Annotated in this window: 212 protein-coding genes, 4 tRNA genes, 2 pseudogenes and 2 CRISPR repeat arrays (2 of these 220 running past the window's edge); of the genes and pseudogenes, 150 read left to right on the forward strand and 68 right to left on the reverse strand. The window is 72.5% G+C overall.

The window, feature by feature from the left end; translation table 11 throughout:
• The 10 genes from D7M15_RS29545 to D7M15_RS17805 all read left to right on the forward strand — a co-directional run.
• A protein-coding gene (locus tag D7M15_RS29545) for a hypothetical protein (protein WP_346428840.1) crosses the window boundary here: on the forward strand, positions 1-476 show its 3' portion. It extends 16 nt beyond the left edge of the window; 476 of the gene's 492 nt are visible here — the last part of the coding sequence; the start codon falls outside the window, past its left edge; the stop codon is at positions 474-476.
• The gene (locus tag D7M15_RS17765) at positions 473-1,435 is read left to right on the forward strand and encodes a complex I subunit 1 family protein (protein WP_121520951.1); all 963 of its coding nucleotides are present in this window, start codon (positions 473-475) and stop codon (positions 1,433-1,435) included. The genes D7M15_RS29545 and D7M15_RS17765 overlap by 4 nt, the downstream gene beginning before the upstream one ends.
• Complete coding sequence (locus D7M15_RS17770; RefSeq protein WP_121520952.1) at positions 1,432-2,175, forward strand: NADH-quinone oxidoreductase subunit I; 744 nt, start codon at positions 1,432-1,434, stop codon at positions 2,173-2,175. The genes D7M15_RS17765 and D7M15_RS17770 overlap by 4 nt, the downstream gene beginning before the upstream one ends.
• Complete coding sequence (locus D7M15_RS17775) at positions 2,172-2,834, forward strand: NADH-quinone oxidoreductase subunit J (protein WP_121518417.1); 663 nt, start codon at positions 2,172-2,174, stop codon at positions 2,832-2,834. The genes D7M15_RS17770 and D7M15_RS17775 overlap by 4 nt, the downstream gene beginning before the upstream one ends.
• Positions 2,834-3,277, forward strand: a complete 444-nt coding sequence (nuoK, locus tag D7M15_RS17780; RefSeq protein ID WP_121518418.1) for an NADH-quinone oxidoreductase subunit NuoK — start codon at positions 2,834-2,836, stop codon at positions 3,275-3,277. The genes D7M15_RS17775 and nuoK overlap by 1 nt, the downstream gene beginning before the upstream one ends.
• Positions 3,274-5,295 (forward strand): NADH-quinone oxidoreductase subunit L, encoded by a 2,022-nt coding sequence (locus tag D7M15_RS17785; protein WP_121518419.1) that lies wholly within the window; start codon positions 3,274-3,276, stop codon positions 5,293-5,295. Before nuoK ends, D7M15_RS17785 begins: the two co-directional genes overlap by 4 nt.
• A 26-nt stretch (positions 5,296-5,321) precedes the next feature.
• The gene (locus D7M15_RS17790; RefSeq protein WP_121520954.1) at positions 5,322-6,995 is read left to right on the forward strand and encodes an NADH-quinone oxidoreductase subunit M; all 1,674 of its coding nucleotides are present in this window, start codon (positions 5,322-5,324) and stop codon (positions 6,993-6,995) included.
• A complete protein-coding gene (locus D7M15_RS17795; protein ID WP_121518420.1) occupies positions 6,992-8,626 on the forward strand; it encodes an NADH-quinone oxidoreductase subunit N in 1,635 nt (544 codons plus the stop codon). The genes D7M15_RS17790 and D7M15_RS17795 overlap by 4 nt, the downstream gene beginning before the upstream one ends.
• 119 nt (positions 8,627-8,745) lie before the next feature.
• Positions 8,746-9,609 (forward strand): zinc metalloprotease HtpX, encoded by an 864-nt coding sequence (gene htpX, locus D7M15_RS17800; protein ID WP_121518421.1) that lies wholly within the window; start codon positions 8,746-8,748, stop codon positions 9,607-9,609.
• Positions 9,606-10,010 carry a YccF domain-containing protein gene (locus D7M15_RS17805; RefSeq protein WP_121518422.1) on the forward strand — a complete coding sequence of 135 codons (405 nt, stop codon included), beginning with the start codon at positions 9,606-9,608 and terminating at the stop codon, positions 10,008-10,010. The genes htpX and D7M15_RS17805 overlap by 4 nt, the downstream gene beginning before the upstream one ends.
• Positions 10,011-10,040: 30 nt before the next feature.
• Here D7M15_RS17805 and D7M15_RS17810 read toward each other — a convergent pair whose 3' ends face one another.
• Complete coding sequence (locus D7M15_RS17810; RefSeq protein WP_121518423.1) at positions 10,041-10,691, reverse strand: TetR/AcrR family transcriptional regulator; 651 nt, start codon at positions 10,689-10,691, stop codon at positions 10,041-10,043.
• 83 nt (positions 10,692-10,774) lie between these two features.
• On the opposite strand from D7M15_RS17810, the gene D7M15_RS29105 reads away from it, so the two are divergent.
• Positions 10,775-11,128, forward strand: coding sequence for an MFS transporter (locus tag D7M15_RS29105; protein ID WP_240649357.1), 354 nt, complete (start codon positions 10,775-10,777; stop codon positions 11,126-11,128).
• A 32-nt stretch (positions 11,129-11,160) separates the two neighbouring features.
• Here D7M15_RS29105 and D7M15_RS29110 read toward each other — a convergent pair whose 3' ends face one another.
• Positions 11,161-11,421, reverse strand: coding sequence for a hypothetical protein (locus D7M15_RS29110; protein WP_240649358.1), 261 nt, complete (start codon positions 11,419-11,421; stop codon positions 11,161-11,163).
• A 156-nt stretch (positions 11,422-11,577) separates the two neighbouring features.
• On the reverse strand, positions 11,578-11,709 hold the full coding sequence (locus D7M15_RS29435; protein WP_276314461.1) for a hypothetical protein: 132 nt from the start codon (positions 11,707-11,709) through the stop codon (positions 11,578-11,580).
• A 148-nt stretch (positions 11,710-11,857) separates the two neighbouring features.
• Between D7M15_RS29435 and D7M15_RS29115 the strand changes: the two genes are divergently transcribed.
• Positions 11,858-12,046, forward strand: a complete 189-nt coding sequence (locus D7M15_RS29115; protein ID WP_240649359.1) for a hypothetical protein — start codon at positions 11,858-11,860, stop codon at positions 12,044-12,046.
• Here the strand turns inward: D7M15_RS29115 and D7M15_RS17820 are convergent.
• Complete coding sequence (locus D7M15_RS17820) at positions 12,037-12,525, reverse strand: YajQ family cyclic di-GMP-binding protein (protein ID WP_121518424.1); 489 nt, start codon at positions 12,523-12,525, stop codon at positions 12,037-12,039. The two genes, D7M15_RS29115 and D7M15_RS17820, sit on opposite strands and share 10 nt — an antisense overlap.
• A gap of 199 nt (positions 12,526-12,724) precedes the next feature.
• On the opposite strand from D7M15_RS17820, the gene D7M15_RS17825 reads away from it, so the two are divergent.
• Positions 12,725-12,806, forward strand: a tRNA-Tyr gene (locus tag D7M15_RS17825).
• Positions 12,807-12,970: 164 nt separating this feature from the next.
• Here D7M15_RS17825 and D7M15_RS17830 read toward each other — a convergent pair.
• From D7M15_RS17830 to D7M15_RS17910, 17 genes are all read right to left on the reverse strand, one after another.
• Complete coding sequence (locus D7M15_RS17830; RefSeq protein ID WP_121518425.1) at positions 12,971-14,344, reverse strand: tyrosine-type recombinase/integrase; 1,374 nt, start codon at positions 14,342-14,344, stop codon at positions 12,971-12,973.
• A 73-nt stretch (positions 14,345-14,417) separates the two neighbouring features.
• Entirely contained in the window at positions 14,418-14,609 is a 192-nt protein-coding gene (locus D7M15_RS17835; RefSeq protein ID WP_121518426.1) for a helix-turn-helix domain-containing protein, read from the reverse strand.
• A 236-nt stretch (positions 14,610-14,845) separates the two neighbouring features.
• Positions 14,846-16,033: a DUF3631 domain-containing protein gene (locus D7M15_RS17840; RefSeq protein ID WP_121518427.1), complete on the reverse strand. Its 1,188-nt coding sequence runs from the start codon at positions 16,031-16,033 to the stop codon at positions 14,846-14,848.
• 307 nt (positions 16,034-16,340) lie between these two features.
• Positions 16,341-17,225 (reverse strand): bifunctional DNA primase/polymerase, encoded by an 885-nt coding sequence (locus D7M15_RS17850; protein WP_121518429.1) that lies wholly within the window; start codon positions 17,223-17,225, stop codon positions 16,341-16,343.
• A gap of 85 nt (positions 17,226-17,310) precedes the next feature.
• Positions 17,311-17,838 carry a hypothetical protein gene (locus D7M15_RS17855; protein WP_127201772.1) on the reverse strand — a complete coding sequence of 176 codons (528 nt, stop codon included), beginning with the start codon at positions 17,836-17,838 and terminating at the stop codon, positions 17,311-17,313.
• 9 nt (positions 17,839-17,847) lie between these two features.
• On the reverse strand, positions 17,848-18,273 hold the full coding sequence (locus D7M15_RS17860; RefSeq protein ID WP_240649679.1) for a hypothetical protein: 426 nt from the start codon (positions 18,271-18,273) through the stop codon (positions 17,848-17,850).
• Positions 18,274-18,512: 239 nt separating this feature from the next.
• Positions 18,513-20,801, reverse strand: a complete 2,289-nt coding sequence (locus tag D7M15_RS17865) for a hypothetical protein (RefSeq protein WP_240649360.1) — start codon at positions 20,799-20,801, stop codon at positions 18,513-18,515.
• A gap of 92 nt (positions 20,802-20,893) precedes the next feature.
• Positions 20,894-21,556 (reverse strand): hypothetical protein, encoded by a 663-nt coding sequence (locus D7M15_RS17870; RefSeq protein WP_121518431.1) that lies wholly within the window; start codon positions 21,554-21,556, stop codon positions 20,894-20,896.
• Positions 21,557-22,583: 1,027 nt separating this feature from the next.
• Positions 22,584-22,838: a hypothetical protein gene (locus tag D7M15_RS17875; RefSeq protein ID WP_121518432.1), complete on the reverse strand. Its 255-nt coding sequence runs from the start codon at positions 22,836-22,838 to the stop codon at positions 22,584-22,586.
• Between the two features lie 22 nt (positions 22,839-22,860).
• On the reverse strand, positions 22,861-23,241 hold the full coding sequence (locus D7M15_RS17880) for an RRQRL motif-containing zinc-binding protein (protein ID WP_121518433.1): 381 nt from the start codon (positions 23,239-23,241) through the stop codon (positions 22,861-22,863).
• A complete protein-coding gene (locus D7M15_RS17885) occupies positions 23,241-24,857 on the reverse strand; it encodes a hypothetical protein (RefSeq protein WP_121518434.1) in 1,617 nt (538 codons plus the stop codon). The genes D7M15_RS17880 and D7M15_RS17885 overlap by 1 nt, the downstream gene beginning before the upstream one ends.
• The gene (locus D7M15_RS17890; RefSeq protein ID WP_121518435.1) at positions 24,854-25,345 is read right to left on the reverse strand and encodes a hypothetical protein; all 492 of its coding nucleotides are present in this window, start codon (positions 25,343-25,345) and stop codon (positions 24,854-24,856) included. Before D7M15_RS17890 ends, D7M15_RS17885 begins: the two co-directional genes overlap by 4 nt.
• Positions 25,342-25,995, reverse strand: a complete 654-nt coding sequence (locus D7M15_RS17895) for a hypothetical protein (RefSeq protein ID WP_121518436.1) — start codon at positions 25,993-25,995, stop codon at positions 25,342-25,344. The genes D7M15_RS17890 and D7M15_RS17895 overlap by 4 nt, the downstream gene beginning before the upstream one ends.
• The gene (locus D7M15_RS17900) at positions 25,992-26,240 is read right to left on the reverse strand and encodes a DUF6284 family protein (RefSeq protein WP_121518437.1); all 249 of its coding nucleotides are present in this window, start codon (positions 26,238-26,240) and stop codon (positions 25,992-25,994) included. The genes D7M15_RS17895 and D7M15_RS17900 overlap by 4 nt, the downstream gene beginning before the upstream one ends.
• 21 nt (positions 26,241-26,261) lie before the next feature.
• Positions 26,262-26,615, reverse strand: coding sequence for a hypothetical protein (locus D7M15_RS17905; protein WP_121518438.1), 354 nt, complete (start codon positions 26,613-26,615; stop codon positions 26,262-26,264).
• Positions 26,616-26,821: 206 nt separating this feature from the next.
• Positions 26,822-26,965 carry a hypothetical protein gene (locus tag D7M15_RS28545; RefSeq protein ID WP_165906285.1) on the reverse strand — a complete coding sequence of 48 codons (144 nt, stop codon included), beginning with the start codon at positions 26,963-26,965 and terminating at the stop codon, positions 26,822-26,824.
• Positions 26,965-27,330 carry a hypothetical protein gene (locus D7M15_RS17910; protein WP_121518439.1) on the reverse strand — a complete coding sequence of 122 codons (366 nt, stop codon included), beginning with the start codon at positions 27,328-27,330 and terminating at the stop codon, positions 26,965-26,967. The genes D7M15_RS28545 and D7M15_RS17910 overlap by 1 nt, the downstream gene beginning before the upstream one ends.
• A 713-nt stretch (positions 27,331-28,043) precedes the next feature.
• Here D7M15_RS17910 and D7M15_RS17915 point away from each other — a divergent pair.
• The 4 genes from D7M15_RS17915 (at position 28,044) to D7M15_RS17930 (ending at position 33,914) form a co-directional block, all read left to right on the forward strand.
• Positions 28,044-28,811, forward strand: coding sequence for a GntR family transcriptional regulator (locus D7M15_RS17915; RefSeq protein WP_121520960.1), 768 nt, complete (start codon positions 28,044-28,046; stop codon positions 28,809-28,811).
• Positions 28,808-29,407, forward strand: a complete 600-nt coding sequence (locus D7M15_RS17920) for a GNAT family N-acetyltransferase (RefSeq protein ID WP_121518440.1) — start codon at positions 28,808-28,810, stop codon at positions 29,405-29,407. Before D7M15_RS17915 ends, D7M15_RS17920 begins: the two co-directional genes overlap by 4 nt.
• 21 nt (positions 29,408-29,428) lie before the next feature.
• Positions 29,429-30,126: direct repeats of the CRISPR family, unit length 29 nt; unit sequence CTGCTCCCCGCGCCCGCGGGGATGGACCC.
• A 566-nt stretch (positions 30,127-30,692) separates the two neighbouring features.
• Positions 30,693-31,026: direct repeats of the CRISPR family, unit length 28 nt; unit sequence CTGCTCCCCGCGCACGCGGGGATGGACC.
• Positions 31,027-31,281: 255 nt separating this feature from the next.
• Positions 31,282-32,181, forward strand: coding sequence for a SigB/SigF/SigG family RNA polymerase sigma factor (locus D7M15_RS17925; protein ID WP_121518441.1), 900 nt, complete (start codon positions 31,282-31,284; stop codon positions 32,179-32,181).
• Between the two features lie 212 nt (positions 32,182-32,393).
• Entirely contained in the window at positions 32,394-33,914 is a 1,521-nt protein-coding gene (locus tag D7M15_RS17930; RefSeq protein ID WP_121518442.1) for a catalase, read from the forward strand.
• A gap of 93 nt (positions 33,915-34,007) precedes the next feature.
• On the opposite strand, the gene D7M15_RS17935 is transcribed toward D7M15_RS17930, so the two are convergent.
• Positions 34,008-34,670 (reverse strand): NAD(P)H-binding protein, encoded by a 663-nt coding sequence (locus D7M15_RS17935; protein WP_121518443.1) that lies wholly within the window; start codon positions 34,668-34,670, stop codon positions 34,008-34,010.
• Positions 34,671-34,763: 93 nt separating this feature from the next.
• The gene (locus tag D7M15_RS17940) at positions 34,764-36,041 is read right to left on the reverse strand and encodes a hydrolase (RefSeq protein ID WP_121518444.1); all 1,278 of its coding nucleotides are present in this window, start codon (positions 36,039-36,041) and stop codon (positions 34,764-34,766) included.
• A gap of 228 nt (positions 36,042-36,269) precedes the next feature.
• On the opposite strand from D7M15_RS17940, the gene D7M15_RS17945 reads away from it, so the two are divergent.
• The 6 genes from D7M15_RS17945 to D7M15_RS17970 all read left to right on the forward strand — a co-directional run bounded on the left by D7M15_RS17945 (position 36,270) and on the right by D7M15_RS17970 (position 38,864).
• Positions 36,270-36,342, forward strand: a tRNA-Thr gene (locus D7M15_RS17945).
• A 46-nt stretch (positions 36,343-36,388) separates the two neighbouring features.
• Positions 36,389-36,461, forward strand: a tRNA-Met gene (locus tag D7M15_RS17950).
• A gap of 93 nt (positions 36,462-36,554) precedes the next feature.
• Complete coding sequence (rpmG, locus tag D7M15_RS17955) at positions 36,555-36,719, forward strand: 50S ribosomal protein L33 (RefSeq protein ID WP_003956487.1); 165 nt, start codon at positions 36,555-36,557, stop codon at positions 36,717-36,719.
• 84 nt (positions 36,720-36,803) lie between these two features.
• Complete coding sequence (locus D7M15_RS17960) at positions 36,804-37,256, forward strand: MaoC family dehydratase N-terminal domain-containing protein (protein ID WP_121518445.1); 453 nt, start codon at positions 36,804-36,806, stop codon at positions 37,254-37,256.
• Between the two features lie 5 nt (positions 37,257-37,261).
• Entirely contained in the window at positions 37,262-37,696 is a 435-nt protein-coding gene (locus D7M15_RS17965; protein ID WP_121520962.1) for a MaoC family dehydratase, read from the forward strand.
• 112 nt (positions 37,697-37,808) lie between these two features.
• On the forward strand, positions 37,809-38,864 hold the full coding sequence (locus D7M15_RS17970; RefSeq protein WP_121518446.1) for a UDP-N-acetylmuramate dehydrogenase: 1,056 nt from the start codon (positions 37,809-37,811) through the stop codon (positions 38,862-38,864).
• Positions 38,865-38,899: 35 nt separating this feature from the next.
• Here the strand turns inward: D7M15_RS17970 and D7M15_RS17975 are convergent, their stop codons facing one another.
• A complete protein-coding gene (locus D7M15_RS17975; protein WP_240649361.1) occupies positions 38,900-39,568 on the reverse strand; it encodes a TetR/AcrR family transcriptional regulator in 669 nt (222 codons plus the stop codon).
• 172 nt (positions 39,569-39,740) lie between these two features.
• On the opposite strand from D7M15_RS17975, the gene D7M15_RS17980 reads away from it, so the two are divergent.
• Positions 39,741-40,700, forward strand: coding sequence for an NAD(P)-dependent alcohol dehydrogenase (locus D7M15_RS17980; protein ID WP_121518448.1), 960 nt, complete (start codon positions 39,741-39,743; stop codon positions 40,698-40,700).
• A gap of 49 nt (positions 40,701-40,749) precedes the next feature.
• On the opposite strand, the gene D7M15_RS17985 is transcribed toward D7M15_RS17980, so the two are convergent.
• The 3 genes from D7M15_RS17985 to D7M15_RS17995 form a co-directional block, all read right to left on the reverse strand.
• Positions 40,750-41,406 (reverse strand): class I SAM-dependent methyltransferase, encoded by a 657-nt coding sequence (locus tag D7M15_RS17985; protein ID WP_121518449.1) that lies wholly within the window; start codon positions 41,404-41,406, stop codon positions 40,750-40,752.
• 141 nt (positions 41,407-41,547) lie between these two features.
• Positions 41,548-42,573 carry an adenosine deaminase gene (locus D7M15_RS17990; protein ID WP_121518450.1) on the reverse strand — a complete coding sequence of 342 codons (1,026 nt, stop codon included), beginning with the start codon at positions 42,571-42,573 and terminating at the stop codon, positions 41,548-41,550.
• A 63-nt stretch (positions 42,574-42,636) separates the two neighbouring features.
• A complete protein-coding gene (locus D7M15_RS17995) occupies positions 42,637-43,875 on the reverse strand; it encodes a pyridoxal phosphate-dependent aminotransferase (RefSeq protein ID WP_121518451.1) in 1,239 nt (412 codons plus the stop codon).
• Positions 43,876-44,054: 179 nt separating this feature from the next.
• Here D7M15_RS17995 and D7M15_RS18000 point away from each other — a divergent pair.
• The 16 genes from D7M15_RS18000 to D7M15_RS18075 all read left to right on the forward strand — a co-directional run bounded on the left by D7M15_RS18000 (position 44,055) and on the right by D7M15_RS18075 (position 64,588).
• Positions 44,055-44,127, forward strand: a tRNA-Trp gene (locus D7M15_RS18000).
• A 115-nt stretch (positions 44,128-44,242) separates the two neighbouring features.
• Positions 44,243-44,524: a preprotein translocase subunit SecE gene (gene secE, locus D7M15_RS18005; protein WP_121518452.1), complete on the forward strand. Its 282-nt coding sequence runs from the start codon at positions 44,243-44,245 to the stop codon at positions 44,522-44,524.
• Positions 44,525-44,619: 95 nt separating this feature from the next.
• The gene (gene nusG / locus D7M15_RS18010) at positions 44,620-45,552 is read left to right on the forward strand and encodes a transcription termination/antitermination protein NusG (protein WP_121518453.1); all 933 of its coding nucleotides are present in this window, start codon (positions 44,620-44,622) and stop codon (positions 45,550-45,552) included.
• Between the two features lie 281 nt (positions 45,553-45,833).
• Entirely contained in the window at positions 45,834-46,268 is a 435-nt protein-coding gene (gene rplK, locus D7M15_RS18015; protein ID WP_121518454.1) for a 50S ribosomal protein L11, read from the forward strand.
• Positions 46,269-46,413: 145 nt separating this feature from the next.
• Entirely contained in the window at positions 46,414-47,136 is a 723-nt protein-coding gene (gene rplA / locus D7M15_RS18020) for a 50S ribosomal protein L1 (RefSeq protein ID WP_121518455.1), read from the forward strand.
• A 275-nt stretch (positions 47,137-47,411) separates the two neighbouring features.
• The gene (locus D7M15_RS18025) at positions 47,412-48,269 is read left to right on the forward strand and encodes a hypothetical protein (RefSeq protein WP_121520964.1); all 858 of its coding nucleotides are present in this window, start codon (positions 47,412-47,414) and stop codon (positions 48,267-48,269) included.
• A 339-nt stretch (positions 48,270-48,608) separates the two neighbouring features.
• Complete coding sequence (gene rplJ, locus D7M15_RS18030; RefSeq protein ID WP_121518456.1) at positions 48,609-49,172, forward strand: 50S ribosomal protein L10; 564 nt, start codon at positions 48,609-48,611, stop codon at positions 49,170-49,172.
• A 105-nt stretch (positions 49,173-49,277) separates the two neighbouring features.
• Entirely contained in the window at positions 49,278-49,667 is a 390-nt protein-coding gene (rplL, locus tag D7M15_RS18035; protein WP_121518457.1) for a 50S ribosomal protein L7/L12, read from the forward strand.
• 473 nt (positions 49,668-50,140) lie between these two features.
• On the forward strand, positions 50,141-53,626 hold the full coding sequence (gene rpoB, locus D7M15_RS18040) for a DNA-directed RNA polymerase subunit beta (protein ID WP_121518458.1): 3,486 nt from the start codon (positions 50,141-50,143) through the stop codon (positions 53,624-53,626).
• 118 nt (positions 53,627-53,744) lie between these two features.
• Positions 53,745-57,659 carry a DNA-directed RNA polymerase subunit beta' gene (locus tag D7M15_RS18045; protein WP_121518459.1) on the forward strand — a complete coding sequence of 1,305 codons (3,915 nt, stop codon included), beginning with the start codon at positions 53,745-53,747 and terminating at the stop codon, positions 57,657-57,659.
• 133 nt (positions 57,660-57,792) lie between these two features.
• Positions 57,793-58,323 carry a DUF1707 and DUF4190 domain-containing protein gene (locus D7M15_RS18050; RefSeq protein ID WP_121518460.1) on the forward strand — a complete coding sequence of 177 codons (531 nt, stop codon included), beginning with the start codon at positions 57,793-57,795 and terminating at the stop codon, positions 58,321-58,323.
• 463 nt (positions 58,324-58,786) lie between these two features.
• Positions 58,787-59,158 (forward strand): 30S ribosomal protein S12, encoded by a 372-nt coding sequence (rpsL, locus tag D7M15_RS18055; protein WP_003948652.1) that lies wholly within the window; start codon positions 58,787-58,789, stop codon positions 59,156-59,158.
• Between the two features lie 2 nt (positions 59,159-59,160).
• Entirely contained in the window at positions 59,161-59,631 is a 471-nt protein-coding gene (rpsG, locus tag D7M15_RS18060) for a 30S ribosomal protein S7 (RefSeq protein WP_121518461.1), read from the forward strand.
• Between the two features lie 39 nt (positions 59,632-59,670).
• Positions 59,671-61,794 (forward strand): elongation factor G, encoded by a 2,124-nt coding sequence (gene fusA, locus D7M15_RS18065; protein ID WP_121518462.1) that lies wholly within the window; start codon positions 59,671-59,673, stop codon positions 61,792-61,794.
• A 220-nt stretch (positions 61,795-62,014) separates the two neighbouring features.
• Positions 62,015-63,208 carry an elongation factor Tu gene (gene tuf, locus D7M15_RS18070; RefSeq protein ID WP_121518463.1) on the forward strand — a complete coding sequence of 398 codons (1,194 nt, stop codon included), beginning with the start codon at positions 62,015-62,017 and terminating at the stop codon, positions 63,206-63,208.
• A 147-nt stretch (positions 63,209-63,355) separates the two neighbouring features.
• The gene (locus D7M15_RS18075) at positions 63,356-64,588 is read left to right on the forward strand and encodes an alpha/beta fold hydrolase (RefSeq protein WP_121518464.1); all 1,233 of its coding nucleotides are present in this window, start codon (positions 63,356-63,358) and stop codon (positions 64,586-64,588) included.
• Between the two features lie 48 nt (positions 64,589-64,636).
• On the opposite strand, the gene D7M15_RS18080 is transcribed toward D7M15_RS18075, so the two are convergent.
• Positions 64,637-65,452 carry an alpha/beta hydrolase gene (locus D7M15_RS18080; protein WP_121518465.1) on the reverse strand — a complete coding sequence of 272 codons (816 nt, stop codon included), beginning with the start codon at positions 65,450-65,452 and terminating at the stop codon, positions 64,637-64,639.
• 513 nt (positions 65,453-65,965) lie between these two features.
• Here D7M15_RS18080 and D7M15_RS18085 point away from each other — a divergent pair.
• The 3 genes from D7M15_RS18085 to D7M15_RS18095 all read left to right on the forward strand — a co-directional run bounded on the left by D7M15_RS18085 (position 65,966) and on the right by D7M15_RS18095 (position 69,155).
• Positions 65,966-67,489, forward strand: a complete 1,524-nt coding sequence (locus D7M15_RS18085) for a hypothetical protein (RefSeq protein WP_121518466.1) — start codon at positions 65,966-65,968, stop codon at positions 67,487-67,489.
• A 14-nt stretch (positions 67,490-67,503) separates the two neighbouring features.
• Positions 67,504-68,184 (forward strand): NUDIX hydrolase, encoded by a 681-nt coding sequence (locus D7M15_RS18090; RefSeq protein WP_121518467.1) that lies wholly within the window; start codon positions 67,504-67,506, stop codon positions 68,182-68,184.
• 86 nt (positions 68,185-68,270) lie between these two features.
• Positions 68,271-69,155 (forward strand): IS982 family transposase, encoded by an 885-nt coding sequence (locus tag D7M15_RS18095; protein ID WP_121517663.1) that lies wholly within the window; start codon positions 68,271-68,273, stop codon positions 69,153-69,155.
• Between the two features lie 19 nt (positions 69,156-69,174).
• Here the strand turns inward: D7M15_RS18095 and D7M15_RS18100 are convergent, their stop codons facing one another.
• Positions 69,175-69,630, reverse strand: coding sequence for an ATP-binding protein (locus D7M15_RS18100; protein WP_121518468.1), 456 nt, complete (start codon positions 69,628-69,630; stop codon positions 69,175-69,177).
• Between the two features lie 185 nt (positions 69,631-69,815).
• Between D7M15_RS18100 and D7M15_RS18105 the strand changes: the two genes are divergently transcribed.
• The 33 genes from D7M15_RS18105 to truA all read left to right on the forward strand — a co-directional run bounded on the left by D7M15_RS18105 (position 69,816) and on the right by truA (position 88,618).
• Positions 69,816-70,691, forward strand: coding sequence for a helix-turn-helix transcriptional regulator (locus tag D7M15_RS18105; RefSeq protein ID WP_121520966.1), 876 nt, complete (start codon positions 69,816-69,818; stop codon positions 70,689-70,691).
• A complete protein-coding gene (locus D7M15_RS18110; protein WP_121518469.1) occupies positions 70,688-70,894 on the forward strand; it encodes a DUF397 domain-containing protein in 207 nt (68 codons plus the stop codon). Before D7M15_RS18105 ends, D7M15_RS18110 begins: the two co-directional genes overlap by 4 nt.
• A gap of 396 nt (positions 70,895-71,290) precedes the next feature.
• Positions 71,291-71,599 (forward strand): 30S ribosomal protein S10, encoded by a 309-nt coding sequence (rpsJ, locus tag D7M15_RS18115; RefSeq protein ID WP_016909683.1) that lies wholly within the window; start codon positions 71,291-71,293, stop codon positions 71,597-71,599.
• Positions 71,600-71,613: 14 nt separating this feature from the next.
• Positions 71,614-72,258, forward strand: a complete 645-nt coding sequence (rplC, locus tag D7M15_RS18120; protein ID WP_121518470.1) for a 50S ribosomal protein L3 — start codon at positions 71,614-71,616, stop codon at positions 72,256-72,258.
• A 7-nt stretch (positions 72,259-72,265) separates the two neighbouring features.
• On the forward strand, positions 72,266-72,940 hold the full coding sequence (rplD, locus tag D7M15_RS18125; RefSeq protein WP_121518471.1) for a 50S ribosomal protein L4: 675 nt from the start codon (positions 72,266-72,268) through the stop codon (positions 72,938-72,940).
• Positions 72,940-73,275: a 50S ribosomal protein L23 gene (gene rplW / locus D7M15_RS18130; protein WP_121518472.1), complete on the forward strand. Its 336-nt coding sequence runs from the start codon at positions 72,940-72,942 to the stop codon at positions 73,273-73,275. Before rplD ends, rplW begins: the two co-directional genes overlap by 1 nt.
• Positions 73,276-73,314: 39 nt before the next feature.
• Positions 73,315-74,151 carry a 50S ribosomal protein L2 gene (gene rplB, locus D7M15_RS18135; protein WP_121518473.1) on the forward strand — a complete coding sequence of 279 codons (837 nt, stop codon included), beginning with the start codon at positions 73,315-73,317 and terminating at the stop codon, positions 74,149-74,151.
• 14 nt (positions 74,152-74,165) lie between these two features.
• Positions 74,166-74,447, forward strand: coding sequence for a 30S ribosomal protein S19 (rpsS, locus tag D7M15_RS18140; RefSeq protein ID WP_121518474.1), 282 nt, complete (start codon positions 74,166-74,168; stop codon positions 74,445-74,447).
• 40 nt (positions 74,448-74,487) lie between these two features.
• Positions 74,488-74,835 (forward strand): 50S ribosomal protein L22, encoded by a 348-nt coding sequence (gene rplV, locus D7M15_RS18145; protein ID WP_121518475.1) that lies wholly within the window; start codon positions 74,488-74,490, stop codon positions 74,833-74,835.
• Positions 74,835-75,683 (forward strand): 30S ribosomal protein S3, encoded by an 849-nt coding sequence (gene rpsC, locus D7M15_RS18150; RefSeq protein ID WP_121518476.1) that lies wholly within the window; start codon positions 74,835-74,837, stop codon positions 75,681-75,683. The genes rplV and rpsC overlap by 1 nt, the downstream gene beginning before the upstream one ends.
• A gap of 3 nt (positions 75,684-75,686) precedes the next feature.
• Positions 75,687-76,106, forward strand: a complete 420-nt coding sequence (gene rplP, locus D7M15_RS18155; protein WP_121518477.1) for a 50S ribosomal protein L16 — start codon at positions 75,687-75,689, stop codon at positions 76,104-76,106.
• Positions 76,106-76,330: a 50S ribosomal protein L29 gene (rpmC, locus tag D7M15_RS18160; protein WP_121518478.1), complete on the forward strand. Its 225-nt coding sequence runs from the start codon at positions 76,106-76,108 to the stop codon at positions 76,328-76,330. Before rplP ends, rpmC begins: the two co-directional genes overlap by 1 nt.
• Entirely contained in the window at positions 76,330-76,617 is a 288-nt protein-coding gene (gene rpsQ, locus D7M15_RS18165) for a 30S ribosomal protein S17 (protein WP_121518479.1), read from the forward strand. The genes rpmC and rpsQ overlap by 1 nt, the downstream gene beginning before the upstream one ends.
• Positions 76,618-76,733: 116 nt before the next feature.
• The gene (rplN, locus tag D7M15_RS18170) at positions 76,734-77,102 is read left to right on the forward strand and encodes a 50S ribosomal protein L14 (protein WP_027749269.1); all 369 of its coding nucleotides are present in this window, start codon (positions 76,734-76,736) and stop codon (positions 77,100-77,102) included.
• A complete protein-coding gene (gene rplX, locus D7M15_RS18175) occupies positions 77,102-77,425 on the forward strand; it encodes a 50S ribosomal protein L24 (protein WP_121518480.1) in 324 nt (107 codons plus the stop codon). The genes rplN and rplX overlap by 1 nt, the downstream gene beginning before the upstream one ends.
• The gene (gene rplE / locus D7M15_RS18180) at positions 77,425-77,985 is read left to right on the forward strand and encodes a 50S ribosomal protein L5 (protein ID WP_121518481.1); all 561 of its coding nucleotides are present in this window, start codon (positions 77,425-77,427) and stop codon (positions 77,983-77,985) included. The genes rplX and rplE overlap by 1 nt, the downstream gene beginning before the upstream one ends.
• 2 nt (positions 77,986-77,987) lie before the next feature.
• The gene (locus D7M15_RS18185) at positions 77,988-78,173 is read left to right on the forward strand and encodes a type Z 30S ribosomal protein S14 (protein WP_016473415.1); all 186 of its coding nucleotides are present in this window, start codon (positions 77,988-77,990) and stop codon (positions 78,171-78,173) included.
• A 218-nt stretch (positions 78,174-78,391) separates the two neighbouring features.
• Positions 78,392-78,790: a 30S ribosomal protein S8 gene (gene rpsH, locus D7M15_RS18190; RefSeq protein WP_121518482.1), complete on the forward strand. Its 399-nt coding sequence runs from the start codon at positions 78,392-78,394 to the stop codon at positions 78,788-78,790.
• Positions 78,791-78,810: 20 nt separating this feature from the next.
• Entirely contained in the window at positions 78,811-79,350 is a 540-nt protein-coding gene (gene rplF, locus D7M15_RS18195) for a 50S ribosomal protein L6 (protein ID WP_121518483.1), read from the forward strand.
• Positions 79,351-79,352: 2 nt separating this feature from the next.
• Entirely contained in the window at positions 79,353-79,736 is a 384-nt protein-coding gene (rplR, locus tag D7M15_RS18200; RefSeq protein ID WP_121518484.1) for a 50S ribosomal protein L18, read from the forward strand.
• Positions 79,737-79,771: 35 nt separating this feature from the next.
• On the forward strand, positions 79,772-80,374 hold the full coding sequence (rpsE, locus tag D7M15_RS18205; RefSeq protein WP_121518485.1) for a 30S ribosomal protein S5: 603 nt from the start codon (positions 79,772-79,774) through the stop codon (positions 80,372-80,374).
• Positions 80,374-80,556 carry a 50S ribosomal protein L30 gene (rpmD, locus tag D7M15_RS18210; RefSeq protein WP_121518486.1) on the forward strand — a complete coding sequence of 61 codons (183 nt, stop codon included), beginning with the start codon at positions 80,374-80,376 and terminating at the stop codon, positions 80,554-80,556. The genes rpsE and rpmD overlap by 1 nt, the downstream gene beginning before the upstream one ends.
• Position 80,557: 1 nt before the next feature.
• Positions 80,558-81,022, forward strand: coding sequence for a 50S ribosomal protein L15 (gene rplO / locus D7M15_RS18215; RefSeq protein ID WP_121518487.1), 465 nt, complete (start codon positions 80,558-80,560; stop codon positions 81,020-81,022).
• Positions 81,023-81,183: 161 nt separating this feature from the next.
• Positions 81,184-82,497 (forward strand): preprotein translocase subunit SecY, encoded by a 1,314-nt coding sequence (gene secY, locus D7M15_RS18220; protein WP_121518488.1) that lies wholly within the window; start codon positions 81,184-81,186, stop codon positions 82,495-82,497.
• Positions 82,497-83,147 carry an adenylate kinase gene (locus D7M15_RS18225; RefSeq protein ID WP_121518489.1) on the forward strand — a complete coding sequence of 217 codons (651 nt, stop codon included), beginning with the start codon at positions 82,497-82,499 and terminating at the stop codon, positions 83,145-83,147. Before secY ends, D7M15_RS18225 begins: the two co-directional genes overlap by 1 nt.
• Positions 83,148-83,269: 122 nt before the next feature.
• A complete protein-coding gene (map, locus tag D7M15_RS18230) occupies positions 83,270-84,106 on the forward strand; it encodes a type I methionyl aminopeptidase (protein WP_121518490.1) in 837 nt (278 codons plus the stop codon).
• Between the two features lie 212 nt (positions 84,107-84,318).
• A complete protein-coding gene (gene infA / locus D7M15_RS18235) occupies positions 84,319-84,540 on the forward strand; it encodes a translation initiation factor IF-1 (protein ID WP_003948620.1) in 222 nt (73 codons plus the stop codon).
• Between the two features lie 60 nt (positions 84,541-84,600).
• Complete coding sequence (gene rpmJ, locus D7M15_RS18240) at positions 84,601-84,714, forward strand: 50S ribosomal protein L36 (protein ID WP_003956441.1); 114 nt, start codon at positions 84,601-84,603, stop codon at positions 84,712-84,714.
• Positions 84,715-84,922: 208 nt separating this feature from the next.
• On the forward strand, positions 84,923-85,303 hold the full coding sequence (rpsM, locus tag D7M15_RS18245) for a 30S ribosomal protein S13 (RefSeq protein WP_121518491.1): 381 nt from the start codon (positions 84,923-84,925) through the stop codon (positions 85,301-85,303).
• Positions 85,304-85,370: 67 nt separating this feature from the next.
• Positions 85,371-85,775, forward strand: coding sequence for a 30S ribosomal protein S11 (gene rpsK / locus D7M15_RS18250; RefSeq protein WP_016473404.1), 405 nt, complete (start codon positions 85,371-85,373; stop codon positions 85,773-85,775).
• Between the two features lie 169 nt (positions 85,776-85,944).
• Entirely contained in the window at positions 85,945-86,967 is a 1,023-nt protein-coding gene (locus tag D7M15_RS18255; protein ID WP_121518492.1) for a DNA-directed RNA polymerase subunit alpha, read from the forward strand.
• A 133-nt stretch (positions 86,968-87,100) separates the two neighbouring features.
• On the forward strand, positions 87,101-87,634 hold the full coding sequence (rplQ, locus tag D7M15_RS18260) for a 50S ribosomal protein L17 (protein WP_121518493.1): 534 nt from the start codon (positions 87,101-87,103) through the stop codon (positions 87,632-87,634).
• Between the two features lie 90 nt (positions 87,635-87,724).
• Positions 87,725-88,618, forward strand: coding sequence for a tRNA pseudouridine(38-40) synthase TruA (truA, locus tag D7M15_RS18265; RefSeq protein WP_121518494.1), 894 nt, complete (start codon positions 87,725-87,727; stop codon positions 88,616-88,618).
• 55 nt (positions 88,619-88,673) lie between these two features.
• Here truA and D7M15_RS18270 read toward each other — a convergent pair whose 3' ends face one another.
• The gene (locus D7M15_RS18270) at positions 88,674-89,507 is read right to left on the reverse strand and encodes a hypothetical protein (RefSeq protein ID WP_206337382.1); all 834 of its coding nucleotides are present in this window, start codon (positions 89,505-89,507) and stop codon (positions 88,674-88,676) included.
• Between the two features lie 217 nt (positions 89,508-89,724).
• Here D7M15_RS18270 and D7M15_RS18275 point away from each other — a divergent pair, with 217 nt between their 5' ends.
• The 4 genes from D7M15_RS18275 to glmM all read left to right on the forward strand — a co-directional run bounded on the left by D7M15_RS18275 (position 89,725) and on the right by glmM (position 94,174).
• Positions 89,725-91,389, forward strand: a complete 1,665-nt coding sequence (locus tag D7M15_RS18275; RefSeq protein ID WP_121518496.1) for an ATP-binding cassette domain-containing protein — start codon at positions 89,725-89,727, stop codon at positions 91,387-91,389.
• A gap of 280 nt (positions 91,390-91,669) precedes the next feature.
• Positions 91,670-92,113 carry a 50S ribosomal protein L13 gene (gene rplM, locus D7M15_RS18280; protein WP_121518497.1) on the forward strand — a complete coding sequence of 148 codons (444 nt, stop codon included), beginning with the start codon at positions 91,670-91,672 and terminating at the stop codon, positions 92,111-92,113.
• A 41-nt stretch (positions 92,114-92,154) separates the two neighbouring features.
• Complete coding sequence (gene rpsI / locus D7M15_RS18285; protein ID WP_121518498.1) at positions 92,155-92,676, forward strand: 30S ribosomal protein S9; 522 nt, start codon at positions 92,155-92,157, stop codon at positions 92,674-92,676.
• A 139-nt stretch (positions 92,677-92,815) separates the two neighbouring features.
• Entirely contained in the window at positions 92,816-94,174 is a 1,359-nt protein-coding gene (gene glmM, locus D7M15_RS18290) for a phosphoglucosamine mutase (RefSeq protein ID WP_121518499.1), read from the forward strand.
• A gap of 81 nt (positions 94,175-94,255) precedes the next feature.
• Here glmM and D7M15_RS18295 read toward each other — a convergent pair whose 3' ends face one another.
• On the reverse strand, positions 94,256-94,798 hold the full coding sequence (locus D7M15_RS18295; protein WP_121518500.1) for a hypothetical protein: 543 nt from the start codon (positions 94,796-94,798) through the stop codon (positions 94,256-94,258).
• Between the two features lie 99 nt (positions 94,799-94,897).
• The gene (coaA, locus tag D7M15_RS18300; protein ID WP_121518501.1) at positions 94,898-95,920 is read right to left on the reverse strand and encodes a type I pantothenate kinase; all 1,023 of its coding nucleotides are present in this window, start codon (positions 95,918-95,920) and stop codon (positions 94,898-94,900) included.
• A 231-nt stretch (positions 95,921-96,151) separates the two neighbouring features.
• Here coaA and D7M15_RS18305 point away from each other — a divergent pair, with 231 nt between their 5' ends.
• From D7M15_RS18305 to D7M15_RS18315, 3 genes are all read left to right on the forward strand, one after another.
• Positions 96,152-96,424, forward strand: a complete 273-nt coding sequence (locus D7M15_RS18305; protein ID WP_121518502.1) for a hypothetical protein — start codon at positions 96,152-96,154, stop codon at positions 96,422-96,424.
• Positions 96,425-96,538: 114 nt separating this feature from the next.
• Positions 96,539-98,386: a glutamine--fructose-6-phosphate transaminase (isomerizing) gene (glmS, locus tag D7M15_RS18310; RefSeq protein ID WP_121518503.1), complete on the forward strand. Its 1,848-nt coding sequence runs from the start codon at positions 96,539-96,541 to the stop codon at positions 98,384-98,386.
• 58 nt (positions 98,387-98,444) lie between these two features.
• Positions 98,445-98,813 carry a holo-ACP synthase gene (locus D7M15_RS18315; protein WP_121518504.1) on the forward strand — a complete coding sequence of 123 codons (369 nt, stop codon included), beginning with the start codon at positions 98,445-98,447 and terminating at the stop codon, positions 98,811-98,813.
• Between the two features lie 29 nt (positions 98,814-98,842).
• Here the strand turns inward: D7M15_RS18315 and D7M15_RS18320 are convergent, their stop codons facing one another.
• The 6 genes from D7M15_RS18320 to D7M15_RS18345 all read right to left on the reverse strand — a co-directional run bounded on the left by D7M15_RS18320 (position 98,843) and on the right by D7M15_RS18345 (position 110,557).
• Positions 98,843-101,590 (reverse strand): AAA family ATPase, encoded by a 2,748-nt coding sequence (locus D7M15_RS18320; protein WP_240649362.1) that lies wholly within the window; start codon positions 101,588-101,590, stop codon positions 98,843-98,845.
• A gap of 15 nt (positions 101,591-101,605) precedes the next feature.
• Positions 101,606-101,749: a hypothetical protein gene (locus D7M15_RS28550; RefSeq protein ID WP_165906286.1), complete on the reverse strand. Its 144-nt coding sequence runs from the start codon at positions 101,747-101,749 to the stop codon at positions 101,606-101,608.
• A 506-nt stretch (positions 101,750-102,255) separates the two neighbouring features.
• Positions 102,256-103,761 (reverse strand): rhamnulokinase family protein, encoded by a 1,506-nt coding sequence (locus D7M15_RS18330; protein WP_121518506.1) that lies wholly within the window; start codon positions 103,759-103,761, stop codon positions 102,256-102,258.
• Between the two features lie 8 nt (positions 103,762-103,769).
• A complete protein-coding gene (locus D7M15_RS18335) occupies positions 103,770-105,962 on the reverse strand; it encodes a bifunctional aldolase/short-chain dehydrogenase (RefSeq protein ID WP_121520970.1) in 2,193 nt (730 codons plus the stop codon).
• Positions 105,963-105,967: 5 nt separating this feature from the next.
• On the reverse strand, positions 105,968-107,134 hold the full coding sequence (gene rhaI / locus D7M15_RS18340; protein WP_121518507.1) for an L-rhamnose isomerase: 1,167 nt from the start codon (positions 107,132-107,134) through the stop codon (positions 105,968-105,970).
• 198 nt (positions 107,135-107,332) lie between these two features.
• Complete coding sequence (locus D7M15_RS18345; protein WP_121518508.1) at positions 107,333-110,557, reverse strand: family 78 glycoside hydrolase catalytic domain; 3,225 nt, start codon at positions 110,555-110,557, stop codon at positions 107,333-107,335.
• Between the two features lie 203 nt (positions 110,558-110,760).
• Between D7M15_RS18345 and D7M15_RS18350 the strand changes: the two genes are divergently transcribed.
• The 10 genes from D7M15_RS18350 (at position 110,761) to D7M15_RS18395 (ending at position 121,714) form a co-directional block, all read left to right on the forward strand.
• The gene (locus D7M15_RS18350) at positions 110,761-112,326 is read left to right on the forward strand and encodes a sugar ABC transporter ATP-binding protein (protein WP_121518509.1); all 1,566 of its coding nucleotides are present in this window, start codon (positions 110,761-110,763) and stop codon (positions 112,324-112,326) included.
• Positions 112,323-113,384: an ABC transporter permease gene (locus D7M15_RS18355; protein ID WP_121518510.1), complete on the forward strand. Its 1,062-nt coding sequence runs from the start codon at positions 112,323-112,325 to the stop codon at positions 113,382-113,384. The genes D7M15_RS18350 and D7M15_RS18355 overlap by 4 nt, the downstream gene beginning before the upstream one ends.
• A gap of 65 nt (positions 113,385-113,449) precedes the next feature.
• Positions 113,450-114,445 (forward strand): ABC transporter permease, encoded by a 996-nt coding sequence (locus D7M15_RS18360; protein WP_121520972.1) that lies wholly within the window; start codon positions 113,450-113,452, stop codon positions 114,443-114,445.
• 45 nt (positions 114,446-114,490) lie between these two features.
• The gene (gene rhaS, locus D7M15_RS18365; protein WP_121518511.1) at positions 114,491-115,621 is read left to right on the forward strand and encodes a rhamnose ABC transporter substrate-binding protein; all 1,131 of its coding nucleotides are present in this window, start codon (positions 114,491-114,493) and stop codon (positions 115,619-115,621) included.
• 15 nt (positions 115,622-115,636) lie between these two features.
• Complete coding sequence (locus tag D7M15_RS18370; protein WP_121518512.1) at positions 115,637-115,966, forward strand: L-rhamnose mutarotase; 330 nt, start codon at positions 115,637-115,639, stop codon at positions 115,964-115,966.
• Between the two features lie 47 nt (positions 115,967-116,013).
• The gene (locus D7M15_RS18375; RefSeq protein ID WP_121518513.1) at positions 116,014-117,561 is read left to right on the forward strand and encodes an L-fucose/L-arabinose isomerase family protein; all 1,548 of its coding nucleotides are present in this window, start codon (positions 116,014-116,016) and stop codon (positions 117,559-117,561) included.
• Between the two features lie 15 nt (positions 117,562-117,576).
• Positions 117,577-118,581 (forward strand): LacI family DNA-binding transcriptional regulator, encoded by a 1,005-nt coding sequence (locus D7M15_RS18380; protein ID WP_121520974.1) that lies wholly within the window; start codon positions 117,577-117,579, stop codon positions 118,579-118,581.
• 223 nt (positions 118,582-118,804) lie between these two features.
• Positions 118,805-119,206 carry a TIGR02611 family protein gene (locus D7M15_RS18385; protein WP_240649681.1) on the forward strand — a complete coding sequence of 134 codons (402 nt, stop codon included), beginning with the start codon at positions 118,805-118,807 and terminating at the stop codon, positions 119,204-119,206.
• Between the two features lie 134 nt (positions 119,207-119,340).
• On the forward strand, positions 119,341-120,972 hold the full coding sequence (locus D7M15_RS18390; protein WP_121518515.1) for an MDR family MFS transporter: 1,632 nt from the start codon (positions 119,341-119,343) through the stop codon (positions 120,970-120,972).
• 85 nt (positions 120,973-121,057) lie between these two features.
• A complete protein-coding gene (locus tag D7M15_RS18395) occupies positions 121,058-121,714 on the forward strand; it encodes a TetR/AcrR family transcriptional regulator (protein ID WP_240649363.1) in 657 nt (218 codons plus the stop codon).
• Positions 121,715-121,735: 21 nt separating this feature from the next.
• Here the strand turns inward: D7M15_RS18395 and D7M15_RS18400 are convergent, their stop codons facing one another.
• Positions 121,736-121,933, reverse strand: coding sequence for a DUF397 domain-containing protein (locus tag D7M15_RS18400; protein WP_121520978.1), 198 nt, complete (start codon positions 121,931-121,933; stop codon positions 121,736-121,738).
• Between the two features lie 311 nt (positions 121,934-122,244).
• Here D7M15_RS18400 and D7M15_RS18405 point away from each other — a divergent pair, with 311 nt between their 5' ends.
• The 7 genes from D7M15_RS18405 to D7M15_RS18435 all read left to right on the forward strand — a co-directional run bounded on the left by D7M15_RS18405 (position 122,245) and on the right by D7M15_RS18435 (position 129,313).
• Positions 122,245-123,762: an NAD(P)H-hydrate dehydratase gene (locus tag D7M15_RS18405; protein WP_121518516.1), complete on the forward strand. Its 1,518-nt coding sequence runs from the start codon at positions 122,245-122,247 to the stop codon at positions 123,760-123,762.
• A gap of 108 nt (positions 123,763-123,870) precedes the next feature.
• Positions 123,871-124,845 carry a L,D-transpeptidase family protein gene (locus D7M15_RS18410; protein WP_240649364.1) on the forward strand — a complete coding sequence of 325 codons (975 nt, stop codon included), beginning with the start codon at positions 123,871-123,873 and terminating at the stop codon, positions 124,843-124,845.
• Positions 124,846-124,917: 72 nt separating this feature from the next.
• Complete coding sequence (gene alr / locus D7M15_RS18415) at positions 124,918-126,174, forward strand: alanine racemase (protein WP_121518517.1); 1,257 nt, start codon at positions 124,918-124,920, stop codon at positions 126,172-126,174.
• Complete coding sequence (locus D7M15_RS18420; RefSeq protein ID WP_121518518.1) at positions 126,171-127,466, forward strand: alpha/beta hydrolase; 1,296 nt, start codon at positions 126,171-126,173, stop codon at positions 127,464-127,466. The genes alr and D7M15_RS18420 overlap by 4 nt, the downstream gene beginning before the upstream one ends.
• Positions 127,405-127,965 (forward strand): tRNA (adenosine(37)-N6)-threonylcarbamoyltransferase complex ATPase subunit type 1 TsaE, encoded by a 561-nt coding sequence (gene tsaE / locus D7M15_RS18425; protein ID WP_121520982.1) that lies wholly within the window; start codon positions 127,405-127,407, stop codon positions 127,963-127,965. The genes D7M15_RS18420 and tsaE overlap by 62 nt, the downstream gene beginning before the upstream one ends.
• A gap of 182 nt (positions 127,966-128,147) precedes the next feature.
• The gene (locus D7M15_RS18430; protein ID WP_121518519.1) at positions 128,148-128,357 is read left to right on the forward strand and encodes a hypothetical protein; all 210 of its coding nucleotides are present in this window, start codon (positions 128,148-128,150) and stop codon (positions 128,355-128,357) included.
• 137 nt (positions 128,358-128,494) lie between these two features.
• Positions 128,495-129,313 (forward strand): heparin lyase I family protein, encoded by an 819-nt coding sequence (locus tag D7M15_RS18435; protein ID WP_121518520.1) that lies wholly within the window; start codon positions 128,495-128,497, stop codon positions 129,311-129,313.
• A 35-nt stretch (positions 129,314-129,348) separates the two neighbouring features.
• On the opposite strand, the gene D7M15_RS18440 is transcribed toward D7M15_RS18435, so the two are convergent.
• Positions 129,349-129,912, reverse strand: coding sequence for a hypothetical protein (locus D7M15_RS18440; protein WP_121518521.1), 564 nt, complete (start codon positions 129,910-129,912; stop codon positions 129,349-129,351).
• Between the two features lie 172 nt (positions 129,913-130,084).
• On the opposite strand from D7M15_RS18440, the gene tsaB reads away from it, so the two are divergent.
• The 4 genes from tsaB (at position 130,085) to D7M15_RS18460 (ending at position 132,859) form a co-directional block, all read left to right on the forward strand.
• Positions 130,085-130,744 carry a tRNA (adenosine(37)-N6)-threonylcarbamoyltransferase complex dimerization subunit type 1 TsaB gene (tsaB, locus tag D7M15_RS18445; RefSeq protein WP_121518522.1) on the forward strand — a complete coding sequence of 220 codons (660 nt, stop codon included), beginning with the start codon at positions 130,085-130,087 and terminating at the stop codon, positions 130,742-130,744.
• 65 nt (positions 130,745-130,809) lie between these two features.
• The gene (rimI, locus tag D7M15_RS18450; RefSeq protein WP_121520984.1) at positions 130,810-131,424 is read left to right on the forward strand and encodes a ribosomal protein S18-alanine N-acetyltransferase; all 615 of its coding nucleotides are present in this window, start codon (positions 130,810-130,812) and stop codon (positions 131,422-131,424) included.
• Positions 131,421-132,605: a tRNA (adenosine(37)-N6)-threonylcarbamoyltransferase complex transferase subunit TsaD gene (tsaD, locus tag D7M15_RS18455; RefSeq protein ID WP_121518523.1), complete on the forward strand. Its 1,185-nt coding sequence runs from the start codon at positions 131,421-131,423 to the stop codon at positions 132,603-132,605. The genes rimI and tsaD overlap by 4 nt, the downstream gene beginning before the upstream one ends.
• On the forward strand, positions 132,602-132,859 hold the full coding sequence (locus D7M15_RS18460) for a hypothetical protein (protein WP_121518524.1): 258 nt from the start codon (positions 132,602-132,604) through the stop codon (positions 132,857-132,859). Before tsaD ends, D7M15_RS18460 begins: the two co-directional genes overlap by 4 nt.
• A gap of 63 nt (positions 132,860-132,922) precedes the next feature.
• Here the strand turns inward: D7M15_RS18460 and D7M15_RS18465 are convergent, their stop codons facing one another.
• Positions 132,923-134,182 (reverse strand): class I SAM-dependent methyltransferase, encoded by a 1,260-nt coding sequence (locus tag D7M15_RS18465; RefSeq protein WP_240649365.1) that lies wholly within the window; start codon positions 134,180-134,182, stop codon positions 132,923-132,925.
• Between the two features lie 99 nt (positions 134,183-134,281).
• Here D7M15_RS18465 and D7M15_RS18470 point away from each other — a divergent pair, with 99 nt between their 5' ends.
• The 3 genes from D7M15_RS18470 to groL all read left to right on the forward strand — a co-directional run bounded on the left by D7M15_RS18470 (position 134,282) and on the right by groL (position 137,601).
• Entirely contained in the window at positions 134,282-135,403 is a 1,122-nt protein-coding gene (locus D7M15_RS18470; protein WP_240649366.1) for a polysaccharide deacetylase family protein, read from the forward strand.
• Positions 135,404-135,575: 172 nt separating this feature from the next.
• Entirely contained in the window at positions 135,576-135,887 is a 312-nt protein-coding gene (gene groES / locus D7M15_RS18475; protein ID WP_121518526.1) for a co-chaperone GroES, read from the forward strand.
• A gap of 91 nt (positions 135,888-135,978) precedes the next feature.
• Positions 135,979-137,601 carry a chaperonin GroEL gene (groL, locus tag D7M15_RS18480; RefSeq protein ID WP_121518527.1) on the forward strand — a complete coding sequence of 541 codons (1,623 nt, stop codon included), beginning with the start codon at positions 135,979-135,981 and terminating at the stop codon, positions 137,599-137,601.
• Positions 137,602-137,740: 139 nt separating this feature from the next.
• Here the strand turns inward: groL and D7M15_RS18485 are convergent, their stop codons facing one another.
• Together D7M15_RS18485 and D7M15_RS18490 are read right to left on the reverse strand one after the other, a co-directional pair.
• The gene (locus D7M15_RS18485) at positions 137,741-138,514 is read right to left on the reverse strand and encodes an SDR family oxidoreductase (RefSeq protein WP_121518528.1); all 774 of its coding nucleotides are present in this window, start codon (positions 138,512-138,514) and stop codon (positions 137,741-137,743) included.
• 31 nt (positions 138,515-138,545) lie between these two features.
• Positions 138,546-139,211 carry an MOSC domain-containing protein gene (locus tag D7M15_RS18490; protein WP_121518529.1) on the reverse strand — a complete coding sequence of 222 codons (666 nt, stop codon included), beginning with the start codon at positions 139,209-139,211 and terminating at the stop codon, positions 138,546-138,548.
• Between the two features lie 81 nt (positions 139,212-139,292).
• Between D7M15_RS18490 and D7M15_RS18495 the strand changes: the two genes are divergently transcribed.
• Entirely contained in the window at positions 139,293-140,177 is an 885-nt protein-coding gene (locus D7M15_RS18495) for a LysR family transcriptional regulator (RefSeq protein WP_121520988.1), read from the forward strand.
• A gap of 240 nt (positions 140,178-140,417) precedes the next feature.
• Here D7M15_RS18495 and D7M15_RS18500 read toward each other — a convergent pair whose 3' ends face one another.
• Positions 140,418-140,735 (reverse strand): WhiB family transcriptional regulator, encoded by a 318-nt coding sequence (locus D7M15_RS18500; RefSeq protein WP_121518530.1) that lies wholly within the window; start codon positions 140,733-140,735, stop codon positions 140,418-140,420.
• A gap of 370 nt (positions 140,736-141,105) precedes the next feature.
• Here D7M15_RS18500 and D7M15_RS18505 point away from each other — a divergent pair, with 370 nt between their 5' ends.
• From D7M15_RS18505 to D7M15_RS18520, 4 genes are all read left to right on the forward strand, one after another.
• On the forward strand, positions 141,106-141,717 hold the full coding sequence (locus D7M15_RS18505; protein WP_003948568.1) for a response regulator transcription factor: 612 nt from the start codon (positions 141,106-141,108) through the stop codon (positions 141,715-141,717).
• 518 nt (positions 141,718-142,235) lie between these two features.
• Positions 142,236-142,811 (forward strand): sigma-70 family RNA polymerase sigma factor, encoded by a 576-nt coding sequence (locus D7M15_RS18510; protein WP_276314463.1) that lies wholly within the window; start codon positions 142,236-142,238, stop codon positions 142,809-142,811.
• A gap of 84 nt (positions 142,812-142,895) precedes the next feature.
• Positions 142,896-144,398 carry an IMP dehydrogenase gene (gene guaB / locus D7M15_RS18515; protein ID WP_121518532.1) on the forward strand — a complete coding sequence of 501 codons (1,503 nt, stop codon included), beginning with the start codon at positions 142,896-142,898 and terminating at the stop codon, positions 144,396-144,398.
• A 118-nt stretch (positions 144,399-144,516) separates the two neighbouring features.
• The gene (locus tag D7M15_RS18520) at positions 144,517-145,629 is read left to right on the forward strand and encodes a GuaB3 family IMP dehydrogenase-related protein (RefSeq protein ID WP_121518533.1); all 1,113 of its coding nucleotides are present in this window, start codon (positions 144,517-144,519) and stop codon (positions 145,627-145,629) included.
• A 44-nt stretch (positions 145,630-145,673) separates the two neighbouring features.
• Here D7M15_RS18520 and D7M15_RS18525 read toward each other — a convergent pair whose 3' ends face one another.
• Positions 145,674-146,936, reverse strand: a complete 1,263-nt coding sequence (locus D7M15_RS18525; protein ID WP_121518534.1) for a nucleotide sugar dehydrogenase — start codon at positions 146,934-146,936, stop codon at positions 145,674-145,676.
• Positions 146,937-147,186: 250 nt separating this feature from the next.
• Between D7M15_RS18525 and D7M15_RS18530 the strand changes: the two genes are divergently transcribed.
• The 5 genes from D7M15_RS18530 to D7M15_RS18550 all read left to right on the forward strand — a co-directional run bounded on the left by D7M15_RS18530 (position 147,187) and on the right by D7M15_RS18550 (position 158,456).
• Positions 147,187-148,893 (forward strand): glycerol-3-phosphate dehydrogenase/oxidase, encoded by a 1,707-nt coding sequence (locus tag D7M15_RS18530; protein ID WP_121518535.1) that lies wholly within the window; start codon positions 147,187-147,189, stop codon positions 148,891-148,893.
• 136 nt (positions 148,894-149,029) lie between these two features.
• Complete coding sequence (locus tag D7M15_RS18535) at positions 149,030-150,814, forward strand: serine/threonine-protein kinase (RefSeq protein ID WP_121518536.1); 1,785 nt, start codon at positions 149,030-149,032, stop codon at positions 150,812-150,814.
• 334 nt (positions 150,815-151,148) lie between these two features.
• A complete protein-coding gene (locus D7M15_RS18540; RefSeq protein ID WP_121518537.1) occupies positions 151,149-154,652 on the forward strand; it encodes a protein kinase in 3,504 nt (1,167 codons plus the stop codon).
• A 144-nt stretch (positions 154,653-154,796) separates the two neighbouring features.
• Positions 154,797-156,485: a succinic semialdehyde dehydrogenase gene (locus D7M15_RS18545; RefSeq protein WP_121518538.1), complete on the forward strand. Its 1,689-nt coding sequence runs from the start codon at positions 154,797-154,799 to the stop codon at positions 156,483-156,485.
• 45 nt (positions 156,486-156,530) lie between these two features.
• A complete protein-coding gene (locus D7M15_RS18550; RefSeq protein ID WP_121518539.1) occupies positions 156,531-158,456 on the forward strand; it encodes a GMC family oxidoreductase in 1,926 nt (641 codons plus the stop codon).
• Positions 158,457-159,207: 751 nt separating this feature from the next.
• Here the strand turns inward: D7M15_RS18550 and D7M15_RS18555 are convergent.
• Entirely contained in the window at positions 159,208-159,573 is a 366-nt protein-coding gene (locus tag D7M15_RS18555; RefSeq protein WP_121518540.1) for a chorismate mutase, read from the reverse strand.
• 425 nt (positions 159,574-159,998) lie between these two features.
• On the opposite strand from D7M15_RS18555, the gene guaA reads away from it, so the two are divergent.
• The 6 genes from guaA to D7M15_RS18585 all read left to right on the forward strand — a co-directional run bounded on the left by guaA (position 159,999) and on the right by D7M15_RS18585 (position 164,457).
• The gene (guaA, locus tag D7M15_RS18560; RefSeq protein ID WP_121520990.1) at positions 159,999-161,546 is read left to right on the forward strand and encodes a glutamine-hydrolyzing GMP synthase; all 1,548 of its coding nucleotides are present in this window, start codon (positions 159,999-160,001) and stop codon (positions 161,544-161,546) included.
• A gap of 178 nt (positions 161,547-161,724) precedes the next feature.
• The gene (locus D7M15_RS18565) at positions 161,725-161,982 is read left to right on the forward strand and encodes a helix-turn-helix transcriptional regulator (protein ID WP_121518541.1); all 258 of its coding nucleotides are present in this window, start codon (positions 161,725-161,727) and stop codon (positions 161,980-161,982) included.
• On the forward strand, positions 161,979-162,518 hold the full coding sequence (locus D7M15_RS18570) for a hypothetical protein (protein WP_121518542.1): 540 nt from the start codon (positions 161,979-161,981) through the stop codon (positions 162,516-162,518). The genes D7M15_RS18565 and D7M15_RS18570 overlap by 4 nt, the downstream gene beginning before the upstream one ends.
• Before the next feature lie 166 nt (positions 162,519-162,684).
• Positions 162,685-163,380: a haloacid dehalogenase type II gene (locus D7M15_RS18575; protein WP_121518543.1), complete on the forward strand. Its 696-nt coding sequence runs from the start codon at positions 162,685-162,687 to the stop codon at positions 163,378-163,380.
• A 107-nt stretch (positions 163,381-163,487) separates the two neighbouring features.
• A complete protein-coding gene (locus tag D7M15_RS18580; RefSeq protein ID WP_206337383.1) occupies positions 163,488-164,111 on the forward strand; it encodes a GntR family transcriptional regulator in 624 nt (207 codons plus the stop codon).
• Between the two features lie 130 nt (positions 164,112-164,241).
• Entirely contained in the window at positions 164,242-164,457 is a 216-nt protein-coding gene (locus tag D7M15_RS18585) for a hypothetical protein (RefSeq protein WP_127201773.1), read from the forward strand.
• A gap of 9 nt (positions 164,458-164,466) precedes the next feature.
• Here the strand turns inward: D7M15_RS18585 and D7M15_RS18590 are convergent, their stop codons facing one another.
• From D7M15_RS18590 to D7M15_RS18605, 4 genes are all read right to left on the reverse strand, one after another.
• Positions 164,467-164,916: a DUF6193 family natural product biosynthesis protein gene (locus D7M15_RS18590; RefSeq protein WP_240649367.1), complete on the reverse strand. Its 450-nt coding sequence runs from the start codon at positions 164,914-164,916 to the stop codon at positions 164,467-164,469.
• A 255-nt stretch (positions 164,917-165,171) separates the two neighbouring features.
• Positions 165,172-166,581 (reverse strand): glutamate decarboxylase, encoded by a 1,410-nt coding sequence (locus D7M15_RS18595; RefSeq protein WP_121520994.1) that lies wholly within the window; start codon positions 166,579-166,581, stop codon positions 165,172-165,174.
• Positions 166,582-166,729: 148 nt separating this feature from the next.
• Positions 166,730-167,299, reverse strand: coding sequence for a PqqD family peptide modification chaperone (locus D7M15_RS18600; protein WP_121518546.1), 570 nt, complete (start codon positions 167,297-167,299; stop codon positions 166,730-166,732).
• Between the two features lie 22 nt (positions 167,300-167,321).
• Complete coding sequence (locus D7M15_RS18605; protein ID WP_165906287.1) at positions 167,322-169,403, reverse strand: asparagine synthase-related protein; 2,082 nt, start codon at positions 169,401-169,403, stop codon at positions 167,322-167,324.
• A gap of 789 nt (positions 169,404-170,192) precedes the next feature.
• Here D7M15_RS18605 and D7M15_RS18610 point away from each other — a divergent pair.
• On the forward strand, positions 170,193-170,798 hold the full coding sequence (locus D7M15_RS18610) for a CAP domain-containing protein (RefSeq protein ID WP_121518548.1): 606 nt from the start codon (positions 170,193-170,195) through the stop codon (positions 170,796-170,798).
• Positions 170,799-170,875: 77 nt separating this feature from the next.
• On the opposite strand, the gene D7M15_RS18615 is transcribed toward D7M15_RS18610, so the two are convergent.
• Together D7M15_RS18615 and D7M15_RS18620 are read right to left on the reverse strand one after the other, a co-directional pair.
• Positions 170,876-171,586 carry a response regulator transcription factor gene (locus D7M15_RS18615; protein ID WP_121520996.1) on the reverse strand — a complete coding sequence of 237 codons (711 nt, stop codon included), beginning with the start codon at positions 171,584-171,586 and terminating at the stop codon, positions 170,876-170,878.
• 89 nt (positions 171,587-171,675) lie between these two features.
• A complete protein-coding gene (locus D7M15_RS18620; protein ID WP_121518549.1) occupies positions 171,676-173,007 on the reverse strand; it encodes an ATP-binding protein in 1,332 nt (443 codons plus the stop codon).
• Between the two features lie 451 nt (positions 173,008-173,458).
• Between D7M15_RS18620 and D7M15_RS29120 the strand changes: the two genes are divergently transcribed.
• Together D7M15_RS29120 and D7M15_RS18630 are read left to right on the forward strand one after the other, a co-directional pair.
• The gene (locus D7M15_RS29120) at positions 173,459-175,105 is read left to right on the forward strand and encodes a PspC domain-containing protein (RefSeq protein ID WP_240649368.1); all 1,647 of its coding nucleotides are present in this window, start codon (positions 173,459-173,461) and stop codon (positions 175,103-175,105) included.
• The gene (locus tag D7M15_RS18630) at positions 175,102-175,449 is read left to right on the forward strand and encodes a hypothetical protein (protein ID WP_121518551.1); all 348 of its coding nucleotides are present in this window, start codon (positions 175,102-175,104) and stop codon (positions 175,447-175,449) included. The genes D7M15_RS29120 and D7M15_RS18630 overlap by 4 nt, the downstream gene beginning before the upstream one ends.
• Positions 175,450-175,504: 55 nt before the next feature.
• Here the strand turns inward: D7M15_RS18630 and D7M15_RS18635 are convergent, their stop codons facing one another.
• From D7M15_RS18635 to D7M15_RS18645, 3 genes and pseudogenes are all read right to left on the reverse strand, one after another.
• Complete coding sequence (locus tag D7M15_RS18635; protein ID WP_121518552.1) at positions 175,505-176,101, reverse strand: DoxX family protein; 597 nt, start codon at positions 176,099-176,101, stop codon at positions 175,505-175,507.
• Between the two features lie 160 nt (positions 176,102-176,261).
• Positions 176,262-177,052: pseudogene (locus tag D7M15_RS18640) on the reverse strand (class II aldolase/adducin family protein).
• Between the two features lie 184 nt (positions 177,053-177,236).
• Positions 177,237-178,379 (reverse strand): C40 family peptidase, encoded by a 1,143-nt coding sequence (locus D7M15_RS18645; RefSeq protein ID WP_121518554.1) that lies wholly within the window; start codon positions 178,377-178,379, stop codon positions 177,237-177,239.
• A gap of 357 nt (positions 178,380-178,736) precedes the next feature.
• Between D7M15_RS18645 and pcrA the strand changes: the two genes are divergently transcribed.
• Positions 178,737-181,295 carry a DNA helicase PcrA gene (pcrA, locus tag D7M15_RS18650; RefSeq protein WP_121518555.1) on the forward strand — a complete coding sequence of 853 codons (2,559 nt, stop codon included), beginning with the start codon at positions 178,737-178,739 and terminating at the stop codon, positions 181,293-181,295.
• Between the two features lie 121 nt (positions 181,296-181,416).
• On the opposite strand, the gene D7M15_RS18655 is transcribed toward pcrA, so the two are convergent.
• On the reverse strand, positions 181,417-183,330 hold the full coding sequence (locus D7M15_RS18655) for a peptidoglycan DD-metalloendopeptidase family protein (RefSeq protein WP_346428814.1): 1,914 nt from the start codon (positions 183,328-183,330) through the stop codon (positions 181,417-181,419).
• Between the two features lie 513 nt (positions 183,331-183,843).
• Between D7M15_RS18655 and D7M15_RS18660 the strand changes: the two genes are divergently transcribed.
• A complete protein-coding gene (locus D7M15_RS18660) occupies positions 183,844-184,254 on the forward strand; it encodes a cobalamin B12-binding domain-containing protein (protein ID WP_121518557.1) in 411 nt (136 codons plus the stop codon).
• A 201-nt stretch (positions 184,255-184,455) separates the two neighbouring features.
• Here D7M15_RS18660 and D7M15_RS18665 read toward each other — a convergent pair whose 3' ends face one another.
• Together D7M15_RS18665 and D7M15_RS18670 are read right to left on the reverse strand one after the other, a co-directional pair.
• Complete coding sequence (locus D7M15_RS18665) at positions 184,456-186,126, reverse strand: DUF5691 domain-containing protein (RefSeq protein ID WP_165906288.1); 1,671 nt, start codon at positions 186,124-186,126, stop codon at positions 184,456-184,458.
• A 92-nt stretch (positions 186,127-186,218) separates the two neighbouring features.
• Positions 186,219-187,709, reverse strand: a complete 1,491-nt coding sequence (locus D7M15_RS18670) for an SWIM zinc finger family protein (RefSeq protein WP_121518559.1) — start codon at positions 187,707-187,709, stop codon at positions 186,219-186,221.
• 196 nt (positions 187,710-187,905) lie between these two features.
• On the opposite strand from D7M15_RS18670, the gene D7M15_RS18675 reads away from it, so the two are divergent.
• The 5 genes from D7M15_RS18675 to sucD all read left to right on the forward strand — a co-directional run bounded on the left by D7M15_RS18675 (position 187,906) and on the right by sucD (position 195,151).
• Complete coding sequence (locus tag D7M15_RS18675; protein WP_121518560.1) at positions 187,906-188,994, forward strand: AAA family ATPase; 1,089 nt, start codon at positions 187,906-187,908, stop codon at positions 188,992-188,994.
• Between the two features lie 14 nt (positions 188,995-189,008).
• Positions 189,009-191,465 (forward strand): DUF5682 family protein, encoded by a 2,457-nt coding sequence (locus D7M15_RS18680; protein WP_121520998.1) that lies wholly within the window; start codon positions 189,009-189,011, stop codon positions 191,463-191,465.
• Positions 191,462-192,640: a VWA domain-containing protein gene (locus D7M15_RS18685; RefSeq protein WP_121518561.1), complete on the forward strand. Its 1,179-nt coding sequence runs from the start codon at positions 191,462-191,464 to the stop codon at positions 192,638-192,640. The genes D7M15_RS18680 and D7M15_RS18685 overlap by 4 nt, the downstream gene beginning before the upstream one ends.
• 404 nt (positions 192,641-193,044) lie before the next feature.
• Positions 193,045-194,217 carry an ADP-forming succinate--CoA ligase subunit beta gene (gene sucC, locus D7M15_RS18690; RefSeq protein WP_121518562.1) on the forward strand — a complete coding sequence of 391 codons (1,173 nt, stop codon included), beginning with the start codon at positions 193,045-193,047 and terminating at the stop codon, positions 194,215-194,217.
• A gap of 49 nt (positions 194,218-194,266) precedes the next feature.
• Positions 194,267-195,151: a succinate--CoA ligase subunit alpha gene (gene sucD, locus D7M15_RS18695; protein ID WP_121518563.1), complete on the forward strand. Its 885-nt coding sequence runs from the start codon at positions 194,267-194,269 to the stop codon at positions 195,149-195,151.
• Positions 195,152-195,266: 115 nt separating this feature from the next.
• Here sucD and D7M15_RS18700 read toward each other — a convergent pair whose 3' ends face one another.
• Positions 195,267-196,367: a hypothetical protein gene (locus D7M15_RS18700; RefSeq protein ID WP_127201774.1), complete on the reverse strand. Its 1,101-nt coding sequence runs from the start codon at positions 196,365-196,367 to the stop codon at positions 195,267-195,269.
• Positions 196,368-196,512: 145 nt separating this feature from the next.
• Here D7M15_RS18700 and D7M15_RS28765 point away from each other — a divergent pair, with 145 nt between their 5' ends.
• Complete coding sequence (locus tag D7M15_RS28765) at positions 196,513-198,447, forward strand: DUF6350 family protein (protein ID WP_206337385.1); 1,935 nt, start codon at positions 196,513-196,515, stop codon at positions 198,445-198,447.
• Between the two features lie 73 nt (positions 198,448-198,520).
• On the opposite strand, the gene D7M15_RS18710 is transcribed toward D7M15_RS28765, so the two are convergent.
• Positions 198,521-199,366, reverse strand: coding sequence for a hypothetical protein (locus D7M15_RS18710; RefSeq protein WP_121518565.1), 846 nt, complete (start codon positions 199,364-199,366; stop codon positions 198,521-198,523).
• A gap of 264 nt (positions 199,367-199,630) precedes the next feature.
• Here D7M15_RS18710 and purN point away from each other — a divergent pair, with 264 nt between their 5' ends.
• Together purN and purH are read left to right on the forward strand one after the other, a co-directional pair.
• Positions 199,631-200,260 carry a phosphoribosylglycinamide formyltransferase gene (gene purN / locus D7M15_RS18715; RefSeq protein ID WP_121521000.1) on the forward strand — a complete coding sequence of 210 codons (630 nt, stop codon included), beginning with the start codon at positions 199,631-199,633 and terminating at the stop codon, positions 200,258-200,260.
• On the forward strand, positions 200,257-201,819 hold the full coding sequence (gene purH / locus D7M15_RS18720) for a bifunctional phosphoribosylaminoimidazolecarboxamide formyltransferase/IMP cyclohydrolase (protein WP_121518566.1): 1,563 nt from the start codon (positions 200,257-200,259) through the stop codon (positions 201,817-201,819). The genes purN and purH overlap by 4 nt, the downstream gene beginning before the upstream one ends.
• Before the next feature lie 142 nt (positions 201,820-201,961).
• Here the strand turns inward: purH and D7M15_RS18725 are convergent, their stop codons facing one another.
• On the reverse strand, positions 201,962-202,729 hold the full coding sequence (locus tag D7M15_RS18725) for an RDD family protein (RefSeq protein ID WP_121518567.1): 768 nt from the start codon (positions 202,727-202,729) through the stop codon (positions 201,962-201,964).
• A 399-nt stretch (positions 202,730-203,128) separates the two neighbouring features.
• On the opposite strand from D7M15_RS18725, the gene D7M15_RS18730 reads away from it, so the two are divergent.
• From D7M15_RS18730 to D7M15_RS18770, 9 genes are all read left to right on the forward strand, one after another.
• A complete protein-coding gene (locus D7M15_RS18730; protein ID WP_121518568.1) occupies positions 203,129-203,995 on the forward strand; it encodes a bifunctional methylenetetrahydrofolate dehydrogenase/methenyltetrahydrofolate cyclohydrolase in 867 nt (288 codons plus the stop codon).
• The gene (locus D7M15_RS18735; protein ID WP_121518569.1) at positions 203,995-204,420 is read left to right on the forward strand and encodes a DUF3017 domain-containing protein; all 426 of its coding nucleotides are present in this window, start codon (positions 203,995-203,997) and stop codon (positions 204,418-204,420) included. Before D7M15_RS18730 ends, D7M15_RS18735 begins: the two co-directional genes overlap by 1 nt.
• A 307-nt stretch (positions 204,421-204,727) precedes the next feature.
• A complete protein-coding gene (locus tag D7M15_RS18740; protein ID WP_121521002.1) occupies positions 204,728-205,942 on the forward strand; it encodes an XRE family transcriptional regulator in 1,215 nt (404 codons plus the stop codon).
• Between the two features lie 312 nt (positions 205,943-206,254).
• A complete protein-coding gene (locus tag D7M15_RS18745; RefSeq protein ID WP_121518570.1) occupies positions 206,255-207,244 on the forward strand; it encodes a malate dehydrogenase in 990 nt (329 codons plus the stop codon).
• A 307-nt stretch (positions 207,245-207,551) separates the two neighbouring features.
• A complete protein-coding gene (locus D7M15_RS18750; RefSeq protein ID WP_121518571.1) occupies positions 207,552-209,054 on the forward strand; it encodes an aldehyde dehydrogenase family protein in 1,503 nt (500 codons plus the stop codon).
• Between the two features lie 77 nt (positions 209,055-209,131).
• Positions 209,132-210,727, forward strand: a complete 1,596-nt coding sequence (locus D7M15_RS18755; protein WP_121518572.1) for a GMC oxidoreductase — start codon at positions 209,132-209,134, stop codon at positions 210,725-210,727.
• On the forward strand, positions 210,727-211,830 hold the full coding sequence (locus D7M15_RS18760; protein ID WP_121518573.1) for a glycine betaine/L-proline ABC transporter ATP-binding protein: 1,104 nt from the start codon (positions 210,727-210,729) through the stop codon (positions 211,828-211,830). Before D7M15_RS18755 ends, D7M15_RS18760 begins: the two co-directional genes overlap by 1 nt.
• A gap of 61 nt (positions 211,831-211,891) precedes the next feature.
• Positions 211,892-213,931, forward strand: coding sequence for an ABC transporter permease subunit (locus D7M15_RS18765; protein WP_121518574.1), 2,040 nt, complete (start codon positions 211,892-211,894; stop codon positions 213,929-213,931).
• Positions 213,932-214,032: 101 nt separating this feature from the next.
• Positions 214,033-214,977, forward strand: a complete 945-nt coding sequence (locus tag D7M15_RS18770; protein WP_121518575.1) for a glycine betaine ABC transporter substrate-binding protein — start codon at positions 214,033-214,035, stop codon at positions 214,975-214,977.
• A gap of 158 nt (positions 214,978-215,135) precedes the next feature.
• Here D7M15_RS18770 and D7M15_RS18775 read toward each other — a convergent pair whose 3' ends face one another.
• Positions 215,136-216,923 carry a protein kinase gene (locus D7M15_RS18775; protein WP_346428815.1) on the reverse strand — a complete coding sequence of 596 codons (1,788 nt, stop codon included), beginning with the start codon at positions 216,921-216,923 and terminating at the stop codon, positions 215,136-215,138.
• Between the two features lie 209 nt (positions 216,924-217,132).
• Between D7M15_RS18775 and trpS the strand changes: the two genes are divergently transcribed.
• The 3 genes and pseudogenes from trpS to D7M15_RS18790 all read left to right on the forward strand — a co-directional run.
• The gene (trpS, locus tag D7M15_RS18780; protein ID WP_121521004.1) at positions 217,133-218,149 is read left to right on the forward strand and encodes a tryptophan--tRNA ligase; all 1,017 of its coding nucleotides are present in this window, start codon (positions 217,133-217,135) and stop codon (positions 218,147-218,149) included.
• Between the two features lie 161 nt (positions 218,150-218,310).
• Entirely contained in the window at positions 218,311-218,910 is a 600-nt protein-coding gene (locus D7M15_RS18785) for a 2'-5' RNA ligase family protein (protein ID WP_121518576.1), read from the forward strand.
• A gap of 85 nt (positions 218,911-218,995) precedes the next feature.
• Positions 218,996-219,820, forward strand: a pseudogene (locus D7M15_RS18790) (YihY/virulence factor BrkB family protein); the annotation flags it as partial.
• A 112-nt stretch (positions 219,821-219,932) separates the two neighbouring features.
• On the opposite strand, the gene D7M15_RS18795 reads toward D7M15_RS18790, so the two are convergent.
• Positions 219,933-221,303, reverse strand: a complete 1,371-nt coding sequence (locus D7M15_RS18795; RefSeq protein WP_240649369.1) for a D-alanyl-D-alanine carboxypeptidase — start codon at positions 221,301-221,303, stop codon at positions 219,933-219,935.
• Between the two features lie 227 nt (positions 221,304-221,530).
• Between D7M15_RS18795 and D7M15_RS18800 the strand changes: the two genes are divergently transcribed.
• Positions 221,531-222,826 carry a metallophosphoesterase gene (locus D7M15_RS18800; RefSeq protein WP_121521006.1) on the forward strand — a complete coding sequence of 432 codons (1,296 nt, stop codon included), beginning with the start codon at positions 221,531-221,533 and terminating at the stop codon, positions 222,824-222,826.
• A 128-nt stretch (positions 222,827-222,954) separates the two neighbouring features.
• On the forward strand, positions 222,955-223,587 hold the full coding sequence (locus tag D7M15_RS18805) for a hypothetical protein (RefSeq protein ID WP_121518578.1): 633 nt from the start codon (positions 222,955-222,957) through the stop codon (positions 223,585-223,587).
• A gap of 58 nt (positions 223,588-223,645) precedes the next feature.
• Here the strand turns inward: D7M15_RS18805 and D7M15_RS18810 are convergent, their stop codons facing one another.
• From D7M15_RS18810 to D7M15_RS18830, 5 genes are all read right to left on the reverse strand, one after another.
• Positions 223,646-224,425, reverse strand: coding sequence for a succinate dehydrogenase iron-sulfur subunit (locus D7M15_RS18810; protein ID WP_121518579.1), 780 nt, complete (start codon positions 224,423-224,425; stop codon positions 223,646-223,648).
• On the reverse strand, positions 224,425-226,182 hold the full coding sequence (gene sdhA / locus D7M15_RS18815; protein WP_121518580.1) for a succinate dehydrogenase flavoprotein subunit: 1,758 nt from the start codon (positions 226,180-226,182) through the stop codon (positions 224,425-224,427). Before sdhA ends, D7M15_RS18810 begins: the two co-directional genes overlap by 1 nt.
• Positions 226,183-226,206: 24 nt before the next feature.
• The gene (locus D7M15_RS18820; protein ID WP_121518581.1) at positions 226,207-226,677 is read right to left on the reverse strand and encodes a succinate dehydrogenase hydrophobic membrane anchor subunit; all 471 of its coding nucleotides are present in this window, start codon (positions 226,675-226,677) and stop codon (positions 226,207-226,209) included.
• 5 nt (positions 226,678-226,682) lie between these two features.
• Complete coding sequence (gene sdhC, locus D7M15_RS18825) at positions 226,683-227,063, reverse strand: succinate dehydrogenase, cytochrome b556 subunit (protein WP_121518582.1); 381 nt, start codon at positions 227,061-227,063, stop codon at positions 226,683-226,685.
• A gap of 280 nt (positions 227,064-227,343) precedes the next feature.
• Positions 227,344-227,869: the 3' portion of a 2-oxo-4-hydroxy-4-carboxy-5-ureidoimidazoline decarboxylase gene (locus D7M15_RS18830; protein ID WP_121518583.1), read on the reverse strand. 38 nt of this gene lie beyond the right edge of the window; the window shows 526 of its 564 coding nt (coding positions 39-564); the start codon falls outside the window, past its right edge — the gene reads right to left on this strand; its stop codon occupies positions 227,344-227,346.

The following is a 227,869-nucleotide window of genomic DNA, read 5'->3' on the forward strand; positions in this document are numbered from 1 at the left end:
GGCCAGTTGCCGCCCGCGCCCACCCGACCGGCGCGCGGACGCGCGGCGGCGGGCGAACGGCCCGCACGTCGCGCGCGCAGCGCGGGCGCGGGCTCGTCGAGCCAGCAGGCGCCCGAGGCGGGCGCCCCGGCGCCCGACGCGTCCGCCGCACCCCGGCGTGCGCGGCGCGCGGGGAGGGCTCGTCGAGCCGGCGCGCCACGGGCGCGACCGACGCGCCGGAGCCTGGCGCGTCCGCCCCCGGCGCGCCCGCGCCCGAGAAGCCCGCGCCCGGCGCCCGTTCCACGGACGCGCCCTGGCACCAGGCGGGCCGTACGCCCGCCGCGCCCGCACGCCGTGGCGGCGCCGAGGCAACCGACACCCCCGCACCGGACGAGGGCGTACCGGGCGAGGCCGCGCCGGACGACGGCGCTCCGGGCAAGGGCGTACGCGACGAGAACGCCCCCCGGGACGGCGCGGGCGCGGAGGACGAGGGCTGATGGACGTGCTCGATGTCGCGCTGCGGCTGGTCGCCGTGCTCGTGGCGTTCCTGACCCTGCCCCTGCTCGTCGGCCAGACCGAGCACAAGGTGATGGCGCACATGCAGGGCCGCGTCGGCCCGATGTACGCGGGCGGCTTCCACGGCTGGGCCCAACTGGTCGCCGACGGAGTCAAGTTCGCGCAGAAGGAGGACATCGTCCCGGACGGCGCCGACCGGCGCGTCTTCCAACTGGCGCCCGCCGTCGCGCTCATCCCGTACCTGCTGGTCCTCGTCGCGATCCCGTTCGCGCCGGACGGCGGCGTCGGGCAGGCCGTCGACGCGGGCATCTTCTTCGTCCTCGCCGTCATGGGCGTCGGCGTGCTGGGCTCGCTGATGGGCGGCTGGGCCTCCGCGAACAAGTTCTCCCTCCTCGGCGGCCTCCGTACCGGCGCGCAGCTGATGGCGTACGAGCTGCCGATGCTGCTCGCCGCCGCGTCCGTCGCGATGGCCGCCGGTACGGCCTCGCTGACCGGCATCCTCGACGCCTTCGAGTGGTGGTGGGTGCCCTGGCAGATCATCGGCGCCCTCGTCTTCTTCACGGCGGGGCTGGCGGAGTTGCAGCGGCCGCCGTTCGACGCGCCGGTGGCGGACTCGGAGATCATCTTCGGCGCGTACACCGAGTACACCGGGCTGCGCTTCGCCTTCTTCCTGCTGGCCGAGTACGCCGGGATCGTCGTGCTGTGCGCGCTGACGACCGTACTGTTCCTCGGCGGCTGGCACGGCCCGTTCGCCGCCGACCTCGGCTGGGTGTGGACGCTGCTGAAGACGTCGGTGCTCGCGTTCGTGGTCATCTGGCTGCGCGTCAGCTACCCCCGGCTGCGCGAGGACCAGATCCAGCGGGTGGCCTGGACCGGCCTCGTACCGCTCGCGCTCCTCCAGATCGCCCTCACCGGCGTCGTCAAGGTGGTGATCCAGTGACTTCCCGCCCGCCGTCCACGGCCGGTGCCCATCCCGATCCCGGTGCCGTCCCCGTACCGAGCCCCGGCCCCGGTGCCGGGGCCGCGCCGGGGTCGTCCGGCAAGCGGCGCTCCCTGCCGGGCGCGGGCCTCGCCAAGGGGCTCGCCGTCACGCTCCGCACGATGACCCGGCGGTCGGTCACCGAGCACTACCCGGACACGCAGCCCGAACTGCCGCCGCGCAGCCGCGGCGTCATCGCGCTGTTCGAGGAGAACTGCACGGTCTGCATGCTGTGCGCCCGCGAGTGCCCCGACTGGTGCATCTACATCGACTCGCACAAGGAGACGGCGCCGCCCACCGCGCCCGGCGGGCGCGAACGCAGCCGGAACGTGCTGGACCGCTTCGCCATCGACTTCTCCCTCTGCATGTACTGCGGGATCTGCATCGAGGTGTGCCCGTTCGACGCGCTCTTCTGGTCACCGGAGTTCGAGTACGCGGAGACCGACATCCACGAGCTGACCCACGAACGGGACCGGCTGCGCGCGTGGATGTGGACCGTGCCGGAGCCGCCCGCGCTGGATCCGGCGGCGGAGGAGCCGAAGGAGATCGCGGCGGCGCGCAAGACCGCCGACAAGCTGGCCGCCGCGGAGCGGGCCGCTGCCGAGCAGCCGGCCGCGGGGCAGCCCGTACGGCCCGAACCATCGGAACCGGCCGTACGGCCCGAGCGGCCCGGCCGCCCCGAGCGGGAGGGCGACGCGTGAACCTCGCCGCCGCACACCCCGGCTTCCTCTCGCCCACCGGCGTCGAGATCGTCTTCGTCCTCGTCGGCGTCGTCACCCTCGCCGCCGCCGTCATCACCGTCACCACCCGGAAACTGGTGCACGCCGCCCTCTGGCTGGTCGTCGCCCTCGGCGGGATCGCCGTCGAGTACCTGCTGCTCACCGCCGAGTTCATCGCGTGGGTCCAGGTGCTCATCTACGTCGGTTCCGTCGTCGTCCTCCTCCTCTTCGGGCTGATGCTCACGCGCGCGCCGATCGGGGACTCGCCGGACGCCGACTCCGGCAACCGCCCGGTGGCGCTCGCGGTCGCCCTCGCCTCGGCGGCCACGCTGGTCACGGTCGTGGTGGACGCGTTCCGCACGTACTGGATCGACCTCGACGCGTCGGTGCAGGGCTCCACCGCCGTCACCGGCGAGAGCCTCTTCCGGCACTGGGTCCTGCCCTTCGAGGCGCTGTCCGTGCTGCTGCTCGCCGCGCTCGTCGGCGCCATCGTGCTGTCCCGCAAGGACGGTCCCCGTGCCGCCGGGCCCGGCCCCGTACGGGACCCCGACGCCACCGGCCCCGCCGCGCCCGCCGCGCCCGACCAGCCCGACACCGACACGGGTCCCGGCTCCGGTACCGACGCAGAGGGGCGCCGCTGATGCACCTCGCCTATCCCGCCGTCCTCGCCGTCCTGCTCTTCAGCGTCGGCGTCTACGGCGTCCTCGCCCGCCGCAACGTCATCCTGGTGCTGATGTCGGTCGAGCTGATGCTCAACGCCGTCAACCTCAACCTCGTCGCGTTCGACGTCTGGCTCCGCGACACCCTGCACACCGGCCAGGCGCTCACCCTCTTCGTGATCGCGGTCGCCGCCGCCGAGATCGGCATCGGCCTCGCCATCGTGCTGATGGTCTACCGCGACCGGGGCACCTCCGACGTCGACCGGCTCCGCGACCTCCGCGAGGACCGCGCGGGCGCCGTGACCGAGGCAGCCGTGACCGGGGCCGCCGTCGCCGCGGGCCCCGGCACCGCGTCCGGCGGCACCCCGCACCCGCACACCAGCGAACGCGAGCAGGGGAACTCCGCCGGGAGGCAGACCGCGTGACCACCACCACCCTCGCCGTACTCGTCCCGCTGCTGCCGTTCCTCGGCGCCGTCGCCGCGCTGCTGCTGGGCCGTACGGCACCCGGTTTCGTACGGCCCCTCGTCGTACTGCCCACCGTGACCGCGACCGTCCTCGCCTGCCTCGTCGCCGCCGAGCACGGCCGGAACGGCGCGTTGCGCGCCGCCACCGAACTGGCGCCCACCGGGAACGACGCGCTGCCCATCCAACTCGCCCTGCACGTCGACGGCTTCGCCGCGCTCGTCTCCGTCCTCGTCGGGGTCGTCGCCTGCTGCGTGCAGCTCTACTCGACCGGCTACCTGCGCGACGACCCGCGCTACACCTCGTACGCCGCGCTCGTCTCCCTCTTCACCGCCGCGATGTTCCTCGTCGTCTACAGCGACGACCTCATCGTGCTGCTCGTGGGCTGGGAGGTGATGGGCATCTGCTCCTACTTCCTGGTCGGGCACTACTGGGAGACGCGGGCCGCGCGCGACGCGTCCCTCAAGGCGTTCCTGGTCACCAAGCTCGGCGACGTGCCGTTCCTGATCGGCATCCTGGCGCTGGCCACCGAGATGGGCAGCTTCCGCATCAGCACCGTCGTCACCCGGATCGGCTCCTCGCTCTCCGGCTGGGAACTCGAACACCCCACTCTCATCGCCCTGCTGCTCCTCGCCGGGGTCGCGGGCAAGTCCGCGCTGTTTCCCCTGCACACGTGGCTGCCCGACGCGATGGCGGGCCCCACCCCCGTCTCCGCGCTGATCCACGCCGCGACGATGGTCGCCGCGGGCGTCTACTTCGTCGCCCGGCTGCTGCCGGTCTTCACCGCCTCCGCCGCCGCCCTGTCCGTACTGGCCGCGACCGCCGCCGTCACCATGGTCGGCTCGGCCCTCGCCGCGCTCGCCCAGGACGACGTGAAGCGCGTGCTGGCGTACTCCACCATCGGCCAACTCGCCTACATGGCGGGCGCCCTGGCCGTCGCCGACCGTGGCGCGGCCGTCTTCCACCTCGTCTCGCACGGCGCCTTCAAGGCCCTCCTCTTCCTCGGCGCCGGGGTGCTCATCCACGCCGCCGGCACCAACTCGCTGGCGGCCATGGCCCGGATGCGCGGCCTCGCCCGGCGCGCCCCCGACGCCTGCTGGACGATGGGCGTCGCCCTCCTCGCGCTCGCCGCCGTCCCGCCCTTCGCGGGCTTCTTCTCCAAGGAGGCCGTGCTCGTCGCCGCCGAGCACGCCGCCCACGGCGACACCCCCGGCGTCCCCACCGGCGCCGGGTGGACGGTGCTCGTCGCCGGGCTGCTGACCGCCGTGCTCACCGCCGCGTACGCCGCCCGCCTCTGGCTCCTCGCCTTCCGCGGCGACGGCCCGCAGAAGGCGCCCGACCACGGCCGCGAGCCGCTCGTCATGAACGCCGTGCTCTGGGCCCTCGCCGTCCCCTCCCTCGCCTTCGGTCTCCTGAACGGAGTGCTGCCGGACTGGTTCGACGGCCACTCCCTGACGCCCACGCTCACCACCTCCGTACTCGGCACCGGCTGCGCCGCGGCCGGGTTCATCGTCATGTACGCCGCGTGGCGGCACACCACCGCGCTCGCCGCCCGCGTCCCCATGGGCGCCGTCGCCGCCCACCCCGGCGGCGACCCCGCCCTGTCGGAGGCCGAGGCCATCGCCACCCACGAGGCGGCGTACGGCGACATCGCCGCCGCCCGCGACCCCGCCGACCCCGGGCGGCTGCTGCTCGGCCCGCTGCACCGGCACGCCGCGCACGGCTTCCACCTCGACGCCGTGTACGCCGTCCTGTTCGTGCGCCCCGTGCGCGCCGCCGCCCGCCTCGTACGCTTCCTGGACCGCGAGGTCGTCGAGGCGTACGTGCGCGGCGCGGGGCTCGCGCCCCGGCTGCTCGGCGGCGCCGTACGCCGGGCCCAGACCGGCAACGCGCAGACCTATCTCGGCGCGCTGCTCGCCGGGTCCCTCGTACTGGCCGTGGCCGTCGTCCTCGCGGCCGCCGGAACCGGAGGAGCCTGACCGTGCTGCCCCTCAACGACACCGCCATGGCCCTGCTGCTTGCCGCCGTCGTGGTGCTCCCGCTGCTCGGCGCCGCCGCCGCGCTGCTCCCGGCGCCGCCCGGCCTGCGGGGCAGCGGCCCCGAACAGGCCGTGCTGCGCCACGGCGTGACCGTCACCGGCGTCGTCCTGGTCGCGGCGCTGCTGCTCGCGCTCGGCTTCGACCACGATCACCCGGCGACCGTGCAGGCCGAGACGGACGTCAGCTGGGTCCCGGCGCTCGACATCCGTATCCATCTGGGCATCGACGGCATCTCCCTCCCGCTGCTGGTGCTGACCGCGCTGCTGACCTTCCTCTGCGCCCTCCACAGCTACTTCCGTATGCCCGAGGGCCCCTCCGCCAAGGGCTTCGTCGCGCTGCTGCTCGTCCTCGAAGCCGGCACGCTCGCCACCTTCGCCGTGCTCGACCTGATGCTGTTCTTCCTGGCCTTCGAGACGGTGCTCATCCCGATGTACTTCCTCATCGCCCGCTGGGGCGGTGCCCGACGCGGCCCCGCCGCCTGGAAGTTCATCCTCTACACCCTCCTCGGCTCCGTCGTGATGCTGCTCGGCCTGCTCCTCGTGGGGCTGGAGGCGGGCACGTTCGACATGGTCACACTCACCACCGACAACGCCCCCGGCGCCGACGGCCCCGCCCTCGGCCACACCGCGCAGCTCCTCGCCGTCCTCTCCATCGGCCTCGGCCTCGCCGTGAAGACCCCGATGTGGCCGCTGCACAGCTGGCTGCCCGACGCGCACACGGCCGCGCCCACCGTCGGCTCCGTGCTGCTCGCGGGCGTCCTGCTCAAGATGGGCACGTACGGCTTCGTCCGCATCCTGCTGCCCGTCGCGCCCGACGGGATGCGGACGTTCGCGCCGTACCTCGCCGCGCTCGCCGTCGCCGGGATCGTCTACGGCTCCCTCGTCTGCCTCGCCCTCGCCCGCCGCGGCGCCGGGGGCGACCTGAAGCGCCTCATCGCGTACTCCTCCGTGGGCCACATGGGCTTCGTGCTCCTCGGCATCGCGACCCTCACCCGTACGGGGGTGAACGGCGCCCTCTTCGCGAACGTCGCCCACGGCCTCATCACCGGCCTGCTCTTCTTCCTCGTCGGCGCGCTCAAGGACCGCACGGGCACCACCGACCTGGACCGCCTCGCGGGCCGTACGGGCGCCGCGCTGTACGGCCGGGTGCCGCGCTTCGGCGGGCTGCTCGCGTTCGCGGCCGTCGCGTCGCTCGGGCTGCCCGGACTGGCCGGGTTCTGGGGCGAGTTGCTGGCGCTGCTGGGCGCGTTCCACCCGGCGGACGGGCTGAGCCGCCCCGCGTACCTCGTGTTCACCGCCGTCGGCGCGTTCGGCACCCTGCTCACCGCCGCGTACCTGCTGGTCGTCGTACGGCGCGTCTGCATGGGCGACCCGGACGAGCGGCCCGCGGCGATCCCGGTGGGGGAGGGGGAGGAGAACGCGTCCCCCGGCGCGAACGCGTCGCCCGCGCGCGCGGAGCCCCCGTCCCGTACGGCGGACGCGTCCCCGGTGCCGGTGGCGCTGCCCGACGTACGCGGCCACGAGTTCGCCGCCTGGACCCCGCTCGTCGTCCTCACCGTCCTCGCCGGGCTCTGGCCCGCGGCCCTCCTCGGGCTCACCGACCCGGCCGTACAGGACCTCCTGCCAGGAGTGACCCGATGACCGCAACCGTCGCCGCCGACGTCGTCCAGTCCGCCGACGTCGTCCAGTCCGTCGACTGGCTCGCCATCGCCCCGCCCGTCGTCGCAGCGGTGGCCGGTCTCGCCGTCCTCGTCCTCGACCTGTTCCTGCCGGAGGCCCGCAAGCACCTCCTCGGCCCGGTCTCGTGCGCCGGGCTCGCCCTGGCGGGGCTCGCGCTGCTGCCGCTGCTGGACGGCGACCGGAGCACGTTCTGCCTCACCGCCGAGCCGGACGTGTGCAGCTACGTCGCGGACCCGTTCACCCTCGCCGTCCAGCTCCTGGTGCTCGGCGGCGCGTTCGTCGCCGCACTCCTGTCCACGGCGTCCGTGCGGGACGAACGGCTGCCCGCGGGTGAGTTCTGGTTCCTGCTGCTGTCCTCCGCCGCGGGCGCCGCGCTGCTGCCCGCGTCCCGCGACCTGGCCACGCTCGTGGTCGCGCTGGAGGTGGCCTCGCTGCCCGCGTTCGCGCTGGTCGGGCTGCGGCGCGGGGACCGGCTGTCGTCCGAGGCGGCGCTCAAGTTCTTCCTCTCCTCGGTCACCGCGACCGCCGTCATGCTGCTCGGCGTGAGCTTCGTGTACGCGGCGACCGGCTCCCTGCACCTGACCACCGTCGCGGACGCCCTCCCCGGTGAGGACGCGCGGCTGGAGACCGTCGCCATGACGGGCGTCGTGCTGACGCTCGTCGGCTTCGCCTTCAAGACGGCCGCCGCGCCGTTCCACTTCTGGGTGCCCGACACGTACGTCGGCGCGCCGCTGCCCGTCGCCGCCTACCTCTCGGTGGTCGGCAAGGCCGTCGGCTTCTCCGGCCTCATCCTGGTGACCGTCGTCGCCTTCCCCCGCTACGACCACGTGTGGGGGCCCGCCCTCGCCGTGCTCGCCGCCCTCACCATGACCGTCGGCAACGTCGCCGCCCTCCGCCAGGACACCGGCCGCGCGCACGGCGCCGTACGCCTGCTCGCCTGGTCGTCCGTCGGGCAGGCGGGCTACCTGCTGGTGCCCCTCGCCGCCGCGGGCGGCGCCGACAGCCCGACGGAGGCGATCGGCGCGACGGTCGCGTACGCGCTGGTCTACGCCGTCGTGAACCTCGGCGCCTTCGCCGTCGCCGCGCACGTGCGCACCCGTTCCGCCGCCCACCGGGTCGACGACTACCGCGGCCTGTACGCGCGCCACCCGCTGGCCGCCCTCGCCCTCGGCTTCTTCCTGCTGTGCCTCGCGGGGCTGCCGCCGGGCGTCATCGGGCTGTTCGCCAAGGTGGCCGTCTTCCGCACCGCCGTGGACGCCGGGCTCGGCTGGCTCGCCGTCGTGATGGCCGTCAACGTCGTGATCGCCCTCTTCTACTACCTCCGCTGGACCGCCCTCCTCTTCCTCCCGGCGGAGGAGGCCGCGCCCGCGCGCGTGGCGAGATCCGCTCCCGCGCGCGCGGACGCCGATTCCGCCGCGGCGGGCGTACGGACGGCGACCGCCGTACGGACCGTGGACGGCGTACGTACCGCGCGCCCCGTACGGATCTCCGCACCCGTCACCGCCGCCGTCGCGCTCACCGGGGTGCTCGCCGTCGCGCTGTCCGGCGCGCCCCAGCTCGTCCTGCGGTTCGCCTCCACGACGCTTCTGTAGGGGGTCGGCCGGGAACTGCCCGCGCCCACCCGGCGTTCAGCATGAGGTGAGCGTCCACCGGAGGGTGGACGGCGCACCTGGCTCAGCGTTCCCCTGCCGCACCGTCTGGAGGGCGTACCGTGCACCGCCGGCACAACGGGCTGCGGACAGCAGTGCTCCTCGCGGGGCTGTCCGGCCTCATCGTCGTCATCGGCAGCTTCTTCGGCCGTACGGGCCTGGTGCTGGCCGTCGTCGTCGCGCTCGGTACGAACGCGTACGCGTACTGGTACAGCGACCGGCTCGCGCTGCGCGCCATGCGGGCGCGCCCGGTCAGCGAGTTCGAGGCGCCCGAGCTGTACCGCGTCGTGCGCGAGCTGTCCACGGCCGCCCGGCAGCCCATGCCCCGGTTGTACCTGTCACCGACCCGGGCGCCGAACGCGTTCGCCACCGGCCGCAACCCCCGTAACGCCGCCGTGTGCTGCACCGACGGCATCCTCCGCCTGCTCGACGCGCGGGAGCTGCGGGGCGTCCTCGGCCACGAGCTGAGCCATGTCTACAACCGGGACATCCTCATCGCGTCCGTCGCCGGGGCGCTGGCCTCCGCCGTGATGTTCCTGGTCAACTTCGCGTGGCTGATCCCGCTGGGCCGCTCCGACGACGACGACGGACCGGGTCTGCTCGGCATGCTGCTGATCATGATCCTCGGGCCGCTCGCGGCCACCCTGATCCAGCTCGCCGTCAGCCGTTCCCGGGAGTACGCGGCGGACGCCTCCGGCGCCCGGCTCACCGGCGACCCCGGCGCGCTCGCCTCCGCCCTCCGCAAGCTCGACGCCGGGACCAAGCAGCTGCCGCTCCCCCCGGAACCGCGCCTGGAGGCCGCCAGCCATATGATGATCGCGAACCCGTTCCGCCCCGGCGTCGGCATGACCCGCTTCTTCTCCACCCACCCGCCGATGGCCGAACGCATCGCCCGGCTCGAACGGATGGAGGGCCCGCCCCCGTGAAGACTGTCCTGAACGTGATCTGGCTGGTCTTCTCCGGCTTCTGGATGGCTCTCGTCTACGCCCTCGCCGGGATCGTCTGCTGCGTCCTCATCGTCACGATCCCGTTCGGCGTCGCCTGCTTCCGCATCGCGCTCTACGCCCTGTGGCCCTTCGGGAACAGAGTCGTCCAGCGCGGCGACGCCGGAGTCGGCGCGGGCATAGGGAACGTGGTCTGGCTGGTCTTCGCCGGGATCTGGCTGACGATCGGGCACTTCCTGGCGGGCGTCGCGTTCTGCCTCACGGTGATCGGGATTCCGTTCGGGCTGGCGCACTTCAAGCTGATCCCGGTCTCGCTGATGCCCCTCGGCCGGGAGATCGTCCCCACGGACGGGCCGACGGCGTACCCGCACTACCGCTGGTAGCGACAGCCGTACGGGGCGGGCGCCCCCAGCTCAGCCCGTACGCCCGGCGCCGTCCGTACGACCCGCTCCACTCGCGTCACCCGCTCCACTCGCGTCACCTGCTCCGTCCGCGTCGCCGACGACCCGCCGCATCGCCGTCAGCAGGTCGCTCCCGGACAGCACGAAGTCCGGGTCCAACGCCTTCTGCACGATGAGCCCGGCCACGAGCGTCATGTAGAACGTGCCGGACACGTCCGCCTCCCCGGCCGCGACCTCGGCCTCCGGCGTCCCGTCGAACAGCGAGACCAGCCCCGTACGCGCCTCGGGCTGCGCCCGCGCGAACGCCGCCCGCAGCTCCGGGTCCGTGTCCGCGTGCAGCACCGCCTCCAGGTTCGACGCCCACAGCCGCTGGTGCCTGTCGAACAGCGCGCCCACCGTGGCCCAGCCCGCCTCGAAGCGTTCCGCCAGCGTGGCGTCCGGGTCGATGCCCGCCTCCAGTTCCTGCTGCACGTCGTCGGCCCACTCGCCCATGGCCGCGAACAGCGCCTCGCGCAGGAGGGCGTCCTTCGAGCCGTAGTGGTAGCCGATCGAGGCCAGGTTCGTGCCGGACTCCCGCACGATGTCCCGCGTCGTCGTACGGGCGTACCCCTTGTCCAGCAGACAGCGCTTCGCGCCTTCGAGCAGATCTTCGCGATGTCCCATGGCAGGACCGTACCGCAGAAGTAGACACCCGTATTATACGAGCGTCTTATACGGTCGTTCCATGCGTGCGTACGGTCCCCGCCATGATCCCCGCACACCCCGAACACGCCGGGCGTCGCGAGTGGACCGCGCTCGCCGTCCCTCTGCTGCGCGTGGTCCTGGTCTCCATGGACGCGTCTTCGTCCTCGGCGGCCTCCTCCTCATCATGGGGCCCTCGGGGATCGCGTCGGCCGTCGTCGCCCGGCATCCTCGTCGCCGCCCGCGCGCTCCTCGGTATCGGCGGCGCCACGCTCATGCCCTCGACGCTCGGTCTGATCCGCGACCTCCTCCGCGACGCGCGGCAGCGCGCCACCGCCCTCGCCGTCTGGTCGGCCGTCATGACCGGCGGCGTCGCACTCGGGCCCGTCGTCAGCGGCGTACTCCTCGAACACCCCTGATGGGCTCGGTCTTCCTGGTCGACCTGCCCGGCTCACTGCTCTCCCTCGCCGCGGTCCTGCCGACGAACTACGGGGTCCAGGAACTCGCCCCCGTACTCGCCCTCGCCGTCGCCGCGGCCTTCCTGCGTCGGCAACGTACGGCCGCGCACCCCATGGTCGATCTCGCGCTGTTCCGCGCTCCTGGCTTCGGGGCCGCGCTCGGCGCGAACGTCGTGGCGATGTTCCTGATGGTCGGCTTCGCGATCTTCACCACGCAGTACCTTCAGCCGGTACTCGGCATGAGCCCGCTCCAAGCCGCCCTCTGGAGCCTCGTCCCGTCCGCGTGCGTGGGGTGCGCGGCTCCCGCCGGAGTACGGCTCGCGCGGTACGTACTCCGCCCGTACGTCGTCAGTACGGGCTTCGCCGTCGCGGCCGTCGGCTTCCTCGTCCTCGCCCTGCTGCGCGCGGACTCACCCCTGCCCCTCGTCCTCGCCGGGGCCGCCGCACAGGCGGGCGCCGTGTCCGGACTGCTGGAGAGCGGTACGGAGTTCGGCGGGGCGCTGGGCATGGCCGTGCTGGGCGGCGTCTGCGCCGCGGTCCACCGGCACGGCTCCGCCGACGCCGTACCGGACGCCCTGTCGTGCGGGGCGCCCGGCGGATCGACGGGCGGGCCGCCAGGCGCCACGGCGTACGAACTGCCGCCCGGAGCCGCAGACATGGCCCGCGAGATCCTCGGCGGCGCGGGGTGCCGTGGCCGACCGGCTGCCGGAACCGGCCGGCGACACGCTGCTGACCGCGGCCCGCGCGGCGTTCACGGACGGCACGAACGCGGCGGCGGTCGCGGCAGCCGTACTCGCGACGGCCGCCGCTCTCGCCGCCCCGCGCGCACTCCGCGCGCGTACGGGGGGCGGGCCCCGACGGCCGCCGGGTCAGCGGTAGTTGACGAACTGGAGCGGGAACTCCAGGTCCTTGCCCTTCAACAACGTGATGATCTCCTGCAACGCGTCCCGGCTCTTGGACGTCACCCGCAGCTCGTCACCCTGCACCTGCGCCTTGACGCCCTTCGGACCCTCATCGCGGATGATCTTCGCGACCTTCTTCGCGTCGTCCTGGGAGATGCCCTCCTTGAGCGACGCGAAGAGCTTGTACTCCTTGCCCGACGCCTGCGGCTCCCCGGCATCCAGCGCCTTCAACGAGATCCCGCGCTTCACCAGCTTGGCCTGGAAGATGTCGAGTACGGCCTTCACCCGCTCCTCGCCACTGGCGCGCATCTCGATCTTCTCCCCGGACCAGGCGATCGAGGCGCCCACGCCCTTGAAGTCGTAGCGCTGCGCGATCTCCTTGGCGGCTTGGTTGAGGGCGTTGTCGACCTCCTGCCGCTCGACCTTCGAGACGATGTCGAAACTGGAGTCGGCCATGGTGGATTGGCTCCTCACAACGTAGATCCGGTCACACGAACTACGGCCCGCTCCCGCGCGCCGCGCCCGCCAGCCTAGCCACCCCGGGGGCCCCTCCACCCCGAAGATCCGGGTGGCGGACCACCCCCTGCCATCGGGTATGGTTTACCCCGTTGCCAACGAGCGCGGCCCCCGAGCGGCGCCCAGAGCAGCAAACTCCGGCGGTGTGCCCGAGCGGCCAAAGGGAGCAGACTGTAAATCTGCCGGCTTCGCCTTCCCAGGTTCGAATCCTGGCGCCGCCACGCTCCGAGTAGGGCCCGTGACCAGCCAAAACGCTGGGAACGGGCCCTTTCTCGTGTCCGCGCGACGTCGAGCCCGGATGCCCGGAATCAGGGCACTTGTCTCACCTCGTTCCGCCCCGTTCCCGCAGGTGGTCAGCGCGTGTCCCCCACGCGTCCCCCGGGATTCAGTCGGCCCACTCGTCCATGGCCGCCTCGATCCTGCGGTTTGCGCGGTCCTCGGCCTGAGCCAGCACCTTGGCGTACACGCGGAACATCACCGCCAGGCTGTGCCCCGCGCGGCGCGCGCACTCGGCCGGGTCCACGCCTGAGCTGAGCCAGAACGAGACGCCAGCGTGTCGGAGATCGTACGGCCGCCGCGCGAGCATCGAGAGGTGCTGCTGCTCCGTCAGCACCTCTTGGCGGGCGCGAGCCCAGACCTCCCCGTATCCGGTCTCCTGAAGCAGCCCGCCGCGGTTCGTACGGAAGAGCCTGCCGTCGCCTGCCGTGCCGTGCTGCTTCAGGTGATCCCGTAGGAGCCGAACGAGGTGCGGCGGGATGGGGATCGGTCGGGAATCGTCCAGCGGCCTGGCCTTCAAGCCACGCTCCTCGTGCGCCGTGCCGTCGTCGGTCCACGAGCGACCGGCTCGTACGACGCCGCGACGCAGTACGAGAGAGCCCCACCCGTGCTCGGGCAAGTGGCACTGCTGCCGCTGAAGGTACGAGGCTTCAGCGGGCCGCATGGCGGCGTAGTACAGGCACCCGAAGAACGCCTCCAAGTGCTGTCCGCGGGCGCCCTGCATCCGTACGCCCGCGAGGAGTTGCCGCACCTGGCGAGGATTGGCGACACACTCGGGGTCGACCTCCTCCGTCGACTTCGGGGCGCTCCACTGGACCGTGGTGATCGGGTTCACGTTGGTGGAGAACAGCTTCCGTTCCACCGCCAGACCGAGCGCGTCGCTCAGGCAGGCGCGCTTGCGGTTCGCCGTACGCGCCGCTGCTGGCTTCCCGTCGAGCCTGCGGGACAGCGCGTCGAGCGCCTTCCGTACGGTTGCCGGGTCCTCGAAGTCCGCCATGGCGATGGACTGCTTCTCGATCCACCGAAGCGCCTTCGCGTGTTCCTCCGGGGGCTCGTTCGCCCACCGGTTCTTGTTGTACGCCCACCCGTACAGGGCCGCGCGAAGAACCCGGGCATCCGGTCGCCCGGTCTCGCTCCGCACCATGGCCGGAGTGATCGTGGCCAGCGCATCCGCGAAGTTCTTCCGGGACTTGGCAGGTGCGCCGTCCCACTTGCGGTCGATGAACGCGCGGCTGTGGGCGTACCAGGTGATGGCGCCGCGCATCGCTCGCAGCTCGGAGGACGGCAGACCGAGATCGGTGTCGAATTGCTCACCGCGCCGGAGGGCGGACATCAGCTCGGAGCGCCGCCCGTCGGCCTGAGGCTTGAGGGTGTAGCTCTTGCCGTGCTTCCGATCGCCCACGCGCCAACGCACCCGGTACGGCTTCGGTCGTTCCCGCCGTACTTCCAGGGCGTAGACCCGAACGTCGTAGGTGAGGGGCATAGAGGTGCTTCTCCCGATGAAGAAGGGGCCCGCCGTACGGCGGGCCCCTTGGTGGTGGTTCTTCGACGGCCGGTCAGGCGGCCATGTCCTCCTCGCAGTTGCCGAGCCAGTCGTCCAGGTCGCTGCGGCGTACGCGCAGCTGGCCGTTCGGGAGCTTGATGAGCTTGGGCGCCTTGCCGCGGGCGCGCATGCGGTAGAAGGCGGCGCGGCTCATGCCGAGTTCGGAGAGGACTTCGGGGAGCTTGAGCATCTGCTGGCGTGCCATGTGCGCTCCTTCTGGAGTGGGCGGGCGCTGTGACGCTTCGACCCTGGCAAGTCGGTTACGTCGGTTACGTCGGTTACATCGCAGGTCAGGGGCAGGGTTTCTGTAACCGGAGGGTGGGGTGTAACCGATGGCTGCGGTTACACCCCGCCGGGTGCGGTGGTGTCGGTGTACGCGGCGGGGCCGCTCGTACGGTGTGGGCGACCCCGGGTTGGTGAACCGGTTCCGTCGGTTACAGCTCAGGTTCCGGTTACGCCTGCGGTTACGGTGTCCGCGCTGTTCAGCGGCAGTTCAGGGGCGGCTGTAACCGGTGTAACCGATGTTTCGGGGGGCGGGGGACAGTAGCGGTCCCAGGCGTCGTTCAGGTCCGCGCGGGTGTAGCCCTTCATCGGCTGCCCGGCGACCCGGACCGTGCGCGGCGCGATCGGTTTCCCGGTGGCGGTGACGTACTCCCGGAGCATCTTCGACAGCTCCCGCGAGTTGAGGGCCCGGCCGTCCAAGTCCCCCCACGGGGACTCTTCGAGGCTGTTGAGCAGGTGCAGGATCTCCACCGTGGACAGCGCCGTCTGCCCCCGGAAGACGTGGTCGCGCAGGTCGGTCAGCAGCTTCACGCCGATGCTGCCCCGGTCGCCCTCCGCGCTGGCCGCCACGAGTTCCACGCATGCGGCGCGGGCCCGCTCGGGCCAGGTGCCGCCCGCGGCGTCGGCCACGGCGAGCAGGGGCTCCCACACGTCGGCGGGACGGTCGGTGATGCCTTCGGGCATCTCCGGCCAGCACCCGTTCACGCTGTCGCGGACCTGGTCGGCCCACTTCGCCAGCTTCTTCCGCAGTGCGTGGCCCTCGGGTTCGTTGGTGCGCTCGCGGTAGGGCTGGACCTTCTCCGAACGTGCCTTGCGGCGCATACGGATCACCACCGAGCGGGTGTGGATCGTGTCCGGCAGGGAGCCGAGCCCGGCGAGTGCGACCGCGCAGTACGAGGGGAAGGCGACCACGGTCTGCTGCCCGCCGTCTCCCACGCACCGGTAGGAGACGCCGGAGCGGCGGTGACCGGCGTTCAGCAGGCCGCGCAGGTCCTCGTTGTCTTTGGCCTTGGGGCCGAAGACGGTGTCGATCTCGTCGAAGAGGATGACCGGGCGTCCGGTCTCGTCCGCGACCGCCCGGAACAGAGCGGCAGGGGAGGCGTTGATCGCGTGCATCGGCCGGGGCACGAGCGTGGCGATGACCTCCAGCGCGCGGGTCTTGCCCGAACCGGGTTCCGGGGAGAGGAACGCCAGCCGGGGGGTGGAGTCGAAGCAGTCCAGCAGGTGCGTGTGCGCGTCCCACAACACGGTGGCCACGTACGCCGCTTCGCTGGGGAAGGCGTTGAACCGGCGGTGGAAGGCTTCCACCGCGCTGAGTAGTGCGGGGCCGTCGATGATGTCGGTCATGCGGCGGTCCTCCCTTCGGCCGGGAGACGGTCCGGGCAGCTCTCGCGGTGGTCGGCGTGGTCAAGAACGAGGGCGGTGACCTGTTCGGTGCCGATGGCGTGGCGGTCGCGCCCGCAGGCACAGACCGACCGTGCGGACGGCACCGTACGGCCGCCCGGTGCTCGTACGTGCAGCCACCCGACCGGGTACCGCAGACCGTTCGGGCGCGGGCCAGGGCAACAAGCTGAACAGGCGCCTTCGGCGGCGACCTTCGGCGCCCCACCCTCCGTCGTGGCGGGGGCCGGTCGGGCGGGGTGCGTGTGCGCGGTCATACGGCCTCCCGCGTCGGGGTGAGGCCGAGTCCGCGGGTGACGGCTCGCGCGGCGTACGGCTCGGGGACGCCGACGGAGACGGCGGCGGCCACGAGGTGGTCCGCGAGGGTTTCCAGGTCGCAGGGGCCGGGGCAGTGGGTGTGCTGCCGGGCGATGAACTGGGCGACGCCGAACGCGCGGCTGCTGGCGCCGGATTCTTTGCGGGCGCGGACCATGGCGAGACCGCGTTCCAGGCCGGTGCGTACGTACCGCTCGGTGTGCCGGCACCCGGTCGCCACGCGCGGGTTCCAGTCGGCGGGCGGGGGTGAAGAGACCACCCTCGCGCGGGCGGGGGTGGTCTCTTCACCCTCAACGAGCGCGCGGACGGCGGCGGGCAGGGCGGTCATGGTGCCGGTGCCGGTGCCGAGCCAACGGGCGTAGGACATGGCGGACTTGATGTCGACGTCCGGCCGTACCCGGTTGTGTGAGGTCATGGCGCCCCGGTAGATCCAGTGCTCCCCGCGCGTCGTGGCCACGGTGCGGGTGGCGGGCAGCGCCGTACGGGCCCACGCGACGGCCGCCGCGTCGTCCAGGTCGACCACGGTTACCCCGGCCCCGCCGGGGTGGTACGCCACAGCGGCAGCCTCACGCCACGCGGGCACCCACGCGGTTGAGGTGAGCACGGTGTGGTCGGTGGTGGCGGCGGCCCACGCGTGGCACGGCGCCGGGCAGGTGCAGGGGCCCGCGCGGAGCATGTGCGGGCGGTCACCGCACGCGGACTTGGCGCAGTCGGGGCAGTTGCCGAACGGCAACTTCCCGGCCCGCAGGGGCAGTACGGGCACGCCCGCGGCGGCCAGACGCAGTGCCACGCGCAGCAGCGCGGGGCGGTGGGCAGGTGTCATGCTGGGAACCTCCTTAAGTCTCTTCTCGGAGCTGGAGAACCGGGGCGGCCGTGACTTTGGCGAGAGACGGCCGCCCCGACTGCGTTTAAGCGGCGTGCCGCTGCTCGGCGGTCCAGCGGGCGTACTGCTGGCGGGTGTAGCCGCGCGGGTCGGCTTCCGCCGCGGCGTGGCCCGGCAGGGTGGGGTCGCTGTCGGTGTCCAGGAACATGAGGGCGGCGGCTTCGGCTTCCTCGTTCGTGGTGGTGCTCGGGTCGAGGAGCGCGATGCGGTCCGTGAGGGCGGCCCGGCGCAGGAAGTAGTCGTGCTCCAAGTCGTACGGGTCGTCGTCCAGCCAGGTGTTCAGCTCGATGCGCTCGATGGTGAGGTTGGGCGCGGTGGCGTACGCCGTTTCCGGGTCCGGCCAGCTCGGCTGGACGGGAACCGTCGGCACGGCCTCCGGCGGACAGTTGGGGCAGGTGACGGGTTCGTCGGCGTACTGCGGGTGGTCGCAGCGGCGCAGCCGCCGTGACCCGCATGCCGTGCGGGCGACACCCTGTTCGTCTACTCGTACGGCGTGGACGTGGCGTCCGCCCCGTACGACGACTCGGGCCATCGGGGGCAGGTCTTCGGGCACGGGTGCTCCTCAGCGGTTGTGGATGGTGCCGTTGGCGCGGCCGAACATGCCGGTCGCGGTGATGTTCTGCGTGACCTGCGCGGGCCCCTGACCCGTGGCCCGTTGGCGTGCCGCCCACAGGAGGGCGGCGACGGCGAGGGTGCTGGTGGCGATGAGGGCGGCGGCGGACCAGAGGGCGTGGCTCATGGCGATCAGTCCCGGGGCGGCGTAGGAGAGTCCGATTCCGGCGGCGCCGACGCCCCCGCCGACCGTGGGCGCGAGGAGCGCGGTGGTCTTCGCCCATGCCGGGATTGGCTGCGCGGCGGGCGCGACCGGTCCCGGGCTGGAGGCGTGGTGGGTGTAGGCGAGGGTGCGGTGGCCGCCGGGGAGGGTGACCACCTCGACGCCGGGCGGGAGTTCGTGCACCGGCATCGACGGGTGCGCGACACCGGTCACGGGGGCGGGCGGTTGGCCGTTTCGGGTGAGGGTGGTGATCGTGTGCGGGGTGTCCACAAGGGGCCTCCGTGTGGGTGGGCGCGGGTCGCGTCGGCCTGTCACCCGGCCTGTCACGCGCCTGTCACCTGTCACCTGTCTGTCACCTGTTCTGTGCAGGTGACAGGCGGTTTCCGGGCCTTACAGGGCCCGTTGAGGGCCTGTACGGGGGCTGGGTGACAGGTGACAGACAGGTGCGGGGGTCAGTCCTTGCCGGGCTGGGTGTCGGCGTGCTGGCGGTGGACGTAGCGGGCCTTGCTGCCTTCTCCGACGCGTACGATCTCGCCGTTCTCGGCCCACTCCTTCAGCCACCGTTGGATGACCGGGCGGCGGGTGCCGTAGTCGTTCTTCAGGTCTCGTTCCATGGCGGAGGCTCCGGTCCCGGCGGGTCCGGCGGCGAGGATCAGCAGCAGTGCGGCTTTGCGGGCGTCGCCCTGTTCCGGGCCGTCGTCGTCGGTCTGCCGGTGGTGGAAGGAGAGCGACAGCCCGCCGTCCTGTGCGTCGGGGCCGGGTTCGTGGGTGGTGCCGTAGGTGGCGTCGATCTCGCGCATGAACCGGGCGGCCAGCACGTCGATGTCCGGTCCGTCGTCCTGGTTGCGGTAGGACAGGTTCAACCCGTCCCCGCCCCCGGCGTCCGGTGTGCTCTCCGTGCCGGGGTTCGCGGGCCCGGCCGGGGTGGGTGGGGTGCTGGCGGTCCCGGTGGGGGCGTCGTGGTTCCAGAGCCATCCGGCGCGTTCCGGGGTCCAGCGCTGGGCGTAGTCCTCTCCGGCCGCCTGGGCGGAGGGAGCGTCGAGGTGGGGGCGGCGGTCGTTGGTGGCGAGCGCGACTTCGCGGGCCATGCTTGGTGAGGTCTTCCAGCCCTTGAACGGGGTGGGGGCGAACCCGTCGGCGCCCGCGGCGCCGATCACGCCGGAGCCCTTGGCCTTGAGCTGGGAGGCGTCCACCCGGACGCGCTTGAACAGCTTGGCGGCGTTGTCTCCGGCGGACTCGCCGGAGGTGAGCGCGACTCCGACGGGCGAGAACTTGCGGACCTCGGTGTTGCCCAGCGCGGAGACGTTGCCGTCCACGGCGGTGAGCACGAGGCGTTCACCCATGGCGCGGGTGGTGCGCATGACCTGCTTGACGAGCTTCTGGACCTCCTTCATGACCGGGTCGCGGAAGCTGGGGGCGGACAGCAGTTCCGCGCCCTCGTCCACGACGACCTGGATCTGGGGCAGGGCCGGGGAGACGGGCAGCAGGGTGGTGTCCTCGGCGTCCATGAGGTCCTGGTAGGCGTGCTGCCGGGCCTCGTTGATCGCGACCAGCGCGCGGAGCATCCGCAGCGCCTCGGGCGGGGTGGAGGCGACCCAGTCCACGCCCGGCCGGGTCTCGGCCGACGGGACGGGCTGTCCCGGGGCGGGGCGCAGGTGGCCTTGGGCTTCGAGGTAGGGCCGTACCCAGGGTCGCGCGCTCGCCCCGTTCTTGAAGTCGATGACCCAGGTGACGACGTCGGTGCAGCGGGCGAACCCGCCGATGACGACGTCCACGAAGGTGGACTTGCCCGACCCGGGCGGGCCGAGGACCAGGGCGCAGGCTTCGCGGAGGTAGACGCGGACCGGGTCGGAGTTGGGCAGCAGTCCCCAGGGGATGCCGGTGAGGATGGAGAGCGGGCTGTGGTCGGTGGGGTAGGGGTATTCGCGGTCGATGACGTTCTGGGTGGGGATGTCGAGGACGACGCGGCCCTGCCGGTCGCCCTCTTCGACGTGGATGGCGCAGCCGAGGGGGAGGCCGGCGTCCCCGGCGAGGCCCTTGGCCTGCCGTTGGACCTGGTCCCAGGTCGCGCCGCCGCCGGGCAGCTCGGCCGCGAGGGAGTACCCGGCGCCCGTGGACCACTGCTCTACCGCGAAGATCCGCACCTGTACGTGGCACACCCGCGCGATGCGCTCCTCCCACTCGCGGGCGATCGCGGCCCGGTCGGCGTTCATCTCCTTCGCCAGCTCGCGTGCCTCGTGCGACAGCCGTTCCTCCTCGGTCACTTCCTCGTGGGCGGCGGCGTGGGAGGCCATGGTGCCGATCCCGACTCCGAGGGCGGCCAGCGTCCCGGCGGCGGTCCACTGGAGAGGGCCGGTGGTGATGGCCCAGGTGGTCCAGCCCCCGGCCAGCAGCCAGGAAGCCGAACGCGTCGCCAGGGAACGGCCGGTCAGCTTCCGGCGGATGCTGTGCCCGATGCCGTGGCCGAGCGCCCCGGCCGCGCCGATGGCCAGCGGCCAGCCCGAGGGCATGTGCGTCGCGGCACCGAGTAGGGCGACCGCCCCGGCGCCCGTCGTCGCGGACAGCGCCCCGGTGAACGGACCGTGCGGGACGGACCAGTCCAACGGGACCCCGCCCAGCGACGACTCCCGCCCCTTCGACGCCTTGGAGCTGCTGGGGATCTTGCTCGGCTTGGAGGGGGCCTGCTCGGTCGGGGGCGGGCCGTGCGTGTGGGAGAGGTTGAGGCCGTGGTCAGCCTTCATGCGTCCTCCGATTCGTGGGTGGGTTCGTGCGTGAGGGCGGGCCCGCACGGTGCGGGCCCGCCCTCACGCACACGGTGCGGGGTGTGTCGTGGTCAGTCCTGGTTGTTGACCGTGTCCCACATGCCCTCGCCCTGGCGCGGCTCCTCGTGCCGCTTGATGTCCTGCTCGTGGACCTGCTGGGCGACCTGTGCGACCTCCTCGGCCGCCTCTGCGGCTCGGCGCAGGAACCGGTAGACGTCCTCCAGTCCCTCGCCGACCTCCTTCTCCAGCGGGAACTCCTCGTCGGACTTCTCCGCGAGGATCTTGAAGGTGTTGGAGATCGAGGTCAGCGCGGCGGGCATCCCCACCAGGGTGTTGATGACGTGCATCGCGCCGTCGGGGGCGTACGCGCTCGCGGCGCTCTCCATCTCCGACGCGGACGCGTCGAAGAGGAACCCGGGTGTGCTCTCGGACATGGCGACTCCCCAAAGGTGTGTGTGGTGGTTGCGCGGTGCCCGCGGCACCCGCGACAGCAGCAGCCGTTCCTCCTCTTCCTGCTCCTCGGCTGCCGCGAGGGCGTCGAGGTCGCGCTGTTCCCGGGCGTCCCGGGCCGCGCCGATCAGTCGCCGGAACAGGCGACGGCCCAGGTACATCAACCCCGGCCACCCCAACCGGCGGCCCAACGGCGTGGACAGCATCCCCAGCAGCCCCACCGGGGCCGCGATACCCGCGGCCAGGGCGCAGCGCCCCCAGAACCGCAGCCGGGAGTGGCCCATCGCCTTACGCGCCAACGCCCGCCGCCGCGCTTCCCGTACGCGACCGGCGCGGGCGAGGGACTGCCGATCGCGCAGCGCACGCGCCTTCGACCGCCAACCACCCCTGCCCGCAGCCGCGTCCAAGCCCTTGCGGGCGGCTCGGCGGCCGTCCGCGAGCGCACGGCGCGCGGCGGCGTCCGCCCGGCGCTGCGCTCCCCTGCTCGGCGCTCCGTCGCGCCGTGCGCGGCGGGCGTCACGGACCGCACCCAGCGGCCCCCCACCCCCACCCTCACGGCCGCGGGAGGACGGGCCGTTGCCCGTACGGGACTTCACGGGCGAGGCACCCGAACGCACCCCACCCGGGCCCGCACCCGGACGCGATCCGCCCGGGGCCGCGCCCGAACGGCCCCCGCCGGGACGGCGGTCCTTCCCGCCAGGAGCGGTACCGCCGTGGCCCGTACCGGGGTTGCGGGGACCGGTCGTACGACTGCCGGAAGGCTGCCTCGGCACCGCAGCACCACCACCGGGAGTCTTCTTCGCTCCCCGCCGACCGCCGCCGCTTCCGGAGGAGCCGACACTGCCGGGCGATCCGGTGCGGCGGCCCCCGCCGCCCGTACCGCCGCTGTGCCGCGCCGGGCTCCGCCGGAGGGCCGAGGGGTTACGGCGGCGCTGGCGGTTGCGTACGCGGGAGGCGACCGCGCCGGTCACCACCGCGCCGCCCGCGGTCGCGGCAGCCGCGAGTGGGCCGACCGTCAACACGGCCGCCGACAGCGCCCCGACCATCGAGTTGCCCGTCGTCACGGCCAGCGGCACGGCGGGCAACCCGCCACGGGTCTGCCGCACCCCACCACCCCGCGCGCCGGAAGCGGCCGGAGAGGGAGAAGGGGACGGTGTGGTGGATGGAGGGTGGCCCGAACTGGTCGAGGTCACCAGCGTTTCCGTCATGATGGAAGCTCTCCTTACGCCCCCGCGTGCGGGGGCGGTTGAAGGGGCAACCCGGCGCGGCCCGCAACAGCTGGCAGGCGGGAGGGGGCCGCGCCGGGGCTGGTCACAGCCCGTCGCACTCCAGCGCGTTGGGCTCCAGGGCGAAGAAGAGGACGTTGCCCCCGGACAGGTGCGGGTTGTTGTGCACGAACTGCTCCAACAGCCAGGTGTAGGCGTCCCAGCGGGTCCAGCCCGGCTGCGGCGTCATCCCGCCGTTCCAGGTCCCCATCGCCATGCCACCCGGGCACGGCTTCTGCAGGGTCAGCACGAAGTGGTGCGAGTACGGCCCGCCGTAGCCGTCGATGGTGTCGTTGATCATCCGGTGTTTCCCTTCTATGGGTTCAGGCCGCGAGTGCGACCGGGGTGTCGTGGCAGGTGGGGCACATGCCGAGGGAGGTCGGGAGGCAGTACCCGCGGTCGATTCCGCATGCGGGGCAGGTCCGCCGTACGGTCATCGCCGCTTCCAGCGCCCGCCAGCGGGCGAGGGTCATCGGCCGTACGGGCTTCGCGCGGTCGATCCGGTAGAGGTAGGCGACCAGCGGCGGACGCCCCGCCCGGCGCGGCCGTACGAGCTGCGCGACCGGTTCCTGCCCACCGGGCCGAAGTCCCCGCGCACGCAACTGCCGCCGTGTCGCCAGCCCGTCCGGGGCGCACCTCCACGGGTAGGTGGGGATGCCGTACTCCTCGCCCGTGGGGTCGTAGGAGACGCTGCCCGGGGGCATCAGACGGCCACGCTGTCGACCGTGCGCGCGGCGGCGCGCGGCGGGTGCGCGGTGAGCTGCGCGGCGCGCGCGGCACGGAAGTCCCGCAGCCAGTTCCGCGCGTTGCCGGCGTTCACCCCGTACTGGTCGGCCAGCTCGGCCGCGGACGGCTCGTCCTGCCCGCCGCTGGCGTCCAGGCGCTCCCGGTAGTGGTCCCATCCGGCCTGTTTGGCGTCCGACTGGAACAGCCGCCCACCGCCGACCAAGACGTGCGAGTCGTGGTCGGGGGCATGCTGGGCGAGGTCACCCAACAGACGGCCGTGCACGAGCGCGGCTTCCTCTGTGCGGGCGGTGAGCTGCGACAACGCCGCCTCCGCCTGCTCGGCCTGCTCCCGCGCCCGCGTGCTGCGGCCCTCCCACTCCTCCACCAGGGTCCGGAGCTGCCCGGCACGGGTCTGGAGGGCTTCGACGTCCTCCCGCGCCCGGCGTTGGGTGTCGGTCTCGGCCTGCCGCGCGGCCTTCTCCTCGTTCCGCGCGTCCGTCGCGCGCTGCCGCGCGGCGTCCGCGCTCTCCCGCGCGGCTACCTTCTCCTCCCGCAGGGTCTTCAACTTGGCGTGCGCGGCGTCGGTCTCCTCCGTCGCGCGGTGCCGCGCGGCTTCGGCCTCCTGCCGCGCGCTCTCCGCGCGCTGCCGCGCGGCCTCTGCTTCTTCCGCGCGGGAAACCGCGGCGGCGGTGTGGGCGGCGTCGGTGACCGACAGGTCCTCGACCATCGCCAGCACGGCCGTGGTGTCGGCGTAGTCCAGCAGCGCCACCTCGTCCGCACGCACCAAAGCGGCGAGCCGCCGCGCGAGCGCGAGGGACTGGGCGGGGTCGGTCGCCACGTCCGCACGGTCCAGCGCGGTCTGCGCCCGACGTCGCAGCTTGCGTACCCGTCGGGACCGGGCCCCGGTTTCTAGGGCGAGGCGCAGGCGGTAGACCCTGAGTGCGGCGCGCTGCACCATCGCCGCCCGCGCCAGCGCCGTGGACGACGTACGGGTATCCAGCCCCAACAGGGCGAAGAGACCCGACCAGGCGTGCTGCCACACCAGCACCGCCAGCCGCACCGGCCCCGGACGCCCACCCGGTTCCTCCTGAACTTCGCCGACGCCACCGCCGAGCTTGCTGCGCAGCTGGAGTTCGATGAGCCAGGTGGCCAGCGCGGGAACCGCGGCGAGCACCGGGCGTGCCCACCAGTTGGGTGCGTGGACTGCGTTCATCGCGCCGGAGAAGGCGACCAGCGTCCACGCGGTGCGGTGCATCAGCCGGAGCTCCGGCGTCCACCCGACCTCCGGGTCGGCCGCCCGGTAGAGCATGACCAGCAGCACGATCTCCGCGGCGTCGAACACCCCAATGAACGCCGCTGCCAGCCCGGGGTGGAGCCCGGCGGTGCCGGTGGCGAACCCCCACAACCCATGCACCGAGACCGCGACGCCGCCCAACGCGACCACGGCCTGCGCGCCGATCCCCGACAGCCACGACCTGCGCAACCGCGCCACGGCCAGCGCCATGAAGACCAGCGAGGGCAGCACGACCGCGACCGCAGCCGCCAGGGGCAGCCACTCGGGCCCGCCCTCCAGAACCTCCAGGTAGTCGCTCATGCCGCCACCACCCCCGGGGCGGGCTCGTACTGCAGCGGCGTGACCCGCCACGGCGACTCCGCCAGCGGCTCAGGCGTGGGACGGGTGACCCACCCGCCGGGCGCCGCGCCATGGCGTTCGGCCTCCGCCTGCGCGTCCTCGTGGCTGGCGTGGACGCTGTGCAGCTGCTCGAACCGGGTCAGCACGAACACCAGCCCATGGGCGGAAGAGGCCGCGCTGGCTTCCTCGGCCGCCTTCACCTCGGCGACCAGCTCGGCCACCTCCTCGCGCAGCGACTTGATGGCCGCGTTGGCGATGTCCAGCTCGAACAGGGCCGTGTTCCGGCCGCGCTCGGCCTGGTCCACCTCAGCCCGCAACCGCAGATGGTCGGCCACCTCACGGTCCCGCGAGCTCTGGGCATCGGCCGACGCCTGCTCCAGCCGGGCGCGCAGACGCTCCACCTCGGCCGCCGTGCCCGCCAGACGGCGGGCGGTGACGATACGGATCATGCGGACCACCTCAACGAGTCGACGCCCCGGCTCTGGACCATCGGGGGTGCAGTGGGTTCCGGGGCGTGGTCGGCGGCGTACCGGGTCACGGCCCACGCGCCGATGTGGCAGGCCCACACGAACGCGAAGTGGTAGTCCTCGAACCCGGTCTCGTGCGTCAGCCAGAGAAAGGTCTCGCCCTGGTAGGCGAAGGTGGCCAGCGCCGCGTACGCCTCCTCCGGCTCCTCCACGTCACGCTCGTCCAGGAACGCGTCCCACGCGGCCGTGATGCCGGAGCACTCGGGCTCGACCGCCGCCAACTCCACCGCGAGTCGGCGCCGGAACTCCCGCTCGCTGTACGCCATCACGAGCGACGAGCCCGAAGCCATCAGCCTGTTCCAGCGACGAACGTCCACGCCCCGCTCGTACTCGGCGCGCGCGAACCCGGTCAGGTCCACAGGCCCCGAAAACGTGTACGTCGCGCTGTCGTCGGTGTCCCGCACGACGAGCGACCCGGGCCACGTCACCACCTCGTACCGGCGGTCACGCTCACTCCGCGACGTCGTCACCAGATGCCGGTACGGGCCCTCCGCCCGCACCACCCTGAGCCCGAAACGCGGGCTGCTGCGCGCGAACAGACCGGCGATCTCGGGAGTCGTCAAGGTGCTCACGCCGACACTCCCGCCGTGTTGGTGAGGGTGCGGCGGGCGGCCAGTACCTTGCGGCGGGCGCGGCGCAACCGGCGCTCGCCCAGCTCGGAATACGGCCGGTCCATCAGGCTGATCTCCACGTCCAGCAGGTCGACGTCCGCCTCGATGGCGGGCATCTCCTCCTCGATCGCGGCGAGTTCGGCGGCGGACGGCTCCCGGTCGGGTCCGTCGTGTACGAGGGTGAGCAGCGTCGTCTTCGTCTTCATGGTGTGGTCTCCGATCCGGGTTCAGTGGCCGGTGGTGCCGAGGTGGGAGAGCCCGGCGCGGACGACGGCGAGGTGCTCGGCCGTGGTCTGGGCGCTGCGGGCGGCGTTGGTCAGTCCCTCGACGGCGAGTTCCACGTCGAGGTCGAGGGCGCCCCGGTCGCTACGGAGCCGTCCGGCGCTCTGCTGGGCGTGCAGGTAGGCGTTGATCTGGGCGAGGGCCTGCGGGAGCCGCTCGGCCACCTCGCCCAGCGCGGCCACCGTGTCGTAGGCGTCGCTGGGGAACTCCAACCCGGACGGGGTGGTGTGGTTGACCGCGCGGACCGCCTCAGCGGCCTGCGACGCCCACCGAGCGGGCGGAAGGTCATGGAAGGACACGGGCTTGCCTCCAAGTGCAGGACGTACGCGTGGGCGGCAACCGGTACTCCGGTTGCCGCCCACACAGGAAGGGACGTCGGATCAGAGCGAGCCGCCAGGCTCCCTACGCGGCAGCGGAATCGAAGGCGGCGGACCGTCAGGAACCCGACCGTGCTCCGGCTCCGGCTCACCCTCGGCGGCCAAGTGGTGCCCGCCTCGACCCGCCATCAGCGCGTGCCCTGGTTCTGCCTGGCGGCTTCGGCCTGGGCGCGGGCGAGTTCGGCCGCTCGCGCGGCCTCCCGTGCGGCCTCGATCCGCTGACGCGTCAGTGCGTCAGCGGCCTGCTGCTCAGCGGAGGTGGAGGACGTCATCAGGCGGCCTCCGTCCGTACGCGTCGCAGCGCCTCGCCCGTGACCGGGTCACCGGCCGTCGTACGGCGGGCGATACGGATACGGGCGGCCAGGCGCCGCGGGGTGGTCAGGTCGTGCCGCCCGCTGATCCGGCCCCGCGCGAGGGCGAGCGTGCGGGTGGCGGCGGTGAGGTGGGGGCCGTGCTGGCGGCGGGCGATACGTGCCAGGTGGTCGACCACGTGGATCGTGTAGTCACCCCGACCGGTACGGACGGCGTGCTCCAGGTCCGCGAGCGCGGTCGCCAGCAGGCGGTCCACCGAACCGTTCAGGCCCACCCCGGGGTGCTGCTTGCCGAAGGTGGCGGGCGCGGGGATGATCGATGACACAGGAGACCTCCAAGTCAGTCCTGTTCGGAGCCGTCCCGAGTTGCAGCTCGGGACGGCTCGCTGGTGCGTGGAGCGGGTGCTCCGGCTCCCCTCTGCCCCGCCCGCCCCCGAGCCCCGGCCGAAGGGCCGAAGCGGGGGCGGGCGGAGGAGGCAACCGGCCCGCGATAACCGCGGGGTACTCCGGTGTGGGCGACCCGTTGTGCAAGGTGGCCCGGACGCGTAGGGCGCTACCTGCCGCGCCGGTCCAGCCCGGCAGGCGCCCTCGTATGTCGCTGCTTCATGAACTGCTCCTTCCGGGTCTCGGACGCGGGCCGCTCGGGCCCGGGGAGACCTGTGTCCCGGGCCGTCTGAGGTGGCAGCGAAGTGCCGCGTCGTTCTTTTGAGTCGGTGGCGTGTCCCCCTGCACGGGGTGTAGGGCCGGGCTGTGACACCGGGCCCCTTCTCGACCGACTGGTCTCCACCCACCACGACCGGAGTCGTCACGGCCGTAAGCGGTGGTGGATCACGCTATGGAGTTCACAAGCACACGCGCTTCCTTCGAACCCGTGTCACCGGGCTCTCCGGGCGCTTCAGAACAGGGGCACCCTGTGAGACAGGTTGAGCCACCTGCTCAACTTGTTGGAACAAGTTGATACGGGTGATCCTGTACCTACGGAGAGCAAGTCGTCAAGAACTTGTTCCAACAAGTTGGGTGAGTGCGTCATCATGAGGTGATGAACAGGCAGCCCAAGTACCGACAGGTGGCCGACGCGCTGCGTCGTGAGATCGACGACAGCACCTACGGGCCGGGGGAGCGGTTGCCCTCGGAGAGCGAACTCGCGAAGCGGTTCACCGCTTCGCGGAACACCGTGCGAGCCGGGCTCAACCTCCTGGTGTCGGAGGGGCTCATCACGTCCAGTCAGGGACTCGGGTACGAGGTGAGGTCGCACGAGGTCTTCGAGCTGAACGCCTCACGCTTCGAGAACCTGAACTTCCCGCAGAGCGGCGACGCGTACAGCACCGACGTGACTGCGGCCGGGCGCCGCCCGCACCAGACGTTCCGCGTCGAGATGCAACCGGCGCCAGCGGAGGTGGCCGAACGCCTCAAGGTGGAGCCCGGCTCCACGGCTGTACTGCGCCACTGCCACCGGTACGTCGACGATGTGCCGTGGTCTACCCAGGCGACGTACTACCCCGGTTGGCTCGTCGACCGGGCTCCGCGACTCGCTCAGCCTGGCGACATCGAAGAGGGCACGACTCGGTACCTGGCCGCCCACGGCATCGAGCAGGTCGGCTACTTCGACGAGATCTCCACGCGGATGCCTACGCCTGAAGAAGCGCGACTGCTGGAGATTGGGGCAGGTGTACCGGTGCTGCTGTGGCAGCGGACGGGCCACACGGCAGACGCCCCGGCCCGGTGCACGATCACGACGTTCAGGGGAGACCTCAACCGCATGAACTACGAGATCGGTGACCTCGCGGCACGGGGTGAGAGCCTGTGATCGTCTCTCCTGCGCGTACGGAGGACCTCGACAGGCTTCTCGCCTTTCGAGCGGAAGCGGCTGCCTGGCTGGCCGAGTTGGGCTCGGATCAGTGGAGGCGCCCCTATCCGGCAGACAGGTTGCTGGCAACCATCGAGGCAGGCGTGGTCTTCATGGTCCGCGACGCTGAACGGACCGTCGCCACGATCACGTTGACGCCGGAGGCGGAACAGGGGCTCTGGAGCGAGGCCGAGCTGAAGGAGCCGTCGCTCTTCATCAACAAGCTGACGGTAGCTCGTACGCACGCTGGCCAGAACCTCGGCGGGCGCCTCCTCGACTGGGCGGACGACCGTGCCTACCGCGCGGGCGCGACGTGGCTGCGGCTGGACGCGTGGACCACGAACGAGGCGTTGCAGCGCTACTACCTCGACCACGGCTTCACCCACGTACGAACCGTGCGTGAAGGAGCAGCGATCAACGGCGGCCCTCGCGTCTCCGGCTGGCTTGCCCAACGCAAAACGCAGCCGCAGGAGCACGGGTTCGTTGACCAGACGCCTGACATACGGCCCCTGCTGCCTGACAATGGCAAAGTGAGTAAAAACGCAGGTCGGCGCTGATAAAGATACTGGTCAGCTCCTCTGCTCCCCGCGCCCGCGGGGATGGACCCCACAGGCCGCCACGGGATCACCCCTCACGACCCTGCTCCCCGCGCCCGCGGGGATGGACCCATGGCGTCGACGCCGACTTCGGCGCACGCCGGCTGCTCCCCGCGCCCGCGGGGATGGACCCTGATGGTGCTCTGTGACGCGCCAGCTGCGGCGCTGCTCCCCGCGCCCGCGGGGATGGACCTTCACCGACCGGGTTAACGGAGACGTGATTGAGCTGCTCCCCGCGCCCGCGGGGATGGACCCGTCTTCGGCGAGGTCGTAGGCCGATCCCGCTACTGCTCCCCGCGCCCGCGGGGATGGACCCGTGAAGGTGCGCGGCGTGCCCATGGCCGTCTCCTGCTCCCCGCGCCCGCGGGGATGGTCCCATCCGGGCGGAGTGCGGCCGGTCCGTGCGCATCTGCTCCCCGCACCCGCGGGGATGGTCCCGTAAGTGTCACTGGTAGGCCGTTTGACGGCCTGTTCCCCGCGCCCGCGGGGATGGACCCCTCCCGGACCGGCCCCCGCCGGGCGCCCCGCTCTGCTCCCCGCGCCCGCGGGGATGGACCCGTCTGGACGCTCGCCTTCGACCGCCCGACACCCTGCTCCCCGCGCCCGCGGGGATGGCCCCGGGAGTACGGCGGATCCGGTCGCTCCGTCTTGCTGCTCCCCGTACCCGCGGGGATAGCGGCACCTGCTGTGGCGTTGCTGTTTCCCCCAGGGGTCCCCTGCGGTAGGCGCAGAGCTGGAAAAGCGCAGGTCAGCCGGGTCAGGCTCGGCCCGCTGTAAATCTGCCGGCTTCGCCTTCCCAGGTTCGAATCCTGGCGCCGCCACGCTCCGAGTAGGGCCCGTGACCAGCGACTTCGCTGGACGCGGGCCCTACTTCGTGTCCGAGTGGCGTCGCGTGCGGCTGCCGCCTCCGTGACGTGTGGATCGCCACCATTCCGAGGGCAATCAGTCAACGTGTGTGCTGTGAAGGCCAGTTGCACCATGACGCGCGCGGTGTGCGCCGTACGCCTGGAGCCTGAGGTGCCGAAGATCGCCCCGCGTGCCCTTGGTGTCCAAGCTGGTGCGGTGGGGGAGCGGAACGCGAAACATCAGCCCTTGCCCGGTCCGAGGCGGGGGCCGAAGATGAGGCGTCGGTCCGATGGGGCAGCGGATGCTCAGCGGCGCTCATGGGACGGGGGTCGAAATGTCTGAATCTCCAATAGTTGCTCAGAACGGCGTCCGCGCCGGATAAAAGGCCAGGTCAGCAAGGCTGCTCCCCGCGCACGCGGGGATGGACCCCGGGCCCGTTTTCGCTGGTCAGACCCCTTGGGCTGCTCCCCGCGCACGCGGGGATGGACCCGCCAACATGCTGTGCATGAGCGCGACGGAGAGCTGCTCCCCGCGCACGCGGGGATGGACCCTGTGCGAGTGCGAGGCGCCGGTCGGTCAGGTCCTGCTCCCCGCGCACGCGGGGATGGACCCCTGACCGGCCACCCCGCCATCAGCATCCCCGCCTGCTCCCCGCGCACGCGGGGATGGACCCTGGTAGTGCTCCAGCTCGATTTCGCCGCCGTGCTGCTCCCCGCGCACGCGGGGATGGACCTTCCGCGCGGGGGCGGGCCGCCGACGATGACGCTGCTCCCCCCCCCCGTACGCGGCCGATCTGCTCCCGTTCCCACGGCTTTCCGTGCGGCGGTGGCTGGGCAAGTGGTGTGCCGGTGGCGGGGGTTCGTGGGGGTTCGGGGTGTGGGGCGGGGTGGTGTGGGGGAAATTTGTGCTGGGGCGGGCATGACGATCCGATAACGGGGCACTCGGATCGCGGCCGGGGGCTCGGAACGAGATGATCAAGGGGCGGGCACATGTCTACCGCGACGCAGGCGCAGGTCCAGGGACGGGTCCAAGGCATCGGGGTGGGCGCTTCCGACGGCGCGCTCGTGGAGCGCGCGTACGTCGCCCCGGCGACGCTCGCGCCGCGGGACGCGCGCGAGGTGGGCAAGGTCTTCTTCGACCGGCTGTCGCGGTTGGAGGAGGGCACGTCCGAGTACAGCTACGTGCGCAACTGCCTCATCGAGATGAACCTCTCCCTCGTGCAGTACGCGGCCACGCGCTTCCGCCACCGCGGGCCGGAGGAGATGGAGGACATCGTCCAGGTCGGTGTGATCGGCCTGATCAAGGCGATCGACCGGTTCGAGCTGTCGCGGCAGGTCGAGTTCACGTCGTTCGCCGTGCCGTACGTGACGGGGGAGATCAAGCGGTTCTTCCGTGACACATCGTGGGCCGTGCACGTGCCGCGGCGGCTCCAGGAGGCGCGGATCGAGTTGTCCAAGGCGTCGGAGGAGCTGCGTACGCGGCTGGACCGGGAGCCGTCGGACGCCGAGCTGGCGGAGCTGATGCAGCTGGATCTCGCCGAGGTGGTGGAGGCGCGGAAGGCGGCCAACGGCTACACGGCGGCCTCCCTGGACGTGGCCGTCGGCGGCGGTGCGGACGACGAGTCCGAGACGGTGCTCGTCGACTTCATCGGTATCGACGAGGAGCGTTTCGAGCTGATCGAGAACTTCCACTCCCTCGCGCCGCTCATCGCCGAACTCGACGAGCGCGAGCGGCGGTTGATCCATCTGCGGTTCGTGGAGGAGCGCACCCAGCAGCACATCGGCGAGCAGCTCGGCTGTTCCCAGATGCACGTGTCCCGGCTGCTCGCCCGCGTCGTCGCCAAGCTGCACGCAGGGCTGATGGCGGACCCGGACCCGGCCCGCGCCTGACCTCCTGCCCCTCGCCCCTCACCGCTCGACCCCGCCTCCCGCACCCACGCCCTCCGCCACCCCACGGCGGCCGTTCGGGTGCGGTCGCACCCGACCGTGTGTGAGAACCCCGTTTCCGGGCTACCCGGACCGGCGGTGCCGCCCACCCGCGCGAGGCGGGCGGGCGCACCACACGGCCCGTACGGGGAGCCGAGGACGAGGAGAGTACGAAGATGTCGGACGTGAATCCCGCGACCACCAGCGACTCCGGTGCGCCGGTCGAGAGCGACGAGCACTCCCTGACGGTCGGGGCTGGCGGTCCGATCCTGTTGCAGGACTCGTATCTGATCGAGCAGATGGCGCAGTTCAACCGGGAGCGGATTCCGGAACGCCAGCCGCACGCGAAGGGCAGCGGCGCCTTCGGCCGGTTCGAGGTCACGGGGGACGTGAGCGCGTACACGAAGGCGGCGGTGTTCCAGCCGGGGGAGAGTACAGAGCTGGTGGCCCGGTTCTCGACGGTTGCGGGGGAGCGGGGCAGCCCGGACACGTGGCGTGACCCCCGTGGTTTCGCGGTGAAGTTCTACACCCGCGAGGGCAACTACGACATGGTCGGCAACAACACGCCCGTGTTCTTCGTGAAGGACCCGATGAAGTTCCAGCACTTCATCCGGTCGCAGAAGCGGCGGGCCGACAACAACCTGCGTGACCACGACATGCAGTGGGACTTCTGGACGCTCTCGCCGGAGTCCGCGCACCAGGTGACGTGGCTGATGGGGGACCGCGGTATCCCGCGGACGTGGCGCCACATGAACGGCTACAGCTCCCACACGTACCTGTGGATCAACGCCGCGGGCGAGCGCCACTGGGTGAAGTACCACTTCAAGACCGACCAGGGCGTCGAGTACTTCACCCAGCACGAGGCCGACCAGATGGCGGCGGCGGACACGGACTACCACACGCGGGACCTGTTCGAGCACGTACGGGACGGGGAGTTCCCGAGCTGGACGCTGTACGTGCAGCTGATGCCGTACGAGGACGCGGCCGGGTACCGCTTCAACCCGTTCGACCTCACCAAGGTGTGGCCGCACGCCGACTACCCGCTGGTCGAGGTCGGCCGGATGACGCTGGACCGCAACCCGACCGACAACCACGCGCAGATCGAGCAGGCCGCCTTCCAGCCGAACAACCTGGTGCCCGGGATCGGCCCGAGCCCGGACCGCATGCTGCTGGCGCGCCTCTTCTCGTACGCGGACGCCCACCGCCACCGCGTCGGCGCCAACTACCAGCAGCTGCCGGTGAACGCGCCCGCCGTGCCGGTGCACACGTACTCCAAGGACGGCCCGATGGCGTACCGGCTCACCTCCGACCCGGTGTACGCGCCCAACTCCAAGGGCGGCGCGGCGGCCGACACCGACCGGTACGGCACGCCGCCCAGCTGGTACGCGGACGGGGAGATCACCCGCGCCGCGTACGTCGACCACGCGCAGGACGACGACTGGGGCCAGGCGGGCACGATGGTGCGGGAGGTGCTGGACGACGGCGCCCGCGACCGGCTCGTCGACAACGTCGTGGGCCATCTGCTGAACGGTGTGACGGAGCCGGTGCTCCAGCGCGCGTTCGCGTACTGGAAGAACGTCGACCCGGACGTCGGCGGCCGGATCGAGCGGGACGTACGGGCCAAGGCCGGTGAGAAGGACCCCAAGGCGGCCGAGCAGGCCAACCCGGCGCGGACGAGCATGCAGCACAAGGCGTGACCCGCGGCCGGGCGCGGCCGGCGGACGAAGGGGCGGGCCCCGTACGGCGCGAGTGCCGTACGGGGCCCGCCCCCGTCGCGTCCGTACGGCCGGTCAGCCGCGGGCGTGCGCGGTGACGGCGGCGGTGACGTCCGTGTCGCCCTCGACCAGCTCCAGGGTGAGGCCCGCCGTACGCGGCTCGTCGAGGAGCGCGGCCAGGGTGGCAGCCACGTCGTCGCGGGTGATGTCACCGCGGCCGGTGCGCTCCTCCAGCCGTACGCGGCCGGTGCCCGCGTCGTCCGTGAGGCGGCCGGGGCGCAGCACCGTCCAGTCCAGGGCGGTGCGGGCGCGCACGGCCTCGTCGGCGGCGCCCTTCGCCCGCAGGTACGAGGCGAACACCGGGTCCACGCCCGCCGGGGGCTCCGTGTCGGCGCCCATGGAGGAGACGATGACGAAGCGCCGTACGCCCGCCCGTTCCGCCGCGTCGGCGAGGAGCACGGCGGCATCGCGGTCGACGGTCTCCTTGCGGCCGGTGCCGCTGCCCGGCCCGGCGCCCGCCGCGAAGACGGCGGCGTCCGCGCCCTCCAGGTGGCGCGCGACCTCCTCGGCGGTGGCGGACTCCAGGTCGCAGACGACGGGCTCGGCGCCCACGGCGCGCAGGTCGTCCGACTGGTCGGGGTCGCGGATGAGGCCCGCGACGGTGTCCCCGCGCGCGGCGAGCAGCTTCTCGAGTCGCAGGGCGATCTGGCCGTGTCCTCCGGCGATGACTGTACGCATGCCTCCGACCGTACCCGCGCGCCCGCGCCCCGCCCGCCGACGACGCCACCGACCTGCCGTGCCGTGCCGCGCGGTGTCGCGCCCCGTCGCCCGTCAGCCCTGCGACTGGCGCGGCAGGTCGAGGTCCGCGCCGGACGCCGAGTCGCAGTACTCGCGCACCGCGCTCGTCCGCGCGACCACCCGCCCCCGGTGCACCACGATCCGGCTGTACGCGAGGGACAGCGCGCCCGCGATGTTCGTCCCCCGTACGGCCAGCAGCTCCGCCGGGAAACCGGCCTCGACGCGTACCTCCGGCAGGCCCATCGCGGCGCGCGCCCGGGTGCTGACCGCCTCGTACGCGGCGACGGGGTGCGCCTCGCCGTGCGAGGCGAGGAGGTAGGCGGCGCCGAGCGGGTCGCCGCGGCCGACCTGGTTCGACGCGTCGCGCAGGGCGCCGCTACCGGCGGCGACGGAGACACCGGCGGCGCGCAGCAGCCGTACGGGGGCGACGCGGGAGGGGAAACGGCGTTCCAGCGCCGCGCAGTTGCCCTGCGGCAGCGCGACGACGGTGATCCCGGCGGCGGCCAGCTGGTCGGCGGCGCGCATGGTCGCCTCGTGCGGCAGCCGGGACAGGCCGCCGCAGGGGCCGAGGGTGACGCCGGGGCGGAGCCCGCCCGCGGCGGAGGCGAGGCGGGCGAGGCGGGCCGGGTCGTCGGCGTCGGTGTGCAGGTCGACGGCGCAACCGTGCTCGGCGGCGATTTCGAGGACGGTCTCCACGTAGCCGCCCGGGTCGGGGTCCAGGTCGGGGCAGCCGCCGACGACGGTCGCGCCCATCTTGACGGCGTCGCGCAGCATCGCCAGGTCCTCGGCGCCCGCCAGCCCGGTCAGCAGCCGGGGTACGGCGACGGTCGTCAGGTCGGCCAGCCCGCGCAGCGCCCGGCGGGCCTGGAGGACGGCCTCCAGGGAGCGCACGCCGACGACGTCTCCGACGCGTACGTGCGTGCGCAGCGCGGTCGCGCCGTGCCCGAGCTGGAGCAACGCGGCCTCGGTGGTGCGCCGTTGCAGCTCGTTCGGGTCGCTGGACGGGGGGCCGTCGGCGCCCGGCGCGGCGGCGCCGAGGGCGGTGAGCGCGGAGTCGTAGTGGGCGTGCGGCTCGGCGGGCGCCGGGAGCAGCAGGTAGCCGGTGAGGTCGAGGCGGGTGCCCTCGGGCGGCAGCTTGCCGGGGGAGAGGCTGCCGGCGGTGCCGACGGCCTCGATACGGCCGCCGCTCAGCCGTACGTCCACGGTGCGGCCGTCGGCGAGCCGGGCGGCGCACAGGAGGAGTTCGGTGGGGTCGGCGGCCGTACCGCCCCGGTCGGAGTGCCTCGGCTCCTGCGGCTGTCTGTCGGCCATCGGACTCCCCAGGGTTCGGCGGAAGATCGAGATCACGCAGCGTGAGTCGAGACTAAGGGGAGCCGTGAGCGGCGTCGGGGAGGAGGCGAATAGTCGTACCGGCGTGGTCCGGAGCGCGCTGCGGAAGCCCGTACGGGGCCCGGCGGAAGGGGGTGGCGGGGGCCGGACGCGGCGGCGCGGATACGGATTTCACCTTCGGCGGCCGAACGTGTAATGTCTTCATCGCTCGCCCCAATAGCTCAGTCGGCAGAGCGTCTCCATGGTAAGGAGAAGGTCAACGGTTCGATTCCGTTTTGGGGCTCTGGTGTGACAGGTCTCCCGCCTGGCGCGGGAGACGTTCGCATCGTGGCGGCGTAGCTCAGTCGGTAGAGCAAACGGCTCATAATCGTTGTGTCACCGGTTCAAGTCCGGTCGCCGCTACTTCAACTGACGGTAGCCGGTTGTGGGATCTGTCCTCCGATCGGCTACTCTTTCTGCGTTCAAATCGTCCTAGTCCGTCCAAGGAGCACTCACGTGGCTGCCACCGACGTCCGCCCGAAGATCACGCTGGCATGCGTGGAGTGCAAGGAGCGGAACTACATCACCAAGAAGAACCGGCGCAACAACCCGGACCGTCTTGAGATGAAGAAGCACTGCCCGCGCTGCAACTCGCACACCGCGCACCGCGAGACGCGATAACCGACTCGTCCGTGAGGCCGTCCCCGATCAACGGGGGCGGCCTCACGTCGTTCCGCATGCCAACGCTCCAGGAGGTGCCGGGCCATGGCGCTCGACCAGTCGTTCGTCGGGCGGAGCTATCCGCCCACCCGCCCGTACGAGGTCGGACGGGAGAAGATCCGCGAGTTCGCCGAGGCCATCGGTGACCCCAACCCGGCGTACACCGACCCGGACGCGGCCAACGAACTCGGGTACCCGGACGTGATCGCCCCCCCGACGTTCGTCTTCTCCATCACGTACGCGGCGGCCGGCGCCGTCATCCAGGACCCGCAGCTCGGCCTGGACTTCAGCCGGGTCGTCCACGGCGACCAGCGGTTCGCGTACGTGCGGCCCGTACGCGCCGGGGACCGGCTCTCGGTCACCTCCACCATCGAGTCGGTCAAGTCCATGGGCGGCCACGACGTCGTGGAGATCCGCGGGGACGTGCACGACGAGACGGGCGAACTCGTGGTGACGGCCCGTTCGAAGCTGGTGGCACGGGGCGCTGACGAGGGATGACGACCATGACTGTCAAGATCGCGTTCGCCGACGCCCCCGTCGGCACGGAACTGCCCGCCCAGACCTTCCGCGTGACCCGCGCCTCCCTGGTGCGCTACGCGGGCGCGTCCGGCGACTTCAACCCCATCCACTGGAACGACCGCTTCGCCACCGAGGTCGGCCTCGACGGCGTCATCGCCCACGGCATGCTCACCATGGCCCAGGCGGTACGGGTCGTCACCGACTGGGTGGGCGACCCGGGAGCAGTCGTCGACTACGGCGTCCGCTTCATCCGCCAGGTGCAGGTGCCGGACGACGACAAGGGCGCGCTCGTCGAGGTCTCCGCGAAGGTCGCCGAGGTGGTCGACGAGGCCGCCGGGACGGTACGGGTGGACCTGGTCGCGAAGTGCAACGACCAGAAGGTGCTGGGCATGGCCCGCGCGGTCGTCGCGCTCTCCTGACGCGGCGGCTCCCCTGACGCGGCGGCGGCCGCGAGCGCGGCGGGCCGCACCGGAGGAACCCCACGGGGGCGGGCAGGCGTACGGGCCGGCCCGCCCCCGTACCCTTGACCGCGTGCAGGAACTCCACGACGCCCCCCTCGCCCCGTTGACCACCTTCCGTCTCGGCGGCCCCGCCGACCGCCTCCGTACGGCCACCACCGACGCCGAGGTGGTCGAGGCCGTACGGGAGGCCGACGCGGACGGCGTCCCGCTGCTGGTCGTCGGCGGCGGCAGCAACCTCGTCGTCGCGGACGAGGGTTTCCGCGGCACCGCGCTGCGGATCGCCACCACCGGCTTCGCGCTGCACGGCACGCACCTGGAGACGGCCGCGGGCGAGAACTGGTCGGACGTCGTCGCCCGTACGGTCGACGCCGGTCTCGCGGGCGTCGAGTGCCTGGCGGGCATCCCCGGCTCGGCGGGCGCGACGCCGATCCAGAACGTGGGCGCGTACGGCCAGGAGGTCGCGGACACGCTCACCGAGGTCGTCGCGTACGACCGGCGGGAGCGCGAGACGGTCACGATCCCGCACGCCGACTGCGGTTTCGGTTACCGGCACAGCCGCTTCAAGGCCGACCCCGGCCGCTTCGTCGTCCTTCGCGTCCGCTTCCGGCTGGAGGACGCGGGCGGCCTGTCCGCGCCGCTCGCGTACGCGGAGACGGCGCGCGTCCTCGGCGTACGGCAGGGGGAGCGGGTCGCGGCGGCCACGGCGCGGGAGACCGTGCTGAAGCTGCGCGCGGGCAAGGGCATGGTGCTCGACCCGGAGGACCACGACACCTGGTCGGCGGGCTCGTTCTTCACCAACCCGGTGCTGACCGAGGCCGACTGGGCCGCCTTCCTCGCCCGCGCCGCCGAACGGCTCGGCCCGGACGTGGCGCCGCCCGCCTTCCCGGCGGAGGACGGGCGGGTGAAGACGTCGGCGGCCTGGCTGATCGACCGGGCCGGGTTCACCAAGGGCTACGGCACCGGCCCGGCCCGTATCTCCGCCAAGCACACCCTGGCCCTCACCAACCGCGGCGCCGCGACCACCGCGGACCTGCTCGCGCTGGCCCGGGAGGTACGGGACGGGGTGCGGGCGGCGTTCGGGGTGACGCTGGTCAACGAGCCGGTGACGGTGGGCTGCGCGCTGTAGCGCGCGAGGCCCCGGCGGCCGGGCGGCCCCGGCGGTCAGGCGCCCGCGCGCGCCGACGTGCCGTACGGCCGCTGCGGCCGGTGCACGTCCATCAGGTCGAGCGGCGCGGGCGGCGGCAGCGCTACGGGCGGCGCGGCGCGGTCCGCGCGGAAGGCGTCGAGGAGCAGCGCGACGAGCCGTCGGGACGCGGCGCGGGCGACCTCGGGGGAGCCGGCGGTGATGCCGTTGTTGGCCATGAGCAGCAGCGGCAGGTCGGTGAGCGCGAAGTCGGGGCGCAGGCTGCCCGACTCCTTGGCCCGGCGCACGACTTCGACGAAGCCCCGTTCGGCCCGTACGCGCGTCCGCTCGAAGTCGACGGCGTCCGGGAAGGCGGTGAGGAAGGCCGCGGTGAAGCCCCGGTCGGTGGCCTGCATCGTGCCGACCTTCTCGACGACGGAGCAGAAGCCCCGCCAGGGGTCGGGGGCGGCGAGCGCCGTGTCGATCACCGCCGAGCACGCCTCCAACTGGTCGCTGAAGACCGCCGTGACCAGCGAGTCGCGGGTGGGGAAGCGGCGGTAGAGCGTGGCCACGCCGACGCCCGCGCGGCGGGCCACGGCCGCGATCGGCACGTCGAGCCCGCGGTCCGCGAACAGTTCCCGCGCGGCGTCGAGGACCCGCTGCCGGTTCTGCCGCGCGTCGGCCCGCAGGGGCCCGGGAAATTCCATCCGAGACGAATCACCGTGCATGTCTCTCACCTTAAGCCAAGTGGAGGCACCTCTCCGCTTACCGCGTTAGCGTGACGGAAGGTGAGTGCCGGTCGGCCGCGTACCGCGGTTGACCTGGTGCGGAGCGGACGATCACAGGCGTACGAGCAGAGCGGTGGAAACAGTGAGTGAGATGCGCGCGGCCCTCTACGACAGCTACGGCCCGCCCGACGTCCTCTACGAGGGCACCGTCCCGAAGCCGACCCCCGGCGACGGCGAGGTCCTCGTACGGGTCCACGGCAGCAGCGTGAACGGCGGCGAGCTGCACGGCCGCGCCGGCCGGGTCCGCCTGGTGACGGAGCTGGCCGGGCGCGGCTTCCCCAAGCGCGTCGGCATCGACTTCAGCGGCGAGGTCGCCGGGACCGGCCCGTCCGTGTCCGGCCTGGCCGCGGGCGACCGGGTGTGGGGCGTACTGCCGCGGTCCCAGGGCTTCGGCAGCGCCGCCGAGTTCGTCGTCGTACGCCCGCGCCAGCTGGCCCGCGTACCGGCCGGGCTGGACCTCGTCGAGGCCGCCGCCCTGCCGGTCGGCACGACCGCGATCACCGGGCTGCGCGACAAGGCCCGGCTGCGCGCGGGCGAACGGCTGCTCGTACGGGGCGCCGCGGGCGGCGTCGGGAACGTCGCCGTGCAGCTGGGGCGGGCGTACGGCGCGCACGTCACCGCCCTCGCGGGCGCCGCCACCCTGGACCTCGTCCGGGAGCTGGGCGCCGACGAGGCGTTCGACCACCGCGCCACCGGCCCGGCCGAACTGGGCCGCTACGACGTCGTGTTCGACACCGTCGGCACCGACCACCGCGCCTTCCGGCGGCTGCTCGCGCCGGGCGGGCGGATGGTGTCGATCGCCTTCGACCAGAGCCGTACGGCCGCCTCCCTCGGCTACCTCCTCGCCTCCGCCGTCCACGGCCGCGGCCGGGTCCGCTTCTTCAGCGGCAACCCGAAGCACGACCTCCTCGCGGAGCTGGCGCGGTTCGTGGAGCGCGGCGAACTGCGGCCGGTGGTCGACACGGTGCGCCCGCTGGCGGACATCGCCGGGGCGCACCGGGCGCTGGAGGCGGGCGGGGTGCGCGGGAAGCACGTGGTGCGGGTGGTGTGAGCGGCGTACGGGCGTGGCCTGTGGGCGCGCGGGCGTACGGGTGCGCCGGTCAGCTCCGCCGTACGCCCACCAGCCACGCGTGCACCTCGCTCGTGGCACCCCCGCCCGCCGCCACCGCGTATGTCGTCGAACCGATCCGCAGATCCGCCCAGTCCGCGTCGTCGAAGGCGGCGGCGATCTCCGTACGGGTGAGGCTCGGATGCTCCGCCGACCGCTCGCTGATCTCCAGCAGCCGCACCCACCCGCCGGGCACCAGCACGGCGGCCAGCTCGCGGGTGTACGCGCGGCGGCGGTCGGGGGTGTTCCCCGGGATGTGCAGGAACGCGGAGTCGAGGACGGTGTCGAACTTCCGCCCCAGGGAGGACAGTTCGAACGCGTCCGCGTGCGCGAACTCCGCCGCCAGTCCCCGCCGCCGCGCCTTCTCCCGGGCCCGCGCCACGGCGTTCGCCGCGCCGTCCACGCCCAGCACGGGGTACCCGAGGGACGCCAGGTGCAGGGAGTTCTCGCCGGTGCCGCAGCCCACGTCGAGCACCCGGCCGGTGAAGCGGCCGCGCCCGGCCAGCTCGACGACCGCGGGCTGGGGCGCGGCGATCTCCCACGGGGGAGCGCCCTCGTAGGCCGGGGTGAAGCTGTCGAAGCCGGACGGGCCGCCGGGGGCGGTGTCGCGGCCGGTGTCGCCGCGGTCCGTGCTGTCGTCGCTGCTCATGGCGGATGCCTCCGGGCACCTCGTACGCCGGGGAGGCGTACGGGCGCCTCCCCCTGACGTGCCGAGCGTGCTCCTTCAACCGCGGTTGAGGTCAACCCGCCGCGCCGGGCCCGTCAGGCCGGACCCGACCGCACCGCCCCGTCAGGCGTCCGCCGCCAGCCACGCGTCGACGTCCGCGAGCAGCGTCGCCCGTACGTCCTCCGGCGCCGCCGAACCGCGCACCGACTGCCGCGCCAGCTCGGCCAGTTCCGCGTCGGTGAAGCCGTGCGCCTCGCGCGCCAGCTCGTACTGCGCGGCCAGCCGCGAGCCGAACAGCAGCGGGTCGTCCGCGCCCAGCGCCATCGGCACGCCCGCGTCCCACAGCGTCCGCAGCGGTACGTCCTCCGGCTTCTCGTACACGCCCAGCGCCACGTTCGACGCCGGGCACACCTCGCACGTCACCCCGCGCTCGGCCAGCCGCGCCAGCAGCCGCGGGTCCTCCGCCGCCCGTACGCCGTGCCCCACCCGCGCCGCCCGCAGGTCGTCCAGGCAGTCGCGCACGCTGGACGGGCCGGACAGCTCGCCGCCGTGCGGCGCGGCGAGCAGCCCGCCCTCCCGCGCGATCGCGAACGCCCGGTCGAAGTCCCGCGCGAAGCCGCGCCGTTCGTCGTTGGACAGGCCGAAGCCGACGATCCCCCGGTCCCGGTAGCGGACGGCGAGCCGGGCGAGCGTACGGGCGTCCAGCGGGTGCTTCATCCGGTTCGCCGCGACCAGCACCCGGATGTCCAGGCCGGTGTCCCGGCGGGCCAGCTCCACCGCGTCGAGGATGATCTCCAGCGCGGGGATCAGCCCGCCCAGCAGCGGCGCGTACGACGTCGGGTCGACCTGGATCTCCAGCCACCGCGAGCCGTCCCGTACGTCCTCCTCGGCCGCTTCCCGTACCAGCCGCTGGATGTCCTCCGGATCGCGCAGGCACGAGCGCGCCATGTCGTACAGCCGCTGGAAGCGGAACCAGCCCCGCTCGTCCGTCGCCCGCAGCTTCGGCGGCTCGCCGCCCTTCAGCGCGTCCGGCAGGTGCACGCCGTGCTTGTCGGCGAGGTCCAGCAGCGTGCCGGGCCGCATCGAGCCGGTGAAATGCAGATGCAGATGCGCCTTCGGCAGTCGCCGGACGTCGCGCACCGTCGCCATCGAACCTCCGTACCTCGGCTTCCCCGCCGCGGCGGGGGTGGGTGGGGCGGGTGAGTCGGTCGGTCAGTCCCGCGCCTCGGCGAGCAGCTTCTGGATCCGGGAGACGCCCTCCACCAGGTCCTCGTCGCCCAGCGCGTACGAGAGCCGGAGGTAGCCCGGCGTCCCGAACGCCTCGCCCGGCACCACCGCGACCTCCACCTCCTCCAGGATCAGCTCCGCCAGCTCCACCGACGTCGCCGGGCGCCGCCCGCGCAGCTCCCGGCCGAGCAGCCCCTTCACCGACGGGTACGCGTAGAACGCGCCCTCCGGCTCCGGGCAGAGGACGCCGTCGATCTCGTTCAGCATCCGTACGATCGTCTGCCGCCGCCGGTCGAACGCCGCGCGCATCTCCGCGACCGCGTCGAGGTTCCCGGAGACGGCGGCCAGCGCGGCGGCCTGCGCCACGTTGCTCACGTTCGAGGTGGCGTGCGACTGGAGGTTCGCGGCGGCCTTGATCACGTCCTTCGGGCCGATGGCCCAGCCGACCCGCCAGCCCGTCATGGCGTACGTCTTCGCCACGCCGTTGACGACGACGCAGCGGTCCCGCAGCTCCGGCACGACGACGGGCAGCGAGTGGAACTCGGCGTCGCCGTACACCAGGTGCTCGTAGATCTCGTCCGTCAGCACCCACAGCCCGTGCTCGGCGGCCCAGCGGCCGACCTCCTCGACCTGTGCGCGGGAGTAGACCGCGCCGGTCGGGTTGGACGGCGACACGAACAGCAGCACCTTCGTGCGCTCGGTGCGCGCCGCCTCCAGCTGCTCGACGGACACCCGGTAACCGGTGGTCTCGTCGGCGACGACGTCGACGGGCACGCCGCCCGCGAGCCGGATCGACTCCGGGTACGTCGTCCAGTACGGCGCGGGGACGATCACCTCGTCGCCCGGGTCGAGGAGCGTCGCGAACGCCTCGTAGATGGCCTGCTTGCCGCCGTTGGTCACCAGGACGTTGGCCGCCTCGACCTGGAAACCGGAGTCGCGCAGCGTCTTGTCGGCGATCGCGGAACGCAGCTCCGGCAGGCCACCGGCGGGCGTGTAGCGGTGGTTCTTCGGGTTGCGGCAGGCCTCGACCGCGGCCTCGACGATGTAGTCGGGCGTCGGGAAGTCCGGCTCTCCCGCGCCGAAGCCGATGACGGGACGCCCGGCGGCCTTGAGGGCCTTGGCCTTGGCGTCCACGGCGAGCGTCGCGGACTCGGAGATCGACCCGATACGGGTGGAGAGACGTCGTTCGGTCGGGGACTGGGCGGGAGGAGTGGCAGCCGTCATGAGGGCATGTTCCCAGACGGCGGGAGGCCCCCGCACCGGGGCTACGGGGCGGCCCGGCCGAGGTCGTTCGACGTCGGGACGCGGAACACGTACACTCCTACGTCGTTGGCCCTCACCGGTCGATCCGTGCTGCGCACTCCGTGCAGCGGCCCGGATGCGGTAGGTTGTGGGCGTCACAAAGGGTCGTAGCTCAATTGGTAGAGCACTGGTCTCCAAAACCAGCGGTTGGGGGTTCAAGTCCCTCCGGCCCTGCTACACACACCACATCCTCGATAGGGTGTGTGCTTGCGTACGTACGTACTGAAATACACCGCCGTGCGGCCGGGCCGGACGCCGCAGGGCAACGACCCGGATCAGGTGAGGACGAGTGACGGAGATCACGGACTCCATCGAGGTCCCCGAGCCCGGAGGGTCGTCAGACGACAAGAAGCCCCGGCGCGGAGGCAAGCGAGGAAAGAAGGGCCCGATGGCCCGCCTCGCGCTCTTCTACCGACAGATCATCGCCGAGCTCCGCAAGGTCGTCTGGCCCACGCGCAGCCAGCTGTCCACGTACACGACCGTGGTGATCGTCTTCGTCGTCATCATGATCGGTCTCGTGACCGTGATTGACTATGGGTTCACCGAACTCATGAAGACCGTCTTCGGCTGATCCCGTACCGCGGAGAGGCCGGCGAGCGGGCACGAGTGCCCCCGCGGGCGGCCACCGCATGATCGACCCCATGAAGTCAGGAAGAAGCAGCCACCGTGTCTGACCCGAACCCGAACGACGTCGTCGAGCCCGCAGAGGGCGAGGACACCGCGCGCGCCATCGTCGAGGCGACGGACGACGGCGTCGACACGTCGGCGGCCGCCGACGCCCCGGCGGAGGACGGCGCGGACGGGACCGCCGACGCGGAGTCGGGCGACGACGAGACTGCGGACGGCGACGCTTCGGACGACGCCACCGAGGACGCGGACGCTTCGGACGACAGCGCTTCGGACGACAGCGCTTCGGACGACGAGGCCGCCGACGAGGAAGCCTCGGACGACGAGGCCGTCGAGGAGGAGCCGGTCGACCCGGTCGCCGCCCTCCGCGACGAGCTGCGCGTCCTCCCGGGCGAGTGGTACGTCATCCACACCTACGCGGGCTACGAGAACCGCGTGAAGACCAACCTCGAGCAGCGCGCCGTCTCCCTCAACGTCGAGGACTTCATCTTCCAGGCCGAGGTGCCGCAGGAAGAGGTCGTCCAGATCAAGAACGGCGACCGCCGGACCGTACGGCAGAACAAGCTCCCGGGCTACGTCCTCGTCCGCATGGACCTGACGAACGAGTCCTGGGGCGTCGTGCGCAACACCCCGGGCGTCACCGGCTTCGTCGGCAACGCCTACGACCCGTACCCGCTGACGCTCGACGAGATCGTCAAGATGCTCGCCCCCGAGGCCGAGGAGAAGGCCGCCAAGGCCGCCGCGGCCGACGGCGAGGGCAAGCCCGCGGGCGGTGGCGGCCGCAAGGTCGAGGTGCAGGTCCTGGACTTCGAGGTCGGCGACTCGGTCACCGTCACCGACGGCCCGTTCGCGACCCTCCAGGCCACGATCAACGAGATCAACCCGGACTCCAAGAAGGTCAAGGGCCTCGTCGAGATCTTCGGCCGCGAGACCCCGGTCGAGCTGAGCTTCGACCAGATCCAGAAGAACTGACGCGGTCCGCGCCCCCGCACGGCATCGCACGACATCGGCAAGGCCACGCCCTGGTTTCGCGGGCGTGGCCTTCCGTCTCGGCGGCGCGTCCGCCGTGCCCGTACGGCTCCCGCGCGACGGCGGGACCGTACGACTCCCGGCCGGTGGACCGTACGCGGGACCGGCCGATTTCAGAGCTCGCCACGGTACGGGCTATCGTGGTGCGGTATGCCTCCATCCGGCTGACGGACACGTCACCGGCACGGAGGCGGAATCACCTCTCACAAGGACCCGGAGAGAGCATGCCTCCCAAGAAGAAGAAGGTCGCGGGGCTGATCAAGCTCCAGATCCAGGCCGGTGCGGCCAACCCGGCTCCGCCGGTCGGCCCGGCACTGGGTCAGCACGGCGTCAACATCATGGAGTTCTGCAAGGCGTACAACGCCGCGACCGAGTCGCAGCGCGGCTGGGTCATCCCGGTGGAGATCACGGTCTACGAGGACCGCTCCTTCACCTTCGTCACCAAGACGCCGCCGGCCGCGAAGATGATCCTCAAGGCCGCGGGCCTGGAGAAGGGCTCCGGCGAGCCGCACGTCAACAAGGTCGGCAAGCTCACGCGCGACCAGGTGCGCGAGATCGCCACGACGAAGATGCCCGACCTGAACGCGAACGACATGGACGCCGCCGAGAAGATCATCGCCGGCACCGCGCGTTCCATGGGCGTCACGGTCGAGGGCTGACCTCGCCGGTCGCCGTCGAGCACGACGCCGCGGCCCCCGCGTACGCGCCCCGGTGGCGCCCGCAGGTGGACCGCGACCCGACACACCGTGGAAGGGCCGAGCGCCGGCCCGCACCACGACTCCGTTCCGAACACCAGGAGCAGCAGTGAAGCGCAGCAAGAACCTCCGCAGCGCGGACGCCAAGATCGACCGGGAGAAGCTGTACGCCCCGCTCGAGGCCGTCCGGCTGGCGAAGGAGACCTCGCCGTCGAAGTTCGACGCCACCGTCGAGGTCGCCCTGCGGCTGGGTGTCGACCCGCGCAAGGCCGACCAGATGGTCCGCGGCACCGTGAACCTCCCGCACGGCACCGGCAAGACCGCCCGGGTCCTGGTCTTCGCGACCGGTGACCGTGCAGCGGCCGCGGAGGCCGCGGGCGCCGACATCGTCGGCTCCGACGAGCTGATCGACGAGGTCTCCAAGGGCCGTCTGGACTTCGACGCCGTCGTCGCCACCCCGGACCTCATGGGCAAGGTCGGCCGCCTCGGCCGCGTGCTCGGTCCGCGTGGTCTGATGCCGAACCCGAAGACCGGCACGGTCACGCCCGACGTCACCAAGGCGGTGACGGACATCAAGGGCGGCAAGATCGAGTTCCGCGTCGACAAGCACTCGAACCTGCACTTCATCATCGGCAAGACGTCGTTCGACGAGCGTCTCCTCGTCGAGAACTACGCCGCCGCGATCGAAGAGGTCAACCGCCTCAAGCCGTCGGCCGCCAAGGGGCGTTACATCCGCAAGGCAACCATCAGCACCACGATGGGCCCCGGCATCCCGCTGGACGGCAACCGCGTCCGCAACCTCCTCGTCGAGGAGGACCCGGCCGCGGCCTGATCCACCGCGACGGCAGTCACCACGGGCCGGGCCCGCGCTCCACACGGAGCGCGGGCCCGGCCTGCCGCGTGTCCGGCGACCGTACGGTGCCGCCGCGCGCCGCTCCCGTACGGACCGACCGCCGCGCGATGTGACCGAACCTCAACTCGGTTACCCCTGGGGGGAACCTCACAGCGGGCTAAAGTCGTCCCGGCACATAAGCAGCACTTAAGGAAACTCAGGGGGGTCACGTGCACAGGACTCGTACGGCCGCTGTCGCGCTCGGCGTGGTACTGATGGCAGGTCTGACGGCGTGCGGCAGCGACGACGACGGCGGCAGCGGGAAGAAGAACAGGGGCTCGTCGTCGGACGGTTCGTCATCCGACTCCTCCGCGTTCTCCCCGCTGGCCGCGCTGAAGAAGGCTTCGGACAGCACGGAGCAGCAGAAGTCCGCGCGCGTGGAGGGGAACACGACGCAGGGTACCCCGCAGGGCACGCAGACGTCGGTCATGCAGGGTGTCATGGACTGGTCGGACGGCGGCACCACCGGCGACCTCACCGTCACCCAGAGCGGCGGCGCGGTCGCCAACTCGCCCATCGCGGGCAAGCCGACGCCGACCCGCTACACGGCCGACGCGATGTACGTGAACATGGGCGACGCGTTCGCCTCCACGGCGGGCAAGGGCGCGCACTGGATCGCGTACGACTACGACAAGCTGGCGGAACTGGCGGGCCCCTCGGGCGCGTTCATCAAGGACCAGATGCAGAACAACAACCCGTCGCGCTCGGTGCAGCTCCTGCTCGCCACGGGCAAGGTGAAGAAGGTCGGCACGGAGAACGTCAAGGGTGCCGAGACGACGCACTACAGCGGCACCGTGAAGGTCGCGGACCTGGCCCGCATGCAGTCCCAGGAGCTGAGCCAGGCGGAGCTCCAGGGGCTCCAGGAGCAGCTCCAGACGGCCGGTCTGGAGACGGAGAAGATCGACCTCTGGATCGACGGGGACGACCTGCTGGTGAAGAAGTCCGAGACGGCGCGGAACACCAAGGGCCAGGGCGACTACGAGTCCGTGGCGTACTACTCCGACTACGGCACGGACGTCACCGTCGAGGCCCCCGCGGGCTCCGACACCGTCGACTTCGCCGAGGTCAGCTGACGGCACGGCTGAGCCGAAGGGCGCGGGCGTACGCGTACGGGCACGGCTCCCGTCGCGCGTACGCCCGGCGGCCGGGGCGGCGCCGGACAGCGGATTTGCCGCTTCCGGCGCCGCTCGCGTACTCTCTCGGAGAAGCCAAAGACCGCTGGTTACCGGCGTGCCCCGACAGGGGGCGTGCCGGGCGAAGGACCCGCTAGCTGCGGGCGACCCGCGTAGGTGTGTGGATGAGCTCCCGGACGTGCCGTCCGGTCGAGTGTCGCCCCGTGCGCCTGCGCCGGGGCGTTACGTTTGCCCAGCCCCTTCCTCGCGGTCCGAACACCCGGAAGGAGGCCGAGGCTCATGGCAAGGGACCAGGTCGCACCCGACAAGGTCGCAGCCGTCGACGAGATGACGAACAAGTTTCGTGACTCGAACGCTGCCGTCGTGACCGCGTACACCGGTCTCACCGTGGCACAGCTCAAGGAGCTGCGCCGGTCGCTCGGTGAGAACGCTCAGTACCGAGTGGTGAAGAACACGCTGACCAAGATCGCGGCCAAGGAGGCCGGGATCAACGACCTCGACGAGTTCTTCACGGGCTCGTCGGCCGTCGCCTTCGTGACCGGTGACCCGGTCGAGGCGGCGAAGGGTCTCCGTGACTTCGCCAAGGACCACCCCGCCCTGGTCATCAAGGGCGGCATCGTCGACGGCAGCCCCATGTCCGCCGCCGACATCAACAAGCTCGCGGACCTCGAGTCCCGTGAGGTGCTGCTCGCCAAGCTGGCCGGCGGCATGAAGGCGTCCATGGCCAAGGCCGCGGCGACCTTCCAGGCCCCGCTCACGAAGATGGTCCGCACCGCGGACGCCCTTCGCGACAAGGTCGAGCAGGGCGGTGCCGGCACGCCGGCTCCCGCCGAGTCCGAGTAGTCGACGCGCACTTCCGCGTCAGCCGCACTCCTCGGTCGCAGCGGGCGACGCCCGCCGCCGTTACGTACATCCGGCACCAGCCGAATTAGTGGAAGGACCGCCACCATGGCGAAGCTCAGCCAGGACGACCTGCTCGCGCAGTTCGAAGAGATGACCCTCATCGAGCTCTCCGAGTTCGTGAAGAAGTTCGAGGAGAAGTTCGACGTCGAGGCCGCGGCCCCCGCCGCCGTCGCCGTCGCGGCCCCCGGCCAGGGTGGCGGCGCCGCCGAGGCCGTCGAGGAGCAGGACGAGTTCGACGTCATCCTCACCGGTGCCGGCGACAAGAAGATCCAGGTCATCAAGGTCGTGCGTGAGCTGACCTCCCTGGGTCTGAAGGAGGCCAAGGACCTCGTGGACGGCACCCCGAAGCCGGTCCTCGAGAAGGTCGCCAAGGACGCCGCGGAGAAGGCGAAGGAGTCCCTCGAGGGCGCCGGCGCCTCCGTCGAGGTCAAGTGACCCACCGGGGCCGGTGAGCGGGCCGTACGGCCGCCGCGTCACCGCCCCGACCGAAGGGCGATCACCCGTGCGGGTGGTCGCCCTTCGGCGTTGCCGACGCGACGTCCTTGCTCTGGGGATATGGGCGGGTATGGTGATCTTCGCAGTCCTGAGGGCCTTGACGAATGGCACGCAGCGCGCAATTCTCAGGACGCGTCGTCACACCGATCCAGATCCGAGGCATGGATCGGAGACGAAGCGGGAAGCATCGATATGCGTTCGCGGCACGTGCGATCCACGCTCGTGCGACGGCGACAAGACGGCAGGACGAGAGGGGGAGAGTGGCGCTGCGCCAGTCTCCGGGATACCGCTCTGGACATCAGTGTGCCCTGTGGCTACACTGACCCTTTGCGCTGCCTTCTAGCTGCTCCCTGCCCGTCGCCAGGGGCACCGGTATGCGCGTAGTGAGTCCGAGCCCTCGGAAGGACCCCCTCTTGGCCGCCTCGCGCAACGCCTCGACCACTCATTCGAACAACGGCGCCAGCACCGCCCCGCTGCGTATCTCCTTTGCGAAGATCCGGGAGCCCCTCGGGGTCCCCAACCTCCTCGCGCTTCAGACCGAGAGCTTCGACTGGCTGCTCGGCAACGACGCCTGGAAGGGTCGCGTCGAGGCAGCGCTGGACAACGGTCAGGACGTCCCCACCAAGTCCGGTCTGGAGGAGATCTTCGAGGAGATCTCGCCGATCGAGGACTTCTCCGGGTCGATGTCGCTGACGTTCCGTGACCACCGTTTCGAGCCTCCGAAGAACTCGATCGACGAGTGCAAGGAGCGCGACTTCACGTTCGCCGCGCCGCTCTTCGTCACCGCCGAGTTCACGAACAACGAGACCGGCGAGATCAAGTCCCAGACGGTCTTCATGGGCGACTTCCCGCTCATGACGGACAAGGGCACCTTCGTGATCAACGGCACCGAGCGTGTCGTCGTCACCCAGCTCGTCCGGTCCCCGGGTGTCTACTTCGACTCCTCCATCGACAAGACCTCCGACAAGGACATCTACTCGGCCAAGATCATCCCGTCGCGCGGCGCGTGGCTGGAGATGGAGGTCGACAAGCGCGACATGGTCGGTGTCCGCATCGACCGCAAGCGCAAGCAGTCCGTGACCGTCCTGCTCAAGGCGCTCGGGTGGACGACCGAGCAGATCCTGGAGGAGTTCGGCCAGTACGAGTCCATGCGCGCCACCCTGGAGAAGGACCACACCCAGGGTCAGGACGACGCGCTGCTCGACATCTACCGCAAGCTGCGTCCGGGCGAGCCCCCGACCCGCGAGGCCGCGCAGACGCTGCTGGAGAACCTCTACTTCAACCCGAAGCGCTACGACCTGGCCAAGGTCGGCCGCCACAAGGTCAACAAGAAGCTCGGCGGCGACGAGCCGCTGAACTCCGGCGTGCTCACCACCGCCGACGTCATCGCGACGATCAAGTACCTGGTCAAGCTGCACGCCGGGGAGACGGAGTCCACCTCCGCCGAGGGCGACTACATCGTCATCGAGACCGACGACATCGACCACTTCGGCAACCGCCGCCTGCGCAACGTCGGCGAGCTGATCCAGAACCAGGTCCGTACGGGTCTCGCCCGCATGGAGCGCGTCGTCCGCGAGCGGATGACCACCCAGGACGTCGAGGCGATCACGCCGCAGACCCTGATCAACATCCGGCCGGTCGTCGCCTCCATCAAGGAGTTCTTCGGCACCAGCCAGCTGTCGCAGTTCATGGACCAGACGAACCCGCTCTCCGGGCTCACCCACAAGCGCCGCCTCAACGCGCTCGGCCCTGGTGGTCTGAGCCGCGAGCGGGCGGGCTTCGAGGTCCGTGACGTGCACCCGTCGCACTACGGCCGCATGTGCCCGATCGAGACGCCGGAAGGGCCGAACATCGGTCTGATCGGCTCCCTCGCGTCGTACGGCCGGGTCAACGCGTTCGGCTTCGTGGAGACGCCGTACCGCGTGGTCCGCGACGGCGTCGTCACCGACGAGGTGCACTACCTCACGGCCGACGAGGAGGACCGCTTCGTGATCGCCCAGGCCAACGCGCCGCTGGGTGACGACATGCGGTTCGCCGAGGACCGGGTCCTGATCCGCCGCCGTGGCGGCGAGGTCGACCTGATCCCGGGCGGCGACGTGGACTACATGGACGTCTCGCCGCGCCAGATGGTGTCGGTCGCGACCGCCATGATCCCGTTCCTGGAGCACGACGACGCCAACCGCGCGCTGATGGGCTCCAACATGATGCGGCAGGCGGTGCCGCTGCTGAAGGCGGAGTCGCCGCTCGTCGGCACCGGCATGGAGTACCGCTGCGCGGTCGACGCCGGTGACGTCATCAAGGCCGAGAAGGACGGTGTCGTCCAGGAGGTCTCCGCCGACTACGTCACGGTGGCGAACGACGACGGCACGTACACCACGTACCGCGTCGCGAAGTTCACCCGCTCCAACCAGGGCACCTCCTTCAACCAGAAGGTGCTCGTGGACGAGGGCGACCGCGTCATCACGGACCAGGTGCTGGCCGACGGGCCGTCCACCGAGGACGGCGAGATGGCGCTCGGCAAGAACCTGCTGGTCGCGTTCATGCCGTGGGAGGGCCACAACTACGAGGACGCGATCATCCTGTCGCAGCGCCTCGTGCAGGACGACGTCCTCTCCTCGATCCACATCGAGGAGCACGAGGTCGACGCCCGTGACACCAAGCTCGGCCCCGAGGAGATCACCCGGGACATCCCGAACGTCTCCGAGGAGGTCCTCGCGGACCTCGACGAGCGCGGCATCATCCGGATCGGCGCCGAGGTCGAGGCCGGCGACATCCTCGTCGGCAAGGTCACGCCCAAGGGCGAGACCGAGCTGACCCCGGAGGAGCGCCTGCTGCGCGCGATCTTCGGTGAGAAGGCGCGCGAGGTCCGCGACACCTCGCTGAAGGTGCCGCACGGCGAGACCGGCAAGGTCATCGGCGTACGGGTCTTCGACCGCGAGGAGGGCGACGAACTGCCCCCGGGCGTGAACCAGCTGGTCCGCGTCTACGTGGCGCAGAAGCGCAAGATCACCGACGGCGACAAGCTCGCCGGGCGCCACGGCAACAAGGGCGTCATCTCGAAGATCCTGCCGGTCGAGGACATGCCGTTCCTGGAGGACGGCACCCCGGTCGACATCATCCTCAACCCGCTGGGCGTCCCCTCCCGGATGAACCCGGGCCAGGTCCTGGAGATCCACCTGGGCTGGCTCGCCTCCCAGGGCTGGAAGATCGAGGGCGCCGAGGAGGACTGGAAGAAGCGCCTCGCGGCGATCAGCGCCGACGAGGTCGCCCCCGGCACCAACGTCGCCACCCCGGTCTTCGACGGCGCCCGCGAGGACGAGATCACCGGCCTCTTCGAGTCCACGATCCCGAACCGCGACGGCGAGCGCCTGGTCCAGCCGTCCGGCAAGGCGCACCTCTTCGACGGCCGTTCCGGGGAGCCGTTCCCGGAGCCGGTCTCGATCGGCTACATGTACATCCTCAAGCTGCACCACCTGGTGGACGACAAGCTGCACGCCCGTTCCACCGGCCCGTACAGCATGATCACCCAGCAGCCGCTGGGTGGTAAGGCCCAGTTCGGCGGCCAGCGCTTCGGTGAGATGGAGGTGTGGGCGCTGGAGGCGTACGGCGCCGCGTACGCCCTCCAGGAACTGCTGACCATCAAGTCCGACGACGTCACGGGCCGAGTGAAGGTCTACGAGGCGATCGTCAAGGGCGAGAACATCCCCGAGCCGGGTATCCCCGAGTCCTTCAAGGTGCTCATCAAGGAGATGCAGTCGCTCTGCCTGAACGTGGAGGTGCTGTCCTCGGACGGCATGTCCATCGAGATGCGCGACACCGACGAGGACGTCTTCCGCGCCGCGGAGGAGCTCGGCATCGACCTGTCCCGGCGCGAGCCGAGCAGCGTCGAAGAGGTCTGACGGGTCTGACCGGGCCCTTTCCCCCAAGGGCCCGGTCGTCCCAGGACCCCCAGACCACGAACCCGCCTGATATTCCGCGGCCGCGGAGGGCACAACCCTGAAAGAGGGATTGACGACAGTGCTCGACGTCAACTTCTTCGACGAACTGCGTATCGGCCTGGCCACCGCTGACGACATCCGCCAGTGGTCGCACGGCGAGGTCAAGAAGCCCGAGACCATCAACTACCGCACGCTCAAGCCGGAAAAGGACGGGCTCTTCTGCGAGAAGATCTTCGGTCCGACCCGGGACTGGGAGTGCTACTGCGGCAAGTACAAGCGCGTCCGCTTCAAGGGCATCATCTGTGAGCGCTGCGGCGTCGAGGTGACCCGCGCCAAGGTGCGCCGTGAGCGGATGGGCCACATCGAACTGGCCGCGCCCGTCACCCACATCTGGTACTTCAAGGGCGTCCCGTCCCGGCTGGGTTACCTGCTGGACCTCGCCCCGAAGGACCTCGAGAAGGTCATCTACTTCGCGGCGTACATGATCACGTACGTCGACGAGGAGCGCCGCACCCGCGACCTGCCCTCCCTGGAGGCGCACATCGGGGTGGAGCGCCAGCAGATCGAGCAGCGCCGCGACTCCGACCTGGAGAACAGGGCGAAGAAGCAGGAGAACGACCTCGCCGAGCTGGAGGCCGAGGGCGCCAAGGCCGACGTGCGCCGCAAGGTGCGCGAGGGTGCCGAGCGCGAGATGAAGCAGCTCCGCGACCGCGCCCAGCGCGAGATCGACCGCCTCGACGAGGTGTGGAGCCGCTTCAAGAACCTCAAGGTCCAGGACCTGGAGGGCGACGAGCTGCTCTACCGCGAGCTGCGCGACCGCTTCGGCACGTACTTCGACGGTTCGATGGGTGCCAACGCGCTCCAGAAGCGCCTGGAGACCTTCGACCTCGACGAGGAGGCCGAGCGTCTCCGCGAGATCATCCGTACCGGCAAGGGCCAGAAGAAGACCCGCGCGCTGAAGCGCCTCAAGGTCGTCTCCGCGTTCCTCCAGACCAGCAACAGCCCCAAGGGCATGGTGCTGGACTGCGTGCCGGTGATCCCGCCGGACCTGCGTCCGATGGTGCAGCTGGACGGTGGCCGCTTCGCGACCTCCGACCTGAACGACCTGTACCGCCGCGTGATCAACCGCAACAACCGCCTGAAGCGACTGCTCGACCTCGGCGCCCCCGAGATCATCGTGAACAACGAGAAGCGGATGCTCCAGGAGGCCGTCGACGCGCTGTTCGACAACGGCCGCCGCGGCCGTCCGGTCACCGGTCCGGGCAACCGTCCGCTGAAGTCGCTGTCCGACATGCTCAAGGGCAAGCAGGGCCGCTTCCGGCAGAACCTGCTGGGCAAGCGCGTGGACTACTCGGCGCGTTCCGTGATCGTCGTCGGCCCGCAGCTGAAGCTGCACCAGTGCGGTCTGCCGAAGGCGATGGCGCTGGAGCTGTTCAAGCCGTTCGTGATGAAGCGCCTGGTCGACCTGAACCACGCGCAGAACATCAAGTCGGCGAAGCGCATGGTCGAGCGCGGCCGTACGGTCGTGTACGACGTGCTGGAAGAGGTCATCGCCGAGCACCCCGTGCTGCTCAACCGGGCGCCGACGCTGCACCGTCTCGGCATCCAGGCGTTCGAGCCGCAGCTCGTCGAGGGCAAGGCCATCCAGATCCACCCGCTCGTGTGCACCGCGTTCAACGCGGACTTCGACGGTGACCAGATGGCCGTGCACCTGCCGCTGTCCGCGGAGGCGCAGGCCGAGGCCCGCATCCTGATGCTGTCCTCGAACAACATCCTGAAGCCGGCCGACGGCCGTCCCGTGACCATGCCCACCCAGGACATGGTGCTCGGGCTGTTCTTCCTCACCACCGACGAGGAGCAGCGGAAGACGATCGGCGACGAGCGGTCGTTCAACTCGGTCGCCGAGGCGATCATGGCGTTCGACGCCGGTGAGCTGTCGCTCCAGGCGAAGATCGACATCCGCTTCCCGATCGGCACGGTCCCGCCCCGCGGCTGGACGCCCCCGGTCCGCGAGGACGAGGACGGCGGCACGGGCGAGGCCGAGTACCAGCCCGGCGACAGCTTCCGGCTGCGTACGACGCTGGGCCGCGCGCTCTTCAACGAACTGCTGCCCGAGGACTACCCGTTCGTCGACAACTCGGTGGGCAAGAAGCAGCTCTCCGGGATCGTCAACGACCTGGCCGAGCGCTACCCGAAGGTCGTCGTCGCCGCGGCGCTCGACAACCTGAAGGCCGCCGGTTTCCACTGGGCGACCCGCTCCGGTGTCACCGTCGCGATCTCCGACGTGGTGGTGCCCGAGGCGAAGCAGGGGATCATCGAGTCGTACGAGGCCCAGGACGAGAAGGTCCAGAAGCAGTACGAGCGCGGCCTGATCACCAAGGACGAGCGCACCCAGGAACTCATCGCGATCTGGACCAAGGCGACCAACGAGGTCTCCGAGGCGATGAACGAGAACTTCCCGAAGACGAACCCCATCTTCATGATGGTCGACTCGGGTGCGCGCGGAAACATGATGCAGATGCGTCAGATCGCGGGTATGCGCGGTCTGGTGTCCAACGCGAAGAACGAGACCATCCCGCGGCCGATCAAGGCGTCGTTCCGCGAGGGCCTCACCGTGCTGGAGTACTTCATCTCCACGCACGGCGCCCGTAAGGGCCTCGCGGACACCGCGCTGCGTACGGCGGACTCGGGTTACCTGACCCGTCGTCTCGTCGACGTCTCGCAGGACGTGATCATCCGCGAGGAGGACTGCGGCACCGAGCGCGGCCTCAAGCTGGAGATCGCGGCCAAGGGCGCGGACGGCGTACTGCGCAAGGCGGAGAACGTCGAGACCAGCGTGTACGCGCGGGCGCTCGCCGAGGACATCGTCATCGACGGCAAGGTGCTGGCCCCGGCCAACACCGACCTGGGCGACGTGCTCATCGACGAGCTGGTCCGGCACGGCGTGGAGACGGTCAAGACCCGTTCCATCCTCACCTGCGAGTCCACCGTCGGCACCTGCGCGATGTGCTACGGGCGTTCGCTGGCCACCGGCAAGCTGGTGGACATCGGCGAGGCCGTCGGCATCATCGCGGCCCAGTCCATCGGTGAGCCCGGCACGCAGCTGACGATGCGTACGTTCCACACCGGTGGTGTGGCGGGTGACGACATCACGCAGGGTCTGCCGCGTGTGGTCGAGCTGTTCGAGGCCCGTACGCCGAAGGGTGTCGCGCCGATCTCCGAGTCGGCCGGCCGCGTGCGCATCGAGGAGACCGAGAAGACGAAGAAGGTCGTCGTCACTCCCGACGACGGCTCCGAGGAGACCGCGTACGGCGTGTCCAAGCGCGCTCGCCTGAATGTGAGCGAGGGCGAACACGTCACCGTGGGCCAGCCGTTGACCGTGGGTGCCACCAACCCGCACGACGTGCTGCGCATCCTCGGCCAGCGCGCCGTCCAGGTGCACCTGGTCAACGAGGTCCAGAAGGTCTACAACTCGCAGGGCGTGTCGATCCACGACAAGCACATCGAGATCATCATCCGGCAGATGCTGCGCCGCGTGACGATCATCGAGTCCGGCGACGCGGAGCTGCTGCCGGGCGAGCTGGTGGAGCGGACGAAGTTCGAGGGCGAGAACCGTCGCGTGGTCACGGAAGGCGGCCACCCGGCCTCCGGCCGTCCGCAGCTGATGGGCATCACCAAGGCTTCGCTGGCCACCGAGTCCTGGCTGTCGGCGGCGTCCTTCCAGGAGACGACCCGGGTGCTCACCGACGCGGCGATCAACGCCAAGTCGGACTCCCTGATCGGCCTCAAGGAGAACGTCATCATCGGCAAGCTCATCCCGGCCGGTACGGGTCTGTCCCGCTACCGCAACATCCGGGTCGAGCCCACCGAGGAGGCGAAGGCCGCGATGTACTCGGCCGTCGGTTACGACGACATCGACTACTCGCCCTTCGGCACCGGCTCCGGCCAGGCGGTCCCGCTGGAGGACTACGACTACGGGCCGTACAACGCCTGATCGCGGGGGCCTGAAGAGGCCCTGACGAGGCGCTCGTTCAGGTCTCAGTTCCGCCACAGAGGGCGGCCACTCCCCCGGGGAGTGGCCGCCCTTCGCGTGCCGTGGGTGCATCATGGGAGGCGGGGGTGGTGCCATGCTCGCCAGCAACTCGGACCGGGAGCGCGCGGTCGACGTCCTGCGGGCCGCTTTCGCGGAGGGGCGGCTGACCAAGGAGGAGTACGACGAGCGCGCGGGCCGTGCTGTCGCGGCGCGTTCCGTCGAGGAGCTCCAGCAGTTGACGTCGGACCTGCCGCACGGGCCGGGCGGCGCGACCCCCGGGCCGGGCGCGCACGGGCCGGGGGTGCAGGCGCCGGGCATGCACGGGCAGTTGGTGCCCGGTACGTTCCAGGGCGGTGGGTACGGGCCGCCGCTGTACCCGGGGCCGGTGTTCCCGCCCGTCGTCCCGCTGCGCCCGACCAACTCGGCCGCGGTGGGCGCCCTCGTCTGCGGTCTCGTCACCCCGCTCACCCTCGGCATCAGCGGCCTGCCCGCCGTCATCCTCGGGCACAAGGCGCGCAACGAGATCCGCCGTACGGGAGAGCGCGGGGACGCGTCGGCCGTGGCCGGGCTGGCGTTGGGGTGGCTGGCGCTCGGTATCCTGCTGCTGGTCCTCGTCGCGAGTTGACGCGGCGGCCGTCCGTACGGGCGCCGGCGCGGGCCGCCGTACGGACCGTCGCGCGCCGCTCCCCGCCGCGTACGCACGCCTGTTGACCGCGTACGCACGCCTGTTGACCGGGTGCGCCCGCCTCCGTACGGCCTGTGCGCCTGCTGGTCTTCCGCGCGGCGCGCTAGCACACTACGGTGGCCCCAGCGCCGTGTTGACTCCGGCGTGTCCTTCGCGTGGGCATTTGTTTTGACCGGAGCCGACGCTGTGGGTACGCTCTGACCTTGTGCCTGGGGTATCCCCTGTGCTCCCGCAGTGTGTCGACACTCGGGAAGCGGAGATGGCGGCACCGAAACCTGCATGCTTCCCGGAGGCTTTACGCGTCCGTACGGCACTTCGCAGTTTTCGACACACCCGACCTCGTGGGTCGGTGGCGTGGCCCAGGTTAGCTTTACCGAGACGGCACACAGAAACCGGAGAAACGGTGCCAACGATCCAGCAGCTGGTCCGGAAGGGCCGGCAGGACAAGGTCGAGAAGAACAAGACGCCCGCACTGGAGGGTTCCCCCCAGCGTCGTGGCGTCTGCACGCGTGTGTTCACGACCACCCCGAAGAAGCCGAACTCGGCCCTGCGTAAGGTCGCCCGTGTGCGCCTCACCAGCGGCATCGAGGTCACCGCTTACATTCCGGGTGAGGGTCACAACCTCCAGGAGCACTCGATCGTGCTCGTGCGTGGTGGCCGTGTGAAGGACCTGCCGGGTGTTCGTTACAAGATCATCCGCGGCTCCCTCGACACGCAGGGCGTCAAGAACCGCAAGCAGGCTCGCAGCCGCTACGGCGCCAAGAAGGAGAAGTAAAGATGCCTCGTAAGGGCCCTGCCCCGAAGCGCCCGGTCATCGTCGACCCGGTCTACAACTCTCCTCTGGTGACGTCCCTCATCAACAAGGTGCTGCTGAACGGCAAGCGCTCCACCGCCGAGCGCATCGTGTACGGCGCCATGGAGGGCCTGCGCGAGAAGACCGGCAACGACCCGGTCATCACGCTGAAGCGCGCGCTGGAGAACATCAAGCCGACCCTCGAGGTCAAGTCCCGCCGTGTCGGCGGTGCGACCTACCAGGTTCCGATCGAGGTCAAGCCCGGCCGCGCCTCCACCCTGGCGCTGCGCTGGCTCGTGGGTTACTCCCGCGCCCGCCGCGAGAAGACCATGACCGAACGCCTCATGAACGAGCTGCTGGACGCTTCGAACGGTCTCGGCGCCTCGGTCAAGAAGCGTGAGGACACCCACAAGATGGCCGAGTCCAACAAGGCCTTCGCGCACTACCGCTGGTAGTCGCAGACCCCATCGAGACCGAGAGAAGACTGAAGCCTTATGGCTACCACTTCACTTGACCTGGCCAAGGTCCGCAACATCGGGATCATGGCCCACATCGACGCGGGCAAGACGACGACCACCGAGCGGATCCTGTACTACACCGGTGTGAGCTACAAGATCGGTGAGGTCCACGACGGCGCTGCCACGATGGACTGGATGGAGCAGGAGCAGGAGCGCGGCATCACGATCACGTCTGCCGCGACGACCTGCCACTGGCCGCTCAACGACGTCGACCACACGATCAACATCATCGACACCCCGGGCCACGTCGACTTCACCGTCGAGGTGGAGCGTTCGCTGCGTGTCCTGGATGGTGCCGTGACCGTGTTCGACGGTGTGGCCGGTGTCGAGCCCCAGTCCGAGACCGTGTGGCGGCAGGCGGACCGTTACGGCGTGCCGCGTATCTGCTTCGTCAACAAGCTGGACCGTACGGGCGCCGAGTTCCACCGCTGCGTCGACATGATCGAGGACCGCCTCGGCGCGGTGCCGCTGGTCATGCAGCTGCCCATCGGCACCGAGATGGACTTCAAGGGCGTGGTCGACCTCGTCCGTATGAAGGCGCTCGTGTGGTCCGCCGAGGCCAAGCTGGGCGAGATGTACGACACCGTCGACATCCCGGACACCCACGTCGAGGCCGCCGAGGAGTGGCGCGGCAAGCTGCTCGAAGCCGTCGCGGAGAACGACGAGGAGATGATGGAGCTGTACCTCGAGGGCCAGGAGCCCACCGAGGAGCAGCTCATGGCGGGCATCCGCCGCATCACCCTCGCCTCCACGGGCGTCGAGGGCACCGTCACCGTCACCCCCGTCTTCTGCGGCACCGCGTTCAAGAACAAGGGCGTGCAGCCCCTGCTCGACGCGGTCGTTCGGTACCTGCCGTCGCCGCTGGACGTCGAGGCCGTCGAGGGCCAGTCCGTGAAGGACTCCGACGAGGTCATCCTCCGGAAGCCCTCCGAGGACGAGCCGCTGTCGGCCCTCGCGTTCAAGATCGCGAGCGACCCGCACCTCGGGAAGCTCACCTTCATCCGGGTCTACTCGGGCAAGCTGCTGACCGGCACCCAGGTGCTGAACTCGGTGAAGGGCAAGAAGGAGCGCATCGGCAAGATCTACCGCATGCACTCCAACAAGCGTGAGGAGATCGAGTCGGTGGGCGCCGGCGACATCGTCGCCGTCATGGGTCTCAAGCAGACCACCACCGGTGAGACGCTCTGCGACGCGACCCACCCGGTCATCCTCGAGTCCATGGAGTTCCCGGCCCCGGTGATCGAGGTCGCCATCGAGCCGAAGTCCAAGGGCGACCAGGAGAAGCTGGGCGTCGCCATCCAGCGGCTGGCCGAGGAGGACCCGTCCTTCCAGGTCAAGACCGACGAGGAGACCGGCCAGACCATCATCGCCGGTATGGGCGAGCTGCACCTGGACGTGTTCGTCGACCGGATGCGGCGTGAGTTCAAGGTCGAGGCGAACGTCGGTAAGCCGCAGGTGGCCTACCGCGAGACGCTGCGCAAGAAGGTCGAGAAGGTCGACTACACGCACAAGAAGCAGACTGGTGGTTCCGGCCAGTTCGCGAAGGTGCAGATCGAGGTCGAACCGCTCGAGGGCGACGGCTACGAGTTCGTCAACAAGGTCACGGGTGGCCGCATCCCGCGGGAGTACATCCCGTCCGTGGACGCGGGCTGTCAGGACGCCATGGAGTTCGGCGTGCTGGCGGGCTACCCGCTCACCGGCGTACGGGTGACGCTGCTGGACGGCGCCTTCCACGACGTCGACTCGTCCGAGATGGCGTTCAAGATCGCCGGCTCGATGGCCTTCAAGGAGGCCGCACGGAGGGCCAGCCCGGCGCTCCTGGAGCCGATGATGGCCGTCGACGTCACCACGCCCGAGGACTACATGGGCGACGTCATCGGCGACATCAACTCCCGGCGTGGCCAGGTCCACGCCATGGAGGACCGGGGCAACGCCAAGCTCGTCAAGGGTCTGGTGCCGCTCTCGGAGATGTTCGGTTACGTCGGTGACCTGCGCAGCAAGACCTCCGGTCGCGCAAGCTACTCGATGCAGTTCGACTCCTACGCCGAGGTTCCCAAGAGCGTCGCCGAGGAGATCATCGCGAAGGCCAAGGGCGAGTAACGCCGGGTTCACCGGAGTCGCGCAACCCTTAGGCTTGAGCAAGGCATTCGGGGCATCCCGGTACAGAGCGCCCAGCGTTCCGTACCGGTGCCCTGGCCGCCGCCCCCATAAGACGAAACGGTCAAGAAAGTCCCCTCGGGGTCCTGGCCGGTTCTACGACCACCTGAACACCCCCGCAGTCAGCGGCGGGCGTACAGCACCAGTCCACAGGAGGACCCCAGTGGCGAAGGCGAAGTTCGAGCGGACTAAGCCGCACGTCAACATCGGCACCATCGGTCACATCGACCACGGTAAGACGACTCTTACCGCGGCGATCACCAAGGTGCTGCACGACGCGTACCCCGACCTGAACGAGGCCTCGGCCTTCGAGAACATCGACAAGGCGCCCGAAGAGCGTCAGCGCGGTATCACCATCTCCATCGCGCACGTCGAGTACCAGACGGAGCAGCGTCACTACGCCCACGTCGACTGCCCGGGTCACGCGGACTACATCAAGAACATGATCACCGGTGCCGCGCAGATGGACGGCGCCATCCTCGTGGTCGCCGCCACCGACGGCCCGATGCCGCAGACCAAGGAGCACGTGCTCCTGGCCCGCCAGGTCGGCGTCCCGTACATCGTCGTCGCGCTGAACAAGGCCGACATGGTGGACGACGAGGAGATCATGGAGCTCGTCGAGCTCGAGGTCCGTGAGCTGCTCTCGGAGTACGAGTTCCCGGGCGACGACGTCCCCGTCGTGCAGGTCTCCGCGCTCAAGGCGCTGGAGGGCGACAAGGAGTGGGGCGAGTCCATCGTCAAGCTCATGGCCGCCGTCGACGAGGCGATCCCGCAGCCCGAGCGTGACGTCGAGAAGCCGTTCCTCATGCCGATCGAGGACGTCTTCACGATCACCGGTCGCGGTACGGTCGTCACCGGCCGTATCGAGCGTGGTGTCCTGAAGGTCAACGAGACCGTGGACATCATCGGCATCAAGGAGACCAAGACCACCACCACGGTCACCGGTATCGAGATGTTCCGGAAGCTCCTCGACGAGGGCCAGGCCGGTGAGAACGTCGGCCTCCTGCTCCGCGGCATCAAGCGCGAGGACGTCGAGCGCGGCCAGGTCATCATCAAGCCGGGTTCGGTCACGCCGCACACGGAGTTCGAGGCGCAGGCGTACATCCTGTCGAAGGACGAGGGTGGCCGTCACACCCCCTTCTTCAACAACTACCGCCCGCAGTTCTACTTCCGCACCACCGACGTGACCGGCGTCGTGACCCTCCCCGAGGGCACCGAGATGGTCATGCCGGGCGACAACACCGAGATGAGCGTCTCGCTCATCCAGCCCGTCGCGATGGAAGAGGGCCTGAAGTTCGCCATCCGTGAGGGTGGCCGCACCGTGGGCGCCGGCCAGGTCACCAAGATCACCAAGTGATCGGCCGTCCCTAGGGACACCGCCGGGCGACCGGCACGAAGGGCCCGTACGACTCCGGTCGTGCGGGCCCTTCCGCGTGCCCGCGCCCCTCCCGTACGGCCCGATAACCGCGTGCCCGTCCACGCGCGTACGTGCCAGGATCGGCCCATGGCTGTCACCCACTCCGTACCCGGACTGACCCTGACCGAGCACGAGTTCCGGATTCCGCTGGACCACGCGGCGCCGGACGGCGAGCGGATCACCGTCTTCGCCCGCGAGATCGCCGAACCGGGCGGCCACGACCGCCCGTTCCTCGTCTACCTCCAGGGTGGGCCGGGGCAGGAGGCGCCCCGGCCGACGGCGTCCTCACCGTCCTGGCTGGGGCGGGCCCTGAGCGAGTACCGCGTGCTGATGCTCGACCAGCGCGGCACTGGCCGTTCCACGCCGGTCGGCACGCTGCCCGGGATGTCCGCCGCCGAACAGGCCGACTACCTGGCGCACTTCCGGGCCGACTCCATCGTCCGGGACGCCGAGTGGATCAGGGCCGAGCTGGGTGGCGCGAAGTGGAGCGTGCTCGGCCAGTCGTTCGGCGGCTTCTGCGCCCTGCACTACCTGAGCACGGCGCCCGAGGGGCTGCGTGAGGCGTTCCTCACCGGCGGCCTGCCCCCGGTCGACCGCCACCCGGACGAGGTCTACCGCGCCACGTACCGCACCCTGCTGGAGCGCAACCGCCGCTACCGCCTCCGCTACCCCGGCGACCTCGACCGGCTGCGTACGCTCCTCGCGCGGCTGGACGCCGAGGACGTACGGCTGCCGAACGGCGACCGGCTCACCCCGCGCCGCTTCCGGCAGCTGGGGCACATGCTCGGCATGAGCGACGGCGCGGAGCGGCTGCACGCCCTGCTCGAACGGGACCCGGACTCACCGGCGTTCCTGCACGACACGGCCGCGGCGGCGCCGTTCTCGGGGCGGAACCCGCTGTACGCGGTCATCCACGAGGCCAGCTACTCCGACGGCCACGTCACCGGCTGGTCGGCGGAACGCACCCTGCCGGAGGCGTACGCGGCGGACGGCGCGCTGCTCACGGGCGAGCACGTGTACCCGTGGATGTTCACGGAGTACGGCGAACTGGCGCCGCTCCGCGAGGCGGCCGAGCTGCTGGCCGCGCGGGAGTGGCCGCGGCTGTACGACGCGGACCGGCTGCGGGAGTGCGAGGTGCCGTGCGCGGCGGCGATCTACGGCGACGACGCCTACGTGGACCGCGACCTGTCCGAGGAGACCGCCCGGCTCATCCCGACGATGCGGCCGTGGCTGACGAACGAGTACGAGCACGACGGCCTGCGCGTGAACGGCGCGCACGTCCTGGACCGGCTGATCGCGCTGGCGCGCGGGAAGGCGTAGCGGGGCGGGGCGCGCTGGGACGTACGAGGGCGGGGCCGCGGCCGGTCGTCAGAAGGCGGGCGGCACGTGCTTCGCCACGTACGCGCGGATCTCCCGCGCCAGCGCCTCCGGCTGGTCGAGCGGCACGAGCGCGTAGCTGTCCGGGATCGGGCGGACCCGCGCGTTCGGCATGGCGGCGGCCAGCCGGTGCGCGTGCGCGACGGGGAAGACGCGGTTCGTGTCGGCCCAGGGGAGGAGCGTCGGCTGCTTGAAGTCGCGCAGCTCGCGCGCCGCCCGCCGGGTGTCCCCGCGCGACACCCCGCGCAGGAACTTCCCCAGGTCGCGCCGTACTTCGGGGTCCACGCGCGCGGGCCCCAGGAACGACTGCCACAGCCGCGCGTCGACCGGGTGCTTCACCAGCCAGCCGCAGGCGACGGGCAGATCGCGCACCAGCCGTAGCCGCAACGCCTGCACCATCAGCCACACGCCGCCCCGTACGCGCGCGGTGAGCTGCGCGTGTCGTACCGCCCATGGCAGGAAGTTGTCGTACGCGTCGCACGACGCGAGTACGAGGCCGAGCAGCAGCTCCGGCGACGTCGTGGCGACGAGTTGCGCGAACACCCCGCCGGTGTCGTTCCCGACGAGCACGCTCCCCTCGGGCGCCCGCTCGCGCAGCACCTCCGTCACGGCCGCGGCTATCCCGCCGGGCGTGAGGTCGGCGTCCGGCGGCGCGGGGACAGGGTGCGCGCCCAGCGGGAGTTCCAGCGTGACGCAGCGGTGCGTGTCGGCGAGCAGGGGTACGGTCGCGGACCACAGCTCCGCGTTGACGAGCAGCCCGTGCAGGAAGACGAGCGTCGGCCCGGCGCCGCGCTCGTAACAGGTCACGTCCCCGATGGAGGTGGGGACCGTACGGCGTGCGCCCAGCGGGCCCGCCGTACTCGTCCTCCCCGTCGCACCCGATCTCCCCGTCTCAGCTGTCCCACTCGTCCCGGTGTTCGGCTCCACGTCGGTCACGTCTGCGCACATCTCTCCACTGGGGGGCGGCGGTCGGCGGCGGGCGCCGGGCGCACGCGGGGTCTGTGCGGCGTACGCGCGACGGCAACCGCCCGCCAACATAGGGAGAAACACGGGCCGTCGCGACCGCCCCGGCGGAATTCTGGCGCGCCGACGCGGGAATTCGACCGAGATGCGCGGGAGTTGCCCGCGCGACGCGGCCGCACGAGGGCCCGGCGGTACGGGGGTCGTACGGGTCGGCCGTACGAGGAGGCGTCGTCGCCCGGCCACTGTCCGTGACCCGGGTCCGCGAGTAAAGTGCGGGCGGGCTCCAGGGGGGAGCCGGCGCTTTCGAGCGCGCCGGTGCGTCGTGCGTGACGCGAGCGGACGGAGCGACCGCGAGAGATGACCGACTTGGACGACGACCAGGACAGAGTGGCGAGAGTCCGTCCCGCGCAGCTCGCGCCCGGCGCGGTGATCGCCCAGTCGCTGGACAACCAGTGGGTCAGCGCGGAGCTGACCCGGCGCATGATCGCCCGGGGCCAGTCGCTGCGCGACGTGGCGGACCAGCGGGGCAAGGAGGTCAGAGCCGAGTACTTCCGCAGCCTCATCAACACCCGCCAGGTGGTGATGAACCGCGTCTTCTTCTACAACAACCCGGCCGTCGCCCGCGACCTGCTCGTCGACGGCCCGGCCCGCGACGCGCACCGGAGGCTGCTGGCCGACGGCGCCCTCGTGCCGTACCTCCTGGGGGAGCACGAGCCCACGGACCGGCCGGGCAGCGTGGACCTGGACGAGGACGCGTTCCGCGCCTGGCAGGACACCGTCGCCGGGATGGCCGCCACGGACCGGCTGACGTGCGTACGGCTCTCCTGGGACGACCGGGAGAACGTACGGGACACCAGGTCGGCGCTGTTCAACCCGTTCGCCGCGAGGGTGCAGGGCCTCACCGCGAAGGACATACCGCTGCTCGCCTCGCAGGTCGGGGTGGAGGAGGCGCGGGTGCCCGGTTTCGCCGAACGGATCGGCGAGATCGTGCAGTTCAGCAACGAGCAGAGCGTCCGCCACGGCTCCGTCACGCGGAACGTGCTGTACGAGCGGTTCGTCACGCGGCAGGGCTATCCGATCTCGGACGGCAGGTACGACTCCGGCAAGCCGTTCGCCGGTGAGGTCAAGCAGCTCATCGACCTGATCTACAACGTCAACCTCGCCGACGCCCTCGGCATGTATCCGCTCACCCCGCTGGGCAGCCTCCGGCGGGTCGCGCTCCAGGAATGGCGGGACGTGCGTACGGCGGCGCCCACCGACGCCGTACGGGACCCGGAGCAGCTGGTCCGCTTCCTCCAGCGCCAGGCGTTCTCCGCCGTCCAGGACCGGTTGACCCCCGCCGCCGTCGACTCGCTCGCCCTGGACGACATCCGGCGGCTCCGGGAGACCTCCGCGTGGGACGGCTACATGCGGGAGTTCGAGGCGCTGACCCGGGACCCGTCCGGTTTCGCGGACGGCATCGGCGGGATCTTCGACCGCTACGTCACCCTCAACGGTGAGATCCTCCGGCTCGCCTCCGAGCGGCGGGGCGTCCCGGCGTCCGTGTGGGACCCGGTGATCGAGGTCGTCGTGACGATCGGCGGCGCGGTGTTCACCGCCGTGTCCGGCAACGAGCTGTGGTCGGTCGTCGGCGCCCTGGGTGCCACGGCCAACGGGTCGTTCGGCGGGTCCGTGCAACTGGCGCTGCGGAACCGGCAGGCGGGGCGACGCGAGCAGAAGTTCGCCCGCGAACTGGCCCCCGTACGGCTGGACGGCGAACGTGAGTGGAACCAGTTCCTCGACCTGGTGCGTAGGCTGCCCGAATACCGGGAACGGCGCGGCGGGTTGGCGGCCACCAGCTCCGCGACCGTCCAGGAGATCGAGGAAATCCAGGAGTACTGAGCCGTGAGGCGCCCATGACCTCGTACGAAGCCCTCCGCCGTACCCGGCCCGAACTCTTCGCCAGCCCACCGGGCGGCTTCGAGATCCTGCTCGACCCCGCGGACGTCGAGGCGGCGCGGCGCGGTGTCGGCGGCCCCGACGGCGGGGCGGGGGAGCCCGTCGGGGTCGTGTACAGCGATCGGTTCATCACCGTCGTACGGGACGCGGTGCGTTTCCCCGACGGCCGACTGGGTCTGCACGTACGCATCCTGCCCACCTCCGGCACACCCGGCGTCGTCGTCCTCCCGCTGCTGGGCCCGGCGCCCGAACTGGTGCTGATCGAGCACTACCGGCACCCCACCCGCTCCTGGCACGTCGAGGCGCCGCGCGGCTTCGGCGAGCCGGACGCGGAGGCGACCGCCAGCGCCGTACGCGAGCTGGGGGAGGAACTGGGCACGGCCCCCGACGAACTCGTCCACCTGGGCGCCCTCCACCCCGACAGCGGGTTGCTGTCCAGCCGGGTCGAGCTGTACGCGGCCCGGATCCCGGCCATCGGCGACCTCGGCGCGGAGGAGGGCATCCGACGCACGAGGGTGGTGTCCGTGGCGGAGGCGGAGGACCTGATCCGCGAGGGGGAGCTGACCGACGGCTTCACGCTGGCCGTGTACACCCGCGCCCGGCTGGCGGGTCTGCTGGACGGACCTCACGCCGAGTAGCGCGGCAGGCCCGTTTCCCGCTAGATGAGTGAGTCCGATGTCCGTCCTGGTCGCGACCATGGCGAAGGGCGCCCGTTGGTCAGTGTGTGAAGACAAACCTGGACGCCCTTCTGGCGGCACTGTACGTGTTCATCGACGACCACGTGGCGCCTTGTCGCCGGATCGGGCGACCGCCGAAGCTGACGGACGCCGAACTGATGTGCCTGGCCGTGGCCCAGGTCCTCCTCGGGTTCCCCTCGACCCGGCACTGGATCCGCTTCGCCCACGCCCGCCTCGGCCACCTCTTCCGCTACCTGCCCCAACAGTCCGCCTACAACAAGCGCCTCAACGCCGCAGGTCCGCTCATCAGCCGCGTGATCGAGGCACTGGCCAGGCAGGTGCCGACCTGGAACGACGACCTGCGGCTGATCGACTCCACCCCGCTGCCCTGCGCGGCCTCCCGCGAGACCGTCAAACGCTCCGACCTGGCCGGGCACTGCGGCTACGGCTTCTGCCGCAGCCACTCCCGCTTCTTCTGGGGCTTCCGCCTCTACCTGGTCACCACCGCCGAGGGCATGCCTGTCACCTGGTGCCTGGCCAACCCGAAACTCGGCGAACGGGAGGTGATGACCGCGCTCCTGGAACGCGAACACCACCTCGTCCGCCAAGGGCAGGTGATCCTCGCGGACAAGGGCTTCGCGGGCAAGGAGTTCGAAGCGTTCGTCGCCGAGCGGCTCGGCGCACACCTGGTGCGGCCGGACCGCAAGGACGAACCGGTCCGGCACGGGAAGATCGCCCGGGTCCGCCAGTGGATCGAAGCCGTCATCGACACCCTCAAAGGCCAGCTCAGCCTCGAACAACACGGCGGCAGAACCCCGGCCGGAGTCTTCGCCCGCACCGGACAACGACTCCTCGCCCTCGCCGCCGGCATCTGGCACAACTGGACCACCGGCGCACCCATCAAACGATCACTGATCGCCTACGACCACTGAAGACATCGGACTCATTCATCTAGCCGGGAGGGGCCTGCGCGAGGTCCAGCTCCGCCCAGACGGTCTTTCCCGGCACCGGCTGCGCGACGGCTCCCCAGCGGTCGGCGAGCGCGTCGACCAGGAGCAGGCCGCGCCCGGACTCGTCGTCCACGCCGGGCGTACGCGGGCGGGTGTCCGGCAGGCACTCGGCGCGCGCGTCGCTCACCTCGATGCGGAGCGTCGCGCCGGGGGAGCCGCCCAGCAGCGCGAGCGTCAGGCGGAAGTCCCGGCCCGCCAGGCGGCCGTGGCGTACGGCGTTCGACGCCAGCTCCGCGACGACGTACGCCGCCGACTCGAACGCCACGTCCCAGCAGCGCAGTTGGTCCACCGCGAGCCGCCGGGCGCGGCGCGCGCCGTGCGGGCTGGAGGGCAGCAGCACGGCGTACCGGCGCTGCGGGGAAGCGGAGTTGTCGGTTCGGGTGAGGTGATCCGTCATGGGGCTCAGATTGGCCGGATCGCTACTAGGCTGACCAGTGATGACGCCCGTACGCACGGTGACTGTCAGGGGCGTGTCCGTACGTGTCCGGGCTGTACGCCGTGCCTGTCGCCCGCGTGCGAGGCGGGCAGGGCACGGCAGGTCGGGCTGGGGCGGGTCGGGACGTCGGAGGGAACACGGTGGGCGTGAACGCTGAGAGCGGCGGCAAGGACTACACGACGGACGGCGCGGACGCGCCCGGCTGGGACCTCGACCCGGGAGACGACTCGGGCGCGGTGATCGAGATGGTCGGCCGCCAGGTGAAGCTGTGGCGTACGGAAGCGGGCCTGAGCCAGGCCGAGTTCGGGACCCGCATCCGGTACAGCGAGAACCTCGTCTACAAGGTCGAGGCGGGCAAGCGCATCCCCCAACCGGACTTCCTGGACCGCGCGGACGAGGCACTGGGCGCGGGCGGCAAGCTCGCGGCGATGAAGAAGGACGTGGCGGAGGCCCGCTACCCGAAGAAGGTCCGCGACCTGGCCAAGCTGGAGGGCGAGGCGGTCGAACTGGGGGCGTACGGCAACCACAACATGCACGGGTTGTTGCAGACGGCTGAGTACACGCGGGCGTTGTTCGACATGCGTAGCCCGTCGTACAGCGAGGACGAGATCGAGGGACAGGTCGCCGCACGCATGGCGCGACAGGTGATCTTCGAACGACGGCCCGCGCCGCTGCTCACCTTCGTTCTGGAGGAGGTGACACTACGGCGGCCGATCGGGGGCAGACTGGTTCTGCGGCGGCAGCTCGAACACCTCCTGGAAGTCGCGCAGTTGCGTCACGTGTCCGTACAGGTCATGCCGACCGACCGGGAGGAGCACGCCGGCATGGGTGGCCAACTCCAACTGCTCAAGCTCCGGGACGGCGCGACGGTGGGGCACTGGGAGGCGCAGCTTTCGAGTCGGCTGGTGTCCGACCCCCGGGAGGTGCAGATCCTCGAAATGCGGTATGGCATGATCCGGGCGCAGGCACTCACTCCGCGTGAGTCGCTCGCCTTCATCGAGAAACTGCTGGGGGAGACATGACGCTCAGGACTTCGACCGGGAACGGCGCGGCGCTGGTGTGGGTCAAGAGCAGCTACAGCAGCAACGACGGCCCTGAGTGCGTCGAGGTCGCCGTGGCCCCCGGTGCCGTCCGCGTACGGGACTCGAAGGTGGCCGACGGTCCGCAGCTCGCCGTCCCGGCGTCCGCGTGGACGGATTTCGTGGTACGCGTCACACGTCCCTGACCTCGTAACTCCGCCCGTTCGTACGCCCGTCCACAGCTCCCGGGGCCCGATTGGCCTTGGGCAATCGGGCTATGGCACACTGAGCAGGTTGCTCGGTTGAGTGCCGATGCTGTGCGCCTCCCGCCGGGAGGACCGGAAGCGAGTCCCAAGGTATTCGTCGTCCCTCATCAGGGACGGAAGTACGGGAATCTTCCGGGAAGTGCAGGAGGGGCTTCAATCAGGCACCGGTGGGTTTCTTCCCCCGTCTCCTTCCTGAAGGAATCTCCCTCGGAGAAATCCGGGAAGGGATGCGACACGCCCGACCGCGTGGGTCGGACGAGTCGGTACGGAGGGCCGTACGGCGGAGGCACCCGCGGGTTCCAGGGCGTTTACGAGAGACAGGACTACGAAGTAGCCATGGCGGGACAGAAGATCCGCATCCGGCTCAAGGCCTACGACCACGAGGTCATCGACAACTCGGCGAAGAAGATCGTCGAGACGGTGACCCGCACTGGTGCGTCGGTCGCGGGCCCGGTGCCGCTGCCCACAGAGAAGAACGTGTACTGCGTCATCAAGTCGCCGCACAAGTACAAGGACGCGCGCGAGCACTTCGAGATGCGTACGCACAAGCGGCTGATCGACATCCTCGACCCGACCCCCAAGACCGTTGACTCGTTGATGCGCCTGGACCTCCCGGCCGGCGTCGACATCGAGATCAAGCTCTGAGAGGCGCGGAAGAGATGGCAAAGCAGATCAAGGGTGTCCTGGGCGAAAAGCTCGGCATGACCCAGGTCTGGGACGAGAACAACCGTGTCGTCCCCGTGACCGTGGTCAAGGCCGGCCCCTGTGTCGTCACCCAGGTGCGCACCAATGACAAGGACGGCTACGACGCCGTCCAGATCGCCTTCGGCGAGATCGACCCGCGCAAGGTGAACAAGCCCCTCAAGGGTCACTTCGCCAAGGCCGACGTCACCCCCCGCCGCCACCTCGTGGAGCTCCGCACCGCGGACGCCAGCGAGTACACGCTCGGCCAGGAAGTCACCGCCGAGGTCTTCGGCTCCGGCATCAAGGTCGACGTCACCGGCAAGAGCAAGGGCAAGGGCTTCGCCGGCGGCATGAAGCGTCACGGCTTCCGTGGCGGCAAGGCCTCGCACGGTGCCCACCGCGTGCACCGCAAGCCCGGCTCCATCGGCGGCTGCGCGACCCCCGGTCGTGTCTTCAAGGGCACCCGGATGGCCGGCCGCATGGGCAACGAGCGGGTCACCACCCAGAACCTGACCGTCCACGCCGTTGACGCGGAGAAGGGCCTGCTGCTCATCAAGGGCGCGGTTCCTGGTCCGAACGGCGGCCTCGTCCTGGTCCGCAGCGCGGCCAAGGGGGCTTGAGGGAACCATGAGCACGATTGACATCCTTTCGCCGGCCGGCGACAAGGCCGGGACCGTCGAGCTCCCCGCGGAGATCTTCGACGTGCAGGTCAGCGTTCCGCTGATCCACCAGGTCGTCGTCGCCCAGCTGGCCGCTGCCCGCCAGGGCACGCACAAGACCAAGACGCGTGGCGAGGTCCGCGGCGGTGGCAAGAAGCCGTACCGCCAGAAGGGCACCGGCCGCGCCCGCCAGGGCTCGACCCGCGCGCCGCAGTTCGCCGGTGGTGGCGTCGTGCACGGTCCCGTGCCGCGTGACTACTCGCAGCGGACGCCGAAGAAGATGAAGGCCGCCGCGCTCCGCGGTGCCCTCTCGGACCGCGCGCGTCACGACCGCGTCCACGTCGTCTCCGGCGTGGTCGGGAGCGACATCTCCACGAAGGCCGCCCGTGAGTTCCTCGGCAAGGTCAGCGAGCGCAAGAACGTGCTCCTGGTCGTCGAGCGCACGGACGAGGCCGCGTGGCTCTCCGCCCGCAACCTGCCCCAGGTGCACCTCCTGGAGCCGGGCCAGCTGAACACGTACGACGTGCTCGTCTCCGACGACGTGGTCTTCACCAAGGCCGCCTACGACACGTTCGTGGCCGGGCCCGTGAAGGGCGGCAAGGCCGTCGCGACCGAGGTCGAGCTCGAAGGGAGCGACGCCTGATGAGCGACACCGCAGTCAAGACCACGGTCACCAGCAAGACGTACACGGACCCCCGTGACGTGCTGATCAAGCCGGTGGTCTCCGAGAAGAGCTACGCGCTGCTGGACGAGAACAAGTACACGTTCATCGTCGACCCCCGTGCGAACAAGACCCAGATCAAGCAGGCCGTCGAGGCCATCTTCTCGGTCAAGGTCTCCGGGGTGAACACGATCAACCGGCAGGGCAAGCGCAAGCGCACCCGCACCGGTTACGGGAAGCGTGCCGACACCAAGCGCGCCATCGTGACCCTCGCCGAGGGCGACCGCATCGACATCTTCGGCGGCCCGACCTCCTGACGGAGGTCTGGTCGTCCGATATCGGACGAGGACTGAGAAATGGGTATCCGCAAGTACAAGCCGACGACCCCGGGCCGTCGTGGCTCCAGCGTCGCCGACTTCGTCGAGATCACGCGGTCCACGCCGGAGAAGTCGCTGGTCCGCCCGCTGCACAGCAAGGGCGGCCGTAACAACGCCGGTCGTGTGACCGTCCGCCACCAGGGCGGTGGCCACAAGCGCGCCTACCGTGTCATCGACTTCCGTCGCCATGACAAGGACGGCGTGCCCGCGAAGGTCGCGCACATCGAGTACGACCCGAACCGCACCGCGCGCATCGCGCTGCTGCACTACGTCGACGGCGAGAAGCGCTACATCCTCGCGCCGGCCGGCCTGAAGCAGGGCGACCGCGTCGAGAACGGTCCGGGCGCCGACATCAAGCCGGGCAACAACCTGGCGCTGCGCAACATCCCCGTCGGTACGACGCTGCACGCCATCGAGCTGCAGCCGGGCGGCGGCGCCAAGTTCGCGCGCAGCGCGGGCGCTTCGGTGCAGCTGCTGGCGAAGGAGGGCCGCATGGCCCACCTGCGCATGCCGTCCGGTGAGATCCGGCTGGTCGACGTCCGCTGCCGCGCCACCGTCGGCGAGGTCGGCAACGCCGAGCAGTCGAACATCAACTGGGGCAAGGCCGGCCGTATGCGCTGGAAGGGCGTCCGCCCGACCGTCCGCGGTGTGGTCATGAACCCGATCGACCACCCGCACGGTGGTGGTGAGGGTCGTACCTCCGGTGGTCGTCACCCGGTGTCGCCGTGGGGCCAGAAGGAGGGGCGTACGCGCTCCCCGAAGAAGGCCAGCAACAAGTACATCGTCCGTCGCCGCAAGACGAACAAGAAGCGCTAGGAGACGGTTCTCAGATGCCGCGCAGTCTCAAGAAAGGGCCCTTCGTCGACGACCACCTGAGCAAGAAGGTGGACACGCAGAACGAAGCAGGCACGAAGAACGTCATCAAGACCTGGTCCCGGCGCTCGATGATCGTCCCGGCGATGCTCGGACACACGATCGCGGTGCACGACGGCCGCAAGCACATCCCGGTGTTCATCAACGAGTCGATGGTCGGCCACAAGCTCGGCGAGTTCGCGCCGACCCGCACCTTCCGCGGCCACGTCAAGGACGACCGCAAGTCGCGGCGTCGCTGACCGGGGTGAACCGACTATGACTGACACCGAAGGGACAACCATGGAAGCCAGGGCCCAGGCGCGTTTCGTGCGCGTCACGCCCATGAAGGCCCGCCGCGTGGTGGACCTTGTCCGTGGCATGGACGCCACGGAGGCCCAGGCGGTCCTGCGCTTCGCCCCGCAGGCCGCCAGTGTGACCGTCGGCAAGGTGCTGGACAGCGCCATCGCCAACGCCGCGCACAACTACGACCACACCGACGCCGACAGCCTCTTCATCTCCGAGGCGTACGTCGACGAGGGTCCGACCCTGAAGCGGTTCCGGCCGCGCGCCCAGGGCCGCGCCTACCGGATCCGTAAGCGGACCAGCCACATCACGGTGGTCGTCAGCAGCAAGGAAGGAACCCGGTAATGGGTCAGAAAGTCAACCCGCACGGGTTCCGACTCGGCATCACCACGGACTTCAAGTCCCGGTGGTACGCCGACAAGCTGTACAAGGACTACGTCAAGGAAGACGTCGCGATCCGTCGCATGCTCACGCAGGGCATGGAGCGGGCCGGCATCTCCAAGGTGGAGATCGAGCGCACCCGTGACCGGGTCCGCGTCGACGTCCACACCGCCCGGCCGGGCATCGTCATCGGCCGCCGCGGCGCGGAGGCCGACCGCCTCCGCGGGAACCTGGAGAAGCTGACCGGCAAGCAGATCCAGTTCAACATCCTCGAGGTCAAGAACCCGGAGACGGACGCTCAGCTGGTGGCCCAGGCCGTCGCCGAGCAGCTGTCCTCCCGCGTCTCCTTCCGTCGTGCGATGCGCAAGAGCATGCAGACCACGATGAAGGCCGGCGCCAAGGGCATCAAGATCCAGTGCGGTGGCCGTCTCGGCGGCGCCGAGATGTCCCGCTCGGAGTTCTACCGCGAGGGCCGCGTGCCCCTGCACACGCTCCGCGCGAACGTCGACTACGGCTTCTTCGAGGCCAAGACGACCTTCGGCCGTATCGGCGTGAAGGTCTGGATCTACAAGGGCGACGTCAAGAACATCGCTGAGGTCCGTGCCGAGAACGCCGCGGCCCGCGCGGGCAACCGCCCGTCGCGTGGTGGCGGTGGCGGCGGCGCCGAGCGTCCCCGCCGCGGCGGCGAGCGCGGTGGCCGCGGTCGCAAGCCCCAGCAGGCCCAGGCTGACGCGGCCCCCAAGGCCGAGGCTGCGGCCGCACCGGCCGCCGACGCCGCTGGTTCGTCCGGCTCTGCCGGAAAGGAGTCCTGACCAATGCTGATCCCGCGCAGGGTAAAGCACCGCAAGCAGCACCACCCGAAGCGCAGCGGCATGGCCAAGGGTGGTACGGAGCTTGCGTTCGGCGAGTACGGCATCCAGGCCGTCACCGCCGCGTACGTGACGAACCGGCAGATCGAGGCCGCTCGTATCTCCATGACCCGGCACATCAAGCGTGGCGGCAAGGTGTGGATCAACATCTACCCCGACCGCCCGCTGACGAAGAAGCCCGCCGAGACCCGCATGGGTTCCGGTAAGGGTTCGCCGGAGTGGTGGATCGCGAACGTCAAGCCGGGACGGGTGATGTTCGAGCTGTCGTACCCGAACGAGAAGATTGCCAAGGAGGCGCTCATCCGCGCCGCCCACAAGCTTCCGATGAAGTGCCGGATCGTGCGGCGCGAGGCAGGTGAGTCGTGATGGCGGCCGGAACGAAGGCGACCGAGCTGCGTGAGCTCGGCGACGAGGAGCTCCTCGGCAAGCTTCGCGAGGCCAAGGAGGAGCTGTTCAACCTCCGCTTCCAGGCGGCGACGGGGCAGCTCGAGAACCACGGTCGGCTGAAGGCCGTCCGGAAGGACATCGCGCGGATCTACACCCTGATGCGCGAGCGTGAGCTGGGCATCGAGACGGTGGAGAGCGCCTGATGAGCGAGACGAACGTGACTGAGACACAGCAGCAGAGCCGCGGCTTCCGCAAGACCCGCGAGGGCCTCGTCGTCAGCGACAAGATGGACAAGACCGTCGTCGTCGCCGTCGAGGACCGCGTGAAGCACGCGCTGTACGGCAAGGTCATCCGCCGTACGAACAAGCTCAAGGCGCACGACGAGCAGAACGCCGCGGGTGTCGGCGACCGCGTCCTCCTGATGGAGACCCGGCCGCTGTCCGCCTCGAAGCGCTGGCGCATCGTCGAGATCCTCGAGAAGGCCAAGTAGGCGCTCCCGCAAGGGAGTTCCGACACATTCGTCCTGGGGTTCCCCAGGAGTGTTCCGCCAGGCTCGGCGGGGTGCGCGCACCCCGCCGGGAACCGGCAGACGATCAGGAGATAGACGTGATCCAGCAGGAGTCGCGGCTGCGTGTCGCCGACAACACGGGTGCGAAGGAGATTCTCACCATCCGTGTTCTCGGTGGTTCCGGCCGCCGCTACGCGGGCATCGGTGACGTCATTGTCGCTACCGTCAAGGACGCGATCCCCGGTGGGAACGTGAAAAAGGGCGACATCGTCAAGGCCGTCATCGTGCGCACCGTCAAGGAGCGCCGCCGTCCCGACGGCTCGTACATCCGCTTCGACGAGAACGCCGCCGTCATCCTCAAGGGCGACGGCGACCCCCGCGGCACCCGTATCTTCGGCCCGGTGGGCCGTGAGCTGCGCGAGAAGAAGTTCATGAGGATCATCTCGCTCGCGCCGGAGGTGCTGTGATGAAGATCAAGAAGGGCGACCTGGTCCAGGTCATCACCGGCAAGGACCGCGGCAAGCAGGGCAAGGTCATCGTGGCCTACCCCCGCGACAACCGCGTCCTGGTCGAGGGCGTCAACCGGGTCAAGAAGCACACCAAGGCCGGCCAGACCTCGCGGGGTTCGAAGACCGGCGGCATCGTGACGACCGAGGCCCCGGTCCACGTGAGCAACGTCCAGCTCGTCGTGGAGAAGGACGGCAAGAAGGTCGTGACGCGCGTCGGATACCGCTTCGACGACGACGGCAACAAGATCCGCGTTGCCAAGCGGACGGGTGAGGACATCTGATGACTGCCACCACCACTTCCCCGCGCCTGAAGCTGCGCTACCGCGAGGAGATCGCGGGCAAGCTGCGTGACGAGTTCAAGTACGAGAACGTCATGCAGACCCCGGGTCTCACCAAGATCGTGGTCAACATGGGTGTGGGCGACGCCGCCCGCGACTCCAAGTTGATGGACGGTGCCATCAAGGACCTCGCCACGATCACCGGTCAGAAGCCGGCCGTGACCAAGGCCCGCAAGTCCATCGCGCAGTTCAAGCTGCGTGAGGGCCAGCCGATCGGTGCGCACGTGACGCTGCGCGGCGACCGTATGTGGGAGTTCCTCGACCGTCTGCTGTCGCTCGCGCTCCCGCGCATCCGCGACTTCCGCGGTCTGTCGCCGAAGCAGTTCGACGGCAGGGGGAACTACACCTTCGGTCTCACCGAGCAGGTTATGTTCCACGAGATCGACCAGGACAAGATCGACCGGGTCCGGGGCATGGACATCACCGTGGTGACCACGGCGACCACCGACGACGAGGGTCGTGCCCTCCTCCGTCACCTCGGCTTCCCGTTCAAGGAGAACTGATCATGGCGAAGAAGGCTCTGATCTCCAAGGCCAGCCGCAAGCCGAAGTTCTCGGTGCGTGCGTACACGCGCTGCCAGCGCTGCGGCCGTCCCCACTCCGTCTACCGCAAGTTCGGCCTGTGCCGCGTGTGCCTTCGTGAGATGGCGCACCGCGGTGAACTGCCGGGCGTGACCAAGAGCTCCTGGTAATCCCGCGTCCCGCCGACACCTGTCGACCGAAGGCCACCCCAACGGGGCGGCGATCGGGAGACGGGTGGGCGGACCGCAGGACCAGCCAGGACTCTCGGTAAGCAGCAAGACAACGCTTACTACGCCGTAGGTCCCCGCATCGCACCCGTCCCGACTCAGCTCGGGGAGAGGGACGGCGCATACAGGAAACCCCGGCGAGAGAGGCCGAAGGCCAACACATGACCATGACCGATCCGATCGCAGACATGTTGACGCGTCTGCGAAACGCGAACTCGGCGTACCACGACGACGTCGTGATGCCGCACAGCAAGATCAAGTCGCACATCGCGGAGATCCTCCAGCAGGAGGGCTACATCACCGGCTGGAAGATCGAGGACGCGCCCGTGGGCAAGCACCTCGTCCTCGAGCTGAAGTTCGGCCCGAACCGCGAGCGCTCGATCGCCGGCATCAAGCGGATCTCGAAGCCGGGTCTGCGCGTGTACGCGAAGTCCACCAACCTGCCGAAGGTTCTCGGCGGCCTGGGCGTGGCGATCATCTCCACGTCCCACGGTCTCCTGACCGGCCAGCAGGCACAGAAGAAGGGCGTGGGCGGGGAAGTCCTCGCCTACGTCTGGTAGTCGGGAACGGAGGAACAGCAATGTCGCGAATCGGCAAGCTCCCCATTCAGGTTCCCGCCGGTGTGGACGTCACCATCGATGGCCAGACGGTCGCGGTGAAGGGCCCCAAGGGTTCCCTCACGCACACCGTCGCCGCTCCCATCGAGATCGCCAAGGGCGAGGACGGCGTACTCGCCGTCACGCGTCCCAACGATGAGAGCCGGAACAAGGCCCTGCACGGCCTGTCCCGCACGCTGGTGGCGAACATGATCACTGGCGTGACCCAGGGATTCAGCAAGAACCTCGAGATCAGCGGTGTCGGCTACCGCGTTCAGGCGAAGGGCTCCAACCTGGAGTTCGCGCTGGGCTACAGCCACCCGATCCTCATCGAGGCGCCCGAAGGCATCTCCTTCGCGGTCGAGTCCCCGACCAAGTTCAGCGTCCAGGGGATCGACAAGCAGAAGGTCGGCGAGGTCGCCGCGAACATCCGCAAGCTGCGGAAGCCCGACCCGTACAAGGCCAAGGGCGTCAAGTACGCGGGCGAGGTCATCCGCCGCAAGGTCGGAAAGGCTGGTAAGTAGCCATGGCATACGGCGTGAAGATCGCCAAGGGCGACGCGTACAAGCGTGCCGCCGCCAAGCGCCGCCACATCCGCATCCGCAAGAAGATCTCGGGCACGCCCGAGCGTCCGCGGCTGGTGGTGACGCGTTCCAACCGTCACATGGTGGCGCAGGTCATCGACGACATCGCGGGTCACACCGTGGCGTCGGCGTCGACCCTCGACGTCTCCATCCGCGGCGCCGAGGGCGCCAAGAGCGACCAGGCCAAGCAGGTCGGTGCGCTCGTCGCGGAACGTGCGAAGGCCGCTGGCGTGGAGGCGGTCGTGTTCGACCGCGGCGGCAACAAGTACGCGGGCCGTATCGCCGCGCTTGCCGACGCCGCACGCGAGGCCGGGCTCAAGTTCTGAGCGCGTTCCGTAGCTAGACGAGAGAGGTAATACCAATGGCTGGACCCCAGCGCCGCGGTGGCGGCGCCGGTGGCGGCGAGCGACGGGACCGCAAGGGCCGGGACGGCGGCGGTGCTGCCGAGAAGACCGCCTACGTCGAGCGTGTCGTCGCGATCAATCGCGTCGCCAAGGTTGTGAAGGGTGGTCGTCGCTTCAGCTTCACCGCGCTGGTCGTGGTGGGCGACGGCGACGGCACCGTCGGTGTCGGCTACGGCAAGGCCAAGGAGGTGCCGGCCGCCATCGCCAAGGGTGTCGAGGAGGCCAAGAAGCACTTCTTCAAGGTCCCCCGTATCCAGGGCACCATCCCGCACCCCATCCAGGGTGAGGAAGCCGCGGGTGTCGTGCTGCTCAAGCCGGCGTCGCCCGGTACCGGCGTGATCGCCGGTGGCCCGGTGCGTGCCGTGCTGGAGTGCGCGGGCATCCACGACGTGCTGAGCAAGTCGCTCGGCTCGTCGAACCCGATCAACATCGTGCACGCCACGCGCGCCGCGCTCCAGGGGCTCCAGCGCCCCGAGGAGATCGCCGCCCGCCGTGGCCTGCCGCTGGAGGACGTGGCCCCCGCCGCTCTGCTGCGGGCGCGTGCCGGGGTGAGTGCGTGATGGCTCGCCTCAAGATCACGCAGACGCGTTCCGTCATCGGGACCAAGCAGAACCACCGCGACACGCTGCGGACGCTCGGTCTGAAGCGTGTGAACGATGTCTCCGTACGGGAGGCCCGTCCCGAGGTCGTCGGCATGGTGCACACCGTCCGTCACCTCGTCACGGTCGAGGAGGTCGACTGACATGGCTGAGCCCCAGGGCAGCAAGCCGCTGAAGGTCCACAACCTCCGGCCGGCCCCCGGCGCCAAGACCGCCAAGACCCGTGTGGGCCGTGGTGAGGCGTCGAAGGGCAAGACGGCCGGTCGTGGCACCAAGGGCACGAAGGCGCGTTACCAGGTGCCGGAGCGCTTCGAGGGTGGGCAGATGCCGCTGCACATGCGGCTGCCCAAGCTCCGTGGCTTCCGCAACCCCGCGCACAAGCAGTTCCAGGTCGTGAACCTGGACAAGCTTGCCGAGCTGTTCCCGAAGGGTGGCGAGGTCACGAAGGACGACCTGGTCGCCAAGGGCGCGGTGCGCAAGAACGAGCTCGTGAAGGTGCTCGGTTCCGGCGACATCTCCGTCGCGGTGCAGGTCACCGTCGACAAGGTCTCCGGCTCCGCCAAGGAGAAGATCACCGCCGCGGGCGGCACCGTCACCGAACTCGGCTGAGTTCGTTGTCTGATCGGCCGGGGATGTCCTCTGAGGGCGTCCCCGGTTGGTCGTTCCACGGCGGGCATGGTCGCCGGTAAGGTGGCCTGCACTGTCGTATCCGTCGATCCTCAAGACCGTCACCTCTCGCGTAGTTGAGCGCGGGGGGCGCAGGAGGCACCGTGCTCACCGCGTTCGCCCGGGCGTTCCAGACGCCCGACCTGCGCAAGAAGCTGCTTTTCACGCTCGGCATCATCGTCCTCTTCAGGCTGGGGGCGCATGTCCCGGTGCCGGGCGTCAGCTTTGAGAACGTCAACCAGTGCATGGACGAGGCCGAGTCCAACAGCGGTCTCTTCGGTCTGGTGAACATGTTCAGCGGTGGCGCTCTGCTGCAGTTGACCATCTTCGCGCTCGGGATCATGCCGTACATCACGGCGAGCATCATCCTGCAGCTGCTGGTTGTCGTGATCCCGCGGCTGGAGGCCCTGAAGAAGGAGGGCTCCGCCGGGCAGGCGAAGATCACCCAGTACACCCGCTATCTGACCGTGGCGCTCGGCATCCTCCAGGCCACCGGCCTGGTCGCCACCGCCCGCAGCGGCACCCTCTTCCCGCAGTGCCAGGTCCGGGACGAGATCGTCCCCGACGACGGCGTGTTCACCACCATCACGATGGTGATCTGCATGACGTCCGGTACGGCGCTCATCATGTGGCTCGGCGAGCTGATCACGGACCGCGGTGTCGGCAACGGCATGTCGATCCTCATGTTCATCTCGATCGCCGCGGGCTTCCCCGGCGCGCTGTGGGCCATCAAGACCCAGGGCGAGCTGGCCGACGGCTGGATCGAGTTCGGCGCGGTCATCGTCTGCGGCCTGGCCATGGTCGCGCTCGTGGTCTTCGTCGAGCAGGCGCAACGGCGTATCCCCGTGCAGTACGCGAAACGGATGATCGGTCGGCGTTCGTACGGCGGCACCTCGACGTACATCCCGCTGAAGGTCAACCAGGCCGGTGTGATTCCCGTCATCTTCGCGTCGTCGCTGCTCTACATCCCGGCGCTCATCGTCCAGTTCAGCAACTCGCAGGCGGGTTGGGCGACTTGGATCCAGAAGAACATGGTCGCCGGGGACAGCCCGACGTACATCATCACGTACTTCCTGCTCATCGTGTTCTTCGCGTTCTTCTACGTCGCCATCTCCTTCAACCCCGAAGAAGTTGCCGACAACATGAAGAAGTATGGTGGCTTCATCCCGGGCATCCGGGCGGGACGCCCCACCGCGGAGTACCTGAGCTACGTGTTGAACCGCATCACGTGGCCCGGCTCCCTCTACCTGGGGTTGATCGCCCTGGTGCCCACCGTCGCGCTGATCACCCTCAACGCCAACCAGAACTTCCCGTTCGGAGGAACGAGCATCCTCATCATCGTGGGTGTCGGGCTTGAGACGGTGAAGCAGATCGAGAGCCAGCTTCAGCAGCGCCATTACGAAGGGTTCCTCCGCTGATGCGTATCGTCCTCGTCGGACCGCCGGGCGCGGGCAAGGGCACGCAGGCCGCGTACCTCGCCGAGAACCTGGCGATTCCGCACATCTCCACGGGTGACCTCTTCCGGGCCAACATCAGCCAGGGCACCGCCCTCGGCGTGCAGGCCAAGGAGTACATGAACGCGGGCCACCTGGTGCCCGACGAGGTCACCATCGGGATGGCCGAGGACCGTATGACGCAGGAGGACGCCGCGGGCGGCTTCCTCCTGGACGGCTTCCCCCGGAACATCGGGCAGGCCGAGGCGCTGGACGGCTTCCTGCGTACGCACGACCTGAAGCTGGACGCCGTCCTCGACCTGGAGGTCCCGGAGGACGAGGTCGTGAAGCGGATCGCCGGTCGGCGCATCTGCCGCAACGACAGCAGTCACGTCTACCACGCGGAGTACAGCAAGCCGAAGACCGAGGGCGTCTGCGACGACTGCGGTGGCGAGCTGTACCAGCGGGAGGACGACAGCGAGGAGACGGTCCGCAAGCGGCTGGCCGTCTACCACAGCGAGACCGAGCCGATCATCGACTACTACAAGGCCCAGGGCCTCGTGACCACCCTCTCCGCGCTCGGCGCGGTGCAGGAGGTCACGGCGCGGGCCATGCAGGCGATAGGTCGCGACTGAGCGTCCGCGCTCGGTCCCGTCGCAACGCCGTACGCCGTACGCCGCGCGGTCGTCCCGCCGGCGTACGGCGCGTGCGGTTCCTGAACAAGCAAGCTCGTTTTCGGTGCGGAGGCACGTCCGTCATGGTGGAGATCAAGACCCCGGAGCAGATCGCCAAGATGCGGGCGGCGGGGCTGGTCGTCGCCGCGATGCACCAGGCGTGCCGCGCGGCGGCCGTGCCCGGCGCCACGACCCGCGATCTCGACCAGGTCGCCGCCAAGGTGCTCGCCGACCACGGCGCGAAGCCCAACTTCCTCGGCTACGGCGGCTTCCCGGGCAACATCTGCACCTCCGTGAACGAGGTCGTGGTGCACGGCATCCCCGACGCGGAGACCGTTCTGGCCTCCGGTGACCTCATCTCCATCGACGCGGGCGCGATCGTCGACGGCTGGCACGGCGACGGTGCGATCACCGTGTTCGTCGGTGAGGGGCACGCGGCCGAACTGCACGAGCTCAGCCGTGTCACCGAGGAGTCCATGTGGGCCGGTGTCGCCGCGATGCGCAAGGGCAACCGGCTGGTGGACGTCTCGAAGGCGGTCGAGGGGTACGTACGGCGGCAGCCCCGCCCGGCCTCCGGCAAGTACGGCATCATCGAGGACTACGGCGGCCACGGCATCGGCTCCCAGATGCACATGGACCCGCACCTGCTGAACTACGTCGACCGGCGTCGCGGCCGGGGGCCCAAGCTGGTGCCGGGGATGTGCCTGGCGATCGAGCCCATGATCAGCCTGGGTACGGCGAAGACGCACGTGCTGGCCGACGAGTGGACCGTGAAGACGGACGACGGCAGCTGGTCCTCGCACTGGGAGCACTCCGTGGCGATCACGGAGGACGGCCCGCTGGTGCTCACCGCTCCGGACGGCGGCCGCGCGAAGCTCGCGGAGTACGGCGTGACGGCGGCGCCGGACCCGCTGGCGTAGGTCGCGGCGCGCGGCCGAGTCCCGTACGCGTTCCCGTACGCGCCGCGCTCCCCGTTCCGTCCGCCCCCCGGCTTAACGATCTTGAATCCGGGGGAGGTTACCCGATTTCCTCTTTCCGGATGGCCTGGCGTAGACTGGCTCGTCGGTCCCGGGCATGTTCGCGTGCCCTGGCCACCCCAGGTAGCCGATCCCGGAAGGTGAAGCGCTCAAGCATGGCCAAAAAACAAGGGGCCATCGAGATCGAGGGCACGGTCGTCGAGTCTCTCCCGAACGCAATGTTCAAGGTGGAGCTCCAGAACGGCCACCAGGTCCTCGCGCACATCAGCGGCAAGATGCGGATGCACTACATCCGTATCCTTCCCGACGACCGGGTCGTGGTGGAACTGTCCCCCTACGACCTGACTCGCGGGCGGATCGTCTACCGCTACAAGTAGATCTTGTCCGCGTCCCGTTCCCGCGGGGCGACGGGCACTGACCCGGAGAACCTCGATTTCATGAAGGTCAAGCCGAGCGTCAAGAAGATCTGCGACAAGTGCAAGGTGATCCGCCGTCACGGCCGGGTCATGGTCATCTGCGACAACCTGCGCCACAAGCAGCGCCAGGGCTGACGCAGCCGGACCCCCTCGCACTTCTCGCATTTCTCGCGCGACGCAAGTGAAAAGTACATACGCAGTCACCCGACCCACCGCTGTGATCCGTCACCGCCGGTGGGGACGACACCCCCGGTCGGAGGCCGGGGACCCGGCCCGTAATGCTGAAGGGTCTTACGGGAACGGTGCTGCGGAAGACCTCCGAACACCATCAGGAGCCACATCCATGGCACGCCTCGCAGGCGTTGACCTCCCGCGCGAGAAGCGCGTCGAGGTCGCCCTCACCTACGTCTTCGGCATCGGTCGCACCCTTGCCCAGCGGACCCTGAGCGAGACCGGCGTCAACCCGGACACCCGCGTACGGGACCTGGCCGAGGAAGACCTGGTCAAGCTCCGCGACTACGTGGACAACAACTTCCAGACCGAGGGCGACCTCCGCCGGGAGATCCAGGCCGACATCCGCCGCAAGGTCGAGATCGGCTGCTACGAGGGCCTGCGGCACCGCCGCGGTCTCCCCGTCCACGGTCAGCGGACGAAGACCAATGCCCGTACCCGCAAGGGTCCGCGTCGCGCGATCGCCGGCAAGAAGAAGCCGGGCAAGAAGTAGTCCGCAGCGGACACGCTCACCAGCGGTCCTGCTGTCGGACCGACCACCTCCACAGGAGTAAACGTATATGCCTCCCAAGGGCCGTACCGCGGGCGCCAAGAAGGTGCGCCGCAAGGAAAAGAAGAACGTCGCTCATGGGCACGCCCACATCAAGAGCACGTTCAACAACACCATCGTCTCGATCACGGACCCCACGGGCAACGTGATCTCCTGGGCCTCCGCCGGCCACGTCGGCTTCAAGGGCTCCCGCAAGTCGACGCCGTTCGCGGCGCAGATGGCCGCGGAGAACGCCGCCCGCCGCGCGCAGGAGCACGGCATGCGCAAGGTCGACGTCTTCGTGAAGGGCCCCGGTTCCGGCCGGGAGACCGCGATCCGTTCGCTCCAGGCGACGGGTCTTGAGGTCGGCTCGATCCAGGACGTCACCCCGACCCCGCACAACGGCTGCCGCCCCCCGAAGCGTCGCCGGGTCTGAGTCGGGAAGCACCTCCCTCCGGCCCCGCCGGAGGACCACCCCCGGGGTTCGTCCCGGGGGAGCAGTACGTACGAGGACGGGTGGTACGGCGGCCGGAGCGGCCGTGCCACCCGTACCCTTGCAGTACGGCATCAAATAGCGGTTGCCGAAGACTGGAGGCACATCTCTCATGCTGATCGCTCAGCGCCCCTCACTGACCGAAGAGGTCGTCGACGAGTTCCGTTCCCGGTTCGTGATCGAGCCGCTGGAGCCGGGCTTCGGCTACACCCTCGGCAACTCCCTGCGGCGTACGCTCCTCTCCTCGATCCCCGGTGCCGCCGTGACGAGCATCCGGGTCGACGGGGTCCTGCACGAGTTCACCACCGTGCCGGGCGTCAAGGAGGACGTCACCGACCTCATCCTCAACATCAAGAGCCTGGTCGTCTCCTCGGAGCACGACGAGCCCGTCGTGATGTACCTGCGCAAGCAGGGCCCCGGCCTGGTCACGGCCGCGGACATCGCGCCGCCCGCCGGTGTCGAGGTGCACAACCCGGACCTGGTCCTGGCCACGCTGAACGGCAAGGGCAAGCTGGAGATGGAGCTGACCGTCGAGCGCGGTCGCGGCTACGTCTCCGCCGTGCAGAACAAGCAGGTCGGCCAGGAGATCGGCCGTATCCCGGTCGACTCGATCTACTCGCCGGTGCTCAAGGTGACGTACAAGGTCGAGGCCACGCGTGTCGAGCAGCGCACCGACTTCGACAAGCTGATCGTCGACGTCGAGACCAAGCAGGCCATGCGTCCGCGTGACGCGATGGCGTCGGCGGGCAAGACCCTCGTCGAGCTGTTCGGCCTGGCGCGCGAGCTGAACGTCGACGCCGAGGGCATCGACATGGGCCCGTCCCCGACGGACGCCGCGCTCGCCGCCGATCTGGCGCTGCCGATCGAGGAGCTGGAGCTGACGGTCCGCTCCTACAACTGCCTGAAGCGCGAGGGCATCCACTCCGTGGGCGAGCTGGTGGCCCGCTCGGAGGCGGACCTGCTGGACATCCGCAACTTCGGCGCGAAGTCCATCGACGAGGTCAAGGCGAAGCTCGCCGGCATGGGCCTGGCCCTCAAGGACAGCCCGCCCGGATTCGACCCGACCGCCGCCGCCGACGCCTTCGGCGCGGACGACGACGCGGACCAGGGCTTCGTGGAGACCGAGCAGTACTGAGGCCGCCAGCGGCCCGCTGACGGGTTCGGGGCCACGCGGCCCCGGACCCGCCGCACGCTCCGGTTGGGCGTCCGCCCAACCGGCCTGACACCGGTACCTGATACGGCCGGTGCAGAGAACAAGGAGAAGCAAGATGCCGAAGCCCACGAAGGGCGCCCGTCTGGGCGGCAGCGCCTCGCACCAGAAGGCGATGCTGGGGAACCTGGCGACCAGCCTTTTCGAGCACGGCCGCATCACCACGACCGAGGCCAAGGCCCGCCGCCTGCGCCCGTTCGCGGAGCGTCTGATCACCAAGGCGAAGAAGGGCGACCTGCACAACCGTCGCCAGGTCATGCAGACGGTGCTCGACAAGAGCGTCGTGCACACCCTCTTCACCGAGATCGGCCCGCGCTACGAGAACCGGCCGGGCGGCTACACCCGTATCACCAAGATCGGTCCGCGCCGCGGGGACAACGCCCCCATGGCCGTGATCGAGCTGGTGGAGGCCCTGACCGTGCAGCAGCAGGCGGTCGGCGAGGCCGAGGCCGCGACGAAGCGCACGGCCAAGGACAAGGCGGGCGACGAGGCCGCGGCGGACCTGAAGAAGGACGCCGCCGCCGACGAGGCCGCCGAGTCGACCGACGCCGAGGGTTCCTCGGACGAGGCGAAGGACGCGAAGGACGCCTGACCGTCCCGTGTCCGCGCCGGAGGCCGGGTCCGCTCCCCAGGGAGCCGGGCCCGGCCTCCGCCGTTCCCGTGGGGTGAGAGGATCGGTCGCGTGAGTGACGAGGTGGAGCCCGGTCTCGTACGGGTGCGACTGGACCTTTCGTACGACGGCGCGGGCTTCTCCGGCTGGGCGCGTCAGCGCAACCGCCGTACCGTCCAGGAGGAGTTGGAGGAGGCGCTGCGCGTGGTCCTGCGCCTGGACGCGTCCCCGGACCTGACGGTCGCGGGCCGTACGGACGCGGGGGTGCACGCGCGCGGGCAGGTGGCGCACGTGGACCTGCCGGAGGCCGTGTGGGCGGAGCAGGGCGGGCAGTTGCGCCGCAGGCTGGCGGGGCGGCTGCCGATGGACGTACGGGTGCACCGGGTCGCCGAGGCGCCCGCGCACTTCAACGCCCGCTTCTCCGCGGTGTGGCGGCGCTACGCGTACCGCGTCTGCGACCACCCGGCCGGGGTCGACCCGCTGCTGCGGGGCCATGTGCTGTGGCACAACTGGCCGTTGGATCTGGACGCGATGAACGCCGCCGCCGAACGCCTCCTGGGTGAGCACGACTTCGCGGCCTTCTGCAAGCGGCGCGAGGGCGCCACCACGATCCGTACGCTGCGCGCGCTGCGCTGGGAACGCCGTACGGACGGGGTGCTGGAGGCGACGGTGCGGGCGGACGCGTTCTGCCACAACATGGTGCGGGCGCTGGTCGGCGCGATGCTGTTCGTCGGTGACGGGCACCGCCCGGCGACGTGGCCGCGCGAGGTGCTGGCGGCGGGCGTACGGGACTCGGCGGTGCAGGTCGTACGGCCGCACGGGCTGACGCTGGAAGAGGTCGGCTACCCGGCGGACGGGGAGCTGGCGGCGCGGAACGCGGCGGCGCGGAACAGGCGGGTGCTGCCGCTGGAGCCGGTGGCGGGACCGGGCGGCGGCGGTACGGGCGCTGGCGCGGGCTGCTGCTGAGCGACGGGCCGTACGCGGGGGCCGTACGCGCGGCGGGTGCCCGTACGGCGGGCGGTCAGCGCGCGGCGTCCGCGGCGGACTGGTCCTTGCCGCGCTGGAGGATGCGCTCGTAGCCGTACGCGGAGCCGTCGAGGGCGGCCTGCTTGGCGGGCTCGTCGGCGTCGCCCGCCGGTTTGCCGTCGGTGTGGCCCGCGATGGTGAAGAAGGCGTACCGGCCGAGGGAGTTGACGGTCGTACGGCAGGTCACGCTGCGGCAGAAGTCCTTCACGTTGCCGCCGGGCAGGGACGCGACGTTCGGCTGGTAGCCGCTCTTCACGGCCGCCGCGTCGGCCTTCGAGTCGAAGACGCCGACGCCGAGGGTGAACGCGAGGCCCTGCCGTACGTACGTGGCGCGCAGGAACCGCTGGCAGTCGTTGGCCGCCAGCACCGGGCGGAGGCCGCCGATGGCGCCGGGCGCGCACTCCGGGGAGGCGTCGGTCGAGACACGGGCGTACCGGCGGCCGTCGACGGCGGCTATCTCGTCCGGGAACAGGGTCTTCTCGGTGAGCGGCGCGGTGTCCTTGCGCGGGTCGTTCAGGAAGTCCTGCGGCGGCGCGGGCGGGCGGTCCTCCTTGAAGGACGGCTCGGGCTGGCCGGGCCCCTCGGAGGGCTTCTCCGGGCTCGGAAGCGAACTCGACGCGTCGTCCCCGGAGTCGTCGCCCCCGCCCGCCACCGCCACGGCGACGATCCCGGCGACCGCGACCGTGGCCAGCGCACCGGCGCCGACCAGCACCCGGCGTCTGCGACGGCTGTGCCGACGCGCCGACTCGTCGGCGAGCGCCGCCCAGTCGGGCGTGGGTCCGCCCCCGTTCCCCGGGCCCCACTCGGGACCCCCCTGCCCAAAGCTCATATCTCGCATCCTAGACGGCCCCGGGAGCCGCAAGGCGGCCCCGTCGCCGCCCTGTTACCGGGGTGCGCGGCCCACCGTTACCCGCCGTACGGGGGCGGGGGACGGGCCGCCGCGGACGACCCCGTACGGCACCTCCCCCCGCGCGGTGCGCGACGTGGTGCGGAGGGACGCCGGAAACGGTTTGGCGGGGCGCCCGGCCGCGGGGAGAATCCGGCCCATGGGACACGTCGAAGCGGCACACCTGGAGTACTTCCTTCCGGACGGCCGCGCGCTGCTCCACGACGTCTCCTTCCGCGTGGGCGAGGGCGCGTCCGTCGCCCTCGTCGGCGCGAACGGCGCGGGCAAGACGACGCTGCTGCGCCTCGTCACGGGCGAACTCGCCCCGGAGAGCGGGTCGGTGACGGTCAGCGGCGGCCTCGGGGTGATGCCGCAGTTCGTGGGCTCCGTACGGGACGAGCGGACCGTACGGGACCTGCTGGTGTCCGTCGCCCAGCCGCGCATCCGCACCGCCGCGCGCGCGGTGGACGAGGCGGAGCTGGCGATGATGACGCGGGACGACGAGGCGGCGCAGCTCCAGTACGCGCAGGCGCTGGCCGACTGGGCGGAGGCGCGCGGGCACGAGGCCGAGACGCTGTGGGACACGTGCACCGTACGGGCGCTCGGGGTGCCGTACGAGAAGGCGCAGTGGCGGCAGGTGCGGACGCTGTCCGGGGGCGAGCAGAAGCGGCTCGTGCTGGAGGCGCTGCTGCGCGGCACGGACGAGGTGCTGCTGCTGGACGAGCCCGACAACTACCTGGACGTGCCCGGGAAGCGCTGGCTGGAGGGGCAGCTGCGGGAGACCCGCAAGACGGTGCTGTTCGTCTCGCACGACCGGGAGTTGCTGGCGCGCGCCGCCGACCGGATCATCAGTGTGGAGCCGGGCCCGGCGGGCAGCGACGTGTGGGTGCACGGCGCGGGCTTCGCCACGTACCACGAGGCGCGGAAGGAGCGCTTCCTGCGCTTCGAGGAATTGCGCCGCCGCTGGGACGAGCAGCACGCGCAACTGCGGGCGCTGGTGCAGCGGATGAAGCAGAAGGCGGCCAACAACTCCGACATGGCGTCGCGTTACCGCGCCGCGCAGACCCGGCTGCGGAAGTTCGAGGAGGCGGGGCCGCCGCAGGAGCCGCCGCGCGAGCAGGACATCCGGATGCGGCTGCGCGGCGGGCGTACGGGCGTCCGGGCGGTGACGTGTGAGGGCCTCGAACTGACGGGTCTGATGCGGCCGTTCGACCTGGAGGTGTACTACGGCGAGCGGGTCGCGGTGCTCGGCTCCAACGGCTCCGGCAAGTCGCACTTCCTGCGGCTGCTGGCGAGCGGCGCGCCGGGGGAGACCGGCGGCGGGCCGGGCGCCGGGGAGGCGGTCCCGCACACCGGGACGTGGAAGCTGGGCGCGCGCGTGGTCCCCGGCCACTTCGCGCAGACGCACGCGCACCCGGAGCTGGCGGGTCGTACGCTCCTGGACATCCTGTGGCTCGACCACGCCCGCGCGCGCGGGACGGCGATGAACACGCTGCGCCGGTACGAGCTGACGCAGCAGGCGGAGCAGCCGTTCGGCAAGCTGTCGGGCGGGCAGCAGGCGCGCTTCCAGATCCTGCTGCTGGAGCTGTCGGGCGCCACCGCGCTGCTGCTGGACGAGCCGACGGACAACCTGGACCTGGAGAGCGCGGAGGCGCTCCAGGAAGGGCTGGAGGCGTTCGAGGGCACGGTGTTGGCGGTGACGCACGACCGGTGGTTCGCGCGGTCCTTCGACCGGTTCCTGGTGTTCGGCGCGGACGGGCGCGTACGGGAGGTGCCGGAGGCCGTGTGGGACGAGGGGCGCGTCGCGCGGGACCGTACGGGCTGACGTACGCGGGCGGGGCGGGAGGCGGCCGGGGGCCGGTTTTGACCGGCGTGCGGCGCGCCGGGTATCCTGCTGGTTCGTTATGTGTATTGGCTTGCTCATTCTCACGTGAGGGGCCCTTACACCGGCCCACCGGCCGGTCACCAGTGATCAGCACTCGGTTGCGTCACCGAGGTGCGGTCAATGCTGTCGTGATCTGCGGGCGGCCTTGTCAGGACCCTGTCCCTCGGGCCACTCGGCATGGGGGCTCCATCACTGTAGAGAAGAAGCGAAGGCTACGACCGTGCGTACGTTCAGCCCAAAGCCCGGCGATGTCCAGCGCCAGTGGCACGTCATCGACGCGCAGGATGTCGTCCTGGGCCGTCTGGCGACCCAGGCCGCCACCCTTCTCCGGGGCAAGCACAAGCCGGTGTACGCGCCTCACGTCGACACCGGTGACTTCGTCATCGTCATCAACGCCGACAAGGTGCACCTCTCCGGTAACAAGCGGACCCAGAAGCTGGCCTACCGGCACTCCGGTTACCCGGGCGGTCTGCGTTCCGTCCGCTACGACGAGCTGCTGGCGAAGAACCCGGAGAAGGCCGTCGAGAAGGCCGTCAAGGGCATGCTCCCGAAGAACACCCTCGGCCGGCAGATGCTCTCGAAGCTGAAGGTCTACTCGGGCGACCAGCACCCGCACGCCGCCCAGCAGCCCGTCCCGTTCGAGATCAGCCAGGTCGCGCAGTAGTTCCGGCCACCACCTAAGACGAAGAGAAACCAGGAGCATTCGTGGCCGAGACCACCGCCGAGACGCCCGTCGCCGACGAGAACGTCGCCGAGGACGTCCAGGAGTACACGACCGAGACCCCCGACGCGCCGGAGGAGTACACCTCCGAGTCCCTCGCGTCCCGCTTCGGTGACCCGCAGCCCGCCGCGGGCACCGGTCGCCGCAAGAACGCCATCGCCCGCGTGCGCATCGTGCCGGGCAGCGGCAAGTGGAAGATCAACGGCCGCACCCTGGAGGGGTACTTCCCCAACAAGGTGCACCAGCAGGAGGTCAACGAGCCCTTCAAGGTGCTCGAGCTGGACGACCGTTACGACGTCGTCGCCCGTATCGCGGGTGGCGGCATCTCCGGCCAGGCCGGTGCGCTGCGCCTCGGTGTGGCCCGCGCGCTGAACGAGGCGGACGTGGACAACAACCGCGGCCCCCTCAAGAAGGCCGGGTTCCTGACCCGCGACGCCCGCGCCGTCGAGCGCAAGAAGGCCGGTCTGAAGAAGGCCCGTAAGGGCACGCAGTACAGCAAGCGCTGACCCTGGCGCCGGCTGGCTGCCGCATGCCGATTCTGTGGTGACGCCCTGGCGACACGTTACGTGTCGCCAGGGCGTTCGCTTTGTACGTTGAGGGAATCCGGAAACCTTCCGGTGTCCGCGCGATTCGGAGGAACGACCAGTGGCACGACTCTTCGGTACGGACGGTGTGCGCGGCGTGGCCAACGGCGGTCTGACGGCCGAGATGACTCTCGGCCTGTCCGTCGCCGCGGCCCACGTGCTCGCCGAGGCGGGCACGTTCGAGGGGCACCGCCCGGTCGCGGTCGTCGGACGGGACCCGCGCGCGTCCGGGGAGTTCCTGGAGGCCGCCGTGGTGGCGGGCCTGGCCAGCGCCGGTGTCGACGTGCTGCGGGTGGGCGTGCTGCCGACGCCCGCGGTGGCGTACCTGACCGGTTCGCTCGGCGCGGACCTCGGCGTGATGCTGTCCGCCAGCCACAACCCGATGCCGGACAACGGCATCAAGTTCTTCGCGCGCGGCGGCCACAAGCTCGCGGACGAGCTGGAGGACCGGATCGAGCACACGTACCGGGAGCACGAGGGCGGTCGCCCCTGGGACCGTCCGACGGGCGCCGGGGTGGGGCGCGTACGCGACTACGACGAGGGCTTCGACAACTACGTGGCGCACCTCGTCGGCGTCCTGCCGAACCGGCTCGACGGGCTCAGCGTCGTCATCGACGGCGCGCACGGCGCGGCGGCCCGGGTGTCCCCGGAGGCGTTCGCGCGGGCGGGCGCGGCCGTGACGACGGTCGGTACGGAGCCCGACGGGCTGAACATCAACGACGGCTGCGGCTCCACCCACCTCGACGTGCTGCGCGCGGCCGTCGTCGAGCACGGCGCCGACCTGGGGGTCGCGCACGACGGCGACGCGGACCGCTGCCTCGCGGTCGACGCCGAGGGCAACGAGATCGACGGCGACCAGATCCTCGCCGTACTCGCCGTGGCCATGCGGGACGCCGGGGCGCTGCGGAAGAACACCGTCGTGGCCACCGTGATGTCCAACCTCGGCTTCAAGCTGGCCATGGGCCGCGAGGGCGTGGAGCTGCTCCAGACGGCGGTCGGGGACCGGTACGTGCTGGAGGAGATGAAGCGCGGCGGCTACTCGCTCGGCGGCGAGCAGTCCGGCCACGTCATCGCACTGGACCACGCGACGACCGGCGACGGCACCCTCACCGGCCTGATGCTGGCCGCCCGCGTCGCGGCCACCGGCCGTTCGCTCGCGGAGCTGGCGGGCGTGATGGAGCGGCTGCCGCAGGTGCTGATCAACGTGCCGGACGTGGACCGTACGCGCGTCGACACCTCCGCCGAGCTGGCCGCCGCGGTCGCGGAGGCGGAGCGGGAGCTGGGCGAGACCGGCCGCGTGCTGCTGCGCCCGTCGGGCACGGAGCCGCTGGTACGGGTCATGGTGGAGGCCGCCGAGACCGAACTGGCGCGGTCGGTCGCGGACCGGCTGGCGGACGTGGTGAAGCGGGTGCTCGGCTGACGGGCGTGCGCCGCTGACGGGCGGCGGGTACGGAGCGCTGGTACGGGGCGCCGCGGCCGTACGGCACCGGCCCGTGGCGCGTCACGGGCCGGTGAAGCCGATGACCCGCCGCCAGCTCAGCTCGTGCACCCCGTCGCCGTCCTCCCGCCGGAAGACGACCCGCTGGCCGCTCCAGGAGAAGCGCGTCCACGCGAACCCGTCGTCGTGCCACACGCGGCGCGTGTCCCAGTCGTCGAGGTCGCCGGTCCCGACGGCGACGACCACCACCTCGGGCGGGGAGTCGGCGTAGCAGCCGGGCGGGTGGTCCGCGACGACGGCCACGGTGTTCCGGTACGTGCTGAGCCGTACGCCGCACTCGTCGTCCCCGGGTCCGCCGTACAGCACCTTCGGCGCCGACCACGCGTCGTCCCCGGCGTCCGCGCCGTCCCGGTGCCGTTCGACCAGGCCCCGCTGCGTCCAGCGCACCGAGACCTGCCGACCGTCCGCCAGCTCGATCGGCCCGTCCGTCCCGTACGCCGTCGCGTCCGGCGTCTCGATGGGCCACTCCACGCACCCGTACCACGCTCCCGCGACGGCGAGCGTCAGGGCGGCGGTCGCCAGGGCCCGCCTCGTCCGCCTCCGCATACCGCCGTCCCCCGCCCCCGCCCTCGCCGTGCCGTACGGGGAGGACGGACGTACGCGCCGCCCGGTTCCGCGGCGTGCCGTACGGGCGGCCCGGGGGCGTCAGAGCTTGCGCAGCGACAGCCGCTCCACCTTGTGGTCCGGCCCCTTGTGCAGCTGGAGGGTGGCGCGACCGCGCGTGGGGGCGATGTTCTCGCTGAGGTTGGGCTGGTTGATGGTGCGCCAGGTGTTCCGCGCGTACTCCAGGGCCTCGTCCTCGGACACCTGCGTGTACTTCCGGAAGTACGACGCCGGGTCCTGGAACGCGGTCGCGCGCAACGCCCGGAAGCGGTCCAGGTACCAGCCCTGGATGTCGTCGATGCGCGCGTCCACGTACACGGAGAAGTCGAAGTAGTCCGACAGCGCCAGCCGGGTGCGGCCGTCCTGGCCGGGCATCGCGGGCTGGAGCACGTTCAGCCCCTCGACGATCAGGATGTCCGGGCGGTCCACCGTGAGGCGTTCGCCCGGCACGATGTCGTAGATCAGGTGCGAGTAGACGGGCGCGGAGACGCGTGCCTTGCCGGACTTCACGTCGGCCACGAAGCGGATCAGCGCGCGCCGGTCGAACGACTCGGGGAAGCCCTTGCGCGCCATCAGGCCGCGCCGGTGCAGCTCCGCGTTGGGCAGCAGGAAGCCGTCCGTGGTGACCAGCTCCACGTGCGGGTGCTCCGGCCACTGGGCGAGCAGCGCCCGCAGCAGCCGCGAGACGGTCGACTTGCCGACGGCGACGCTGCCCGCGACGCCGATGACGAACGGCGTGCCGCGCTGCGCGCCACCGTTCCCGGCGTCCCCGAGGAACGTGCTGACGGCGCCGCGCAGGCCGTGCGTGGCGCCGACGTAGAGGTTGAGGAGCCGGGACAGCGGCAGGTAGACGTCCCGGACCTCGTCGAGGTCTATCACGTCACCGAGGCCGCGCAGCTGCTCGACCTCGTCGGCGGTGAGCGCCAGGGGAGTGCGTTCGCGCAGGGCGCTCCACTCGCTGCGGGACAGGTCGACGTACGGCTTCGCCGTCCTGGCGGGCTTCGCCGTCCGGGGCGTACGGGCCGATCCGGCCGAACTGGTCGTGCTGGCGGTTTTCGAGGGCACGTTCCCATTCTGCGCGGGCCGCGCGGACGTTCCCTGCCGGGGTGCCCCGAGCGGGCACGGGCCTGCGGCCTGGGCGTACGCGGCGGGTGTGCGGGGGCGGGCGCTCCGGCTGTGCGCGGGGGGCGGGGAAAGAGCGGGGAAAGAGTGCGGAAAAGGTGTACGCGGGGGTGTACGCGGCCGGGGCCCGGGGTCTAGGTTCCGTCGGACGCGCCGCCGATCCATGGGGGGACCATGGCATCACTGCTCGCACGCATCCGGCGGGGCCGCGCAGCCCCGCCCTTACCCGCGCCCGCCCCCGCGCCGCCGCCCGCCCCGTACGCGCCCGCGCGCCGCCGCGGCCGTACGCAGGAGGAGATCGCGGCGGAGCTGCCGGACGACGACCTGCGGGAGGACCTGGGGGAGTCGCTGGACCTGTACGTGCTGGGGAGCAAGCCGCGGTGCGAGGAGGCGGAGTACCTGGAGCTGCTGCGCGACGCCATCGACCGCATGGAGGACGAGCGCTGAGACGCCGCCCGCGTACGGCGGTGAGCGTCGCTCGTACGACAGCCCCCGCCAGGTCCGTACCAGCCGGGCACGGCGGGGCGCGGGGCGGGCGACGGGCCGTCGTAGGCTGCGCGCATGTGCGGAATCGTCGGTTACGTGGGAGGGCAGTCCGCCCTCGATGTGGTCATCGCCGGGCTGCGGCGGCTGGAGTACCGGGGCTACGACTCGGCCGGGGTCGCCGTCCTCGCCGACGGCGGGCTGGCGGCGGCCAAGAAGGCCGGGAAGCTCGCCAACCTGGAGAAGGAGCTGCTCGAACGCCCCCTGCCCAGCGGGCAGACGGGCCTCGGCCACACCCGTTGGGCCACCCACGGCGCCCCCAACGACGCGAACGCGCATCCGCACCTGGACAACTCCGGCCGCGTCGCCGTCGTCCACAACGGCATCATCGAGAACTTCGCCGCCCTGCGCGCCGAGTTGGCGGAACGCGGCCACGCGCTGTCGTCGCAGACCGACACCGAGGTCACCGCCCACCTGCTCGCCGAGAGCTACTCCGCCTGCGGCGACCTCGCGGAGGCGATGCGCCAGGTGTGCCGCCGCCTCGACGGCGCCTTCACCCTGGTCGCCGTCGCCGCCGACGACCCGGACGTGGTCGTCGGCGCCCGCCGCAACTCGCCGCTGGTCGTGGGCGTCGGTGAGGGCGAGAACTTCCTCGCGTCCGACGTGGCCGCGTTCATCGCCCACACCCGCGAGGCCATCGAACTGGGCCAGGACCAGGTCGTGGAGCTGCGCCGGGACGGGGTCCGGGTGACCGACTTCGACGGCGTACCGGCGGACGTCCGTACGTACCACGTCGACTGGGACGCCTCCGCCGCCGAGAAGGGCGGCTACGACTACTTCATGCTCAAGGAGATCGCCGAGCAGCCGAAGGCCGTCGCGGACACCCTGCTCGGGCGCATCGACGCCACCGGATCGCTGACGCTCGACGAACTCCGCCTGCCCGGCTCGGAGTTGCGGGAGATCGACAAGGTCGTGATCGTGGCGTGCGGCACCGCGTTCCACGCCGGGATGATCGCCAAGTACGCGATCGAGCACTGGACGCGGATGCCGTGCGAGACGGAGCTGGCGAGCGAGTTCCGCTACCGGGACCCGATCCTCGACAGCCGCACCCTGGTCATCGCCGTCAGCCAGTCCGGCGAGACGATGGACACCCTGATGGCGCTGCGGCACGCGCGGGAACAGGGCGCGAAGGTGCTCGCCATCTGCAACACCAACGGCTCCACCATCCCCCGCGAGTCCGACGCCGTGCTCTACACGCACGCCGGGCCGGAGGTCGCCGTCGCCTCCACCAAGGCGTTCCTCACCCAGCTCGTCGCCTGCTACCTCGTGGCGCTCTACCTCGGCCAGGTGCGCGGCACCAAGTGGGGCGACGAGGTCCGCGCCGTGATCCGGGAACTGTCCGAGATCGGTACGCAGGTGGAGCAGGTCCTCGACACCATGGAGCCCGTACGGGAGTTGGCGCGCGGGCTCGCCCACAAGGACACCGTGCTGTTCCTCGGGCGGCACGTCGGCTACCCGGTCGCCCTGGAGGGCGCCCTCAAGCTCAAGGAACTCGCGTACATGCACGCCGAGGGCTTCGCGGCGGGCGAGCTGAAGCACGGGCCGATCGCGCTGATCGAGGACGACGTGCCGGTGGTGGTGGTCGTACCGTCGCCGCGGGGGCGCTCCGTACTCCACGACAAGATCGTCTCCAACATCCAGGAGATCCGCGCGCGCGGCGCCCGCACCATCGTGATCGCGGAACGCGGCGACGAGGCCGTACGGGAGTACGCGGACCACCTCATCGAGGTCCCGCCCACCCCGACGCTCCTCCAACCGCTCGTCGCCACCGTGCCGTTGCAGGTCTTCGCCTGCGAACTGGCCACGGCCCGCGGCAACGAGGTCGACCAGCCGCGCAACCTCGCCAAGTCGGTGACGGTGGAGTGACGGGCGGACTGCCGGTGCTGGCGGTGGCGGCGGCTCCGTCGGCCCCGGTGGTGGCGCGGTGATCGTCGGGGTCGGCATCGACGTCGCGGAGATCGACCGCTTCGCGGCGGCCCTCGACCGTACGCCGCAACTCGCGGAGCGACTGTTCGTACCGGCCGAACTCCACCTCCCCGGCGGCGAACGGCGCGGCCCCGCCTCCCTCGCCGCCCGCTTCGCGGCGAAGGAGGCCCTGGCGAAGGCGCTGGGCGCGCCGAAGGGCCTGCGCTGGACGGACGCGGAGATCACCACGGAGGACTCGGGCCGCCCCGTCCTCCACGTACGCGGCACGGTCGCGGCCCGCGCCACGGCCCTCGGCGTCCGCCACTGGCACGTCTCGCTCAGCCACGACGCGGGCGTGGCGTCGGCGGTGGTCATCGCGGAGGCGTGACGGGGACGGCGCTTCGGTGCCACTCTGAGCTAGCGACGCCAGAGGACGCGCGCGCGGCGCTCGCTGCCGTAGCCCAAGCCGTGCCGGTAGATCTCGGCCACCCAGTATCGGCCGTCGCTGCCCCGTGCGAATACTCCGGAGTCCACGAGAAAGTCTGCCTGCTGGACCGAGATGTTCACTTCCTCCAATTCGAAAGGAACGTTTACGGGTTGATTGACCTGTTGAAGCTTGGTTAGCAGGTCGCCGACTTCTTGGTTCTCCTGTTGGATCGCGTCGATTTTATTCTTGCTGCACGCTAGCAAGGCCCTCCGCATGGCCCCAGGAACCAAGACGCGGTCTTCCCATGTTTTCTGGGGAATCGACAACTGTGCTGCTTCGGAAAGAAAAACGACCACGTCTCTGGCCTGCACTTGATCGTTGAAATCTCCGAGGGCGGCGGGGACCCAGAGGTGGGAGCGTGCTTCTTTGGATTTTTCCGTTCCCATCTTCCACCCCCAGACGGGAATGAGAGTGTTCACGAGCTCCTCGGAGGACAGCTCGGTGATACGGGATTCGTTTACGGGATTGGGCAGCGCATCGGCGTGTGCTGTCACCCACAGGGCGAGCCGCAGGGCCTCGTCCTTGTCCCACCGCAATGCATAGGGTTCATAACGGGCCAGCAGTTGCTCGCTGTTCTGGCGAACTGCCCGGGCTACGAGGTCTTGCCGCACAAATACAACGAGCCCAAACGGGTGCCCTCGCAGCGAGCGCAGCCATGCCAGGACGTCGATCAGCAGCACGCGTAGTGCAGTGCGCTTGGATTCGTCATCGAGCGACTGCAACAGGTCTTCGAGCCCGTCGATGACGAAAACTGCTCGTGCCCGCTTACCAAGGTCGGTGAGGGCCGATTCTGCATCGCCGTGATCTGGTGTTTGCACGCCTGCTGCGGTCGCCAAGCACTCCAGCCACAACTGTCGCCAGCGAAGCTCGTCCCTGTCGTCGATATTCGTAAGGCCCGTTTTGAGTTTGTCTTGGATTTCCAGAGAAGTGGCACCTTGGCCGGGCTCGCCGCTGTGGCGGTATACGAAGGCGTCCCGCAGGTCCTGCGTTGTCAGCTCGTCGGACTCAAGGTTGTCCGACTCGAGTACCGGGACGACGGGCGCTGATAGCTGGACACCTTCGATTCCTGACTGTTGGGCGAATTTGTCCCAGGACTGGGCCGCGCATGCTTTTGCGTACATGAAGGTCTTACCTGATCCCTTGGCGCCTGCTACCAAGGTCAAAGGGGGCTCTGTGCGATGGTCTCCCAGGAGCCTGCGCAATGGATCAGTGACAAGAAATCCGCTGGCCGAAGACATGCCTTCACGTTCGGCGTAGATGAACCTTCGTGAAATATCCGCCAGTCGACGGCGGAGGGAAGGAAGGTCAATCGCTTTCTCTTCCACTTCGATCTTTGGTGAGGACGAAGGTGCAAGTGTGGGCAGGATTGGTTCCAGGCTGTCGGCAACTCTGCTGGTCTCCAGCACTCGCATCACGGCGTCCCAGGAGGATGGGAGCGCGAGCAGTTCCTCCCGAAACGGGCTGAGTAGCGGTTGGGAGAAGATCTCGGTGTCTACGTCGCTGGTGCCCTCGGCGGGCTCGGGTTCAGAGCTGTCCTCTGACCGTCGGAGAGAGGCGAGTAGCGCGTTCCCAAGCGTTCTGCGCGCTTTTACGGCTTGATCTTCGTGTACGTCTTGACGGTACTGCGTGATGATCACGGAACTTGCCGGATCGATTCCCTGCAGCGTCGGTGCTCGATGCCCCAGTTGCCGAAGGAGTCGTTCCGTTCCTGCCAAGGACTGGTGACTCAACGTGGTCACGAAAACGCGCTGTACCCGGGGATCGAGCAGCACGGGAGCTGACAACTCAGTGGCTCCCGCGCGCAGGTCCATGACGATCGTGTCCGCGCCTACGCGCTCGGCGAGTGCTGCGAGTGCTTCAGTGAGAAAGTAGGGGGAACGACCCGGTGTCAGCAGGTCCGCTGGATCGATTCTCGGTGGGCCGAGTAGCGGCCTTCGACTAGTGGGGACCACTGTCACGCGTCCGCCGCTGCTGTACCGCCCGACCTGTTGGTTCGGCAGGTAAGCTGCGGCAATTTCCACGGCTGAGGTCCAGCCGCCGTCTTCGGAACCCTGCAGCAGCGCCAGCAGATCTTCGTAACAGAAGTCGAGCTGCCCCCCTTGGGCCCGGTGCATCCAAGTGATGCCGGGAGCCTCCAGGTCCGCATCGATCAACAGGACGCTTCCGCCGCGCTGTGCGACGGCGTCGGCCATGGCTAGCGCGTGGACCGTGCGTCCGACGCCGCCCTTGAAGGACTGGAACGCTACGAGTTGCACGTCGTTGGCGAAGGTCTCGCCAGCCGGCCTTTCCAGCGGGTGGGCCAGGTGCGGCGTGATGTGCTTCTCTCTCAGCAACGGGATGCGTCGCGGGTGGCCTTCCTCGCCCGAGGACTGGCTCACTGTCACGGGCAGCCCGACCACTTCAGTTGTCTGCGGATCGTCAAGCACCAGAATCAAGGTGTCATCGCGCCAGTCAGCCGATCCGGTGCCGAAAGCCTCGTTCAGCCAGCGTTTCACCTGATCGACGTCGGTACCCGGCTTCACCACGACCTCCAGGCAGTCCCACCAGCCGTCGGCGGCGAGCAGCCAGTGGGGCCACCGGTCAGCCATGGCCAGGAGCGCCAAGTGCTCTTCCACGTCCACCCATGTAAAGAGGTGCTCAGGAGGAGCCAGCCCTTCGAGGGCAACGATTTCAGCCACGACCGCGTACTCCTATTACTTGTCCTGCTCGCACCAGCTGATCAGGGCACGAAGCGCTTCTTGAGCTGCTTTTTCATCCGAGGCGTCGAGTTTCGCGCCATATCGCCACGCCTGATGCAGATCGGCCAGCGCGATGGTGCTGTGCGTGGCTTGTTGCATTTTGCAGGTCTGGAGCCGCTCCAGTCGGTCACTCAGGGGTCGAGGAAGACGTAGTTCCTTTGCGATTCGCCGAAGGTCATGAGTGGCCTCCAGAGCTCCGGAGTCGCGGCTTCCGCGTCGCTCGAGAAGTCATTCCTTGAGCCCGCACTCGGCCGCGTAGAACAAGAGGAGACAGACAGTGGCGACGTCTCCGAGGGACTCGTCAGAGTCGATTGAATCCGCAGATTCTCGCAGCTGGTCGCGCCTCCTCCGGAGCGCTTTGACCCCCACCTGAAGCACCATGGCGCCATCCTGCCACCGTCAGGGGGCATTGGAGCGCTGTTCATGCAGAAGGGGCACCTGGTGCGTACCCGGTACGAGGGCGGTGCCAGGGAGTCGAGCCCGGTCTGCTTTCTGTTCCGCGCCCCCGAGGATCAGCAAGCACCTCCGTACGGTGGCTGAGCGGGAAGCCGGACGTGGGTCCCGGCTCTGCGACACCGGCTTGAGGAGAGCCGTGCTCTCCCCCCTCACCCCAGTCGTCGCGCCGCCGCGGCCCAGGAGTGGCGGTCACGGGTCGGGGTGTGGTGGCGGAGGGGGAGGGTGGTGCGGAGGGAGGTGCGGAGGGAGGGGAGGGGGCCGTGCAGGGTGCCCGCCGCGCGGGCCTGTACGAGGACGTTGCCCAGCGCCGCCGCCTCCGCCGGTCCCGCCACGACGGGCAACCCGCAGGCGTCCGCGGTGAGTTGGCACAGCAGCTCGTTCCGGGCGCCGCCGCCGACGACGTGCACCGTGTCGACGTCGCGCCCCGTCAGCCGCTGCGCGTCGGTGACGGCGCGGCGGTGGGCGAGGGCCAGGGAGTCGAGGACGCAGCGGGTGTGTTCGGCGGGTGCGCGCGGCTCCGGCTGGCCCGTGCGGCGGCAGGCCGCCGCCAGCCGTTCCGGCATGCCGCCCGGGGCGAGGAACGCCGGGTCGCCCGCGTCGACCACCGACCGCAGCGGCGGCGTACGGGCGGCCTCCCGCAGCAGCGTGTCGAGGTCGTGCGGGTGCCCTTCCGTCTCCCAGGTGCGCAGGCACTCCTGGAGGAGCCAGAGGCCCATGATGTTGCGGAGGTAGCGGACGGTGCCGTCGACGCCCAGTTCGTTGGTGAAGTTGGCGCGGCGGCCCTCCTCGGTGACGACGGGCGCGTCGAGTTCGACTCCGGCGAGGGACCAGGTGCCGGTGGCGATGTACGCGAAGCGGTCGCCGTCCGCCGGTACGGCCGCGACCGCCGACGCGGTGTCGTGCGAGCCGACGACGGTGAGCGGTACGGGCGGCCCGTCCGCCGCGAGCCCGGCCTCCGCCCGTACGTCCGGGAGGAGTTCGCCGCCGTGGTCGCCGGGGAGGCGCAGCGGGGGGAAGAGGGCGGGGTCGATGCCGAGGGCGGTGGTGACCGTACGGGACCAGTCGCGGGTACGGGGGTCGATGAGCTGGGTGGTGGAGGCGTTGGTGAGTTCGGTGCCGCGTTCGCCGGTGAGCCAGTACGCGAGGAGGTCGGGGATGAGCAACAGGTGCGCGGCGGCGGCGAGTTGGGCGCTGTGGCGGGCGGCGGTGAGCTGGTAGACGGTGTTGAACGGGAGGTGCTGGAGCCCGGTGGCGGCGTACAGCTCGGCGGGCGGCAGGACCCGTGCGACCTCCTCGGCGGCGCCGTCCGTACGGGCGTCGCGGTAGTGCACGGGGTTGCCGAGGAGGGCGCCGTCGGCGTCGAGGAGGCCGTAGTCGACGGCCCAGGAGTCGATGCCGACGGACGCGACGGGCCCGGCGGCGCGCAGCCCGTCGAGCACGCCGCGGTACAGCGCGAGGACGTCCCAGTGCAGCGTGCCGCCGGCCCGTACGGGCCGGTTGGGGAAGCGGTGGGCCTCGTGGAGCGTCAGGGTGCCGGGCCCCGGCGGGCCGGGCGCGACGCGGCCGGTGATGACGCGCCCGCTGGACGCGCCGAGGTCCACGGCGGCGAAGACGGGCGGTGCGGACGGGGCGGGCGGGCCCGCCGGGGTGACCACGTCCGGCCTCAGCGGAGGAACGCCGCGGCGACGCCCGCGTCCACGGGCAGGTGCGCGCCCGTGGTGTGGGTGAGATCGCCGCCGGTGAGGGCGAAGACGGCGTTCGCGACGTGCTCCGGCAGCACCTCGCGTTTGAGCAGGGTGCGTCCGGCGTAGTACGCGCCCAGCTCCTCCTCCGGCACCCCGTACACCGCCGCGCGCCGCGCGCCCCAGCCGCCCGCGAAGATGCCGGAGCCGCGCACGACGCCGTCCGGGTTGACGCCGTTGACGCGGACGCCGTACGTGCCCAACTCGGCGGCCAGCAGCCGCACCTGGTGCGACTGGTCGGCCTTGGCGGCGCCGTACGCGATGTTGTTGGGTCCGGCGACGACGCCGTTCTTCGACGCGATGTAGACGATGTCGCCGCCCATGCCCTGCGCCACCAGCACGCGGGCCGCCGCGCGCGAGGTGAGGAACGAGCCGCGCGCCATGATGGAGTGCTGCCGGTCCCAGTCCTCGGCGGTGGTCTCCAGCAGCGGCTTGGACAGCGAGATCCCCGCGTTGTTGACGACCAGGTCGACGCCGCCGAAGGCGAGGACGGCCGCCCGCAGTGCCGCCTCGACCTGCTCCTCCTCGGTGACGTCCACGGTGACGGCGACGGCGGTGTCCGGGCCGCCCAGCTCCCCGGCGACCGTACGGGCGCTGTCCGCGTCGCGGTCGGCGACCACCACGCACGCGCCCTCCGCCGCGAGCCGGTGCGCGACGGCCCGGCCGATGCCGGAGCCGCCGCCGGTCACCAGCGCGACGCGGGCGGCGAGCGGCTTGGGCGCGGGGCGGCGGCGCAGTTTGGCCTCCTCCAACTCCCAGTACTCGATGCGGAACTTCTCCGCCTCCTCGATCGGCGCGTACGACGAGACCGCCTCGGCGCCGCGCATGACGTGGATCGCGTTGACGTAGAACTCGCCCGCCACGCGCGCCGTCTGCTTGTCCCGCCCGTACGTGAACATGCCGACGCCCGGCACCAGCACCACCGCCGGGTCGGCGCCGCGCAGGGCGGGGGAGCCGGGGACGGCGTGCCGCTCGTAGTAGGCGCGGTAGTCGGCGCGGTACGCCTCGTGCAGCTCCCGCAGCCGGGCCGCCGTCTCGTCGTACGGGGTGTCGGGCGGCAGGTCGAGGACGAGCGGGCGGACCTTCGTACGGAGGAAGTGGTCCGGGCAGGACGTGCCGAGGGCGGCGAGCCGGGGGTGTTCGGCGCGGGAGACGAAGTCCAGTACGGGCGCGCTGTCCGTGAAGTGCCCGACCTGCGGGTGGTCCGTCGACGCCAGCCCGCGCAGCAACGGCGCGAGGGCGGCGGCGCGTTCGTGGCGCGCGGCCTCGGGCAGCGGCGCGTACCCGGGGAGGACCGGGCCGAACGGCTCGGGCCTGCCGCGTTCCGCGAGGAAGCGTTCGGCGGTACGGATGAGGTGCAGCGAGTTGCGTTCGCACTCCTCGGCGGTGTCGCCCCAGGCGGTGACGCCGTGGCCGCCGAGGACGCAGCCGACGGCGTCCGGGTCGGCGTCGCGTACGGCGGCGATGTCCAGGCCGAGTTGGAAGCCGGGGCGGCGCCAGGGCACCCAGGCGACGGTGCCGCCGAAGCACTCGGCGGTGAGCCGTTCGCCGTCGGCGGCGCAGGCGAGCGCGATGCCGGAGTCCGGGTGCAGGTGGTCGACGTGGGCGGCGTCCAGCAGGCCGTGCATGGCGGTGTCGATGGACGGCGCGGCGCCGGGGCCGCCGGAGACCGCGCCGCGCCCGTACAGGCAGTGGTCGAAGGCGGCGACCATCTCGTCCTCGCGGTCCACCCCGGGGTAGCGGTCGCGCAGGGCGCGCAGCCGGTCGACGCGGAGGGCGGAGAGGCCGTCGGCGGTGAGGGTGCCGAGGTCGCCGCCGGAGCCCTTGACCCACATCAGCGGCACGTCGTCGCCGGTGACGGGGTCGGGCACGGTGGCCTTGGCGGAGGCGTTGCCGCCCGCGTAGTTGGTGTTGCGCGGGTCGGCGCCGAGCCGGTGCGCGCGCGCCAGCAGCGCCGCGACCTCCGGGTGCGCGCCCCCGTCCCCGGTCCCGTCGCCTGCCGTCGTGTCCGCCACCGTCACCCGCGCCGCCTCCCGCGCCCGTCCCGTACCCGTGTCCGTGTCCGTACCCGTGTCCGGGGTCGCTGGCCCCGGTTCCCGTGCCGCCTCCGCCATGCCCGTCACGCCCCCCAGCCGGCCTGCTGCCCGTCCGCCCGTTCGGCGGTGATCCGCTCCGCCCAGCCGGAGCGCGCGTACGCGGCCATCGGGTCGGGGTCGATGCCCAGCCCCTCCCGTACGGTCGCCAGCAGCGGCCGTACGTCCGTGTTGTACGCGTCCATCAGCACCGCGTTGGCGCCGAGCACGTCGCCGGAGGTCTGGGCGGCGGCGAGCGCGGCCGGGTCGACGAGGAGGGCCTTGGCGGTGGCCTCCTGCACGTTCATCACCGAGCGGATGATCGCCGGGATCTTCGGCTCGATGTTGTGGCACTGGTCGAGCATGAACGCGGTCTGCGGGCCGAACCCGCCGCCGCGCACCACCTCGTACATCAGCCGGAACAGCTGGAACGGGTCGGCGGCACCCGCCATCAGGTCGTCGTCGGCGTAGAAGCGGGAGTTGAAGTCGAAGCCGCCGAGCCTCCCCTCGCGCAGCAGCGTCGCGACGATGAACTCGATGTTGGTGCCCGGCGCGTGGTGCCCGGTGTCGACCACGACCCGCGCGCGTGGGCCGAGCTTCAGGCAGTGCGCGTACGCGGTGCCCCAGTCGGGGACGTCGGTGGCGTAGAAGGCGGGCTCGAACAGCTTGTACTCCAGCAGCATGCGCTGCTCCGGGCCCAGCCGCGCGTACACCGCGGACAGCGCCTCCGCGAGCCGGTCCTGGCGGCTCCGGAGGTCATCCTGGCCGGGGTAGTTGGTGCCGTCGGCGAACCACAGCTTCAGGTCGCGGGAGCCGGTGGCGTCCATGATGTCGACGCACTCCAGCAGGTGGTCCAGGGCCTTGCGGCGGACGGCGGGCTCGGGGTGCGTGACGGAGCCGAGCTTGTAGTCGTCGTCCTGGAAGACGTTGGCGTTGATCGTGCCGACGCGTACGCCGACGTCGCGGGCGTGCGCGGCCAGCGCGGCGTAGTCGGGCACCCGGTCCCAGGGGATGTGCAGGGCGACGACGGGGGCGACGCCGGTGTGCTCGTGCACGCGCGCCGCGTCGTCGAGCTTCTCCTCGGGGGTGCGCGGGACGCCGGGCTGGGCGAACACCTTGAAGCGCGTACCGGAGTTGCCGTACGCCCACGAAGGGGTCTCGATCCGCTGGGACGTGAGCGCGGCCGTGACGGCCGACAGGTCTGGGGCTGGCATGCGTCTCCTCGTACGGAACCACGGTGGGGGCGGGCGGATCGGGCGGAAGGACGGAGGGTCGGCGGGCGGGGAATGAAACGATTCAGGCGCGTTCCGGGAAAGCTAACCCCGCAGGTGACCCCCGTCAAGGCGCGGTACGGCGCCGGTCGTTGGGACTCACGGGCGTACGGGACCGGCCCCGTACGCCCGTACGCCGTGTCAGTCGCGCCCCGTACGGAACCGGTGGCTGCCCGACCCCACGGCGAACACCGCGCAGCCCTCCGCCGCCCGTACGAAGCGCGCGCCCCCGCCGCGCGCCACGTCCCGTTCGCGCGCGGCGGGCACCCACACCTCGGCCGTCGTGTTGACCGGCACGGACACGGTGAGCGCGAACGCGTCCGCGCCGTCCCACGTCCAGCGGGTGGCCACCGGCCCGTACGGGGACGCGAACCGGCCGCTGGCGGACCGGACCCCGCCGCCGGGCCGGGGCCGTACGACGATCTTCCGGAAGCCGGGTTCGCCGGGCGCGATGCCCGCGACGTGCTGGTACATCCACTCGCCCACGCAGCCGTAGGCGTAGTGGTTGAACGAGTTCATGCCGACGTCCTGGAAGTCGCCGTCCGGCGTGATCGAGTCCCAGCGTTCCCACATCGTGGTGGCGCCGTGGTCGATCTGGTAGCCCCAGGACGGGAAGGTGCGCTGTTCGAGGAGCCGGTACGCGACGTCCGTACGGCCCGCCGCCGTCAGCGCGGGCAGCAGCCGGGGCGTGCCGAGGAAGCCGGTCGACAGGTGGTCGTCGCGGGCCGCGATCAGCTCGGTCAGCCGGTCGGCGGCGGCCCGGCGCGCGGCGGCGTCGGGCAGCAGGCCCATGGAGAGGGCGAGGACGTACGCGGTCTGCGTGTCCCCCTTGATCCGGGCGCCGCCCTCGGTCACGTACGCCGCGCGGAACGCCTCACCGACGCGCGCGGCCAGCCGCTCGTACGGCCCCGGGTCCTCGTCCAGCACGGTGGCCGTGCGGGCGGCCAGGTCGGCGGCGTGCGCGAAGTACGCGGTGCCGACGACGTCCTTGGGGGTCTCGTCGTCGGTGTTGAGCCAGTCCCCGAAGCCCTCGTCGGGCCGCAGCAGCCCGTCGCTGTGCGCCTCCAGGTACGCGATCCACTTCTTCACCGCCGACCAGTTCTCCTCCAGCACCCGCCGGTCCCCGTACGCCTGGTGGAGCGCCATCGGCACGGTGACGCCCGCGTCGCCCCAGCCCGCGACGCCCTTGCCCTCGCCCAGGTAGGGGGCGACGTCGGGGAAGGCGCCCGCGTCGTCCTGGCCGTCGCGCAGGTCGCGGAGCCACTTGGCGAGGAAGCGGGCGGACTCCATGGTGTAGGCGGCGGTGGGGGCGAAGACGTTGATGTCCCCGGACCAGCCGAGGCGTTCGTCGCGGGCGGGGGTGTCGGTGGGCACGGAGAGGAAGTTGCCGCGCTGGCCCCAGGTGATGTTCCGGTGCAGCTGGTTGAGCATGGGCGCGTCGGTGGCGAACTCCATGGTGAACGGCGCGTCCGTGTGCATCACCAGGCCCGTGACGGCCGTACGGTCCGGGGTGCCGGGGTGGCCGGTGACCTCGACGTAGCGGAAGCCGTGGAAGGTGAAGCGCGGCTGGTACGTCTCGGTGCCCGACCCCTTCAGGGTGTACGTGTCGACGGGGCGGGCGGCGCGCAGGTTCTCCACGTACAGCCGCCCGTCCTCGTCCAGCACCTCCCCGTGCCGGAGTTGGACGGTGCGGCCCGCGTCGCCGGAGACGGTGAGGCGGACGCCGCCGACCATGTTCTGGCCGAGGTCGTAGAGGAGGACGCCGGGCTCGGGTTCGGTGACGGAGACGGGTTCGATCTCCTGCGCCACGCGCGTCGGCGCGTCCGTCGCGGCCTCCACGCGGGTGTCCACGCCGGAGACGGCGACGGCCTCCGTCCAGCCGGAGTCGTCGAAGCCGGGGGAGGTCCAGCCGGGGGTCTCGCGCCGCGCGTCGTACTGCTCGCCCATCAGCAGGTCCGCGGTGACCAGCGGCCCGGTGGCCGCGCGCCACCCGCCGTCGGTGGTGATCCGCTCGCTGGACCCGTCCTCGTACGAGACCTCCAACTGGGCGAGGAGCGCGGGGTGTTCGCCGTAGTTGCGCTGGCCGAGCCAGGCGATGTTGCCCGCGTACCAGCCGGGCGCGAGGGTGACGGCGAGGGCGTTGTCGCCCGCGCGGACGGCGTCGGTGACGTCGTGGACCTGGTACGCGACGCGCTTGCGGTAGTCCGTCCAGCCGGGGGCGAGCTGGTCCTTCCCGACGCGCGCGCCGTTGAGGTGCGCCTCGTACAGGCCGAGCGCGGTGACGTACAGGCGGGCGCGCGCGACCGCGCCGCCGGGCAGCCGGAACGCGCGGCGCAGCTGCGCGGGCGACTGCTCGGGCAGCACCTTCCCCCACGGGTCGTCGCCCCAGGCGCCGACGCGGCGCGGCTCCCGCCAGCCGCTGTCGTCGTGGGCCGGGTCCTGCCAGCCGTCGCCGGGCGCCGTGTCCGTCGTACGCCACCCGGCACCGGTGTCGAACCGTACGGTGCCACCGCCGGTCTCCGCCTCCAGCACGGCGAGCAGACCGGCGGCGCCCGGCGCGGAGTTGGCGGCGGAGAGCGCGACGACGTTGGCGCCCTCGCGGAGCAGCGCGGTGACGTCGAACAGCGCGGGATGGCTCCACGCCTTGTGCACCGGGTACGTGTCGCGCCCGCCGATCCGGGTGCCGTTGACGTACGCGGTGAAGCCGTCGTCGACGGACAGCACCAGGCGCGCGCGCCGTACGCCGCCGGGGAGTTCGACGGTGCCGCGGAACCAGCGGGTGGCGGCGGGCACCTGCCCCGGCTCGTCGGCCGGGTGCCAGACCCAGGGCGCGCCGGCGAGGGCGGGCGGGTCGACGAGGGCGGGCGGCGCGCCGATCCACCCGGCGTGCCAGCCGTCCTCGGTGAGCAGCCCGGTCTCCCACCAACTCGGCGTGGACCAGGGGGAGAAACCGCCGCCGTCGTCGCCCCGTACGCGTACGGACCAGTGGTAGCGGGTGCGCGGGGCGAGCGCGGGTCCGTCGTACGGCACGAGCACGGACGCGCGGCCGTCCCGCTCGCCGCTGTCCCAGACGTCGGGGTCGTCGAGGCGGTCGGGGGAGCTGGCGACGCGGATCTGGTAGGCGTCCTGGAGGACGTTCTCGCCGTCCGCCTCCAGCTGCCAACTCAGGCGCGGGCGGGGGGAGTCCACGCCGAGCGGGCGGTCGGCGTACTCGACGGTGGTGCTCCGTACGCGCGGGCCGCCCGCGCCGGGCGCGGTCCCCGGCGGGCGGGGTGCGGCCTGGGCCTCGGCGGCGGCCGGGCCGACGGCGGCGCCCGCGGCGCCGGACGCGGCCGCCGTGGCGAGGAGACGACGTCTGCTGATCATGGACCTGCACCTCCTGGAGCGGATAAAAACGTTTCAGTTCAGTGCGCCAGGAACGTAGAGCCGTCCGGTGCGGCCCGTCAAGACACCCGTCCTGCCGGGTATTTACCTGCCGCGCACCCCCTTGACGGGGCACGGGGCTGCCACTAGCTTCCCGGAATCGAATTGAAACAATTCATTTTCGGTACGTCGGGAGGGACCGCACCATGGCACAGGCCGCACCGGCCGGAGCCCCGGCTCCGGTACTCGCGCTGGAGGAGGTGACCAAGTCCTTCGGCAGCGTGCGCGCGCTGCGCGGCGTCTCCCTCGCCCTCCACGCCGGTGAGGCGCACGCCCTCGCCGGGGAGAACGGCGCGGGCAAGTCCACCCTGATCAAGACGCTCGCCGGGGTGCACCGCCCCGACTCCGGCACCGTCCTCCTCGACGGCGCCCCCGTCACGTTCCACGGCCCCGCCGACGCCCGTGCCGCCGGCATCGCCGTGATCTACCAGGAGCCCACCCTCTTCGCGGACCTGTCCGTCGCGGAGAACATCTTCATGGGCCGCCAGCCGCTCCGCGCCCTCCGACGCGTCGACCACACGGCCGTACGGGACGCCACCGCCGCCCTGCTCCGCCGCCTCGGCGTCGACCTCGACCCGGAGCGGCCCGCGCGCGGACTGTCCATCGCGGACCAGCAGATCGTGGAGATCGCCAAGGCCCTCTCGTTCGACGCCCGCGTCCTCGTCATGGACGAGCCCACCGCCGCCCTCACCGGCACCGAGACCGACCGGCTGTTCGCCGTCGTCGAGGCGCTGCGGAAGGAGGGCGCCGCGGTGCTGTTCGTCTCCCACCGGCTGACCGAGATCTTCCGGCTCTGCCGAAGCGTCACCACCCTCCGCGACGGCGCCCTGGTCGCCTCCGAGCCGCTGGCCGGGCTCACCGAGGACGACCTCGTACGCCGCATGGTCGGCCGCGACCTCGACGCGCTCTACGCCAAGCGTGACACCCGTACCGGCGAAACGGCCCTGGAGGTACGGCGGTTGACCCGCGAGGGCGTCTTCCACGACGTGTCGTTCGAGGTGCGCCGGGGCGAGATCGTCGCCCTCGCCGGGCTCGTCGGCGCGGGCCGCAGCGAGGTGGTGCAGGCGGTGTTCGGCGTGGACCGGGCGGACGCGGGCGAGGTGCTCGTACGGGGTGCCGCGCTGCGCCGCGGCTCGCCGACGGCCGCGATGGACGCGGGCCTCGCGCTGGTGCCGGAGGACCGGCGGCAGCAGGGCCTGGTGATGGAGCTGTCCATCGAGCGGAACATCGCCCTCACCGGCCTCCACACCCTCGGCCGCGGCGGCCTCGTGCGGCGCGCCGCCGAACGGGCCCGCGCCGGGGACTGGGCGGCGCGGCTGCGGCTGCGCTTCGACCGGCTGTCGGACGCCGCCGGGGTGCTCTCCGGCGGCAACCAGCAGAAGGTCGTCCTCGCCAAGTGGCTCGCCACCGAGCCGGAGGTGCTGATCGTGGACGAGCCCACGCGCGGCATCGACGTCGGCACCAAGGCCGAGGTGCACCGGCTGCTGTCCGAACTCGCCGCCGAGGGGCTGGCCGTGCTGATGGTCTCGTCCGACCTGCCGGAGGTGCTGGGCATGGCCGACCGGGTGCTCGTCATGCACGAGGGCCGCCTCGTCGCGGAGCTGCCGCGCGCCGAGGCCACGGAGGAGTCGGTGCTGGCGGCGGCGACGGGACGTACGGGCGCGGTCCGCCGTACGGAAGCCGCCGCCCTCGACGGGGAGGGGACGCCGTGAGCACCGGCACCGGTACGAGCGCCGGGCCCGGCACGGGCACGCCGAAAGCCCTCGGGCCGGACGCGGAGCGCGCCCCGCGCTCCCTCGCGGAGACCGTCCTGCGGGTCCGCGAGCTGAGCATCGGCGGCGCCCTCGTCCTCCTCGTCCTCGGCACCTGGCTGGCCAACCCCTCGTTCCTCGACGGTCAGGGCGTCGAGGACCTGCTGCTCAACTCCGCGATCCTGGTGCTCCTCGCCACCGGCCAGTCCGTCGTCGTGCTGACCCGGAACATCGACCTGTCCGTCGGCTCCGTCGTCGGCCTCAGCGCGTTCGCCTGCGGCAGCTTCGTGTCCGGCTCGGACCACGGCCCGGTCGCGGTGCTGCTGCTCGGTACGGCGCTCGGCGTGCTGTGCGGCCTGGTCAGCGGGGCGCTGGTGAGCTTCGGGCAGGTGCCCGCGCTGGTCGTGACGCTCGGCATGCTCTACGTCCTCCAGGGCGTCGGCCACGCCTGGGCGCACGGCGACCAGATCAACGCCGCCGACGTCCCCGACAGCGTCCTCGAACTGGGCAGCGGCGGCGTCCTCGGCGTCCCGTACCTGCCGCTGATCTCCGCCGCGGTGCTCACCTGCACCGCGTACTACCTGCGGAGCTACCGGGGCGGCCGGGAGCTGTACGCCATCGGCTCCAGCCCGGAGGCCGCCCGGCTGGCGGGCATCCCGCTGCGGCGGCGGGTGCTCGCCGCGTACGCCTTCTCCGGCGCCGTCGCCGGGTTCGCTGGCGCGCTGTGGCTGGCCCGCTTCGGGACGGTCGTGGCGGACGCGGCCAACGGCTGGGAGCTGACCGTCGTCAGCGCCGTCGTCGTCGGCGGCCTCGCCATCACGGGCGGCGTCGGCACCGTCTGGGGCGCGGCGCTCGGCGCGCTGCTGCTCACCACGATGGGCAGCGCGCTCGTCGTGCTCAAGGTGAACCCGTTCTGGGAGCAGGCCATCACCGGCGTGCTGCTGCTGGCCGCGATCTGCGCCGACCGCGTCGTACGGCACCGGACGACCGAGGCGCTGCGGAAGAGGAGGCGGCCGTGAGGCAGGCGGGCGGGAAGGACGACGCACCTGTGCGGGAAGCGGGCGGGGAGGCGGCGCGCGGGGAGGTGGCGGCCGGGCGGCGGCGTACGTACGCGGAACTCCTCCGCTGGGACACCGCGCTCGGCGTCCTGCTCGTCGCCGTGCTGCTGGCGGGCGCGGGCGGCACGGAGGGCTTCGCGGAGACGACGAACCTCTCCGCCGCCCTCAACGACACAGCCGAGATCGCCCTCATCGCCCTGCCGATGACGCTGCTGGTCGTCGCGGGCCAGGTCGACCTGTCCGTGGCGTCCATGCTGGGCCTGTCCAGCGCGCTCGCCGGGTCGCTGTGGGACGCGGGCTGGGCCTTCGAACTCATCGTGCCCGTCTGCCTGTTGGTCGGCCTCGCCGGTGGCCTGCTGAACGGTTGGCTGGTCACCCGCGTCGGGCTGCCCGCGCTCGCCGTCACCATCGGCACCCTCACGCTCTACCGCGGCCTGGCGTCCGTCGTCCTCGGCAACAAGGCCGTCGCGGACTTCCCGGAGACGTACGCGCAGTGGGCCTCGTACACGAAGACCGTGCCGGGGACCTTCGTGCCGTACCCGATCGCGCTGTTCGCGGTGCTCGCCGTGGGCGCGGCGGTGGTGCTGCACCGTACGCGGTACGGGCGGGCGATGTTCGCCATCGGCGCGCAGGAGCAGGCCGCCTGGTTCGCGGGCGTCCGCGTGAACCGGATCAAGCTGGTGCTGTTCGCGCTGACCGGGCTGACGGCCGCGTTCGCCGGGATCGTGCACACCCTGCGGTACGGCAGCGCTCGCGCGGACAACGGGATCGGCCTCGAACTCGTCGTCATCGCCTCGGTGTTGCTCGGCGGCGTCGACTTCAACGGCGGGAAGGGGACGCTCGGCGGCGCGGTCGCGGGCGTGCTCCTGATCGGCGTGCTCAACAACCTGCTGACGCTGAACGACGTGTCCAACGAGATCCAGGTCGTCGTCACCGGCGTGCTGCTCATCGTCTCCGTGCTGACGCCCCGGGTGATCGCCGTGGCCGGTGAGCGGCGGCAGCGCCGTACGGCCGCGACCTGACGCCCGTTCCGTCCCCCCTCTCCTCCCGAGCCCGAAAGGCCCGCCATGCGCCCGCACCCCCGTACCCGAGTCCGTACGCGCACCCGTGCCCGTACGACCGCCCGTGCCCGTACGCTCGCCGCGACCGCCGTCGGCTGCGCCCTCACTCTGGCGCTCGCGGGCTGCTCCGGCACCACCAAGGACGACGCGAAGGACGACGCCGGGAGCGCCAAGGAGGGCGCGCGGAACGCGAAGGCCGACCCGGACGCCCCGCTGAAGGAGGGCCTCAAGCTGGCCTTCCTGCCGAAGCAGATCAACAACCCGTACGAGAAGATCGTGGACGAGGCCGGGATCGAGGCGGCCGGTGAGTACGGCGGGCAGGCCAAGGAGGTCGGCCCGTCCGACGCCAAGGCGTCCTCCCAGGTCAGCTACATCAACACGCTCGTGCAGCAGCGGCAGGACGCCATCCTCATCGCCGCCAACGACCCCAACGCCGTCTGCGGCCCCCTCAAGCAGGCCATGAAGCGGGACATCAAGGTCGTCGCGTACGACTCCGACACCCACAAGGACTGCCGCCAGCTGTTCATCAACCAGGCCAGCTCCGAGGACATCGGCCGCAGCCTGATCCAGCACACGGCGAAACAGCTCGGCCACAAGGGCGAGATCGCGATCCTGTCCGCGACGCAGAACGCGACGAACCAGAACGCCTGGATCGAGTTCATGAAGGACGAGCTGGAGAAGCCCGCGTACGAGGACATGAAGCTGGTCAAGACCGCGTACGGGGACGACGACGACCAGAAGTCGTTCCAGGAGACGCAGGGCCTGCTCAAGGCGTACCCGAAGCTGAAGGCCGTCATCTCCCCGACCACCGTCGGCATCGCCGCCGCCGCCCGCTACATCGGCGGCTCCTCGTACAAGGGCAAGGTCGTGCTCAACGGGCTCGGCACGCCCAACCAGATGCGGAAGTACGTGAAGAACGGCACGGTCGAGCAGTTCTCGCTGTGGGATCCGGAGAAGCTCGGATACCTCGCCTCGTACGCCGCCGCCTCGCTCTCCTCCGGGCAGATCACCGGCCGGGAGGGCGAACGCTTCACCGCGGGCGAGCTGGGCGAACGGACCGTCGGCAAGGACGGCGAGGTCATCCTCGGGCCGCCCACGGTCTTCGACGCGAAGAACATCGACGACTTCGACTTCTGACGGGCGGGGTGCGGCGTGGAACGGGTCTGCTTCCTGCTGCGCGTACGGCCGGACCGGATGGCCGAGTACCGCGCGCGGCACGCCGCCGTCTGGCCGGAGATGCGCGCGGCGCTCACCGCGAGCGGCTGGCGCAACTACTCCCTCTTCCTGCACGACGACGGCCTCCTCGTCGGCTACCTGGAGACGGACGACTTCGCCGCCGCGCGGGCCGCGATGGCCCGTACGGAGGTCGACGCGCGCTGGCAGGCGGAGATGGCGCCGTTCTTCCTGCCGTCCGGCGGGGGCGGCCGTACGGAGGCGGGCGGACCGGCGGCGCCGCTCACCGAGGTGTTCCACCTGGAGTAGCCGCCCGATGCGGGACCGGTGCGGACCGGCGGAGGAAGGGGCAGGGCATGGACGGACGGGACACGTACGGCGAGGGCACGTACGGCCGGGGCACGACCACGTACGACGAGGGCGCGGGCCGACGCCCAAGTGCCGGGCGCCGACCGCGTGTCGGCCTGGTCGCGGGCGGACTCGGCGCGTACTGGCCGCAGTTCCCCGAGCTGCTGCCCCAACTGCGGCGCTCCGCAGCCCGCGTGTCCGAGCGGATGCGCGCGCTCGACGCCGACGTGGTCGACGTCGGCTTCGTCTCCGACGCCCGCGAGGGCGCCGAGGCCGCCGACCGGCTGCGCGCCGCCGACTGCGACCTGATCGTCGGCTTCCTCACCACCTACATGACCGCCACCATGCTGGTCCCCGTCGCCCAACGCGGCGGTGCCCCCGTCCTGTTGGTCAACCTCCAGCCGACGGAGGCCATGGACCACGACGCGTTCGACACCGGGCAGTGGCTCGCGTACTGCGGCGCCTGCCCGTTGCCCGAGATGGCCAACGCCTTCGCGCGCGTCGGCGTCCCCTTCCGCTCCGTCAGCGGCCACGTCGAGGACGAGCGCGCCTGGGACCGTATCGCCCGCTGGACACGGGCGGCGGGCGTACGGGCGGCGCTGCGTACGGGGCGGCACGGGCTGATGGGGCACCTGTACCCGGGGATGTACGACGTGTCGACGGACCTCACGATGGTGCCGGGGAGCTTCGGCGGGCACGTGGAGGTGCTGGAGTTCGACGACCTGCGGGTGCGCACGGAGGCCGTCGGGGAGAAGGAGGTGGCGGCCAAACTCACCGAGGCGCGCGAGGTGTTCACCCTCGACGACTCGGTGGCCGGGGACGATCTGGAGTGGGCCGCGCGCGTCGCCTGCGGACTCGACCGCCTCGTCGGGGACTTCGACCTCGACTCCCTCGCGTACTACCACCGCGGTCTGGACGGCGAGATCCACGAACGGCTCGGCGCGGGCATGATCCTCGGCGCCTCCCTGCTCACGGCACGCGGCGTACCGGCGGCGGGGGAGTACGAACTCCGCACGTCGCTCGCCATGCTGGTGTGCGACCGGCTGGGCGGGGGCGGCTCGTTCACGGAACTCCAGGCGCTCGACTTCCGCGACGGCGTGGTGGAGATGGGCCACGACGGACCCGGCCACCTGGCGATCGGCGAACACCGGCCGCTGCTCCGGGGGTTGGGCGTCTACCACGGGAAGCGCGGCTGGGGCGTCTCCGTCGAACTCGACGTACGCCACGGCCCCGTCACCCTCGTCGGCCTCGGCCAGACCCGCGACGGCCGCTACCGGCTGGTCGCCGCCGAGGGCGAGGTCGTCGGCGGGCCGCTGCTGCGCATCGGCAACACCACGTCGCGCGTCGACTTCGGCGCCGACCCCGGCGAGTGGACGGACGCGTGGAGCGCGAGCGGCGTCGGCCACCACTGGGCGCTCGCCACCGGGCGGCTGCTGCCCGACCTGCGGGCGTTCGCGGACCTCACCGGTACGGAGCTGGTGGAGGTCGGGACGGCCCCCGGGCCCGGTCCCGGTCCCGGCGTCGGGATCTCCGCCGGTCCGCACTGCGTAGCATGAGCGCTCGTGGCGAGCATGGTGGGCATCAAGGACGTGGCGCGGGCGGCGGGGGTGTCGGTCGGCACGGTCTCCAACGTGATCAACCGCCCCGACATGGTCGCGGAGGAGACCCGCGACCGGGTGCGGTCCGCGATACGGCGGCTGGGCTACGTACGCAGCGAGTCCGCGCGGCAACTCCGCGCCGGACGCAGCCGGATCATCGCGCTGCTGGTGCTGGACATGGCCAACCCGTTCTTCGTGGACGTGGCCACGGGCGCCGAACGCGCCGCCCGTGAGGCCGGACTCGGCGTGATGCTGTGCAACAGCGCGCAGAGCGCCGCCGAGGAGGCCGACTACCTCTCCCTCTTCGCCGAACAGCGCGTCCGGGGCGTCCTGGTGACCCCGGTCGACGAGTCCGGCCGCAACCTCGCGGACTTCGACCGGCACGGCATCGCGTACGTCAGCGTGGACCGCGCCGTGCCCAGCGGCACCGGCTGTTCGGTGTCGGTGGACGACGTGCGGGGCGGCGGGCTGGCCGTCCGGCACCTCCTCGACCAGGGGCACCGCGAGATGGCGTACGTCAGCGGCTCCATGGCCCTGACCCAGTGCCGCGACCGTTACACGGGCGCGCTCGGCGTCCTCGCGGAGGCCGGTACGGACGCGCAGCTGCGGCACGTCGAGGTGGAACGGCTCGACGTGGCGGCCGGGCGCGACGCGGGCGCGCGGCTGCTGGGCATGTCGCCCCGGCCGACGGCGGTGTTCTGCGCGAACGACCTGCTGGCGCTGGGCGTGCTCCAGGCGCTGTACGGGGCGGGGGTCGCGGTGCCGGACGAGATGGCGCTCGTCGGCTACGACGACATCGAGTTCGCGGCGGCGGCGGCGGTGCCGCTGACGTCCGTACGGCAGCCCGCGTACCGGATGGGGCGGGCGGCGGCCGACCTGCTGATCGAGGAGACGGGGGACGCGGCGGCGGAGCACGCGCACCGGCGGATCGTGCTCCAGCCGGAGCTGGTGGTGCGGGACAGCAGCATGTCGACGTGACGGGGATCGCGGGCGGACGGCACTTGCGCTATCTGTCACTTAGTGACATCGTCATTAAGTGACAGACGGCTGGTCCGTCGTGTCGCCCGTCGAGCCGTCCGAGGAGCCGATACCCATGCCGCAGCAGACGTCCGCGCCGGTGCGGACCGCCGCCCCGCACCCGGTGGAACCCGCCCGGGACCCCGTTCCGGGCCCCGCCCCGGAGCCCGCCCCCGCCGCCGCCGTGACCGTTTCCGCGACCGTGCCCGCCGACCGGCCGCTGGGGTCCCGGGCGCCCGCCTGCGTACGGCGCTCCCGCGCGCTGCACCTCTGCTGGCAGACGGGCGTCTTCCTCGCGGGCCTCGTCGTCGTGGTGGTCGGCGTCGTCCTGCTGCCGCTGCCCGGCCCCGGCTGGGTCGTGATCTTCGCCGGAATGGCGCTCTGGGCCACCGAGTTCGTCTGGGCCCAGCTGGTCCTCCGCTGGACCCGGCGCAGGGTCACCGAGGCCGCGCGGCGCGCCCTCGACCCGCGCGTACGCCGCCGCAACCTCGCCCTGACCGGGGCCGCCGCCGCCCTCTGCGTGGCGCTGCTGTCGGCCTACCTCCGGCAGTACGGCCTCGTCCTGCCGTGGGCCGTCGACCGCTGAGGCCGTACGCGCCCCCGCCCTCCCCTTAGCGATCCGCCCCGCCCCCGTACGACGGCTGGACTCCCGCCCGTACGGCCCCCGTTCACCCCTGCCGCGCCGCGCCCCGGCGTGCCTTCCCCCTCGTCTGGAGTGCCATGGAACCCGACAACGCCTCCCCGGCGCGTACGGCCGACACCGGGCGCGCGCCCGCGGAGCTGCCCCGCCGACAGGTGCTCCAGACCGTGTCCGGCCTGGTCGTCGGCCTGTTCGTCGCCATCCTCGCGGGTACGGTCGTCGCCAACGCCATGCCCGCGATGATGGCCGACCTCGGCGCCGACCAGTCCGCGTACTCCTGGATCATCACCGCCGAACTCCTCGCCATGACGGCGACCGTCCCGCTCTGGGGCAAGCTCGCGGACCTCTACGACAAGAAGCTGCTCGTCCAGCTCTCCCTCGTCCTCTTCGTCGTCGGCTCGCTGCTCGCCGGGCTCTCGCAGGGCGTCGGGCTGCTGATCCTCAGCCGCGTCATCCAGGGCGTCGGCGCGGGCGGGCTCACCACCTCGACGCAGATCGTGCTCGCGGCGATCATCCCGCCGCGCCAACGCGGCCGGTACGCGGGCGTGTTCGGCGCCGTCTTCTCCAGCGCGACCGTGGTCGGGCCGCTGATCGGCGGCGTCCTCGTCGACACGCCCTGGCTCGGCTGGCGCTGGTGCTTCTTCTTCGGCGTGCCCTTCGGGCTGCTCGCCATCGTCCTGCTCCAGCGCACCCTGCACCTGCCGAGCACCCGCCGCGAGGTGAAGGTCGACTACCTGGGCGCGTTCCTCATCGTGACGGGCGTGAGCGCGCTGCTGATCTGGGTCTCGTTCGCGGGCGACGAGTTCGCCTGGGCGTCCTGGCAGACCGCCGCCCTCACGCTCGGCGGCACGCTGCTGCTCGCGGCGGCCGTCGCCGTCGAGGCCCGCGTACCCGAACCGGTTATCCCGCTGGGCATCTTCCGCAACCGCACCGTGGCGCTGACCACCGTCGCCTCCCTGCTGGTCGGGGTCGCGCTGTTCGGCGGCAGCGTGTTCCTCTCCCAGTTCTTCCAGATGGCCATGGGTGCGTCACCGACGGCCGCCGGTCTGATGAGCCTGCCGATGGTCGTCGGCTCGCTCGCCGCCTCCACCGTCGCCGGGAACCTGATCACCCGCACCGGCCGCTGGAAGCCGTTCCTCGTCGCGGGCGCCGCCCTGACGGCCCTCGGCACGGTACTGCTGGCGACGATCGGCGCGGACACCCCGTTCCCGCTGCTCAGCGCGTACATGGCGCTCCTCGGCACCGGCGTCGGCATGCTCACCCAGAACCTGATCCTCGCCGCGCAGAACGACGTGGACCCCGCCGACCTCGGCGCCACGACCTCCGTCCTCTCCTTCTCGCGCAGCATGGGCGGCACCATCGGTACGAGCGTGCTGGGCGCGGTCCTCGCGCACCGCATCGCCGCCGACCTGTCGACCGGTTCCGGCGGCGCCGGCGATGCCGCGTCGGGCGCCTCCGCGCACAGCTTCCCGGACCTCTCCGCCCTGCCCGCGTCCGCGCGGACGCTGGTGGAGAACGCGTACGGCGACGCCACCGCCGACATCTTCCTCTGCGCGACGCCCGTGGCGGTGCTGGTCCTGGTCGCGGTCCTGTTCGTCCGCGAGAAGCCGCTCCGTACGACGAACCAGGAGCCGGAGACCGGGTCCGGGTCCGGGGCCGGGTCCGGGTCCGTACGGGAGTCGGCGCGGGTCGCGAGTGCGTCGCGAGCGTGACGGCCCGGGGGCGGCGAGCCATGGCATTCCGCGTCACTAAGTGTCAGTATGGGGGAGTATGTGACGGTGTGAGAGAGGTGCGGGAATGGGCGACGTGACGCCGATGAAGCGCAGCGGCATGAGTGAGCAAAGACGGCAGCGCTTGCGGCTGGAAATCTCCCGCGAGGCGGCGCGCATGTTCTGGGAGGACGGCGTCGCCGCGACCAGCGGGGACCGGATCGCGGCGGCGGTCGGGCTCTCGACCCGTACGCTCTGGCGTCACTTCCGCACCAAGGAGAGCTGCGCCGAGCCCATCGTGGCGAAGGGCGTCAGCTGGGTGACTGACCTGCTGCGCCGCTGGCCCGCCGACGTCTCGCTGGAGGACCACGTCACGGCGGAGGGGCGGCGCTACGTACGCGAGACGACCGACGCCGACGCGGCGGACGACGTACTCGCCATGAAGATGGTCGTGCTCTCCACGCGCGAACCCGCCTTGCGCACCGCCTGGTTGATGGCCTGCGACCAGTCCGAGCACGACATGGCCGCGATCGTCGCGGCCCGGCTGCGCCTCCCGCCCGACGACCGCCGCGTACGCCTGCACGCCGCCGCCGCGTCGGCCGCGATGCGCGTCACCAACGAGTGGGTCGGCGCCGCCCTCCTGGCGGGCGCCGACCCCCGCGACTTCGTGGACACGCCCCACCTCGTCGCCCACGCCGTCCGCACGGCGACGGGCGGCGCGTTGGGCGACGCGATCCCGGCCTGACGCCGCTCAGGCTCGGGTGAACTAGCGTGCTGTGACGTGCTGTTGGAACGCCACCCACCCGGCGCGGCCGAAGGTGAGCGCGGGCCCGTCCCCGTGCTGCTTGGTGTCTCGCGCGGCGACGCGACCATCATCGAGGAAGGCGACCTCGACGCAGTTGGCATCCCCGTTGCTGTGGCTGGACTTGCGCCAAGTCACGCCCGTGAGATCTGAACTCTTCACCTTTCGCAGCTCCCTTGCTGTTCGGAGGAGAAGCTCCACAAGCGCCCCGCACCGCCTCGCACGGCAGCAGCGCCTCCCCGTATACGGCTCGTACGTGATGCCGTCCGCCTGAATCCCCGTGCCGAACGGCACCACCGGATGTCGCAACCGGGTTGCCTCTTACGGGTGTTGCCCCCGGGGCGGCCGAAGTACCGCCCCCTTCAGGGCGATCTGAACGGTGGTCCGGCTTGCGCTCCTGGCCCGTGCCGTCACGTACGCGGACGGCGACATCCCGTCGCGCGGGGGCCGGGTCCCTTCGCCACACTGGGGGGATGAGGAATGCGTACAGCGTGGAGACCGTACGGGCCGCCGAGCGGGCGTTGATGGCGCGGCTGCCCGAGGGGGCGCTCATGCGGCGGGCCGCCGCCGGGCTCGCCGCCGCCTGTGCCGGGATGCTGGGGCGGGTGTACGGGGCGCGGGTGGTGCTGCTGGTGGGGAGCGGCGACAACGGTGGTGACGCCCTGTACGCGGGTGCGCGCCTCGCCCGGCGCGGCGCGGGCGTGACCGCCGCGCTGCTCGCGCCGGACCGCGCGCACGCGGGCGGCCTGCGCGCGCTGCGCGCGGCGGGCGGCCGCGCCGTACCGGCGGCGGAGGCCGCGCCGTACGTCGCGCGCGCCGCGCTGGTCCTCGACGGGATCACGGGGATCGGCGGCCGGGGCGGTCTGCGGCCGGAGGCGGCCGAACTGGTGCGTACGGTCCGGGAGTTCGGCGTCCCCGTGGTGGCCGTGGACCTGCCGAGCGGGGTGGACGCCGACACGGGCGAGGTGCGCGGCGAGGCGGTACGGGCGCACGCCACGGTCACGTTCGGCGCGTACAAGCCGGGGCTGTTGGTCGATCCGGCGCGCGCGTACGCGGGTGCGCTGCGGTTCGTCGACATCGGCCTCGGCCCGTACCTGCCGACCGGGCCCGACGTCCAGGCGCCCCAACACGCGGACGTGGACGGGCTGTTGCCGCGCCCGACGGCGGAGAGCGACAAGTACCGGCGCGGGGTCGTCGGCGTCGCGGCCGGTTCCGCGCGCTACCCGGGCGCCGCCGTCCTGGCCGTCGCGGGGGCGCTGCGGGGCGGCGCGGGCGCGGTGCGGTACGTGGGGACCGGCACGGACGCCGTCGTACGGGCCTTCCCGGAGGCGCTGGTGTCCGCCGACGGCCCCGCGCGGGCGGGCCGCGTCCAGGCGTGGGTCGTCGGGCCGGGCCTCGGTGACGGGCCGCAGGCGCGTACGGCGCTGGACGAGGTGCTGGCGGCCGACGTGCCGGTGCTCGTGGACGCCGACGGGCTGCGGCTGCTCGACCCCGACGCCGTACGCGCCCGTACCGCGCCGACCCTCCTCACCCCGCACGCGGGCGAGGCCGCCGCGCTGCTCGGTACGGCGCGGGAGGAGGTCGAGGCGCGACGGCTGGCGTCCGTACGGGAGTTGGCGGTACGGCTGCGGGCCACGGTGCTGCTGAAGGGGTCCACGACGCTCGTCTCGCCCGCGCCCGCGCCCGCGCCCGCGCCCGCGCCCGGCGGTGACGGCGGTGACGGCGCGTCCCCGGTGCGGGTGAACCCGACCGGCACCGGCTGGCTGGCCACGGCGGGCAGTGGCGACGTGCTGTCCGGGCTGACCGGCGCGCTGCTGGCGGCGGGCCTGGCGGCGCCGGAGGCGGCGTCGGCGGGCGCGTACCTGCACGGCCTCGCCGCCCGCCTCGCGGCGCGGCCCCCGACCGCCTCGACGGTGGCGGAGGCACTGCCCGAGGCGTGGCACTCGGTGACGGGTACGGGCGCGGGAACGGGCACGCGTACGACCGGCTGACCGCACGGGCGCCGTGGCGTGGGCCCGGTGGGCGAAAACGTGGGCCGCCGGGGTGGAAAGGCGGGACCACCGCGCGCGGCGTCGCCCCCGCCCGTGCATGCCTGGACCGTGCCCACACCACGCCCGGCCCGCGGACTCCGCGCGGCCGTACTCGCCGTCGCGACCGCCGTCCCCCTCCTCCTCGGCGCCACCGTCCCGGTCGCCCCCGCCACGGCCCCACCGGCGCCCATGCCCGCCACCGGATCCGCACCCGCCGCCCGCCCGGTGCCCGAGGACGCCCTCGTGCCCGGCCAACCGCCCGCGCCCACCCGGCCGTACCAGCGCGGCACCCCCGACCAGGGCGCGTACCCGCCGAACGGCGCCCCGGCGGAACGCGACGCCCGCCGGGACGGCGCCCGTACGCCCGGCGCCGCGTACGCCGCGCCCCGCGCGCTCGTCGAGTACGTGCCGCCCGGCGAGCGGGCACGCTCCGGCGCCACGCGCAAGCCGCGCAAGGCGCGCTGCTCCCGCTCCACCGGCCCGTACCAGCGCAAGGTCGAGCGCTACCTCAAGCTGCGGCCCGACGGACGGCAGTCGCCGTCCGACTGCCGGGCCATCCGCGCGTACCAGGCCGCCGTCGGCATCCACCCCGCCAACGGCTTCGCCGGGCCCGTCACCTGGCGGGTGATGACCCTCCGCTGGGCCCGCAAGCACCCCGACCGGCTGCACGGCTGCCCCAGGTCGCGCGCCCGCGTCGTGTGCGTGGACCTGAACCGCCAGCTCCTGTGGGTCGCGCGGAACGGCCGGGTGGTCTTCGCCCCCGTGCCCACCCGCACCGGCAGGCCCGGCTACCCGACGCGTACGGGACGGCACCACGTCACGCACCGCGTACGGCACGAGAGGTCGCGGATCTACGGGTCGCCGATGCCGTTCAGCCAGTACTTCGACGGCGGGCAGGCGATCCACGGCGTGTACGACGACCTGTACGCGACGTCCGGTTCGCACGGCTGCGTCAACCTGGAGTACCAGGACGCCGCCCGGCTGTGGAAGCTGCTGCGTACGGGCGACCGCGTGCACGTCTGGGGCCGCAAACCCCACCCGTAGCGCCCGGCCGCCCGCCCCCTCCCCGTACCGGGTGCGGGGAGGGGCCGCGGGCGGTGTTGAGAGACTGGGCGGATGAACGACCAGTCCGCCGCCGCTCACGCGCACGTGCGCGCCCGCGCCGAGATCGACCTCGGCGCGGTCCGCGACAACGTCCGCGCGCTCCGCGCCCGCGCCCCCGGCGCGGAGCTGATGGCCGTCGTGAAGGCCGACGGCTACGGGCACGGCATGCTGCCCTGCGCCCGCGCCGCCCGCCGCGCCGGGGCGACCTGGCTCGGCGCGGCCGTCCCCGAGGAGGCCCTCGCGCTCCGCGCGGCGGGCGACCGGGGGCGGCTGCTGTGCTGGCTGTGGACGCCCGGCGGCCCCTGGCGGGAGGCGATCGAGGCGGACGTCGACGTGACGGCCGGGGGCGCCTGGGCGCTGGACGAGATCGTGGCCGCCGCCCGCGCCTGCGGCCGTACCGCCCGCGTCCAGCTGAAAGCCGACACGGGCCTCGGCCGCAACGGCTGCCCGCCCGCCGACTGGCCCGACCTGGTCGCCGCCGCGCGCGCGGCCGAGGCGGAGGGCACTGTACGGGTCACCGGCGTGTGGTCCCACCTCGCCCGCGCCGACGAGCCGGGCGACCCGTCGATCGCGGCCCAACTCGACGCGTTCCGCGAGGCGTTGGCGACCGCCGAACGCGGCGGGCTGACCCCCGAGGTACGCCACCTGGCGAACTCGGCCGCGACGCTCACCCTCCCCGAGACGCACTTCGACCTCGTACGGCCCGGGGTGTCGGTCTACGGCCTGGCGCCGTCGCCGGAGGTCGGCACCGCCGCGGACCTGGGGCTGCGGCCCGCGATGACGTTCAGCGCGTCGCTCGCGCAGGTCAAGCGCGTACCGGCCGGGCACGGCGTGAGCTACGGGCACACCTACACGACGCAGGGCGAGACGACCCTCGCGCTCGTACCCGCCGGATACGGCGACGGCGTGCCCCGGCACGCGTCCGGCACCGGGCCCGTACTCGTCGGGGGGAAGCTGCGGACGATCGCCGGGCGCGTCGCCATGGACCAGTTCGTGGTGGACCTCGGCGGGGACACGGCACACGCCGGGGACGAGGCCGTGCTGTTCGGGCCGGGCGACCGGGGCGAACCGACCGCGGCGGACTGGGCGCGGGCGGCGGGCACCATCGCGTACGAGATCGTCACCCGCGTCGGCGCCCGGGTGCCCCGCCTCCACGTGGGCGACGACGTACCGGCCGCCGCCGGAGGGCATGGCGCGCGCGGTGCGGGGGACACGACAGGTGACGGGGGCACGGGGGACCGTGCCGGCACGGAGGGCTCGCCGGAATGACGGGACAGCCGAACGGGGGCGGTGGAGGTGGCGCGCATGGCGGCACGGGAACGGGTTTCTTCGGGGCCGGGTGGGTCCGGCACGCGGGCGTGGCGGGAGCTGCCGTAGGGCTGCTCGCCGCGGGCGTCGCGGCGGAACGCCTGACCGTGAACCGCGCCGTGCGCCGCAAGGCGCGCGCGGAGCTGGACGCGGCGGGCCCGTACGGCACGCTGCGCGGCACACCGGGCACCGCCGTCGCGGACGACGGCACGGAGCTGCACTACGAGGTGGAGGAGGCCGAGGAGGACGCGGCCCGCACGGCGGGCGTACCCGGCGTCACCGTCGTCTTCTCCCACGGCTACTGCCTCAGCCAGGACTCCTGGCACTTCCAGCGCGCCGCGCTGCGCGGCACCGTCCGCTGCGTCTACTGGGACCAGCGCAGCCACGGCGGCTCGGGCCGCGCCGAGGCCGGGGAACCGGTCAGCATCGACCGGCTCGGCCGCGACCTGAAGGCCGTGCTCGACGCGGCGGTGCCGGACGGCCCCGTCGTCCTCGTCGGGCACTCCATGGGCGGCATGACGATGATGGCGCTCGCCGACCAGTACCCGGCGTACGTCGCGGAACGCGTCGTCGGCGTCGCCTTCGTCGGCACCTCCGCGGGCGGCCTCGCGGAGGTCACGTACGGGCTGCCCGCGGTGGGCGCGCGCGCCGCGCGGTGGGCGCTGCCGGGCGTGCTCAAGGCGCTGGCGGCCCAGACGGAGCTGGTGGAACGGGGGCGGCGGGCGACGGCGGACCTGTTCGCCGGGCTGGTCAGGCGGTACTCGTTCGGCAGTCCCGGGGAGGTCGACCCGGGAGTGGCGCGCTTCGCGGAACGGCTGATCGAGGCCGTACCGGTGGACGTCGTCGCGGACTTCTACCCGGCGTTCAGCGAGCACGAGAAGGCCGCGGCGCTCCCGTACTTCGGGGACGTGCCCGCCCTCGTCCTCGCGGGCGACCGCGACCAGCTCACCCCGCACGGGCACAGCGAGCGGATCGCCGCCGCGCTGCCCGGCGCGACGCTCGTCGTCGTGCCCGAGTCCGGGCACCTGGTGCTGCTCGAACGCCCCGAGGTGGTGGACGAACAGCTCGCCGCGCTGCTCGCCCGCACGCGTACCATCCGGTCGCATGGAAGCACCGCACCACCGGTCGGCGCCGGAACGGACCGCGCCGGAACGGACAGCAGCCCGTCAGGACGTGGCGGACACGGCGGACATGGGGGACGCGGCGGGCCGGGCGCCGTCCGGCGGCCCCGCGCGCGCCGCCGTCAGCGTTGACACCCCGGAGCGCATGCGCGAGCTGGGACGGCGCCTCGCCGGGCTGCTGCGGCCCGGCGATCTCGTACTGCTGACGGGGGAGTTGGGCGCCGGGAAGACGACGCTGGCGCGCGGCCTGGGCGAGGGGCTGGACGTACGGGGGGCGGTGACGTCCCCGACGTTCGTCATCGCGCGCGTGCACCCGCCGCTGGGGGACGGCCCGGCGCTGGTGCACGTCGACGCGTACCGGCTGGGCGGCGGCCTGGACGAGATGGACGACCTGGACCTGGACGTGTCCCTGACCGACTCGGTGGTCGTGGTCGAGTGGGGCGAGGGCAGGGTCGAGGAGCTGTCCGAGGACCGGCTGCACGTGGTGATCGACCGCGCGACGGGCGCCGACGCGGCGACGGACGCGGGCGCGGGTACGGACGGCGCGGACGCGGCCGACGTACGGCAGGTCGCCGTGACCGGGGTCGGCGTGCGCTGGGCGGGCGCGGACCTGCGCGCGTTGGAGCGCTGAGCGCGGCCCGGCTCCCCGTACGCGCCGGGGCGGGCGCGCGGCGCACGTGTGCGACGCCGCGCGCGGGGAAGGTCTCCGACAGGATGCCGACAGGGCGTCGGCAAGCAGTTGCGTACGCGCCCGGAGCCGTGGTCCCATGGAGGCCGGAGCTTGGTTAGGTCTACCTAACTTCAGGAGGGCACATGGCGGCTGGAGAGCGGGAACACCCGCGTACGCACAGGCAGCCGCAGTCGTCCCCGTCGATAAGCGAGGTCCTGGCGTCCTGCGCCGCTGCCGACGCCGTGTCCACCCCGCCGGAGCGCCCGGCCCGGCAGCCCGACGCCGAGCAGGCCCGCGACGGTGACGACCGGGGCACCGGACCGGGCGGCGCGCAGCGCAGCCGCGCGGCGTAGGCGCAGCCGGGGACCGGGGGGACGTCGCCCGGGGAGTCGGTGGCGGTCGTGTGAGGGCGTGGGCGCACGCGTTGACCGTCGTCGCTTCGACGACTTCACTGCTGTCCGCCCCTTCCCCCACAGCCGAAGGACGGACCATGGCTCCCCCACAGCCCACTCCCCGTCGCCGCGTCCTGGGCTACGCCCTCGCCGTCCTCCCGGCCGCCGCCCTCACGGGCCCCGGCCCCGCCTCGGCCGCGTCCCGTACGCCCGTGTCCACGTCCCGTACGCCCATGTCCCGTACGACCGCGTCCGCACGTGCGGGCGCCCCCGTCCCCGAGATCGACGTCCTGTGGTCCACGGACTTCAGCGACGGCTGGAGCGGCTGGCTGGACACCCCGTGGAACGACCAGCCGCAGGGCGAGGTCCCGCGCCCGGTCGTCGTGGACGCGCCGACGGGCCAGGGCAGGGCGGGCCGCTTCCACCTCGAAGGCGGCCAGCAGCGCAACGAGTCGCAGCCCGACGCCGCGCAGAGCATCGGTGAGGGCGACACCCTGATCGTCCGGTTCACGGACCACCTGGAGGACGGTTTCCCCGTCGACACCGACGCCTGGCAGGTCGTCATGCAGTTCAAGAACGAGGGCGAGGGCTCGCCGCCCTGTGAGATCAAGATCGGCAACGGCGTGTACGCGCTCGACGGCGACAGCGGCGGCTGGCACGTCGACATTGGCCCGGCCGAGACGGGCCGCCCCATCGACATCACCGTCCGGATCACGTTCTCCGCGGACCCGGCCACGGCGGTGATCGACGCCTGGTACGGGGAGGAGCAGACGGTCACGGCGTACCACCCGGAGGGCGCGGGCACCCTCTACGACGGCCTGACCAGCTACCTCAAGACGGGCCTCTACCGCGACCCGTCGATCGGGGAGGCCGGTACGCGCCTGCTGAGCAGCCTGGTGATCGGCACCCCCGCCTGACCCCGGCGACCGCGCCCGTGCGCGCCGGTACGTGCTCAGGGGACGACGACGACCTTCGTGCCCGACGTCGCGAACACCCACATCGCGTCGCCGTCCTCCGGCCTCTCGCGTACGCCGCCCGCCTTCTCGGCGGCGTCCGGGTCCGGCTTGGAGCCGTCGAGCGCCGCGCTGAAGCCGATGACCGTGCCCTCGACGGTCGCGAAGCGCACCACGTTCTCGATGGGGACGCCGTCCGAGCCGGTGACGTGCCGGGTGCGCGAGGTGACGTGGTACGTGCCGGGCGGCGGGCTGACGGAGCTGGGCCACACCCCGTACGTGCGCTGCACCTTGTCGCCCGCGCCGATCAGCCAGACGCGTTCCGCCTTCAGGGAGTAGACGACGCGTTCGCCGGTGCCGGAGTCGGCCGGGACGGCGGTCTTCGGCTTCTCCCGGTCCGGCTTGGACGGGGACGCGGAGGCGCCGGGGCGCTTCGCGGCGGGGGAGACGCCGTCCATGGCGGCGTGCGCCTGGTACGCGAAGAAGCCGACGACGGCCAGCGCCGCCACCGTCAGTCCGGTCACGGCCTTGCTCGCCCCGCCACCGCCGCTGCGTCCGCCCACCGTGCCGTCACCCCTCCGCGTGCCAGTCCGGGGGACGACGGTAGCAGCCGGTACGGAGGCCCCCGGACCCGTCCGCGTACGCCCACCGCCCGGTCCGTACGCCCGTACGCGCGCCGCCCCGCGCCCCCGTACCGCGGACCGGGCACGGAGGCGCCCGCCGTAGGCTGGGGCCGTGCTGCTGCTCGCTCTCGACACCGCAACGCCCGCCGTCACCGTCGCCCTGCACGACGGCGAGCGGGCCCTCGCCCACTCCGCCCAGGTCGACGCCCGCCGCCACGGCGAACTGCTCCTGCCCGCCGTCGACCGCGTCCTGCGGTCGGCGGGCCGCGGGCTGCCGCAGGTCACCGCGGTCGTCGCCGGGACCGGCCCCGGGCCGTACACGGGGCTGCGCGTCGGGCTGGCCACGGCCGAGGCGTTCGGCGCCGCGCTCGGCGTCCCGGTGCACGGGCTGTGCACGCTGGACGGCCTCGCGTACGCCTCCGGGCTGGACGTGCCGTTCGTCGTCGCGACGGACGCGCGCCGCAAGGAGGTGTACTGGGCGCGGTACGCCGACGCCCGTACGCGCACCGCCGGGCCCGCCGTCGACCGCCCCGCCGACCTCGCGGACGAGGTGGCCGGGGCCCCGGCGCTGGGGGCGGGGGCGCGGATGTACGCGGAGACGTTCACCGGCGTCCGTACCGACCTGCCCGAGCACGTGTCGGCCGCCGCCCTCGCCTCGCTGGCGGCGGAACGGCTGGCGGCCGGGGCGGAGCTGCCCCCGCCCCGGCCGCTCTACCTGCGCCGCCCCGACGCCCAGGTGCCCGCCAACTACAAGGTGGTCACGCCGCGGTGAGCCCCGAGCCGTACCGGCCGCCGGGCGCCGCGCCGCCCCCGGCGGCCGGGCCGACGCTGCGCGAGATGCGCTGGTGGGACATTGACGCGGTGCTGGCCCTGGAGGCCCGGGTCTTCCCGGAGGACGCCTGGACCGCGGGCATGTTCTGGTCCGAACTCGCCCACGCCCGTGGGCCGCACGCCACCCGCCGCTATCTGGTCGCCGAGACGCCGGACGGCGTCCTCGCGGGCTACGGCGGGCTCGTCGCGGTCGACGGCACCGCCGACGTGCAGACCGTCGGCGTCCTCCCCACGCACCAGGGCGCGGGCCTCGGCGCCCGCCTGCTGACGGCGCTGCTGGCGGCGGCGGTCGACGACTTCGGGTGCCACGAGGTGCTGCTGGAGGTACGCGTCGACAACGTGCCCGCGCGCCGCCTCTACACCCGTTCCGGCTTCGTCCCGATCGGCGTCCGCCGCGGCTACTACCAGCCGGGCAACGTGGACGCGCTGGTCATGCGGAACGACGACCCGGCGGCGGCCCTTCGCGCCGCACGCGCGGCCGGGCCCGATCCCGCGGCCGGGCCCGATCCCGTACGCGACCCCGGTCCCGTACGCGCGGACCCGGGCGCCGAGCAGGACACCCGGGGCACGCCACCCCACGCAGCGACGAACGCACCTCCCGGAGACGAGCGCACGCCATGACAGACGAACCCCTGGTCCTCGGCATCGAGACCTCCTGCGACGAGACCGGCGTCGGCGTCGTCCGCGGCCGTACGCTCCTCGCCGACGCCGTCGCGTCCAGCGTCGACGAGCACGCGCGGTTCGGCGGCGTCGTACCCGAGATCGCCAGCCGCGCGCACCTGGAGGCGATGGTCCCGACCATCGAACGCGCCCTCGCGGAGGCCGGGGTGAGGGCCGCCGACCTCGACGGCGTCGCCGTCACCGCCGGGCCGGGGCTCGCGGGCGCGCTGCTCGTCGGCGTCTCGGCGGCGAAGGCGTACGCGTACGCGCTGGGCAAGCCCGTCTACGGCGTCAACCACCTCGCCTCCCACATCGCCGTCGACCAGCTGGAGCACGGCGCGCTGCCCGAACCGACCATGGCGCTGCTGGTCAGCGGCGGTCACTCGTCGCTGCTGCTGGCGCCGGACATCACGGCGGACGTACGGCCGCTGGGCTCGACCATCGACGACGCGGCGGGCGAGGCGTTCGACAAGGTCGCCCGCGTGCTGCACCTGGGCTTCCCCGGCGGGCCGGTCATCGACCGGTACGCGCGCGAGGGCGACCCGGCCGCCATCGCCTTCCCGCGCGGGCTCACCGGGCCGCGCGACGCGCCGTACGACTTCTCGTTCTCCGGCCTCAAGACGGCCGTCGCGCGCTGGATCGAGGCCCGGCGGGCGGCGGGGGAACCGGTGCCGGTCGCGGACGTGGCGGCGTCCTTCCAGGAGGCCGTCACCGACGTGCTCACCCGCAAGGCGATCCGCGCGTGCCGGGACGAGGGCGTCGACCACCTCATGATCGGCGGGGGAGTCGCGGCGAACAGCCGCCTCCGCGCGCTGGCCGCCGAGCGCTGCGCGGACGCGGGCATCACGCTGCGGGTGCCGCGCCCCAAGCTGTGCACGGACAACGGCGCGATGGTCGCGGCGCTCGGCGCCGAGATGGTCGCGCGCGGGCGCGCGGCCTCGTCGTGGGACCTGTCCGCGGACTCCTCGCTGCCGGTGACGGAGCCGCACGTACCGGCGACCGCGCCGGAGGGGGAGACGGCGGACGCGGCGGCGGGGACCGGCGGGCACGACCACGGGCACACGCACGGCCATGGCCACGGGCACGGCCACACCCACGACCACGTGCACGAGCTGAGCAGGAAGAACCTCTACGACTCATGACCGTCGCCCTGATGTGGGAGGCCAAGGCCGCCCCGGACCGCGCCGCCGAACTGCTCGCCTGGTGCCGCGCGCACCCCCTCGCCCCGGCGCCACCGCGCCGCGAGACGTACGCCGCGCCCGGCGGCCGGGTGCTCGTCCTCACCTGGTGGGACGCGCCGCTCGACGCCGAAGTGCCCGAACTCCCCGACCCACCGGCCGAGTTGACCGCCCGCCCGGTGCACCGCTGGCGCTTCGAGCAGGTCCCGGAGGACTGACCCGCCCGTACGGCACCGGGCCCGCGCACGGCGTACGGCGTACGCCGGGGCTCACGTCGCGGCCTACGCCGGGTGCCCCAGCAGCATGCTCGGCGCGCCCGCGACGCGCGTCAGGAACACCGTCGCCGCGTGCGGGCCGCGCGGCTTCACCTTCCGCCGCAGCTCCTCCGGCTCGACGGCCGAACCGCGCTTCTTCACGGTCAGCGTCCCCACCTCCCGTTCGCGCAGCAGCGCGCGCAGCCGCTTGAGGTGGAAGGGCAGCACGTCGGTGATCTCGTACGAGGTGGCGAAGGGCGTCCGTACCAGCGTGTCCGAGGTGACGTACGCGATCGACGGGTCGATCAGCCGCCCGTCGGTCGCCCGCGCCACCTCCGCGACGAGGTGGGCGCGGATGACGGCGCCGTCCGGCTCGTGGAGGTAGCGGCCGACGGGCCCCACGGGCGGCACCGCGTCCTCCGCGCCCGCCCCTTCGCGCGCCCCCTCGCCGGTCAGCGTGGCACCGCCGGGCAGCAGCGTGGCCCGTACGGCGCGCGCGGTGTGCGGTGCGCCGGAGCGCGCGCCGCCGAACCACAGCACCGCCTCCTTCACGTCGCCCCCGTACGACACCCACTCCGCCTCGGCGTCCTCCGGCACCGCCTCGTGCGGCACCCCCGGCGCGATCTTCAGCGCGGCGGCGCCCGCCGCGCGCGCGGCGCCGACCGCCCAGCTCAGCGGCGGCGAGTACGCCTCGGGGTCGAAGATTCGCCCGCCGCGTCCCCCGCGTCCGCCCCGGCGCGCGGGGTCCACGAACACGCCGTCGTACGCGCCGGTGTCGACCTCGGTGACGTCCGCGCACCGCACCTCGACACGGTCGGCCAGCCCGAGCGCCGCCATGTTCGCGCGGGCCACCGCGCAGGTCAGCGGGTCGCGGTCGACGGCCAGCACGGTACGGCCCGCGCGCGCCAGCTCGATCGCGTCGCCACCGACGCCGCAGCACAGGTCCGCGACGGACCGTACGCCGCCCGCCGCGAACCGCGCCGCCCGGTGCGCCGCCACCCCCGTACGGGTCGCCTGCTCCACGCCGTCCGGCGTGAAGTACATGCGCGCCGCGTCCTCCGCGCCGAACTTCGCCACCGCCCGCTGCCGCAGCCGCGCCTGTGCCACCGCCGCCGTCACCAGCGGGGCCGGATGGTCGCGGCGCAGCCGCGTCACGGCGGCGAGTTCGCGCGCGGGGTCGTGGTCGCGCAGCGCCGCGAGCAGGTGCTGCCCCTCGGCGGTGAGCAGCGCGGCGAAGGAGGTCAGAGCGTCGTCGCCGGAGGGTGTCGGCGTGTCGGGTACGGCCACACGAGGCATTCTCCCCGCCGCGCCGGATCACCGTACGGGCACCCGCGCGCGCCGGTGGCACGATCCGGCGTTATGCGCGTAGTCCTACAAACGGGAAATATGCGATGCCGGACGCACGCCCGTGCGCTGCTCGTGTCGGCGCTCGCGCTGCTCGCGGCGGTCGCCGCCGCCGTGGACGCACCACCCGCGGACCCCGGCGACCCGGCCCCCGCGGCCGGACCCGCCGCCCCGTACGAGCCCACGCCGTACGAGCCCGCCGCGTACGGCCCGGCCCCCGCCCCTGGGCCGCCCCCCGCGCGGACGACGGGTTCGCTGCCCCCGCTGCCCGGCGCCCTGCCCGCCGTCACCGGCGCCGACGACCCGCTGTCCGGCCCGCCGCACCCGTACGTCGACGACCCCCGCCCCGGCCCCGCGCGCGCCGCCCCCCGGCTGGCGCCCGGCGCCGCCCCCGGTCTCGCCCTCGCGTCCGCGCAGCGCGCGCAGGCGCTGGGCGCGGCCCACTCCCTGTCCGCCCAGGCCGCACGCGTCGAGCACCGCCTCGCCGCCTACCGCCGCCTGGGCCTGAAGCACCCCCTGCCCGCCGCGCCCGCGCCGCCCGTGCTGAAGCCGCGCGTACGCGGCGCGAAGGTCGTACGCCGGGTGCCGACCGACGACAAGGTCATCTTCCTCACCATCGACGACGGCACGGTGAAGGACCCCGGATTCCTGGACCTCGTACGGGAGTTGGACCTGCCGGTGACCTCGTTCCTCACCGACGCGGAGTCCCGCCCCGGCCCCGGGTACGCGTACTTCCGCGAGCTGGCGGCCCTCGGCGGCGGCACCCAGAACCACACGTTGCGGCACCCGTACCTGCCCGCCCTCACGTACGAGCGGCAGCGCCGGGAGATCTGCGGCCAGCAGGACCGGCTGAAGCGGGAGTTCGGCGGCCCGGAGCCGCGGCTGTTCCGGCCGCCGTACGGCGAGTACGACCGGGACACGCTGCGCGCCGCGCGCGCGTGCGGCGTGGACGCCGTCGTGCTGTGGGGGATGGAGGCGTGGGCGGACCGCGTCGACTTCCAGGAGCCGGGGCGGCGGCTCTACCCCGGCGCGATCATCCTCACCCACTACCGCGGTCCGGCCGAGTGGGGCCGCGGCGGCACGATGGCCGACATGACACGACGGCTGCTGCGGCTCGCGGCCGACCAGGGGTACGCCGTGGCGCGGTTGGAGGACTACCTCTGAGCGCTTGGCACTCTAGTTGACGGAGTGCTAATCGAGGCATAATGTCGACGCTGGCACTCCCCGCCGGGGAGTGCCAATGCGACGGGCAGACCGGCACCCGCGACGACGGTTCTGGCCAGCGCCACCCAGACATGCGTACCCCGCTGAGATCTCCGAAGGGGGAGGTCGGATCGTGACGACCGCCACCAGCTCCAAGGTTGCCATCAAGCCGCTCGAGGACCGCATCGTGGTCCAGCCGCTCGACGCCGAGCAGACCACGGCCTCGGGCCTGGTCATTCCCGACACGGCCAAGGAGAAGCCCCAGGAGGGCACCGTCCTGGCCGTCGGTCCGGGCCGCTTCGAGGACGGCAACCGCCTGCCTCTCGACGTCTCCGTCGGTGACATCGTGCTGTACAGCAAGTACGGCGGCACCGAGGTGAAGTACCACGGCGAGGACTACCTCGTCCTGTCGGCGCGCGACGTGCTCGCGATCGTCGAGAAGTAAGTCGTCGAAGCCGAAGATCACCTGAACTGCGCCCTGGACCCGCGAGAGCCGGGGCCGGGGCGCAGTTCGCTTGAGAGGACCCAACAGCAGCATGGCCAAGATCCTGAAGTTCGACGAGGACGCCCGTCGCGCCCTCGAGCGCGGTGTCAACCAGCTCGCGGACACCGTCAAGGTGACCATCGGCCCCAAGGGCCGCAACGTCGTCATCGACAAGAAGTTCGGCGCCCCGACCATCACCAACGACGGCGTGACCATCGCCCGTGAGGTCGAGGTCGAGGACCCGTACGAGAACCTCGGCGCCCAGCTCGTGAAGGAGGTGGCGACCAAGACCAACGACATCGCGGGTGACGGCACCACCACCGCCACCGTGCTCGCCCAGGCGCTCGTCCGCGAGGGCCTGCGCAACGTCGCCGCCGGCGCCTCCCCCGCCGCCCTGAAGAAGGGCATCGACGCCGCCGTCAAGGCCGTCTCCGACGACCTGCTCAAGTCGGCCCGTCCGATCGACTCCAAGGAGGACATCGCCGCGGTCGCCGGTCTGTCCGCCCAGGACGGCCAGGTCGGCGAGCTGATCGCCGAGGCCATGGACAAGGTCGGCAAGGACGGTGTCATCACCGTCGAGGAGTCGCAGACCTTCGGCCTGGAGCTGGACTTCACCGAGGGCATGGCCTTCGACAAGGGCTACCTGTCGCCGTACATGGTGTCCGACCAGGAGCGTATGGAGGCCGTCCTCGACGACCCGTACATCCTGATCCACCAGGGCAAGGTCAGCTCCATCCAGGACCTGCTGCCGCTGCTGGAGAAGATCATGCAGTCCGGTGGCTCCAAGCCGCTGCTGATCATCGCCGAGGACGTCGAGGGCGAGGCGCTCTCCACGCTCGTCGTCAACAAGATCCGCGGCACGTTCAACGCCGTCGCCGTCAAGGCGCCCGGCTTCGGTGACCGCCGCAAGGCGATGCTCGGCGACATGGCCACCCTCACCGGTGCGACCGTCATCGCCGAGGAGGTCGGCCTCAAGCTCGACCAGGCCGGTCTCGACGTGCTGGGCACCGCCCGCCGCGTCACCGTCACCAAGGACGACACCACCATCGTCGACGGCGCCGGCAACAAGTCGGACGTCGAGGGCCGCGTCGCCCAGATCAAGTCCGAGATCGAGGCCACGGACTCCGACTGGGACCGCGAGAAGCTCCAGGAGCGTCTGGCGAAGCTGGCCGGCGGTGTCTGCGTGATCCGCGTCGGTGCCGCGACCGAGGTGGAGCTGAAGGAGAAGAAGCACCGCCTGGAGGACGCGATCTCCGCGACCCGTGCCGCGGTCGAGGAGGGCATCGTCTCCGGCGGTGGCTCCGCGCTCGTCCACGCCGCGAAGGTGCTGGAGGGCGGCCTGGGCAAGTCGGACGACGAGGCCACCGGTGTCGCCGTCGTGCGCCGCGCCTCCGTCGAGCCGCTGCGCTGGATCGCGGAGAACGCGGGCCTGGAGGGCTACGTCATCACCTCCAAGGTCGCCGACCTGGAGGCCGGGCACGGCTTCAACGCCGCCACCGGCGAGTACGGCGACATGGTCAAGGCCGGCGTCATCGACCCGGTCAAGGTGACCCGTTCCGCGCTGGAGAACGCGGCGTCGATCGCGTCGCTGCTGCTCACGACCGAGACCCTGGTCGTCGAGAAGCCGGCCGACGAGGACGAGGCCCCCGCGGGCGGCCACGGCCACTCGCACTGACGCCGACGCCCGCGCGCTCCGCGCGCGGGACGCGACGACGTCCGGGGCGCCGGGCGGACCGGTGGGTTCACCACCGGGTCCGCCCCGGCGCCCTTCGTCGTACGCGGCGGGCGCGCGGAACGCGTACCGCCCGGAGCCCCTAGCGCGGCCCGAAGCGCTTCCGCGACGACTGCGAGGCGCGCGACAGCAGGCGGTGCGGGGCCACCCGGGCCAGTCCCGTCAGCGCCTTGTAGCGGGGGTCGGGCACGGAGATCTCCCGCCCGCGCGCCAGGTCGGTGAGCGCCGTGTCGACCACGCGGGCCGCGTCCAGCCACAGCCAGCCGGGCACCTGCTTCGCGTCCAGGCCCGCGCGTTCGTGGAACTCGGTCCGTACGAAGCCGGGGCACAGCACCATCAGCCGTACGCCGGTCCCGGCCAGGTTCCGCGCGGCGCCCTGCGTGAACTGCACGACCCACGCCTTCGACGCGCTGTACGTGCCGTTCGGTACGAACGCCGCCACCGACGCGACGTTCACCACGCCGCCCCGGCCCCGTTCCCGCATGGCCTCCGACGCGGCCGTCGTCGCGCGCAGCACCGCCTCGCAGTGCACGCGCAGCATCGTCAGCTCGTCCGCGACGGGCACCTCCAGGTAACGGCCCTTGGTGCCGAAGCCCGCGTTGTTGACCAGCAGGTCGACGGGGTTCCTCCGGTCCGCGAGGCGTTCCTCCAGGGCGCGGATGCCGTCCTCGGTGCCGAGGTCGACGGGGAGTACGGACGCCTCGACGCCGTGGTGGTCGTGGAGTTCGGCGGCGTGCGCGCGGAGCCGGTCCGCGTTCCGGGCGGCCAGCACGACGTCGTGCCCGTCCCGCGCCAGCCGCCGCGCGAACGCGGCGCCGATGCCGGACGTCGCGCCCGTGATCAATGCAGTCGTCATACGGGGAACGCTATCCGTCTCCGCGCGCCCCTCACGCGCCCCGTCGCAGCGCCCGCTCGCGCGACTCCTCGGGCAGCGCGTCACCCGCCGCGAGCATCCGGCCGAGCAGCTCCGGTTCGGTGGTGACGGCACGGAACCAGAACGCGACCGTGACCTCGTGCTCCGGCCTGCTCACGACCGTGACGCGGTCCCCGGCCCGTACCTCGCCGGGCTCGACCACCCGCAGGTACGCGCCGGGCGCCGCCCGCTGCGTGAACCGTCTGATCCAGCCGCGTTCACCGAGCCAGCCCGCGAACGTACGGCACGGGATCCGCCCGCAACTGACCTCCAGCAGGGGCCCGTCCTCCGCGTCACCGACCCGCCAACGCTCGCCCACGAGCGCGGAGTTGACGTCGAAGCCGCTGGTGGTGAGGTTCTCCCCGAAGACGCCGTTGGGCAGTTCGCGGCCCAGTTCGGCGGCCCAGGCGTCCAGGTCCTCGCGGGCGAAGGCGTACACCGCCTGGTCGTCACCTCCGTGGTGCCGCGGGTCCCCGATCGTGTCACCGGCGAGTCCGCTGCCGCCGGTGCCCTTCGGGCCGGGCGCGGTGACGAGGACGGGGTGCGGTACGGGGCGTTTGTCGATGCCGGTGACCCGACCCGCGGAATCGGTGTAGTCCGCGGCGTGCGGCGCGGCGAGATTCACTGACAGCAGCTGCATCCGCCCACGCTATCCAGCCGCCCGCCAAAGCCGCGAGCGGGATTTTCCGGTTCCCTCCAAGCCCGCCTTATGCTCGGCCCCATGATCGAGGCCCGCCATCTCCGCGTCCTGCGCGCCGTGGCCCGTACCGGGTCCTACTCGGCCGCCGCCCGTCAACTCGGCTGCACCCAGCCCGCGGTGAGCCAGCAGATGAAGGCGCTGGAGCTGTCCGCGGGCACCCCGCTGCTCGTCCGCACCGGCCGCGAGACGCGGCTGACGGAGGCGGGCGAGGCGCTCGTACGGCACGCGGCGGGCATCCTCGCCGGGCTCACCGCGGCGGAGGAGGAGGTCGCGGCGCTCGCGGGGCTGCGGGCGGGGCGCGTACGGATCGTGTCGTTCCCCAGCGGCAGTTCGACGCTCGTGCCCACCGCCGTCGCCGCCATGCGGAACGACCACCCGGGGACCCGCGTCTCGCTGGTCGAGGGCGAGCCCCCGGGGTCGGTGGAGATGCTGCGCGCGGGCGACTGCGAGATCGCGCTCGCCTTCCGCTACGCGCCCTCCCCGGAGTGGGACGACCTGGTCGTACGCCCGCTGCTCACCGACCGGCTGGTCGGCCTGGTGCCGGGGACCCACCGCTTCGCGGGGGAGCCCGTGGTGGGCATCGGCACGCTCGCCGAGGAGCCGTGGATCGCGGGCTGCCCGCGCTGCCGCGGGCACCTGGTGGACGTCTGCGAGCGCGCCGGGTTCACGCCGCGCGTCGACTTCGCGACCGACGACTACCCGGCGGTCGTCGGCCTGGTGGGCGCGGGCCTGGGGGTGGCGGTGCTGCCGGAACTGGCGGTGCGCTCCGTCCGCACGCACGGGGTCGCCACCGTACGGCTGGAGCCGGACGTGCGGCGCGAGGTGGTGGCGCTGACCCTGCCCGACCTGGCACGGGTGCCCGTGGTCGGCGGGATGCTCGACCGGCTGGAGGCCGCGGCGGGCTGACCGCGGGCCGCCCGCGTGAGCGCGGGGCGCGCGCCGGGACGCGGCACGCCACGGCGCAGGGGGGAACGGGCGTGCGGGCACGGGGCCGAACGGCGGCACCGCGCGCGGGCCGCGGAACGGCCCCCGGAGGGCCGGTCGACCGCGCTGCGTGACGCGCGGCGGGGCCGTCGGGGCGGTTGCGGCGACGCGCCGGTGGTGGGGCCGTCCGGGGGATCGGGACCGCGTTCGCGTCGGCGCGGATCAACCCCGCGCGCCGCTCGGGGCGGCGGAGATCAGCCTGCTGCGGGCGCGGCCCATCAGCTCCTCGCGTTCGTCCTCGGTGAGGCCGCCCCAGACGCCGTACGGCTCCCGGACCGTCAGGGCGTGCGCGGCGCACTCGGACCGGACCGGGCAGCGCATGCACACCTCCTTCGCGGAGGTCTCGCGGGCACTGCGGGCGGCGCCGCGCTCCCCTTCGGGGTGGAAGAACAGGGAGCTGTCGACCCCCCGGCAGGCGGCCAGCAGCTGCCAGTCCCACAGGTCGGCGTTCGGGCCCGGGAGCCGGGAGAAGTCTGCCATTGCGTGTCCTCTCGGAAGCGTGCTCGTAGCGGACTGAGACACGTGAGTCACTGGTCCGTAAATATGACTCTTTGCCGAATCTAGCTATTACCCGATGGAAGTGAAAGAAACCATGCCCAAATCGGGCATTGGCGGGCATGCGCCACCGTGTCGCGCCATGGCTCATCCGTGTCCGCGCACTCACGTAGAGTGTCCGAGGCGGCCGCGGAAGCCCGTAACTCTTTTGGGTGACCATCGTTGAGAGTGCGGAAGCGGTTGGCCGACCGCCCCGGACACCGGGTGTCCGGGACCCGGGCCGTCAATCGCACAGGTGAAGATCCGTAACAGCCTGGAGGCTCAAGGTGATGCGCACCAGCAGCGGGGGGCGGCCATGACGTCCGTCCTCGTTTGCGACGACTCCCCGCTCGCCCGAGAGGCGCTCCGCCGCGCGGTCGCGACCGTGCCCGGCGTCGAGCGGGTGACCACGGCGGCCAACGGCGAGGAAGTCCTCCGCCGCTGGGGTGCCGACCGCTCGGACCTGATCCTCATGGACGTCCGGATGCCGGGGCTGGGAGGTGTGGAGACCGTGCGGCGCCTGCTGTCCGCCGACCCCGGTGCGCGCATCATCATGCTCACCGTGGCCGAGGACCTGGACGGGGTGGCACTGGCGGTCGCCGCGGGCGCCCGGGGCTACCTGCACAAGGACGCCTCACGGGCCGAGCTGCGCGCCACGGTCACGCAGGCGCTCGCCGACCCCACCTGGCGGCTCGCGCCGCGTCGGCTGCGGTCCGCGGAGATGGGCGCGGCGCCGACGCTCACGGCCCGCGAGATCCAGGTCCTGGAGGGGATGAGCCATGGCAGGTCGAACGCCGAGATCGGACGGGAGCTGTTCCTCTCCGAGGACACGGTGAAGACGCATGCGCGGCGGCTGTTCAAGAAGCTGGGCGCCTCGGACCGGGCGCACGCGGTGGCACTCGGCTTCCGCTGGGGCCTCGTGCGCTGACTCCCCTCCGGAGCGGTCCCCGCACGCGGGACGTGGTGCCCGCGGTCGCCGGGCAGGCCGATCACCTCGGCCTGCCCGGCGTCCGCGTGTAGGGCGTCCGCGTGTGAGGCGTCCGCGGGTACGGACGGCGGTGCGGCGGGACGTACGGCCGGATGTCCGCCGGGCGCGCACCCGCCCGACCGGCGCGTACGGGCCGCCGACGCGGCGCGGTTCGCGCTTCCGCGCACCGGGTCGTCGTCGTTCCGCCGTGCGATGCCGCATGCTTGGGAGTGCGACTCATCCCCGGCTCACCGCCGGGAGCTTCTCACCCAGCCGCGAAGGGCCTTGCGACGGCCACGACCGCACCGGTGCCGCGAGCGCCGGGCGGAGCGACCACGCCGCCGCCCGCCGCGGTGCGGAACGGACCCGGAAGGGGGCGGGCTGGCGGCATGGCTACGGGCGCACTCCGTGATAACGCTTCAGCGCACAAAGGCGGGCGCGGTGCGGCGGATCGCACGCCCTCGGTGCACCATGGACCGATGCGCGATGACGAGCACCCGACGGTCGGCGCTCTCGTCCAGCGCGCCGTCGAGGGCGACGCGCAAGCGACGCACGATCTCCTCGCGCACGTGCACCCGTTGGCGCTGCGGTACTGCCGTACGCGCCTGACCCGACTGCCCGGCGACGCCCGGCACTTCGTCGACGACCTCGCGCAGGAGGTGTGCCTCGCCGTCCTCTGCGCGCTCCCGCGCTACCGGGACACGGGCAAGCCGTTCGAGGCGTTCGTCGTGGCCATCGCCCAGCACAAGATCGCCGACCTCCAGCGGGCCGCCATGCGCGGTCCGGGCAGTACGGCGTTCCCGTCCGACGAGATGCCCGAGCAGCCCGACGACTCGCTCGGGCCCGAGGAGCGCGCGCTGCTGAGCAGCGACGCCGAGTGGGCCAAGAAGCTGCTCGCGAACCTGCCGGAGCACCAGCGCGAACTGGTGCTGCTGCGGGTCGCGGTCGGTCTCTCGGCCGAGGAGACCGGGCAGATGCTCGGCATGTCGCCGGGGGCCGTACGAGTCGCGCAGCACCGGGCGTTGACCAGACTGCGGGCGCTCGCCGAGCAGTGAGATCCGCGCCCGCCGGGCGGTTCGTGCACTGGTCACGGGCCGATAGCATGGGCGACCAGGCCACACAAGCATTGGAAAGGTGTCATGACAGACAACGTCGACGGAGTGCCCGCCAAGTTCGCCATGCTCGGGCTGACCTACGACGACGTGCTGCTCCTGCCGGGTGAGTCGAACATGGCCCCGCAGGACATCGACACCTCCTCGCTGGTCTCCCGGAACGTACGGGTCAACGTGCCGCTGCTGTCCGCCGCCATGGACAAGGTCACCGAGGCGCGGATGGCGATCGCGATGGCCCGGCAGGGCGGCGTCGGCGTCCTCCACCGGAACCTCTCGATCGAGGACCAGGCCCTCCAGGCGGACCGCGTCAAGCGGTCCGAGTCGGGCATGGTGACCGACCCGATCACGATCAACCCGGACGCGACGCTGAGCGAGGCCGACGCGCTGTGCGGCCGGTTCCGGATCAGCGGGGTGCCGGTGACGGACGCGTCGGGCAAGCTGCTCGGCATCGTCACCAACCGCGACATGGCCTTCGAGCTGGACCGCGACCGGCAGGTCCGCGAGGTCATGACGCCGATGCCGCTGGTCACCGGCAAGGTCGGCATCTCCCGTGACGAGGCGATGGAGCTGCTGCGCCGCCACAAGATCGAGAAACTGCCGCTGGTCGACGGCGACGGCGTGATCAAGGGCCTGATCACCGTCAAGGACTTCGTGAAGGCCGAGCAGTACCCGAACGCGGCGAAGGACGCCGGGGGCCGACTCGTCGTCGGCGCCGCCGTGGGCGTCGCGGGCGACGCGTACGACCGGGCGCAGGCGCTGATCGAGGCGGGCGTCGACTTCATCGTCGTGGACACCGCGCACGGCCACTCGCGGCTCGTCGCCGACATGGTCGCGAAGATCAAGTCGAACGCGTCGGTCGACGTCGTCGGCGGCAACGTCGCCACGCGTGACGGCGCGAAGGCCCTGGTCGACGCGGGCGCCGACGGCGTCAAGGTCGGTGTCGGGCCCGGCTCCATCTGCACCACGCGCGTCGTCGCGGGCATCGGGGTGCCGCAGGTGACGGCGATCCACGAGGCGGCGCTCGCCTGCCGCGAGGCGGGTGTCCCGGTCATCGGCGACGGCGGCCTCCAGTACAGCGGCGACATCGCCAAGGCGCTGGTCGCCGGGGCCGACACGGTGATGCTCGGCAGTCTGCTGGCGGGCTGCGAGGAGTCGCCGGGCGAGCTGCTGTTCATCAACGGCAAGCAGTTCAAGTCGTACCGCGGGATGGGTTCGCTGGCGGCCATGCAGTCGCGCGGCGACAGCAAGTCGTTCTCCAAGGACCGCTACTTCCAGGAGGAGGTCGGCGCCGACGACAAGCTCATCCCCGAGGGCGTCGAGGGCCAGGTGCCCTACCGCGGGCCCCTGGGCGCGGTGGTGCACCAGCTGGTCGGCGGGCTGAAGCAGTCGATGTTCTACGTCGGCGGGCGCACCGTGCCGGAGCTGAAGGAGCACGGCCGGTTCGTGCGGATCACCTCCGCGGGCCTCAAGGAGAGCCACCCGCACGACATCCAGATGACGACCGAGGCCCCGAACTACTCGCGCCGCTGACCCGGCCACCGACCCCGCCGCCGCCACCCGCCCGCCCACGGCGCGGCGGGCGGCCGCCGCGCCGTGGACGCCGTCAGCGATACTGGACGGCGCAACCGTACGAGAAGGGCCCACATTCGTGACTGAGATCGAGATCGGGCGCGGCAAGCGCGGCCGCAAGGCGTACGCCTTCGACGACATCGCCGTCGTGCCGAGCCGGCGCACCCGTGACCCGAAGGAGGTCTCGATCGCCTGGCAGATCGACGCCTACCGCTTCGAACTGCCTTTCCTCGCCGCCCCCATGGACTCGGTCGTCTCCCCGCAGACGGCCATCCGCATCGGGCAGCTCGGCGGCCTGGGCGTGCTCAACCTCGAAGGTCTGTGGACGCGGTACGAGGACCCGGAGCCGGTGCTCGCGGAGATCGCGGAGCTGGACGGCGCCACCGCGAACCGCCGCATGCAGCAGATCTACGAGGAGCCGATCAAGGAGGAGCTGATCGGCCAGCGGATCAAGGAGGTGCGCGACTCGGGCGTGGTGACGGCCGCCGCGCTGTCGCCGCAGCGCACCGCGCAGTTCTCCAAGGCGGTCGTGGACGCGGGCGTCGACCTCTTCGTCATCCGCGGCACGACGGTCTCCGCCGAGCACGTGTCGTCGGCGGCGGAGCCGCTGAACCTGAAGCAGTTCATCTACGAGCTGGACGTGCCCGTGATCGTCGGCGGCTGCGCCACGTACACGGCCGCGCTGCACCTGATGCGGACCGGCGCCGCGGGCGTCCTGGTCGGCTTCGGCGGCGGCGCCGCGCACACCACCCGGAACGTGCTGGGCATCCAGGTGCCGATGGCGACCGCCGTCGCGGACGTGGCCGGTGCCCGCCGGGACTACCTGGACGAGTCCGGCGGCCGGTACGTGCACGTCATCGCGGACGGCGGCGTCGGCTGGTCCGGCGACCTGCCGAAGGCCATCGCCTGCGGCGCGGACGCCGTGATGATGGGCTCGCCGCTGGCCCGCGCCACGGACGCCCCCGGCCGTGGCCACCACTGGGGCATGGAGGCCGTCCACGAGGACGTGCCGCGCGGGAAGCGCATGGACCTGGGCGCGGTCGGCACGACGGAGGAGGTCCTCCTCGGCCCGTCGCACACGCCGGACGGTTCGATGAACTTCTTCGGGGCGCTGCGCCGGGCGATGGCCACGACGGGGTACTCCGACCTGAAGGAGTTCCAGCGCGTCGAGGTCATGGTGGCCCGCCCGTAGCCGTAGCGAGCCGCAGCCCGTACGCACCACCCGCCGCCCACCGGTCACAGCCGGTGGGCGGCGCCCGTCGGGCTCGCGCCGCGCGTGTCCAGCAGCAGCTGGGCCTTGGCGGCGAGCCCCTGGAGGTCGTACGTGCGGTGGTGCTGGAGCAGCACCGTCAGGTCGGCCTCCGCCGCCGCCTCGTACAGCCCCTCCGCCCGCGGCACCGGCCGCCCGCCCGCGCTCCAGCGCTGCACGTACGGGTCGTGGAAGCTGAGCTGCGCGCCCAGGTCCCGCAGCCGGGTGGCGATCTCGCCCGCGGGTGAGCCCTCCTGGTCGGCGAGGTCGGCCTTGTACGTGACGCCGAGCAGCAGGACGCGGGCGCCGCGCGCCGACTTGCCGTGCTCGTTGAGGAGGGCGGCGGCGCGCTGCGAGACGTAGCGCGGCATGCGGGTGTTGACCTGCCGGGCCAGCTCGACCATGCGCAGCGGGTAGCCCAGGGCGCGGCTCGGGTACGACAGGTGGTTCGGGTCGACGGGCACGCTGTGGCCGCCGACGCCGGGCCCCGGCCGGAACGCCTGGAAGCCGAACGGCTTCGTCTCCGCGCACCGGATCACGTCCCACACGTCGACGCCGATGTCGTGGCAGAAGACGGCCATCTCGTTGACGAGGGCGATGTTGACCTGCCGGTAGTTGACCTCCAGCAGCTGCGCCGTCTCCGCCTCGCGCGGCCCGCGCGCGCGGACGACCTTCTCCGTGAACCGGCCGTAGAACGCCGCCGCCGCCTCCGTGCAGGCGGGGGTGAGGCCGCCGATGACGCGCGGCACGTTCGCGTAGCCGTACGCGCGGCTGCCGGGGTCGAGGCGGCTGGGCGCGTACGCCAGGTGGAAGTCGCGGCCCGCGCGCAGCCCGGAGCCGTCCTCCAGGACGGTACGGACGAACTCCTCGGTGCTGCCCGGGTACACGGTCGACTCCAGGACCACGGTCGTCCGCGGCCGCAGCACCGCCGCGAGCGTGTGCGCGGCGTCCCGCACCGGGCCCAGGTCGAGGGCGCCGTCGGCGCGGAGCGGGGTGTCGACGCAGATCACCGCCGTACGGGCGCCGCCCAGCTGCGTCGGGTCGGCGGTCGCGCGGAAGCCGCACGCCAGCAGGCGGCGCAGCTCGGCGGCGGAGAGGGAGCCGTCGGCCGGGGGGCGGCCCGCGTTCAGCTCGCCTACGGTGCCGGGGCGCGGGTCGTGGCCGACGGTACGGATGCCGGCGGCGGTGGCGGCCTGCGCCAGCGGGAGACCCGAATGGCCCAGTCCGATGACGGTGAGGTCTGCGCGCATGAGGGCTGACATCCCTTCCCCGGGGAACGCGGTGGACGCCGGACAGCACGGCCCGTACGGCGTGGGGCGCCGGAGGGTGAGTGGCGGCGTACGTGCTGTCAGGTTAAGGGCCTATATGACAGATATGCGGTATTGCCCCGCGCTGCCGTGCCCCCCGCTCGGCCAAAGCGGGGGACATGCGGGACCATCGACGGGGGGACGCAGCGTCAGGTGGCCCGCGTAACCGCCCCTACCGACCAAGGAGGCAACGGTGAGGACAGCGACACTGGGACCGGAGCAGCGCGCGGAGGCGCTGGCACGGATGGCCGAGCGCGAACTGGACGTGCTCGTCATCGGCGCCGGGGTCGTCGGCGCGGGCGCCGCGCTCGACGCGGCGACCCGTGGGCTCTCCACGGGTCTCGTCGAGTCACGGGACTGGGCGTCCGGCACGTCCAGCCGGTCCAGCAAGCTGATCCACGGCGGACTGCGCTATCTGGAGATGCTGGACTTCGCGCTCGTACGGGAGGCGCTGAAGGAGCGCGGACTGCTGCTGGAGCGGCTCGCCCCGCACCTGGTGAAGCCGGTGCCGTTCCTCTACCCGCTCCAGCACAAGGGCTGGGAGCGCTTCTACGCCGGTTCCGGCGTCGCCCTCTACGACGCGATGTCGCTCTCCTCCGGGCACGGCCGCGGCCTGCCCGGCCACCGCCATCTCACGCGCCGCGGCGCGCTGCGGGCCGCGCCCTGCCTGAAGAAGGACGCGCTCGTCGGCGCCCTCCAGTACTACGACGCGCAGATGGACGACGCCCGCTACGTCGCCACCCTCGTCCGTACGGCCTCCGCCTACGGCGCGCACACCGCGAACCGCGCGCGCGTCGTCGGCTTCCTGCGCGAGGGCGAGCGCGTGGTGGGTGCCCGGGTGGAGGACCTGGAGCTGGGCGGCGAGTTCGAGGTGCGCGCCCGGCAGGTGGTGAACGCCACGGGCGTGTGGACGGACGACACGCAGCAACTGATCGCGGAGCGCGGCCAGTTCCACGTACGGGCGTCGAAGGGCATCCACCTCGTCGTACCGAAGGACCGGATCAGCTCCACCACCGGGCTGATCCTCCGTACGGAGAAGAGCGTGCTGTTCGTCATCCCCTGGGGGCGGCACTGGATCGTCGGCACCACCGACACCGACTGGGACCTGGACAAGGCGCACCCCGCCGCGTCCAGCGCGGACATCGACTACCTCCTGGAGCACGTCAACTCCGTGCTGTCCGTCCCGCTCACCCGGGACGACGTCGAGGGTGTCTACGCCGGTCTGCGACCGCTCCTCAAGGGCGAGTCGGAGGCCACCAGCAAGCTGTCGCGCGAGCACACCGTCGCCCACCCGGTGCCGGGGATGGTGGTCGTCGCGGGCGGCAAGTACACGACGTACCGCGTGATGGCGAAGGACGCCGTCGACGAGGCCGTGCGCGGCCTCGACCACCGGGTGGCCGAGTGCTGCACCGAGGAGGTGCCGCTCGCGGGCGCCGAGGGCTACGCCGCGCTGTGGAACGCGCGGGCGCGCATCGCCGCCCGTACGGGCCTGCACGTCGTACGGGTGGAGCACCTGCTCAACCGCTACGGCTCCCTCGTCGACGAGGTGCTGGACCTGATCGCCGCCGACCCGAAGCTGGGGGAGCCGCTGCCCGCCGCCGACGACTACCTGAAGGCGGAGATCGTGTACGCCTGTACGCACGAGGGCGCACGCCATCTGGACGACGTGCTGACCCGGCGTACGCGCATCTCCATCGAGACGTTCGACAGGGGGTCGCGCAGCGCCCGCGAGTGCGCCGAGCTGATGGCCGGGGTGCTCGACTGGGACGAGGACCAGGTCAAGCGCGAGGTCGAGCACTACCAGAAGCGTGTCGAGGCCGAACGGGAGTCGCAGCGCCAGCCCGACGACCTGACGGCGGACGCGGCGCGGCTGGGCGCGCCGGACATCGTGCCGCTGTAGGCGCGTTGACGGGGCGCGCCGCGAAGTCCGCCCGTGGCGGCGGCGGTTGCGCCCCGATACACGCCACCCCCGGCGAGTAGGACACAATGAAGGCTCTGCCGGGGGCTCGGCTGCTTGAGGGGACGCAAGGGGATTCATGGGCCAGGACGTTGACGAGGGCCGGCTGGTAGGCGGCCGCTACCGGCTCGAAGGTGTGCTGGGGCGCGGGGGCATGGGCACCGTGTGGAGCGGCCAGGACGAGACCCTGGGCCGCAGGGTCGCGGTGAAGGAGCTGCGCTTCCCGTCGAGCATCGACGACGAGGAGAAGCAGCGGCTGATCACCCGCACGCTGCGCGAGGCGAAGGCGATCGCCCGTATCCGCAGCGGCAGCGCCATCGTCGTCTACGACGTGGTGAACGAGGACGACCGTCCGTGGATCGTCATGGAACTGGTCGAGGGCCGCTCGCTCGCGGACCGCATCCGCAAGGAGGGGCCGCTGACGCCGCAGCGCGTCGCGCAGATCGGCCTCGCCGTTCTCGACGTGCTGCGTTCCGCGCACCTGGAGGGCATCGTCCACCGCGACGTGAAGCCGTCCAACGTGCTGCTGGAGGAGGCCACCGGCCGGGTCGTCCTCACGGACTTCGGTATCGCCAAGGTCGCCGGTGACCCCTCCATCACCTCGACCGGCATGCTCGTCGGCGCGCCCTCGTACATCTCCCCGGAGCGCGCCCGCGGCACCCCGCCCGGCCCGCCCGCGGACATGTGGTCGCTGGGCGGCCTGCTGTACGCGGCGGTGGAGGGGCGGCCCCCGTACGACAAGGGGTCCGCGATCTCCACGCTGACGGCCGTGATGACCGAGCCGGTGCCGCCGCCGTCGGGCGCGGGTCCGCTGACGGACGTCATCCTCGGGCTGTTGGAGAAGGACCCGGACAAGCGGCTGGACGTCACCGCGGCGCACGCGCTGCTGGAGCAGGCCGCGGCGCTGGACGAGCACGCGCCGCCGTCCGGACCGGCCCCGGCGCCCGGCTCGGGCGAGACCTCCGACCCGCGCCTCCCGGTCCGTACGGCGAGCGGGCTGCCGCCCATACCGTCGTTGAGCCCGCAGGGCGGCACGGGCAACGGGCCCGGGTCCTGGCCCGCGGCGTCCCCGGCGGGCGCCGGGATGAACTCGCGGCTGACGATGGTGGTCGTCGGCGTGGTGGTCGTACTCCTCGTGCTCCTCGGCGTGTTCGTGGCCAACTCGATGGGCGACGACGGGGACGGCGACGGCAAGAAGTCCGAGGGCTCCGGCCAGACCGACGGCGGAGACAAGTCCGGGCGGGACGAGGGGTCGGGCAAGGACGACCAGCCCGGCTCCGACGCGGAGCCGAACACCGGCGGTCGCGGCGACGACCTCGACGACGCGGACAAGGGCGGCGACAAGGGCACGGACGACGGCGCCGACCAGGACGGGGGCGGCGGCGACGGGAAGCAGGACGGCACGCTGCCCGCGGGCTACGGCGACGTGGTGGACGAGCGCTTCCACTTCTCGATGGCGATGCCGGACGACTTCCAGCGCACCGGTACGGCCGGGGAGAACTCCGGCGCCAAGTACGGCCTGCCCGGCGGCGGTTACCCGAGGCTCCAGGTCGACCACTCCGGCAGCCCGGCCGCGGACGCCGAGGCGGCCTGGCGGAAGCTGGAGCCCTCGGTCCGCAAGAGCAGCGTCGGCTACCAACAGATCGAGCTGAAGTCCGTGTCGTGGCGCGACTATCCGACCGTCGCGGACTGGCAGTTCCAGCGGATCGAGGGCGCCGAGCAGGTTCGGGTGCTCAACCGCGGTTTCCGGGTGGACGACGAGCGCGGCTACGCGATCATGGTCACCTGCAAGACCGACGAGTGGACGGGCGAGAAGTGCCGGACGCTGCGGGACACGGCGTTAGCGACGTTCCAGCCGCGCTGACGGCGTCGACGGGGTGACCCCGGGCTCCGGTTCTCCGGGGTCCGGGGTCCGTCCGTGACGGTACGGCGCGGCGCGGGCCGTACGCCGACTCCCGCGCTCCGCCGGGCCGTTGGCGCGCGGCGCCCGTACGCTCCGCGCGGCACCGCCCGTTCCCGAGGTGTCGCGGGCGGCCCGCCGGGGAAAGGGCCGTCCGGACGGATGGGACTTAAGGGCGGCGTGGTGCCGCTTCGGCACGTATCGTGAAAGTCCGCGGACCGTACGCATCCGTAACGAGGCGGATCGGGACCGTTTTTGAGGGGCTGCCCGCGGATCGCGGGGACGTGGGGGAGGCGTCGTGGACGACAACGCGGACTACGCGGGACGGTTGCTGGCCGACCGCTACCGCCTGCCGCGGCTTCCCGCCGACGAGTTCGAGCTGGCCGAGACCCGCGCGTACGACACCGCCAGCGGCCAGGAGGTCCTGGTGCGGCAGGTGCCGCTGCCGGAGGTCGTCGACGCCGAGGTGCTGGACGGCGGACGCCCGTCCGGCGGCGTACGTCCCCTGCCGGGGGCGGGGTACGGCCGCGCCACCCGCCGACCCGCCGAGCCCGGCGTGCGGCGCGCGGTGGAGGCGGCGCTCGCGGCCTCCCGCATCCCCGACCACCCGCGGCTCGACCAGGTCTTCGACGTGTTCGTCGAGGGCGACGGCCTGTGGATCGTCAGCGAACTCGTGCCCGCGCGGCCCCTGGTGGCCGTCCTCGCGGAGGAGCCGCTGAGCCCGCACCGGGCCGCGGAGATAGCCGCCGACCTGCTCGACGCGCTGCACGCCGTGCACGCGCACGGCTGGGTCCACCGCAACATCACCGCCCGCTCCGTCCTCGTCTGCGACGACGGCCGCGCGCTGCTCACCGGCATGGCGGTGGGCGCGGCGGAGGAGGCGCTGTGCGGGTACGACACGCTGCCGGAGCCGGGCGCGGGCGGCGCCCCGGCGGAGCCGGTCGCGTACGGCGGCGGCGACGCGTACGGGGACGAGCACGGGGACGACGACGCGTACGCCGAGGACCACGGGGACGGCGAGGTGCGGGCGCACGCCGACCCCGACGCGGACCCCGACCCCGAGCCCGGCGGCGGGACGTACGGCGGCGGCGACGCGTACGGGGAGCCGTCGGACCGGCGCGGCCAGGCGCGCTACGCCTGGGGCGAGGGCGCGTACGAGCCGCGCGGCTCCGCGCCCGACCCCGGCCCCCACGACGGGCGGCCCGAGCGGCTGCCGCGCGGACCGCTGCCCGAGGGGTTCTCCGGCGTGTACGCCGGGCCGGAGGCGCCGGGGCTGGACGACCCCACCGGCGGCCCGGCGCCGTACGGGAACGGGCAACAGCCCCCGTTGAGCGGCACGTTCGCGCCCGGCGGCGACGCGGGCACGGGCGGTCACGCGGCGCCCGCCGCGGACGACGCCCAACGCGCGGGCATCTTCGGCTTCGAGGGCGCGGACTCCGGCGGCGGCGCCGCCGCGCGCGCCGCGCGCCGGGGCGCGATCGCCGCCTACCGCGCCGGGACGCGCGCCGCGTCCGCCCGCGTCGAGGCGGAGGCGCAGGACCGCGCCGCGCGGCAGCGCCCCGCCCTCCCGGAGGGCGGCACGTCCCCGGACTGGTGGGCCGGTGACGGCAACGGCGCCGAGGGCGCGACGTACGGGGACGGCGGTACGTACGGCAACGGCGGTACGTACGGGGAGCCCGGCGCGTACCAGGACTCCGGCGCGTACCGGCAGCCCGTCGTCTACGGCCCCGCGGGCCAGCCCTACGGCCCGGCACCCGTCGAGCAGTCCCCGCGCGACGAGCGCGACGGCACCGACCCGTCGCCGGACGCCGAGCGCTGGACCGGCGAGGGGCCGACGGCGCTGCCGGGCTCCCGGCACGGCACCAGCCGTTCCGTGCCCGTGCCCCGCTTCCCCCGTGAGCAGCCGACGGAGACGCCGTACGAGCAGCAGGTGTCGTACGAGCAGGAGCCGTACGAGCGGGCGTCGGAGCCGGAGCGGCGCCAGGGCCCCGTGTACCGGGACCAGATCCCGGCGGGCGGCGCGTACGCCGACGACGGGGCGGAGTCCCGTGCGGAGGCGCCCGGGGCGGACGGGTACGGCGACGCGGCGTACGACCCCGACCCCGTGCACGACGACGACCGTGACGGTGACGACGACCGCGATGACGACCGGGACGGCGACGGCACGTACGAGCCCGCCCTCCAGGACGACCCCGACCGCTACCGCGGCCCCGCCACCTCCCTCGACGCCGAGCGCGCGCGTCAGGCGCGGATGACCATCGTGGGCGCGGTGACCGAGCGGTGGGCGCCGGAGCAGGCCGGGCCCGTGTACGAGAACTGGCGGCTGGCCCCGCCCGTGGGCCCCGCAGCGGACCTGTGGGCGCTGGGCGTGCTGCTGTTCCGGGCGGTGCAGGGGCACGCGCCGTACCCGGAGGACGACGTCGTCGAGCTGGTGCAGATGGTGTGCGCCGAGCCGCCCGCGTACGCCGAGGAGTGCGGCGCGCTGCGGCCGGTCGTCGAGTCGCTGATGCGCCAGGACCCCACGGAGCGCCCGGAGTTCGAGGAGCTGCGCGGCTGGCTGCGTTCGCTGGTGCGGTCCGCGCCGGAGCCCGAGGTGGGCCTCCGTACGCTGACGGCGCCGCCGTCGCTGGAGCCGGGGCGACCGTCCGACCCGCGGCGGCTGCCGATCAAGCGGCGCCGCGGCGAACTGGTGCGCAGGCGCCGCTTCTGGCGCCGGTCGACGGCCGCCGCCGCTCCGCCCGCCGCGGCCGGGGCCACCGGGTCCGCCGGGTACGCGGTCGAGGCGCCCGACGTGGTCGAGGTCCCGCCCGAGCCGAGGGCGCCGAAGGCGCGCGGGAAGGCGAAGGCGCTCAGGAGGTCGAAGGAGGCGAAGCGGGCCGGTCGGCGCTCCCCGGTCGAGTCCGCCGCGCCCCTGTCGGAGCTGCTGGCAGAGGCACCCGCGCCGTCGTACGACCCGCCCCGCGACGACCCGTACCGGCACGACGCGTACGGCGGGGCCGCGTACGGCGACGACCCGTACCGGGACGACCCGCCCCGCGACGAGGCGCGCCCTCGGCGCGCGCCCCGGCCCCGCGCGCCGGGGGGCGCGGGCGGGCCGCGGCGGCTCGGACGGCTGCTGGTGGGCGGGGTGCTGCTGCTGTTGACGCTGGCGGCGCTGTACGCGTTGTGGTTCATGCCGGACCGGGGTGGTGACGACGAGGGGCAGCGGCGTGGCGCGGTGGGCGAGCAGGAGCCCGCGCCGACCGGCGCTCCCGAGCAGGACGGCGGGTCGGACGGGGGCTCGGGCGACGGCTCGGACGGGGACGCGCCCGCGGACCGTTCGCCGCAGCATTCCCAGCCCGCCGACCTCGCGAAGGGCTTCGGCCTGCACAAGGACCCGACCGGCTTCCAGATCGGCCTGCCCGACGGCTGGAGCCGTACGGGCCCGAACGACCGGGGGCAGGTCCGCTTCGACTCCGGCGAGTTCGAGATGGTCGTCGTCAAGGGCCGGGACTCGACCGGCGAGTACGGCAAGGACCCGCTGGAGTACCAGGCGGACGACGAGCGCGAGTTGGCGCCGTTCCGCGCCTCCGGCTGGTCGTCCGCGAGCAGCCTGCGCCGTATCGACGTCGGTGACACGGCGATGGCCGAGGGCACGTACACCTGGGAGGACGAGAGCGGGCGCAGCGTCTACGTGCGCAACCGCGCGATGATCCTCGGCGGGCGCTACCACCTGGTGCTGGTGTTCGGACCGGAGGACGAGAAGAAGGACGTGGACCGCTACTTCGAGGGCGTCGTCGACACGTACCGCGTGCTGTCCTGACGGCCTGCCCGGCGGGCGGACCGCGGTCGGGACGACGAGCGGGAGGCAATCGCGCCAGTGATCGCTGGCGTAGTTGTAAACGAGCGGTGAAGACTGGTTACCGCCGGGTATACGCCCGCGCGCCGCGGTCGTACCCTCGGCCCCATGACGGACTCGCAGGACACCGCACGGCAGGACACCGCCCCGGCCCCGGCAGGGCAGGACGCCCCGGACGCCCCCGCGTCCGCGCCCGACACCCCCGCCCCGGACTACGGCAACCCCGTCGCGCCCACCCCGGCCGGGGCCCGTACGGCCGCCGACGTCGTCACGCCCGAGCTGGTCGCCCGCCTCACCGCGCCCGTCGTCGGCACGGGCGGCACCGCCAGCCACGCGCCGTTCACGGGCGAACGCCTCGCCGAGCTGCCCGAGTCCACCCCCGAGGACGTCACCACCGCCTTCGCGCGGGCGCGCGCCGCGCAGCAGGCGTGGGCGGACACGCCGGTACGGCGGCGGGCCGCGGTCCTGCTGCGCTTCCACGACCTGGTGCTGGGGCGGCAGTCCGAGATCCTCGACCTGATCCAGCTGGAGACCGGCAAGGCACGGCTGCACGCCTTCGAGGAGGTCCTCGCCGTCGCCGTCGCCGCGCGCCACTACGGCCGCAAGGCGCCCTCGTACCTCGGCGCCAAGCGCCACACCGGCGCCATCCCCGCCCTCACCAAGGTCACCGAGCTGCGGCAGCCGCGCGGCGTCGTCGGGCAGGTCGCGCCCTGGAACTACCCGTTCGAGCTGTCCGTCGGCGACGCGCTCCCCGCGCTCGTGGCGGGCAACGCGCTGGTCATGAAGCCGGACACGGAGACCGCGCTCACCGCGCTCCGGGCGCGTGAGCTGCTGGTGGAGGCGGGGCTGCCGCCGGAGGTGTTCCAGGTCGTGCTGGGTGACGGGCCGGTCGTCGGCACCGCCGTCGTCGAGCACGCCGACTACGTCTCGTTCACCGGCTCGACCCGTACGGGCCGCGAGGTCGCCCAGCGCGCGGCGGCCCGGCTGGTGGGCTGCACCCTCGAACTCGGCGGCAAGAACGCCATGATCGTGCTCCCCGACGCCGACCTCGACAAGGCGGCGCAGGGCGCCGTGCGCGGCGCGTTCTCGTCGGCGGGGCAGCTGTGCGTCTCCATCGAGCGGCTGTACGTGCACGAGTCCGTCGCCGACGACTTCCTGGCGCGCTTCGCGGCCCGTACCCGCGCGATGCGCCTCGGCAGCTCCCTCGTCTACGGCGCCGACATGGGGTCGCTCGTGTCGCAGCGGCAGCTCGACACGGTGGGCCGACACGTTGAGGACGCGGTCGCCAAGGGCGCGAAGGTCGTCGCGGGCGGCCGGGCGCGGCCGGACGTCGGACCGTACTTCTACGAGCCGACCATCCTCGACGGCGTCGAGTCCCCGATGGCGGTGTGCGGCGAGGAGACCTTCGGGCCCGTCGTCTCCGTCTACCGCTTCACCAGCGAGGACGAGGCCGTCGCGCTCGCCAACGGCACGCCGTACGGCCTCAACTCCAGCGTCTGGAGCCGTAGCGGCCGCCGCGCCCACCGCGTCGCGGCCCGGCTCCGCTCCGGCACGGTGAACGTCAACGAGGGCTACGCCTCCGCCTACGGCAGCGTCCAGGCCCCCATGGGCGGCATGGGCGACTCCGGGCTGGGACGGCGGCACGGCTCGGAGGGCGTCCTCAAGTACACGGAGGCGCAGACGGTCGCGCACCAGCGGGTGCTGCCGATGGCGCCCTCGCTGGGGATGAGCGAGGAGGCGTACGCCGCGTTCATGGGGCGCTCGTTGCGGCTGATGAAGGCGCTCCGCTTCCGCTGACCGCCCCCCCTTTCCCCCTCCCCGCCCCTCCCGTCAGGAGATCCCGTGCACCAGGCGTACGACTACGACGTGCTCGTCATCGGCTCCGGCTTCGGGGGAGCGGTGTCCGCCCTCCGTCTGACGGAGAAGGGCTACTCCGTCGGCGTCCTGGAGGCCGGGCGCCGCTTCACCCGCGAGACGCTGCCGAAGAACTCGTGGGACCTCCGCAACTACCTCTGGGCCCCCGCCCTCGGGCTCTACGGCATCCAGCGCATACACCTGCTCGACAACGTCATGATCCTGGCCGGGGCGGGCGTCGGCGGCGGCTCCCTGAACTACGCCAACACCCTCTACGTACCGCCCGCGGCCTTCTTCGAGGACCAGCAGTGGGGGCACATCACGGACTGGCAGGACGAGTTGCGGCCGTACTACGACCAGGCGCAGCGCATGCTCGGCGTCCGCCTCAACCCGACGATGACCCCCTCCGACGTGCACCTGAAGGCGGCGGCGGAGCGGATGGGCGTCGGCGAGACGTTCCACTTCGCGCCCGTGGGCGTGTTCTTCGGGGACGGCAGGGACGCGGTGCCGGGCGCGTACGGGGCGTCCGAGGCGTCGTCCGGGAAGGCCGGGTCCGGGGACGCCACCGGCCCCGGCGCCGAGCCGGGCGGCGAGGTCCCCGACCCCTACTTCGGCGGCGCCGGCCCGTCCCGCCGCGCCTGCTCCGAGTGCGGTGAGTGCATGACCGGCTGCCGGCACGGCGCGAAGAACACCCTCACCGAGAACTACCTGCACCTGGCCGAACGGGCCGGGGCCACGATCCTGCCCATGACCACCGTCGTCGACATCCGCGAGGTGGACCAGGAGGCCGACGACGGCTTCCTCGTCGGCGTCGTCCCCACCCACGACCGGCGCGGCCGCCGCGCGCGGCGCACCAACCTGCGTACGGCGGGCGGCACACCGCGCGGGATGCGTACGCTCCGCGCGCGCAGGGTGGTCGTCGCGGCGGGCACGTACGGCACACAGACCCTCCTGCACCGGATGCGCGACAGCGGCGCGCTGCCCGGCCTCTCCGGGCGGCTCGGGGAACTCACCCGCACCAACTCCGAGTCCCTGGTGGGCGCGCAGACCGTCGACCGCCGCTACCGCAAGAAGTTCGGCCCCGACGCGGAACTGGACTTCTCCCGCGGCGTCGCCATCACCTCGTCGATCCACCCGAACGAGAACACCCACATCGAGCCCGTCCGTTACGGCAAGGGCTCCAACGCGATGGGCGCGCTCACCACCCTCCAGGTCCGGCACGACACCCGCCTCCCGCGCGCGCTGGCACACGCGGCGACCTGCCTGCGGCACCCCGTCCTCTTCCTGCGCTCGCTGTCGCAGCGCAAGTGGTCGGAGCGCGTGATCATAGGGCTCGTCATGCAGACCCTGGACAACTCCCTCACCACGTACCGCAAGGAGAAGGGACTCGGCAAGGGCCTCCTCACCTCCCGGCAGGGCCACGGCGCGCCCAACCCGCTGCACATACCCGAGGGGGCGGCGGCGGCCAACCACCTGGCCGACGAGATCAACGGCTTCGCGGGCGCCAACGTCGGTGAGCTGATGGGCACCCCGCTGACCGCCCACTTCCTCGGTGGCTGCCCCATAGGGGACAGCGCGGAGAACGGCGTCATCGACCCGTACCACCGGCTTTACGGGCACCCCGGCATCTCCGTCGTCGACGGTTCCGCCGTCACCGCGAACCTCGGCGTCAACCCGTCGCTCACCATCACCGCGCAGGCGGAACGCGCCATGTCGCTGTGGCCCAACAAGGGCGAGGAGGACGGGCGTCCGGCGCAGGGCGAGCCGTACGTACGGCTGACGGCGGTGCGGCCGCGCACCCCGGTGGTGCCGGAGGAGGCGTTCGGCGCGCTGCGGCTGCCGTTCCTGCCCGTGCCGACCGTGCCGCCGAAGGCGGACGGGGCGGAGACGGCGACCGGGGCCGACGGGCGGTAGCCGCGCCGTACGCCGCGAGGCCCCGGGCCGCGCGCCCGGGTGGGTGGCGGCAGCCGCGGGGCCTGCGGTCGGCACCGGCGCCAGGGCAGCGGCGACGCCGACGGGAGCGGCACCGGGGCGGTGCCGCCGTCCGCTGGCGGGCAGGACGGCGAGCGCACCCGCGCCACCCCGTCGGCCCGCCAACCCGCCTGTGCGCGACGGGACTTGCGTACTCCGCATCGTCCTCGCCGCGCGTCCGCAACGCAACCGTATCGGGCGAATTGCGGGTGATCCGTACGGGTGGCGCGCGGGCCGCCGCCGTACGCTGCGCGGTCTCCCGCCGTAGGGTGCGGACTCCCGGCGTACCGTGCGCGGGCGGTGCTCTCCGCGGAGCGGCCGGTCCGAGGCGTCCCCGGGACCGGCCGCTGGGCCCCTGCCATGGCAGAGGGTCGTGACCGGGCGGCTGTCCCCTGCCGTCCGGCCACCGCACCGGAGCGAGGTCCCACGACGCGGTCGCTCCCGTTCCGAGGAGACGCGTCTCATCACTCCAGCGATGCCGCCCCAGAGCCGCCGGGCGCCCAGTCGGGCTCGGGGACACTCCGTCCAACGAGGAGTGCCGGGCCCGGTCACGCGCCGTACGGGTGACCGGCCGTTCCGCGCGCGTACGCACACGGGCGCGGCCCGTACGCCCTCGGGGTCGGGGGCCGCCGACCCGGCGTACCGGCACGCCACTTGGGCGCCCTCCCGGCCCGGTGCCCGCGCGGGCGCGCGGTCACGCCCGGCCGCGGCTCAACTCCAGCAGGGTCATCGCCAGCGCGGTGCCGGGGCGGCCCAACTCGTCGCGGTAGTGGGCGAGGATCTCCATCTCGCGCGACAGGCTCACCCGGCGACCGCCGGAGCCGAGGCGCGCCTGCTGGACGCGTGCGGAGACGGCCATCCGTTCCCGGACGAGCGCGATGATGCGCGCGTCGAGGGCGTCGATCCGTTCCCGCGCGCCGCTGATCTCGGCGGCGGCGCCGTCCCGCGCGCCGGTGTCGGCGGCGGACGCGGTACGGGTGGTGCCGGTGGTCTCGGCGGTTTCTGCGGTACGGGTGGTGCCCGCGGTCTCAGCGGTACGTGCGGTGTCGAGGGTGCTCATGTCCGTGCTCCGGGTCTCACGGCGGACCCCTGCCGTTCCGGCCCGGGAAGGAGAGCGCACGCAGCGCGCCCCGGGCCTCAACCGGCCCGGGGCGCCTGGGAAGTCGCTTGTCAGTGGCTCAAGCAGTACGACCACGGCAGCCGGACGGGCCGGTGCCATAGGTAAACCAGAAGGTCGTCTGCGTGCGCATGCCGCCCAGTATGCCGAACGCCCGGAGCCGCGGGCCGTCGGAGCCGCATGCTGAGACACCCCGCGCCCCCGGTAGAATCGCGGGGGTCCATCCCCGAGCAGCCGTCCCCGCCAGGCGGGGCGCGCAGCCGCCCGTACCACCGCCGAAAGGCCGCCCCGTGGCATCAGAGCCCCTCGCCGCGTCCGACCCCGCCGCCTCCCGGCCCGCAACGTCCGGCGCGGAGCCGGACACGGTCCTGGTCGTCGACTTCGGCGCGCAGTACGCACAGTTGATCGCGCGCCGCGTGCGCGAGGCCCGCGTCTACAGCGAGATCGTCCCGCACACGATGCCCGCGGCGGAGATCCTCGCGAAGAACCCGAAGGCGATCATCCTCTCCGGCGGGCCCTCGTCCGTGTACGCGGAGGACGCGCCCTCCATCGACCGCGCGCTGTTCGAGGCGGGCGTCCCCGTCCTCGGCCTCTGCTACGGCTTCCAGCTGATGGCCCGCTCCCTCGGCGGCACGGTCGACAACACCGGCGGCCGCGAGTACGGCCGTACGGACCTCTCCGTCGTCAAGCGCGGCTCCACCCTCTTCGAGGGCACCCCCGGCGAGCAGCAGGTGTGGATGTCGCACGGCGACGCCTGCTCGGCCGCGCCGGAGGGCTTCACCGTCACCGCCGCCACGTCGCTGGTGCCGGTCGCCGCCTTCGAGGACGACGACCGGAAGCTCTACGGCGTGCAGCACCACCCCGAGGTCATGCACTCCACGTACGGGCAGCAGGTGCTGGAGCACTTCCTCTACCGCGGTGCCGGGCTCGACCCCTCCTGGACCACCACCAGCATCGTGGACGAGCAGGTCGCGCTCATCCGCGACCAGGTCGGCAGCAAGCGCGCGATCTGCGGGCTGTCCGGCGGCGTCGACTCGGCGGTCGCCGCGGCGCTCGTGCAGAAGGCCATCGGCGCGCAGCTGACCTGCGTGTACGTGGACCACGGGCTGATGCGCAAGGGCGAGACCGAGCAGGTCGAGAAGGACTTCGTGGCGGCCACCGGCGTCCAGCTGAAGGTCGTCGACGCCGCCGACCGCTTCCTCGACGCGCTGGAGGGTGTCTCCGACCCGGAGCAGAAGCGGAAGATCATCGGGCGCGAGTTCATCCGCGTCTTCGAGCAGGCGCAGGCCGAGCTGGTGGCGGAGGCGGGCGCGGCGGGCGAGGACGTCGCGTTCCTCGTCCAGGGCACCCTCTACCCGGACGTGGTCGAGTCCGGCGGCGGCTCCGGTACCGCCAACATCAAGTCGCACCACAACGTCGGCGGCCTCCCCGACGACCTGGAGTTCCAGCTCGTCGAGCCGCTCCGGAAGCTGTTCAAGGACGAGGTCCGGATGGTCGGGCAGGAGCTGGGGCTGCCCGAGGAGATCGTGCAGCGGCAGCCGTTCCCCGGGCCCGGCCTGGGCATCCGTATCGTCGGCGCCGTCACCCGCGAACGGCTCGACCTGCTCCGCGAGGCCGACGCCATCGCCCGCGAGGAGCTGACCGCCGCCGGTCTCGACCGCGACATCTGGCAGTGCCCCGTGGTGCTCCTCGCCGACGTCCGCTCGGTCGGCGTCCAGGGCGACGGGCGTACGTACGGCCATCCCGTCGTACTCCGGCCCGTCTCCTCCGAGGACGCGATGACGGCGGACTGGTCCCGCCTCCCGTACGACGTCCTGTCCCGCGTCTCGACCCGCATCACGAACGAGGTGCGCGACGTCAACCGCGTGGTCCTCGACATCACGAGCAAGCCGCCGGGCACCATCGAGTGGGAGTGACGGGCTCGTAGCCCCGTAGTACCCCGTCCGTCACCTCCGTCCCGTCGTCCCCTGTCGTCCAGCCCCCGCAGCCCGGTCCGTGCGCTGCGGGGGCTTCGTCTTGCTCCCGGGGTGTGGACGGAGTTCCTGCCACCCACGGGTGTTGCCAAGCTCATCGCGAATGTAGTACTCCTTATACATGGGTGAGCAGGTGCACAATCGACTGGCGATGGTCCGGGCCGAGCGCTCGGTGTCACGTCAGCGCCTGGCCGAAGCGGTCGGCGCGCACTACCAGACGATCGGGTACATCGAGCGCGGGCAGTACAACCCGAGCCTCGACATGGCCCTGCGCATCTCGGTGTTCTTCGAGCTGCCGGTGGAGGCGCTGTTCTCGCTGGAGCCGTTCCGGCCGCTCACCGACGAGGTCTACGGGCACGGGAGGAAGGCGACATCATGACGGGGACCGACGCGCGCGGAGCCACGCGCCTCGACCGCTGGACGTACGGCAGGATGAACGACCCCCGGCTGCGCCACCTGCACGCCACCCGCGTCCAGCGCCGCCGCATCGTGTGCGCGCACATCGGGGTGACCGCCGTGGCCACGGCGGCACTGGTCCTGCTGTACGGGCTCGGGCAGCCGCGGTGGGCGGTCGCGGTGCTGGCGGCGACGGTGCTGTGGATTCCGCTCACCGGCCTGCTCAACTCCATGACGCGCGGCCTGCTCGAACTGCGCCTCCGGATACTGGACGAGCGCCAGATCGCGGAGCGCGAGGCCGTTCTGGCGCGGGCGCACCGCGGCACGCTGTTCCTGTTGAGCGCCGCCTTCCTGGGGGTCCTCGGCGCGCACGCGTCGGGTGTGACGCTCCATGACCTGGGCGCCCCGATCGCCGTCGTGGGGGTGGTGGCCCTGGTGGCCCACTGGTTGATGCCGCTGTGGATAGCGGGCTTCCGGGCGCAGGACGAGTGCGACGACGAGGTGCCGGTGACGGGCTGACGGCGTCGGGCTCATGGCGTCCGCTCCACGGCTTCGGGCTCCGGGCTTCGGGCTCCGGTGCCGCCGGAGTCCGGGTGCTGTGCGGGGTGTTGACCGTCGCTCCGGCTCACTGTCAGTCTGTCTGACAGTGTGACCGCCTCGCTCGCCCACTTCCGGAGGTCCCGAGATGGCTCCGCCCTTCGCCGTGGCCACGTTCGACAACTACGGCACGCTGACCGACTGGGAGGGCGGCGCCGCCCAGTTCCTCTACGAGACGGCCCTGCGCCACGGCGACACCGACCTGGTGCCGGGGCGGGAGCTGCGCGACCTCTGGGAGGGCATCCAGTTCGAGATCCTCGGCGGCGCCTACCGCAGCTACAAACAGGTCCTCGCGGAGAGCCTGCGGCAGGTGTGCACGGTGCGCGGCTGGCCGTACGACGAGGAGCAAGCCGCCGCGTTCGTCCGCTCGATGCGTTCGTGGCAGCCGTTCCCCGACACCCGGCCCGCGCTGCTGCGGGCGCACCGGGCGGGTATGCGGCTGGTCATCCTCTCCAACACCGACCGCGACATCATCGAGCACAGCCTGCGCCACATGCGCGTTCCGTTCGACGACGTGATCACGGCGGAGGACTGCGGGGCGTACAAGCCGGGGCTGGACTTCTTCCGGCAGGCGCTGGACCGGATCGGCGTCGCGCCGCAGGAGATCATCCACGTCGCGTTCGGCTTCAAGTACGACAACGCGCCCGCGAAGCACTTCGGCATGACCACGGCCTGGGTGAACCGGCATGCCGAACCGACGCCCGACGGCGAGCCCGCCGACCACGAGTGGCGCGACCTGTGGAGCCTCGCGGAGCTGGCGGACGGCCAGCCGGTGCCGAGGTGAGGGGCGCAGGAGCGAGGGGCGAAGGGGTGCGGAGCGAGGCGGCGAGCGGCGGGGGGCCGGGGCGGCGCGCGGCAGGGGGAGACCGTACCGGCGCCGGTCCGCTCCAGGTGACCAGCACGACGGACGCGCTGGTCGCCGCGCTCCGCGAGCAGATCCTCAGCGGTGAGCTGCGCCCGGGGGAGCCGCTGCCGGAGATCGCCGTGGCCGACGCCTTCGGCGTCGCACGGCCCACCGTCCGTTCGGCCTTGCAGATCCTGGCGGGGCGCCACCTCCTCCACCGGCCGCCGGGACGTACCGCCACGGTGCCGGTGCTCACCGCGGACGACGCCCGGGACCTGCACTTCGTACGCGCCCCGCTCGAACACGCCGCCGTCACCGCGATCGTGGAGCGCGGCCTCGACGTGACCCCGGCGCGCCGCGCGCTGGCGGAGCTGGAAGCCCTGCCGGAGGAGGCGAGTTGGGGCGAACGGGTGCAGGCGCACACCGCGTTCCACCTCGCCCTGGTCGACGTGGTGGGCAGCCCCCGGCTCAGCCGCGTGTACCGCCCGCTCCAGGAGGAGATGCAACTCTGCCTCGCGCAGCTCCGGTCGACGTACCCGCGGCCGTACGATCTCGCGCGCGAGCACCGTGTCCTGCTCGACGCCGTCACGGCGGGCGACGCGGACCACGCCCACGCGACGATGCGCGCACATCTGGCCGCCGCCGTACGCCACTTCACGCAGCGGCGGTGAACGCTGCCGCGTTCAGGCCCCGTATGAGGTCGCAGTGGCCGCGGCGGGTTTTCCGTTCCGCGTTGGCACTGGTGGTGTCCTCGGCGTTGCTTGGCATGCGCGCGTCGCCGCCGCCGACCACTCCGCGGCGGTGCGGCGCGTACGTGACGAACTGGAGCGGCGTGGATACCGCGTTCTCGGATTCCAGGACATCAAGGGCGCCGAGACGTCGGTCATCCTCGACGCGGAGAGCAGGGAGAACGACTTCTCGGTCTCCGTGGAGGGGAGTCACCGCCACGACGACCTGCTGTTCTCCGTCATGACACCGTGCCTGCTGCCGCCCGGTGCGGCACAGCAGCGCTTCTAGGGACGGTCCTCAAGGGGTGTACCCGCCGTCCCGGGCCCTCTCGTAGGCGGCCAGTGCCTCTGCATTACCGATGAAAGCCGGGCCGCAGCGCGGTGGTAGACGATCGATGACCATCGCTACCGCAGCTTGTGCGCTGTCCGTCTCGGCGATCCTGGGGCTGGTGCGGCTCGGCCCCTCGACGTAGTACCGGCCGTCTCTCAGCGTGCCGATGTAGGGGATGTCCCAGGTGTGGCGGATCTCCGTGCACCTGCTGAAATGCAGCTCCCACATACCGGTCCAGGGGTAGAGCTGACGAAGCCGCGGCTCGGCATGCGCCACCAGCGTCAACTCGGCAAACGGAGCGGCAAGCGGCGATTCCTCAGGTCGGAGAGGTTCGCCCGCAGTGGTCAGGACCTTGTGCCAGGCTGCTTCGACAGTATTGGTCATGCCGTGATCCTGCAGGCGCTGCTGCCCTTTCATCAAAGATCATCTTCTGGCAGATCATGGTCTGTTGCGCCGAGATGAGCTCAGCGACCAGGAGCAGATCCATCTCGCCTGCGTGGGCCGAGCCAGACCCCTGGCCCTCCTGGTCACTCCCGGCCAACGCCATGACGGCATCTGTGCGCAGCCGCTGCTGAAACGCGTCCGCGTCCCGCGCCGCGGTTTCGGCCGTCCGTGCTGCCGCCGCGAACAGCATCGTTCCTGCTCTGCGTGAGATCTGTTTGAAGACGGGGCCTACGGGCGGGCTCCACGCCGGTCGTCCTCCGGCTGGTTGCCGTGGGCGAACGAGGCGCTCTCCGGGCCGCGCAGCGGGGCGGGTTGGCGTTCCAGCTCGGCGAGGGAGCGGCGGAGGTCGTCGAGGAGCAGGTCCGCGAGGTCGTGCGTGAGCCCGTTGCGTACGACGAAGCGGAGCGCGGCGAGGTCCGTACGGTGCTCCGGGAACGTGTACGCGGGGACCAGCCAGCCGCGCTGGCGCAGGTGCGCGGAGACGTCGAAGACCGAGTAGCCCGTGACCTCCGGGCGCAACGTACAGGCGAAGACGGGGAGTTCGTCGCCGCGCGTGAGCAGCCGGAACGGCCCGAGGGCGGCGACGGCGGCCGCGAGGGAGGTGGCGACGTCGCGGCAGTACGTCTGCACTCGCCGGTAGCCGTCGAAGCCGAGGCGCAGGAAGGTGTAGTACTGGGCGGCCACCTGCGCGCCGGGCCGCGAGAAGTTGAGGGCGAAGGTCGGCATGTCGCCGCCCAGGTAGTTGACGTGGAAGACCAGTTCGTCGGGCAGCGCGGCCGTGTCGCGCCAGACGACCCAGCCCACGCCCGGGTAGACCAGCCCGTACTTGTGCCCCGAGGTGTTGATCGAGGCGACGCGCGGCAGCCGGAAGTCCCAGCGCAGTTCCGGGTCGCAGAACGGGGCGATCATCCCGCCTGAGGCCCCGTCGACGTGGACGGGGATGTCGAGTCCCGTGTCCCGTTCCAGCGCGTCGAGGGCGGCGCAGATGCCCGCCACGGGCTCGTAGCTGCCGTCGAACGTGGAGCCCAGGACGGCGACGACCCCGATCGTGTTCTCGTCACAGCGCGCGACGGCCTCCTCGGCGGTGAGGTGCAGCCGGTCGCCCGACATGGGTACGAGACGGGGTTCGACGTCCCAGTACGCGGCGAACTTGTCCCAGCACACCTGCACGTTCGCACCCATGACCAGGTTGGGCCGCGCCGCCGTCCCGCCCGACGACCACCCGCCCGCCGCCGTCCCCGCCGCCCGCCCCGCGTCGGGCGTACGCGCCCGCTGCCAGCGCCGTTTGAGGGCCAGCCCGGCCAGCATGCACGCCTCGCTCGACCCGGTCGTGGAGCAGCCCGGCGCCCGCTCCGGCTCGTGCGCGTGCCAGAGCCGGGCGAGCATCCGTACGCAGCGCTGCTCCAGGGCGGCCGTACGCGGGTACTCGTCCTTGTCGATCACGTTCTTGTCGAAGCACTCGGCCATCAGCCGGTCGGCCTGCGGCTCCATCCAGGTGGTGACGAAGGTGGCCAGGTTCAGCCGGGCGTTGCCGTCGAGCATCAGCTCGTCGTGCACGATCTGGTACGCCAGCTCCGGATCCATCTCGTCGTCGGGCAGCGTCTCGCGCGGGACCCGTGGAGGCTCCGAGGCGAACATCGGGTTGACCGCCAGCACCGGGCGTTCGCCGCCACCGGCCGTACGGTGCCCGTCGTTCCTGTGTGAACTGGCCACGTCTCCCACGGTAGGGCGTGCCCCCGGAACGCGCGCGGGGAGCGCTGCCGCCCCCGGGGGAGTGCGCCGTGGTTCACGTACGGCCCTCCCGCGCCGCCCGTACGCCTGCCCGCTCGCGTACGCGTGCTCCCGCGCGCCGTCGCGCCCGCCGGACCCGCGCCCGGAGCCGACCCCAGCGCCGCACCCGACCCGTACGCCGCACCCCGCCCCGGCCCGTACCCCGCTCCGCGCCCCGGAACGGTCGCCGGAGGGGGCCCGCGCGTCTGCCGTCGCACGGCTGCGCCAGACCCGCGTCGTGCAACCGCCGGACCAGGACGTCGATCTCGCCCTCCGCCCGCCCGGCGGTGTCCGGGTGCCGGGCGGTCAGCAGGGCGGCCGCCTTCGGGACGTCCGCGCCGCGCAACAGGGCGCGCAGCACGAGCGCGGCGGGGGCGTTCAGCTCCCAGCACGCGCCGCTGCGGTCGTCGCGCAGGGCCATGCCGTCGGCGGTGGGCGTCGCGACGACGTACGAGGGCAGTTCGAGGGGGACGAACGGGGCGTCGCAGTCGGCCTGTTCGGCCTCTTCCAGTGGGCGGAGCGGAACGGGCGGGCCGGGCGGCCCGTGGGCGCGGAAGGCGGAAGAATCCGACGAGGTCGTGGTCATGGCAGCCTCTGGCTCTCCTCGTTCAGCGTGGGGCACGCGGCGTGCGCGGCAGGCGCGGAACGCCCGGCGTGCGCGGACCGCGTACACCGCGGGGGCGGTCGTGCGGACGGTCGTACGGGATGGGGCCGGGCACCGTGCCACCGCCGGTGTGGGGCCCGGCGGCGGCACGGTCGTCGAGGGAACGCAGCCACGTCTCGCAGGCCAGGGTCGCGTCGAGGCCGTACAGCGTGTCGTCGTCCCGGTGGGGGCGCAGCAGCGCGCGCCGCAGCGCCGCGTCGTCGATCAACCCGTGCCGGGCCAGCTCCGAACCGTCGAACAGATCGAGGAGTTCGGCCCGGTGCCGGCCCAATCCGGCGCGCAGGTCGGCGGCGGACGGTCCGCGCGACGTACGGTCCAGCAGCTCGTCCGGTACGACGCCGCGCATGGCGGTGGTCAGCAGCGGCTTGCGGGGCCAGGGCGCGTGGCGGTCCTCCAGCCGTACGGAGAGCGCGGCGTCGAGGACGTGGTCGTCGAGGAAGGGGGCGGAGAGGGGCGGGCCGCACCCGGCGTTGACGCGGTTGGCCTGCCGTACGGACGCGCCCGTACGGCGTGCCGCCAGCAGGACACCGTGCTGGGCGCGGCCCGTGGCGAGCGCCTCGACGGGGCTGCCAGGGCCCGCGTACCCGGAGTGCTCCGCCATGCCGGTGCCGGTGCCGGTGCCGGTTCTGGTGCCGGGGCCCGGGTCGGCGCCGATCGCGGTGGCGCGCAGCAGGCCGACGGCCGCCGCCGCCCCGTCATCCGTGACCCAGCCCGGCAGCCGTGGCGCCGGGGACCAGCCGAACGACGCCTGCCGCGGACCCGGCCGCGCGGCCCGCAGCAGCCGCGCCTGGTCGGCCACTTCGGCGGCGGGCGTACGGCGGTCGGCCAGCGCGCGGAGCAGCGCGGGCGCCGACCAGCGCGCCTGCGCGCGGTGCGCGCGCAGGTGGCGCAGGGCGGTGCGGGGGCGCGCGCGGACGAGGTCGTGCAGATATGTCGCGTCCGTTCCGAACAGCGCGTCCCCGCCGTGCCCGCCCAGATGCACCCGCGAGCCCTCCACCGCCATCGCCTCCAGCGCGTACGCGAGCCGGGCGCGCGTACGCGTCCACGCGAACGGCTCGTCCGGGTCCGCGGCCCCCGCCGCCCGGTCCCGCCCCAACCCGGCGAACAGCGCCGCCGCCCGGTCCGGCCGGTGCACCCGGTGGTGGGCGCGCGGCAGCACCCCCGCAGCCCGGTCGGCGAAGAACGCGTCGTGGCCACCGGCGTCGTGACCGCTGCCGTCGACACGACCGTCGCTGTTGCCGCCGCCGTCCCGCCCCACCGTCCGGTACGTCACCAGCCGGGCGGGCCCCCGGTCCGCGAGGAACGCCAGGCTCGCGGAGTCCGTACCGCCGGACAGCTCGGTGCTGACCGTGCCCCCGTGCGTCGTACGGGTCTGCACCGCCGCGGCCAGCGCGTCCCGTACGGCCGGGGCACCCTCCGCGAGCGGCACCGCGGGCTCCGGCGCGGTCCAGCGGCGCCGTTCGACGGCGCGGCCGTCCGGGGCCAACTCCAGCCAGCGGTCGCCGGGTACGGCGCGTACGCCGCGCCACGGCGTCGTCTCGTGCAGCGGGTACGGCGCGGTGGGTCCGGTCAGCCGCAGCGCCAGCCAGGACGGGTCCCAGTCGGCGCGGGTCAGCCGCGCCAGCACGTGCGCCGAGTCGGCCGCGACGACGGCGCCGCCGACCCGCGCGTGGTACACGCGCCGTACGGACGCCAGCGTGCCCTGCGCGCGGACCCGCCCGGCGACCGACGCGAGCAGGTGGAAGCAGCCCGGCAGCCGGGCCACCGTACGGTCCATGTCGTGCACCGAACGCGCTCCGCGCAGCCGTTCGCGCAGCGATCCGACGGTCGCCGGGGAGCACCCGAAGACCGCCAGCCGCACCGTGCCCACGGCCGCCACGGTCACCTCGCCGTCCGGCCAGCAGCCCATCAACCAGGGCCGCCCGGAGGCGTGTTCCACGACGTCCCTCGCCAGCGGGCGCAGTGCGCGCGCCGCGGCGAGCCCGGTGTCACCGTCCGGAAGGACCGCGAACCATTCCCCAGCCATGCCCGCTCCCGTGCGCCTAGTACCAGAGGAAGTCGCCGTTCCCGCCGGGCGGTGGACAGGGCCGGTGGCCGCGTACGGCGTCCCCTCCCTCGTACTCGTCGCCGCCGGGTTCCTTCGGGGTCCGGGGCCGGTGGGCCGCCGTGCGTTCCGCCATCGGTTCCTGCCGAATTCCCATCGCGTCCTCTCGAATCGGCGGTGGCGGTCCGGGAATTCCGCGACCGCTTCCGGAAACAGCATTCCTGCGTGATCGCGGCGGGAATCCCCGCACGTCCCGAAACCACTCCGTCCGGTGGCGAGGTTGCACGGCGGGCGCATCGGCCGGTGGCATACGACGGATGTGCGCGGCGCGCGGGCAACCGCCGTACGCGCGCCGTGCGGTGAGGGGTTCGGGCGGGAGTACGCGGCGGGCGCGCGGGTTGCCGCGCAGGTCACGCGCTCCCCGGGGTGCGCGCCGGTGGCAGGGACGGCAGGGGGTGGCGCGGTGCGTGCGGGTGGGGCGCGCGGTGGAGCGGCGGACGCTGGGGGTGCTGAAACGCGCCCGACGGGGCGGGTGTTGGGAGAGGAGGGCACTCTATGGACTTCACCACGGAAAGGGTGTGGTTTTCCGTATTGACCGTGCTGGGGTGCGGTCGGAAAGCTTGGTGGCAGGAAATCGCGGAGCTTTCCGGGGGCGCGAGGAGCACTCGAAGCGTGAGCCTTTCCGGAATGCGGGAAGAGGCGCGGGAAGCGAAAGTGGAGACCCCGCACGGGACTTCCGGGCGAGGGGCGGGCGAGTGAGGGGAGTGGCACGTGAACAGGTGGCGGGGAATTCCGGTGCGGGGCGTCGCCGTGGGGGCGGCGGCACTGTGCGGCCTGGTGCTGGCGGTGGGCGGCACGGGCCAGGCCGGAGCTGTGTGGCCCGGCGCGGACGGAGACCGCGGCGGGACGCGCGCCGACGCGGGGACGGACCCGTTACCGCGCCCGGACCCGGGCCTGTACGCGTACGCGGGGCCCGGTACGTACACGGACGACGGTGTCGAGGCGCAGGTGGTCGCCCTCGTCAACGAGCAGCGTGCGCGGGCCGGTTGCCCCGCCCTCCACGCGGACCCGGATCTGCGGGAGGCGGCCGAGAAGCAGAGCGGGCACATGGACCGCACGGACGAGCTGACGCACGTCGGCGCGGGCGGCTCCCGCCTGTGGGAGCGCGCGGAGGCCGCCGGGTACGCCCCGCGACGGATCGCGGAGAACGTCGCGCACGGCCAGCGGGGCGCCGCCGCGGTCGTCGACGCCTGGATGGACAGCCCGGACCACCGGGCGAACATCCTCGACTGTTCCTACCGCGACATGGGGGTCGCCCGCGCCGGTGACGCGTCCGACCACTGGTGGGCCCAGGTCCTGGGCGCGGAGAAGACATGACGCCCGCCGACCGTACGACGCCGACCGGCCGGTGCCGTACGGGCGTGCCGTGCGCACGCGCGCGGCGGGCGGCGCGGTCAGACCAGGCGGCGGGCGGTGGCCCAGCGGGTGAGTTCGTGGCGGTTGGACAGCTGGAGCTTGCGCAGGACGGCGGAGACGTGCGACTCGACCGTCTTGACGGAGATGAACAGCTGCTTCGCGATCTCCTTGTACGCGTATCCGCGCGCGATCAACCGCAGCACCTCCCGTTCCCGCTGGGTGAGGCGGTCCATGTCCTCGTCGACGGGCGGCGCGTCCGTGGAGGCGAAGGCGTCCAGGACGAAGCCCGCGAGACGCGGGGAGAAGACGGCGTCGTCGTCGGCCACACGGAAGATCGCGTTGACGAGGTCGGTGCCCGTGATGGTCTTCGTGACATAGCCGCGGGCGCCACCGCGGATCACGCCGATGACGTCCTCCGCCGCGTCGGACACGGACAGCGCGAGGAAGCGTACGGGCGCGTCGGCCGCCGCCATCATCGACGCGCTGCGGCGCAGCACCTCGACCCCGCCGCCGCCGGGCAGGTGGACGTCCAGCAGCACGACATCGGGCCGGGTGGCCTGGATGACGGTCAGCGCCTGGTCCACGTCACCCGCCTCACCGACGACCTCGACGCCCGTCTCGTCGGTGCGCCCGATCTCCGCCTGCACGCCCGCGCGGAACATGCGGTGGTCGTCGACCAGCACGACCCGTGCCCGCCGCTGCTCCGGCTGCGCGGCGCCGGTCGCGCCGACCCCCGGGGCCGCGTGCAGACCGGGCCCCAGCCCCGCGCCCGTGCCCGCCCCCGACCCCTGGTACGCGGACCGTTCCGACTGCCCCTGCCGTCCCGCCGTCTCGTCGCTCACGACTCCGTCGCCCTCTCCATCTCCAGCTCGACCTCTGTCCCTTCACCCGGTGTGGACCGGATGCGGGCGGTGCCCCCGTGGCGTTCCATGCGGCCGATGACCGACTCCCGTACACCCATCCTGTCGTCCGGCACCGCGTCCAGGTCGAAACCGGGACCGCGGTCGCGTACGGACACGAAGACCGTGCGCCCCTCCACCTCGGCGAAGACCTGCACCGTGCCGTTCTCGCCACCGTACTTGGCGGCGTTGACCATCGCCTCGCGCGCGGCCTGGATCTGGGCGCCGAGCGGCTCGTCGAGCGGGCAGTCACCGACGCACACGACCTCCACCGCCACCCCGTGGTAGTCCTCGACCTCCGCGGCGACCGCCTTGACGGCCTCCGCGACGGACTCCGGCGCTTCCTCCTGGCCGCCCGCGCCGCCCTCGGGCTTGTAGAGCCAGGCCCGCAGGTCGCGTTCCTGCGCGCGGGCGAGGCGGGTGACCTCGCGGGAGTCGTCGGCGTTCCGCAGGATGAGGGTGAGCGTGTGCAGTACGGAGTCGTGGACGTGCGCGGCGACCTCGGCCCGTTCCTGCGCGCGGATGCGCATGAGCCGTTCCTCGGAGAGGTCCTGCATCATCCGCACCAGGTACGGACCCGCCAGCAGCGCGATGCCGACCAGCACGGCCAACGACGCCTGGAGCACGGGCCCGAGGTGCCGCGCCGAGCCCTGCATGACGACGATGCCGCTGACGCCGACCGCGACCAGCACCACGCCCGCGGCGCTCCGCACCAGCGGCAGCACGCCCTTGCGGCGGCTGACCGCCGCCCAGTGCGCGCGGCGGGCGTTGTCCGCCTGGCGCCACACGACGGCGACGCCGAGGCCGATGAGGAGCAGCGGCCAGAGGTACGCGTTCGCGGGCCCGAACGGCATGTTCGCCACCAGGGTGCCCACCACCGCCGTCATGGCCAGCAGCGCGAGGACCTGCCCCTTGTCGAGCTTCCGCAGCCGCCCCCGGCGACGACCGCGCGCGCTCCGCCCCTGCTCGGTGCCCGCCCCCGTGCCCACGGCCTCCGCGGCGGGCCGGGAGACGGCACCGACGCCGCCGGTGCCGAGCGGGACGACGAACCAGAAACCGGCGTACAGCAGCACGCCCAGCCCGTTCGCCGTGCACAGCGCCAGGAACACGATCCGTACCCAGGAGACCGGCAGCGCCAGGTGCCCCGCCAGGCCGCGGGCGACACCGCCGAGCATGCGTCCGTCCGCGGAGCGGTAGAGCTTCCGCAGCGGCGGTTCGTCGGCGGTCGTCGCGGGGCGCGGGGCGCGCGCGGCCGGGGCGGGGGCGGTCATGTACCGATCGTCACACGGGACACCCGTACGGACATCAGGGTCGGGCCCTGAGGCTCCCCCGACCTTCACGCCGGCTTCACGGACGGCCCGCCGAAGTACGGCGCGGGGGAGGGGTGTACGGGACGGGCACGTACCGGAGGCGGCGTACGGGACGGAGGCATGAGGGAGACGGTGAGGGACGGTGGGTGGGCGTCGGATCTCAGGGGTCTGTCCGGGTCGGGCCCCGATACCCTCCGCGCCCCGGGCAGGTCACCATGGGTGCATGGCCGAAGACCAGCAGCCGCCGTCGTACGGCGAAGGACCGCCGACGGGTGGCGCACGCCCCGCGGCGGACCCGCGGACCGCGCGCGCTGCTGCCGCCCCGACCCGCCCGGCGCCCGACCCGGCTTCGCCTCCGGCGGCGCACGCCTCGTCGCCTCCCGCGCCGCCCGCCTCGTCGTACCCGTCCCGTGTGCCGCAGCCGGACGACGGTACGGCGGTGCCGGACGAGACCGGTGAGGTGCGGATCGTACGGAGCCGGAAGCACCGGGTCGTCGGCGGTGTGTGCGGCGGCCTCGGCCGGTACTTCGACCTCGACCCGGTGGTCTTCCGCGTCCCCCTCGTGGCCCTCTCCCTGATCGGCGGGCTGGGCCTCGTCGGGTACGGCTTCGCGTGGCTGCTGCTGCCCGCCGAGGGTGAACGGGAGAACGAGGGGCGGCGGTTGCTGTCCGGCCGCGTCGAGGGCACCTCGCTCACCGCCATCCTGATGGCGCTCGTCGGCTGCGGCCTCTTCCTCGCCTCCATCGACACGAACCAGTCGTCGGCGTCGATCGGGGTCGCCGCGGCGGTGTTCGGCGCCGCGTACTGGTCGCGCCGCCGCCGTACGGCCGAGGCCGCGGGCGCGCACGGCGTGCCCGTCGACCCGGCGACCGCGCACGCCGTGGCGGAGGCGCCGCCGGAGACGCAGGCGCCGCCCGCGCCGTTCGCGCCGTCGTGGTGGCGCGAGCCGCTGACGAAGGAGGGGCGGGGCGGCGGCTACCTGTGGGGGCCGCCGGAGCTGTGGGACCAGCTGCACGACGCCCCGGACGCGGCGGGCCACCACGAGTCGCCCTCCGGTGGACCCGGTGGACCCGGCGGGTTCGGAGCCGCCGGGGGCTTCGGGGGTTTCGGTGCCTTCGGGGGGAGCGGCGGCCTCCGCGGCTTCGGCCTGCCGGGTGGGCTGGGTGGACCCGGCGGACCGGGCGGGCCCGGCGGCTGGGGCTGGACCGGCCTCGGCGTCCCCGGCGGCCTGGGCGTCCCCGGTGGCTTCGGCGGCCCCTCCGCACCGTGGCACGGCGACGGCGACTGCCGCCCGCACCGCCACCGGCAGTCGATCGGCGGCGCGGTGTTCCTGCTGGCCTGCCTCGCCGCCTTCGTCGGCACCGCCGCGACGTGGACGACGCACCCGCTCGGGGTGACGCTCGCGGTGGGGCTCGGGTGCGCGCTGGCGGTCTTCGGGCTGGGGCTGGTGGTCAGCTCGTTCGCGGGGCGTACGGGCTTCGGCACGCTCTTCGCGGTCGTCCTGACCGCCGGGCTGCTGGCCATCGCCGTACTGCTGCCGGAGGACATCGCCACCGAGGTCGACGACCGCAGCTGGGCCCCCACCTCCGCCGCCGACCTCCGCGGCCGCTACGAGCTGGGCACCGGTCAGGGCGAACTCGACCTGGCGGGCCTCCGGTTGCGGGACGGCGCCACGGAACGGGTGGAGGCCCGCGTCGGCGCGGGCGAGCTGAAGGTGGTCGTGCCGGACGACATGGAGGTACGGGTCGTGGTGAAGGTGACGCTCGGCAGCTACCGGCTGCCGGGCGGTACGGGTACGGACTCGGGTGGCGGCGTCGACCGTACGGAGCGCCGTACGTTCGCCCCCGCCGACGGCGCGAAGCCGCGCGGGACGCTGGAGTTGCGACTCGACGTCGGGGTCGGTGACGCCAGCCTGACGCGTACGGAGCGGCGCCCCGCGTCGAAGGAGCGTGACGGCGCGGAGGCGCGTACGGAGCGTACGGAGAAGGCGGAGCGGTCGGAGGGCGCGGACCGTACGGCGCGGTCGGCGCGTACGGAGGACGAGGGGGCCGTGCGATGAAGCGCCACCGTTTCGAACCGGCCCGGCTGGTGCTCGGGCTCCTGCTCCTGGGCATCGGGGCGCTCCACGTGCTGGACGCCGTCGGTGAGGCCGACGTGTCCACGCCCGTGCTGCTCGTCCTCGTGCCCGCCGCGCTCCTGGTGGGCGCGGCCGTCGCGGTGGTGACGTTCGGCTGCCGCCTGGTCCTGTCGAACCGGAGCGCCGGGCGGAAGGCGGCGGTGGGGGACGCCCGTACGGAGGCCGATACGGCCGCCCGTACGGAGGCCGGTACGGAGGGGGCGAAGGCCGCCGGGGAGGCGCGTACGGGGGCGGGGGCGGAACGCGCGCCCGACTCCGGCGGATGAGCACCGGACGTACACGCACCGGCGCCCGCCCCGCCCGCTCACCCGCCGCCCCGCGTCAGCCGTTCCCCGGCCAGTTCCCGTTCCGGTCCCCCGGCTCGTTCCCGTTCCCGCGCCGACGCCGCTCCGCGAGCACCGCGTCCAGCGACAGCAGCGGCGCGCCGGCGAGCAGCAGCGGGGTCCAGGCCATCAGGTACGGCAGGTCGTTGCCGTAGTAGTACGGGTCGGCCGACCAGCTCATCGTCAGCCAGAGGCTCAGCGAGATGAGCGCCCCGCCGAGCGCGGCCAGCCGCGTCCACAGCCCGGCCAGGGTGCCGAGGCCGACGGCCAGTTCACCGAGTGCGATGGCGTAGCCGAAGCCCTCCGGGTTCTTCAACGCCAGGTCGACCATCCACTCGGCGCCCGCGGTCTGGCGTACGGCGTTCAGCACCTCCGTGAGGGAACCGGGGCCGTCGCCGGTCAGGAACGCGGAGTCGGTGAGCTTGTCCAGCCCCGCGTAGACGAAGGTGACGCCGAGGAAGAGGCGCAGCGGCAGCAGCGCGTACAGCGACGCCCCCGCCGTGAGCGCGCCGGGCGGCGGTTTCCCGACCCGGCCCCCGCCGCCGCCCGCCCGTCCGTTTCCGTCGCCGCCGCCCGTACGATCCGCCAGTGCCATGCCCGTCCCGCCTTCCGGATGTGCGGCCGCGTGTGCGTCCGTCCGCGTCGGCGCCCGCGTACGTCCGGACGCCCTGCCCGCACATACGGGCGGCGCCGCCCCCGCGTTCAACGCCCCGGTGCTCGACGCGTACGAGGTGCCCCGGCGGAACGGTCCGGGCTCAGCTCAGCAGGTCGGGCTCGGCGCGTACGGCGGAGGTGTGCAGCGGCTGGTAGTTGATCCAGCCGACGAGGTCGCTGCCGATCTGCGTGCGCGTCGCGACCGCGTCGGCGTGCTCGATGACGATCGGCTTGCCCGCCGCCATCGCGGCGAGCTGGATCTGGCAGGCACGTTCCATCTGGAGGAACCACCAGGTCGCGGCGTCGACCGAGTCGCCGACGGTCAGCAGCCCGTGGTTGCGCAGGACGATCCCCTTGCGGGGGCCGAGCGCCGCCGCGATCCGCCTGCCCGCGGAGTCGTCCACGAACATGCCGGTGTACTCGTCGAACACCGCGTGGTCCTCGTAGAACGCGCACGCGTCCTGCGTGATCGGCTCCAGCCGGTGGCCGAGCGCCGACAGCGCGCGCCCGTACGTCGAGTGGGCGTGCGCCACCGCGACGACCCGCGGGCGGGCCCGGTGCACGTGGGCGTGGACGGCGAACGCCGCCTGGTTGACGTGGTGCCGCCCCTCCAGGACCTGCCCGTCCCCGTCGACGAGGACCAGTTCGCTGACGGTGACGTGGGCGAAGGCCATGCCGAACGGGTTGACCCAGTAGCAGTCGTCGAACTCCGGGTCCCGCACGGTGATGTGGCCGGAGACGCCCTCCTCGTGGCCGTACCTGCCGAACAGCCGCAGCGCCGCGGCCAGCCGCCCCTTCCGGTGCTGCCGCAGCTCGGCGGTGGAGAGGCCCTCGGGGGAAGGGCGAGACGGAGCCGGTCGACGGGTATCGGCATGGGCGTGGGCTGGGACATCACGCTTCCTTCGCTCCTCGCGGGGCTGCCCGGCGTGAACGCACGGTGTACCGCGCATTCAAGCACGGCGCGGGTGGCGGGTGGACCCCACAAATCCGGATATCCACCGCATCACCCGCGCCCGCCGCCCACCTGCCCGGACCGCCGCCCGCGTACGCCCGCCGCAGTACCGGCCCGTGCCCGCCTAGCCCGGCCGTACCGCGCTGTGGAAGGGCATGTAGTCCACCGACTCGTACTTCACGTCGTCCCCCGGCTTGGAGGCGTGGATCATCTGGCCGCCGCCGACGTAGATCCCGACGTGGCTGATGTCGTCGTAGAAGAACACCAGGTCGCCCGGCTGCATCGCGGACTTGGCGATCTTCGTGCCCGCGTTCACCTGGTCGTACGTGACGCGGGGCAGCGAGACCCCGGCGGCCTTCCAGGCGTCCTGGGTGAAGCCGGAGCAGTCGTACGAGTTCGGGCCGGTGGCGCCCCATACGTACGGCTTGCCCAACTGAGCCTTGGCGAAGGCCAGTACCTTGTCGACCCGGCCCGTGGACGGGGCGTCGGGGGAGGGGTCGCCGGTGCCGGGCGTGTCCGCGTCGTCCTCGCGCTGCCGTTCGCGCTCGGCCGCCTCCTCGCGCGCCTGCTCGGCCGCCTCGCGGGCCTTGCGCGCGGACTCGGCGCGCTTCTTGCGCTCGATCTCGGCGAGCCGCGCCTTCTCCTCCGCCGTCAGCTTCGACAGCAGTTGGCGGGCCTCGGACAGCTTGCCCTGGACGTCCTTCTTGCTCTGCTGGAGGGAGCGCTGCGCCGAACTCAGCGAGGTGAGCTGCCGAGTGGCCTCGGCGCGCTTCTCGCCCGCCTCCCGCTGCTTCTCCTCGAAGTCGGTCACGGCCTGCTTCTGGCGGCCGGTCATCCGGGACATGAGCTGCTTCTGGCTGAAGTACCCCTGCGGGTCCTCCGTGAGCAGCAGTGTCGCGGTGCCGGTCATGCCGCCGGTGCGGTACTGCTCGGCGGCGTACTGGCCGAGGGCGCGGCGCGCGTCATTCAGCTTCGCGGTGCGCTCCGCGACGTCGTCGAGGATGTCGTCGACCTTCTTCCGCTGGCTCTCGGTCTTCTCCTTCGCCGCGTTGTACTGCTGCGTCTTCGAACCGGCCTGCTGGTAGAGCTTGTCCACCTGCTTCCGTACCTCTTCGAGTGACGGCTTGTCCTTGTCGGCGGGTGCGGCGTGCGCGCTCTGGCTGAGCAGCGAGACGGACGCGAGAGCGGCGGTGGTGACGCCGACGGCGCTCCGGCGGGAGGCGGGGGACTGGAGAATCCGGGTACGCGGCTTGCGATGCGACGCCAAGGCCAGCGACTCCTTCCAAGGACCGCCTACCGGGATGTCCGCCCGCTGTGCGGCGGGTGGGACCCTGCCGGGTGGTGGCCTCGGAAAGCGGCCGTACGGAGCACGCGGGGAACGTGTTCCGCCTCACCCCTGTCGTACGCGTGGGTCCCCGGCTCCGACCACGGGGAGCGGCCGGACACGGCAGAGGCGGCCCGTGTCGACGCTGTCGTCGACTGGGGGCGCGAGCCACCTGGCAGGGCACGCTAGCGAAGATGTGGGGCTGGTGTGAAGGCTGTTGTGCGATACGTCCGATATCTTTCTGTGACCTCACCCGTCCCGGCGTGGGCTGTCAGTGCGGGCCCCTAGACTCGTACGACGATGAGCAGCCTCTTCGACGACAGCTTCCTGACGGACCTCGAACCCGAGCCATCCGAGGCCGAAGCGCCCCCGCCGCCGCCCGAGGGCGGCCCCGGCGGGCCGGGCTCCGAGCCGGTGCCGGACGACCTCTTCGAGGGCACGTTCGCGGGCGCGGGCGGGCGCGACGCGTACCACCGGGACGGTGCCCCGCGCACCGTGGTCGACCCGGAGGCGCTGCTGGAGGGGATGAACGAGCAGCAGCGCGCGGCCGTCACGCACACCGGTTCGCCGCTGCTGATCGTCGCGGGCGCCGGGTCGGGCAAGACGCGCGTCCTGACGCACCGCATCGCGTACCTGCTGGGCGCGCGCCGCGTGCACTCCGGATCGATCCTCGCGATCACCTTCACCAACAAGGCCGCGGGCGAGATGCGGGAGCGCGTCGAGGAGCTGGTGGGTCCGCGCGCGGCGACGATGTGGGTGTCGACGTTCCACAGCGCGTGCGTCCGCATCCTCCGCCGGGAGAGCAAGAAGCTGGGCTTCACGTCCAGCTTCTCCATCTACGACGCGGCGGACGCGAAGCGGCTGATGGCGCTCGTCTGCCGGGACCTCGACCTCGACCCGAAGAAGTTCCCGCCCAAGTCGTTCACGGCCAAGATCTCGAACCTGAAGAACGAGCTGGTCGACGAGGAGGACTTCGCGGCGCGGGCCGCCGGGGGCTTCGAGAAGACCCTCGCCGAGGCGTACACGCTCTACCAGTCGCGGCTGCGCGAGGCCAACGCGCTGGACTTCGACGACATCATCATGACGACGGTGCACCTGCTCCAGGCGTTCCCGGACGTGGCCGAGCACTACCGTCGGCGTTTCCGCCACGTCCTCGTCGACGAGTACCAGGACACCAACCACGCGCAGTACACCCTCGTACGGGAGCTGGTCGGCACCGGCGAGGCGCCCGCGGGCCCGGCGGCGGACGGGGCGGGAGACGAGGCCGCGGAAGGCGCGGGGCACGGGCCCGCCCTGGAGCGCGCGGAGTTGTGCGTCGTCGGTGACGCGGACCAGTCGATCTACGCCTTCCGCGGCGCGACCATCCGCAACATCCTCCAGTTCGAGGAGGACTACCCGGACGCCACGACGATCCTCCTGGAGCAGAACTACCGCTCCACGCAGACGATCCTCTCCGCGGCGAACGCGGTCATCGAGCGGAACGAGAACCGCCGCCCGAAGAACCTCTGGACACAGGCCGGGGACGGCGCGCGCATCTCGGGTTACGTGGCCGACACGGAGCACGACGAGGCGCAGTTCGTGGCCGAGGAGATAGACCGCCTCACGGACGCGGGCGAGACGAAGGCCGGCGACGTCGCCGTGTTCTACCGCACGAACGCGCAGTCCCGTGTGTTCGAGGAGGTGTTCATCCGCGTCGGCCTGCCGTACAAGGTGGTCGGCGGCGTCCGCTTCTACGAACGGCGGGAAGTGCGCGACGTGCTCGCGTATCTGCGGGTGCTCGCCAACCCGGAGGACGCCGTCCCGCTGCGCCGCATCCTCAACGTGCCGAAGCGCGGCATTGGGGAGCGCGCCGAGGCGATGATCGACGCGCTGGCGCTCCGGGAGAGGACGACGTTCCCGCGGGCACTGCTGCGGGTGGACGAGGCGTACGGCATGGCGGCCCGCTCGGCGAACGCGGTCAAGCGCTTCAACACCCTGATGGAGGAGCTGCGCACGATCGTGGAGTCCGGCGCGGGCCCGGCCACCGTGCTCGAAGCCGTGCTGGAACAGACCGGATATCTCGCGGAGTTGCAGACCTCCACCGACCCGCAGGACGAGACCCGCGTCGAGAACCTCCAGGAACTCGCCGCCGTAGCCCTGGAGTTCGAGCAGGACCGGGGCGAGGAGAATCCGGGGACGCTGGCCGAGTTCCTGGAGCAGGTCGCGCTCGTCGCGGACTCCGACCAGATCCCCGACGAGGACGACGGCGAGGAGAACACCGGCGTCATCACGCTGATGACGCTGCACACCGCGAAGGGGCTGGAGTTCCCCACGGTGTTCCTCACCGGGCTGGAGGACGGCGTCTTCCCGCACATGCGGGCGCTGGGCCAGACGAAGGAGCTGGAGGAGGAGCGGCGCCTCGCGTACGTCGGCATCACGCGCGCCCGTGAGCGGCTTTATCTCACGCGGTCGGTGATGCGGAGCGTATGGGGGCAGCCCTCGTACAATCCGCCGTCCCGGTTCCTGGAGGAGATCCCCGACAAGTACGTCGACTGGAAGCGGACGGGTGCGATGCCCGTCAGTACCCCCGGTGGTTCGGGCGGGCGCGGCGGGATGGCGGCGACGTCCGGTTCCGGCTCGCCGTTCGCGTCGTCGGGCGGCGCCCGTCGGGGCGCGGGCGGCTTCGCGACGCGACGTGGTGCCACCGAACGGCCGGTCGTGGCGCTGTCGGTGGGCGACCGGGTCACGCACGACAGCTTCGGGCTGGGCACGGTCGTGGGCGTCAAGGGCAGCGGGGACAACGCGGAGGCGACGGTCGACTTCGGTGAGGAGAAGCCGAAGCGGCTGCTGCTGCGGTACGCGCCGGTCGAGAAGCTCTGACGCGGAGATCGGCGACGCGGCGGTCCTCGAGACCCCCGTACGCGCGACGGCCCCGGCGGGACGGTGAGCGTCCGGCCGGGGCCGTTCGTTGCGCGACGTACGCCGCCGGGGGTGACCCGCGTCAGCCCGGCTCGATCCCGTGCGAACGGAACCACGGCAGCGGGTCGACGGCGGAACCGCCGCCGGGCCGTACCTCGAAGTGCAGGTGCGGCCCGGTGGAGTTGCCGGAGTTCCCGGAGTAGGCGATGACGTCACCGGCCTTGACCGAGCCGGAACGGATCTTGGTGCTGCTGAGATGGCAGTACCAGGTCTCCGTACCGTCCTCCGCCGTGACGATGGCCATGTTGCCGTAGGAGCCGCCCCACTGGGTGCTCACGGTGCCGTCCGTCGCGGCCTTCACGGCGGTGCCGTAGCTGGCGGGGAAGTCGATGCCGGAGTGCAGCGACATCCAGTTCACCCCGGCCTGCCCGTACTGCGCGCTGATGCCGGTGCCCTCGACCGGAGCGGCGAACTTCGGCCGTAGGGCCTCCTTGCGGGCGGCCTCCGCAGCCTTGCGTTCGCGCTCCTCCTCCTTGCGCTTCTTGAGGTCGATGCGCTCCTGAGTACGGCTGGCGCGGTCGGCGAAGTCGTCCGCGTCGGCGGAGAGTCCGGCGAGCTGCGTGTCGAGCTTGTTGTTCGCGGCCGACTGCTGGACCTCGAGGTCGGGCGACGCCTGCGTGGTCGTCTTCTCCCCGCCGTCACCGTCCCCGCTGTCGCCGGAGACGCCGGTCACGGAAGCGGCGGCGATGCCCGCCACGCCGAGGACGGCCACGGACGGCGCGGCGACGGTCAGCAGCGCGGAGCGGCGCGGCCGCGGTGAACGGCGGCGGCCACGGCCGACCGGGTGCCCGGTCGAGGGGCTCGCCACGGTGAGCACCGGCTCGGCGTCGGGGTGCGGGCGCGGGCCGTCGTCCGCGAGGTCGTCGGGACCGGCGGGCCGGTCGTCGTACTCGTCACCGGCGGCGGTCACGCCCTGCTCGCCGTACGCCGGTTCGCCGTGGACCTGGCCGTCGTACGGCTGCTCGCCGTGCGGCTGGTCCGCGAAGTGCTCCTGCTCGTACGGGTGCTGGCCGTAGGCGGCACCCGCGTACTCGGGCACGCCGTACGCGGCGGTCGCGTCCACGGCGGCGGTGTGCCAGGCGGAGGAGTCGTGACTGCCGGTGTCGTAGGCGGAGTTCGCGTAGGCGTCGGTCGGGTAACCGTCGGCGTCGTAGGCCGCGCCGTCGAACGCCCCGGTGTCGTACGCCCCGGTGTCGTACGTGCCCGTGTCGTACGCGCCCGCCTGGTCGAAGGACGGCTGCTCGAAGGAGGCGGCGTCGAGGGCCGAGGTGTCGAAGGCCGTCGTGTCGAACGTGCCAGTGCCGTACGCCTCGTACCCGCCCGACGTGTCCCACTGCGGCGCGGCGTACGCGCTCGCGTCCCAGTGGCCGGTGGCGTCGGCGGTGGCCGGGGCGCCGAAGTCGCCCTGCTCGGGCTGGTACTGCTGGGGGATCACCCCGGTGGCCTGGTCCCCGGTGTCCGACCACAGGGAGCTGTCGTAGCCGCCCATGTCGTAACCGCCGTTGTTCCAGCCGCCGTTGTCGTAACCGGATACGGGGTGGGCGCCGCTGTCGTAGGCACCGCCCGCGTAGGGACCGGTGGCGTAGGCGCCGGTCTCGTCGTACGCGCCGGGGGCGGAATAATCCGCGGCACCCGCGTTGTCGTACCCCTCGGAGGCGTACGCACCCGTCGGGTAGACGCCCGTGTCGTACGCACCGGCGCCCTGGGCGTCGGGGAAGGAACCGAAGAGGGGGGCGCCTTCGCCGTAGGCGACGGCGGCGAGGTCCTGGAACGCGCCCGTGGCGTAGCCGTCGTACCCGGGGGAGGGGTAGCCACCGGTCTCATAGGTCGTGCCGTACGGCGCCTGAGCGTAGGAACCGGTGTCGTAGGCCGAGTATGAGAGGTCGGCAGCGGGGTCGGCCGGGAGGTCTCCCGACGGGTGAGGGTCGTTCACCACCAACTTCACTTTCGCCTCGACGGCAGGGGCGGAGCAGCGAGGCGACTGTACCCGGCGGTATGCGACGGCGACAATCTTCCGCGAGGTTTCCGGGCTCCAAGAACCGGGCATTCAGCGGTCTTTCGGTGGACTACGGACTGCCGCTCGGCGCGGTGTTCTATTTCTTGTTCGATGAATTCGGGGGTTCGCGGCCACGATCGGAACGCTGTTCGGCCACCGGCGCCCGACCTCTCCTCGTGTCGCCGGAGCGTTTCGCGCCCTTTCTCCGCTTCCGGGTGGTGGCCGTTCGGCGGGCGAGGCGACCGGCGGCGGACCGCCGGATGATCGCTCGGCGTAGGCACGTGTGTCCGTCTGTGTGATTTCCCCCTCCCCGCCCACCCCGAACGGGGCGCGATGCGCGATGCTGGCGTGACAACGTTCGTTAACTTCGGCGGCCTCGACGCCTTCGCGCCGGGCCCGTCCGGGACGTTGCCGAGGATGTCGTCGAGGGTGCCGTCGCAGATGGAGGCAGTGATGGGTGTGTCGGGTCCGATCCGGGTGGTCGTCGCCAAGCCGGGTCTCGACGGCCACGACCGCGGGGCCAAGGTCATCGCGCGGGCGCTGCGCGACGCCGGTATGGAGGTCATCTACACCGGGCTGCACCAGACGCCCGAGCAGATCGTGGACACGGCGATCCAGGAGGACGCCGACGCCATCGGGCTCTCCATCCTCTCCGGCGCGCACAACACCCTGTTCGCGAAGGTGCTCGAACTCCTCCGTGAGCGCGAGGCCGAGGACATCAAGGTGTTCGGCGGCGGGATCATCCCGGAGGACGACATCGCGCCGCTGAAGGCCCAGGGCGTCGCGGAGATCTTCACCCCGGGGGCGCCGACGACCGAGGTCGTCGCCTGGGTCCGCAACCACGTACGGCCCGTGGCCGCCTGACGTCCGGCGCGCGGGCGGCGGAGTCCGCCGCCCGCGGCACCCCGCCGGTGGCCGGTTGCCGGTGGCTCGGCCGACCGGCCCGGCACGGCCCGGGGGCCGTGCCCCCGCCGACCCGCGCCGTACGCCGCCGGCCGCGCCCCGTCCCGTACGCGCGTCCCCCGTCCGCGCCCGTCCGCCGCCGGGCCCGTACGCAGCCCCGGGTCAGCCGCCGCTCGCCGGGACCTCCTCGCCGCGCAGCTCGGCCAGCATCTCCGCGCGCAGCCGCAGCGTCGACACCAGCCGCTGGAACGCCTCCGACCAGTAGCTCCCTGCGCCCGGCGCACCGTCCTCCGGCTCGTCCGGGACGGCCGCCAACGGCGCCAGCCGGTCCGCGTCGGCCGGGTCCAGGCAGCGCTCGGCCAGGCCCATCACCCCGCTGAAGCTCCACGGATAGCTGCCCGCGTCGCGGGCTATCTCCAGCGCGTCCACCACCGCGCGGCCCAGCGCCGCCGTCCACGGCAGCGCGCACACGCCCAGGATGCGGAACGCCTCCGACAGGCCGTGCGCCGCGATGAACCGGGCGGCCCAGTCGGCCCGTTCGGCCGAGGGCAGCACCGCCAGCAGCTTCGCCGGGTCCCCCGGACCGTCCGCCAGCGGTGCGCCCGGCGCCCCGACGAGGGCACGCGCCCACTCGGGGTCCCGCTGCCGCACGGCCGCCAGGCACCAGGCCGCGTGCAGGTCCTGCCGCCAGCCGTCCGCCACCGGCAGGGCCGTGATCTCCGCGGGCGTACGGTCGCCGAAGCGCTCCGGCCACGTCGACAGCGGTGTGGCCTCCACCAACTGCACGAGCCACCAGGCCCGTTCACCCCGCCCGGCGGGCGGCTTCGGGGTCACGCCGTCGCGCTGCATCGCCGCGTCGCACTCGTGCGGCGCCTCCACGACGACCCGCGCCGCGCCGCTCCGCGCCGCGCCCCCACCGGTGGGGTCCACGCCGACGCACGACCGCGCCCGCTCCGCCATACGGGCCGCGAGCGCCGAACCGGGGAGCGAGGACAGCAGCTCGGCGGCGGTCGCCCGGACCGTACGGCTGCGGTCCCCGAGCGCGCTCTCCAGGAACGGCTCGTCCTCGGGGGACAGGCCGCCGCGCAGCGAGTCGAGGAACATCAGCCGGTCCTCGGCCCGCTCCTTGGACCACGAGCGCGCCAGCAGCGTCAGCCCGGCGGCGGGGTCGCGCTGCCGTACGGCGGTGAGCAGCGCGACCCGTTCCGAGAAGAGGCCCTCGTCCCACAGCCGGTGCACGGCCTCGTCGTCCGGACCCGCGCCCGGAGGTATCCCCGCCGGGCCCACCGCGCCGTCCGGAACGGCGTCGGCCCCCGCTTCCGCACCCGTACCCGCGTCCGAGCCGGGGGTGCCGCGGAGCACGAACTTCCACTCCGGGTTCTGCCGGGCCAGCCACAGGCCACGGGGTCCCGCGAACGTACGCGCCTGCGGGCGCAGATCCGTACGGGCACGGGCCGCGTCGAGGAGGTCGGGGAGCTGCGCGTCGGGTACGCGGTAACCGCGTTCGTTGGCCGCCGCCAGCCACTGCGGGAGCAGTTCGGCGAGGTCGGGCGTGGCGCCCCGGCGTCCGCCGGAGCCGCCGGTGCCCCAGCGGTTGGCGAGCAGCAGCGTGAGCCGGTGCGCGGCCGCCCTCGGCAGCGGCGCGCGGTGGTCCTCCGGCGCCGGGTCCGGGCGCGGCCCGGCGGTCGTGGGCAGCATGCCCGCCCGACGTCGTACGGTCTCCACCGCCGCCGCGTCGAGCAGCGCCGTCACACTGCCGCCGGGCGGTGTCCGCCGCTCGGCGCCCAGCAGGGCCGCGGTCACCAACTCGCTCCACGGCACCGTCGTTTCCACCGCGCTCCCCCTCGTTTCCCCTCGGTCGGTCCCTCTCGCGTCCGTCGCTGCGCCCGTCACTCCCGCCGTTCCCGTCACCTCCGCCGTGCCCGTCACAGGAGCACCGCCTCGGGTGCGGCCGTGCCGTCCGCGGCGGTCGGCGCCCACGCGGTGTGCGGGACGAAGCCCTGGTGGCCGCACTCCCCGAAGACCGTCAGCGGCGCGCCCCCGGACAGCGACAGCAGCCGCCACAGCGCGGACTGGCCGCAGTCGGGCGCGACAGGCAGCGCCGCGTCGCCGTCCGCGTCGGCCAACTGCCAGGACGGGCCCGGCTGGACGGGCACCGGCACCACGTTCGTCAGCACCACCGGCCAGCTGTCCAGCCACGGGTCGTCGCACAGCGCCGCGCCGTACGCGGCGAGCGCGTCCGTCACCGTCCCCCCGGCGTCCACCGGCTCGTGGCCGGGCACCGGCGGCGTGTGCTGCTCACCGAGCGCCGCGCGCAGCCGACCCGACCCCGGGTAGAACGCGAGGTCCGCGTCGAGCGACGCGCCCACCGGCAGCCACTGCTGCGGCGTACGGCCCGCGGCGCCGAACGACAGCAGCAGCGCGGGCTGCCGCGTCCTCCGCCCGTACAGCCATATCCGGCGCGTCGTCAGCTTCCCCTCGTCCGTGTCGCGCTGGGCCAGCACCAGCCACTCGTCGCGCTGCCGCGCCTCCGGGTCGGCCAGGAGCTTCGCGGTGTCGACGGTGAGCCCGATCCGCGTGCGTACGGTCGTCGCCAGCGGTTCGGGCAGCGGCGGCCGCACCCCACCGGCGGGCTCCGACGCGGCCCCGTCCCGTACGGCGCTCCCCTCCCGTACGGCGTCCTCCTCCGGCGGGCCGTCCAGCGCGAGGTAGCCCTGCGCGAGCAGGTGCAGCAGCGCGCACTCCGCGAGCAGCCGCTCCGGCCAGCCGGGTCCGGAAGCCGGTATCGCGCCCAACTCCCGTATCCGGTCGGCGAGTCCACGTGCCTGGGCGTCGACCATGCGGGCCGCCGTCTCGTCCCACGCCGCGTATCCCCGCTGGTCGGCGCCCGCGAGACCACCCCGCAACAGGTCGGTGAGACGCTGCTCCAACTCCCCGGCGCCCGCCGTGATCGAACGGTGCCGCTTCTCCGCCCGCCGCCGCGCCGCCTCCGGGTCCGCGGGCTCCTTGCCGCCGCCCCCCGTGGCGCCGTCCGCGCCCGCCGCCGCGCGCTTCTCCGCGCGCTGCCGTCGACCGCTCAGCCACTCCTCGGCCCAGTCCGGCACGGCCGGGGCCGCGCCCACGACCTCGGCCCCGCCCGACCACAGCAGGAGCAGCCCCAGCGCGTGCTTGCACGGGAACTTCCGGCTGGGGCAACTGCACTTGTACCCCGGCCCCTCCTCGCCCTCGATGTCCACCACGGTGCGGTACGCCGTCTTGCCGCTGCCCTTGCAGAGGCCCCACACCGCGCCCGCTCCCGCCCCGGCGCCGGACCACGGCCCGGGAGCGGCGAGTTTGCTTCCGCTCTTACGTGACGCGGCGTCGGGCGCCAACGCCATTACCTGGTCCGCCGTCCAGCGGGCCCCCTGTCCAGTCATGTCTCCGACCGTAGATCCCGGCACTGACAACGGACCCCGCCGCGCTCGCGGACCGGCCCCCGCGCCCGCCCTCCGCGGAACCGTCCCGACCCCCGGCACCCCCTCCGAGCAGGTACGGGACCCGCGGCGAGGCCGATTGTCAGTGCCGGGGTGCAAGGTGGTGCGCAGCACATTCACCGTATGCCGAGGGGGAGTTGTGACCGAGACGAATGCCCTGCGTCCGCACGCCGAGGACGCTTTCGCGGAGGAGCTGAAGGCGCTGGCCGCGGCCGACGACAGGCCGCGCCCCGAGCGCTGGAAGCTGTCGCCGTGGGCCGTCGCCACGTACCTCCTGGGGGGCACGCTGCCCGACGGCACGGTCGTCACACCCAAGTACGTGGGGCCGCGCCGGATCGTCGAGGTGGCCGTGAGCACCCTCGCCACCGACCGGGCGCTGCTGCTGCTCGGCGTGCCGGGCACGGCGAAGACGTGGGTCTCCGAGCACCTGGCCGCCGCGGTCAGCGGTGACTCGACGCTGCTGGTGCAGGGCACGGCGGGCACCTCCGAGGAGGCCATCCGGTACGGCTGGAACTACGCGCAGCTGCTCGCGCACGGCCCCAGCCGGGACGCCCTGGTGCCCAGCCCCGTGATGCGGGCCATGTCCGAGGGGATGACGGCGCGGGTCGAGGAGTTGACCCGTATCCCCGCCGACGTGCAGGACACGCTGATCACGGTGCTGTCCGAGAAGACGCTGCCGATACCCGAGCTGGGCCAGGAGACGCAGGCGGTGCGCGGCTTCAACCTGATCGCGACGGCCAACGACCGGGACCGCGGTGTCAACGAGCTGTCGAGCGCCCTGCGCCGCCGGTTCAACACCGTCGTCCTGCCGCTGCCCGCCACGGCGGACGAGGAGGTCGACATCGTGTCCCGCCGCGTCGACCAGATCGGCCGTTCCCTCGACCTGCCGGACGCGCCCGAGGGGCTGGAGGAGATCCGGCGCGTCGTCACCGTCTTCCGCGAGCTGCGCGACGGCGTCACGGGCGACGGGCGTACGAAGGTCAAGTCGCCCTCGGGCACGCTCTCCACGGCCGAGGCGATCTCCGTCGTCACCGGCGGCCTGGCCCTCGCGGCGCACTTCGGGGACGGGGTGCTGCGCTCGTCGGACGTGGCCGCGGGCATCCTCGGCGCCGTCGTACGGGACCCGGCGGCGGACCGCGTGGTGTGGCAGGAGTACCTGGAGGCGGTCGTCCGCGAGCGCGACGGCTGGAAGGACTTCTACCGCGCGTGCCGGGAGGTCTCCGCGTGAACGGGCCGCTGCTGATGGGCGTCCGGCACCACGGGCCGGGTTCGGCCCGGGCGGTGCGGGACGCGCTGGCCGCGTACGAGCCGAAGGTCCTGCTGGTCGAGGGGCCCCCGGAGGCGGACGCGGTGGTCGCGCTGGCGGCGGAGAAGGACATGCGCCCGCCGGTCGCGCTGCTGGCGCACGCCGTGGACGAGCCCGGCCGGGCGGCGTTCTGGCCGCTGGCGGACTTCTCGCCGGAGTGGGTGGCGATCAGCTGGGCGCTCGAACGGGCCGTTCCGGTGCGGTTCTTCGACCTGCCCGCCGCGCACTCGCTCGCCGCGGCGGGGGAGGACGGCGGGCTCGACCCGGACGCCGGGCGCCGCCCGTTGCCGGAGGACGGGCCCGCGCCGGACGGAGAGTCCGCGCCGGAGGGCGCGGCGCCGTCCGAGGGCGAGCGGGGCCGGGCCGAGGCCCTGCGTCTCGACCCGCTCGCGGTGCTGGCCGAGACGGCGGGGTACGACGACCCGGAACGCTGGTGGGAGGACGTGGTCGAGCACCGCGGCGCCGACGCGGCGGCCGACCGCGACCCGTACGCGCCGTTCGACGCGCTCCGCGAGGCGATGGGCGCGCTCCGCGAGGTCCACGGGGACGGCGGCCACCCCCGCGACGCCGCCCGCGAGGCCCACATGCGGCTGCGCCTGCGCGAGGCCCGCCGCGAGCACGGCGACGACGGCGTGGCCGTCGTCTGCGGCGCCTGGCACGTCCCGGCGCTGGCCGCCACCGTGCCCGTCACCGCCGACCGGCAGCTGCTCAAGGGCCTGCCGAAGGTGAAGGTCGAGGTCACGTGGGTGCCGTGGACGCACCGCAGACTCGGCAGGCACAGCGGGTACGGCGCGGGGATCGCCTCCCCCGGCTGGTACGGGCACCTGTTCGCCGCCCCCGACCGCCCGGTCGAGCGCTGGATGACCAGGGTCGCCGGGCTGCTGCGCGCCGAGGACCACGGCGTGTCACCGTCGCACGTGATCGAGGCGGTGCGGATGGCGGAGACCCTCGCCACCGTGCGCGGACGGCCGTTGGCGGGGCTCGCGGAGACGGTCGACGCCGTACGGTCCGTGATGTGCGAGGGCTCGGACGTGCCGCTCGCCCTCATCCACGACCGGCTGATCGTCGGTGACGACCTGGGCGAGGTCCCCGACGGCGCCCCGGCCGTCCCCTTGCAACGAGACCTGACCCGCCTCCAGCGCTCCCTCCGGCTCAAACCGGAGGGCGGCGACCGCGAGTTGGAGCTGGACCTGCGCAAGGACACGGACGCCGCCCGCAGCCGCCTGCTGCACCGGCTCCGGCTGCTGGGCGTCCACTGGGGCACCCCGGCGCGGTCCCGTACGGGCAGCACCGGCACGTTCCGGGAGACGTGGGAGCTGCGCTGGGAGCCGGAGCTGTCGGTGCGGCTGGCCGAGGCGGGCATGTGGGGCACCACCGTGCTCGGCGCCGCCACGGCGAAGGCGCGGACCGACGCGGTGGGCACGACGGTGCTGGCGGAGGTCACCGACCTCGCGGAGCGCTGCCTGCTGGCGGACCTGCCGGACGCGCTGCCCGTGGTCATGCGGGCGCTCACCGACCGGGCGGCGCTCGACTCCGACGTGGGCCATCTCGCGCAGGCGCTGCCGCCGTTGGTGCGTTCGGTGCGGTACGGCGACGTGCGCGGCACCGACGCGGAGGCGCTGGCGGAGGTGGCGGCGGGCCTGGCGGAGCGCGTCCGGGTCGGCCTGCCGCCCGCCTGCGCCGGGCTCGACGCGGACGGCGCGGCGGAGATGCGCGGCCACCTCGACACGGCGCACCAGGCGATCGCGCTGCTGGCGCAGAGCCGCGGGGAGGCCGACGACGGGCTCCTCGACCGCTGGCAGGGCGTGCTGCGGAAGCTGGCGTCCCGCGACCGTACGCCCGGCCTGGTGCGCGGCCGCTGCGCCCGACTCCTGCTGGACGACGGGCGGTTGGCGGACGGCGAGGCGGCCCGGCTGATGGGCCTGGCGCTCTCGCCCGGCACGGCGCCCGACGAGGCGGCGGCGTGGATCGAGGGCTTCCTCGCGGGCGGCGGCATGCTGCTGGTGCACGACCGGCGGCTGCTCGACCTGGTCGACGGCTGGCTGGCCGGCGTCCCCGCGGAGGCGTTCACGGACGTACTGCCGCTGCTGCGGCGGACGTTCGCGGCGTACGAGTCGGGGGTGCGGCGCACCGTCGGCGAGCTGGTGCGGCGGGGCCCCGCAGGGGAGGGCCCCGCAGGCGCCGCGCCGCCCGGGGGCGCGGCGGACGGTCCGGGCGTCGGGATGCCGGGCTTCGGGCCCGACCTGGACCCGGCGCGCGCGGACGCGGTGCTGCCGACGTTGCGGCTGCTGCTGGGCCGGGCGGGGCCGGGGGAGACGGCGGCAGGACCGGGCGGGACGGAAGACGCGGGAGCGGGGCCGGGCACGGACCCCGAGCTGGGGAGGGTGAGTTGAGTCAGATCCACGCGGAGTCCGCGACCACGCGGCCCGACGACGAGCGGCTGCGCCGCTGGCGCCTGGTGCTCGGCGGTGGCCAGGGCGCCGACGGCACCGGTTGTGAACTGAGCGGCACGGACGCCGCGATGGACCGTACGCTCGCCGCGCTCTACGGCGGGGACGGCGGCGGCTCCCGCGGCGGCGACCGTTCGGCGGGGCTGGGGGGTTCGGCGCCGCAGGTGGCGCGCTGGCTGGGGGACATCCGTACGTACTTCCCGAGTTCGGTAGTGCAGGTCATGCAGCGCGACGCGATCGAGCGGCTCGGCCTGTCGACGCTCCTGCTGGAGCCGGAGATGCTGGAGGCCGTCGAGCCGGACGTGCATCTCGTGGGCACGCTCCTGTCGTTGAACAAGGCCATGCCCGAGACGAGCCGGGAGACCGCCCGCCTGGTGGTGGGCAAGGTGGTCCAGCAGCTGGAGCGGCGCCTCGCGTCGCGTACGCGGGCCACGTTGAACGGCGCGCTCGACCGTTCCGCGCGCGTCAACAGGCCCCGGCACCGGGACATCGACTGGGACCGCACGATCCGCGCGAACCTGAAGAACTACCTCCCGGAGTACCGCACGGTCGTGCCCGAGCGGCTGATCGGCTACGGCCGAGCGGCGCAGGCCGTGAAGAAGGACGTGGTGCTCTGCATCGACCAGTCGGGCTCGATGGCGGCCTCGGTGGTGTACGCGTCGGTGTTCGGCGCGGTCCTCGCCTCGATGCGTTCCATCAGCACCCGGCTCGTCGTCTTCGACACGAACGTGGTCGACCTGACCGACGACCTCGACGACCCGGTCGACGTGCTGTTCGGCACCCAACTCGGCGGCGGCACCGACATCAACCGCGCCCTGGCGTACTGCCAGTCGCAGATCACCCGCCCCGCCGAGACCGTCGTCGTCCTCATCAGCGACCTCTACGAGGGCGGCATCCGCGACGAGATGCTGAAGCGCGTCGCGGCGATGAAGGGCGCGGGCGTGCAGTTCGTCACCCTGCTCGCGTTGTCCGACGAGGGCGCACCGGCGTACGACAGGGAGCACGCGGCGGCGCTCGCGGCCCTGGGCGCGCCCGCGTTCGCGTGCACGCCCGACCTGTTCCCGGAGATCATGGCCGCCGCCATCGAGAAGCGCCCGCTGCCGATACCGGAGGACTGACCCGCCGCGCGTCGACGGGCCCGGCACCCGCCCCCGCCGGGCCCGGACGGCCGCGCACGGGCGGGTCCCGGGCCGGTCCCCGGCGGGAAGTGGGCGCCGTGCCACGGGAAATGGGCGCAGTGGGACGCCGGTCGGTCACGCCGTACGGGACCGGCGCCCCGCCGCCCGCGTCACCCGGACCGGGCCCGGTGGACACAGCGGACAAGCCACCGCACGCCCGAAGGACACGGGCAGCGTTTGTGAGACGTCTCACCGCGCCGTTGTGAGCTGGAATTCATGAAGCGCTCACGGGCAGGGCTAACCTGCAAGGCGGACATGCCGCGTGCCCTCTGGCCAAGCCGCGGCCTCGCGGCACGCCCACGCTGACAACGAACCGCGAACCACAACTAAGGGGACGTACGCGCGTGGACCTGTTCGAGTACCAGGCGAGGGACATCTTCGCCAAGCATGACGTACCGGTGCTGGCCGGTGAAGTCATCGACACGCCCGAGGCGGCGCGCGCGGTGACCGAGCGGCTCGGCGGCCGAGCGGTCGTCAAGGCGCAGGTCAAGACCGGCGGTCGGGGCAAGGCGGGGGGCGTGAAGCTGGCTTCTGACCCGGCGGACGCCGTCGACAAGGCCAGCCAGATCCTGGGCATGGACATCAAGGGCCACACGGTCCACCGGGTGATGCTGGCGCAGACCGCCGACATCGCCGAGGAGTACTACGTCTCCTTCCTGCTCGACCGCACCAACCGCACCTTCCTGGCCATGGCCTCGGTCGAGGGTGGCGTCGAGATCGAGGAGGTCGCGGCCACCAAGCCGGAGGCCCTCGCGAAGATCCCGGTCGACGCCATCGAGGGCGTGACGGAGGAGAAGGCGCGCGAGATCGTCGCCGCCGCGAAGTTCCCGGCCGAGCTGACCGACCAGGTGGTGAACGTCCTCCAGAAGCTGTGGGACGTCTTCATCAAGGAGGACGCCCTCCTCGTCGAGGTCAACCCGCTGGTCAAGACCGGCGACGGCAAGGTCATCGCGCTGGACGGCAAGGTGTCCCTGGACGAGAACGCCGAGTTCCGCCAGCCGGACCACGCCGAGCTGGAGGACAAGGCCGCGGCCAACCCGCTGGAGGCGGCGGCCAAGGCCAAGGGCCTCAACTACGTGAAGCTCGACGGCCAGGTCGGCATCATCGGCAACGGCGCGGGCCTCGTCATGTCCACCCTCGACGTGGTGGCGTACGCGGGCGAGAAGCACAACAACGTCAAGCCCGCCAACTTCCTCGACATCGGCGGCGGCGCGTCCGCCGAGGTGATGGCCAACGGCCTGGAGATCATCCTCGGGGACCCGGACGTCACGTCCGTCTTCGTCAACGTCTTCGGCGGCATCACCGCGTGCGACGCCGTCGCCAACGGCATCGTCCAGGCCCTGGAACTGCTCAAGTCCCGGGGCGAGGACGTCAGCAAGCCGCTGGTCGTCCGCCTCGACGGCAACAACTCGGAGCTGGGCCGCAAGATCCTCACCGACGCCGACCACCCGCTCGTACAGCAGGTGGACACCATGGACGGCGCGGCCGACCGCGCCGCCGAGCTGGCCGCGCAGTAGTTTCCGGCGCATCTCCGACACCACAAGAGGGACCAGGACACCAACACCCATGGCTATCTTCCTCACCAAGGAAAGCAAGGTCATCGTCCAGGGGATGACCGGCTCCGAGGGCCAGAAGCACACCAAGCGCATGCTGGCCTCGGGCGCGAACATCGTCGGCGGCGTGAACCCCCGCAAGGCGGGCACGACGGTCGACTTCGACGGGACGGACGTGCCGGTCTTCGGCGGCGTCGCGGAGGCCATGGAGGCCACCGGCGCGGACGTGACCGTCATCTTCGTACCGGAGAAGTTCACCAAGAGCGCGGTCGTCGAGGCGATCGACGCCGAGATCCCGCTGTGCGTCGTGATCACCGAGGGCATCGCGGTGCACGACTCCGCGGCGTTCTGGGCGTACGCGGGCCAGAAGGGCAACAAGACCCGCATCATCGGCCCCAACTGCCCCGGCCTCATCACGCCCGGCCAGTCCAACGCGGGCATCATCCCGGCGGACATCACCAAGCCCGGCCGCATCGGCCTGGTCTCGAAGTCCGGCACGCTGACATACCAGATGATGTACGAGCTGCGTGACATCGGCTTCTCGACCTGCGTCGGCATCGGCGGTGACCCGGTGATCGGCACCACCCACATCGACGCGCTGCGTGCCTTCGAGGCCGACCCCGAGACCGACCTGATCGTGATGATCGGTGAGATCGGCGGCGACGCGGAGGAGCGCGCGGCCGACTTCATCAAGGAGAACGTGTCGAAGCCGGTCGTCGGCTACGTCGCGGGCTTCACCGCCCCCGAGGGCAAGACGATGGGCCACGCGGGCGCCATCGTCTCCGGTTCGTCGGGCACCGCCCAGGCGAAGAAGGAGGCCCTGGAGGCCGCGGGCGTGAAGGTCGGCAAGACCCCGTCCGAGACCGCACGTCTCGCGCGCGAGCTGCTGGTCGGCTGACGCCGCACCACGGGTGTACGGGCCCGCGCCCCCGCGAAGGGTGCGGGCCCGTCAGCTTGCGCGGCGTCGGCGGCCGGGCCCGCACGTGACCGCCCGACCACCCCGCCCCGCCCGCCTACTCGCCCTCCTCCTGCGCGCCTTCGTCCTGCGCGCCTTCGTCCTCAGCGCCGTCGTCCGCCGCCGGGTCCTCGGTCGCGCGCTCCGGGCCGTGCTCACCGAGGCGCATGCGGTGGTTCCGCGACCGCAGTTCCGGCACGTACGCCTCCGTCGCCGTCCGCTCCGTCCCCGGCAGGCCCGGTGTCGCGGGCGCGTGCCGTGCCGGGGACGCGTCGACGCGCCCCTCGGAGACCACCCAGGACACGGCGGTGGCCGCCGTGACCAGCAGGGTCAGCCCGACGGCGGCCCGCGTACGCCGCCGCGTCGTCCGTTCGCTGCACCGCCGTACGACGGCGGGCGGCGGCGTCCGTACGGGCTGTGCGGCGGCCAGCAGCCGCAGCCGTTCCCGTACGAGTGACGGTCGCCGGTCCTCGTCGGCCTCCCGCAGCTCCGGCACCGACGCACCGAGCGCCTCGCGCGCGTGCCCGACGCGGCGCGACGTGGCGGCGGCGCCCGCCTCCGTCTCTGCGGCCGTCGCCTCGACGTCCAGCCCCAGCCCGTCGTGGAGCAGCAGCGCGCGCCGGTACGTACGCGGGAGCCGCAGCAGCCCGTCCAGCATCGCGCGGTCGGCGGGCGGACCGGGGTGCGCGGGGGTCGCGCGGCAGCCGGGGTGCAACTGGTGCCAGGGTGACAGCGCGTACTCGTACACCGCGGCGCGTACCCAGCCCGCCGGGTCCCGGTCGGCGGCGACCTCGGGCCAGCGCTCCCAGGCGAGATGGAACGCGTGGGCCACGGCGTGCTCGGCGATACGGCGGTGGGCGCAGAGCAGGTACGCCTGCCGGGTCAGGGCGCGGGCGTTCCGCGTGTAGAGGGCGTCGAAGGCGAGCACGGCGGAACCGACCTGCTCAACGGGTCGCCCGGCGGGGGCGGGCCGCTTCCCGTCCGCCTCCGTCTCCGTCCCCGCCTCCGCTGTCGGGTGCTCCCCGGTGGCGGGTTCCGGCGCGACCGCCGCCACCGTCCCCGGCTCGTCCGCGTGGGCGGGTCCCGTCTCGGCGGTCGCCCTCCGCCGGGCCCGCCACCTCTTCCTCGTCGCCGTCCCCGTCTTCGACCTGGCCGTCATGCTCGCTCTCCGTACCGTGGACCCGTCCCGATCATGGACTCACCGACCATACGGTCTGAAAAGTTACACATCATCTCATTCATCTACACCGCGACATTCGCTCAGCTAAGCGGGCGAAAGGCGCCGTTGTTGGCAGCATGACCGGGTGCCGAACTCCACGTATCTCCCCCCGACACCCCACCCGGACGGCCCAGCCGCCCCCCGGCACCGGCCGCCCGTCGGCACCTGGCTGGCGGGCGGAGCGGTGGCGGCCGGGCTCGGACTCGGCGTCTTCGCCGTGGCCGTACTGCTGCTGTGGATCAGCACCCCGTACCCCGGCGACGGGCCCGGCGGCGCGCTCCACGTCGCCGCCGGGCTGTGGCTGGCCGCGCACGGCGCCGACCTCGTACGGGACGGGACGCTGACGGGCGGTACGGCGCCGGTGGCGCTCACGCCGCTGCTGTTCTCCGCGCTCCCCGCCTGGCTGCTGTTCCGCGCGGGGCGGGCCGCGCAGGACGACGGTGAGGAGGAGGGCGGCGCGGGCGAGGACGATGGCGACGGCGCGTACGGCGACGGTCCGGGCGCCCACCCGCCCGAGCGGCGGCCGGAGACCGAACCGGCGGACGCGGCGCCCGCCACGGGAGGGCCGGACGCGGCGCTCGGCGACGCGCTCCGGGCCGCCCTCTGGTCGGCGGCCGGTTACCTCCTCGTCGCGGGCGCCACCGTCGCGTACACCGCGAACGGCCCGCTGCGCGTCGACGTGCTCAGCGCCGCCCTCTGCCTCCCGCTGTTCGCGGCGGGGGTGTCGGCGTGCGCCGTACGGTGCGCGCCGGAGCGCGCGTCCACCGCGCGGGGCGCGCTCGCGGCCCGCCTACGGGAGGCGGACCGCGTACCGGCCTCCGTACGGCGGGTGGTGACCAGCCCGCACCTCCCCGGGACGCTACGGGCGGCGCGCGCCGCGACCGTACTGCTGCTCGCCGGTGGCGCCGCGCTCACCCTGCTCGCGCTGGCCTGGCACGCGGGCGCCGTCGGGCACTCGTTCCCGCAGCTCGGCGGGGCCTGGGCCGGACACGTCTCGGTCGCCCTGCTCACGCTGGCGCTGCTCCCCAACGCCGTCGTCTGGGCCGCCTCCTACGCGCTCGGCCCCGGCTTCGCGCTGGGTACGAGCAGCGTGGTCGGGCCGTTGGGCGCCGACCGCCCGGAGCTGCCGCACTTCCCGCTGCTCGCCGCGCTGCCCGCCGAGGGCGCCGAAGTGACGCCGCTGACCTGGGCGTTGGCGGCGCTGCCCGTCGCGGCCGGGCTGACGATGGGTTGGCGCGTGGGCCGTACGGCCGCCCCGGTGTGCGGGCGCCGCGACCTCGCGCGCACCCACCGGCAGACGGCGGGGGCTGCGTGGGCGGCGGCCTGCGTGTGCGCTGTCGTGCTCGCCGCGCTCGCGGGCTTCTCCGGCGGGGCGCTCGGCAACGGCGATCTGGCGCGGTTCGGGCCGAGTTGGTGGCAGGTCGGCGCGGCGGCGCTCGCCTGGACGGCGCTGGTGGGCGCGCCCGCCGCGCTCGCCGTACGGGCGTGGCGGCTGCGCGGGGCGCCGCCGCTGGCGAAGCCGGACGCGGGGCGGGTGGCGGCACCGGCCGCGCCGGGGGAGGGGGCCGCCGTGGCCGCGCCGTCGAGGTGGCGGAAGTGGCGGGGTGGGGTACGGGGCGAGCCCGGGGCCGGGGCCGAGGCCGGGGACAAGGTCGCGGCCGGGGCGAAGTGGCAGCTCAGGGGCAGGCGGAAGGGCAAGGGCAAGGGGAAGACGGAGGGCGCGGAGGCGCCCGTGCCCCCGGGCGGTGGCACGGTGCTGACGGGGGACTGGGACGACGACGCCGAGTGGTACGGCACGGGCTCCCGGCGTACGCGCTGGGCCGCGCTCAAGGCGGCGTCCGGCGGGCTGATGACCGAATTCGCGCCTGCCGACCGGTACTTCGACGCGGGCGACCAGGACCGGGCGCCCGAGCCCGTACGACCAGCCGGGCCCGTACGGCCACCCGGGCCCGTACGGCCACCCGAATCCGCGCCGGAGCCGGAGCCCGCCGCCGAGTCCGCGCCGCACGACCGCCCCTGACCCCGGCCGCCCGGGACGGGACGGCGCGGAACGGCAGGTCAGGAGCGGGTCGGGGGCGCGGTCGGGCGCCGGGTCAGGTCTGGCCCTCCAGGACCGGCCGGATGCCGTCCGGCACCAGGTGGTCGCACTGCTGGCGGGACGCCTGGGTGAGCGAGTCGTTCCTGCACTCGTAGTAGTCGCTGTAGACGAGTTGCAGGCTGAAGGTGCTCGCCACGATCGTGAGGGTGAGGCCGCCGGTCACCAGCCCGGTGATCGCCGCGCTCGTACGGGCCTTCGCCGCCTGCGCCGGGGTGACGCTCACCGGGACGGGTGACGCGCCCCGGCCGCCGTCGTCCGCCCGGCCGCCGTTCCCCGCGCCGCCCGTACCGCCCGTACCGGCGCCCGACGTGCCGCCGTCCCCGTCCGACCCGGCGCGGCCGGGCTTGGCGCGCAGGCCGCTGACGCCCCAGTACACCGAGAGGGCGCCGAGCAGCAGCGCGATCTCCAGCAGGCTGAACAGTGCGAAGAACAGCCCCCAGATGCCCGTGTGCAGGGAGTAGCGGGCGTGCCGCTGGTAGCGGTCGGTCGGGTCCCAGCGCATGCCGGACCCCTTGCCGCCGCCCGGCCCCTGCCCGGGCCCGTCGGGCCCCTGCCCGCCGCCGTCCTGCTGCCCCGGGCGGCCGAACCCGCCGCTCTGGCGGCCCGGTTGGCGCGGGCTCCACTTGCCGCCCCAGCGCCCCGGCCGGTCGCCGTCGTCGCCACCACCGGAACCGGAACCGTCGCCACCGGAGGAACCGGAGCCGGAACCGGACCCGTCGGAACCCCCGCCCTGGTGGCGCGGCTCCCACGGCCGGTCCGGCCGGTCGTCGGGCGGAGGGGCGAAGGGGTTGTCCTCGGAAGCGCTCTCGGCAGGGGCCGCGCGGCGGCGTCGGTCGGTCATGTGAGGTGTGTCTTCCCCTTGCTCTTCCCGCGTCGGGTGCGCATACGTACGTCCGACGCTACCGTCCGGCTCCGCCCCCGTCCCGTGGGGGGCCGGAGGAGTGCCGGTATCGTTGCCGACGGTCGGCGGCCTCGTGGAGTTCCCCGGTGAGCGCCGGTTCACGTTCGTGCGACCGCACGGGCCCGGCCCACCGGACACGGGCCCGGCCCCGCAGGACCGACCGCACCCACCCCCGAACCCGCGAGAGGGAGCACCGCCGTGGCCGTGCCCGCCGCCCGTCGCCCCGCCCGCCTCGTCGTGCTCGTCTCCGGCGCCGGCACGAACCTCCAGGCGCTCCTCGACACGATCTCCGTACAGCACGTCATCGGCTACGGCGCGGAGATCGTCGCCGTCGGCGCCGACCGGCACGGCACCGAGGGGCTGGAGCGCGCGAAGCGGGCCGGTATCCCGCAGTACGTCTGCCGGGTGGAGGACCACGCGTCCCGCGAGGAGTGGGACGCGGCGCTGACCGCCGCCACCGACGCGTACGAGCCCGACCTGGTGATCTCGGCGGGCTTCATGAAGATCGTCGGCAGGGAGTTCCTGGGCCGCTTCGGGGGGCGCTTCGTCAACACGCACCCCGCGCTGCTGCCGAGCTTCCCCGGCGCGCACGGTGTACGGGACGCGCTCGCGTACGGCGTGAAGGTGACCGGCTGCACCGTCCACTTCGTCGACGAGGGCGTCGACACCGGCCCGATCATCGCCCAGGGCGTGGTCGCGGTGCGGGACGAGGACGACGAACCCGCTCTGCACGAGCGGATCAAGGAAGTCGAGCGACGGCTGCTCGTCGAGGTCGTCGGGCGCCTGGCGCGTGACGGCTACCGCATCGAGGGACGAAAGGTAATGATCCCGTGACCGCCGAAGGTACGAAGCGGCCCATCCGCCGCGCGCTGATCAGCGTCTACGACAAGTCCGGTCTGGAGGAGCTGGCCCGGGGACTGCACGAAGCGGGTGTGGAGCTGGTCTCCACCGGTTCGACGGCCGGGCGCATCAGGGCGGCCGGGGTACCCGTCACCGGCGTCGAGGAGGTCACCGGCTTCCCCGAGTGCCTCGACGGCCGGGTGAAGACGCTGCATCCGCGCGTCCACGCGGGCATCCTGGCGGACCAGCGGCTGGACAGCCACCGGCAGCAGCTGAACGAGCTGGGGGTGGAGGCGTTCGAGCTGGTGGTCGTGAACCTGTACCCGTTCCGGGAGACCGTCGCCTCCGGCGCCGCGCCCGACGAGTGCGTGGAGCAGATCGACATCGGCGGCCCGTCGATGGTGCGCGCGGCGGCGAAGAACCACCCGTCGGTCGCCGTCGTCGTCAACCCCGAGCGCTACCCGGAGCTGCTGGCCGCGGCGAACGGCGGCGGCTTCGCGCTGGACGAGCGGAAGCGGCTGGCGGCAGAAGCGTTCCAGCACACGGCCGCGTACGACCTGACCGTCGCGACCTGGTTCGCGCTCGACTACGCCGCCGTCGACGACTCGCCGTTCCCCGACTTCCTCGGCTCCGCCTACCAGCGCGCCGACGTGCTGCGCTACGGCGAGAACCCGCACCAGCCCGCCGCGCTCTACGCCACCGGCAACGGCGGTCTGGCCGAGGCCGAGCAACTGCACGGCAAGGCCATGTCGTTCAACAACTACACCGACACCGAGGCGGCCCGCCGCGCGGCGTACGACCACGACGAGCCCTGCGTCGCGATCATCAAGCACGCCAACCCCTGCGGCATCGCGGTCGGCGCGGACGTGGCCGAGGCGCACCGCAAGGCGCACGACTGCGACCCGCTGTCGGCGTACGGCGGCGTGATCGCCGTCAACCGGCCGGTGTCCGCGGCGATGGCGGAGCAGGTCGCGGACATCTTCACCGAGGTGATCGTCGCGCCCGCGTACGAGGACGGCGCGGTCGAGGTGCTCAGCCGGAAGAAGAACATCCGGGTGCTGCGCTGTCCCGAGGCGCCGTCCGACCCCGTCGAGATCAAGCCGATCGACGGCGGCGCGCTCCTCCAGGCCACCGACCGGCTCCAGGCCGACGGTGACGACCCGGGCCACTGGCAGCTCGCGGCCGGTCCCGAGCTGTCCGGCGAGGAGCTGGCCGAGCTGGCGTTCGCGTGGCGTGCCTGCCGTGCCGTGAAGTCGAACGCGATCCTGCTCGCCAAGCACGGCGCGACCGTCGGCGTGGGCATGGGCCAGGTCAACCGCGTCGACTCCGCGAAGCTCGCGGTGCAGCGGGCGGGCGAGGAGCGGGCGACCGGTTCGTACGCCGCGTCCGACGCGTTCTTCCCCTTCCCGGACGGGCTCCAGGTGCTGACGGAGGCGGGCGTCACGGCCGTCGTGCAGCCGGGCGGTTCCGTACGGGACGAGGCCGTGATCGAGGCGGCGAAGGCGGCCGGGATCACCATGTACCTGACGGGGACGCGGCACTTCTTCCACTGACCGCGGCCGGGTCCGGAACGTCACCCGGAACCGCCCCCGCAACCGACGGAGGCCGCCGCCGCGACGTGCTCGCGGCGGCGGCCTCCCGTCCGATGCGTCCCGCGCCACCCTCCGGCGGCCACCGGTCACGTCCCGCCGTACGTCACTTCTTGACGACGACGGTCCCGGCGGCACGGTCGTGCCAGCCCTGGAGCTTCCCGCTGTTGTCGAAGAACGGCGAGAGGTAGACCAGCACGGCGCCGATGTAGCAGAGGAAGGCGCCGACGATCGGGATGATGTAGCGGACGAACCCGCCGCCCACGCCGGGCAGTTGGCCGTCGTTCTCGCGTACGACGCGCAGGCCCATGGCCAGCTTGCCGAAGGTGCCGCCGACGAGGGCGACCATCAGCCACTCGTAGAGCAGCATGAAGACGCCGATGGCGGCCATCATCACCAGCGCCGCCCCGAACGCGCCCATCCCGGCGTCCGTCGCGTCGTTGATGCAGTCGTTGTACTCCGGGGTGCCGTACGTCTTGCTGCCGCAGTCGTCCGCGTCCTCCGCGATGCCGAGCGCGCCCGCCAGGCCGACCGCCATGGCGATGCCGAAGATCACGCCGGAGATGAGTCCGTCGATCAGCCGCGCGAGGAACCGCTGCCCCATGGTGGCGAGTTGGACGGGGCCGAGGTACGGGATGTTGATGTAGCCGTTGTTCGCCTGCACCGTGCCCGCCGGCATGCCGCCGGGCGGGTAGCCGCCCTGCGGGTAGCCGTACGGGGACTGCTGCGGGTATCCCTGCTGGGCCTGGCCGTACGGCGGCGGCTGCTGCGGGTAGCCGTAACCGGGCTGGCCGCCCTGCTGCGGGTAGCCGTAGCCCTGCGGGGGCTGCTGCCCGTACGGGTTGTCGGGGCCTGGGGGCGGTGGGTAACTCACGGGCTGTGCCTCCGAGCGGGAGCGTGGGACGGAACGGAACAAATCGCTCCGGGGAAAGGTCCACCACCCGCGGCGGTGCCGCGTGAGCCGATCGTGCGCGTGTTGCTTCCCCCGAACGCGGGACACCGCCTCGGCCTCGGCTCCACCGGACGCGCCGGGCACGGCATCCGGCCCATATGCTGCGGGCCGTGGGGCGGCGCTGTCCAGCCGGTTCCGACGAATGTGGCGAATCCGCAACGCGCGCCGCACGCGCGGCTCGTACGCCCGGCTCGTCGGGCGGCCCGCACGCCCGGCCCGTACGCCCGCACCGCCCGCCGCGGGGGAGCCGCGGCGGAGCACACGCGTCCGCTGCGCGCACCTGGTTGGAGCCGAGGCCCCCTCATCCGCGATTATGGACGCATGACCGCTCAGATTCTCGACGGCAAAGCAGCCGCAGCCGCGATCAAGTCCGAACTCGCCGCGCGCGTCGACGCGCTCCGGGCCCGGGGCCGTACGCCCGGCCTCGGCACGCTGCTCGTCGGTGACGACGTGGGCAGCCAGAAGTACGTCGCGGGGAAGCACCGCGACTGCGCTCAGGTCGGTATCGCCTCCATCCAGCGCGAGTTGCCGGGCACGGCGACGCAGGAGGAGATCGAGGCGGTCGTACGGGAGTTGAACGACGACCCCGCCTGCACCGGCTACATCGTGCAGCTGCCCCTCCCCAAGGGCATCGCCGTCAACCGGGTGCTGGAGCTGATGGACCCGGACAAGGACGCCGACGGCCTGCACCCCACCAGCCTCGGTCGGCTCGTCCTCGGTGAGCCGGGGCCGCTGCCGTGCACCCCGAACGGCATCATCGCGCTGCTGCGCCGCCACGAGGTGGAGATCCGCGGCGCGCACGTGGTCGTCGTCGGGCGCGGCATCACCGTCGGGCGGTCCATCCCGCTGCTGCTCACGCGCCGTTCGGAGAACGCCACCGTGACCCAGTGCCACACCGGCACCCGCGACATGCCCGCGCTGCTGCGCCAGGCGGACATCGTGGTGGCCGCGGCGGGCGTACCGCACCTGGTGAAGCCGGAGGACGTGAAGCCGGGCGCGGCCGTCCTGGACGTCGGCGTGAGCCGGGACGAGCACGGGAAGATCGTCGGCGACGTGCACCCCGGCGTCGCGGACGTGGCGGGCTGGATCTCGCCGAACCCGGGCGGCGTCGGCCCGATGACGCGCGCCCTGCTGCTCCAGAACGTCGTGGAGGCGGCGGAGCGCGCGGCGGACGCGGAGGCGTCCTGATGGGCGGCGACGGGGACGGCGCCGCCGCGGCACCCCGAGCCCCCCGGTCGCGTCGCTTCCCGACCTTCACCCGGGACACCGCGCGCCCCGAGGGCGGCGGCCGGGCGGCGGGCGGCGACGCCCCCGCGCCGTACCGGCAGTGGCCGCTGCTCGCGGTCTGCGGCGGGGTGCTGGCGGGGCTGCTGCTGGTGCTGGTCGAGTTCCGGTCGGGGACGGTCGTCGTCGGCCTGTCCCTGCTCGGCGGCGCGGTCCTGCGCTGGGCGCTGCCCTCGGTGGGCATGCTCGCGGTCCGTTCGCGGTTCACGGACATGGTGACGTACGGGGTGCTGGGCGGCGCGATCACGCTGCTGGCGCTGATGGCGCAGCCGTCGCCGCTGATCACCATCCCGTACCTGGACGACATCGTGCACTTCTCCGTCCGCTGACGCCGGGCCCCGCGGTGCCGCGCGGGCCCCTCCGCGGTGGCGAAATCCCGTACGCCGGGGGCGACTTGGCCCCGGCCCGACAAATGGCGGCGTCCGCGTACGAAACCGGCCGCCGCCCGTGACGGGCGGGCGGGAGGGGGCGCTCCCTGGTGGCACACTGGGGCGTGCACGCGCGGGGGCGGCGGTTCGCAACACTCCCGTACGCCCCCGGTCTGGAACCACGGTCCCGGCTTCCCGTATCCCCCTGGGTGGCCAGTACGCAGATCCGACAGGGATCGGCACACGTGTGGGGGACGAGGGGGAGACGATGCCTCGCTGGAAGGCGCTACCGGACGGACTGGACCCGCAGATAGGCGAGTTCACCAGTCAGCTGCGTCGCCTCGTGGACCGCAGCGGGATGAGCCTCGCGACGATATCGGACCGCACCGGCTACAGCAGGTCCTCCTGGGAGCGCTACCTCAACGGCCGTCTGCTGCCGCCGCGCGGCGCCGTCCAGGCCCTGGCCGACGTCACCGGCACCGAGGTACGCCATCTCGCGACCATGTGGGAACTGGCCGAACGGGCCTGGAGCCGCAGCGAGATGCGGCACGACATGACGATGGAGTCCGCGCAGGTCGCACAGGCCCGCGCCGCGCTGTCCCCCACCGGCGAGACCCCCGCCAAGGGGTGGAAGTGGGGCCTCGGCGGCGCCCGCGGCCCGGCCGCGCCCGCCACCCCCGCCGGTCCGCCGCCCGGCACGGTCGGCGCCCCCGCGGCCGACGACCGTACGTCCCCGCCGCCGCCCCAGCCGTACGGCCCGCCCCAGCCGTACGGGTACGGGGGCGCGCCCACCGGGCAGATGCCCGGCGCGGGACATGGCGCGGGACCCGGTCCCGCCACCGGCTCCGGCCTGGACCCGGCCTCGTGGGGCGCGAGGCCCCCGGCGCGTACGCCGGGGCAGGGGCACCCGCCGACCCCCGGGCCGTACGCCGCCGGGGCCGCCGGGGCGGGAGGCCGCGCCGGGCGGTCGGCCCGTACGACGGGCGGTGGCGGGCGCCGGGCCCTGATGCTCGCCGCGGGCGTGGTGTCCGCGCTGATCGTGGTGGCGGGCGCGGCCGTCGCCTTCGACCTCACCGGCGACGGCGACTCGGCCGCACCCGAACCGAGCCCGTCCGTGACGGACCCGAAGCTCCCCGCCGGGGTGAAGTGCTCGGGCCGTACCTGCGAGGGCAAGGACCCGGAGAAGATGGGCTGCGGCGGGCAGTACGCGAAGACCGCGGGCTCCCAGATCGTCGGCGCGAGCACGGTCGAGGTGCGCTACAGCAAGGTGTGCGGCGCGGTGTGGGCCCGGGTCACGGGCGGCGTCGACGGCGACACCCTGAAGATCTCGGGCGGCGCGGGCGCCAGCCGCAGCCAGGACGTGGACAGCGCGGACGCGTACACCCCGATGGTCCCCGTCGAGGACATCGAGCGGGCCCGCGCGTGCGTGACCCTCGGCGTGGGCGGCAGCGGCTGCGCCCACGGCGCCGCCCCCACGTCCTGACCGGTGACGGTGCCCGGCCCCGGCCCCGGCGCGTGTCCGAAAAGGCGCCAGGAAGTGGCGTGAATGCCCGGTGGGAAAGGGGGCAGGCGTACGTTCAGCCCCCCACGGGTCAGCCAACACCACCGGCAGCCGCCCGCTTTCCCCCCTCCTTGAGCGGGCGGCTGCCCACGGTCCGGGGGGCGTCCGATAGCCTGGCGCCAGCTCTCTTGACGTAGAGAGACCTCTGGAGAACCAGCGTGCACGTCCCGGAGTCTCCCTGCGGCGGAGCCTCCAGAAGACACCATCCGGCACGTCAGGTACTCGGAGATCGCCATGACCCGCACACCCGTCAATGTCACCGTCACCGGCGCCGCGGGGCAGATCGGCTACGCGCTGCTGTTCCGTGTCGCGTCCGGCCATCTGCTCGGCGCGGACGTGCCGGTACGCCTCCGGCTGCTGGAGATCCCGCAGGCCGTGCAGGCCGCCGAGGGCACCGCGATGGAGCTGGACGACTGCGCCTTCCCGCTGCTGAGCGGCATCGACATCACCGACGACGCGAACGTCGCCTTCGACGGCACGAACGTCGCGCTGCTCGTCGGCGCCCGCCCCCGTACGAAGGGCATGGAGCGCGGCGACCTGCTGGAGGCCAACGGCGGCATCTTCAAGCCCCAGGGCAAGGCCATCAACGACCACGCCGCGGACGACGTGAAGGTCCTCGTCGTGGGCAACCCGGCGAACACCAACGCGCTGATCGCCCAGGCAGCCGCCCCCGACGTACCGGCCGAGCGCTTCACCGCGATGACCCGCCTCGACCACAACCGCGCGCTGTCGCAGCTCGCGAAGAAGACCGGCAGCACCGTCGCGGACATCCGGAAGCTCACGATCTGGGGCAACCACTCCGCCACCCAGTACCCGGACATCTTCCACGCCGAGATCGGCGGCAAGAACGCCGCCGAGACGGTGAACGACGAGAAGTGGCTCGCCGACGAGTTCATCCCGACCGTCGCCAAGCGCGGCGCGGCCATCATCGAGGCGCGCGGCGCCTCCTCCGCCGCGTCCGCCGCCAACGCCGCGATCGACCACGTCCACACCTGGGTGAACGGCACCCCCGAGGGCGACTGGACGTCGATGGGCATCCCCTCCGACGGCTCGTACGGCGTGCCGGAGGGCCTCATCTCGTCCTTCCCCGTGACCTGTGCGAACGGCTCGTACGAGATCGTCCAGGGCCTCGACGTGAACGAGTTCTCGCGCACCCGCATCGACGCCTCCGTGCGCGAGCTGGCCGAGGAGCGCGACGCCGTACGGGGGCTGGGCCTGCTCTGACCCCCGGCTGACGGGCGCCCCGCGCCCGTTCCCGAGTGCGGCCGTACGACGGGCCGGCACGGACGCTCGCTGTCCGTGCCGGCCCGTTCGCGTTGCGTGGCGCGGCGGGAATCGTGCGCCCATTGACGTCATTCGGTTAGGCATTCGTGCTGTTCCCGAGACCCCTGGCGACAGAGGCTCGTGACGTGAACCACTTATTCGACTCCTGGACACATGAGGATCGCGCCATGGGGCAGGAGGAGCGTTTGATCACCGTGCCGCGGCACGGCGATCACGCACATTTCGTACATGGAAGGCAGATCACACGGTGTCCGTAGTCGAGAGCTTGTACATCAACGGAACCTGGCGTCCCGCCGCTGCCGGTGGGACGCGGGAGATCCTCGACCCGGCGGACGCCTCGACGCTGGCCGTTGTGGCCGAGGGTGACGCGGCCGACACGGACGCGGCCGTCGCCGCCGCGCGGGAGGCGTTCGACAGCGGGCCGTGGCCCGGCACGCCCGTCGCGGAGCGCGCGGGCCTGCTGCGCCGGGTGGCCGACCTGCTCCAGCGGGACCGCGAGGAGATCGCGCTCACCGAGTCGCGGGACACCGGCAAGACCCTCGAAGAGGGCCGGATCGACGTGGACGACGTCACCGCCGCCTTCCGCTACTTCGCGGACCTCGTCGTCAACGAGTCCGGCGGCCGCGTCGTCGACGCGGGTAGCGCGGACGTGCACAGTGTCGTCGTCCACGAGCCGGTCGGCGTCTGCGCCATGATCACGCCCTGGAACTACCCGCTGCTGCAAGCCAGTTGGAAGGTCGCCCCGGCGCTCGCCGCGGGCAACACCTTCGTGCTCAAGCCCAGCGAGGTCACCCCGCTGTCCACGCTCCACCTGGCGCGGCTGCTGGCCGAGGCGGGCCTCCCGGCGGGCGTCGCGAACGTCGTCACCGGCGCGGGCGACCCCGTGGGCGCCCGGCTGTCCGAGCACCCGGGCGTCGACCTGGTGTCGTTCACCGGCGGCCTGGCCAGCGGTACGAAGGTGGCGCGGGCCGCCGCGCCCACCGTGAAGAAGGTCGCCCTGGAGCTGGGCGGCAAGAACCCGAACGTCGTCTTCGCGGACGCCTGCGACACCGACGAGCGCTTCGACCACGCGGTCGATCAAGCCTTGAACGCGGCGTTCATCCACAGCGGCCAGGTCTGCTCGGCCGGTGCCCGGCTCGTCATCGAGGAGTCCGTGCGCGCCCGCTTCGTCACCGAACTGGCGGAGCGCGCCTCCCGCATCCGGCTCGGGCGCGGCACCGAGGACGGCGTCGAGTGCGGGCCGCTCGTCTCCGAGCAGCAGCTCGCGAAGACCGAGGCGTACGTCGCCTCCGCGCTGGCCCAGGGCGCCACCCTCCGCTGCGGCGGCGAACGGCCCAAGCCCTCCGACGTACGCCCCGCCGCCGGGTACTTCTACCGCCCGACCGTCCTCGACGACTGCGACCGCACGATGCGCGTCGTGCGGGAGGAGACCTTCGGGCCGATCCTGACGGTCGAGACCTTCCGTACCGAGGACGAGGCGGTGGCGCTCGCGAACGACACCGAGTACGGCCTCGCCGGGGCCGTCTTCTCCGCCGACACCGCGCGCGCCCGCCGGGTCGCCGCCCGGCTGCGGCACGGCACCGTGTGGATCAACGACTTCCACCCCTACCTCCCGCAGGCCGAGTGGGGCGGCTTCGGCAAGTCCGGCGTCGGCCGTGAACTCGGCCCGCACGGTCTGGCCGAGTACCGCGAGACGAAGCACGTGTACGAGAACCTGCGCCCCGCACCCGTGCGCTGGTTCGCGGGCTGACCCACCCCCGTCGGCCCCCGCCGGACCCCTCGCCCGCACCCCCGGTGCCTTCACCCCTTCAAGGAGCAACCCCATCCATGGCCACCTATGACTACGTCATAGTCGGCGGCGGCACGGCAGGTTCCGTGCTCGCCTCCCGGCTCACCGAGGACCCCGGCGTACGCGTCGCGGTCATCGAGGGCGGTCCGTCCGACATGGACCGCCCGGAGGTCCTCACCCTGCGCCGCTGGCTCGGCCTGCTCGGCGGCGAGCTGGACTACGACTACCCGACGACCGAGCAGCCACGCGGCAACTCGCACATCCGGCACAGCCGGGCCCGCGTCCTGGGCGGCTGCTCGTCGCACAACACGCTGATCTCGTTCAAGCCGCTCCCCTCCGACTGGGACGAGTGGGCGGAGGCGGGCGCCGACGGCTGGGACGCCGCGGCCATGGACCCGTACTTCGGGAAGCTGCGGAACAACATCGTCGCGGTCGACGAGAAGGACCGGAACGCCATCGCGCGGGACTTCGTCGAGGCCGCCACCGCCGCGCTGGAGGTGCCGCGCGTCGAGGGCTTCAACAAGGCGCCGTTCACCGAGGGCGCCGGGTTCTTCGACCTCTCGTACCACCCGGAGGACAACAAGCGCTCCTCCGCCTCCGTCGCCTACCTGCACCCCCACCTGGAGGCCGGGGACCGCCCCAACCTGGAGCTGTTCCTGGAGACCTGGGCGTACCACCTGGAGCTGGACGGCACCCGTGCCACCGGTGTGCGCGTACGGGCGGCCGACGGTACGGAGCGGCTGCTCACCGCCGAGCGCGAGGTGCTGTTGTGCGCGGGCGCCGTCGACACCCCGCGGCTGCTGCTGCACTCGGGGATCGGCCCGGCGCGGGAGCTGGAGGCGCTGGGGATACCCGTGGCGCACGACCTGCCGGGCGTCGGGGAGAACCTCCTCGACCACCCGGAGTCGGTGATCGTCTGGGAGACGGACGGCCCCATCCCGGAGAACTCGGCGATGGACTCCGACGCGGGCCTCTTCGTACGGCGCGACGCGTCGGCCCCGGGGCCCGACCTGATGTTCCACTTCTACCAGATCCCGTTCACCGACAACCCCGAGCGGATCGGCTACGAGAAGCCGGAGCACGGGGTGTCGATGACGCCGAACATCCCCAAGCCGCACAGCCGCGGCCGCCTCTTCCTCACCTCCGCCGACCCGGACGTGAAGCCCGCCCTCGACTTCCGCTACTTCACGGACGAGGACGACTACGACGCCCGCACCCTCGTCGACGGCATCCGCCTCGCCCGCGAGGTCGCCCGCGCCGAACCGCTCGCCAAGTGGCTGAAGCGGGAGGTGTGCCCCGGGCCCGAGGTCACCTCCGACGAGGAGCTGAGCGCGTACGCCCGCCAGGTCGCCCACACCGTGTACCACCCCGCGGGCACCTGCCGGATGGGCGCCGCCGACGACGGGCTCGCCGTCGTCGACCCCGAGCTGCGGGTGCGCGGCCTGGACGGCGTACGGGTCGTCGACGCCTCCGTCTTCCCGACGATGCCCACCGTGAACCCGATGATCGGCGTGCTCATGGTCGGCGAGAAGGCGGCCGACCTGCTGCGCGCCGACCGTTCCCCCGTTACCGAAGATTCCGATTCCGAGTCCCCCGCGAAGCCCGCCACGACGACACTGGGAGGTGTTGCGTGATGACCGAAACCACCGAGACCCACCCGGTGTTCTCCGTACGCAATCTGTGGAAGGTGTTCGGCCCCAAGGCCGACAGGATTCCCGAGAACAAGGAGTACGCCGGGCTCGACGCCGCCGAGCTGCGCGCCCGTACCGGCTGCACCGCGGCCGTCCGCGACGTCACCTTCGACGTGCGCAAGGGCGAGGTCTTCGTCGTGATGGGCCTCTCCGGCTCCGGCAAGTCCACGCTCGTACGCTGCCTGACCCGGCTCATCGAGCCGACCGCGGGCACGCTTCTGATGGACGGCGAGGACGTGCGCGCCATGGACAAGACGCGGCTGCGCGAACTGCGCCGGCACCGCGTCTCCATGGTCTTCCAGAACTTCGGCCTGCTGCCGCACCGCAGCGTCATCGACAACGTCGCGTACGGCCTGGAGATCCAGGGCAGGAGCCGCGAGGAACGCCGTGCCGTGGCCGCCGAGATGGTCGAGAAGGTCGGCCTGGAGGGGCTCGGCGAACGCCGTCCGGGACAGCTGTCCGGCGGTCAGCAGCAGCGTGTCGGGTTGGCGAGGGCCCTGGCCGTCGACCCCGAGGTGATGCTGTTCGACGAGCCCTTCAGCGCCCTGGACCCGCTGATCCGCCGCGACATGCAGGAGGAGGTCATCCGGCTGCACCGCGAGGAGGGCCGGACGATGGTGTTCATCACCCACGACCTGTCCGAGGCGCTGCGCCTGGGCGACCGGATCGCGCTCATGCGGGACGGCGAGATAGTCCAGCTCGGCACCCCCGAGCAGATCGTCGCCAACCCCGCCGACGACTACGTACGGGACTTCGTCCGCGACGTGCCCCGCGACCAGGTCATCTCCGTACGGCGCGCGATGCGCCCCGCCGAGCCCGCGGACGCCACCGCGTCCGGCGCGGAACTCCCGCCGAAGGCCCTCGTGTCCGAGGCCATCGAGACCGTGGCCCGCACCGGCGAGCCCGTACGCGTCGTGGCGGACGGCGAGCTGATCGGCGTCGTCGGCCACGCCGAACTCCTCGCCGTCGTCGCGGGCCTCGACGAGGAAGTGCCCGCCGAGGCGGGCCAGGACGGCCCCGAGGACCGGGAGGTGGCGACCGTATGAGCAGCCGTGTGAGCAGCCGTACGAGCACCGCAGCCATCTCGTACGAGCCCGGGAGGGCCGGATGAGCGCACCCACGCTGGAGAAGCAGGGCGCCACGCCCGCGCCCGACACCGGCGGGGCCGGTGGCACGGACGGCGAGGGCCTGCCCGTACGCGTACGGCTGTGGCTCGCCGCGAACCCGCGGGCCGGTCTGGTGCTGCTGACGTTCCTGGTCGCCGTCGTCAGCGCCCTCGTCGTCGGCGAGAGCGACTGGCCGTCCGGCTGGACCGTCGACGTCGAGACGCCGCTGAACGACCTGAACAACTGGCTCGTCGACAACCGCGACACCCACTGGATCTTCCTGTACTTCCTGCTGCACATCAGCAACACGGCGCAGGACTCCGTGGACCTGATGATCGACCTGTTCGACTCGCTCGGCTGGGTCGGCGTCACCGCGATCGGCACGCTCGTGGCGTGGGCCGCGGGCGGCGCCGATCTGGGCCGCCGCGCGCTGCGCGTCGCGGCGACCGCGCTCGGCGTGTTCGCGGTGTGCGGGCTGCTGGACATGTGGGAATCCACCATGGAGACCCTGGCCCTGATGACGGTCGCGGTGTTCGCCTCCGCCGTCCTCGGGCTGCTGCTGGGCCTCGGCGCCGGGCTGTCCGACCGCTGGGAGCGCATCCTGCGGCCGGTGTTCGACACGATGCAGGTCATGCCCGCGTTCGCGTACCTGCTGCCGTTCCTGCTGATCTTCGGTATCGGCGTGCCGTCCGCGCTCGTCGCCACCGTCATCTACGCCGCGCCGCCCATGGCCCGGCTCACCTCCCTCGGCCTGCGCAACGCCGACCCGGCCGCCCTGGAGGCGTCCGCGTCGCTGGGTGCCAGCTCCTGGCAGCGGCTGCGTACGGCGCGGCTGCCGCTGGCCCGCAAGGAGATGATGCTCGGCCTCAACCAGACGATCATGATGTGTCTGTCGATGGTCGTGCTCGCGTCGCTGATCGGCTCCGGCGGCCTCGGCGAGGAGATCTACCAGGCGCTCGGCGACATCGACGTCGGCGAGGCGCTCACCGCGGGCATCGCCGTCGTGCTGCTGGCCATCCTGCTGGACCGTACGACCGCCGCCGCGGGCGACCGCCTCGCCGCGTACGCGCCGCCGGGCTCCGGGCCGCTGGCGCGGCTGCGGGGCTGGCCGGTGTGGGCCGGGCTGGGCGTGCTGACGGGCGCGTTCGCCGCGTTCGGCAGCTCGCTGTGGGACCGCGAGTGGCCGGAGAACTGGACGGTGGACGTCGCGGAGCCGGTGAACACGGCCGTCGACTGGTTCATCGAGCACCTCGGCTCCGGCATCCCCCTGCTCGGCGGCACCATCACCTGGGCCAACGGCTTCGCCAACGGCGTGCTCAACCCGCTGCGCTCCGCCCTCCTCGCCACCCCGTGGTGGGCCGTGGTGCTGCTGGTCGCCGTGCTCGGCTGGGCCGTCGGCACCTGGCGCGCGGCGCTGAGCAGCGTCGTCGCGCTCGGCGTGATCGGCGCGATGGGCCTGTGGGACCGGTCGTTCGACACGCTCTCGCAGGTGCTGGCGGGCCTGGTGCTGACGCTGCTGTTCGGCTTCCTGCTCGGTGTCCTGGCCGCCCGCGTCGACCGGGTCGACCGGATGCTGCGACCGGTGCTGGACACGATGCAGACGATGCCGCAGTTCGTGTACCTGATCCCGGTCATCGCCCTGTTCAGCCTCGGCCGCGCGGCCGGTATCGCGGCGGCGGTCATCTACGCGCTGCCCGCCGTCGTACGCATCACGGCGCAGGGCATCCGGCAGGTCGACCCGGCCGCGCTGGAGGCGGCGCAGTCCCTCGGCGCCACCGGCAGGCAGCAACTCCTCCAGGTCCAGCTGCCGTTGGCCCGCCGGGCGCTGCTGGTCGCCGTCAACCAGGGTGTGGTGCTCGTCCTGTCGATGGTCGTCATCGCCGGCATGGTCGGCGGCGGCGCGCTCGGCATCGACGTGGTCAAGGGCCTGTCCAAGGGTGACCTGGCGCTCGGCCTCCCGGCCGGTGTCGCCATCGTCTGCCTCGGCATCGTCCTGGACCGGCTGACGCAGCCCACCGTGCGCGAGCGGACGTACCGCTGACGCGCACCGGGCCGCGTACGGCCCCCGAACCCCCACGCACGACCCACGTCCCTGGCAGCCGGCCAGCCGACGACGCAACTACACGAGAAGGCACTTCCCTCATGAGCAAACGGAGCAGAAACACCCTCGTCGCCGGTGTCGGCGTGGCCGGACTCCTGGCCCTCAGCGGCTGCGGCGCGGCGGAGACCGACAGCGGCGGCAGCGACAAGGTCACCATCACGCAGCCCTCGTGGGTCGGCGCGCAGGCGAACAGCGCCGTGGCGAAGAAGCTGCTGGAGGACGAGCTGGACGTCAAGGTCGACGTGCAGCAGATGGACGAGCCGGTCGCCTTCGACGCGCTGAACAGCGGCAAGGCGGACGCCATCCTGGAGGACTGGGACGGCGTCCCCAAGAAGGAGAAGCTGTACGTCGAGGAGAAGAAGACCGTCGTACCCGGCGGCGACCTCGGCGTCGTGGGCCACATCGGCTGGTTCGTGCCGAAGTACTACGCGGACAAGAACCCGGACGTCCTCGACCCGAAGAAGCTCAACAAGTTCGCGAAGGACTTCCGGACGTCGGAGAGCGGCGGCAAGGGCCAGTTCCTCGGTGCGGCGCCGTCGTACACGACGCACGACGAGGAACTGATCAAGAACCACAAGCTGGACTTCAAGGTCCTGCCCACCGGCAGCGAGGCCGCCCAGCTCAAGGAGATCCAGCGGCTCTACGACGAGAAGAAGCCGTTCCTCACCTACTGGTGGGAGCCGCAGTGGATGAACGCCGAGATCGAGATGGTCGAGGTCAAGCTGCCCAAGTACGAGGACGGCTGCCTGGAGCCCGCGGAGCAGGTCACCTGCGGCTACGACACCCTCGACCTGAAGAAGTACTTCAACGCGGACTTCGCGAAGGACGGCGGTGACGCGCACACGTTCCTGAAGAACTTCAAGTGGACCACCGAGGACCAGAACGAGGTGGCCCAGATGATCGCCGGGAAGAAGATGGACCCGGACGACGCGGCCGACGCGTGGATCAAGGACAACAAGGCCACGTGGGAGAAGTGGCTGCCGTAGTCCCCGACAGCGCGTGAGCGGTGACGCCGGGTCCTCCACGACGGGGGCCCGGCGTCCGTCGTACGGGGACGGTCGCGCGCGCGTCCTCGTCAGGGGCAGGCGGTACGGGGGTCAGTCGCGCGGCATGCTGTCGATGACCTTCCCCTCCGGGGTGCTGGTCACAGATAGGCGGAGCCGTAGTCGTCGGAGACGTAGAGCCGCATCGTCGGCTGGTCGCCGTGGAACACGTCCGACGGCTCGACGATCAGATGGCTGCTCTTCGGGGCGTCGATCCCCAGCTCCTTCTCCGCCCGCGAGAACAGCGCGGGGAGCCGGTCCCAGTCGTAGCGGTCCAGGTCGACGGTCCTGTCGTCGCCCATCACACCGCCGCCCGACGTGGCGCGCTCCGCCTTGCCGAACTGGTAGCTGAACCGGTCGTAGGCCTTCCCGTCCTTCACCGGCGCCTCCGCGCTGACGTGCGAGGGGTGCAGCGTGAAGTCCTTCACCACCGTGCCCTTCATCAGCGGCTCCAGCGCGCCGATCGCCCGCCGGACACCGGCCGGGGTGAGCAGGTCCTTCTCCTCCTCGGGCGTCGCCGGGGTGTCGGCGCCGGGCGTACGGGCGGCCGCGTCGTCCGCGTCGTCGCCGTTCCCGTCGTCCGTGCCACCGGCCGGGGCGGTCGCGCCCGGCGAGGAGGAGCGGTCGGACCGGCCGCCGCCGTCGTCCGTACCGGGCAGCACCTGCCAGAAGACCAGGCCCAGGGTGATCGTGAGGACCGGGCCGCTCAGCAGCATCGTCAGCCGGGCGCCGCGCGGCAGCCCCGGGAACCCGCCGGGCCCCCGGGCGGCGGCGCCGGGCCCGCCGGGCCCGGTCGGCGCCGAGCCGGGGTCGACGCCCGCGCCCGCCCCCGGCGGGCCGGGGGCCGTGGGCGGCGCGGTGTCGGGCTCCGGCGGCCGGCCCGCGCCCGGCGTCGGGGCCTGCGGCCGCGGGTCGGCCGCGGGCGAGCCCCAGGGCGTGCGCGGGTCGGCGGGTGGAGCGGGGGTGCCGCGCGGCGCCCCCGCGCCGGGTATCCCGCCACCGGGCCCGTGCGCCGGTACGGGGCCGGGCGCGGGTGACGACGGCGCCGTGGACGTACGTGCCCCGGCGGCCTCCGCCAGCATCCGGTCCAGGGCCGCCGCGTCCGGCCGCGCCGCCGGGTCGCGCCTCAGCACGGCGGCCAGCACCGGTGCCAGCGGCCCGGCGGCCGTGGCGGGCGGTACGTCCTCCTCCAGGATCGCGGCCAGCGTCGCCAGCGTGGACGTGCGGCGCAGGGGGTGGCGGCCCTCGACCGCCACGTACAGCATCAGGGCCAGCGACCACAGGTCGGAGGCGGCGTCGTCGTCGTGGCCCCGCAGGCGTTCGGGCGCCATGTAGTCGGGGGAGCCGACGAGTTCGCCGGTGTTGGTGAGGTTGGTGGACTCCCGTACGGCGGCGATGCCGAAGTCGGTCAGCACCGGGCCGCCGTCCGGGCGCAGCAGTACGTTCGCCGGTTTCACGTCCCGGTGGAGGACGCCGACGGCGTGCGCCGCGCACAGCGCCTCCAGCACGCCGCGCCCCAGCTCGGCGGCCTCGGCCGGGGTGAGCGGGCCACGGTCCAGGCGGTCCTGGAGGGAACCGCCGGTGACCAGCTCCATCACCAGCCAGGGATGCTCGGCGGAGGTCACGATGTGGTGGATCGTCACCACCCGCGGATGGTTCACGCGGGCCAGCGACACCGCCTCGCGCATGACGCGCTTGCGCAGCATCTCGGCGGCGTCCGGGCGCAGCCGCAGCAGCTCGGGGTCCGGCGGCCGGACCTCCTTCAGCGCCACGTCGCGGTGGAGCGCCAGATCGCGGGCCCGCCACACCAGGCCCATGCCCCCGCCACCGAGGCGTTCCCGCAGCTCGAAGCGCTCGTCGATGACCCGCCGGTCAGCTCCCCCGTCCACGCGGTGAAGAGTACGACACCCCACCGACAGCGAGGACGCCGCAAGCGGCCCCCTCCCCGGTCCCGGAAGGCCCGGCCGTGGGACCCGTGAGCGCCCCCGGCGTACGCGCACCCCCCTTGCGGAGCACGCGCCGCCCCGCGGGTGTGACGTTCCCCGCGCGGCGGCTCTCACGGCCTCGGGAGGCCGGGCGTTCTGCGAGAATGGACCGCATGGCCAACGACCGTCGACCCCGCGTGCTGTCCGGTATCCAGCCCACCGCCGGCTCCTTCCACCTCGGCAACTACCTCGGTGCCGTACGGCAGTGGGTGGCCCTCCAGGAGACGCACGACGCGTTCTACATGGTCGTCGACCTGCACGCGATCACCATCCCGCAGGACCCCGCCGAGCTGCGGGCCAGTACCCGGCTCGCGGCGGCGCAGCTGCTGGCCGCCGGGCTGGACCCGGAGCGGTGCACGCTGTTCGTGCAGAGCCACGTGCCGGAGCACGCGCAGCTCGCCTGGGTCATGAACTGCATCACGGGCTTCGGCGAGGCGTCCCGGATGACGCAGTTCAAGGACAAGTCCGCGAAGCAGGGCGCCGACCGCACGACCGTCGGCCTCTTCACGTACCCGATCCTCCAGATCGCGGACATCCTGCTCTACCACGCCGACCTGGTCCCCGTCGGGGAGGACCAGCGGCAGCACATCGAGATCACGCGCGACGTCGGGGAGCGCTTCAACGGCCGCTACGGCGCGACGTTCACCATCCCCAAGCCGTACATCCTCAAGGAGACGGCGAAGATCCACGACCTCCAGGACCCGGCGATCAAGATGAGCAAGTCGGCGTCCTCCCCGAAGGGCATCGTCAACCTCCTCGACGAACCCAAGGCCACCGTCAAGAAGATCAAGAGCGCGGTGACCGACACCGGCTCCGAGATCGTCTTCGACGAGGACAAGAAGCCGGGCGTCAGCAACCTGCTCACCATCTTCTCCAGCCTCACCGGCACCCCGGTCCCGGAGCTGGAGCAGGCGTACGTCGGCAAGGGCTACGGCGCGCTGAAGACCGACCTCGCGGAGGTCGTCGCGGACTGGGTCGCCCCCTTCCGGGCCCGTACGCAGGAATATCTCGACGACCCGGCGACGCTGGACGCGATCCTGGCCGAGGGCGCCGCCAAGGCGCGGGCCGTCGCCGCGGACACACTGGCGGCCACCTACGACCGGGTGGGCTTCGTGCCCGCGAAACACTGACCGGACCGAGACCCTCGTCCCACGGCCGTCCAGCCGCCACACTGGCACGGGCGGGCGCGCGACGAGGGCGCGGCGCGAAGGGCACGGAGACGACCGGCGACAGCACGACCGCACGGCACAACGGGGCAGGGCAGGGCACGCAGCGCAGGAGGGAGAACGACGTGGGAACCGTCACGCTCGGTGTATCGATCGCGGTCCCGGAACCGTACGGCAGCTTTCTCCAGGAGCGCCGTGCCGCCTTCGGCGACCCCGCCGCACACGGCATCCCGACGCATGTGACCCTGCTGCCGCCGACGGAGGCGGACAGCGCCGCGTGGCCGCTGATCGAGCGGCACCTCGCCGCCGTGGCGGCGGCGGGACGGCCGTTCACGATGCGGCTGTCGGGCACGGACACCTTCCGGCCGCTGTCGCCCGTGGTGTTCGTACGGCTCGCGGAGGGCGCCGCGTCCTGCGGGCTGCTCCAGGAGCGCGTACGCGGTGCCGACGGCCCGCTCCGCCGCGAGCTGCACTTCCCGTACCACCCGCACGTCACCGTCGCGCACGGCATCGGGGAGGACGCGATGGACCGGGCGTACGCGGAGCTGGCGGACTTCGACGCGGTCTGGACCGTGGGCGGCTTCGCGCTCTACACCCAGGGCGCGGACTGCGTGTGGCGGCGGCAGCGGGAGTTCGCGTTCGGCGGCGGCAGGCCCTGTTTCCCGGCGGTGCCGCGGCAGACGGAGCTGTCGGACCTGTCCCGCCCGGCGGCGCCCTCGGTCTGAGCGGTCCCGACCCCGCCTGCTCTTTTCGGGCGGGGGAGTCGGGGTCGTGGCGTGAGAGACGTACGAGGCCGGGTAGGCGGTGGTGATGGAAAGGCTCACCACGCTGCCCGGCATCGGCCCCTTCTTCGCCTGGTTCTTCGGGACCCGGGTGTGGCGGGTGTACGAGCACCTCGACGCGCGCAAGTGGCAGCGGCTGGCCGCCGCCATCACCTTCACGAGCTTCATGGCGTTCTTCCCGATGGTCGTCGTCGGCGTCGCCATCGGGGCGTCCTTCCTGACGCCGCAGCAGATGAAGGACGTCAAGAAGACCATCGCCGAGCAGGTCCCGGGGATCTCCGACCAGATCGACATCCAGTCCCTCGCGGACCACGCGGGCACCATCGGGCTCGTCGCGGGCGCGGCGCTGCTGTTCACGGGCGTCAACTGGGCCGGGACGCTGCGCGAGTGCCTGCGCGCCGTCTGGGACCTGGAGGAGGACCCGGGCAACCCGGTGCTGCTCAAGCTGAAGGACCTCGCGGTGCTGCTCGGCCTCGGCTTCGCCGGGCTTGTCTCCATGGCGGGTTCGGCGTTCGCGGTGTCCGCCGTCGACTGGGTCGCGGACCGCGTCGGGCTCGTCGAGGGCGGTGTCGGCACGTGGCTGCTGCGCCTCGCGGGGTACGCGGCGGCCGTCGGCGCGGACTTCCTGCTGCTCTGGTACGTGCTGCGGGTGCTGCCGCGGGTCAGCCCGCCGACGCGGGCGCTGGTGGTGGCGTGCCTCATCGGGGCGGTGGGCTTCGAGCTGCTGAAGCTGCTGCTCGGCGGCTACCTCCAGGGCGTGGCGGCCAAGAACACGTACGGCGCGTTCGGTGTGCCCATCGCCCTGCTGCTGTGGATCAGCTTCATGACGAAGCTGCTGCTGTACTGCGCGGGCTGGACGGCGACGGACAAGGAGGAGCCCGTCGTGGACAAGGAGCCCCTCGCGGAGGAGGAGGGCGACGAGGGCGGGGTGGCCGCCGAGGCGGGCGACACCCCGGCCGAGGGCGCTACTTCTCCGGAGTCCGGTCCCCCTCCGGCCGCGGACCCGCCGCCTGCTGGTGGCGCCGCATCCGGCCGAGATCCGGCAGCGGCCACCGACGGTGCACCCCGTACGCGCCGAGCGCCAGCACCGCCAGACAACCGGCCGTGACCGCGAACGCGGTGCCCGCGCCGCCGCCCGAGGAGTGGTCGCCGGAGGCACCGGCGGAGGTGAGCGACGCCTCGTCGGCGCCGCCCTTCGGGTCGCCGTTCCCGCCGCCCCCGGCGTCGCCGCCGGACCCGGGGTCGGCGGGCGGCACCAGTTCGCCGACGGGGCGTACGTCGTCGGCGGCGGCGAAGCCCCAGTCGAACAGCTTCGCCGTCTCCTCGTAGACGCCCAGGTGCCCGGCGCCGCCCTCGGGGTGCATGACGGTGACCAGCAGCACGCGGCCGTCGCGTTCGGCGACGCCGGTGAAGGTGTTGCCCGCCTTGGTGGTGGAGCCGTTCTTCACGCCCGCGATGCCGGGGTACGGGTCGAGGCCGAAGTCGCCGGTGAGCAGCCGGTTGGTGTTCTGGATCTCGAACGTCTCGCGCTCCGGCTTCCCGTCCGCGTCCTTCTTCTGCTTCTCGCCCTTCTTGGGCTTCTTCACCTCGCCCGGGAACTTGGCGCGAACCGTCGCCGCGTAGTCCCGGAAGTCCTTCTTCAGCATCCCGGACCGGGCGATGAGCGTCAGGTCGTACGCCGACGAGACCTGGCCCGCGCGGTCGTACCCGTCGGGGGACACCGCGTGGGTGTCCTGCGCCCGCAGCTGCTCCGCGTGCGCGTTCATCTCCCGCACCGTCTTCTCCACGCCGCCGTTCATGGCGGCGAGGGTGTGCACGGCGTCGTTGCCGGAGCGGAGGAAGACGCCGAGCCAGAGGTCGCCCACGGAGTACGTCTGCCCTTCCTTGACGCCGACCAGGCTGCTGCCCTCGCCCATGCCCGACAGGTCGGTCCGCTTGACCTCGTACTCGCGGTCCTTCGGGAACTTGGGCAGCACCGTGTCGGCGAACAGCATCTTCAGGGTGCTGGCCGGAGGGAGCCGCCAGTGCGCGTTGTGCGAGGCGAGCACGTGGCCGGTCTCCGCGTCCGAGACGATCCAGGAGCGCGCCGTCAGCTTCTTCGGCAGCGCGGGCGCCTTGCCGCCGGGCCGCGGGTCGACCTGTGTGCCGGGTGCGCCGAGCCGCGCGCCGCCGAGCGTCGACATGTTCGCGGGGGGCTTCGGCGCGGGCTCGTCGTCCTTGTCGTCGGCGTGCGCCGGGGCGACGGACGTCAGCAGAAGGGGCGTCAGAAACGCCGTGGCTCCGGCGAGTGCGAGGGCACGGCGCGGGCGGCGTACGGCAGATGAGGTCGTCGGCACCCGTCGAACGTACAGGCACATCCGTGCGGCGGGCACCGGGAGGGTACGGATACGACACGGTGGGCCCCGAACAGCGACCGGATTAGGCCGATAGCCATACTTGGCTCCATGCGCCGGTCTTCCGGGGAGTCACCCCCGAAACCTCCGAGTCAGACCCGTTCCGCCCGCCCCGTGCCGCCGTTCGCGGCGACCGGTGCCGACGGTGGCCGTGACGGGGGGCGGTGGCGGTGACGGTCTTGGTGGGGCTGCTCGTCGCGGTGGTGCTGATCGCGCTGCTGGCCGTCGTGCACCGGTATCTGTGGCGGCGTCTCGTACGGGACGTGTCCGCGCCCGGCGGCTGGTGGCGGCGGGTCGGCACGGTGCTCGCGTACGTGCTGCCGGTGCTCTCGCTCGGCGCGTTCGTGACGCGGCAGGCGGGTACGCCGTTCGTGGTCCAGCAGGCGTTGGCGTGGCCGGGGTACCTGTGGATGGCGCTGCTGCTGTACCTGCTGCTGGCCCTGTGGGCGGGCGAGTTGGTACGGCTGGCGCTGCGGCGCGTCGAGGCCCGCCGGGACGCGCGGGTGGCGGCGCCGGAACCGGAGCCGGAACCGGCGTCGGTGCCGGCGGGTGCGGACGCGGAGACCTCGTCCGACGCCCCCGCTCCCGACGCCCCGGCCGTCCCCGACGCCCCCGCCGATCCCGGCCCGCGCGTCGAGGACCCCGCCCGCCGCCTCTTCGTCGCCCGTACGCTCGCCGTCGGCGCCACGGGCGTCGCCGCCGTGACCGTCGGCGCGGGCGCGTACAGCGTGCTCAACGGGCCCACCGTGAAGCGCCTCACCGTCCCGCTCGCCAAACTGCCGCGCCGCGCGCACGGGTACCGCATCGCCGTCGTCAGCGACATCCACCTGGGCCCGGTCCTCGGCCGCTCGCACTGCCGCCGCGTGGTCGACACGATCAACCGCACGCAGCCCGACCTCGTCGCCATCGTCGGCGACCTGGTCGACGGCGAGGTCGACGACCTCGGGCACGCCGCCGCGCCCCTCGCGGACCTGGAGTCGCGGCACGGCTCGTTCTTCGTCACCGGCAACCACGAGTACTTCGGGGACGCCGACGCCTGGCTCGACCACCTGCGGGGCCTCGGCGTCCACCCGCTGGAGAACGCCCGCCGGGAGCTGCCCGGCTTCGACCTGGCGGGCGTCAACGACGTGCAGGGCGAGGCGGAGGGCGACGGCCCGGACTTCGACAAGGCCCTCGGTGACCGCGACACCTCGCGCGCGTCCGTACTCCTCGCGCACCAGCCCGTACAGATCCACGACGCCGTCGACCACGGCGTCGACCTCCAGCTCTCCGGCCACACCCACGGCGGCCAGCTCTGGCCGGGCAACTACCTGGCCGAGCTGGCCAATCCGACGGTGGCCGGGCTGGAGCGGTACGGGGACACGCAGCTGTACGTGTCGCGGGGCGCGGGCGCGTTCGGGCCGCCCGTACGGGTCGGGGCCGAGTCGGACGTGACGGTGGTGACGCTGGCGTCGAAGCAGGCGTGACGGGCGGGGCGGCGGTGGAGGCGGTCCTTTCGGGGTGAATCCGGCGCAGTGCGGCGATCCGTGCAACTTCGGGCAAGTGTCGCGTGTCTGACCGGTTGTCATCGTGCACGCACCGGAGGGGGACTCCCATGCGCGACCTCAAGACGTACGCCGCCGCCCTGCTCGCCTGCGCCGGGCTGCTGGCCGCCGCGCCCTGCGCGGGAGCGGCCGCCCGCACCACCGCCGCGACCACGGCCATCACTGCCGCGACCACGGCCACCACTGCCGCCACCGTCACCGCGAGCTGCGCCGCCACCTGGGGCAGCCTGCCCAAGACGGGCGGCGACGACGGGAGCCGCCCGCTGACGAACGTCCGCACCGGGCGCCACGACTGCTACGACCGGATGGTCCTCGACATCCGCGGCGACCTGCCCGCGACCGCCGCGGGCTACCGGGTGCGCTACGTCGACCGCTTCCTCCAGGACGGCTCCGGCCGGGAGATCACGTTCGCGGGCGGCGCGGTCCTGGAGATCGTGGCGACCGCGCCCAGCTACGACCCGGACACGCACGAGCCGACGTACGGCGGCCGGGGCGGGAAGCCGCTGCCGGGCGTGGACCTCGCGGGCTACCGCACGTTCCGCGACGCGCGCTTCGGCGCCAGCTACGAGGGGACGACGCAGCTCGGCCTCGGCGTACGGGCGCGGCTGCCGTTCCGCGTGTTCACCACGGGTGACCGGCTGGTCGTGGACGTCGCCCACACCTGGGCGGCCGCGGCGCGCTGAACGCGCGGAGGGGCGGCACCCGGGTCCCGGGTGCCGCCCCTCCGTCCGTCCTCGCGGGTCAGAAGCGGCGCGTGATCAGCGCCCGCTTGACCTCCTGGATCGCCTTCGTCACCTCGATGCCGCGCGGGCACGCGTCGGTGCAGTTGAACGTCGTACGGCAACGCCACACGCCGTCCCGGTCGTTGAGGATCTCCAGGCGCTGCTCGCCCGCCTCGTCGCGGCTGTCGAAGATGAAGCGGTGCGCGTTGACGATCGCCGCCGGGCCGAAGTACTGCCCGTCGTTCCAGAACACGGGGCACGACGACGTGCACGCCGCGCACAGGATGCACTTGGTGGTGTCGTCGAAGCGCTCCCGGTCGGCCGCGCTCTGCCGCCGCTCACGCGTCGGCTCGTTCCCGGAGGTCACCAGGAACGGCATCACGTCGCGGTACGCCTGGAAGAACGGGTCCATGTCGACCACGAGGTCCTTGAGGACCGTGAGCCCCTTGATGGGCTCGACCGTGATCGGCTTGTCCGGGTTGATGTCCTTGATCAGCGTCTTGCAGGCCAGCCGGTTGCGGCCGTTGATGCGCATCGCGTCCGAGCCGCAGATGCCGTGCGCGCAGGACCGCCGGAAGGTCAGCGTGCCGTCGACCTCCCACTTGATCTGGTGCAGCGCGTCCAGCACCCGTTCCTTCGGGTCGATCTCGATCCGGAAGTCCTGCCAGCTCGCCTCGCCCGAGACCTCCGGGTTGAAGCGGCGGATCCGGATCGTCGCCGTGATCAGGTGCGAGGCGCTGTTCTCCGCCGAGTCGACGGGGCCGCCCTCCGCGCCCTTGGGAAGAGTTGCGGTGCTCATCAGTACTTACGCTCCATCGGCTGGTAGCGGGTCTGGACGACGGGCTTGTAGTCCAGCCGGATCGACTCGGTGCCGTCGTCGCCCACCTCGCGGAACGCCATGGTGTGGCGCATGAAGTTGACGTCGTCGCGGTTCGGGTAGTCCTCGCGGTAGTGGCCGCCGCGCGACTCCTTGCGCGCGAGCGCCGAGACCGCCGTGACCTCCGCGAGGTCGAGCAGGTTGCCCAGCTCCAGCGCCTCCAGCAGGTCCGTGTTGAACCGGCGGCCCTTGTCCTGGACGCTGATGTTCCGGTACCGCCTGCGCAGCTCGCCGATCTGCTCGACGGCCTCCTTCAGCGTCTGCTCCGTACGGAAGACCATGACGTTCTTGTCCATCGTCTCCTGGAGCGCCTTGCGGATCTCCACCACGCGCTCGTTGCCGGTGGCGTCCCGCAGGTTCTCCACCTCGTCCTCGACGAACCGGGTGGGGTCCTCGGGGAGTTCGACGAAGTCCGCCGTGGAGGCCGCGTACTCGGCCGCCGCGATGCCCGCGCGCCGCCCGAAGACGTTGATGTCCAGCAGCGAGTTGGTGCCCAGCCGGTTCGCGCCGTGCACGGAGACGCAGGCGACCTCGCCCGCCGCGTACAGGCCCGGGACCGGCGTCGTGTTGTCCGACAGCACCTGCCCGCGCACGTTGGTGGGGATGCCGCCCATCGCGTAGTGCGCGGTCGGCTGGATCGGGATCGGGTCGGTGTACGGCTCGATGCCCAGGTACGTGCGCGCGAACTCCGTGATGTCCGGCAGCTTCGCGTCCAGCTGCTCCGGCGGCAGGTGCGTCAGGTCCAGGTAGACGTGGTCCTTGTCGGCGCCGCAGCCGCGGCCCTCGCGGATCTCGGTGTAGATCGCGCGGGAGACGACGTCGCGCGAGGCGAGGTCCTTCATCACCGGCGCGTACGTCTCCATGAACCGCTCGCCGTCGCGGTTCCGCAGGATGCCGCCCTCGCCGCGGGCGCCCTCGGTGAGGAGGATGCCCATGCGCCAGATGCCCGTCGGATGGAACTGGAAGAACTCCATGTCCTCCAGCGGCAGCCCCCGCCGGTACGCCGCCGCCTGGCCGTCGCCGGTCAGCGTGTGCGCGTTCGACGACACCTTGAAGAACTTGCCGTTGCCGCCGGAGGCGAACACCACCGATTTCGCGCGGAAGACGTGGATCTCACCGGTGGCCAGCTCGTACGCCACGACGCCCGCCGTCCGGCGCACCCCGTCGGACTCGCCGAGCAGCAGGTCCAGGACGTAGAACTCGTTGTAGAACTCCACGCCCTCCTTGACGCAGTTCTGGTACAGCGTCTGGAGGATCATGTGGCCGGTGCGGTCGGCGGCGTAGCAGGAGCGGCGTACGGGCGCCTCGCCGTGGTTCCGGCTGTGGCCGCCGAAGCGGCGCTGGTCGATCGTGCCGTCCGGGGTCCGGTTGAACGGCAGGCCCATCTTCTCCAGGTCGAGGACCGAGTCGATGGCCTCCTTCGCGAGGATCTCGGCGGCGTCCTGGTCGACCAGGTAGTCGCCGCCCTTGATCGTGTCGAAGGTGTGCCACTCCCAGTTGTCCTCCTCGACGTTGGCGAGGGCGGCGGCCATGCCGCCCTGCGCCGCGCCGGTGTGGGAGCGCGTCGGGTACAGCTTGGTGAGCACGGCGGTACGGCTCCGCTTGGTGGCCTCGATGGCCGCGCGCATCCCGGCGCCGCCGGCGCCGACGATGACCGTGTCGTACTTGTGGATCTGCATGACGGAAACCTCAGCCCGGGTGCGCTAGCGGATGTTCGGGTCGAAGGTGAAGATCACCAGCGTGCCCAGCAGAACGGTGAACACCGTGGCGGTGTACAGCAGCATCTTCAGCCAGAGCCGGGTGTTGTCCCGCTCGGCGTAGTCGTTGATGATCGTGCGCAGCCCGTTGGCGCCGTGCAGCATCGCCAGCCACAGCATGACCAGGTCCCAGGTCTGCCAGAACGGCGACGCCCAGCGGCCCGCGACGAACGCGAAACCGATCTTCGACACGCCGCCGTCCAGCACCAGCTGGATCAGCAGGTGCCCGAGCACCAGCACGACGAGCACGATCCCGGACAGCCGCATGAACAGCCAGCCGTACAGCTCGAAGTTCGTGCGCGTCGCCTTGGGCGTACGGGCCGTGCGGGCCCGCGGCGCCTCGATGAGGGGGGCGGGGTTGTCCGGACCGTACGCGTCGGCCCCGGAGGTCCCGGTCAACTCGATGTCAGTGGCCATCTCGATCAGCTCCCGAACAGCTCGCGCAACGTGTGCTGAAGCACCGGGTAGAACGCACCGGCCATCAGCACGGCCCAGACGCCCACGACCGTCCACAGCATCTGCTTCTGGTACTTCGCGCCCTTCGACCAGAAGTCCACGGCGATGACCCGCAGGCCGTTCAGCGCGTGGAAGAGGACGGCGGCGACGAGGCCGTACTCCATCAGGTTGACGAGCGGCGTCTTGTAGATCGCCACGGTGTCGTCGTACGCCTCGGGGGACACGCGCACCAGCGCGGTGTCCAGGACGTGCACGAACAGGAAGAAGAAGATGAGGACGCCGGTGACTCGGTGAGCCACCCAGGACCACATGCCTTCCCGGCCGCGATACAGCGTTCCAGCCGGCACGGAACAAAACCCTCCGGGAGCGAGGAAAGGGGCCGGCCGCCATATTTCGGTCGGGCCCGGCCGGGTACGGTCCACCGGCCTTCGCCATCGTAGCCACGGCTTACCGGCCGGTCAGGGGCGGGGGCCGCCGTACGGCCTCCCCGGCAAGGGGCGGACGCGCCCCACCTGTGCCCGTTCCCGCCGCCACCGTGTCCGAACGGGCCCCCGGCGACGGCCCGTTCGGGCGCCGTACGGGCGCCGGGACGGCGCGACCGGGCGGCCCGCCCCGCGCGCCCCGGGCTCAGCGGCCCGGGGGAGCCGGGCCGCAGGGCCGCGCCGCGGGCCCCGCGTGCGGGGCCACGCCGAGCAGCCGGGCCAGCCGGCAGCGCGCCAGACGGCGCAGCTCCTCGGCGGCGACGGCCCGCTCCGTGTCCTGGTCGTGGCCCAGTCGGGTGCGCAGGCCGACGAGCGCCACGTCGACCCGTTCCTCGGGGCGGCAGTCGTCCAGGCAGACGACGAAGGTGTGCCCGAACCGGGCCTCGTACGCGGCGTGCGCCGCCCGCAGCGCGGTGTGCGCGGCGAGTGCCCCCGGGCCCTCCGTGACGGGGTGGTCCGCGGGCTCGGCGGACAGCGCCTGCGCGATGTCGGTGTGGGTCATGTCATAGCTGGCCTCGTCGGCGGCGGCGAGCAGCGAGTCCGGGTCCGGGTACGGCCGGTGCGCCGCCAGCCGGTGCGCCCACCGGTCGCAGCGGCAGCAGCCGAGCAGTGTGCGCTCCGCCTCCGCGACGGACGCGGCGTTCAGCCGGAGCAGCGGGCGGCACGGGTCG

This window comes from Streptomyces sp. Z26, from assembly GCF_003665095.1.
GTDB classification, from domain to species: domain Bacteria; phylum Actinomycetota; class Actinomycetes; order Streptomycetales; family Streptomycetaceae; genus Streptomyces; species Streptomyces phytohabitans.

Excerpts from the sequence above, each read along its gene's own strand:
- nuoK (WP_121518418.1), top strand. The coding sequence starts at position 2,834 with ATGCACCTCGCCTATCCCGCCGTCCTCGCCGTCCTGCTCTTCAGCGTC.
- D7M15_RS17790 (WP_121520954.1), top strand. The coding sequence starts at position 5,322 with ATGGCCCTGCTGCTTGCCGCCGTCGTGGTGCTCCCGCTGCTCGGCGCC.
- D7M15_RS17795 (WP_121518420.1), top strand. The coding sequence starts at position 6,992 with ATGACCGCAACCGTCGCCGCCGACGTCGTCCAGTCCGCCGACGTCGTC.
- D7M15_RS17810 (WP_121518423.1), bottom strand. The coding sequence starts at position 10,691 with ATGGGACATCGCGAAGATCTGCTCGAAGGCGCGAAGCGCTGTCTGCTG.
- D7M15_RS29105 (WP_240649357.1), top strand. The coding sequence starts at position 10,775 with ATGATCCCCGCACACCCCGAACACGCCGGGCGTCGCGAGTGGACCGCG.
- D7M15_RS17820 (WP_121518424.1), bottom strand. The coding sequence starts at position 12,525 with ATGGCCGACTCCAGTTTCGACATCGTCTCGAAGGTCGAGCGGCAGGAG.
- D7M15_RS17830 (WP_121518425.1), bottom strand. The coding sequence starts at position 14,344 with ATGCCCCTCACCTACGACGTTCGGGTCTACGCCCTGGAAGTACGGCGG.
- D7M15_RS17835 (WP_121518426.1), bottom strand. The coding sequence starts at position 14,609 with ATGGCACGCCAGCAGATGCTCAAGCTCCCCGAAGTCCTCTCCGAACTC.
- D7M15_RS17840 (WP_121518427.1), bottom strand. The coding sequence starts at position 16,033 with ATGACCGACATCATCGACGGCCCCGCACTACTCAGCGCGGTGGAAGCC.
- D7M15_RS17850 (WP_121518429.1), bottom strand. The coding sequence starts at position 17,225 with ATGACACCTGCCCACCGCCCCGCGCTGCTGCGCGTGGCACTGCGTCTG.
- D7M15_RS17865 (WP_240649360.1), bottom strand. The coding sequence starts at position 20,801 with ATGAAGGCTGACCACGGCCTCAACCTCTCCCACACGCACGGCCCGCCC.
- D7M15_RS17870 (WP_121518431.1), bottom strand. The coding sequence starts at position 21,556 with ATGGGCCACTCCCGGCTGCGGTTCTGGGGGCGCTGCGCCCTGGCCGCG.
- D7M15_RS17875 (WP_121518432.1), bottom strand. The coding sequence starts at position 22,838 with ATGATCAACGACACCATCGACGGCTACGGCGGGCCGTACTCGCACCAC.
- D7M15_RS17880 (WP_121518433.1), bottom strand. The coding sequence starts at position 23,241 with ATGCCCCCGGGCAGCGTCTCCTACGACCCCACGGGCGAGGAGTACGGC.
- D7M15_RS17885 (WP_121518434.1), bottom strand. The coding sequence starts at position 24,857 with ATGAGCGACTACCTGGAGGTTCTGGAGGGCGGGCCCGAGTGGCTGCCC.
- D7M15_RS17890 (WP_121518435.1), bottom strand. The coding sequence starts at position 25,345 with ATGATCCGTATCGTCACCGCCCGCCGTCTGGCGGGCACGGCGGCCGAG.
- D7M15_RS17900 (WP_121518437.1), bottom strand. The coding sequence starts at position 26,240 with ATGAAGACGAAGACGACGCTGCTCACCCTCGTACACGACGGACCCGAC.
- D7M15_RS28545 (WP_165906285.1), bottom strand. The coding sequence starts at position 26,965 with ATGACGTCCTCCACCTCCGCTGAGCAGCAGGCCGCTGACGCACTGACG.
- D7M15_RS17915 (WP_121520960.1), top strand. The coding sequence starts at position 28,044 with ATGAACAGGCAGCCCAAGTACCGACAGGTGGCCGACGCGCTGCGTCGT.
- D7M15_RS17925 (WP_121518441.1), top strand. The coding sequence starts at position 31,282 with ATGTCTACCGCGACGCAGGCGCAGGTCCAGGGACGGGTCCAAGGCATC.
- D7M15_RS17930 (WP_121518442.1), top strand. The coding sequence starts at position 32,394 with ATGTCGGACGTGAATCCCGCGACCACCAGCGACTCCGGTGCGCCGGTC.
- D7M15_RS17935 (WP_121518443.1), bottom strand. The coding sequence starts at position 34,670 with ATGCGTACAGTCATCGCCGGAGGACACGGCCAGATCGCCCTGCGACTC.
- D7M15_RS17940 (WP_121518444.1), bottom strand. The coding sequence starts at position 36,041 with ATGGCCGACAGACAGCCGCAGGAGCCGAGGCACTCCGACCGGGGCGGT.
- D7M15_RS17960 (WP_121518445.1), top strand. The coding sequence starts at position 36,804 with ATGGCGCTCGACCAGTCGTTCGTCGGGCGGAGCTATCCGCCCACCCGC.
- D7M15_RS17965 (WP_121520962.1), top strand. The coding sequence starts at position 37,262 with ATGACTGTCAAGATCGCGTTCGCCGACGCCCCCGTCGGCACGGAACTG.
- D7M15_RS17975 (WP_240649361.1), bottom strand. The coding sequence starts at position 39,568 with ATGGAATTTCCCGGGCCCCTGCGGGCCGACGCGCGGCAGAACCGGCAG.
- D7M15_RS17980 (WP_121518448.1), top strand. The coding sequence starts at position 39,741 with ATGCGCGCGGCCCTCTACGACAGCTACGGCCCGCCCGACGTCCTCTAC.
- D7M15_RS17985 (WP_121518449.1), bottom strand. The coding sequence starts at position 41,406 with ATGAGCAGCGACGACAGCACGGACCGCGGCGACACCGGCCGCGACACC.
- D7M15_RS17990 (WP_121518450.1), bottom strand. The coding sequence starts at position 42,573 with ATGGCGACGGTGCGCGACGTCCGGCGACTGCCGAAGGCGCATCTGCAT.
- D7M15_RS17995 (WP_121518451.1), bottom strand. The coding sequence starts at position 43,875 with ATGACGGCTGCCACTCCTCCCGCCCAGTCCCCGACCGAACGACGTCTC.
- rplK (WP_121518454.1), top strand. The coding sequence starts at position 45,834 with ATGCCTCCCAAGAAGAAGAAGGTCGCGGGGCTGATCAAGCTCCAGATC.
- D7M15_RS18025 (WP_121520964.1), top strand. The coding sequence starts at position 47,412 with ATGGCAGGTCTGACGGCGTGCGGCAGCGACGACGACGGCGGCAGCGGG.
- rplJ (WP_121518456.1), top strand. The coding sequence starts at position 48,609 with ATGGCAAGGGACCAGGTCGCACCCGACAAGGTCGCAGCCGTCGACGAG.
- rplL (WP_121518457.1), top strand. The coding sequence starts at position 49,278 with ATGGCGAAGCTCAGCCAGGACGACCTGCTCGCGCAGTTCGAAGAGATG.
- D7M15_RS18050 (WP_121518460.1), top strand. The coding sequence starts at position 57,793 with ATGCTCGCCAGCAACTCGGACCGGGAGCGCGCGGTCGACGTCCTGCGG.
- rpsG (WP_121518461.1), top strand. The coding sequence starts at position 59,161 with ATGCCTCGTAAGGGCCCTGCCCCGAAGCGCCCGGTCATCGTCGACCCG.
- fusA (WP_121518462.1), top strand. The coding sequence starts at position 59,671 with ATGGCTACCACTTCACTTGACCTGGCCAAGGTCCGCAACATCGGGATC.
- D7M15_RS18075 (WP_121518464.1), top strand. The coding sequence starts at position 63,356 with ATGGCTGTCACCCACTCCGTACCCGGACTGACCCTGACCGAGCACGAG.
- D7M15_RS18085 (WP_121518466.1), top strand. The coding sequence starts at position 65,966 with ATGACCGACTTGGACGACGACCAGGACAGAGTGGCGAGAGTCCGTCCC.
- D7M15_RS18090 (WP_121518467.1), top strand. The coding sequence starts at position 67,504 with ATGACCTCGTACGAAGCCCTCCGCCGTACCCGGCCCGAACTCTTCGCC.
- D7M15_RS18100 (WP_121518468.1), bottom strand. The coding sequence starts at position 69,630 with ATGACGGATCACCTCACCCGAACCGACAACTCCGCTTCCCCGCAGCGC.
- D7M15_RS18110 (WP_121518469.1), top strand. The coding sequence starts at position 70,688 with ATGACGCTCAGGACTTCGACCGGGAACGGCGCGGCGCTGGTGTGGGTC.
- rpsJ (WP_016909683.1), top strand. The coding sequence starts at position 71,291 with ATGGCGGGACAGAAGATCCGCATCCGGCTCAAGGCCTACGACCACGAG.
- rplC (WP_121518470.1), top strand. The coding sequence starts at position 71,614 with ATGGCAAAGCAGATCAAGGGTGTCCTGGGCGAAAAGCTCGGCATGACC.
- rplD (WP_121518471.1), top strand. The coding sequence starts at position 72,266 with ATGAGCACGATTGACATCCTTTCGCCGGCCGGCGACAAGGCCGGGACC.
- rplW (WP_121518472.1), top strand. The coding sequence starts at position 72,940 with ATGAGCGACACCGCAGTCAAGACCACGGTCACCAGCAAGACGTACACG.
- rplB (WP_121518473.1), top strand. The coding sequence starts at position 73,315 with ATGGGTATCCGCAAGTACAAGCCGACGACCCCGGGCCGTCGTGGCTCC.
- rpsS (WP_121518474.1), top strand. The coding sequence starts at position 74,166 with ATGCCGCGCAGTCTCAAGAAAGGGCCCTTCGTCGACGACCACCTGAGC.
- rplV (WP_121518475.1), top strand. The coding sequence starts at position 74,488 with ATGGAAGCCAGGGCCCAGGCGCGTTTCGTGCGCGTCACGCCCATGAAG.
- rpsC (WP_121518476.1), top strand. The coding sequence starts at position 74,835 with ATGGGTCAGAAAGTCAACCCGCACGGGTTCCGACTCGGCATCACCACG.
- rplP (WP_121518477.1), top strand. The coding sequence starts at position 75,687 with ATGCTGATCCCGCGCAGGGTAAAGCACCGCAAGCAGCACCACCCGAAG.
- rpmC (WP_121518478.1), top strand. The coding sequence starts at position 76,106 with ATGGCGGCCGGAACGAAGGCGACCGAGCTGCGTGAGCTCGGCGACGAG.
- rpsQ (WP_121518479.1), top strand. The coding sequence starts at position 76,330 with ATGAGCGAGACGAACGTGACTGAGACACAGCAGCAGAGCCGCGGCTTC.
- rplX (WP_121518480.1), top strand. The coding sequence starts at position 77,102 with ATGAAGATCAAGAAGGGCGACCTGGTCCAGGTCATCACCGGCAAGGAC.
- rplE (WP_121518481.1), top strand. The coding sequence starts at position 77,425 with ATGACTGCCACCACCACTTCCCCGCGCCTGAAGCTGCGCTACCGCGAG.
- D7M15_RS18185 (WP_016473415.1), top strand. The coding sequence starts at position 77,988 with ATGGCGAAGAAGGCTCTGATCTCCAAGGCCAGCCGCAAGCCGAAGTTC.
- rpsH (WP_121518482.1), top strand. The coding sequence starts at position 78,392 with ATGACCATGACCGATCCGATCGCAGACATGTTGACGCGTCTGCGAAAC.
- rplF (WP_121518483.1), top strand. The coding sequence starts at position 78,811 with ATGTCGCGAATCGGCAAGCTCCCCATTCAGGTTCCCGCCGGTGTGGAC.
- rplR (WP_121518484.1), top strand. The coding sequence starts at position 79,353 with ATGGCATACGGCGTGAAGATCGCCAAGGGCGACGCGTACAAGCGTGCC.
- rpsE (WP_121518485.1), top strand. The coding sequence starts at position 79,772 with ATGGCTGGACCCCAGCGCCGCGGTGGCGGCGCCGGTGGCGGCGAGCGA.
- rpmD (WP_121518486.1), top strand. The coding sequence starts at position 80,374 with ATGGCTCGCCTCAAGATCACGCAGACGCGTTCCGTCATCGGGACCAAG.
- rplO (WP_121518487.1), top strand. The coding sequence starts at position 80,558 with ATGGCTGAGCCCCAGGGCAGCAAGCCGCTGAAGGTCCACAACCTCCGG.
- D7M15_RS18225 (WP_121518489.1), top strand. The coding sequence starts at position 82,497 with ATGCGTATCGTCCTCGTCGGACCGCCGGGCGCGGGCAAGGGCACGCAG.
- map (WP_121518490.1), top strand. The coding sequence starts at position 83,270 with ATGGTGGAGATCAAGACCCCGGAGCAGATCGCCAAGATGCGGGCGGCG.
- infA (WP_003948620.1), top strand. The coding sequence starts at position 84,319 with ATGGCCAAAAAACAAGGGGCCATCGAGATCGAGGGCACGGTCGTCGAG.
- rpmJ (WP_003956441.1), top strand. The coding sequence starts at position 84,601 with ATGAAGGTCAAGCCGAGCGTCAAGAAGATCTGCGACAAGTGCAAGGTG.
- rpsM (WP_121518491.1), top strand. The coding sequence starts at position 84,923 with ATGGCACGCCTCGCAGGCGTTGACCTCCCGCGCGAGAAGCGCGTCGAG.
- rpsK (WP_016473404.1), top strand. The coding sequence starts at position 85,371 with ATGCCTCCCAAGGGCCGTACCGCGGGCGCCAAGAAGGTGCGCCGCAAG.
- D7M15_RS18255 (WP_121518492.1), top strand. The coding sequence starts at position 85,945 with ATGCTGATCGCTCAGCGCCCCTCACTGACCGAAGAGGTCGTCGACGAG.
- rplQ (WP_121518493.1), top strand. The coding sequence starts at position 87,101 with ATGCCGAAGCCCACGAAGGGCGCCCGTCTGGGCGGCAGCGCCTCGCAC.
- D7M15_RS18270 (WP_206337382.1), bottom strand. The coding sequence starts at position 89,507 with ATGAGCTTTGGGCAGGGGGGTCCCGAGTGGGGCCCGGGGAACGGGGGC.
- D7M15_RS18275 (WP_121518496.1), top strand. The coding sequence starts at position 89,725 with ATGGGACACGTCGAAGCGGCACACCTGGAGTACTTCCTTCCGGACGGC.
- D7M15_RS18295 (WP_121518500.1), bottom strand. The coding sequence starts at position 94,798 with ATGCGGAGGCGGACGAGGCGGGCCCTGGCGACCGCCGCCCTGACGCTC.
- D7M15_RS18305 (WP_121518502.1), top strand. The coding sequence starts at position 96,152 with ATGGCATCACTGCTCGCACGCATCCGGCGGGGCCGCGCAGCCCCGCCC.
- glmS (WP_121518503.1), top strand. The coding sequence starts at position 96,539 with ATGTGCGGAATCGTCGGTTACGTGGGAGGGCAGTCCGCCCTCGATGTG.
- D7M15_RS28550 (WP_165906286.1), bottom strand. The coding sequence starts at position 101,749 with ATGCAACAAGCCACGCACAGCACCATCGCGCTGGCCGATCTGCATCAG.
- D7M15_RS18335 (WP_121520970.1), bottom strand. The coding sequence starts at position 105,962 with ATGGCGGAGGCGGCACGGGAACCGGGGCCAGCGACCCCGGACACGGGT.
- rhaI (WP_121518507.1), bottom strand. The coding sequence starts at position 107,134 with ATGCCAGCCCCAGACCTGTCGGCCGTCACGGCCGCGCTCACGTCCCAG.
- D7M15_RS18345 (WP_121518508.1), bottom strand. The coding sequence starts at position 110,557 with ATGATCAGCAGACGTCGTCTCCTCGCCACGGCGGCCGCGTCCGGCGCC.
- D7M15_RS18350 (WP_121518509.1), top strand. The coding sequence starts at position 110,761 with ATGGCACAGGCCGCACCGGCCGGAGCCCCGGCTCCGGTACTCGCGCTG.
- rhaS (WP_121518511.1), top strand. The coding sequence starts at position 114,491 with ATGCGCCCGCACCCCCGTACCCGAGTCCGTACGCGCACCCGTGCCCGT.
- D7M15_RS18375 (WP_121518513.1), top strand. The coding sequence starts at position 116,014 with ATGGACGGACGGGACACGTACGGCGAGGGCACGTACGGCCGGGGCACG.
- D7M15_RS18380 (WP_121520974.1), top strand. The coding sequence starts at position 117,577 with ATGGTGGGCATCAAGGACGTGGCGCGGGCGGCGGGGGTGTCGGTCGGC.
- D7M15_RS18390 (WP_121518515.1), top strand. The coding sequence starts at position 119,341 with ATGGAACCCGACAACGCCTCCCCGGCGCGTACGGCCGACACCGGGCGC.
- D7M15_RS18395 (WP_240649363.1), top strand. The coding sequence starts at position 121,058 with ATGGGCGACGTGACGCCGATGAAGCGCAGCGGCATGAGTGAGCAAAGA.
- D7M15_RS18405 (WP_121518516.1), top strand. The coding sequence starts at position 122,245 with ATGAGGAATGCGTACAGCGTGGAGACCGTACGGGCCGCCGAGCGGGCG.
- alr (WP_121518517.1), top strand. The coding sequence starts at position 124,918 with ATGAACGACCAGTCCGCCGCCGCTCACGCGCACGTGCGCGCCCGCGCC.
- D7M15_RS18420 (WP_121518518.1), top strand. The coding sequence starts at position 126,171 with ATGACGGGACAGCCGAACGGGGGCGGTGGAGGTGGCGCGCATGGCGGC.
- tsaE (WP_121520982.1), top strand. The coding sequence starts at position 127,405 with ATGGGGGACGCGGCGGGCCGGGCGCCGTCCGGCGGCCCCGCGCGCGCC.
- D7M15_RS18430 (WP_121518519.1), top strand. The coding sequence starts at position 128,148 with ATGGCGGCTGGAGAGCGGGAACACCCGCGTACGCACAGGCAGCCGCAG.
- D7M15_RS18435 (WP_121518520.1), top strand. The coding sequence starts at position 128,495 with ATGGCTCCCCCACAGCCCACTCCCCGTCGCCGCGTCCTGGGCTACGCC.
- rimI (WP_121520984.1), top strand. The coding sequence starts at position 130,810 with ATGCGCTGGTGGGACATTGACGCGGTGCTGGCCCTGGAGGCCCGGGTC.
- tsaD (WP_121518523.1), top strand. The coding sequence starts at position 131,421 with ATGACAGACGAACCCCTGGTCCTCGGCATCGAGACCTCCTGCGACGAG.
- D7M15_RS18460 (WP_121518524.1), top strand. The coding sequence starts at position 132,602 with ATGACCGTCGCCCTGATGTGGGAGGCCAAGGCCGCCCCGGACCGCGCC.
- D7M15_RS18470 (WP_240649366.1), top strand. The coding sequence starts at position 134,282 with ATGCGATGCCGGACGCACGCCCGTGCGCTGCTCGTGTCGGCGCTCGCG.
- groL (WP_121518527.1), top strand. The coding sequence starts at position 135,979 with ATGGCCAAGATCCTGAAGTTCGACGAGGACGCCCGTCGCGCCCTCGAG.
- D7M15_RS18485 (WP_121518528.1), bottom strand. The coding sequence starts at position 138,514 with ATGACGACTGCATTGATCACGGGCGCGACGTCCGGCATCGGCGCCGCG.
- D7M15_RS18490 (WP_121518529.1), bottom strand. The coding sequence starts at position 139,211 with ATGCAGCTGCTGTCAGTGAATCTCGCCGCGCCGCACGCCGCGGACTAC.
- D7M15_RS18495 (WP_121520988.1), top strand. The coding sequence starts at position 139,293 with ATGATCGAGGCCCGCCATCTCCGCGTCCTGCGCGCCGTGGCCCGTACC.
- D7M15_RS18500 (WP_121518530.1), bottom strand. The coding sequence starts at position 140,735 with ATGGCAGACTTCTCCCGGCTCCCGGGCCCGAACGCCGACCTGTGGGAC.
- D7M15_RS18505 (WP_003948568.1), top strand. The coding sequence starts at position 141,106 with ATGACGTCCGTCCTCGTTTGCGACGACTCCCCGCTCGCCCGAGAGGCG.
- D7M15_RS18510 (WP_276314463.1), top strand. The coding sequence starts at position 142,236 with ATGCGCGATGACGAGCACCCGACGGTCGGCGCTCTCGTCCAGCGCGCC.
- guaB (WP_121518532.1), top strand. The coding sequence starts at position 142,896 with ATGACAGACAACGTCGACGGAGTGCCCGCCAAGTTCGCCATGCTCGGG.
- D7M15_RS18525 (WP_121518534.1), bottom strand. The coding sequence starts at position 146,936 with ATGCGCGCAGACCTCACCGTCATCGGACTGGGCCATTCGGGTCTCCCG.
- D7M15_RS18535 (WP_121518536.1), top strand. The coding sequence starts at position 149,030 with ATGGGCCAGGACGTTGACGAGGGCCGGCTGGTAGGCGGCCGCTACCGG.
- D7M15_RS18545 (WP_121518538.1), top strand. The coding sequence starts at position 154,797 with ATGACGGACTCGCAGGACACCGCACGGCAGGACACCGCCCCGGCCCCG.
- D7M15_RS18555 (WP_121518540.1), bottom strand. The coding sequence starts at position 159,573 with ATGAGCACCCTCGACACCGCACGTACCGCTGAGACCGCGGGCACCACC.
- D7M15_RS18565 (WP_121518541.1), top strand. The coding sequence starts at position 161,725 with ATGGGTGAGCAGGTGCACAATCGACTGGCGATGGTCCGGGCCGAGCGC.
- D7M15_RS18570 (WP_121518542.1), top strand. The coding sequence starts at position 161,979 with ATGACGGGGACCGACGCGCGCGGAGCCACGCGCCTCGACCGCTGGACG.
- D7M15_RS18575 (WP_121518543.1), top strand. The coding sequence starts at position 162,685 with ATGGCTCCGCCCTTCGCCGTGGCCACGTTCGACAACTACGGCACGCTG.
- D7M15_RS18590 (WP_240649367.1), bottom strand. The coding sequence starts at position 164,916 with ATGAAAGGGCAGCAGCGCCTGCAGGATCACGGCATGACCAATACTGTC.
- D7M15_RS18595 (WP_121520994.1), bottom strand. The coding sequence starts at position 166,581 with ATGTTCGCCTCGGAGCCTCCACGGGTCCCGCGCGAGACGCTGCCCGAC.
- D7M15_RS18600 (WP_121518546.1), bottom strand. The coding sequence starts at position 167,299 with ATGACCACGACCTCGTCGGATTCTTCCGCCTTCCGCGCCCACGGGCCG.
- D7M15_RS18605 (WP_165906287.1), bottom strand. The coding sequence starts at position 169,403 with ATGGCTGGGGAATGGTTCGCGGTCCTTCCGGACGGTGACACCGGGCTC.
- D7M15_RS18620 (WP_121518549.1), bottom strand. The coding sequence starts at position 173,007 with ATGACCGCCCCCGCCCCGGCCGCGCGCGCCCCGCGCCCCGCGACGACC.
- D7M15_RS18630 (WP_121518551.1), top strand. The coding sequence starts at position 175,102 with ATGAAGCGCCACCGTTTCGAACCGGCCCGGCTGGTGCTCGGGCTCCTG.
- D7M15_RS18635 (WP_121518552.1), bottom strand. The coding sequence starts at position 176,101 with ATGGCACTGGCGGATCGTACGGGCGGCGGCGACGGAAACGGACGGGCG.
- pcrA (WP_121518555.1), top strand. The coding sequence starts at position 178,737 with ATGAGCAGCCTCTTCGACGACAGCTTCCTGACGGACCTCGAACCCGAG.
- D7M15_RS18660 (WP_121518557.1), top strand. The coding sequence starts at position 183,844 with ATGGGTGTGTCGGGTCCGATCCGGGTGGTCGTCGCCAAGCCGGGTCTC.
- D7M15_RS18670 (WP_121518559.1), bottom strand. The coding sequence starts at position 187,709 with ATGACTGGACAGGGGGCCCGCTGGACGGCGGACCAGGTAATGGCGTTG.
- D7M15_RS18680 (WP_121520998.1), top strand. The coding sequence starts at position 189,009 with ATGGGCGTCCGGCACCACGGGCCGGGTTCGGCCCGGGCGGTGCGGGAC.
- sucD (WP_121518563.1), top strand. The coding sequence starts at position 194,267 with ATGGCTATCTTCCTCACCAAGGAAAGCAAGGTCATCGTCCAGGGGATG.
- D7M15_RS18700 (WP_127201774.1), bottom strand. The coding sequence starts at position 196,367 with ATGACGGCCAGGTCGAAGACGGGGACGGCGACGAGGAAGAGGTGGCGG.
- D7M15_RS18710 (WP_121518565.1), bottom strand. The coding sequence starts at position 199,366 with ATGACCGACCGACGCCGCCGCGCGGCCCCTGCCGAGAGCGCTTCCGAG.
- D7M15_RS18730 (WP_121518568.1), top strand. The coding sequence starts at position 203,129 with ATGACCGCTCAGATTCTCGACGGCAAAGCAGCCGCAGCCGCGATCAAG.
- D7M15_RS18735 (WP_121518569.1), top strand. The coding sequence starts at position 203,995 with ATGGGCGGCGACGGGGACGGCGCCGCCGCGGCACCCCGAGCCCCCCGG.
- D7M15_RS18740 (WP_121521002.1), top strand. The coding sequence starts at position 204,728 with ATGCCTCGCTGGAAGGCGCTACCGGACGGACTGGACCCGCAGATAGGC.
- D7M15_RS18745 (WP_121518570.1), top strand. The coding sequence starts at position 206,255 with ATGACCCGCACACCCGTCAATGTCACCGTCACCGGCGCCGCGGGGCAG.
- D7M15_RS18755 (WP_121518572.1), top strand. The coding sequence starts at position 209,132 with ATGGCCACCTATGACTACGTCATAGTCGGCGGCGGCACGGCAGGTTCC.
- D7M15_RS18760 (WP_121518573.1), top strand. The coding sequence starts at position 210,727 with ATGACCGAAACCACCGAGACCCACCCGGTGTTCTCCGTACGCAATCTG.
- D7M15_RS18765 (WP_121518574.1), top strand. The coding sequence starts at position 211,892 with ATGAGCGCACCCACGCTGGAGAAGCAGGGCGCCACGCCCGCGCCCGAC.
- D7M15_RS18770 (WP_121518575.1), top strand. The coding sequence starts at position 214,033 with ATGAGCAAACGGAGCAGAAACACCCTCGTCGCCGGTGTCGGCGTGGCC.
- trpS (WP_121521004.1), top strand. The coding sequence starts at position 217,133 with ATGGCCAACGACCGTCGACCCCGCGTGCTGTCCGGTATCCAGCCCACC.
- D7M15_RS18805 (WP_121518578.1), top strand. The coding sequence starts at position 222,955 with ATGCGCGACCTCAAGACGTACGCCGCCGCCCTGCTCGCCTGCGCCGGG.
- D7M15_RS18810 (WP_121518579.1), bottom strand. The coding sequence starts at position 224,425 with ATGAGCACCGCAACTCTTCCCAAGGGCGCGGAGGGCGGCCCCGTCGAC.
- sdhA (WP_121518580.1), bottom strand. The coding sequence starts at position 226,182 with ATGCAGATCCACAAGTACGACACGGTCATCGTCGGCGCCGGCGGCGCC.
- D7M15_RS18820 (WP_121518581.1), bottom strand. The coding sequence starts at position 226,677 with ATGGCCACTGACATCGAGTTGACCGGGACCTCCGGGGCCGACGCGTAC.